General features: G+C 70.7%; 162 protein-coding genes, 3 tRNA genes, 1 other RNA gene, 5 pseudogenes and 1 riboswitch. Of the genes and pseudogenes, 97 read left to right on the forward strand and 74 right to left on the reverse strand.

Features of this window, described 5'->3' with window-relative positions:
* The first annotated feature begins 220 nt into the window (after nt 1-220).
* The gene (locus BEK98_RS18650; RefSeq protein ID WP_094217711.1) at nt 221-733 is read left to right on the forward strand and encodes a DUF6912 family protein; all 513 of its coding nucleotides are present in this window, start codon (nt 221-223) and stop codon (nt 731-733) included.
* Between the two features lie 59 nt (nt 734-792).
* Complete coding sequence (locus BEK98_RS18655; RefSeq protein ID WP_094217712.1) at nt 793-1,461, forward strand: HAD family hydrolase; 669 nt, start codon at nt 793-795, stop codon at nt 1,459-1,461.
* 195 nt (nt 1,462-1,656) lie between these two features.
* On the opposite strand, the gene BEK98_RS18660 is transcribed toward BEK98_RS18655, so the two are convergent.
* Nucleotides 1,657-2,223 (reverse strand): DJ-1/PfpI family protein, encoded by a 567-nt coding sequence (locus BEK98_RS18660; RefSeq protein ID WP_094217713.1) that lies wholly within the window; start codon nt 2,221-2,223, stop codon nt 1,657-1,659.
* Between the two features lie 601 nt (nt 2,224-2,824).
* Here BEK98_RS18660 and BEK98_RS18665 point away from each other — a divergent pair.
* From BEK98_RS18665 to BEK98_RS18675, 3 genes are all read left to right on the forward strand, one after another.
* Nucleotides 2,825-7,780, forward strand: a complete 4,956-nt coding sequence (locus tag BEK98_RS18665) for an NAD-glutamate dehydrogenase (RefSeq protein ID WP_094217714.1) — start codon at nt 2,825-2,827, stop codon at nt 7,778-7,780.
* Between the two features lie 169 nt (nt 7,781-7,949).
* Nucleotides 7,950-8,423 (forward strand): GtrA family protein, encoded by a 474-nt coding sequence (locus BEK98_RS18670; RefSeq protein WP_244201893.1) that lies wholly within the window; start codon nt 7,950-7,952, stop codon nt 8,421-8,423.
* Nucleotides 8,404-9,879 carry a hypothetical protein gene (locus tag BEK98_RS18675; RefSeq protein ID WP_094217716.1) on the forward strand — a complete coding sequence of 492 codons (1,476 nt, stop codon included), beginning with the start codon at nt 8,404-8,406 and terminating at the stop codon, nt 9,877-9,879. Before BEK98_RS18670 ends, BEK98_RS18675 begins: the two co-directional genes overlap by 20 nt.
* A 116-nt stretch (nt 9,880-9,995) precedes the next feature.
* On the opposite strand, the gene BEK98_RS18680 is transcribed toward BEK98_RS18675, so the two are convergent.
* From BEK98_RS18680 to BEK98_RS18695, 4 genes are all read right to left on the reverse strand, one after another.
* Entirely contained in the window at nt 9,996-11,660 is a 1,665-nt protein-coding gene (locus BEK98_RS18680; protein WP_094217717.1) for a glycosyltransferase family 2 protein, read from the reverse strand.
* On the reverse strand, nt 11,657-13,870 hold the full coding sequence (locus tag BEK98_RS18685; RefSeq protein WP_094217718.1) for a CDP-glycerol glycerophosphotransferase family protein: 2,214 nt from the start codon (nt 13,868-13,870) through the stop codon (nt 11,657-11,659). The genes BEK98_RS18680 and BEK98_RS18685 overlap by 4 nt, the downstream gene beginning before the upstream one ends.
* 102 nt (nt 13,871-13,972) lie before the next feature.
* Nucleotides 13,973-14,848, reverse strand: a complete 876-nt coding sequence (locus BEK98_RS18690; RefSeq protein WP_094217719.1) for an ABC transporter ATP-binding protein — start codon at nt 14,846-14,848, stop codon at nt 13,973-13,975.
* Nucleotides 14,841-15,755: an ABC transporter permease gene (locus tag BEK98_RS18695; RefSeq protein WP_094217852.1), complete on the reverse strand. Its 915-nt coding sequence runs from the start codon at nt 15,753-15,755 to the stop codon at nt 14,841-14,843. The genes BEK98_RS18690 and BEK98_RS18695 overlap by 8 nt, the downstream gene beginning before the upstream one ends.
* A gap of 201 nt (nt 15,756-15,956) precedes the next feature.
* Between BEK98_RS18695 and BEK98_RS18700 the strand changes: the two genes are divergently transcribed.
* Nucleotides 15,957-16,583: a TetR/AcrR family transcriptional regulator gene (locus tag BEK98_RS18700; protein WP_094217853.1), complete on the forward strand. Its 627-nt coding sequence runs from the start codon at nt 15,957-15,959 to the stop codon at nt 16,581-16,583.
* A 62-nt stretch (nt 16,584-16,645) separates the two neighbouring features.
* Here the strand turns inward: BEK98_RS18700 and BEK98_RS18705 are convergent, their stop codons facing one another.
* From BEK98_RS18705 to BEK98_RS18720, 4 genes are all read right to left on the reverse strand, one after another.
* Nucleotides 16,646-17,581: an ADP-ribosylglycohydrolase family protein gene (locus BEK98_RS18705; RefSeq protein WP_094217720.1), complete on the reverse strand. Its 936-nt coding sequence runs from the start codon at nt 17,579-17,581 to the stop codon at nt 16,646-16,648.
* A gap of 9 nt (nt 17,582-17,590) precedes the next feature.
* Complete coding sequence (gene galE, locus BEK98_RS18710; RefSeq protein WP_094217721.1) at nt 17,591-18,571, reverse strand: UDP-glucose 4-epimerase GalE; 981 nt, start codon at nt 18,569-18,571, stop codon at nt 17,591-17,593.
* Between the two features lie 159 nt (nt 18,572-18,730).
* A complete protein-coding gene (locus BEK98_RS18715; protein WP_094217722.1) occupies nt 18,731-20,341 on the reverse strand; it encodes a glycosyltransferase in 1,611 nt (536 codons plus the stop codon).
* A 44-nt stretch (nt 20,342-20,385) separates the two neighbouring features.
* The gene (locus BEK98_RS18720; RefSeq protein WP_208643147.1) at nt 20,386-21,657 is read right to left on the reverse strand and encodes a glycosyltransferase family 87 protein; all 1,272 of its coding nucleotides are present in this window, start codon (nt 21,655-21,657) and stop codon (nt 20,386-20,388) included.
* Nucleotides 21,658-21,934: 277 nt separating this feature from the next.
* On the opposite strand from BEK98_RS18720, the gene BEK98_RS18725 reads away from it, so the two are divergent.
* A complete protein-coding gene (locus tag BEK98_RS18725; RefSeq protein WP_094217854.1) occupies nt 21,935-23,563 on the forward strand; it encodes a glycosyltransferase family 39 protein in 1,629 nt (542 codons plus the stop codon).
* Between the two features lie 53 nt (nt 23,564-23,616).
* On the opposite strand, the gene BEK98_RS18730 is transcribed toward BEK98_RS18725, so the two are convergent.
* Complete coding sequence (locus BEK98_RS18730) at nt 23,617-24,102, reverse strand: MarR family winged helix-turn-helix transcriptional regulator (protein WP_094217724.1); 486 nt, start codon at nt 24,100-24,102, stop codon at nt 23,617-23,619.
* A 126-nt stretch (nt 24,103-24,228) separates the two neighbouring features.
* Between BEK98_RS18730 and BEK98_RS18735 the strand changes: the two genes are divergently transcribed.
* Entirely contained in the window at nt 24,229-24,642 is a 414-nt protein-coding gene (locus BEK98_RS18735; RefSeq protein ID WP_094217855.1) for an organic hydroperoxide resistance protein, read from the forward strand.
* 39 nt (nt 24,643-24,681) lie between these two features.
* Here BEK98_RS18735 and BEK98_RS18740 read toward each other — a convergent pair whose 3' ends face one another.
* The 7 genes from BEK98_RS18740 to BEK98_RS18770 form a co-directional block, all read right to left on the reverse strand.
* Nucleotides 24,682-26,898 (reverse strand): bifunctional glycosyltransferase/CDP-glycerol:glycerophosphate glycerophosphotransferase, encoded by a 2,217-nt coding sequence (locus tag BEK98_RS18740; RefSeq protein ID WP_094217725.1) that lies wholly within the window; start codon nt 26,896-26,898, stop codon nt 24,682-24,684.
* 6 nt (nt 26,899-26,904) lie between these two features.
* On the reverse strand, nt 26,905-29,115 hold the full coding sequence (locus tag BEK98_RS18745; protein ID WP_094217726.1) for a CDP-glycerol glycerophosphotransferase family protein: 2,211 nt from the start codon (nt 29,113-29,115) through the stop codon (nt 26,905-26,907).
* Nucleotides 29,116-29,240: 125 nt separating this feature from the next.
* On the reverse strand, nt 29,241-31,505 hold the full coding sequence (locus BEK98_RS18750; protein ID WP_094217727.1) for a bifunctional glycosyltransferase/CDP-glycerol:glycerophosphate glycerophosphotransferase: 2,265 nt from the start codon (nt 31,503-31,505) through the stop codon (nt 29,241-29,243).
* Between the two features lie 154 nt (nt 31,506-31,659).
* Nucleotides 31,660-32,571, reverse strand: a complete 912-nt coding sequence (locus BEK98_RS18755; RefSeq protein ID WP_094217728.1) for a carbohydrate ABC transporter permease — start codon at nt 32,569-32,571, stop codon at nt 31,660-31,662.
* Nucleotides 32,568-33,911: a carbohydrate ABC transporter permease gene (locus BEK98_RS18760; RefSeq protein ID WP_094217729.1), complete on the reverse strand. Its 1,344-nt coding sequence runs from the start codon at nt 33,909-33,911 to the stop codon at nt 32,568-32,570. The genes BEK98_RS18755 and BEK98_RS18760 overlap by 4 nt, the downstream gene beginning before the upstream one ends.
* A 7-nt stretch (nt 33,912-33,918) precedes the next feature.
* Entirely contained in the window at nt 33,919-35,301 is a 1,383-nt protein-coding gene (locus BEK98_RS18765) for an ABC transporter substrate-binding protein (RefSeq protein ID WP_094217730.1), read from the reverse strand.
* 165 nt (nt 35,302-35,466) lie between these two features.
* Nucleotides 35,467-39,111, reverse strand: coding sequence for an FHA domain-containing protein (locus BEK98_RS18770; RefSeq protein ID WP_094217731.1), 3,645 nt, complete (start codon nt 39,109-39,111; stop codon nt 35,467-35,469).
* Between the two features lie 345 nt (nt 39,112-39,456).
* Here BEK98_RS18770 and BEK98_RS18775 point away from each other — a divergent pair, with 345 nt between their 5' ends.
* The 4 genes from BEK98_RS18775 (at nt 39,457) to BEK98_RS18790 (ending at nt 44,934) form a co-directional block, all read left to right on the forward strand.
* Nucleotides 39,457-41,154 (forward strand): serine/threonine-protein kinase, encoded by a 1,698-nt coding sequence (locus BEK98_RS18775; protein WP_094217732.1) that lies wholly within the window; start codon nt 39,457-39,459, stop codon nt 41,152-41,154.
* Nucleotides 41,155-41,265: 111 nt separating this feature from the next.
* Nucleotides 41,266-42,498: a serine/threonine-protein kinase gene (locus BEK98_RS18780; RefSeq protein ID WP_094217733.1), complete on the forward strand. Its 1,233-nt coding sequence runs from the start codon at nt 41,266-41,268 to the stop codon at nt 42,496-42,498.
* 129 nt (nt 42,499-42,627) lie between these two features.
* On the forward strand, nt 42,628-43,734 hold the full coding sequence (gene prfB / locus BEK98_RS18785; protein WP_094217734.1) for a peptide chain release factor 2: 1,107 nt from the start codon (nt 42,628-42,630) through the stop codon (nt 43,732-43,734).
* A 291-nt stretch (nt 43,735-44,025) separates the two neighbouring features.
* Nucleotides 44,026-44,934 (forward strand): hypothetical protein, encoded by a 909-nt coding sequence (locus BEK98_RS18790; protein WP_094217735.1) that lies wholly within the window; start codon nt 44,026-44,028, stop codon nt 44,932-44,934.
* Nucleotides 44,935-45,027: 93 nt separating this feature from the next.
* Here the strand turns inward: BEK98_RS18790 and BEK98_RS18795 are convergent, their stop codons facing one another.
* Complete coding sequence (locus BEK98_RS18795; protein ID WP_094217736.1) at nt 45,028-45,222, reverse strand: hypothetical protein; 195 nt, start codon at nt 45,220-45,222, stop codon at nt 45,028-45,030.
* A 317-nt stretch (nt 45,223-45,539) separates the two neighbouring features.
* On the opposite strand from BEK98_RS18795, the gene ftsE reads away from it, so the two are divergent.
* The 5 genes from ftsE to ssrA all read left to right on the forward strand — a co-directional run bounded on the left by ftsE (nt 45,540) and on the right by ssrA (nt 49,488).
* Nucleotides 45,540-46,229, forward strand: coding sequence for a cell division ATP-binding protein FtsE (gene ftsE / locus BEK98_RS18800; protein WP_031159396.1), 690 nt, complete (start codon nt 45,540-45,542; stop codon nt 46,227-46,229).
* A gap of 36 nt (nt 46,230-46,265) precedes the next feature.
* Nucleotides 46,266-47,183, forward strand: coding sequence for a permease-like cell division protein FtsX (gene ftsX / locus BEK98_RS18805; protein WP_094217737.1), 918 nt, complete (start codon nt 46,266-46,268; stop codon nt 47,181-47,183).
* A 67-nt stretch (nt 47,184-47,250) separates the two neighbouring features.
* Nucleotides 47,251-48,429 carry a S41 family peptidase gene (locus BEK98_RS18810; protein ID WP_208643148.1) on the forward strand — a complete coding sequence of 393 codons (1,179 nt, stop codon included), beginning with the start codon at nt 47,251-47,253 and terminating at the stop codon, nt 48,427-48,429.
* A gap of 57 nt (nt 48,430-48,486) precedes the next feature.
* Entirely contained in the window at nt 48,487-49,029 is a 543-nt protein-coding gene (gene smpB, locus BEK98_RS18815) for an SsrA-binding protein SmpB (protein WP_094217738.1), read from the forward strand.
* A gap of 90 nt (nt 49,030-49,119) precedes the next feature.
* Nucleotides 49,120-49,488: a transfer-messenger RNA gene (gene ssrA, locus BEK98_RS18820) on the forward strand.
* 87 nt (nt 49,489-49,575) lie between these two features.
* Here ssrA and BEK98_RS18825 read toward each other — a convergent pair.
* Complete coding sequence (locus BEK98_RS18825; protein ID WP_208643149.1) at nt 49,576-50,586, reverse strand: LacI family DNA-binding transcriptional regulator; 1,011 nt, start codon at nt 50,584-50,586, stop codon at nt 49,576-49,578.
* Between the two features lie 138 nt (nt 50,587-50,724).
* A complete protein-coding gene (locus tag BEK98_RS18830) occupies nt 50,725-51,984 on the reverse strand; it encodes an MFS transporter (protein ID WP_094217739.1) in 1,260 nt (419 codons plus the stop codon).
* 84 nt (nt 51,985-52,068) lie between these two features.
* Here BEK98_RS18830 and BEK98_RS18835 point away from each other — a divergent pair, with 84 nt between their 5' ends.
* The 9 genes from BEK98_RS18835 (at nt 52,069) to BEK98_RS18875 (ending at nt 62,751) form a co-directional block, all read left to right on the forward strand.
* On the forward strand, nt 52,069-53,034 hold the full coding sequence (locus BEK98_RS18835) for a LysR family transcriptional regulator (protein WP_094217740.1): 966 nt from the start codon (nt 52,069-52,071) through the stop codon (nt 53,032-53,034).
* A 224-nt stretch (nt 53,035-53,258) separates the two neighbouring features.
* Nucleotides 53,259-54,314: a hypothetical protein gene (locus BEK98_RS18840; protein ID WP_244201894.1), complete on the forward strand. Its 1,056-nt coding sequence runs from the start codon at nt 53,259-53,261 to the stop codon at nt 54,312-54,314.
* Between the two features lie 19 nt (nt 54,315-54,333).
* Nucleotides 54,334-56,508, forward strand: a complete 2,175-nt coding sequence (locus BEK98_RS18845) for a bifunctional polysaccharide deacetylase/glycosyltransferase family 2 protein (RefSeq protein WP_094217741.1) — start codon at nt 54,334-54,336, stop codon at nt 56,506-56,508.
* Nucleotides 56,505-57,755 carry an acyltransferase family protein gene (locus tag BEK98_RS18850; RefSeq protein WP_094217742.1) on the forward strand — a complete coding sequence of 417 codons (1,251 nt, stop codon included), beginning with the start codon at nt 56,505-56,507 and terminating at the stop codon, nt 57,753-57,755. Before BEK98_RS18845 ends, BEK98_RS18850 begins: the two co-directional genes overlap by 4 nt.
* 162 nt (nt 57,756-57,917) lie before the next feature.
* Nucleotides 57,918-59,300, forward strand: coding sequence for a nitrate/nitrite transporter (locus BEK98_RS18855; protein ID WP_094217743.1), 1,383 nt, complete (start codon nt 57,918-57,920; stop codon nt 59,298-59,300).
* Between the two features lie 163 nt (nt 59,301-59,463).
* Nucleotides 59,464-60,615: a uroporphyrinogen-III synthase gene (locus BEK98_RS18860; RefSeq protein WP_094217744.1), complete on the forward strand. Its 1,152-nt coding sequence runs from the start codon at nt 59,464-59,466 to the stop codon at nt 60,613-60,615.
* A gap of 146 nt (nt 60,616-60,761) precedes the next feature.
* Complete coding sequence (locus tag BEK98_RS18865; RefSeq protein ID WP_094217745.1) at nt 60,762-61,217, forward strand: SRPBCC domain-containing protein; 456 nt, start codon at nt 60,762-60,764, stop codon at nt 61,215-61,217.
* A complete protein-coding gene (locus BEK98_RS18870) occupies nt 61,214-61,561 on the forward strand; it encodes an ArsR/SmtB family transcription factor (protein WP_094217746.1) in 348 nt (115 codons plus the stop codon). The genes BEK98_RS18865 and BEK98_RS18870 overlap by 4 nt, the downstream gene beginning before the upstream one ends.
* On the forward strand, nt 61,558-62,751 hold the full coding sequence (locus tag BEK98_RS18875; protein WP_094217747.1) for a M20 family metallopeptidase: 1,194 nt from the start codon (nt 61,558-61,560) through the stop codon (nt 62,749-62,751). The genes BEK98_RS18870 and BEK98_RS18875 overlap by 4 nt, the downstream gene beginning before the upstream one ends.
* A 23-nt stretch (nt 62,752-62,774) precedes the next feature.
* Here the strand turns inward: BEK98_RS18875 and BEK98_RS18880 are convergent, their stop codons facing one another.
* Nucleotides 62,775-63,269, reverse strand: coding sequence for an anthrone oxygenase family protein (locus BEK98_RS18880; RefSeq protein WP_094217748.1), 495 nt, complete (start codon nt 63,267-63,269; stop codon nt 62,775-62,777).
* Nucleotides 63,270-63,584: 315 nt separating this feature from the next.
* Here BEK98_RS18880 and BEK98_RS18885 point away from each other — a divergent pair, with 315 nt between their 5' ends.
* Nucleotides 63,585-64,097, forward strand: coding sequence for a helix-turn-helix domain-containing protein (locus BEK98_RS18885; protein WP_094217749.1), 513 nt, complete (start codon nt 63,585-63,587; stop codon nt 64,095-64,097).
* Here BEK98_RS18885 and BEK98_RS18890 read toward each other — a convergent pair.
* Nucleotides 64,048-64,587, reverse strand: coding sequence for a peptidoglycan-binding domain-containing protein (locus BEK98_RS18890; RefSeq protein WP_094217750.1), 540 nt, complete (start codon nt 64,585-64,587; stop codon nt 64,048-64,050). The genes BEK98_RS18885 and BEK98_RS18890 overlap by 50 nt on opposite strands.
* Before the next feature lie 323 nt (nt 64,588-64,910).
* Between BEK98_RS18890 and BEK98_RS18895 the strand changes: the two genes are divergently transcribed.
* The 6 genes from BEK98_RS18895 to BEK98_RS18920 all read left to right on the forward strand — a co-directional run bounded on the left by BEK98_RS18895 (nt 64,911) and on the right by BEK98_RS18920 (nt 71,972).
* Entirely contained in the window at nt 64,911-65,507 is a 597-nt protein-coding gene (locus tag BEK98_RS18895) for a CGNR zinc finger domain-containing protein (protein WP_094217751.1), read from the forward strand.
* Nucleotides 65,508-65,814: 307 nt separating this feature from the next.
* Complete coding sequence (locus BEK98_RS18900) at nt 65,815-66,399, forward strand: sigma-70 family RNA polymerase sigma factor (protein ID WP_030167252.1); 585 nt, start codon at nt 65,815-65,817, stop codon at nt 66,397-66,399.
* Nucleotides 66,400-66,449: 50 nt separating this feature from the next.
* Entirely contained in the window at nt 66,450-67,214 is a 765-nt protein-coding gene (locus BEK98_RS18905; RefSeq protein WP_167444206.1) for an anti-sigma factor family protein, read from the forward strand.
* A 60-nt stretch (nt 67,215-67,274) separates the two neighbouring features.
* Nucleotides 67,275-69,629: a HelD family protein gene (locus tag BEK98_RS18910; protein ID WP_094217753.1), complete on the forward strand. Its 2,355-nt coding sequence runs from the start codon at nt 67,275-67,277 to the stop codon at nt 69,627-69,629.
* 354 nt (nt 69,630-69,983) lie between these two features.
* The gene (locus tag BEK98_RS18915; RefSeq protein ID WP_094217754.1) at nt 69,984-71,396 is read left to right on the forward strand and encodes an NAD-dependent malic enzyme; all 1,413 of its coding nucleotides are present in this window, start codon (nt 69,984-69,986) and stop codon (nt 71,394-71,396) included.
* A 294-nt stretch (nt 71,397-71,690) separates the two neighbouring features.
* Nucleotides 71,691-71,972 carry an HU family DNA-binding protein gene (locus BEK98_RS18920; RefSeq protein WP_018549700.1) on the forward strand — a complete coding sequence of 94 codons (282 nt, stop codon included), beginning with the start codon at nt 71,691-71,693 and terminating at the stop codon, nt 71,970-71,972.
* A gap of 108 nt (nt 71,973-72,080) precedes the next feature.
* Here the strand turns inward: BEK98_RS18920 and murA are convergent, their stop codons facing one another.
* On the reverse strand, nt 72,081-73,421 hold the full coding sequence (murA, locus tag BEK98_RS18925) for a UDP-N-acetylglucosamine 1-carboxyvinyltransferase (RefSeq protein ID WP_094217755.1): 1,341 nt from the start codon (nt 73,419-73,421) through the stop codon (nt 72,081-72,083).
* 333 nt (nt 73,422-73,754) lie between these two features.
* On the opposite strand from murA, the gene BEK98_RS18930 reads away from it, so the two are divergent.
* The 12 genes from BEK98_RS18930 (at nt 73,755) to BEK98_RS18980 (ending at nt 86,429) form a co-directional block, all read left to right on the forward strand.
* Nucleotides 73,755-74,327 carry a YqgE/AlgH family protein gene (locus BEK98_RS18930; protein ID WP_094217756.1) on the forward strand — a complete coding sequence of 191 codons (573 nt, stop codon included), beginning with the start codon at nt 73,755-73,757 and terminating at the stop codon, nt 74,325-74,327.
* A gap of 29 nt (nt 74,328-74,356) precedes the next feature.
* Nucleotides 74,357-74,647: a DUF3039 domain-containing protein gene (locus BEK98_RS18935; protein WP_094217757.1), complete on the forward strand. Its 291-nt coding sequence runs from the start codon at nt 74,357-74,359 to the stop codon at nt 74,645-74,647.
* 199 nt (nt 74,648-74,846) lie between these two features.
* Entirely contained in the window at nt 74,847-76,139 is a 1,293-nt protein-coding gene (locus BEK98_RS18940; protein ID WP_094217758.1) for an extracellular solute-binding protein, read from the forward strand.
* A complete protein-coding gene (locus BEK98_RS18945) occupies nt 76,136-77,026 on the forward strand; it encodes a carbohydrate ABC transporter permease (protein ID WP_094217759.1) in 891 nt (296 codons plus the stop codon). Before BEK98_RS18940 ends, BEK98_RS18945 begins: the two co-directional genes overlap by 4 nt.
* Entirely contained in the window at nt 77,023-77,868 is an 846-nt protein-coding gene (locus BEK98_RS18950; protein WP_094217760.1) for a carbohydrate ABC transporter permease, read from the forward strand. Before BEK98_RS18945 ends, BEK98_RS18950 begins: the two co-directional genes overlap by 4 nt.
* Before the next feature lie 10 nt (nt 77,869-77,878).
* On the forward strand, nt 77,879-79,495 hold the full coding sequence (locus tag BEK98_RS18955) for a beta-N-acetylhexosaminidase (RefSeq protein WP_094217761.1): 1,617 nt from the start codon (nt 77,879-77,881) through the stop codon (nt 79,493-79,495).
* Nucleotides 79,496-79,718: 223 nt separating this feature from the next.
* On the forward strand, nt 79,719-80,612 hold the full coding sequence (locus BEK98_RS18960) for an FAD binding domain-containing protein (RefSeq protein ID WP_094217762.1): 894 nt from the start codon (nt 79,719-79,721) through the stop codon (nt 80,610-80,612).
* On the forward strand, nt 80,609-82,165 hold the full coding sequence (locus BEK98_RS18965; RefSeq protein ID WP_094217763.1) for a 2Fe-2S iron-sulfur cluster-binding protein: 1,557 nt from the start codon (nt 80,609-80,611) through the stop codon (nt 82,163-82,165). Before BEK98_RS18960 ends, BEK98_RS18965 begins: the two co-directional genes overlap by 4 nt.
* Nucleotides 82,162-84,471: a xanthine dehydrogenase family protein molybdopterin-binding subunit gene (locus BEK98_RS18970; RefSeq protein ID WP_094217764.1), complete on the forward strand. Its 2,310-nt coding sequence runs from the start codon at nt 82,162-82,164 to the stop codon at nt 84,469-84,471. The genes BEK98_RS18965 and BEK98_RS18970 overlap by 4 nt, the downstream gene beginning before the upstream one ends.
* A complete protein-coding gene (locus tag BEK98_RS50875; protein ID WP_279635469.1) occupies nt 84,468-84,593 on the forward strand; it encodes a hypothetical protein in 126 nt (41 codons plus the stop codon). The genes BEK98_RS18970 and BEK98_RS50875 overlap by 4 nt, the downstream gene beginning before the upstream one ends.
* The gene (locus BEK98_RS18975; protein ID WP_094217765.1) at nt 84,590-85,126 is read left to right on the forward strand and encodes an AAA family ATPase; all 537 of its coding nucleotides are present in this window, start codon (nt 84,590-84,592) and stop codon (nt 85,124-85,126) included. The genes BEK98_RS50875 and BEK98_RS18975 overlap by 4 nt, the downstream gene beginning before the upstream one ends.
* A 142-nt stretch (nt 85,127-85,268) precedes the next feature.
* Nucleotides 85,269-86,429 (forward strand): SUKH-4 family immunity protein, encoded by a 1,161-nt coding sequence (locus BEK98_RS18980; protein WP_094217766.1) that lies wholly within the window; start codon nt 85,269-85,271, stop codon nt 86,427-86,429.
* A gap of 3 nt (nt 86,430-86,432) precedes the next feature.
* Here the strand turns inward: BEK98_RS18980 and BEK98_RS18985 are convergent, their stop codons facing one another.
* From BEK98_RS18985 to BEK98_RS48575, 3 genes are all read right to left on the reverse strand, one after another.
* Nucleotides 86,433-86,741 carry a hypothetical protein gene (locus BEK98_RS18985; protein ID WP_143684131.1) on the reverse strand — a complete coding sequence of 103 codons (309 nt, stop codon included), beginning with the start codon at nt 86,739-86,741 and terminating at the stop codon, nt 86,433-86,435.
* Nucleotides 86,742-86,834: 93 nt separating this feature from the next.
* On the reverse strand, nt 86,835-87,305 hold the full coding sequence (locus BEK98_RS18990) for a hypothetical protein (RefSeq protein ID WP_094217768.1): 471 nt from the start codon (nt 87,303-87,305) through the stop codon (nt 86,835-86,837).
* 383 nt (nt 87,306-87,688) lie between these two features.
* Nucleotides 87,689-87,868, reverse strand: a complete 180-nt coding sequence (locus BEK98_RS48575; RefSeq protein WP_143684132.1) for a hypothetical protein — start codon at nt 87,866-87,868, stop codon at nt 87,689-87,691.
* A 178-nt stretch (nt 87,869-88,046) separates the two neighbouring features.
* Between BEK98_RS48575 and BEK98_RS18995 the strand changes: the two genes are divergently transcribed.
* From BEK98_RS18995 to BEK98_RS51290, 3 genes and pseudogenes are all read left to right on the forward strand, one after another.
* On the forward strand, nt 88,047-88,922 hold the full coding sequence (locus BEK98_RS18995) for a hypothetical protein (RefSeq protein ID WP_143684133.1): 876 nt from the start codon (nt 88,047-88,049) through the stop codon (nt 88,920-88,922).
* 319 nt (nt 88,923-89,241) lie between these two features.
* Nucleotides 89,242-90,036: pseudogene (locus tag BEK98_RS19000) on the forward strand (tyrosine-type recombinase/integrase); the annotation flags it as partial.
* A 334-nt stretch (nt 90,037-90,370) separates the two neighbouring features.
* Complete coding sequence (locus BEK98_RS51290) at nt 90,371-90,787, forward strand: AbfB domain-containing protein (RefSeq protein WP_167444207.1); 417 nt, start codon at nt 90,371-90,373, stop codon at nt 90,785-90,787.
* Between the two features lie 118 nt (nt 90,788-90,905).
* On the opposite strand, the gene BEK98_RS19010 is transcribed toward BEK98_RS51290, so the two are convergent.
* Together BEK98_RS19010 and BEK98_RS49050 are read right to left on the reverse strand one after the other, a co-directional pair.
* Nucleotides 90,906-90,980: transfer RNA gene (locus BEK98_RS19010), tRNA-Cys, on the reverse strand.
* 19 nt (nt 90,981-90,999) lie between these two features.
* Nucleotides 91,000-91,097, reverse strand: a tRNA-OTHER gene (locus tag BEK98_RS49050).
* 174 nt (nt 91,098-91,271) lie between these two features.
* On the opposite strand from BEK98_RS49050, the gene BEK98_RS19015 reads away from it, so the two are divergent.
* The 7 genes from BEK98_RS19015 (at nt 91,272) to dapE (ending at nt 99,068) form a co-directional block, all read left to right on the forward strand.
* The gene (locus tag BEK98_RS19015) at nt 91,272-92,699 is read left to right on the forward strand and encodes an MFS transporter (protein WP_094217771.1); all 1,428 of its coding nucleotides are present in this window, start codon (nt 91,272-91,274) and stop codon (nt 92,697-92,699) included.
* A gap of 72 nt (nt 92,700-92,771) precedes the next feature.
* Nucleotides 92,772-92,972, forward strand: coding sequence for a ribbon-helix-helix protein, CopG family (locus BEK98_RS19020; RefSeq protein ID WP_094217772.1), 201 nt, complete (start codon nt 92,772-92,774; stop codon nt 92,970-92,972).
* Nucleotides 92,969-93,343, forward strand: a complete 375-nt coding sequence (locus tag BEK98_RS19025) for a type II toxin-antitoxin system death-on-curing family toxin (RefSeq protein WP_094217773.1) — start codon at nt 92,969-92,971, stop codon at nt 93,341-93,343. Before BEK98_RS19020 ends, BEK98_RS19025 begins: the two co-directional genes overlap by 4 nt.
* Before the next feature lie 120 nt (nt 93,344-93,463).
* Complete coding sequence (locus BEK98_RS19030) at nt 93,464-95,257, forward strand: DEAD/DEAH box helicase (RefSeq protein ID WP_094217774.1); 1,794 nt, start codon at nt 93,464-93,466, stop codon at nt 95,255-95,257.
* Between the two features lie 400 nt (nt 95,258-95,657).
* Nucleotides 95,658-96,299, forward strand: coding sequence for an IclR family transcriptional regulator (locus tag BEK98_RS19035; RefSeq protein ID WP_094217775.1), 642 nt, complete (start codon nt 95,658-95,660; stop codon nt 96,297-96,299).
* 349 nt (nt 96,300-96,648) lie between these two features.
* Nucleotides 96,649-98,016 (forward strand): amino acid permease, encoded by a 1,368-nt coding sequence (locus BEK98_RS19040; RefSeq protein ID WP_094217776.1) that lies wholly within the window; start codon nt 96,649-96,651, stop codon nt 98,014-98,016.
* Nucleotides 98,013-99,068 (forward strand): succinyl-diaminopimelate desuccinylase, encoded by a 1,056-nt coding sequence (gene dapE / locus BEK98_RS19045; RefSeq protein ID WP_094217777.1) that lies wholly within the window; start codon nt 98,013-98,015, stop codon nt 99,066-99,068. The genes BEK98_RS19040 and dapE overlap by 4 nt, the downstream gene beginning before the upstream one ends.
* Here the strand turns inward: dapE and BEK98_RS50880 are convergent.
* On the reverse strand, nt 99,049-100,596 hold the full coding sequence (locus BEK98_RS50880) for a helix-turn-helix domain-containing protein (protein ID WP_094217778.1): 1,548 nt from the start codon (nt 100,594-100,596) through the stop codon (nt 99,049-99,051). The two genes, dapE and BEK98_RS50880, sit on opposite strands and share 20 nt — an antisense overlap.
* Nucleotides 100,597-100,714: 118 nt before the next feature.
* Between BEK98_RS50880 and BEK98_RS19055 the strand changes: the two genes are divergently transcribed.
* The 3 genes from BEK98_RS19055 to BEK98_RS19065 are packed head-to-tail and all read left to right on the forward strand — an operon-like array spanning nt 100,715 to nt 103,415.
* Complete coding sequence (locus tag BEK98_RS19055) at nt 100,715-101,476, forward strand: chorismate synthase (protein ID WP_094217779.1); 762 nt, start codon at nt 100,715-100,717, stop codon at nt 101,474-101,476.
* Nucleotides 101,473-102,582 carry an o-succinylbenzoate synthase gene (gene menC / locus BEK98_RS19060; RefSeq protein ID WP_094217780.1) on the forward strand — a complete coding sequence of 370 codons (1,110 nt, stop codon included), beginning with the start codon at nt 101,473-101,475 and terminating at the stop codon, nt 102,580-102,582. The genes BEK98_RS19055 and menC overlap by 4 nt, the downstream gene beginning before the upstream one ends.
* Before the next feature lie 41 nt (nt 102,583-102,623).
* Nucleotides 102,624-103,415 carry a S16 family serine protease gene (locus BEK98_RS19065; protein ID WP_094217781.1) on the forward strand — a complete coding sequence of 264 codons (792 nt, stop codon included), beginning with the start codon at nt 102,624-102,626 and terminating at the stop codon, nt 103,413-103,415.
* A gap of 52 nt (nt 103,416-103,467) precedes the next feature.
* On the opposite strand, the gene BEK98_RS49055 is transcribed toward BEK98_RS19065, so the two are convergent.
* The 5 genes and pseudogenes from BEK98_RS49055 to BEK98_RS19080 all read right to left on the reverse strand — a co-directional run bounded on the left by BEK98_RS49055 (nt 103,468) and on the right by BEK98_RS19080 (nt 105,294).
* The gene (locus tag BEK98_RS49055) at nt 103,468-103,644 is read right to left on the reverse strand and encodes a hypothetical protein (RefSeq protein WP_167444208.1); all 177 of its coding nucleotides are present in this window, start codon (nt 103,642-103,644) and stop codon (nt 103,468-103,470) included.
* A 21-nt stretch (nt 103,645-103,665) separates the two neighbouring features.
* Nucleotides 103,666-104,265: an ArsR/SmtB family transcription factor gene (locus BEK98_RS19070; protein WP_094217782.1), complete on the reverse strand. Its 600-nt coding sequence runs from the start codon at nt 104,263-104,265 to the stop codon at nt 103,666-103,668.
* 67 nt (nt 104,266-104,332) lie between these two features.
* Nucleotides 104,333-104,539: pseudogene (locus BEK98_RS19075) on the reverse strand (ABC transporter permease); the annotation flags it as partial.
* Nucleotides 104,538-104,795, reverse strand: a pseudogene (locus tag BEK98_RS50045) (ABC transporter permease); the annotation flags it as partial. The pseudogenes BEK98_RS19075 and BEK98_RS50045, both read right to left, overlap by 2 nt.
* A 16-nt stretch (nt 104,796-104,811) precedes the next feature.
* Nucleotides 104,812-105,294: an Lrp/AsnC family transcriptional regulator gene (locus tag BEK98_RS19080; RefSeq protein ID WP_208643156.1), complete on the reverse strand. Its 483-nt coding sequence runs from the start codon at nt 105,292-105,294 to the stop codon at nt 104,812-104,814.
* Between the two features lie 122 nt (nt 105,295-105,416).
* Here BEK98_RS19080 and hppD point away from each other — a divergent pair, with 122 nt between their 5' ends.
* Entirely contained in the window at nt 105,417-106,562 is a 1,146-nt protein-coding gene (gene hppD, locus BEK98_RS19085; protein WP_094217783.1) for a 4-hydroxyphenylpyruvate dioxygenase, read from the forward strand.
* Between the two features lie 45 nt (nt 106,563-106,607).
* Here the strand turns inward: hppD and BEK98_RS19090 are convergent, their stop codons facing one another.
* A complete protein-coding gene (locus BEK98_RS19090; protein ID WP_094217784.1) occupies nt 106,608-108,095 on the reverse strand; it encodes a tetratricopeptide repeat protein in 1,488 nt (495 codons plus the stop codon).
* A gap of 92 nt (nt 108,096-108,187) precedes the next feature.
* Between BEK98_RS19090 and BEK98_RS19095 the strand changes: the two genes are divergently transcribed.
* Nucleotides 108,188-109,594, forward strand: coding sequence for an FAD-binding oxidoreductase (locus BEK98_RS19095; RefSeq protein ID WP_094217785.1), 1,407 nt, complete (start codon nt 108,188-108,190; stop codon nt 109,592-109,594).
* A 17-nt stretch (nt 109,595-109,611) separates the two neighbouring features.
* Here the strand turns inward: BEK98_RS19095 and BEK98_RS19100 are convergent, their stop codons facing one another.
* Nucleotides 109,612-110,025: an SsgA family sporulation/cell division regulator gene (locus BEK98_RS19100; protein WP_094217786.1), complete on the reverse strand. Its 414-nt coding sequence runs from the start codon at nt 110,023-110,025 to the stop codon at nt 109,612-109,614.
* 233 nt (nt 110,026-110,258) lie between these two features.
* Here BEK98_RS19100 and BEK98_RS19105 point away from each other — a divergent pair, with 233 nt between their 5' ends.
* Together BEK98_RS19105 and BEK98_RS19110 are read left to right on the forward strand one after the other, a co-directional pair.
* A complete protein-coding gene (locus BEK98_RS19105; protein WP_094217787.1) occupies nt 110,259-111,896 on the forward strand; it encodes an RDD family protein in 1,638 nt (545 codons plus the stop codon).
* A gap of 75 nt (nt 111,897-111,971) precedes the next feature.
* On the forward strand, nt 111,972-112,715 hold the full coding sequence (locus BEK98_RS19110) for an RDD family protein (protein WP_094217788.1): 744 nt from the start codon (nt 111,972-111,974) through the stop codon (nt 112,713-112,715).
* A gap of 73 nt (nt 112,716-112,788) precedes the next feature.
* Here the strand turns inward: BEK98_RS19110 and BEK98_RS19115 are convergent, their stop codons facing one another.
* Nucleotides 112,789-113,028: a hypothetical protein gene (locus tag BEK98_RS19115; RefSeq protein WP_094217789.1), complete on the reverse strand. Its 240-nt coding sequence runs from the start codon at nt 113,026-113,028 to the stop codon at nt 112,789-112,791.
* A 362-nt stretch (nt 113,029-113,390) separates the two neighbouring features.
* On the opposite strand from BEK98_RS19115, the gene BEK98_RS19120 reads away from it, so the two are divergent.
* Both BEK98_RS19120 and BEK98_RS19125 read left to right on the forward strand, forming a co-directional pair.
* Nucleotides 113,391-115,745 carry an immune inhibitor A domain-containing protein gene (locus tag BEK98_RS19120; protein WP_094217790.1) on the forward strand — a complete coding sequence of 785 codons (2,355 nt, stop codon included), beginning with the start codon at nt 113,391-113,393 and terminating at the stop codon, nt 115,743-115,745.
* A 121-nt stretch (nt 115,746-115,866) separates the two neighbouring features.
* Nucleotides 115,867-116,193, forward strand: coding sequence for a hypothetical protein (locus BEK98_RS19125; RefSeq protein ID WP_094217791.1), 327 nt, complete (start codon nt 115,867-115,869; stop codon nt 116,191-116,193).
* Between the two features lie 49 nt (nt 116,194-116,242).
* On the opposite strand, the gene BEK98_RS19130 is transcribed toward BEK98_RS19125, so the two are convergent.
* Together BEK98_RS19130 and BEK98_RS19135 are read right to left on the reverse strand one after the other, a co-directional pair.
* A complete protein-coding gene (locus tag BEK98_RS19130) occupies nt 116,243-116,830 on the reverse strand; it encodes an isochorismatase family protein (RefSeq protein ID WP_094217792.1) in 588 nt (195 codons plus the stop codon).
* A gap of 97 nt (nt 116,831-116,927) precedes the next feature.
* Complete coding sequence (locus BEK98_RS19135) at nt 116,928-118,274, reverse strand: nicotinate phosphoribosyltransferase (RefSeq protein ID WP_094217793.1); 1,347 nt, start codon at nt 118,272-118,274, stop codon at nt 116,928-116,930.
* Between the two features lie 56 nt (nt 118,275-118,330).
* On the opposite strand from BEK98_RS19135, the gene clpS reads away from it, so the two are divergent.
* The 9 genes from clpS to BEK98_RS19180 all read left to right on the forward strand — a co-directional run bounded on the left by clpS (nt 118,331) and on the right by BEK98_RS19180 (nt 126,072).
* On the forward strand, nt 118,331-118,648 hold the full coding sequence (gene clpS, locus BEK98_RS19140) for an ATP-dependent Clp protease adapter ClpS (protein ID WP_094217794.1): 318 nt from the start codon (nt 118,331-118,333) through the stop codon (nt 118,646-118,648).
* A 12-nt stretch (nt 118,649-118,660) separates the two neighbouring features.
* Complete coding sequence (locus tag BEK98_RS19145) at nt 118,661-119,266, forward strand: DUF2017 domain-containing protein (RefSeq protein ID WP_094217795.1); 606 nt, start codon at nt 118,661-118,663, stop codon at nt 119,264-119,266.
* A 342-nt stretch (nt 119,267-119,608) separates the two neighbouring features.
* Nucleotides 119,609-121,027 carry an amino acid permease gene (locus BEK98_RS19155; protein WP_094217796.1) on the forward strand — a complete coding sequence of 473 codons (1,419 nt, stop codon included), beginning with the start codon at nt 119,609-119,611 and terminating at the stop codon, nt 121,025-121,027.
* 133 nt (nt 121,028-121,160) lie between these two features.
* Nucleotides 121,161-121,583: a M67 family metallopeptidase gene (locus tag BEK98_RS19160; RefSeq protein WP_094217860.1), complete on the forward strand. Its 423-nt coding sequence runs from the start codon at nt 121,161-121,163 to the stop codon at nt 121,581-121,583.
* 79 nt (nt 121,584-121,662) lie between these two features.
* Nucleotides 121,663-121,758 (forward strand): putative leader peptide, encoded by a 96-nt coding sequence (locus BEK98_RS51120; RefSeq protein WP_309550412.1) that lies wholly within the window; start codon nt 121,663-121,665, stop codon nt 121,756-121,758.
* A 121-nt stretch (nt 121,759-121,879) separates the two neighbouring features.
* Nucleotides 121,880-122,158 (forward strand): MoaD/ThiS family protein, encoded by a 279-nt coding sequence (locus BEK98_RS19165; RefSeq protein WP_094217797.1) that lies wholly within the window; start codon nt 121,880-121,882, stop codon nt 122,156-122,158.
* A 17-nt stretch (nt 122,159-122,175) separates the two neighbouring features.
* Entirely contained in the window at nt 122,176-123,126 is a 951-nt protein-coding gene (locus BEK98_RS19170; RefSeq protein WP_094217798.1) for a PLP-dependent cysteine synthase family protein, read from the forward strand.
* Nucleotides 123,127-123,399: 273 nt separating this feature from the next.
* A complete protein-coding gene (locus BEK98_RS19175; RefSeq protein ID WP_094217799.1) occupies nt 123,400-125,469 on the forward strand; it encodes a putative Ig domain-containing protein in 2,070 nt (689 codons plus the stop codon).
* Between the two features lie 126 nt (nt 125,470-125,595).
* Complete coding sequence (locus tag BEK98_RS19180) at nt 125,596-126,072, forward strand: hypothetical protein (RefSeq protein ID WP_094217800.1); 477 nt, start codon at nt 125,596-125,598, stop codon at nt 126,070-126,072.
* Here the strand turns inward: BEK98_RS19180 and BEK98_RS19185 are convergent.
* Nucleotides 126,069-126,581 (reverse strand): type II toxin-antitoxin system PemK/MazF family toxin, encoded by a 513-nt coding sequence (locus BEK98_RS19185; protein WP_094217801.1) that lies wholly within the window; start codon nt 126,579-126,581, stop codon nt 126,069-126,071. The two genes, BEK98_RS19180 and BEK98_RS19185, sit on opposite strands and share 4 nt — an antisense overlap.
* Nucleotides 126,582-126,821: 240 nt before the next feature.
* Here BEK98_RS19185 and BEK98_RS19190 point away from each other — a divergent pair, with 240 nt between their 5' ends.
* Nucleotides 126,822-127,574: an MBL fold metallo-hydrolase gene (locus tag BEK98_RS19190; protein ID WP_094217802.1), complete on the forward strand. Its 753-nt coding sequence runs from the start codon at nt 126,822-126,824 to the stop codon at nt 127,572-127,574.
* Between the two features lie 75 nt (nt 127,575-127,649).
* Here the strand turns inward: BEK98_RS19190 and BEK98_RS19195 are convergent, their stop codons facing one another.
* Nucleotides 127,650-128,957 carry a PTS transporter subunit EIIC gene (locus BEK98_RS19195; protein WP_094217803.1) on the reverse strand — a complete coding sequence of 436 codons (1,308 nt, stop codon included), beginning with the start codon at nt 128,955-128,957 and terminating at the stop codon, nt 127,650-127,652.
* A 92-nt stretch (nt 128,958-129,049) separates the two neighbouring features.
* The gene (locus BEK98_RS19200) at nt 129,050-130,339 is read right to left on the reverse strand and encodes a PTS transporter subunit EIIC (protein ID WP_094217804.1); all 1,290 of its coding nucleotides are present in this window, start codon (nt 130,337-130,339) and stop codon (nt 129,050-129,052) included.
* 186 nt (nt 130,340-130,525) lie between these two features.
* Here BEK98_RS19200 and BEK98_RS19205 point away from each other — a divergent pair, with 186 nt between their 5' ends.
* The 3 genes from BEK98_RS19205 (at nt 130,526) to BEK98_RS19215 (ending at nt 132,102) form a co-directional block, all read left to right on the forward strand.
* Nucleotides 130,526-130,759: a PTS sugar transporter subunit IIB gene (locus BEK98_RS19205; RefSeq protein WP_094217805.1), complete on the forward strand. Its 234-nt coding sequence runs from the start codon at nt 130,526-130,528 to the stop codon at nt 130,757-130,759.
* Nucleotides 130,760-130,836: 77 nt separating this feature from the next.
* Nucleotides 130,837-131,574 carry a ribonuclease PH gene (rph, locus tag BEK98_RS19210; RefSeq protein ID WP_094217806.1) on the forward strand — a complete coding sequence of 246 codons (738 nt, stop codon included), beginning with the start codon at nt 130,837-130,839 and terminating at the stop codon, nt 131,572-131,574.
* A gap of 126 nt (nt 131,575-131,700) precedes the next feature.
* Nucleotides 131,701-132,102 (forward strand): hypothetical protein, encoded by a 402-nt coding sequence (locus BEK98_RS19215; RefSeq protein ID WP_094217807.1) that lies wholly within the window; start codon nt 131,701-131,703, stop codon nt 132,100-132,102.
* Between the two features lie 124 nt (nt 132,103-132,226).
* On the opposite strand, the gene BEK98_RS19220 is transcribed toward BEK98_RS19215, so the two are convergent.
* From BEK98_RS19220 to BEK98_RS19235, 4 genes are all read right to left on the reverse strand, one after another.
* Entirely contained in the window at nt 132,227-132,925 is a 699-nt protein-coding gene (locus BEK98_RS19220) for a DUF1707 SHOCT-like domain-containing protein (protein WP_094217808.1), read from the reverse strand.
* Nucleotides 132,926-133,167: 242 nt separating this feature from the next.
* Entirely contained in the window at nt 133,168-134,136 is a 969-nt protein-coding gene (locus BEK98_RS19225; RefSeq protein WP_094217809.1) for an ABC transporter ATP-binding protein, read from the reverse strand.
* 4 nt (nt 134,137-134,140) lie between these two features.
* On the reverse strand, nt 134,141-134,905 hold the full coding sequence (locus BEK98_RS19230; RefSeq protein ID WP_094217861.1) for an ABC transporter permease: 765 nt from the start codon (nt 134,903-134,905) through the stop codon (nt 134,141-134,143).
* 49 nt (nt 134,906-134,954) lie between these two features.
* The gene (locus tag BEK98_RS19235) at nt 134,955-135,755 is read right to left on the reverse strand and encodes an ABC transporter permease (protein ID WP_094217810.1); all 801 of its coding nucleotides are present in this window, start codon (nt 135,753-135,755) and stop codon (nt 134,955-134,957) included.
* A gap of 1,019 nt (nt 135,756-136,774) precedes the next feature.
* Here BEK98_RS19235 and BEK98_RS19245 point away from each other — a divergent pair.
* Nucleotides 136,775-139,582, forward strand: coding sequence for a transglycosylase domain-containing protein (locus BEK98_RS19245; RefSeq protein WP_094217812.1), 2,808 nt, complete (start codon nt 136,775-136,777; stop codon nt 139,580-139,582).
* Between the two features lie 16 nt (nt 139,583-139,598).
* Here the strand turns inward: BEK98_RS19245 and BEK98_RS19250 are convergent, their stop codons facing one another.
* The 3 genes from BEK98_RS19250 to BEK98_RS19260 all read right to left on the reverse strand — a co-directional run bounded on the left by BEK98_RS19250 (nt 139,599) and on the right by BEK98_RS19260 (nt 140,831).
* Entirely contained in the window at nt 139,599-139,919 is a 321-nt protein-coding gene (locus tag BEK98_RS19250; protein ID WP_094217862.1) for a DMT family transporter, read from the reverse strand.
* Between the two features lie 38 nt (nt 139,920-139,957).
* A riboswitch (guanidine-III (ykkC-III) riboswitch) is annotated at nt 139,958-140,028 on the reverse strand.
* 48 nt (nt 140,029-140,076) lie between these two features.
* The gene (locus tag BEK98_RS19255; protein ID WP_373560395.1) at nt 140,077-140,379 is read right to left on the reverse strand and encodes a GroES family chaperonin; all 303 of its coding nucleotides are present in this window, start codon (nt 140,377-140,379) and stop codon (nt 140,077-140,079) included.
* Between the two features lie 122 nt (nt 140,380-140,501).
* Nucleotides 140,502-140,831 carry a DUF3618 domain-containing protein gene (locus BEK98_RS19260; protein WP_094217814.1) on the reverse strand — a complete coding sequence of 110 codons (330 nt, stop codon included), beginning with the start codon at nt 140,829-140,831 and terminating at the stop codon, nt 140,502-140,504.
* Between the two features lie 92 nt (nt 140,832-140,923).
* Between BEK98_RS19260 and bcp the strand changes: the two genes are divergently transcribed.
* The 3 genes and pseudogenes from bcp (at nt 140,924) to BEK98_RS19270 (ending at nt 141,655) form a co-directional block, all read left to right on the forward strand.
* Entirely contained in the window at nt 140,924-141,391 is a 468-nt protein-coding gene (bcp, locus tag BEK98_RS19265; RefSeq protein ID WP_094217815.1) for a thioredoxin-dependent thiol peroxidase, read from the forward strand.
* Nucleotides 141,392-141,473: 82 nt separating this feature from the next.
* Nucleotides 141,474-141,572, forward strand: a pseudogene (locus BEK98_RS50050) (HNH endonuclease); the annotation flags it as partial.
* Nucleotides 141,572-141,655 (forward strand) — tRNA-Leu (locus tag BEK98_RS19270). The pseudogene BEK98_RS50050 and the gene BEK98_RS19270, both read left to right, overlap by 1 nt.
* Before the next feature lie 51 nt (nt 141,656-141,706).
* Here the strand turns inward: BEK98_RS19270 and rdgB are convergent.
* Nucleotides 141,707-142,309: an RdgB/HAM1 family non-canonical purine NTP pyrophosphatase gene (gene rdgB / locus BEK98_RS19275; protein ID WP_094217816.1), complete on the reverse strand. Its 603-nt coding sequence runs from the start codon at nt 142,307-142,309 to the stop codon at nt 141,707-141,709.
* A gap of 29 nt (nt 142,310-142,338) precedes the next feature.
* Nucleotides 142,339-143,652 carry a DUF445 domain-containing protein gene (locus BEK98_RS19280; protein ID WP_244201897.1) on the reverse strand — a complete coding sequence of 438 codons (1,314 nt, stop codon included), beginning with the start codon at nt 143,650-143,652 and terminating at the stop codon, nt 142,339-142,341.
* 196 nt (nt 143,653-143,848) lie between these two features.
* On the opposite strand from BEK98_RS19280, the gene BEK98_RS19285 reads away from it, so the two are divergent.
* The gene (locus tag BEK98_RS19285) at nt 143,849-145,213 is read left to right on the forward strand and encodes an SGNH/GDSL hydrolase family protein (RefSeq protein WP_244201898.1); all 1,365 of its coding nucleotides are present in this window, start codon (nt 143,849-143,851) and stop codon (nt 145,211-145,213) included.
* A gap of 9 nt (nt 145,214-145,222) precedes the next feature.
* Here BEK98_RS19285 and BEK98_RS19290 read toward each other — a convergent pair whose 3' ends face one another.
* Together BEK98_RS19290 and BEK98_RS19295 are read right to left on the reverse strand one after the other, a co-directional pair.
* Nucleotides 145,223-146,692: an alginate lyase family protein gene (locus BEK98_RS19290; RefSeq protein WP_094217863.1), complete on the reverse strand. Its 1,470-nt coding sequence runs from the start codon at nt 146,690-146,692 to the stop codon at nt 145,223-145,225.
* A gap of 41 nt (nt 146,693-146,733) precedes the next feature.
* Entirely contained in the window at nt 146,734-147,183 is a 450-nt protein-coding gene (locus BEK98_RS19295) for a hypothetical protein (protein ID WP_094217819.1), read from the reverse strand.
* Nucleotides 147,184-147,335: 152 nt separating this feature from the next.
* On the opposite strand from BEK98_RS19295, the gene BEK98_RS19300 reads away from it, so the two are divergent.
* Nucleotides 147,336-148,310, forward strand: a complete 975-nt coding sequence (locus tag BEK98_RS19300; RefSeq protein WP_094217820.1) for a GlxA family transcriptional regulator — start codon at nt 147,336-147,338, stop codon at nt 148,308-148,310.
* 11 nt (nt 148,311-148,321) lie between these two features.
* On the opposite strand, the gene BEK98_RS19305 is transcribed toward BEK98_RS19300, so the two are convergent.
* The 7 genes from BEK98_RS19305 to BEK98_RS19335 form a co-directional block, all read right to left on the reverse strand.
* Nucleotides 148,322-148,624 carry a hypothetical protein gene (locus BEK98_RS19305; protein ID WP_094217821.1) on the reverse strand — a complete coding sequence of 101 codons (303 nt, stop codon included), beginning with the start codon at nt 148,622-148,624 and terminating at the stop codon, nt 148,322-148,324.
* Nucleotides 148,625-148,713: 89 nt separating this feature from the next.
* Nucleotides 148,714-148,965 (reverse strand): hypothetical protein, encoded by a 252-nt coding sequence (locus BEK98_RS19310; protein ID WP_094217822.1) that lies wholly within the window; start codon nt 148,963-148,965, stop codon nt 148,714-148,716.
* Nucleotides 148,962-150,290: a S8 family serine peptidase gene (locus tag BEK98_RS19315; protein ID WP_094217823.1), complete on the reverse strand. Its 1,329-nt coding sequence runs from the start codon at nt 150,288-150,290 to the stop codon at nt 148,962-148,964. The genes BEK98_RS19310 and BEK98_RS19315 overlap by 4 nt, the downstream gene beginning before the upstream one ends.
* Nucleotides 150,291-150,712: 422 nt before the next feature.
* Nucleotides 150,713-151,201 (reverse strand): carboxymuconolactone decarboxylase family protein, encoded by a 489-nt coding sequence (locus BEK98_RS19320; protein WP_107428283.1) that lies wholly within the window; start codon nt 151,199-151,201, stop codon nt 150,713-150,715.
* Nucleotides 151,202-151,710: 509 nt separating this feature from the next.
* Entirely contained in the window at nt 151,711-152,841 is a 1,131-nt protein-coding gene (locus tag BEK98_RS19325; RefSeq protein ID WP_094217824.1) for an FAD-dependent oxidoreductase, read from the reverse strand.
* Between the two features lie 797 nt (nt 152,842-153,638).
* Nucleotides 153,639-154,181: an MOSC domain-containing protein gene (locus tag BEK98_RS19330; RefSeq protein ID WP_094217825.1), complete on the reverse strand. Its 543-nt coding sequence runs from the start codon at nt 154,179-154,181 to the stop codon at nt 153,639-153,641.
* 164 nt (nt 154,182-154,345) lie between these two features.
* Complete coding sequence (locus tag BEK98_RS19335) at nt 154,346-155,536, reverse strand: TIGR03118 family protein (RefSeq protein WP_167444209.1); 1,191 nt, start codon at nt 155,534-155,536, stop codon at nt 154,346-154,348.
* 224 nt (nt 155,537-155,760) lie between these two features.
* Here BEK98_RS19335 and BEK98_RS19340 point away from each other — a divergent pair, with 224 nt between their 5' ends.
* Nucleotides 155,761-156,576 carry an inositol monophosphatase family protein gene (locus tag BEK98_RS19340; RefSeq protein WP_341868977.1) on the forward strand — a complete coding sequence of 272 codons (816 nt, stop codon included), beginning with the start codon at nt 155,761-155,763 and terminating at the stop codon, nt 156,574-156,576.
* A gap of 132 nt (nt 156,577-156,708) precedes the next feature.
* On the opposite strand, the gene BEK98_RS19345 is transcribed toward BEK98_RS19340, so the two are convergent.
* The 5 genes from BEK98_RS19345 to BEK98_RS49580 all read right to left on the reverse strand — a co-directional run bounded on the left by BEK98_RS19345 (nt 156,709) and on the right by BEK98_RS49580 (nt 159,753).
* Nucleotides 156,709-157,881, reverse strand: a complete 1,173-nt coding sequence (locus tag BEK98_RS19345) for a serine hydrolase domain-containing protein (RefSeq protein ID WP_094217827.1) — start codon at nt 157,879-157,881, stop codon at nt 156,709-156,711.
* Nucleotides 157,882-157,919: 38 nt separating this feature from the next.
* Nucleotides 157,920-158,525, reverse strand: a complete 606-nt coding sequence (locus BEK98_RS19350) for a DUF5753 domain-containing protein (protein WP_094217828.1) — start codon at nt 158,523-158,525, stop codon at nt 157,920-157,922.
* Entirely contained in the window at nt 158,522-159,004 is a 483-nt protein-coding gene (locus BEK98_RS19355; protein ID WP_094217829.1) for a hypothetical protein, read from the reverse strand. Before BEK98_RS19355 ends, BEK98_RS19350 begins: the two co-directional genes overlap by 4 nt.
* Nucleotides 159,005-159,100: 96 nt before the next feature.
* Nucleotides 159,101-159,325, reverse strand: coding sequence for a DUF397 domain-containing protein (locus BEK98_RS19360; RefSeq protein ID WP_094217830.1), 225 nt, complete (start codon nt 159,323-159,325; stop codon nt 159,101-159,103).
* A gap of 89 nt (nt 159,326-159,414) precedes the next feature.
* Complete coding sequence (locus BEK98_RS49580) at nt 159,415-159,753, reverse strand: hypothetical protein (RefSeq protein ID WP_208643150.1); 339 nt, start codon at nt 159,751-159,753, stop codon at nt 159,415-159,417.
* 344 nt (nt 159,754-160,097) lie between these two features.
* On the opposite strand from BEK98_RS49580, the gene BEK98_RS19370 reads away from it, so the two are divergent.
* Complete coding sequence (locus BEK98_RS19370) at nt 160,098-161,375, forward strand: NsdA family TPR-like regulatory protein (protein WP_094217831.1); 1,278 nt, start codon at nt 160,098-160,100, stop codon at nt 161,373-161,375.
* Here BEK98_RS19370 and BEK98_RS19375 read toward each other — a convergent pair.
* Both BEK98_RS19375 and BEK98_RS19380 read right to left on the reverse strand, forming a co-directional pair.
* Entirely contained in the window at nt 161,356-162,018 is a 663-nt protein-coding gene (locus BEK98_RS19375) for an HAD family hydrolase (protein ID WP_208643151.1), read from the reverse strand. The genes BEK98_RS19370 and BEK98_RS19375 overlap by 20 nt on opposite strands.
* A 190-nt stretch (nt 162,019-162,208) precedes the next feature.
* A complete protein-coding gene (locus BEK98_RS19380) occupies nt 162,209-165,373 on the reverse strand; it encodes a DEAD/DEAH box helicase (protein WP_094217833.1) in 3,165 nt (1,054 codons plus the stop codon).
* A gap of 262 nt (nt 165,374-165,635) precedes the next feature.
* Here BEK98_RS19380 and BEK98_RS19385 point away from each other — a divergent pair, with 262 nt between their 5' ends.
* Nucleotides 165,636-166,640 carry an MrcB family domain-containing protein gene (locus tag BEK98_RS19385; protein WP_143684134.1) on the forward strand — a complete coding sequence of 335 codons (1,005 nt, stop codon included), beginning with the start codon at nt 165,636-165,638 and terminating at the stop codon, nt 166,638-166,640.
* Between the two features lie 10 nt (nt 166,641-166,650).
* On the opposite strand, the pseudogene BEK98_RS50055 reads toward BEK98_RS19385, so the two are convergent.
* Together BEK98_RS50055 and BEK98_RS19395 are read right to left on the reverse strand one after the other, a co-directional pair.
* Nucleotides 166,651-166,719, reverse strand: a pseudogene (locus tag BEK98_RS50055) (very short patch repair endonuclease); the annotation flags it as partial.
* Nucleotides 166,720-166,737: 18 nt separating this feature from the next.
* Nucleotides 166,738-167,757: a hypothetical protein gene (locus BEK98_RS19395; protein ID WP_094217835.1), complete on the reverse strand. Its 1,020-nt coding sequence runs from the start codon at nt 167,755-167,757 to the stop codon at nt 166,738-166,740.
* Nucleotides 167,758-167,929: 172 nt separating this feature from the next.
* On the opposite strand from BEK98_RS19395, the gene BEK98_RS19400 reads away from it, so the two are divergent.
* On the forward strand, nt 167,930-168,973 hold the full coding sequence (locus BEK98_RS19400) for a permease (RefSeq protein ID WP_094217836.1): 1,044 nt from the start codon (nt 167,930-167,932) through the stop codon (nt 168,971-168,973).
* Nucleotides 168,970-169,719: a TIGR03943 family putative permease subunit gene (locus BEK98_RS19405; protein WP_094217837.1), complete on the forward strand. Its 750-nt coding sequence runs from the start codon at nt 168,970-168,972 to the stop codon at nt 169,717-169,719. Before BEK98_RS19400 ends, BEK98_RS19405 begins: the two co-directional genes overlap by 4 nt.
* A 9-nt stretch (nt 169,720-169,728) precedes the next feature.
* On the opposite strand, the gene BEK98_RS19410 is transcribed toward BEK98_RS19405, so the two are convergent.
* A complete protein-coding gene (locus tag BEK98_RS19410; RefSeq protein ID WP_094217838.1) occupies nt 169,729-171,204 on the reverse strand; it encodes a glycoside hydrolase in 1,476 nt (491 codons plus the stop codon).
* A gap of 239 nt (nt 171,205-171,443) precedes the next feature.
* On the opposite strand from BEK98_RS19410, the gene BEK98_RS19415 reads away from it, so the two are divergent.
* Nucleotides 171,444-172,220 carry a class E sortase gene (locus BEK98_RS19415; RefSeq protein WP_425276613.1) on the forward strand — a complete coding sequence of 259 codons (777 nt, stop codon included), beginning with the start codon at nt 171,444-171,446 and terminating at the stop codon, nt 172,218-172,220.
* Between the two features lie 21 nt (nt 172,221-172,241).
* Here BEK98_RS19415 and BEK98_RS19420 read toward each other — a convergent pair whose 3' ends face one another.
* Entirely contained in the window at nt 172,242-173,660 is a 1,419-nt protein-coding gene (locus BEK98_RS19420) for an MFS transporter (RefSeq protein ID WP_094217840.1), read from the reverse strand.
* A gap of 68 nt (nt 173,661-173,728) precedes the next feature.
* On the opposite strand from BEK98_RS19420, the gene BEK98_RS19425 reads away from it, so the two are divergent.
* From BEK98_RS19425 to BEK98_RS19445, 5 genes are all read left to right on the forward strand, one after another.
* Entirely contained in the window at nt 173,729-174,256 is a 528-nt protein-coding gene (locus BEK98_RS19425; protein WP_208643152.1) for a winged helix-turn-helix transcriptional regulator, read from the forward strand.
* 54 nt (nt 174,257-174,310) lie between these two features.
* On the forward strand, nt 174,311-174,637 hold the full coding sequence (locus BEK98_RS19430; RefSeq protein ID WP_094217842.1) for a DUF6412 domain-containing protein: 327 nt from the start codon (nt 174,311-174,313) through the stop codon (nt 174,635-174,637).
* Between the two features lie 121 nt (nt 174,638-174,758).
* Nucleotides 174,759-175,475 (forward strand): YidC/Oxa1 family membrane protein insertase, encoded by a 717-nt coding sequence (locus BEK98_RS19435; RefSeq protein WP_094217843.1) that lies wholly within the window; start codon nt 174,759-174,761, stop codon nt 175,473-175,475.
* A gap of 139 nt (nt 175,476-175,614) precedes the next feature.
* Nucleotides 175,615-176,472: a fumarylacetoacetate hydrolase family protein gene (locus BEK98_RS19440; protein ID WP_094217844.1), complete on the forward strand. Its 858-nt coding sequence runs from the start codon at nt 175,615-175,617 to the stop codon at nt 176,470-176,472.
* Nucleotides 176,473-176,539: 67 nt separating this feature from the next.
* Entirely contained in the window at nt 176,540-177,436 is an 897-nt protein-coding gene (locus BEK98_RS19445) for a hypothetical protein (RefSeq protein ID WP_143684135.1), read from the forward strand.
* A gap of 11 nt (nt 177,437-177,447) precedes the next feature.
* Here BEK98_RS19445 and BEK98_RS19450 read toward each other — a convergent pair whose 3' ends face one another.
* The 3 genes from BEK98_RS19450 to BEK98_RS19460 all read right to left on the reverse strand — a co-directional run bounded on the left by BEK98_RS19450 (nt 177,448) and on the right by BEK98_RS19460 (nt 179,991).
* On the reverse strand, nt 177,448-178,332 hold the full coding sequence (locus tag BEK98_RS19450; RefSeq protein WP_094217846.1) for an LLM class F420-dependent oxidoreductase: 885 nt from the start codon (nt 178,330-178,332) through the stop codon (nt 177,448-177,450).
* 91 nt (nt 178,333-178,423) lie between these two features.
* The gene (locus BEK98_RS19455; protein WP_094217847.1) at nt 178,424-178,924 is read right to left on the reverse strand and encodes a heme-degrading domain-containing protein; all 501 of its coding nucleotides are present in this window, start codon (nt 178,922-178,924) and stop codon (nt 178,424-178,426) included.
* Nucleotides 178,924-179,991 (reverse strand): Gfo/Idh/MocA family protein, encoded by a 1,068-nt coding sequence (locus BEK98_RS19460; RefSeq protein WP_094217848.1) that lies wholly within the window; start codon nt 179,989-179,991, stop codon nt 178,924-178,926. The genes BEK98_RS19455 and BEK98_RS19460 overlap by 1 nt, the downstream gene beginning before the upstream one ends.
* 48 nt (nt 179,992-180,039) lie before the next feature.
* On the opposite strand from BEK98_RS19460, the gene BEK98_RS19465 reads away from it, so the two are divergent.
* The 3 genes from BEK98_RS19465 to BEK98_RS19475 all read left to right on the forward strand — a co-directional run bounded on the left by BEK98_RS19465 (nt 180,040) and on the right by BEK98_RS19475 (nt 182,599).
* Complete coding sequence (locus BEK98_RS19465; RefSeq protein WP_094217849.1) at nt 180,040-181,200, forward strand: ROK family transcriptional regulator; 1,161 nt, start codon at nt 180,040-180,042, stop codon at nt 181,198-181,200.
* 175 nt (nt 181,201-181,375) lie between these two features.
* Entirely contained in the window at nt 181,376-181,660 is a 285-nt protein-coding gene (locus BEK98_RS19470) for a hypothetical protein (RefSeq protein ID WP_094217850.1), read from the forward strand.
* 84 nt (nt 181,661-181,744) lie between these two features.
* Nucleotides 181,745-182,599 (forward strand): hypothetical protein, encoded by an 855-nt coding sequence (locus BEK98_RS19475; RefSeq protein ID WP_208643153.1) that lies wholly within the window; start codon nt 181,745-181,747, stop codon nt 182,597-182,599.
* Nucleotides 182,600-182,724: the final 125 nt, after the last annotated feature.

The raw sequence follows: 182,724 nt of genomic DNA on the forward strand, positions 1-182,724 counted from the left end.
GGGGTGGCCGCCGCAAGGAAGGTGGGGAGGGTGGTGAGGGGGTGGATACGTTCACTTATCCGGGTGGTGAGGGGGCCTGGAAATCCCGTGGTTGAGCGGGGGGACCGGGTGAAGTGTGGGGCGGTGGGTGGACGCGGCCGGGGGCGTGGGTGGGGACTCGAAAGGGGACGGGCGCACGTATCCTGAAACCCCGTCGGTGACCAGGAAAGAGCGGCCAGCCATGCGCGTCTACGTCCCCCTGACCCTCCCCGGTCTCGCCGAGGCGCACAAGACGGGTGAGCTGGGGACCGGCCCCTTCGTCGCGTACGCCGTCACGCCCGCCCTGCGTGAGTGGTACCTCTCCGAGGACATCGAGGAGCTGGAGTACGCGGCGCTCAGCCGGGCCGCGCTGGCTTCGCTGCGACTGCTGGCGGCCGATCCGGGTGCGGTACGGCGCCGGGTCGTGGTCGCCGTCGACGTGTCCGACGGCGCCGCCACTGCGGACCCGGACCGTGGGCTCGATCCGGCCGCGCTCGGCGAGGTGACGGTGGCCGGTACGGTGGCGCTCGCCAAGGCCGCGGCGGTGCATGTCGACGCCGATGACGCGGAGCAGGACGTGGCCGCGGCCGCGGAGGCGCTGGAGGCGGCCGACGGCGGGGACGACGACGCGCAGTTCGTCGTGGACGGCGCCGACGACCATGAGCTGCTGTGGTACGCCACGCAGGAGATCCCCAACCTGGTGGGCGGGGTCTGAGCGGGTCCCGGGCCGTCGGCCCGCGCTGATTGTCAGTGGGGGCGGGTACGGTTTTCGGCATGGGGATGCACGGAAGCGCGCACATTGTCTGGGACTGGAACGGGACCCTGTTCCACGACAATGACGCGATCATCGGGGCGACGAACGCGGCCTTCGCCGAGCTGGGGCTGGCGCCGATCACGCTGGAGCAGTACCGGGCGCTGTACTGCGTGCCGGTGCCGAGGTTCTACGAGCGGTTGCTCGGACGGCTGCCCACGGATGCCGAGTGGGAGCAGATGGACGAGGTCTTCCATCGGTACTACGCGGAGCATCGGGTCCGCTGCGGGCTGACCGACGGGGCGGCCGAGCTGCTCGCGGGGTGGCGGTCGGCGGGGCACAGTCAGTCGCTGCTGAGCATGTACGGGCATGAGGAGCTTGTGCCGCTGGTGCGGGGGTTCGGGATCGAGCCGCACTTCATACGGGTCGACGGGCGTACGGGGCCGTCCGGTGGCAGCAAGGCCGAGCACATGGTGCGGCATCTGGAGGCGCTGTCCGGGGCGGTGGCGGTTGCTCGGACCGTGGTGATCGGTGATGCGGCGGACGATGCGGTCGCCGCGTGGCATGTGGGGGCGGGGGCTGTGCTGTACACCGGGGGTTCGCACAGCCGGGCCAGCCTGGAGGAGGTCGGCGTGCCGGTGGTGGACACGTTGGCCGAGGCGGTGGAGGAGGCGCAGCGGCTGGTGGCGTGAGCGGGGTTTGATGCGGCGCCCGGTGTGGGTGCCGGCCGGGGGTGGGGTCGCTTCCGGCGCTGGCGCGGTGCCGCTGCGCCCACCCGTGCCGCCCCAGCGGCACGACTGCCCGCAGCTATGCAGGCGTGACGGCCGCAGCTACACGGGGACCGTCGGCCCGCAGCCACGCCGGCAAGCCCGCCCCCGCCGCACCGCTCAGCTCGCCGGTGCCTTTGCCCTCAGTACCTTCAGGAACTCCCGCATCCACGCCGGATGGTCCGGCCAGGCGCGGGCCGAGATCAGCGTGCCGTCCACCACCGCTTCGCTGTCCTCGAAGTGGGCTCCGGCGGTCTGCATGTCCGGTTCCAGGGCCGGGTACGCCGTGACGCGGCGGCCGCGGAGGCTGTCGATCGCGGCGGTGAGCAGGGGGCCGTGGCAGATCTGGGCGACGGGCTTGTCCGCGTCGAAGAAGGCCTTGAGGATCTTGCGCAGCTCGGGGTCGTTGCGCAGGTACTCGGGGGCGCGGCCGCCGGGGATGACGATGGCCGCGTACTGACCGGGGTCGACCTCGGAGAAGGCGAGGTCGGCGGGCCAGGTGTAGCCGGGCTTCTCGGTGTAGGTGTCGTAGCCGGGCTCGAAGTCGTGGACGACGAAGCGGAGCGTCTTGCGGGTGGGGGCCGCGATGTCGACGTCGTAGCCTTCCTCGCGCAGACGCTGGTAGGGGTAGAGGACTTCCAGGGACTCCGCTGCGTCGCCGGTGATGATGAGGATCTTCGCGGGCATGTCGGCTCCTCCCGGGCGGCACTGTCCCCTCCACGGGGGACGGGCACTGTTGCAGGCAACGTGCCTTCCCAGGGCGCGCTTGCCAAGAGGGCCCGTCGCTTTCAGGGTGCGTCCCGCAGACTCCGGGCGCGACCGGATACGGCACCCGGATACGCCACCCACCCCCGCCCCGCCCCTGTGCAGAACGTCAAACTTCCGACCCCTGTTTTGTACACATACGGCTCATGACGGGCCCCGGGTAAGGAGCGATAGCCTTGTGGCGTGATCAGCGCGATATCTCGCGGGGGCGATCCTGCTCCTGCCCTGCGCCCGGGTTGCACGGAACACCTCCGTGACCGGGCGGCGGTCGCTGGTCTTCGCGGGCGGGAGGGGAGCACAGATGCCCCCAGGACGCCGACGACGGCCCGGAAAGCGACGGTGCCGAGAGCAGCGTCACATCTGACGGGCGTGCCAACAATGGCCGAATACCCCCCGCTCATCTCACCTCGCGGCATAGCGTCGGATCGGACCGGACACCCCGGGCCGTGGCGTCGAGCCGGAGGGGAAGAGGCCGTTTTTCCTTCTACGTCACGCAATGGCGCGCGACAGGAGCCAGAGGACAATGCAGACCAAGCTGGACGAAGCCAAGGCCGAGCTGCTCGAACGGGCCGCCCGGGTAGCTGAGAACAGCCCGGTCGGGGGGCACCTACCGACCGGGACGACGGGCGAGGGCTCGGCCGGTACTCCCGACACCGAGTCCGTGCTCGCGTTCCTCCAGCGCTACTACCTGCACACCGCCCCGGAAGACCTCACCGACCGCGACCCGGTCGATGTCTTCGGCGCCGCGGTCTCGCACTACCGGCTCGCCGAGAACCGCCCCCAGGGCACCGCGAACGTCCGGGTGCACACCCCGACCGTCGAGGAGAACGGGTGGACCTGCAGCCACACCGTCGTGGAGGTCGTCACCGACGACATGCCCTTCCTCGTCGACTCGGTCACCAATGAGCTGACCCGGCAGGGACGCGGCATCCACGTCGTCATCCACCCGCAGATCGTCGTCCGGCGCGACCTCACCGGCAAGCTCATCGAGGTGCTGCCCACCGCGCCCGGCGGCGACCTCCCGCACGACGCGCACATCGAGTCCTGGATCCACGTCGAGACCGACCGGGAGACCGACCGCGCCGATCTGAAGCAGATCACCGCCGACCTGCTGCGCGTCCTGTCCGACGTCCGCGAGGCCGTCGAGGACTGGGAGAAGATGCGGGACGCGGCGAGCCGGATCGCCGACGGGCTGGAGAGCGAGCCCCGGCCGGCCGACCTCCCCACGCCCGAGGTCGAGGAGGCCCGCGAGCTGCTGCGCTGGCTGTCCGCCGATCACTTCACCTTCCTCGGCTTCCGCGAGTACCAGCTGCGCGACGACGACACCCTCGCCGCCGTGCCCGGCACCGGCCTGGGCATCCTGCGCTCCGACCCGCACCACGCCGAGGACGACCAGCACCCGGTCAGCCCGTCCTTCGAGCGGCTGCCGGCCGACGCCCGAGCCAAGGCCCGCGAGCACAAGCAGCTGGTGCTGACCAAGGCGAACAGCCGGGCCACCGTGCACCGGCCGTCGTACCTGGACTACGTCGGCGTCAAGAAGTTCGCCGCGGACGGCAGTGTCGTCGGCGAGCGCCGTTTCCTGGGTCTGTTCTCCTCCGCCGCCTACACCGAGTCCGTCCGCCGGGTCCCGGTCATCCGGCGCAAGGTCGACGAGGTCCTGCACCGCGCCGGCTTCTCGCCCGAGAGCCACGACGGCCGCGACCTGCTCCAGATCCTGGAGACCTACCCGCGCGACGAGCTGTTCCAGACCCCGGCCGCCGAGCTGCAGGCCATCGCGACGAGCGTCCTGTACCTGCAGGAGCGCCGCCGGCTGCGGCTGTACCTGCGCCAGGACGAGTACGGCCGCTACTACTCGGCCCTCGTCTACCTCCCGCGCGACCGCTACACCACCGGCGTCCGGCTGCGGATCATCGACATCCTGAAGGAGGAGCTCGGCGGCATCAGCGTCGACTTCACCGCCTGGAACACCGAGTCGATCCTGTCCCGGCTGCACTTCGTCGTCCGCGTCCCGCCGGGCACCGAGCTGCCCCAGCTGTCGGACGCCGACAAGGACCGTATCGAGGCCCGCCTGGTCGAGGCCGCCCGCTCCTGGGCGGACGGGTTCGCGGAGGCGCTGAACGCCGAGTGCGGCGAGGAGCGCGCGGCCGAGCTGCTGCGCCGCTACTACGGCGGCAACTCCTTCCCCGAGGGCTACAAGGCCGACCACACCCCGCGCGCGGCCGTCGCCGACCTGGTCCACCTGGAGCGGCTCACCGCGGAGAAGGGCAACGACTTCTCGCTCAGCCTGTACGAGCCGGTGGGCGCCGCTCCCGACGAGCGCCGCTTCAAGATCTACCGCAAGGGCGACGCGGTCTCCCTGTCCGCCGTGCTGCCGGTCCTCAACCGGCTCGGCGTCGAGGTCGTGGACGAGCGGCCGTACGAGCTGCGCTGCGCGGACCGTACCGTCGCCTGGATCTACGACTTCGGTCTGCGCCTGCCCAAGGCGCTGGGCGGCGGCAACGGCGACTACCTCGGCGACGACGGCCGTGAGCGGTTCCAGGAGGCGTTCGCCGCGACCTGGACCGGCCTGGCGGAGAACGACGGCTTCAACGCCCTCGTGCTGAGCGCCGGGCTGAACTGGCGGCAGGCGACGGTGCTGCGCGCGTACGCCAAGTACCTGCGGCAGGCCGGCTCCACCTTCAGCCAGGACTACATGGAGGACACCCTCCGCAACAACGTCCACACCACCCGGCTCCTCGTCTCCCTGTTCGAGGCGCGGATGTCCCCGGACCGGCAGAGGGCCGGCCTGGAGATCGTGGACGCCCTGCTGGAGGAGCTGGAGGCGGCCCTGGACCAGGTGGCGAGCCTGGACGAGGACCGCATCCTGCGCTCCTTCCTGACCGTCATCAAGGCGACCCTGCGCACGAACTTCTTCCAGGAGGCGCTCGGCGGCCAGCCGCACGAGTACGTGTCCATGAAGTTCGACCCGCAGGCCATCCCGGACCTGCCCGCGCCGCGCCCGGCGTACGAGATCTGGGTGTACTCGCCGCGGGTCGAGGGCGTGCACCTGCGCTTCGGCAAGGTCGCCCGAGGCGGCCTGCGCTGGTCGGACCGCCGTGAGGACTTCCGTACCGAGATCCTCGGCCTGGTCAAGGCGCAGATGGTGAAGAACACCGTCATCGTGCCGGTCGGCGCCAAGGGCGGCTTCGTCGCCAAGCAGCTGCCGGACCCGAGCGTGGACCGGGACGCGTGGCTGGCCGAGGGCATCGCCAGCTACAAGACGTTCATCTCGGCGCTGCTCGACATCACCGACAACATGGTGGCCGGCGAGGTCGTGCCGCCGCAGGACGTGGTGCGGCACGACGGGGACGACACCTACCTGGTGGTCGCGGCCGACAAGGGCACCGCGACGTTCTCCGACATCGCCAACGGGGTTGCCGAGAAGTACAACTTCTGGCTCGGTGACGCCTTCGCCTCCGGCGGCAGCGCGGGCTACGACCACAAGGGCATGGGCATCACCGCGCGCGGCGCCTGGGAGTCCGTGAAGCGGCACTTCCGTGAGCTGGGCGTGGACACGCAGACCGAGGACTTCACGGTCGTCGGCATCGGTGACATGTCCGGTGACGTGTTCGGCAACGGCATGCTGCTGAGCGAGCACATCCGCCTGGTCGCCGCGTTCGACCACCGGCACATCTTCATCGACCCGAACCCGGACGCGGCCACCTCCTACGCCGAGCGCCGCCGCCTGTTCGAGCTGCCCCGTTCCAGCTGGGCGGACTACAACACCGAGCTGCTGTCGGCGGGCGGCGGGGTCTTCCCGCGCACCGCCAAGGCGATCCCGCTCAACGCGCACATCCGCGAGGCGCTGGGCATCGAGGAGAAGATCTCCAAGATGACCCCGGCCGACCTGATGAAGACGATCTTCCAGGCGCCGGTGGACCTGCTGTGGAACGGCGGCATCGGCACGTACGTGAAGTCGTCGGCGGAGTCCAACGCCGACGTCGGCGACAAGGCCAACGACGCCATCCGCGTCGACGGCCGCGACCTGCGCGTCAAGGTCGTCGGCGAGGGCGGCAACCTGGGCCTGACCCAGCTGGGCCGCATCGAGTTCGCGCTGCACGGCGGCCGGATCAACACCGACGCGATCGACAACAGCGCCGGTGTGGACACCTCCGACCACGAGGTGAACATCAAGATCCTGCTGAACGGCCTGGTCGCGGACGGCGACATGACCGTCAAGCAGCGCAACAAGCTGCTCGCCGAGATGACCGACGAGGTCGGCGCGCTGGTGCTGCGCAACAACTACGCGCAGAACACGGCGCTGGCCAACGCCCTCTTCCAGTCCAAGGACATGCTGCACGCGCAGCAGCGGTTCATCCGCCACATGGTCCGCGAGGGCCACCTGGACCGGGCGCTGGAGTTCCTGCCCACCGACCGCCAGATCCGCGAGCGGCTCGGCCAGGGCCAGGGCCTGACCGGTCCGGAGACGGCCGTCCTGCTGGCGTACACGAAGATCACGGTCGCCGAGGAGCTGCTGCACACCTCGCTGCCGGACGACCCGTACCTGCGCACCCTGCTGCACGCCTACTTCCCGACGGCGCTGCGCGAGCGGTTCGCGGACGCGGTCGACAGCCACCCGCTGCGCCGCGAGATCACCACGACCGTGCTGGTCAACGACACCGTCAACACGGGCGGTACGACGTATCTGCACCGACTGCGCGAGGAGACGGGTGCCTCGCTGGAGGAGATCGTCCGCGCCCAGACCGCGGCCCGCGCGATCTTCCGCTCGGCGCCGGTGTGGGACGCGGTCGAGGAGCTGGACAACAAGGTCGACGCGGCCGTCCAGACCCGGATCCGGCTGCACTCGCGCCGCCTGGTCGAGCGCGGCACGCGCTGGCTGCTGAACAACCGGCCGCAGCCGCTGCAGCTCGCCGAGACCGTCGAGTTCTTCGGCGAGCGGGTCGAGCGCGTCTGGCAGGAGCTGCCCAAGCTGCTGCGCGGCGCGGACCTGGAGTGGTACCAGCACGTGTACGACGAGCTGTCCGCGGCCGGTGTCCCGGACGAACTGGCCACCCGCGTGGCCGGGTTCTCCTCCGCCTTCCCGGCGCTGGACATCGTCTCCGTGGCCGACCGCACGGGCAAGGAGCCGCTGGACGTCGCCGAGGTCTACTACGACCTCGCCGACCGGCTCAACATCACGCAGCTGATGGACCGCATCATCGAGCTGCCCCGCGCCGACCGTTGGCAGTCCATGGCCCGCGCCTCCATCCGCGAGGACCTGTACGCGGCCCACTCGGCCCTCACGGCGGACATCCTCGCGGTGGGCAACGGCTCCTCCAGCCCGGAGCAGCGCTACCAGGCCTGGGAGCAGAAGAACTCGGCGATCCTGGGCCGGGCGCGCTCCACCCTGGAGGAGATCCGCGGTTCGGAATCCTTCGACCTCGCCAACCTGTCGGTGGCGATGCGGACGATGCGGACGCTGCTGCGCACGCATTCGTAGCCGTATGGCAATCGTACGTAGCCGTATGGCAGTCGTACGACGCTGAAGACGCCCCGGGCCGATGTCATATCGACCCGGGGCGTTCCGTTTCTTGCCGACCCTTAGGCAAAAAAGATCAGCGAATTTACCCTTTCCTGCTAATCGGCACGTTTCCGATATGGTCTGCGGTGTGACAGTGAACCTCACCGAGACCCGCCCGGCGGCAACCGCGCCGGCTCCGGCCCGGCCCGTCACGCGCGTCGTGCTGGAAGTCGTGAAATTCGGGGTTGTCGGCGGCAGCGGTGTCCTCGTCAATTTCCTGGTCTTCAACCTGCTGCTGCACGGCCTGCGTTGGCAGGCGATGACCGCGACGGTCCTGGCCAGCTGTATCGCGATGGCGACCAATTACCTGGGCTTCCGCTATTACACCTATCGTGACCGGGCCTCGCGCACGCGCCGTCAGATCGTTCTGTTCTTCGTCTTCAGCGGCCTTGGCGTGGTGATGGAAAGCGGCCTGTTCTGGGTCGGTTATCACGGGCTCGGACTGCACAGTGCGTTCGAATCGAATGGGGTGAAGGCGCTGTCGATCGTGCTCGCCTCCGCCTTCCGTTTCCTTGTCTACCGCACCTGGGTGTTCGAGCAGGATGCGCGCCGCGCCGCCTAGCCCCGCGGGCGCGGTACGGGCGCTGCCGCAGGCCGCCGCCGCGCTCGTGCTGGTTCTGATGCTCCTGGTGATCGTCCGTCTGCCCTGGGCGGGCGATCTCGGTATGCACGCGGCGACCGTGCAGCGGCTGCGGCACAGCCTGTCGAACCCCGGGAACCCGCTGGTCGACGCCGACACGCCGAGCCCGTACTACTCGCCCTGGATGCTGCTGCTGGGCTGCCTCGCCAGGATCACCAGCCTGTCGGTGTTCGACGTGCTGCGGATCGGCGCGGTCGTCGGGCTCGGGCTGCTGGTCACCGGGGTGTGGCGGTACGTCCGCACGCTCAGCGCGCACCGCGCGGCACCCGCCCTCGCGATCCTGAGCCTGGTCTTCCTCTGGGGCCCCCTCCTGTTCAACTGGAGCGGCTTCCTCGGCCTCAACTCGCTCGCGCTGACGGTGTCGTACCCGAGCGTGCTAGCCCTCGGCCTGTCCTTCCACTTCTGGGCCTGGCTCACCCGGGCGCTGCGCGACGAGACCCGCTGGGGGGTGTGGCTGGGGCTCGGCCTGCTGTGGGGGCTGATCCTGCTGTGCCACCAGTTCACGGGTGTGGTGGCGTCACTGGGCGCGCTGGCGATGGTGATCGCGGCACGGCCGGGCAGGACGGTACTGCTGCGGCTCGGCGCCGCTCTGGCGCTCGGCGTGGTACTGCTGTGGCTCTGGCCGTACTACGACTTCTTCTCGCTCTTCTCCGCCGGCGCGGACCTGGAGGCGATCCACCGGCCGCTGTACGACGACCTGGCCGGGCGGTTCGGGCTGGTGCTGCTGGGGGTCGTGGCGCTGGGCCTGCGCTGGCGGCGGGACCGCTGGGATCCGCTGGTCCTCTTCTTCGTCCTCGGTGCGCTGGTGTTCGCCGCGGGCGGGCTGACCGGGCACTACTCGTGGGGCCGCGCCCTGCCGGCCGTACTGATCCCGGCCCAGCTGGCGGCCGCGCTGGAGGCCGTGTCGGCGGGGAAGCGGGCGGTCCGGGTCGGGTGGGCGTGTGTGCTCGGTGCCGCGCTGGCCGTGGGGGCGTGGGCGCAGGCGGGGACGCTCGGGTATGTGGTCGGGCGGGATGCGCTGCCCGGGGCGGTCGCGGCGAAGTACCGGACGCCGTGGGTGGGGTATCAGTGGATCACGCCCTGGGTGAAGTACGGGGACGTGGTCATGGCCCGTACGTTTCCGTCCCGGCAGATTCCCGCGTACGGGCCGTACACCGTGGCTCCCGGGTATCCCGATGTGTTTCTGCCGGATGCGGGTAGGCGGGATGCGGCGGTGACGCGGTACTTCGCGGCGGGTACGTCGGCCGAGGGGCGGCGGGCCATATTGCGGGAGTACGGGGTGCGGTGGGTCGTGGGCGGCAGGTCGTCCGCGGAGCCGTGGCTGCGGCAGGTGGCCACCGGGCCGGGTGAGCAGGTCCTGTACGAAGTGGACCGCTGACCGGCGCTGCGGCGGGGCGGGGGTGGGTGTCGCTTGCCCGCGCTTGCGTGCCCCAAAGGGGCGCGGGGAACTGCGAGACCAGCCCCCACGCACCCCGCAGTCGAAGATCGGCCCTGTTACCTCAGCACACTCGCCACCAGCCGCGCAGCGTTCCGTACCTTCGGGCGGGCCACCTTCCGCACCACGGGCCTGATCACCGTGGCCGTGACTCCCACCGGCTGCCAACGGATCTGGAGGCGGCCGGGGTTGCGGCCCTCCGGTTCGATGGTGACCTGGTGGGGGGTGGCGCCGGAGCGGTAGTCGATGCGGGCCGTGACGGCGGGGAAGTCCAGCGGTGCCAGGAGGAGGCCCGAGTGGGCCAGGCCCTGTTGTTCCAGGCGGAGCAGCGGGTGGCGTACTCCGTCGAAGCCCTGCACAGGCAGCGGTGCCGTCGACAGGTCCAGGCGGACGCGGCCCTCGAAGAGGCCCGGGCGGACCGGGTCCAGGCGGAACGGGACCGTCAGGCGGCGCCGGCCGGGGGCCAGCACCAGACTCGCGCGCTGCGGTCCCACCGGGAGCCGCAGGCCGGGGTCGTAGGTGCGGATCGCGAGGGTGACGCAGGCTCCGGGACCCGGGGTCAGTTCGGTGATCTCGTGGCGGAAGTGGGCGCTGGGGAAGGGGCGCGTGTCCAGCTCCAGGTCGGAGACGTCCAGTTCGCGGCGGGCCCGGTCGGCGGAGGGGACGGTGTCGCCCCAGTAGGTGGTGCCGGAGTCGTCGGCGGTGACCTGCCGAGGTGCCACGCCGTTGCCCAGGCCGCGCGCCGCCAGCCGGACGTCGGACAGGCGGCCGTCGCGCAGGAGTTGGAGGATGATCCGTTCCGGGCGGGGCAGACGGGCGAAGGCGCCCTCGGCCAGCGTGTCCAGGTACGGGTTCATGATCTCGGCGAAGGACTCCAGCCACTCGGCGTCCCGGTAGGGCAGGTCGCCCGCGTACATCCGGAAGTCGTGCTTGAGGAACTTGAAGTCCTTGTCCTCCCGCAGCGCCGCGTGCCCGCTCTCCACCAGGAAGTCGTCGATCAGCCGCTGGACGTGGACCCGGTCGCGGACGTTCGTGACCTTGTGCCGCTGGTTGGAGATGGACGCCGAGGCCGCCGCCGCGAACGGGTCGATGTACCAGACGTACACCGGGTCCGGGATGATCGTGAACGCCTTCGCCAGGCAGTACGCCTGCGCCGAGAACAGCTGGTCCTCGTAGTGGATGCCCTCCGGGAAGCGGAGCTGGTGGCGGTCGAGGAACGCGCGGGCGTACATCTTGCTGGTGGAGAGGTGCTCGAAGAGCAGCCGGGGGTCGCCCTCGATGCCTTCCACCGTGCGGCGCTCGGCGACCAGGTGGGGCATCCAGGTCGTGCGGTGACCGTTGTCCACCCGGACCCGGCGGACCGCGCCCATCGTGAAGTCCACCGCGCGCTCCCGGTGCGCCGCCAGCAGCAACTCGACCGCGCGCGGCGGGAGTTCGTCGTCGCTGTCGAGGAACATCAGGTACGGCGCCCGGGCGATCTCGATGGCCCGGTTGCGCGGGGCGCTGCAGCCGCCGCTGTTCTCCGGCAGGCGGAGGTAGCGGACGCGGTGGTCCTCGGCGGCCAACCGCCGTGCCACCGCGGGCGTGTCGTCGGTCGAGTGGTCGTCGCTGATGACGATCTCGATGTTGGCGTGGGTCTGGGCGCGCAGCGATGCGACCGCCCTGGGGAGACGGGCCGCGTCGTTGTAGACGATGACCGTCACCGTGACGTCGGGGGTCGTCATGCCGTGGCCTCCTCGGGGGTCGGGGCGGGGGTGCGTTCGTCGAGCGGGAGTACCGGGGGCAGCGCCTCCTCGGGTTCACCGAGGAAGACCCGCCGTACGACCCGTTCGGCGGCGCGTCCGTCGTCGTACTCGCAGAACCGGCGCCGGAACGCGGCCCGCGCCTTCGCCGCGCCCTCGTCGCGCCAGGCGCCGGAGAGGAAGATCTCCGCGAGTTCCTCCTGGGTGCGGGCGACCCGGCCGGGCGCCTCGGCCGTCAGGTCGAAGTAGACGCCCCGGGTGGTCCGGTACGTCTCCCAGTCGTCGGCGTAGACGACGATCGGGCGGTCCAGGTTGGCGTAGTCGAACATGATCGACGAGTAGTCCGTGACCAGCGCGTCGGCGGCCAGGCACAGCTCCTCCACGGGGTCGTAGGAGGAGACGTCGATGATCCGGCCGGAGCGGCGCAGGCCGGTCAGCGGGGAGGCGGCGCCGCCGTAGAAGTAGTGGGCGCGGACCAGGAGGACCGTGTCCTCGCCGAGCCGGTCGGCGAGCGCGGCGAGGTCGAGGCGGGGGGTGAAGCCGGCCTCGTAGTCGCGGTGGGTGGGGGCGTACAGGACGGCTGTCCTGCCGGGGGCGATGCCCAGGCGCGCGCGGGCGGCGCGGACGTCGGCGGCCGTGGCCGTGTAGAAGACGTCGTTGCGCGGATAGCCGTGGTCCAGGGAGGTGTAGCGGGCCGGGTAGGCGCGCTCCCACATGCGGGTGGAGTGGCTGTTGGCGCTGACGCTGTAGTCCCACTTGTCGATACGGGCCAGCAGCGCGGCGAAGTCCAGGCCCTTGGCGGCGGCCGGGTGTTCCATCTGGTCCAGGCCCATGCGCTTGAGCGGGGTGCCGTGGTGGGTCTGGAGGTGGATCGCCTCGGGGCGTTTGACCACCGCGTTGGGGAAGTTGACGTTGTTGACGAGGTACTTGGCGGTGGCCATGGTCTCCCAGTAGCGGCGGGTGCCGGGGATCACATGGTCCGTGCCGGGCGGCAGAAGAGCCGCGTTCTCCTTGTTCACCACCCACACCCGGTGGATGTGCGGGGCGAGTTCGGCGAGCGTGGCGGCGATCGCGGCCGGGTTGCAGGAGACCCCGCGCTCCCAGTAGGCCGCGAACACGGCCAGGTTCGGGTCGACCGGGCGGCTGAGCGCCCTGCGGTACTGCTGATCGCGGAGCTTCGCGCCGACCTGGCGCTTACGGGTCCGTACGGCCTTCTTGGCGGCGCGGCGGCTGCGGTTGGCGGCCTGGAAGGCGCGGTACTTGGTGTACGCGCCCTCTTCGAGCAGGGCGTGCCGGACGCCCTCGATGCCGGCCGGGCGCTGGTGGCCCTCGGGGCGCCAGCGGACCGCGGCCAGGGAGGCCCGGCGGAAGAACTCGCGGGCCACCGCGTCGGGCAGGTTCTCGCCGGCGAAGGTGCGCACCAGGTCGCGGACCATCAGGTCGTACAGGACCGTACGGGCGGCACGGCGGTCCCTGGCGAGCGGGAGCAGGGACTCGTAGCGGTCGATGAGCGCGAAGCGGTCCTTGGGGGCGAGGGGCGGCTGGCTCTCGGGGCGCAGCACGCGGTTCTCGTACGCCGCCTGGTTCAGGCAGGCGACACGGCCGGCGTGCAGCAGGACCGCGTGGGCGGCGTACGGCTCGTCGTCGGTGGTGAGCCGCTCCTCGTGCGCCCGCCAGAACGCGGTGCGCAGGGCGCGGGTGCCGAGCAGCGGGGTGAGGCGCAGCAGCTCGGCCGCGTCGTCCAGGGCGAGGTCGGCGCGGCCGGCGCCGGCCAGGAGGCGGCCTTCGCGGGAGGGGGCGGCGGCGGTCTGCCAGGTGGTGGTGACGTGGTCGAGGAGAAGTACGTCAACGGGGGTGCCAGTAGCGCCGGTGTCGTCCAGTTCGGCGGTCCGCTCGGCGATCAGCCGGGGCGCGCCGGCGGGCAGACCGTCCTTGGAGTGCACGAAGTGCAGCCAGCGGCCGGAGGCGCGCGCGGCGCCCGCCGCCCGGGCCGCCGCGTCACCGGTGCCCTCCGGCAGGGGCACCACGACCGTCTCGGGAGCGTGGCCCTCGGCCGTCTCCCGCGCCCAGTCGCCGACCGCGGCGACGATCACCTCGGCGTCCGGGAGCGGGCGGGCCTCCAACGAGTCCAGCAGCTCGGTCAGATGCCCCTGGGCATTAGGCCCGTAGACGATGACGCTGAGTTGGGGCATCGCAGGGGACTCCTTGGGCTCGTCGTCTCAGGGGGCACCTTTCATAACATACTGTCACTAGAGGGATGAAAGGTATAACCACGCCTGAGGTAAGAGCAGGGCTCACGAAGGAAGAGGGACTTTGGGAGTCCCGGGTTTCGGTGCCGCCTTCTTAGGGGCCGGCTTCTGCTGTGCCTTGCCGGTCTTGTCGCTCTTGTCGCCGGTGAAGGCCTCGTACTCCTGCATGACGTCCTCCGTCGGCCCGTCCATGCGCAGCTCGCCGCGCTCCAGCCACAGGACCCGCTCGCAGGTGTCACGGATCGACTTGTTGTTGTGGCTGACCAGGAAGACCGTTCCCGCGTGCTCGCGCAGCTCGCGGATCCGCTCCTCGGAGCGCTTCTGGAAGGAGCGGTCGCCGGTGGCCAGGGCCTCGTCGATCAGCAGGACGTCGTGGTCCTTGGCGGCGGCGATGGAGAAGCGCAGGCGGGCGGCCATGCCGGAGGAGTACGTCCGCATGGGCAGCGTGATGAAGTCGCCCTTCTCGTTGATCCCGGAGAAGTCGACGATGTCCTGGTAGCGGTCCTTGACCTGCTCACGGGACATGCCCATGGCGAGCCCGCCGAGGTAGACGTTGCGTTCGCCGGTGAGGTCGTTCATCAGGGCCGCGTTGACGCCCAGCAGGGAGGGCTGGCCGTGGGTGTAGATGTGTCCGTTCTCCACCGGGAGGAGCCCGGCGACGGCCTTGAGCAGCGTGGACTTGCCGGAGCCGTTCGTGCCGATCAGTCCGATCGCCTCGCCCTTGTAGGCGACGAACGACACCTTCTTCACCGCGTGCACCCGGCGTACGCCGGCCGCCTGCTCGGCCTGCTTGCGGCGCAGGATGCGGTTGAGGGCGGCGGTGGCGGTGCCGCGGCCCGCGCCGGTGCCGTTGACCCGGTAGACGATGTCGACGCCGTCGGCGACGACGGTGGGGATGTTCTCTGCGGTCTGCTCAGCCACGGCCGTACGTCTCCTCAGCCTTCCAGAAATAGATGAAGCCGCCGATGCCCGCCAGCAGCGCCCAGCCGGTGGCCGCCGCCCACACGTGCGGGGGCAGCTGCTTGCCGTGGAAGCTGTGGATCAGCGCGTACCGCATGAGGTCGATGTAGACGGCGGCCGGGTTGGTCTCCAGCATGACCGTGACGATGTGCGGCAGGTTGTCCTTCTTGGTGAGCTTGCTGATGCTCCACATCACGCCGGACACGTACATCCAGGTGCGCAGCACGAACGGCATCAGCTGGGCGATGTCCGGGGTCTTGGCGCCCCACCGGGCCATGATCATCGACACGCCCGCGTTGAAGACGGACTGCAGGATCAGTGCGGGGATCGCGAGCAGCCAGCGGGGCGTGATCGGGATGCCGAAGGACAGGATGATCACGACCAGCGCGGTCATCGAGAACAGCAGCTGCTGGAGCTGCTGGAGGCAGAAGGAGATCGGCAGCGAGGCGCGGGGGAAGTGCAGGGCGCGGACCAGACCGAGGTTGCCCGAGATCGCGCGGGTCCCCGCCATGATCGAGCTCTGCGTGAACGTCCAGATGAACACGCCCGTGACCAGGAAGGGGATGTAGTCCGGCACGCCCTTGCTGGTGCCCAGGAGCACGCCGAAGATGAAGTAGTAGACCGCCGCGTTCAGCAGCGGGTTCATGACCTGCCAGATCTGGCCGAGCTTCGCCTGGCTGTACTGGGCGGTGAGCTTGGCGGTGGCGAAGGCGGTGATGAAGTGGCGCCGGGCCCACAGCTGGCGGACGTACTCCGGCAGGGTCGGGCGGGCGCCGCTGACCGTGAGGCCGTGCCGGGCGGCCAGCGCCGTGAGGTCGTCGTCGGCCGGGACCTGGGTGGGGGGCGGTGTGTGGAGGACCTGGCTCACATCCGCTGCTTTCGCTCGGGGGAGGGGGGTGCGTCCGGCTGCCGCCGGGCCTGCGCGGTCCTCGTCCGCCATCCGGCGTTTCCTTACGCTTCTCTTCACGTTCTCTTACGTCGGGACGGGACCGTATCGTCGCAACGTGAGCGTAGAACCATCGACCGTCGGAACGCAACCGTTTCGTCGTAACGCCCTATGCTGTTCGGTATGACGACGAACGCCGACGAGGCCCCGAAGCGCGTGCGCCGCCGGGCCCCCGCCGGGGCTGCCGTGCTCCGGGAGGACGTGACCGAGGCCATCCGCGCGGCCGTCTTCGAGGAACTGGCGGCCGTCGGCTATGCCCGTATGTCCATCGAGGGCATCGCACGGCGGGCGGGCGTCGGCAAGACGGCGGTCTACCGCCGCTGGCGCTCCAAGCTCCACCTGGTGCTGGACGTGGTGTCGGCGATGGCGGTACTGGGCCTGCCGGTCCCCGACACGGGCTCCCTGGAGGGGGACCTGCGGCTGTTGTACGAGGTGACGTCCCGCGCCCTGCGCCACCCCGTCGCCTCCCAGATCATCCCCGACCTCCAGGCGGAGGCGGCCCGCAATCCCGACATCGCGGAGGCCATGCAGAAGGCGCTGCGGGACGGTCAGGAGGGGGTCGCCAGCAAGATCGTGGCGGCGGCGGAGGCGCGGGGCGAGGTGCGGGCCGGGATCGATCCCGACCTGGCCCTGGACCTGATCTCCGGCCCGCTGTACTGGCGCGCGGTGGTGATCCGCTCCCCGAAGCTGCCGAAGGGGTACCTGGAGAATCTGGCCCGGGCTACGGCGGGGGCGCTCAAGGCGTTGTGACCTTGCCCGGCGCCTGTGGCCGGCCGGGGGTGGGGTCGCTTGCCCGCGCTGGCGGGGTGCCGCTAGAGCAACCGCTGGGCGAGGTCGGCCAGTTCCGGTGCCCGTAGTACCCGCCCGTCGAACCCTGGCAGCGGTACGTGAAGTGGCTCGGTCCAGCGTTCCGGTACCGCGTCGATCCCGTACACCGCTCCCGCCAACGCCCCGGTGACCGCCGCCACCGTGTCCGTGTCGCCGCCCAGGTCGATCGCCGTGCGTACCGCCTCCTCGTAGGACGTCGTCGTGCGCAGGGCCCAGACCGCCGAGCCCAGGCAGGGCCAGACCGCGCCGTTGAACTCGGTGGCCTGGTCCGGGTGCCAGCCGGGGGAGAGGACGGTCGCGTAGCGGGCCCGGTGGTCGGGGTGGAGCGCCGCCAGGGTGTCCGGTACGGCGGTGAGCGGATCCTCTCCGGTCAGGGCGACGCGGATCAGCTCGTGCAGGACGGCCGTGCCCTCCCAGGCCGCGGGGTCGCCGTGGGTGAGGGCGGAGAGGCGGCGGGCGGCGTCCATGGTGGCCGCACGGCCGTGGCGTGCGAAGTGGAGCGCCGAGGGGGCCGCCCGCATCAACGCCCCGTTCCCGGCCGCCCGTTGGTTCGTCCGGAAGTGCAGGGTCGCGGCTGTGTCCCAGGAGGCGCCGCCGGTCAGGACCGCCTCCGTCTGGAGGCCGATGTCCTTCGGGTCGGCGGCAGCCCAGCGCTGGAAGCGGCGGAACACGTCCGGGAGGTCCAGGCCCCCGCGCTCCAGCAGCGACTCGGCGGTCAGTACGGCCATCTGCGTGTCGTCGGTCGCCTCGCCTGGGTCCCAGCCGCCGCCCCCGCACATCTCCCCGCCGTGTCCGGGGTGCGGGAAGCGGGCCGAGAAGGCGCCTTCGGGGCCGAACTCGAAGGGTGCCCCGAGGGCGTCGCCCACGGCGGAGCCGAGCAGGGCTCCGACGGCGCGTTCGATGCACGAGGGATCGGTCATCCCCGGAGCCTACGAGCGCGCCGCCTCCGGGTGCAGGCGTACCCAGCCCTCCCAGGCTGAGGTGATCATGTCCTGGACGTCGTACTTGGCCTGCCAGCCCAGTTCGGTGGCGATGCGGTCGGCGGAGGCGACGACGCGGGCGGGGTCGCCGGGGCGGCGTGGGGTGGTGATCGGGGGGCGGTCGTAGCCGGTGGCCGCGTTGATGTGGTCGATCATCTCGCGGACCGAGACACCCTCTCCGCGGCCGATGTTGAGGGTCAGGTCGCGGCCGGGGGTGGAGCGCAGGGCGCGGGCGACCGTCACATGGGCCTCGGCCAGGTCGACCACGTGGATGTAGTCGCGGACGCAGGTGCCGTCGGGGGTCGGGTAGTCGTCGCCGAAGATGCGCGGCGCCGCGCCCTCGGTGAGCTTCTCGAAGACCATGGGGACGAGGTTGAAGACGCCCGTGTCGGCCAGGGCGGGGGTGGCCGCGCCGGCCACGTTGAAGTAGCGCAGGGACGCGGTCGCCAGGCCCGTCGCCCGGCCCGTCGCGCGCACCAGCCACTCGCCGGCCAGCTTGGTCTCGCCGTAGGGGGAGAGCGGGAGACAGGGGGTCTCCTCCGTGACCAGGTCGACGTCCGGCATGCCGTAGACGGCGGCCGAGGAGGAGAAGACGAAGGACGGGATCTCCGCCTGCGTCACCGCCTCCAGCAGGACGCGCAGGCCCTCCACGTTCTCCCGGTAGTAGTGCAGCGGGAGGTCCACGGACTCGCCCACCTGCTTCTTCGCGGCCAGGTGGACGACCCCGGTCACCTCGTACTCGGCGAGGGTGCGGGCCACCTGCTCGCCGTCCAGGATCGAGCCCCGCACCAGCGGGACCTCGTCCGGCACGCGCCCGGCGACACCGGTGGACAGGTCGTCGTAGACCACGGTCCGCTCGCCCGCCTCGGTCATCGCGCGTACGACGTGCGCCCCGATGTAGCCGGCGCCGCCGGTGATCAGCCAGGTCATGTACGGCCTCCCCTCGTCAGCCGGCCGGCCCGTGGTGGCCGGTGGCTCTCGGTCGTGATGGTTTTCGGTCGTGATGGTTTTTTGTGCGTGATGGTTTTTGGGCGTAATGACTCCTGGGCCGTGGGTCTCGGTCCCTGGGTCGTCTCGGTCCCCTGGGTCTCAGTGAAGCAGGCGGCGGAGTCGGCCGCGGGCCACGCCCATGACGCCCCGTACCCCGGTCGCCACGCGCAGGGCCAGGGCGCCGGAGTGGGTGGCGTACGGCTGGACCAGCAGTACGCCGTGCCGGGCGCTCGGGACGGCGCGTCGGCGCAGCCGGCCGGCGCCCGCGAGGGCGTGCGCCGTCACCTCCCGGGACGCGCCGTCCGCGAAGCGCACGGTCAGACGCAGATCCCAGGTGCCCGCGCCGAGCGCGCCCAGATCGACGGGCACCTCGGCCGACCAGCCGTCGGCGCTGGAGGGCGTGAAGGTGGTCGTCGCGCGCCGGTCCGTGCGCCCGTCCTCCCTGGACTGCCACTCCACCTCCACCTCCCGCGGCCCGGCCTCGGCCATCCGCCCGTACAGCTCGTGCAGCCGCAGGCACAGCCGGGCGTCACGCGCGCGGGGGAGCAGTTCCGCGTCCACCGTGAGCGGCAGGACGCGGGTGGGGCGGGTCAGGAAGGGGGTGAGGGCGACCTGGGGGAGGTCGGTGGACCATACGGGCGTGCCGTCGGGTGTGCGGGCGTAGGGCGGGAGCAGCCGGGCCGGGCGCGAGGCCAGCTCCTTCAGCCGGGGAAGGTCGCACGGCTCGGCGGACTCCAGGACGACCCGCGCGAGCAGCCGGCCGGGCGCCGTCGGGTTCAGCTCCCAGTCGGCGGCGTCGTAGCGCGCGAGGTACTCCCGGGTGTGCGTCCACCACGCGCGCTGGTAGGGCGCGTCGCGCAACCCCAGCTCGCGGGCGTACATACGCACCTCGTGGTCGAGGAACTTCGCCCGCGCGGCCCGCGCCAGCTCCTTCTGCCCGGCGCTCAGCAGAATGTCGTACGCCAGCGCGCACGCCTCGGTACGCGCCTTCCAGTTGTCGATGCGCCCCCGGTCCAGGGAGAGCGACAACTGCTCGGCGGACCGGCGCACGTGCCACACGTAGACGCGGTCCGGTACGAGCGCGATACGCGGCGCCGCGGCGAGCACGCGCGCGGTGAAGACGAAGTCCTCGTAGAGGAAGCGCCCCTCGGGGAAGCGGATGCCGTGCTCCCGCAGGAAGGCGGTCCGGTACAGCTTGTTGACGCACAGCGTGTCGTGCACCAGGCGGGGGCGCTGGGAGGGGCGCGCGAGGACGGTGTGCGCCGCGTAGAGGGGCGCCTGCCAGGGCTGATCGCGCCCCGAGGGCAGCTCCCGGCGCACGCACAGCCCGCTCGCGACCTCGGCACGCGCCCCCGCGGCCGCCGCCAGCAGCGCGTCCACCGCGCCAGGCGGCAGCACGTCGTCGCTGTCCAGGAACATCACGTACGGCATCGTCACCGCGTCGATCCCGGTGTTGCGCGGGCTGCCGCAGCCGCCGCTGTTGACCCCGCGGCGCACGACCCGCAGTCTGGGCTCGCCGGCGGCCAGGCGGGCCAGCAGTTCGCCGCTGCCGTCCGTCGAGCAGTCGTCGACGGCGACGACCTCACCGACGGCGGCGCCCTGGTCGAGCGCCGAGCGTACGGCGTCGACGACGTGGTCGGCGTCGTTGTAGCCGATGACGACGACACCGACCTGAGGCGTAGGGTTCGGGTCTCGCGGGTCTGGATGCATGGGGTCCACAGGCCGGGAGCGTAGAAATATTCGGTAATACCCCGTTAAGAGATGCTTAGCGCTCGGTCGGGAAGACGGTCTGAATCCGGTCGGGGTTGCGTCGAGGGCGCGGGCTTTCCGGACGGCGGCCGCGCGGAGCGCCACAGCCGGACGAAGGACAGCACCGCGGCGGCGGCCAGCAGCCCGTTGCGGGCCAGCATCAGCAGACAGCCGGTCCAGCTGCCGGCGACCACCTCGCGGTAGAACATCGGAAAGGCCACGGAGGTGAGCGCGCTCGCCGCGAGGATCAGCACGGCCACCGGGCGCTGACTGGTGTGCCGCGAGGTCAGGCACACGGCGGCGAGACCGATCAGCCAGATCATGTACTGGGGGCTGATCACCCGGCTCGTGACGGTGAACAGCAGCACCGCGGCGAGCGCGGCGTCGTACGGCGTGGCAGGGCTCCAGTGCCGTGCCCGCACCCGCCACAGCAGCAGAAGTCCCAAGGCCGCGGCGGTGAGCGCGAGGGACGTGGTGGCGACGGCGGGCACGTGCGGGCCGACCAGCTCGATCGCGCCGTACTGGTAGCGGGCCCGGCCGGACCAGCCGGCGTGCCGCGCCAGGTTCAGTGCCGTACCGCCGAGCGACTCGATCTGCACACCCCGGCCGCCCTGCTCCCGCAGGAAGGCCAGCGGATTGTCGAACGAAAGGGCGAGCAGCGCGAGGAAGGCGCACCCGGCGGCAACGCTCCACCCCCACGCCCTGCGCGTCACGGGCCCCCGGGGCGTGCCCAGCAGCACCAGGCCCGGCCACACCTTCACCAGCGCGCCCAGCGCGCTGAAAACGCCGCCCGCGCGCGGGGAGCGGCCCAACGTCAACAGGGAGATGACGGCGAGCGCGGTCACCTGCACGTCGTACCGGGCGAGCGGCACATGCAGCAGCAGCGGCAGCCCGCAGGTCCACACGGTCGCGCCGAACAGGCTCCGCCCGGGGCGCGTTCCCGCGCGGACCAGGGCTGCCGCGATCAGCGCGTCCGCGGCCAGCGTCAGCACCACGAACGCCTGAAAGTACGTCAACCACGGGAGCAGGCCGGGCGCCAGCAGCACCGCGCCCGCGCCCGGGGGGTACTGCCAGGTGCTGTCGTGCGCTGGGAACGCGCCGTGCGACAGGACGCCGTACCAGTGGAAGTACAGCCGCCACACCTCGCGCGGCACCGAACCTCCGCCCAGCAGGGGCGAGCTGTCGTGCGTGAGCAGCCACGACATCAGGGCACGGGTGGCGAGCCATACGGCGGTGAGAGCGAGGACCGGGCCGGGGGTGACACGGAGACGGTTCATCACGTGGGAGCCTAATCCGCGCGGATGGTGTATCCATGCCGATACGCCGTCAATGACCGGCAAAGGTTGGCTAATCGCAAAAGATCGGGCCATGGTGAGCATCGGGCCTCTTGTGAAACCGCAGTCGCGCAGGGCGGCTGCCGCAGCGGATGTCGTACCGGCTGACGCCCCGGATGCAGCGGATGCACCGGATGTATCGGTTGCACCGGATGCGCGGGACGCACCTGGTGCAACGACTCGCGCGGCGAGAGGTGCGCGGTGTGTGCCCGGGTTGGTCATGTTCGTGCTCGGGCTCTGGGGGCTGGACCGCGGCGGGATGTGGCGGGACGAGGCCGTCACCTTCCAGGTCGCGCGCCGCACGGTGCCGCAGATCTGGCAGTTGCTGCACGGCGTGGACGCGGTGCACGGCCTGTACTACCTCCTCATGCACGCCGTCCTCGGTGTCCACCCCGGCGAAGTCGTCCTCCGGCTGCCCTCCGTGTCCGCGGCGGCGCTGACGGCGGGACTGGTGGCCGCGCTCGGCGCCCGGCTGGTGCGGCCGCGGGTCGGGCTGTGGGCGGGGCTGCTGTACGCGATCACGCCGATGGCCGGGCACTACGCGCAGGAGGGCCGCTCGTACGCCTTGGTCGCGGCCGGGGCCACCGGAGCCACGCTGCTGCTCGTGCGGGCCGTGCAGGGGGGTTCCTCCTGGCGGGCGTACGGCGTCGTCCTCGGCCTCACCTGCTGGCTGCACGAGTTCGCGGTCCTGCTGCTGCTCGCCCACGCGGTGTCGCTGGCGCTGGGGCGGGTGGGGGTGCGGGTGTGGCGGGGCTGGGGGTGTGCGGCGGGGGTCGTGGGGGTTGCGCTGGTGCCGATGGTTCTTGTGTCGCGGGCGCAGTCGGCTCAGGTGGCGTGGTTGCGGGAGCCGACGTGGCAGACGGCGGGGGGTTTGCTGCGGGGGTTTCTCGGGCCGACGGACGGGGTGTACTGGGCGTGTCTGGGGTTGGCCGTGGTGGGGCTGGTGGGGGTGCTGGGGCGGCGGGGGGCGTTGACGTGTGCGGGGGTTGCTCTGCCGTTGGTTGTGGTGCCGCCGGCTGCGTTGATGCTGGTGTCGCAGGTTTCGCCGCTGTACGTCGATCGGTACGTGCTGTATGCCCTGTCGGGGGCGCCGTTGCTGGTGGCTGCGGGGGCCGAGTGGGTGGCCGGGGCCGTCGGTCGCCTGCGGCTCGGTGGTCGTCGTGTGCCCACCCGTTCCGCCCTGCGGAACGACTGCCCACACGACGACGGGAGGTTGGAAAGGCGCCCTTGCTGCGACTGCCCGCACGACGACGGGGCGTCGGCAAGGCGCCCTCAGTTGCTGTCAGCACCCGTCAAAGCGGGCCCCCTCTCCAGCTCCCCCCTCCTCACCCTCACCGGCGTCCTCGCCCTCACCCTCGCCCTCATCCACCAGTTCCCCCTCCTCCGGGACGACCGTGACCCTGCCCGCCGCCCCGATGACCTCGGTGCCGTCTCCCGGGTCGCCGCGCGGGAGGTGCGTGCCGGGGATCCCGTGCTGTTCCTGCCGGTGCAGACGCGGAACGTGGCTCTTGCCTATCCGGGGGCGTTTCGCGGGGCGCGGGATGTGGGGTTGGCGGAGTCGGGGGCCGTGTCGGGGAGCTTGTACGGAAAGGAAGTCGGGGCGGAGAGCCTGCGTCGCCGGGTGGCAGGGCTGGAGCGGGTGTGGGTCGTCGCCGACCGGGATCTGCTCGCCGGACGCTGGAGGCCGGGCAGTCCCGTCGAGCGGGCGAAACTCGCCGTGCTGGCGGAGCGGTTCGTGCCCGGCGAGGAGTCCGTGCAGGGTGATGTGACCGTGCGGCTCTACGTCCGCCGGCCTGCTGTCAGCGGTAGTCGTCCCGGTCTACGTCCGCCGGCCTGCTGTCAGCGGTAGCCGTTCCGCTCTCAAGGGCAGCCACCCTGCTCTCAGCGCCCCCCACCCCGCCCTCAGCGGCAGCCCTCCGCCTCTTCCAGTGCCGCCGCGTCCAGCGTTGAGGTGAGCTGGTCGAGGCGTTCGCGCAGTTCGCCGATCTCCGCCAGTTCGAAGCCCGTCGCCGTCACGATGCGGCGCGGCACCTCCAGGGCCCGCTCGCGGAGCGCCACGCCCTCCTCGGTGAGCCGTACCTGCACCGACCGCTCGTCCTGCACACTGCGCTCGCGCCGGACCAGGCCGGCCCCCTCCAGGCGCTTGACCAGCGGGGACAGCGTGCCCGAGTCCAGGCGCAGATGTTCGCCGAGCTTCTTGACCGGCAGGTCGCCCTGCTCCCACAGCACCAGCATCACCAGGTACTGCGGGTAGGTGAGCCCGAGGTCCTTGAGGATCACGCGGTAGACGCTGTTGAAGGCGCGGGATGCCGCGTGCAGCGAGAAGCAGATCTGGCGGTCCAGGCGGAGCCAGTCCGCTTCGGGGGCAGGGGTCTGGGTGGCGGTCATGCCTCCAGGGTAGCTCTAGCGAGCCATTTAGTTGTGCACAACTTAATTGTGTGCTCTACTTGTGGTCGTGAAGGCGGCAGGACAGGAGCCGCCGGACCGCACATGACTTTGAGAGGGATGGTCTTCATGGACGCGCTCTACACCGCTGTCGCCACCGCCACCCACGGCCGCGACGGTCGTGCCGTCTCCTCCGACGGCAAGATCGACCTCAAGCTGGCCCCGCCGGTGGAGCTGGGCGGCAACGGCGAGGGCACCAACCCCGAGCAGCTCTTCGCCGCCGGCTACGCCGCATGTTTCGGCAGCGCCCTCGGCCTCGTCGGCCGGCAGGCGAAGGTGGACGTCAGCGACGCCGCCGTGACCGCCGAGGTCGGCATCGGCAAGCAGGGCGAGGGCTTCGGCCTGAAGGTGACGCTGCGCGTCGAGCTGCCCGAGACCGTGGACGAGGCGACCGGCCGCAAGCTGGTCGAGACCGCCCACCAGGTCTGCCCCTACTCCAACGCCACCCGTGGCAACATCGAGGTCGACCTCGTCATCGAGTAGGACCCCGGGTTGTACGAAGGAACCGGTGACCTGCCGGCCTCACGTGGAGGCCAGCAGGTCACTTCCTGCGTTCTGCCCCGGGATCCGCACGGCAGCGCCCTCGGGCATCGACTCGCCCAGCAGCAGCGTCCGTACGACCCGCTCGGCGGCCCGGCCGTCGTCGAACTCGCAGAACCGCTCCCGGAAGTCCGCCCGCAGCCGCGCCGCCTCCTCGTCCTGCCACGCCCCGGAGGCGAACAGCCAGGCCAGCTCCCGGTAGGAGCGGGACACATGGCCCGGCGCCTCCGCCGTGATGTCTAGATAAGCGCCCCGGCTCGCGGTGTACGCGGCCCAGTCGTCGGCGTGGACCACGATCGGCCGGTCCAGGTTGGCGTAGTCGAACATCAGGGCCGAGTAGTCGGTGACCAGCACATCGGAGGCGAGCATCACCTCCTCGACCTGCGGCTCGTCCGTCGCGTCGACCACGATCCCGCGCCGGGCCAGCTCGGTCAGGCCCATCCCGCGCGCGGGACCGGTCGCCAGCGTCGGGTGCAGCCGGACCACGAGGGTGCAGCCCTTGCCCAGGTCGGCCGCGAACCGGGCCAGGTCGATCCGGTCCACGTGCCCGCCCCGCCGGTAGTCCCGGCGCGTCGGCGCGTACAGCACCACCCGGTGGTCCTCGGGGATACCGTGCCGCGCCCGGAAGGCGGCGCCGTCCCCGTCGGCCGCGCCGACCAGCACGTCGTTGCGCGGGCTGCCGGTGCGCACCGAGGTGAAGTGGCAGGGGTAGGCACGCTCCCAGACCAGCTCGGAGTGCCGGTTGGCGACCAGGCTGTGGTCCCAGCGGTCGGCCCGGCGCAGCATCTGCGGCACGTCGAAGCCGAGCCGGGCGCCCGGCTTGTCCAGCAGGTCGGCGCCCATGTACTTCAGCGGGGTGCCCTGGTGGGTGTGGATGTGCACGCTGCCGGGCCGTTTGGCCAGTGAGCCGGGCCAGTTGACGTCGTTGACGAAGAACTTGGCCCGCGCGGTGACCTCCAGATAGCGCCGGGAGCCCACCAGCACGTGCTCCACATCGGGCGGCAGCTGCGCGGCGGCCTCCTCGTCACGGACCACCCACACCCCGCGCACCTGCGGGGCGATCTCCCGGGCCTTGCGGTACACGGCGGCCGGATCGCCCAGCACGCCCCGGTGCGAGGACGCCGAGTACACCACCAGGTGCGGGTCCAGCGGTCGGCGCGCGTGCAGCCCCGTCCAGCCGCTGCGGGCCCGTAGCGCGGCCTCCCGGCGCAGCTGCGCCGTCCACCGCCCGGCCTCCTGCCCGGCCCGCGCGGCCTGCCGCTTCAGCCGGTACGCCGGGTAGCCGCCCTCCAGCAGGGCGACCTCACCGTCCACCAGGGCGCCCTCGGGCCGGTGGCGGCGGAACATCTCGGCCGTACGCCGGAAGAACTCGGCCTTGTCCGCGGGCGGCAGCCGGTCCGGCTTGGCGAGGATGTCCAGGCAGTGCTCGCCCATCTTGCGGTGCAGATACGGCCGCCAGCCCGCCAGTTCCTCGTGCTCGGCCACGAAGGCGAAGACCCGCTCGTACTGGTCGTGGATGTCGAAGTGCTTGCGGCTGGTGGTGGACAGGATGTTGCCCTGCCGGCGCTGCCGGTAGTTCAGGCAGATCCGGTCCAGGGCTGCGATCCGGCGGGCGCTGAGCATGACCGGGAAGGTCCAGGGGGTGTCCTCGTAGTACCCGGGCGGGAACTCGAAGCCGTGCTCCTCGACGAAGTCGCGCCGGTAGACCTTGTTCCACACCACCATCAGCAGGTCCAGGATCTCCGGCCGGTCGGTGGCCGTGAAGGTGTCCGCGCCGGCCTCGGCGAGCACCTGCGCGAGCACGTTGCGCCGGGTGCCGCCCCACCAGTAGGTGCGCGCGTAGTCGAAGACCAGCACGTCCGGGTCCTCGGCCTCCGCCAGCCGGTCGGCCACGGCGCGCAGCGCGCCCGGGGTGAGGGTGTCGTCGCTGTCCAGGAAGAACAGGTAGTCGCCGGTGGCGTGCGGCAGACCGGCGTTGCGGGCCCGGCCGAGGCCGGCGTTCTCCGGCAGGTGCAGCACCTTCACGCGTGGGTCGCGCTCGGCGTACTCGTCCAGGATGGCGCCGCAGCCGTCGGGGGAGCAGTCGTCCACGGCGATCAGTTCGAGGTCGTTGAAGGACTGCAGCAGCACCGAGTCCAGGCACTCGCGCAGGAAGCCCTGCACCTTGAAACAGGGGACGATGACACTGAAGCGGGGCACTGCGGGTCAGCTCCTCACGAGGGTCGCGGCGGCGGGGGCGGGGATGCGCTCAGCGAGCGGGATCACCGGCGGGATCGCCTCCGGCGGCTCGCCGAGCAGCACCCGCCGTACGACGCGTTCGGCGGCCAGCCCGTCGTCGAACTGGCAGAACCGCTCGCGGAACGCGGCCCGCCGGGCCTTGGCCTCCGGGCCCGCGTAGGAGCCGTCGCGGAAGACGCGGGCCAGCTCCTCGGCGGTGCGGGCGACCGGTCCCGGCGGCTCGGTCAGCAGGTCGAAGTAGACGCCCCGCGTCTCCTGGTAGACGTCCCAGTCGTCGGCGTACACGACGATCGGCCGGTCCAGGTTGGCGTAGTCGAACATGATCGAGGAGTAGTCGGTGACCAGCGCGTCCGCGGCCAGGCACACGTCCTCGGAGGAGCGGTGGGTGGATACATCAATGACCCGGCTGATCCGGGCGGAACCCTGGGTGCGCCCCCGGTCGTAGAAGTAGTGGGCGCGCAGCAGGACGACCACGTCCTCGCCGGCCGCCGCGCAGAACGCCTCCAGATCCAGCCCGGCCTCGAAGCCGGTGTGGTGGTCGCGGTGGGTCGGCGCGTACAGCACCGCCGTGCTGCCCTCGGGCACGCCCAGTTCGCGCCGGACGCGGGCGACGTCGTCGGCGGTCGCCGTGTAGTAGACGTCGTTGCGCGGATAGCCGTACTCCAGATGCTCGTACGTGCCGGGGAAGGCGCGCTCCCACATCTGGGTGGAGTGGCGGTTGGACGAGAGGTTGAAGTCCCAGCGGTCTACCCGGCCCAGCATTCTGGTGAAGCTGCCGGACTGCGCGGCCACCACCGGGTACGTCGACTGGTCCACGCCCATCGTCTTCAGCGGGGTGCCGTGCTGGGTCTGCAGATGGACACTGCCCCGCCGCTTGACGACGCCCTCGGCGAAGTTGGCGTTGTTCACCAGGTACTTGGCGCGGGCCAGTACCTCCCAGTAGCGGCGGGAGCCGATCACCGCGTGGTCGACGCCCTTCGGCATCGCATGCGCCTGGTCGGCCTCGACCAGGAACACCGAGCGGATGTGCGGGGCGAGTTCGCGTGCCTTGGCGTGGATCGCGGCCGGGTTGCAGGCGTAGCCTCGGCCCCAGTAGGCGCAGTACACGGCCAGGTTCGGGTCGAGGGGGCGGCGCAGGTCGCGGGCGTAGCGCAGCCGGGTGCGCAGCAGCTGCGGGCGCGGTACGGCCTCGGCGGCCGTGGCCGCCGCCTGGTTGGCGCCGCGCAGCGCGCGGAACGCGGTGTACGCGCCGGCCGTCAGCAGCCGGTGCTGCACGCCGAGGCTGCCGCCCGGGGCGCGGTAGCCGGCGGGCCGGTGCTGCCGGTAGAGCCGGCCGGCCCGGCGGAAGAACGCCCGGTGCCCGGCGGGCAGCCGCTGCGGCCGGGACGCCGTCTTCAGGACATACCCGAAGAGCTGCTCGAAGAGGGCGTGGGTCCGCTCGGCGGACAGTCCGCTCTCGGCCGCCCGGGTCAGCACCAGCTCCACCTGGTCCAGCAGGGCGTGCTGGTGCGGTCCGGGCAGGTTGAGCCTGCTGCCCTGCCGGCGCAGCCGGTGCCGTACGACGACCCGGCGCAGCACCGCGATCCGCCCGGCGGCGATGGTGGTCAGCCCGCCCCAGCCCAGATCCGTGAAGTGGCTGTCGGGAAAGGCGAGTCGGTGCTCGGTGAGAAAGGTACGGCGGTAGACCGCGCTCCACGCCGGCAGCTGCACGCCCGTCAGCTCGGGGAACGCGTCCGGAGCGAAGGCCCCCTTCGGCGCCCTGGCCAGCAGCGGGGCCGCCGGGTTGCTCGCCTCGCCCTCCCACCAGGGGGTCCGCTCGTGCTCGACATGGAGCACGTCGACCCCGGCGGTCTCGGTCAGCCGCGCGTCCAGCGCCGCCAGCGCGCCCGGCAGCAGCAGGTCGTCACCGTCGAGGAACAGCACATACGCGCCGGTCGCCGCCCGCACCCCGGCGTTGCGCGCCCCGCTCAGACCGGCGGCCGGCGGCGAGTCGACCGGTGTCACCCGGGAGTCCCGCTCGGCGTAGGCGGCGGCCACCGCGGCGGCCGGGGCGTCGGGGGCGTCGCAGACCGGGATCAGCTGCAGGTCGCCGAAGGACTGGCCGAGGACCGAGTCCAGCGCCTGGGACAGCCGACCAGCGACCCCGTGGGACGGGACGATGATGGTGAAGCGGGGCATTCTGCTCTTTCTGTCGTCTTGCGGAAGCGGCTGGGTCGTCCGGCGGGGCGCCAGGTGGACGGCCGGACCGGAGTGGGCCGCGTCGTGCTGAGGGGCATGGGAACTCCCGTAAGGACCAACGCTGTTCAGCGGCTCTCGGTGACGGGGAGGGAGCCGGAAGGTTGCGGCACGGTGGCGAGCGGGGAGCGGTCCAGCGCCGCGGCGGCCGAGGGCACGGGCTTGCGTTCGGCGAGCGGCACGAACCCCGGCCGCCCGGCCGGCTCGCCCAGCACGACATGCCGTACGACGCGCTCGGCGGCCCGTCCGTCGTCGCACGGGCAGAACCGCTCCCGGAAGGCCGCCCGCAGCTGGGCGGAGCGCGAGCCGCGCCAGTGGCCGGTGGCGAAGATGTCGATCAGCTCGTCCTCGCTGCGGGCGACCGCGCCCGGCGGGAAGGCGCGCAGGTCGAAGTAGGTGCCCCGGGCCGCCGTGTACGCGTCCCAGTCCTCGGTGTGGACGACGATCGGCCGGTCCAGGTTGGCGTAGTCGAACATCAGCGACGAGTAGTCGGTGATCAGCGCGTCCGAGGCGAGGCAGAGGGAGGCGATGTCCGGGTGGTCGCCGACGTCGATGACCCGGGCGGCGCCCTCGGCCAGCGGGCCGGGGTGCCAGTAGTGGGCGCGGGCCAGGATCACGAAGCGCGGGCCCAGCCGGCGCAGGATCCGGTCCAGATCGAGGGCGGGGCGCTGGGTGCGGTGGTAGTCGCGGTGGGTGGGGGCGTACAGCAGCGCGACCGTGCCCTCGGGGATGCCGAGCGACTCGCGGATCCGGGTCACGTCGGCGGACGTCGCCCGCTGGAAGACGTCGTTGCGCGGATAGCCGTACTCCAGCGTGGTGTAGCCGCCGGGGTAGACGCGCTCCCAGGTCAGGGTGGTGTGACGGTTGGCGGACAGCAGGTAGTCCCACTTGTCGACGCCCCGGAGCAGCTCCTCGAAGTCCATGTCACCGGCGGCCGCCGGGCGTTCCTGGAGGTCGAGGCCCATGTGCTTGAGCGGGGTGCCGTGCTGGGTCTGGACGAAGACCTGACCGGGGCGCTTCCTCAGCCGGCGGTCGAAGTTGACGTTGTTGACCAGGTACTTGGAGCGGGCCAGCGCCGTCCAGTAGGCGAAGCTGCCCGGGCGCACCCGGCGCGGGCCCGGCGGGATGGTGTGCTGGTGCTCGGGGCGGGCGATCCAGGCGGTGCGGATGTGCGGGGCATGCGTGCGGAACGCCTCCTCCAGGGCGCCCGGATTGCAGCCGTGGCCACGGTTCCAGTAGGCGGCGAAGACAGCCCGGTCGGAGCGCAGTGGGAGGCGCAGCTGGACGCGGTAGTGCAGCTGGAGGACGGCCGCCCGGAGGGCCCGGGCGAGCTTGACGGTGGCCTTGAGGGTGCGGCGGCGGGCGGACGTCGCCAGCTGGAGAGCGCGATAGGTGCGGTGCAGGCCGAAGCGGACGAGGCTGTGGCGCACCCGGGTGCGGAGCGGCACCGAGGCGCCCCGGGCGTGGTAACGGCGGTAGTGGGCGCGGGCCTTGCGCAGGAACTCGCCCCGGGTGCCGCGCGGGAGCCGGTCCCGCTTGGTGAACACGGTGGAGAAGTGGTCGACCATGCGGCGGAACAACACCGGCCGCCAGCGGGCGAGTTCGGGCCGCCTGTCGATGAACGCGAACACCCGGTCGTACTGGTCGAAGATGTCGAAGTGCTTGCGGCTGGTGGTGCGCAGGATGTTGCCCTGCCGCCGCTGCCGGTAGTGCACGCACACCCGGTCCAGGGTGGCGATCGACTCCGCCGCCATGAGGACCGGGAAGGTCCAGGGCGTGTCCTCGTAGTAGCCGGTCGGAAAGTCGATTCCCTGCTCCGTGACGAACTCCCGCCGGTACGCCTTGTTCCAGGCGACCATCAGCACCCGCAGCAGCCCGGGGCGGTCCTCGAGGCGGAAGGGTGCCGGGCCCTGCTGGGTGAGCTGGGCGGCTACCTTGTTGCGCTCCGCCTCGCCGTCCCAGTAGGTGCGCGCGTAGTCGAAGACCAGGACGTCCGGCTCGCCGGTCTCCTTGATCCGGTCGGCGATCGCGCGCAGCGCGTCCGGGGTGAGCGTGTCGTCGCTGTCCAGGAAGACCAGGTAGTCGCCCGTCGCCAGGGCCATGCCCGCGTTGCGGGCCCGGCCCAGGCCCTGGTTCTCGGCCAGGTGGACGGCCCTCACGCGCGCGTCGCGGGCGGCGTACTCGTCGATGAGGGCACCGCAGGCGTCCGGCGAGCAGTCGTCCACCGCGATCAGTTCGAGATCGGGATACGACTGGGAGAGCACCGAGTCCAGGCACTCCGAGAGGTACGCCTGGACCTTGTACGCGGGGACAATGACACTGAACCTGGGCAAGGGACATCCATGGGTCGGTCGGCGCGGGCGTTCTGCCCGGGAACGGCCAATGGAGTGATTTGGTTACGGTTCGTACGGCATGTGGGGGACACCCCGGTGAACGGGAAAGGGCGGGCCCCGGAAGGCCCGCCCCCGACAAGTGTCCCTTTTGTTGCTACTTGACCGCGCCCGCCATGACCCCGGACACGAACTGCCGCTGGAACGCGAAGAACACGACCAGCGGGATCACCATCGAGATGAACGCTCCCGGCGCCAGCACGTCGATGTTGTTGCCGAACTGCCGTACCTGCGTCTGCAGGGCGACCGTGATCGGCTGCGAACCGGACTTGGTGAACACCAGCGCGACCAGCATGTCGTTCCACACCCACAGGAACTGGAAGATGCCGAGGCTCGCGATCGCGGGCCCGCCGAGCGGCATCACCACCCGGGCGAACAGGCGCAGTTCACCGGCGCCGTCGAGGCGGGCCGCCTCCAGCAGCTCCCTCGGGATCTCCGCGAAGAAGTTCCGCAGCAGGAACACCGCGAACGGCAGCCCGAAGCCCACGTGGAACAGGATCACCCCGAGGATGGTCCCGAACAGGCCGATCTTGCCGAACAGTTCGGCGATCGGGATCAGTGCCACCTGCACCGGCACCACCAGCAGGCTGACCACGCCGAGGAACCACCAGTCCCGGCCCGGGAACTCCATCCACGCGAACGCGTAGCCCGCGAGCGAGCCGATCACCACGACCAGGATCGTCGCCGGGACCGTGATCAGCACGGTGTTCATCAGGGAGTTGGTGATGTCGCTGTTCTCCAGCAGCTTCTGGTAGCTGTCGAAGGTCAGCTGGGACGGCTGGGTGAACACCTTCCACCAGCCGCTCGCGCTCATGTCCTCCGGTGTGCGCAGGGAGGAGATGAGCAGGCCGATGGTCGGCACCAGCCAGAACAGGCCCACCAGGATGAGGAAGACGCGGACCAGGCCGCCGCTGAGCTTCTCGGCGATCCGCGAACCGAGCGACTGCCGTGCCTTCACCGTCATGTCGGCGGGTGCCACCTTTCCGATGCTTCCGGCAGCGGTCGTCATCGCCGCACCTCCCGCCGCAACCTACGGATGTTGAAGAGCATCACCGGGATGACGAGCAGCAGCAGGAACACCGCGATCGCGCTCGCGATGCCCGGCTGGCTCTCCGCGAAGCCCTTGCGGTACAGCTCCAGGGCCAGCACGTTCGCGTCGTCCTGGGAGGAGCCCGGCGCGATGATGTAGACGAGGTCGAACACCTTGAGCACGTTGATCATCAGCGTGACGGTGACGACCGCCAGGACCGGAGCGAGCAGCGGCACGGTGACCCGGCGGAACACCTGCCACTCGTTCGCGCCGTCCACCCGCGCGGCCTCCAGCAGCTCCCGGGGCACGCCCGCGAGCCCGGCCGCGATCAGCACCATCGCGAAGCCCGCCCACATCCACACGTACGACCCGATGATGGCCGGGGTGACCAGCGACGGGCCGAGCCAGTCGACGCCGTTGTACGGCTCCCTGAAGTTGCTCGCGGGAAGCCTCAGCTGGGCCCCGTCGGCCGTCGCGGGCAGCGTGAAGGTGCCGTCGCCGGCCGCCTTGGTGGACGCCACCACCTTGCCGTCCTTCACCGCCTCGATCCGCATCCCGGCGTAGCCCAGCTCGGACGGGTCGGGCACGCCCAGCTTCCCGACGCCCTTGCCGCGCGTGAAGTCCTGCCAGGTGGTGCCGGTGATCCTCCCCGGCTCCGGCTTGGCCGCCACGGCCTTCTTCGCACGGTCGGGCATCTGGTCGGGGGCGACGCCGACCAGCGGGAGCGTGACCGTCTGCCCGGTGTGCACGGTGGCCGTGGTGAGGAAGCCGCCCTGGTCCGGCTTGAGCGGTGACTCGCGGCCCGGGTGTGCCTTCGGGAACGCCGACGACTGGGCGAAGGTGTCGTGCACGCCCACCCACACCGCGTTGGCGACGCCCTTGTCCGGGTCCTGGTCGTACACCAGGCGGAAGATGATCCCGGCCGCCAGCATCGAGATCGCCATCGGCATGAAGACGACCAGCTTGAACGCCGTGCCCCAGCGCACCCGTTCGGTCAGCACCGCGAAGACCAGCCCGAGGGCCGTGGAGACGGTCGGCGCGAACACCACCCAGATGATGTTGTTCTTCAGGGCGGTGCGGATGCCGTCGTCGGTGAACAGCGCCTTGTAGTTGTCGAAGCCGGCGAAGCCGTCGCCCGAGGCGTTGTAGAAGCTGCGGATGATCGAGTACCCGATCGGGTAGACCACGAGCGCGCCCAGCAGCACCAGGGCGGGCAGCAGGAACAGGGCTGCCACCGTCCTGCGGGTGCCGGTCACGCTCCTGCGGCTCTTCGGTGCGGCGGGGCCCGGTGGGGTCCCGGCCGCCGCTGCCGACGCCATCGCCGGATCAGCTCCCGTTCCCGTAGGCCGCCGCCGCGTCCTTCTCCAGCTTCGCCTGGGCGCCCGCCACGTCCTTCGGGTTCTTCAGGAAGTCCTGCAGATCCTTCCACTCGCCCTTGCCCGGGGTGCCGCCGAAGGCCTGCGGGGCCTGGTCGGACATGTCGAAGCGGAAGTCGTCGCCGGACGCGATCAGCGCCTTGGCGATCTTCTGCTGCACCGGGTTCGGGTAGGCCGAGTCCGGCACGTTCTTGTTCGGCGAGAGGTAGCCGCCCAGCTTGGCCTGGATGGTCGCCGCGTCCGGGGAGGCCAGGAAGGTGGCCAGCGCCTGCGCCGCCTTGGAGTCCTTCAGGATGACGGCCGCGTCACCGCCGGAGACCACCGGTGCGGACGAGCCGACGGCCGGGAACGGGAACACCTTCGCGTCCGTGCCCACCTTCGCCTTGGTGTCACCGATGTTGACCTGCACGAAGTCGCCCTCGTAGACCATCGCCGCCTTCGGCTGGTCCCCGCCGGTGAAGGTCTGCGTGACGGAGTTCGGGAACTCGGTCTGCAGGGCACCGTCCGCGCCGCCCGCCACATAGTCCTTCTTGCCCCAGATCTGGGCGAGCGTGGTGAGGGCCTGCTTCACCGAGGGATCGGTCCACTTGATCTTGTGCTGGGCGAGCTGGTCGTACTTCTCGGGCCCGGCCTGGGACAGATAGACGTTCTCGAACCAGTCCGTCAGCGTCCAGCCGTCGGCGCCGCCCACCGAGAACGGCGTGACACCGGAGTCGTACACCGCCTGCGCGGTGGTCAGCAGCTCCTGCCAGGTCTTGGGCTCCTTGGCGCCCGCGTTCTCGAAGGCCTTGGCGTTGTACCAGATCAGCGACTTGTTGGCGGCCTTGTAGTAGACGCCGTACTGCTTGCCGTCGACCTTGCCGATGTCCTGCCAGCCCGGCGAGTAGTTCTTCTGCAGCTCCTTGAGCGCGTCCGCGCCGAGGGGCTTGGCCCACTTCTTGTCCACGGCCTGCTTGATCGCACCCGGCTGCGGCAGCAGGGCCACGTCCGGCGGCTGACCGCCCGCGATCTTCGAACCGAGGAAGTTGATGATCGGGTCCTGGGCGGGCACGAACGTCACCTTCGCGCCCGTGCGCTTCTCGAACTCCGCCAGAACCTTCTTGAAGTTCTTCTGCTCGGTGCCGGTCCAGACGGCGGCGACCTCCAGGCTCGCGCCGTTCAGCCTCGGCAGGGTGAGGCCGGAGCCGCTCGCGGTGGCCCCACCGCTCGTGTCGCCGCTGCCCTTCTTGCCGTCGCCGCTGGAGCAGGCGGTGAGCACGAGGGCTCCCGCGAGCAGTGCGGCGACTGTGGTGACGGCCGTGTTTGTCCGGATGGTGCTGCTGTTGCCACGCATCACTTCCCCGTTCGTCGTTCTCCGTTGAACGTCAGAACACTGTCCCGTGCGCTCCGGTCTACGCCGGGCCGCACAAGGGGGGCAAGAGCGCCTGCGCCGTCCGGCGGTTCATCGTGACCGGCTCGTGATCAGGGGAGTATGCGTACCGATGCCGACTGGTCCCGGTCAGAGGAGCGAGGGCACCTCCGCCGCGGCGACCTCCCGGGCCGCCCGCTCCACCGCGCTCGCCAGCAGGGCCAGGTCGGTGGGGCCGTTGCCCAGTTCGCGCACGGGACGGCGGGTCGGCGGATCGCCCATGCGCTGCCACTCCAGCGGGACGACCGTCGGCCGCTGGGTCGCGGTGCGCGGGATGCGGCCCGTCACCCGGCCGCCCTGGAAGCCGACGGTCCGCCCGTCCGCGAACGTCAGCCTGCCCCGCCCCGGTGCCGGCTCCTCCGGCCCGGCCGCCGGCGCGTCCAGCACGACCCGCAGGGTGGCCTGCCGTGCCGGTTCCGTCTCCGCCGTACGACCGCCCGTCGCGGCCGCGGCCACCAGGTGCACGCCGAGCCGCTCGCCCTCCCTGGCCACCGCCTCCAGGGCCCGCATCACCGACCCGGCGGCGGGCCGGCCCGGCGAGCCGAGCGCGGGGGAGACCAGCGCGTCCAGGTCGTCGACGACCACGACGAGCCGGGGCAGCGGCGGCGCGGCCTCGGTGCGCTGCCGTGCGGCGCCGGGCCGCAGCCGCAGCGTGGAGCTGGGCGGCGCCTCTATGTCCCCGGCCCCGGAAGGCGCCGGGCGCCCGCCCGGGGTGCGCTGCGCGACGATCCGGCCGGACACCTCACGCCCCGCGTGCCACCCGGCGAAGTCCGTCCGCCCCAGCAACTCCGCGCGCCGCTTCAGCTCGGCGCTCAGCGACTGCGCGAACTCCCGCATGCGGACCGGGTCGTTGGCGATGAGGTGGGTCGTCACATGGGGTATGTCCGTGCAGACCCGCAGTCCCTCGCCGCGCCCCGCGCCCGTGCCGACGCCGTCCCGGCCGTCGATCAGCACCATGCCGAGCCGGTCGGGCCGCTCGGCGGCGGCCAGCGAGGCGACCACGGCCCGCAGCAGCTCGGTACGGCCACTGCCGGCCGGCCCCTCGATCAGCAGATGCGGCCCGTCGGCCACCAGGTCGGCGGCGAGCGGGCCGCGCGGCCCGGCGCCGAGCACCGCCCGGGCCCGGCCGCCCAGCGACTCCGTGTCGTCGGCCGCGTCCGCCCAGCGCGCCATCAGCGAGGCGGGCGTGGCCCGGGCCAGGCCCAGCTCGTCCAGCAGCCGCGCCGACTGCGGCAGCGGTACGGCCACGCGCGCGTGCCGCTCGCCGACGGGGCCGTCGGGCCTGAGCGGCGCCAGCGCCCGCGCGAACCGCTCCGCCCAGGCGGCGGAGACGGCGTCGACGGTGCCGACGGCACCCGGGCCGACGGGTCCGGTCGGTGCGACGCGCATCAGGTGCAGCGCGCCGGCGACATCACCGCTGAGCAGGGCCACGGCCCCGCAGTGCCGGAAGGTGGGCGTGACCGCGCAGGCCTCCTCGTACGTCTGCGCCACGGGCGAGGCGGGGGTGGCGGCCGCGGTCTCGGCGAGGCAGACCACATGGATCCCGGCCCGCGGACCGGCCACGGCCAGCCGCGCCAGGGCTTCCTGCAGCGAGGCGCCGCCGGGGTCCCCGTCCACGACGACGACGGTGAACGGGCCCGGGAAGCCACCGAATCCGTCCAGCTCGGTGCCTTCCCGGGCCCAGGAGGGGCGGCGGGCGGGGGTGGCCGTCACCGGTGCCGTCCCCGCTGCTGCGGGCGAGGCCTGTCCGGCGAGGTCGGTGGACGGGTCGCCCACGGTCCGGGGCGCAGGGACGGCGCCTGCCGCCGAGGCCGGCTGGGCCGCGCCTCGGCCCGTCGCCGCGAACTCCTCCACCCGGCGCAGGAGTTCCTCCGTGCGGGCCGCCGCCTGTTCGCGGTCGTAGGCCAGCAGCAGACGGCAGTCCTGGCCGTGGCCCGGGCGGACGTGCGGCAGCCAGCCCAGCCAGGACCACTCGGCCGTCCGCTCCTCCACCGGGCGGCTGCGGTCCGCGCTGATCAGGACGACTTCCAGCAGGTCGGGGGAGTGCAGCACGGCCAGCTGGGCCAGCACCGCGCGGGCCAGCCCGGACAGCCGGGGGCGCGGACCTGCCAGGCCCAGCGCGCCCGCCTCCCGCAGGGCGGCGGTCACCGGTACGGCGGGCAGCACGCCCGAGCCGTCCGGTGCGCTCCGGTCGCCCGTGCCGAGCCGCACGGTCAGTGCCTCGGGGTGTCCCGGCCCCCGCTCCCACAGCCGGGGTCCGGGACCCAGGGCCGTCAGCAGCAGTGCGGCGGGGTCCGGCCAGGTCTCCGGCACCTGCGGGACATCGGCCTCCGGCACACCGCCCGCACCGGTCTCAGCGGCGCCGTACGCCTCCGGCCGGGCCGTCTGCTGTTCCCCGCGCCCACCGGCCAGCCGCCGCGCCCAGGCACCGATCCCGCCCCGGCGGCGGCCGCCCTGCGGGGCGTCGGTGCCCCGGAGGGGAGTGTCCTTGCGGCCGCGGCCGTCTCCCGCGTCGGTGCCGGAAGAGGCACTGTCCGACGCCGGGCCGGGGGCCGTCGTATCGGCGTATGCGGCCCCGCTCAGGCCCCCCGGGCCGCCGACTCCGTACTGCCCCGCGTGTGTGTCCCCACCACGGGACGTCGAACCGGGCATGCCGGGTGCGGCGGCTTCGGCGCCCGGCCCGCCGGCCCCGGAGCGGCCCGCGGCCGTGCTCCCGGTGGCCGAGCCGGGCATCCCGGGTGCCGGGCGTTCGCCGCCCGGTCCGCCCGCCCCGAAGCCACCCCCGTCGGCGGCGGCCTTACCGGAAGCCGAGCCCGGCCCTCCCGCGCCTCCGCCATGCGTCTCGATCCTCGGCGCCCCGGCCTGACCCGGTACCGCCGTCTGTTCGCCGCGCCGGTGCTCCTGAGCCCCCGCGCCTCCGCCCGGGGCACCCCAGCTCGCCGTGCCGTACGCGTGATGGGTCGGTCCTGAAGGACCGGCGGCAGCCGGGCCCGAGACGGGCTCCACGCGCGCGTGCCCGGCAGTGCCCGCAGTCCCCGGACCACCGCCCTCGCCCGCCGCCCCCAGCGCGAACCGCACGCACCCTTCCCCGTCAGGCACCGTCCGTACCCGCGCCCCGGGGCCCGCGGACGGGGTGACCCGCAGGGCGGACTCGCCGATCCTCAGCAGGGCCCCCGGAGGGAACCGCACCGGGCGGTCGCTCACGCGGGTGCCGTCCAGGGCCGTGCCGTTGGTGGAGCCGAGGTCGGCCACCGAGACGCGGCCGTCGGCGGCGACCGTGACCGCGCAGTGCAGCCGGGACACGTCCGGGTCGTCCAGCGGGACGTCGGCGTCGGCGGAGCGGCCGACCGTGATCCGGCCGCCGTGCAGGAGATGGACCCCGCCCGCGTCCGGGCCCGCGACCACGTGCAACTGGGTCGGCGCGTCGTCCAGCTCGGGATGCGGCTCGGGGGCCGCCGGGGCGCCCAGGGACAGCACGGCGCCGTCGACCAGGGGCGGCTCGCCGAGGGTGCAGCGGCGCGGGTCCAGCCGCTCCGCGCCCGCGTACAGGACCACCGAGGCGCTGCCCGTGTCCCGGCCCGTGCCGCCGTCTCCGGTGACCACCGTGGCCAGGGCCGACGCCACCGCGGCCAGGTCCGTGCCCGCGGGCGCCGTCACCAGCACGTCGCGGCTCGCGGCGCGGCCCCGCTGCGGGGACGGGCCCAGCGGGTCTACGACGGTCAGCCGGATCTGCATCGGCGCAGGGGTCCCTTCTGCCCGGGCGCGGACATCCCCCACCCCCGCACGAGCACGTCGGCCAGTACTGCACGCATCCTCGCACCTGTCACTGACAACGCGCCCGCGGCCCGGTGCCAAGTGATCTTGATTGGTCAGCTCTGCCCCCAAAAGTGCCTGACCGGTAATGCATGGGTGATCAGTTGAGATCGGTCACGTCCGACACTGGGCAACCAGGAGACCGAGGCGAGCGTCTTTCCTTCGAACATCGACGGGAACGCTTACGTAGTGCCCAGGGGGGCGGCACTACAGTGGGCCGGAACAGAAACCGGAACACAGGCGAACAGACAGCAGGGAGCGCGGAACGTGCGGCCAGTCGGCAGCAAGTACCTGCTCGAGGAGCCGCTCGGACGCGGCGCCACGGGCACCGTCTGGCGTGCCCGCCAGCGCGAGACCGCGGGTGCCGAGGCGGCCGTGGCAGGCCAGCCCGGCGAGACGGTCGCGATCAAGGTCCTCAAGGAGGAGCTGGCGAGCGATCCGGACATCGTGATGCGGTTCCTGCGCGAACGCTCCGTCCTGCTCCGGCTCACCCACCCCAACATCGTCCGGGTCCGCGACCTGGTCGTCGAGGGCGATCTGCTGGCCCTGGTCATGGACCTCGTCGACGGCCCCGACCTGCACCGCTACCTGCGCGAGAACGGCCCCCTCACGCCGGTCGCCGCCGCGCTGATGACCGCGCAGATCGCCGACGCCCTCGCCGCGAGCCACACCGACGGCGTCGTCCACCGCGACCTGAAGCCCGCCAACGTGCTGCTCCAGCAGTACGACGGCCAGATGCACCCGATGCTGACCGACTTCGGCATCGCCCGTCTGGCCGACTCCCCGGGCCTGACCCGTACCCACGAGTTCGTCGGCACGCCCGCGTACATCGCGCCGGAGTCCGCCGAGGGCCGCCCGCAGACCTCCGCCGTCGACATCTACGGCGCCGGCATCCTGCTGTACGAACTGGTCACCGGCCGCCCGCCGTTCTCCGGTGCCACCGCCCTGGAGGTGCTCCACCAGCACCTGAGCGCCGAGCCGCGCCGCCCCTCCACCGTCCCGGACCCGCTGTGGACGGTGATAGAGCGCTGTCTGCGCAAGAACCCCGAGCAGCGTCCCAGCGCCGAGAACCTCGCGCGCGGGCTGCGAGTCGTGGCCGAAGGCGTCGGTGTGCACGCGAACGCCGCTCAGATCGCCGCCGCCGAGGGCGTCGCCGCCCTGCTGGCCCCCGACCCGGCCCCGGCCGCCGTCCCGGGCGTACCCGGCGCCGCCGACCCCACCCAGGTGCTGCCGACAAACGCACCGCAGGGGGCGTACGGCCAGCACGATCCCAATGCGGCGACCAGCTTCCTGCCGCACACGGGTGGCCCCGTCGGCGCGGCCGACCCCACCGCCGTGCTGCCGAACACCGGTGCGGCCGACCCGACGGCTGTCATGCCGTCGATGCCCCCGGGCCAGCCGGGCCAGCAGCCCGAGCAGCCGCACCCCTGGCAGACCCAGCTGCGCGCCGCCCGGGACCGCAACGAGCAGACGCAGGTCCAGTACCTCGACCCCGACGAGGACCCGCTGCGCCGCCGCCCCCAGCGGCAGGCCGCCCGGCCGCAGCAGCAGCCGCGCCAGGCCCCGCAGGCGCGCCCGCAGCAGCCGCAGCCGCGCGGCCGGCAGCAGCAGCCGCACGCCGGGTACGGCTATCCGCAGCAGCAGCCCCAGCAGTACGCCCCGCCGCAGCAGCCCCAGCAGCGGTACGCGCCCCCGGCCCCGGAGCCGCAGCGGCCCGCGCGCGAGCCCCGGCCGGCGCGGCAGCGCAGCGCCAACCCGATGAAGATCCCCGGACTCGGCTGCCTGAAGGGCTGCCTGTTCACGATCGTCATCCTGGTCGTCGCCAGCTGGCTGATCTGGGAACTGACCCCGCTGCACACCTGGGTCGGCCAGGGCAGGGGCTACTGGCACGAGGTGCGCCACTTCGCCGGGCAGGTGGGCCACTGGGTCAAGGAGCTGGGCTCGTCCTCCGGCAGCGGCAACTGATCGCTGGTTTGGGGACTTGTCGACATCTGGCGGGTGATTTCCGTCTCCGCGGTGAAGGTTGGCTCGTTCGACGCGTAGTTTTAGCGACAACACGCGTCAGTAGGAGCAGTCTTGGCACGGAAGATCGGCAGCCGGTACACCGCCAACCAGATCCTGGGACGGGGCAGCGCCGGCACGGTGTGGCTGGGCGAGGGGCCCGAGGGTCCCGTCGCCATCAAGCTGCTGCGTGAGGACCTCGCGTCCGACCAGGAGCTGGTCTCGCGCTTCGTCCAGGAGCGCACCGCACTGCTCGGCCTGGAGCACCCGCACATCGTCACCGTGCGCGACCTCGTGGTCGACGGCAACGACCTGGCGCTCGTCATGGACCTGGTGCGCGGCACCGATCTGCGCACCCGCCTGGAGCGGGAGCGGCGGCTCGCCCCCGAGGCGGCCGTGGCGATCGTCGCGGACATCGCCGACGGGCTCGCGGCGGCCCACGCGTCCGGGGTCGTGCACCGGGACGTCAAGCCCGAGAACGTCCTGCTGGACATGCAGGGTCCGCTCGGCCCGGGCGGCGCGCACCCCGCCCTGCTGACCGACTTCGGTGTGGCGAAGCTGATCGACTCACCGAAGCGGACCCGGGCCACGAAGATCATCGGCACACCGGACTACCTGGCCCCGGAGATCGTCGAGGGCCTGCCGCCGCGCGCCTCGGTCGACATCTACGCCCTGGCGACGGTGCTCTACGAACTGCTGGCCGGCTTCACCCCCTTCGGAGGCGGGCACCCGGGGGCGGTGCTGCGCCGCCACGTGACGGAGACGGTCGTACCGCTGCCGGGGATCCCCGACGAGCTGTGGCAGCTGATCGTGCAGTGCCTCGCGAAGGCGCCGGCGTCGCGGCTGCGGGCCTCCGAGCTGGCGTCGCGGCTGCGGGAGCAGCTGCCGATGCTGGCCGGGATGCCGCCGCTGGACGTGGACGAGCCGGACGGCCTCTCCGAGGAGGAGGCGGAGGAAGCTCCTGCGGCACCGGCCGGCTCCGGTGAGCCCGTACGGCGGCGGGGAGCGGTCTCCCTCGTCCCCGGAGCCAAGCCGGACTCCAACCGGGACACGCATACGTCGATGAGGGTGCCGGGCGCTGATGAGCTGGCCGGGGGTGCCCACGGGACGGCGCGGGCGCCTCGCGCGCCCGGGGTGCCGAGGCCGGGGTCGGCACGGCACCGGGCGGCACTGCGGCGGCGCCGGATCACGCTGGGCGTGGCCGGGGTGACCGTGGCGGCTGTCGTGGGCGTCGGCGCATGGCTGGCGTCCGGCTCCGGCGACGACGACCAGCCGACCCGGCCCGCCCACAGCACGTCGGCCCCCTGAGCGCCCAGGGGGCTCCGCTCCCTGGCCCCCGCTCGCACGGAGGATCCCCATCCCGACTTGGTAGATCGAGAAGCGGTCCTCCCCACGCACCCTGCCCTGGCCGCTCGGCGGAGCCGTTACGCTGGAGGCGTGGCAGTCGTCGATGTTTCCGAAGAGCTGAAGTCCCTCTCCTCGACCATGGAGTCGATCGAGGCCGTCCTGGACCTCGACAAGCTGAGGGCAGACGTCGCCGTGCTCGAGGAGCAGGCGGCCGCGCCGTCCCTGTGGGACAACCCGGACGAGGCGCAGAAGATCACCAGCAAGCTCTCCCACCTCCAGGCCGAGGTCAGGAAGGCGGAGGCGCTGCGCGGCCGGATCGACGATCTCGCCGTCCTCTTCGAGATGGCCGAGGAGGAGGACGACCCGGACACCCGCGCCGAGGCCGAGTCCGAGCTGGCCGCGGTGAAGAAGTCGCTGGACGAGATGGAGGTCCGCACCCTTCTGTCCGGCGAGTACGACTCCCGTGAGGCGCTCGTCAACATCCGCGCCGAGGCCGGTGGCGTCGACGCCGCCGACTTCGCCGAGAAGCTGCAGCGCATGTACCTGCGCTGGGCTGAGCAGCGCGGCTACAAGACCGAGCTGATCGAGACGTCGTACGCGGAAGAGGCCGGCATCAAGTCGACCACCTTCTCCGTGCAGGCGCCGTACGCCTACGGCACCCTCTCCGTGGAGCAGGGCACCCACCGGCTCGTCCGGATCTCGCCCTACGACAACCAGGGGCGGCGCCAGACCTCCTTCGCCGGTGTCGAGGTGCTCCCCGTCGTCGAGCAGACCGACCACATCGAGATCGACGAGTCCGAGCTGCGCGTCGACGTGTACCGGTCCTCCGGTCCCGGCGGCCAGGGCGTGAACACCACCGACTCCGCGGTGCGCCTCACCCACCTCCCCACCGGCATCGTGGTCTCCTGCCAGAACGAGCGGTCGCAGATCCAGAACAAGGCCACCGCGATGAACGTCCTCCAGGCCAAGCTGCTGGAGCGGCGCCGCCAGGAGGAGCAGGCCAAGATGGACGCCCTCAAGGGCGACGGCGGCAACTCCTGGGGCAACCAGATGCGTTCGTACGTCCTGCACCCGTACCAGATGGTCAAGGACCTGCGGACCGAGTTCGAAGTGGGCAACCCGGAGGCCGTGTTCAACGGCGAGATCGACGGATTCCTGGAGGCCGGCATTCGCTGGCGCAAGCAGCAGGAGAAGTAACTTTGTCGACATGACAACTGCCGCCCCCGAGGCGGCAGTTGTCTTTTGTCTGGGTTTTACATCACACTCACAGGCTCCAAGTACCCGCAAACGCCACCCCAGCGGACATTGCGCGCGCAACGGCCTTGACGTTGCTTTGAAAAATGGGAAGGGTGAAGCGTGGCATGCGTATCTCTGGGGCGCATGTGAACCGGGGGAATTGACGCGAATCTCGTCACAGCTACCTCCGTCGATCACGGCAAGCCCCGCACGCCGCCTCATTGACGAACAGCTACTGGGGGTAGCAACCATATGACGAAGAAGACGCGGATCCGGGTCGCGCGGATAGCCGCCGGCGCCGTGATCGCGGCCGGTGCCTCGCTGACCGCCGCAGGTGCCGCATCGGCTCTGGACCTCGGTGTCCAGGCCGGTCCGATCACCCTGGGCGTGAGCGCGGACGGCAACGACGACGGCGGGACCAGCGGTGGCTGCGACCCCATCGGTGTCTGCGACACCACGGGCGGCAGCTCGACCGGCGGCGACTCCACCGGCGGCACCACCACGGGTGGCGACGACTCCACGGGCGGCACCACCACGGGCGGTGACGACTCCACCGGCGGTACCGCCAGCATCGGCGGTGTCATCGGCGGTGGCGACTCCACCGGTGGCACCACCACCGGCGGTGACGACTCCACGGGCGGCACGACCACGGGCGGTGACGACTCCACCGGCGGTTCCACCACCGGCGGCGACTCCACCGGTGGCACCACCACCGGCGGCGACGACTCCACCGGCGGCAGCAGCACGTCCGGCGGCAGCACCTCCGGTGGCGACACCGGCGGCAACGGCAACTCCGGTGGCAACGGCAACTCGGGTGGCAACGGCAACTCGGGTGGCAACGGCAACTCGGGTGGCAACGGTTCCTCCGGCGGCAGCAGCACCGGTGGTGGCAGCAGCACCGGTGGCAACGGCAGCACCGGCGGCAACGGCAACACCACCCCCGACGGTGGCAACAACAACGCGTCCCAGGAGGAGGGCTCCTCGGCCCTCACCGACACGGGCTCGGACACCTCGGCCCAGGGCGGCGACAAGCAGCTCGCCGAGACCGGTGCCGGGCAGACCGCGTTCCTGATCGTCGGCGCCGCGACCATGATCGCCGGCGGTGTCGGCTTCCGCATCCTGCCGCGTCTGGTGAACGGCCGGGGCGGCGCGGCCGCCTGACCGTAGCCTCACGGTCACGCACGGTACGCAGTACGCAAGCGGAAGGGCCCGGAGCATGGCGCTCCGGGCCCTTCCGGCGTTCCTACGGTCTTCTTACGCGGTCTGGTGCGCCAGCAGCGCCACCGCGGCGATCAGCACCGCGAGCAGCGCGATCAGCGCCATCGGGTTCAGCCCCGCGAAGAAGCCCTCCTGCTGCTGCAGTCGCTCGCGGTTGGCACGGCACACCGGGCACCGGCCCTCACTCACAGGCGACGCGCAGTTCGCGCACACCAACCGGTCGTACGTCATGCGCTCGCCCTCCTTGCACCGGCCATCACACATACAACGCACACGGGAACGAGAACGTTCCCCTTCCACTCTGCCAGGTTCCCGCGGAGCTTGCGCGGGGCGGCCACAGAGGGGTGGTTTACGTCATATCGCGGCTGCGGGTCGGTCGTGGTTGCTCGCGCAGTTCCCCGCGCCCCTGAGTGGGGAAGCCCGGCCGCCGTTGGAAAGTCCCGTACAAAAAGGCACAAGTCTCGCTCAACCGCAACCGGGCCCTGCGCTTGTGCACTCGGTTCGCGTATGGTCACGCTCATCTACCCCCGGCGACCCGTGGTGCATCCGTGATCCGATTCGACAACGTCTCCAAGGTCTACCCCAAGCAGACCCGCCCAGCCCTCCGGGATGTGTCCCTGGAAGTGGAGAAGGGTGAGTTCGTCTTCCTCGTGGGGTCCTCCGGCTCCGGAAAGTCCACCTTCCTGCGGCTCGTCCTCCGCGAGGAGCGGTGCAGCCACGGCCAGGTGCACGTCCTGGGCAAGGACCTCGCACGCCTCTCCAACTGGAAGGTGCCGCAGATGCGCCGCCAGCTGGGGACGGTCTTCCAGGACTTCCGGCTCCTGCCGAACAAGACGGTCGCGGAGAACGTGGCCTTCGCGCAGGAGGTGATCGGCAAGTCGCGCGGCGAGATCCGCAAGTCCGTGCCTCAGGTGCTCGACCTCGTCGGGCTCGGCGGCAAGGAGGACCGGATGCCGGGCGAGCTGTCCGGTGGTGAGCAGCAGCGCGTGGCCATCGCGCGCGCCTTCGTGAACCGGCCCAAGCTGCTGATCGCCGACGAGCCCACCGGCAACCTCGACCCGCAGACCTCCGTCGGCATCATGAAGCTGCTCGACCGCATCAACCGGACGGGCACCACCGTGATCATGGCGACGCACGACCAGAACATCGTGGACCAGATGCGCAAGCGCGTCATCGAGCTGGAGAAGGGCCGCCTCGTCCGCGACCAGGCCCGAGGCGTCTACGGCTACCAGCACTGACCGCACGAGATCCACGGAAAGGCTTAACCAGACGCCATGCGCGCCCAGTTCGTCCTGTCGGAGATCGGTGTCGGTCTCCGCCGCAATCTGACGATGACCTTCGCCGTCATCGTCTCCGTCGCCCTGTCCCTGGCCCTGTTCGGCGGTTCGCTCCTGATGAGCGACCAGGTGAGCACCATGAAGGGCTACTGGTACGACAAGGTCAACGTCTCGATCTTCCTGTGCAACAAGAGCGATGCGCAGTCGGACGTCAACTGCGCCAAGGGCGCGGTCACCGAGGACCAGAAGAAGCAGATCCTCGCCGACCTGCACAAGATGTCGATCGTCGAGAAGGTCGCCTACGAGTCGCAGGACCAGGCGTACAAGCACTACAAGGAGCAGTTCGGCAACTCCCCGCTGGCCAGCTCGCTGACGCCGGACCAGATGCAGGAGTCGTACCGCATCAAGCTCAAGGACCCGCAGAAGTACCAGGTGATCGCGACCGCGTTCAACGGGCGCGACGGTGTGCAGTCGGTGCAGGACCAGAAGGGCATCCTGGACAACCTCTTCCAGCTGCTGAACCTGATGAACCGGGCGGCGCTCGGTGTGATGGCGCTGATGCTGCTCGTCGCGCTGCTGCTGATCGTCAACACCGTGCGCGTATCGGCGTTCAGCCGTAGGCGCGAGACCGGGATCATGCGCCTGGTCGGTGCCTCGGGCTTCTACATCCAGGCGCCGTTCATCATGGAGGCCGCGGTCGCCGGCCTCATCGGCGGCGGCCTCGCCTGCGTCTTCCTGGTGGTGGGGCGGTACTTCACCATCGACCACGGCATGGCCCTGTCCGCCAAGCTCACGCTGATCAACTTCGTAGGCTGGGACGCGGTGTTGACCAAGCTCCCGCTGATCCTCGCCACCAGTGTGCTGATGCCGGCGTTGGCGGCGTTCTTCGCGCTGCGCAAGTACCTGAAGGTGTGACGCATACCAAGAGGGCCGTACGGACATCCGGCCGTACGGCCCTTCGCGTTCCCCTAGACTCACGGCCATGTCAGGCCGCGACCTGTTCTGTCAGCCCCGCCGCATCCGCCGCGGGGCCGCCCTGACATTGGTGTTCGCCGGCGTCCTCGTCGCGGGCGCCGCCACCGGCTCCTTCCCGGACACCGGCCAGGCAGGAAGCGCCGGCCGCAGGACCGCCGCAGGTGCCGCGCACCCGGATCCCGGGCACGAGGACGTGCGGCAGGCCGCCGCCGAGGCCATGGCCGACGGCAAATCGCCGATGGAGGCCGCCGAGCGGGCCGTCAGCCGCAGCGGTGACCGCTGGGGCGCCGTCTACTCCGAGGGCGAGTACCAGGAGTTCCAGGAGGCCCTCGACGGCCAGTACACCGGCGTCGGCCTCTGGGCGCGGCGCGAGGGGGACGGCCGTATCGCGGTGACCCGGGTGCAGCCCGGCTCGCCCGCCGCCGACGCCGGGATCCGCAAGGGCGACCGGCTGCGCAGCGTCGACGGCGACTCGGTCGACGGGCGGCCGGTCACCGAGGTGGTCTCCTTACTGCGCGGCGACGCGGACGACGCGCCCGCCGGTACGACGGTCACGCTCGGCCTGCAGCGCGGCACGCGCGCGTGGACCGAGACCCTGCACCGGGCCCGCCTGTCCACGGACTCGGTGACCGTCCGCAAGCTGCCCGGCGGGGTCACCGTCATCCAGATCGCCGCCTTCACCAAGGGCTCCGGCGCCGCCGTCCGCGCCGCCGTACGGCAGGCCCCGGCCGGCGCCGGCATCGTGCTCGACCTGCGCGGGAACTCCGGCGGCCTGGTCACCGAGGCGGTGGACACCGCCTCCGCCTTCCTCGACGGCGGCCTGGTCGCCACCTACGACGTCGACGGCGCCCAGCGCGCCCTGCACGCCAAAACCGGCGGCGACACCACCCGGCCCCTGGTCGCCCTCGTCGACGGCGGCACCATGAGCGCGGCCGAGATGCTCACCGGCGCCCTCCAGGACCGGGGCCGCGCGGTCGTGATCGGTTCCCGCACCTTCGGCAAGGGCTCCATCCAGATGCCGACCGAGCTGCCCGACGGCTCCGTGGCCGAGCTGACCGTGGGCCACTACCGCACCCCCTCCGGCCACACCGTGGACGGCCGGGGCATCACCCCGGACCTCGAAGCCGGGCCGGAGGCCCTCCAGCGGGCGGAAACGGTCCTCACCGGCCTCGGCGACGCCGATTAAGGGCTGGCCACGGCACCCCTCCGTAGTGCGAAAATGGACGGCACTATGAGCAAGGGAATGTACGTACCCAAGGAGTCCCAGCCCAAGCAGGGCGGCGGGGCCGCCAAGGCCAGGGACGGCGAGAAGGGCGGCAAGCGCAAGATCGTCGCCCAGAACAAGAAGGCCCGGCACGACTACGCGATCGTCGACACCTACGAGGCCGGGCTCGTGCTCACCGGCACCGAGGTCAAGTCGCTGCGGGAGGGACGGACCTCGCTGACCGACGGCTTCGTCCAGATCGACCGGGGCGAGGCGTGGCTGCACAACGCCCACATCCCCGAGTACCACCAGGGCAGCTGGACCAACCACTCCGCGCGCCGCAAGCGCAAGCTGCTGCTGCACCGCGAGGAGATCGACAAGCTGGAGTCCAAGGCCCAGGAGACGGGTCACACCATCGTGCCGCTCGCCCTGTACTTCAGGGACGGCCGCGCGAAGGCCGAGATCGCGCTCGCGCGAGGCAAGAAGGAGTACGACAAGCGCCAGACCCTGCGGGAGAAGCAGGACCGGCGTGAGTCGGACCGCGCGATCGCGGCGGCGAAGCGGAAGCAGCGGGGCGTGTAGCCCAGGAATACGGTGGCATCGGCGTGCGTTGGTCACGTACGATGGCACCAACACCGGTTGAACCCGGTGTGTGCATTGAAAACAAAACATGGGGATGATCGGTTTCGACAGCGGCTGTCGAAGCAGGGGAAGCGTGTCGAGGAAGCGGCAATGATCTCGTAAACCATATGTCGCAAAAAATAATCGCCAACACCAAGCGCGATTCCTTCGCCCTCGCTGCCTAAGTAGCGACTTGCGAAGTGTCAGCCCGGGGCTGTTCCCGACCCGGATCCTGGCATCAGCTAGGGAACTAAACCTTGATCCCGGTCACGGGGTGAAGAGGGAAATCTAACAGTGACTGGGCCCGTCGGCGACTTGTTCGCGTGATCGCCGGGGCCGAGAAAATCACAGCGAACTGCACACGGAGAAGCCCTGATTCCGCACCGTTGGACGCGGGTTCGATTCCCGCCATCTCCACGAACCCCTCCGGGGGTACCCCATGTGGGCGAAGGCCCCGCTGCACTCGCAGCGGGGCCTTCGCTGTTGTCCGGGAGACGTGGCGGTACTTCAGGGCGCGTCGCGGGGTGCGGTGCTCGCGCGGTTCGTCAGGTGGGGAGTCAGCAGGGTCGCCTCGGGTACCTCGGCGCCGGTCAATTTGCGCAGCAGCAGATCCACGGCCCGCTCGCCCAGCTCGGCGGACGGCAGGGCCACCGAGGTGACGGGCACGCGGAGGGCCGCCGCGGTCTCGTCCGGGCAGATCGCGGTGATCGACAGATCGCCGGGGACGCGCAGCCCGAGCTGCTCGAAGGCGTCGATCAGCGGCTCCAGGACCGCCTCGTTGTGCACGACGACCCCCGTCAGCGCGGGCTGCTCGCGCAGCAGTCGCTCGGCGACCCGGCGGGCGGCGGCGGGTGTGGCCTCGCACGGGTGGACGCGGGAGGCGAGCCCGCACCGGTCGGCGGCGGCGGTGAAGCCCTGGACCACCCGCTGGGCGAACGCCGTGCCCCGCACGTACACCTCCGGCGGCGACCCGACCAGCGCCACCACCCGGTGCCCGAGCCCCGCCAGCCGCTCCACGCACAGCTCACCGGCCGCCCTGAAGTCGAGGTCGACACAGGTCAGCCCCGCCGCCTCGCGCGGGAACCCGATCAGCACCGACGGCCGGTCCAGTGAGCGCAGCAACGGCAGCCGTGGGTCGTGCAGTTGGACGTCCATCACGATCAGCGCGTCCACCAGCGCCGTGTCCGCGACTCGGCGCAGCCCGTCCTCGCCCTCCTCCTGGGTGAGCAGCAGGACGTCATGGTCGTACCGGCGGGCGGCCGTCACCACCGACACCGCGAACTGGGTGACCACGGGTACGTGGATGCCGGTCCGCAGGGGGATCACCAGGGCCAGGACGTTCGAGCGGCTGCCGGCGAGGGCCCGGGCGCTCGCGTGCGGCCGGTAGCCCAGCTCGCGGACGGCCGCCTCCACCCGTCGTCTGGTCTCCTCGGAGATCGGGCGCTTGCCGCTGAGGGCGTAGGAGACGGTGCTGGGGGAGACCCCGGCGTTCCGCGCCACATCGGTGATCTTGACCATCAGCCCAGCTCCAGAGAGAGCGTCACGCACCGCTCGTCGAACCCGTTCGACGCGGGACGTCGAAGCGCTTCGATGGAGGAAGGTAGGGGGAGGCTGTGGAGGGGGTCAACAGGTGTGACGGCAATGGCGGGAAGGGGATCAGCGACGTGAACGTGCGGCCGTCGCCGCCCAGTTGATCAGCAGGGCCACGGTCGCCGCCGCGGCCGGGACCGCGAAGGCGAGGGCGGGGGAGAGGTGGTCCGCCGCCCAGCCGCCGGCTGCCGAGCCGGCCGCGATGCCGGTGAGCAGGCCGGTGACGACCAGGCTCATGCCCTCGTTGAGACGGTCCGCCGGGGTGCGCTTCTGCACCAGGGTCATCGCGGTCACCATCGTCGGCGCGGTCGCCATGCCCGCCAGGAGCAGCGCGCCCGCCAGGACCGTGAGCGAACCGGTGGTGGTGGCCGCCAGCCAGGGGAGGGTCATCAGCCCGGCCATCGCGAGCAGGCACTGGGAGAGGCGGAGGCCGGCCGGCTTCAGCGCCCCGTACAGCAGGCCCGCCGCGCAGGAACCCGCCGCCTGCAGTGCGAGGACCACACCGGCCGCCGCGCGGTGCCCCTGGGCGTCGGCGTAGGCGATCGTGACGACCTCCATCGAGCCGAACACCGCGCCGGTCGCCACGAAGCAGGCCAGCAGCGGCGGCATCCCAGGGCTCCGCAGCGGCGACGGCGCCTTCGAACGGGCCTGCGGCGGCGGCTCGGTCGCCCGTTGCGCGGTGAACAGCAGCATGCCGGCCAGCAGCAGGACGGCCCCGGCGAGTGTGCCCGCCTCCGGGAAGAACGTGCCGGCCAGGAAGGACGCCAGCACCGGGCCGAGCATGAAGCACAGCTCGTCGGCCGCCTGCTCGAAGGAGTTCGCGGTGTGCAGCGCGCCGGGGTCGTCGCGCAGCAGATGGGCCCAGCGGGCGCGGGACAGGCCGCCGATGTTGGGGGTGGTCGCGGTGGCGGCGTACGCGGCGAACAGGGTCCAGTCCGGGGCGTCGTAGCGCACGCACAGCAGCAGCGCGAGGCTGCCGAGCACGGCCGTCAGCGTGGCCGGTACGGCGACCCGGGCCTGCCCGTGCCGGTCGACGAGCCGGGCGATCCAGGGCCCGGCCAGCCCGGTCGCCGCGAGCCCGGTGGCCGTGACGGCACCGGCGAGGGCGTACGAGCCCCGGGAGCCGGCGATCATCACGACCGCGCTCACCCCGAACATGCCTATGGGGAGGCGGGCGATCAGGTTGCCGGCGGTGAAGGCGCGGGTGCCGGGGAGGGAGAAGAGGCGGCGGTATCCGGTGGGTTGTGCTGGTGTGGTCGGTGTCGGTGCTGATGTGGTCGGTGTTGGTGTCGGTGGTCGAGTGTCTTCGGTGGTCCGGTGCGGCATGGCTCAACGGTCGCCCGGAGTGGATCACCGGGTCCAACACCTTCTCGGTGCCGATTCACGCACCCGCGTTGTAAATTCCCCGTCATGCCCGCCGCCATAGAACCCCGCCTCCTGCGTGCCTTCCTCGCCGTCGCCGAGGAGCTGCACTTCACCCGCGCCGCAGCCCGGCTGTACGTCGCCCAGCAGGCGCTCAGCCGGGATGTGCGGCGGCTGGAGCGGGAGTTGGGTGCCGAGCTGTTCGTGCGGACCACCCGGCAGGTGACGCTGACCGCGGACGGCGAGCGCCTGCTGCCGCACGCCCGGCGGGTCCTCGCCGCCCAGGACGACCTGCTCGCCGCCTTCGGCCAGGCCCGGCCGTTGCTGGTCGACCTCAACAGCGCGGGCCTGGTCACCGGCCGCCGTGTGCTGCACCGGGCCCGGGAACTCGCCCCCGACTGCGAGCTGATGGCCCGCTACGAGAGTGGTCTCACCGGAGCGGCGGCCGAACTCCTCGCCGGCCGTCTCGACGCCTCCTTCGGGCGCTTCGCCGGCCTGGACCCGGCCCTGCGGTCCGGTCTGGAGCAGCAGCCCGTGCGCCACGAGCCGATGGCCGTGTTGGTGCCCGAGGACCACCCGCTGGCCGAGCGGCCGGCCGTGCCGCTGGCCGCGCTGGCGGGGGAGGCCGTGTACGCCGGTGCCGGGAACCCGCGCACCCGGGAGTGGACCGACCTGGCCCTGCGCCTCTTCGAGGGGCGCGGCATCGGGCTCGCGCCCCCTCTTCCGCTGGCGGTCGGGGACGAGGAGTTCGAGCGGATCATGGCCAAGACCCGCAACCCGATCCTGGCCGTCGTGGACTTTCCGACCCTGCCCGGCATGGTGCTGCGGCCGCTCGTCGACCCGGTTCCGCTGTCGCCCGTGTCGCTCGTCTGGCGGAAGGGGCTGGTCCATCCCGGTCTCGACGCGCTCCGGAGGGCCGCGGCCGAGATCGCGAAGGTCGCGGGTTGGCTACGACAGCCCGCCGACCGATGGATTCCGGCCATCGATGATGATGTGATGAACCTCCACAACTGACGCGTGGCGAACACGGATCCTCGGCGTGCGCTACATTCAGGGCCTGAGCACGGTGTGGTACAGGGGGCGCTCGGGGCGGGTGGGGGCCTGGTCCGGTCGACGGTGCTCGGAGTCGTACGCGCACCCCGAGATGTCCCGTGGGGGGATGTACGCGCGTGAAAACATGGCGAGAAGACGCCCAACCGGAAGGTGCCCGAATCGCATCCGCGAGCCGGGAACTGCCGGTGCCGGAGGGTGAAGTACAGGCGACCCCCGAGGCGGAGATACCCCAGGGCGGTCGCACCGCCCTGCCCGCGACCGCCGAGACGACCGTGCTGCCTGCGACGGGGGCCTACGCGATCGCGCCGGGCGATCCCACCGCGCCGACCTACGCCATCGCGCCGGGCGGCCCCAACGCGACGGCCGTCCTCCCCGGGACGTCGGCGTACGCCACCGCGCCCGCCGATCCCACCGCGACGGCCTACGCCACCGCGCCGGGCGGCCCCAACGCGACGGCCGCGCTCCCCGCGACGCTGGCCTTCGCCGCCGCGCCGGGCGACCCCACGGCGCCGACCTACGCCGCCGCGCCAGCCGACCCCGCCGCCCCAGCCGACCCCGCCGCCCCGGCCAACCCCGTCGCCCCGACCACCCCCACCGGCCCGACCACCCCCACCCACGACCCCCACGAGGTCACCATCCAGCTCGACGCCGTCCAGCTCGGTGACGTCCGGATGAGTCCGGTTGCCGTCGGTGGCCCGCGTGACAGTGGTCGTGACGGGTCGGACGGGCCGGTCTTCGTGGACGCGTCGGGTCGGCGCAGTCGGCGCTTCCGCCGGCTCGGGCTGCTCGTTGCCGTCGCCTGTGCCGGTTACGCCGTCGTCATCGTCGCCACCCTGCTGTCCGGCAGCTCCGACGCGCCGTGGTTGCCCGTGCCCGGGCAGGACGACGACCAGCCGGCCCGCCAGGTGGACAGCTCGCCGCTGCCCAGCGCCTCCAAGGCCGCGACCCCCTCGGCGACCGGGCAGGCCCTGCCTCCCACGGCGGGCGCCACCTCCGTCCCGGGCGCCGGTGCGCTCAGCAGCCCCGCCGCCACCAAGCCGACGGCCGGCACCTCCTCCGCACCCGGCACCGCCGGCGGCAGCAAGAACTCCCCGTCCGCGCCGGCCTCTTCCGCCGCGCCTTCCCCGGACCCGTCCCCCACCAGCGGCAGCACCACGTCCGCCCCCTCGCCGTCCCCCTCGGCCAGCACCCGCATCCCCGGCGGCCGACACCGGCACCCGCGTCCCACGTTCACACTCTGACCAGGGGAAACACCCTCTGATGGCTTCACGCTTCCGTCGCCGTACCATCCTGTCGGCCCGGCACCCCCGGCTGCCGCTGCGCCATCTGCTGGCGATCCTGGTCCTCTGCGCGACCCTGGCGATGCTCATGCTGCGCGGATACGTGCACAACGAGATCCTCGCGGACCACCGGGTGCGGCCCGAGGCGGCGACCGACAAGGTGCCGGAGAAGATCCTCGACGGCGGTCCGGTCATCGACACCCGGGGCGGCCGCGCCGACAGCCTGCGGGTGCCCGACCACCACATCGTCCTCACCTTCGACGACGGCCCCGACCCGACCTGGACGCCGAAGGTCCTCGACATCCTGAAGAAGCACCACGCGCACGCCGTCTTCTTCGTCACCGGCAGCATGACCTCGCGCTACCCGGACCTCGTCCGGCGCATGGTGGCCGAGGGCCACGAGGTCGGCCTGCACACCTTCGATCACCCCGACCTCTCGTACCACTCCACGCGGCGCATCGACTGGGAGCTGTCCCAGAACCAGCTGGCGCTCGCCGGAGCGGCCGGCATCCGCAGTTCGCTGTTCCGGCCGCCGTACTCCTCCTCCGCGGACGCCATGGACGACCGGTCCTGGCCGGTGACCGAGTACGTCGGCAGCCGCGGCTACCTCACGGTCGTCAACGACACCGACAGCGAGGACTGGCGCAGGCCGGGCGTCGAGGAGATCATCCGCAGGGCCACGCCCCACGGCGGCAAGGGCGCGGTCGTCCTCATGCACGACTCGGGCGGCGACCGCCACCAGACGGTCCAGGCACTCGACAGGTTCCTGCCCCGGCTGCAGCAGCAGGGCTACGCGTTCCAGACCCTCACCGAGGCGCTGAAGGCACCGAGCGCGGACACCCCGGTCACCGGCCTGGAGCTGTGGAAGGGCAAGGCCTGGGTCCTCCTGGTGAAGGCGTCGGACCACATCACCGGGTTCCTCGTCGTCGGCCTCGCCGTCATCGGCTTCCTGGTGTTCGCGCGCTTCGGCCTGATGCTGCTGCTGTCCGCCGTACACGCGCGCCGCACCCGCCGCCGGGGCTTCCGCTGGGGCGAACGACCGGTCACCGAGCCCGTGTCCGTGCTGGTCCCGGCCTACAACGAGGCCAAGTGCATCGAGGACACCGTCCGTTCGCTGATGCGCAGCGAGCATCCGATCGAGGTCCTCGTCATCGACGACGGCTCCACGGACGGCACCGCCCGCATCGTGGAGGGGCTAGGGCTGCCCGACGTCCGGGTGATCCGGCAGCTCAACGCGGGCAAGCCGGCCGCCCTCAACCGCGGCCTGGCGAACGCCCGGTACGACCTGATCGTGATGATGGACGGCGACACCGTCTTCGAGCCGGCCACGGTACGCGAACTGGTGCAGCCCTTCGCCGACCCGCGGGTCGGCGCCGTCGCCGGCAACGCCAAGGTCGGCAACAAGGACACGCTCATCGGCGCCTGGCAGCACATCGAGTACGTGATGGGCTTCAACCTCGACCGCCGCATGTACGACGTGCTGCGGTGCATGCCGACCATCCCCGGCGCCGTGGGTGCCTTCCGGCGCTCGGCCCTGGAGCGGGTCGGCGGCATGAGCGACGACACGCTCGCCGAGGACACCGACATCACCATGGCCCTCCACCGTGACGGCTGGCGCGTGGTGTACGCGGAGAAGGCCCGCGCCTGGACCGAGGCGCCGGAGTCCGTCCAGCAGCTGTGGTCCCAGCGCTACCGCTGGTCGTACGGCACCATGCAGGCGATCTGGAAGCACCGGCGCGCCCTCTTCGAGCGCGGCCCCTCCGGCCGGTTCGGCCGCGTGGGCCTGCCCCTGGTGTCCCTCTTCATGGTCGTCGCCCCGCTGCTGGCCCCGCTGATCGACATCTTCCTCGTCTACGGCCTGGTGTTCGGCCCCACCGAGAAGACGATCGCGGCCTGGTTCGGCGTCCTCGCGGTCCAGGCGGCCTGCGCGGCCTACGCCTTCCTGCTGGACCGCGAGCCGCTGACCCCGCTGATCTCGCTGCCCCTGCAGCAGATCCTCTACCGCCAGCTCATGTACGTCGTACTGCTCCAGTCCTGGATCACGGCGCTCACCGGCGGCCGGCTGCGCTGGCAGAAGCTGCGCCGCACGGGCGGTATCGCGGCTCCCCCGAACCAGCCCGCCCGGCCCGTCATGAACGGGAGGCCGGCCGGATGACCACCCCGCCCGCACACACGAACACCCAGGAAGCCCAGCACGTGACCGTTCCCACCCTGCCCTCCGGCACGGACGAGTCCACCCTGCCGCCGCGGCCGGAGCAGCAGGGGCCCGCACCCGGGCGCGACCGGTACTTCGACCTCCTGAGGGCGGTCGCCCTCTTCCGTGTCGTCTTCTACCACCTGATGGGCTGGGCCTGGCTGCCCGTCGTCTTCCCCTCCATGGGGGTGATGTTCGCCCTGGCCGGCAACCTCATGGCCCGCTCGCTCAAGCGCCCGCCGCTGCAGGTCGTACGCGGCCGACTGCGCCGTCTGCTGCCCCCGCTGTGGCTGCTCGGCGCCCTCGGGGTGACCGGCATGGTGCTGCAGGGCTGGAGCCCGGGCGACGACGGACACCCCGGCTGGTGGTGGCTCCACCTCGGCTTCTGGATCCTGCCGCTGAGCGACCCGCCGTACGCCGAGGGCCTGCGCGGCATCCACGGCATCCTCGGCGCGGACTGGGGAGCGGAGCTGGCCGGACCGCTCTGGTACATCCGCGCCTACCTCTGGTACGTCCTGCTGTCCCCGTTCCTGCTCAAGGCGCTGCGGGCGCTGCCCTGGGCGACCATCCTGTCGCCGATCGCGCTCTCGGCCGCCTTCGAGTTCGGCTACCTCACCCTGCCCGGGGAGCGCATCCCCTCCGCCCTCACCGACTACAGCACCTTCGGTGCCTGCTGGATCGTCGGCATGGCGCACCAGGAAGGCGTCCTGAAGCGCATCCCCCGCTATGTCGTGCCCTCGGTGGCTCCGGCCATCGCCGCCGTGGGCCTGTGGTACGCGCTGACCCACGGCTTCCGGCCGGGACACGACCTGGACGACATCCCGTTCGCCCAGTCCCTCTGGTCCTTCGCGACCGTGCTGCTGCTCCTCCACGTCAGCCCCTCCTGGACGGAGTGGCCCCGCTGGCTGCGTCCCTTCGACCGGATCGTCACCCTGCTCAACTCCCGGGCGGTGACGATCTACCTCTGGCACAACCTCTGCATCCTGGTCGCCGCCACGCTGTGGGACCAGCTGTGGCAGGTCGACGTGATGTACCTGCACTTCTCCTGGCTGTTGGAGAGCTCCTGGCCGGTCCTCGCGATCACCTGGGTGTTCATCGGCAGCTGCATCGTCTGGTTCGGCTGGGTCGAGGACATCGCCGCGAAGCGCAGCCCACGGCTGTGGCCGGACGGGGTGAAGCGCGGGGGAGGCCGGCGCAGGCCCGCCTGAGCCCGATTTTTTCCCTCACCGACGCCTTGCTCCGCGAGTGAGAGCAACGTTCCCTTCCGGTCACCCACAGGCACAGGCAGGAAACGCGCCCTCCCTACCTTCGGGACTCATCACCGCTCATCACCCCGAACCACCTGAGCCCCGGAGCACCGTGGAGGCGTCATGACAGCCCCTAGTACAGCCCCCGCCCCGAGCAGTAGGGGAGGCCGCTGGATCGAGCACTGGGATCCGGAGGACGAGACCTTCTGGAACGCGACCGGCGAGAAGGTCGCCCGCCGGAACCTGTTCTTCTCCGTCCTCTCCGAGCACATCGGATTCTCGATCTGGACCCTGTGGTCCGTGCTGGTCCTCTTCATGGGCCCGGAGTACGGGCTGACCCCGGCCGACAAGTTCCTGCTCACCTCGATGGTGACCCTCGTCGGTGCCGTCGTCCGCGTCCCCTACACCTTCGCCGTCGCCATCTTCGGCGGGCGGAACTGGACGATCGTCTCGGCCAGCCTCCTGCTCATCCCGACGATCGCCGCGTTCGCGGTGATGAAGCCGGGGACCTCGTTCGACACCTTCCTGTGGATCGGCCTGCTGGCCGGTATCGGCGGCGGCAACTTCGCCTCCTCCATGACCAACATCAACGCCTTCTTCCCGCTGCGGAAGAAGGGGTGGGCGCTCGGCCTCAACGCGGGCGGCGGAAACATCGGCGTCGCCGCGATCCAGCTCGTGGCCCTCGCGGTCATCGGCGCCAGCGGTGGCCCGCGCCTTCTGCTCGGCATCTACATCCCGCTGATCGTCGTCGCCGCCGTCCTCGCCGCGCTGTTCATGGACAACATCGCGAACGTCAAGAACGACACCGGCGCCGCCCTGGACGCCTCGAAGGACGCCCACACCTGGATCATGTCCTTCCTCTACATCGGCACCTTCGGCTCGTTCATCGGCTACAGCTTCGCCTTCGGGCAGGTGCTCACCAACCAGTTCGGGCGTACGCCGCTGCAGGCTACGTACCTCACCTTCATGGGCCCGCTCCTCGGCTCGCTGATCCGTCCCGTGGGCGGTTGGCTGGCCGACAAGTACGGCGGCGCGAAGATCACCCTGTACAACTACGTCGCCATGGCCGCCGCCAGCGCCGTCTTGGTCGTGGCCAGCATGCAGAAGTCGCTGCCGCTGTTCGTGGTCGCCTTCGTGGTGCTGTTCTCGCTGACCGGCATCGGCAACGGATCGACGTTCAAGATGATCCCCGGCATCTTCCAGACCAAGGCCCTGGCCAAGGGGCTGGAGGGCGACGAGGCCGTCAAGTACGGTCGCCGCCTCTCCGGTGCCTCCATGGGGCTCATCGGCGCGGTCGGCGCGCTCGGCGGTGTGGGCATCAACCTCGCCTTCCGGCAGTCCTTCCTCTCCTACGGCTCTGGCACCGGAGCCTTCGTCGCCTTCCTCGCCTACTACGCCGTCTGCTTCGCGGTGACGTGGGCCGTATACCTTCGCCGCCCGGCCACGCGGACCCAGGCCACGGCTGCCGCCGAGGCGAAGCCGCAGCTCAGCTACGCCGAGGTGTGACGCTGGGCCCATCCGGGGGGCAACCCCCGGATCCCCGGCCGAAGATCACATCGGCCGGTCCAGGTGGAACCCGGCATCGGTAACACCGTGGACATCAAGCCGAACCGAGCCTGTCACGAGCCGTTGACAGGCTCGTTCGGCATGCGGGCCAGGTAGGAGAGCCATGTACGACCACAAGCAGCAACCCGAACAGGGACCCCTCGCCGGGTTCACCGTAGGTGTGACCGCCGCGCGCCGTGCCGACGAGCTGGGCGCGCTGCTGCAGCGGCGTGGGGCCACGGTCCTGCACGCGCCCGCTCTGCGCATCGTGCCCCTCGCCGACGACGGTGAACTGCTCGCCGCCACCAAGGAGATCATCGATCACGTGCCGGACGTCGTGGTGGCCACCACCGCGATCGGGTTCCGGGGCTGGGTCGAGGCCGCCGACGGGTGGGGGCTCGGGGAGCAGCTGCTCGACCGGTTGCGGGGCGTGGAGCTGCTGGCCCGCGGGCCCAAGGTGAAGGGGGCCATCCGGGCCGCCGGGCTCACCGAGGAGTGGTCGCCGTCCAGCGAGTCCATGGCCGAGGTGCTCGACCGGCTGCTGGAGGAGGGCGTCGACGGGCGCCGGATCGCCGTACAGCTGCACGGGGAGCCGCTGCCCGGGTTCGTCGAGGCGCTGCGGGTCGGGGGCGCGGAGGTTCTTCCGGTGCCGGTGTACCGCTGGATGCCGCCGGAGGACATAGGCCCCGTCGACCGGCTGCTGGACGCCGTCGTCTCGCGCGGGGTGGACGCGCTCACCTTCACCAGTGCGCCGGCCGCCGCGTCCCTTCTGTCGCGGGCCGAGGCGCGGGGGCTGCTCGGCGAGGTCCTGGTCGCGCTGGGCCATGACGTACTGCCCGCCTGCGTGGGCCCCGTCACCGCGCTGCCGCTCCAGGCGGCGGGCGTGGACACCGTACAGCCGGAGCGGTTCCGGCTCGGACCGCTCGTACAGCTGCTGTGCCAGGAACTTCCCGGGCGGGCACGGTCCCTGCCGATCGCCGGGCACCGGGTGGAGATCCGGGGCCACGCGGTGCTGGTGGACGGCGACCTGAAGCCGGTGCCACCGGCGGGCATGTCCCTGCTGCGGGCGCTGTCGCGGCGCCCGGGCTGGGTGGTGGCCCGGGCCGAGCTGCTGCGCGCGCTGCCAGGCGCCGGCCGTGACGAGCACGCGGTGGAGACGGCGATGGCCCGGCTGCGTACGGCACTCGGGGCGCCGAAGCTGATCCAGACGGTGGTGAAGCGGGGGTACCGGCTGGCGCTGGACCCGGCGGCGGACGCGAAGTACGCGGACGTGTAAGAGGCGTTCGACCCCGCCCTCGATCCAGGTGCGGCTCTTGATGGGTCACGCGGGAGACTCGACCTCAAGGCGCAACCTACTGGTTGCATAAAGGGCGTCCTCATGTGCAACCTAGAGGTAGCGCATCCGGACGAGATGAGGTTGCAGTGATTCCCGACTCGATCGAACGCACCATCGCGATCAACGCCCCTGTGGAGCGGGTCTGGTCCGTGCTGACGGAACCGGCTTTCCTCGGCCGCTGGTTCGGCACCGGGGAGCCGGTCGAGATCGACCTGCGCCCTGGGGGGCTGCTCGTCTTCGACCACGGTGTCCATGGCGTCATTCCGGCCCGTGTCGAGACCGTCGAGCCGCCACGTCTCTTCTCCTGGCGGTGGTCGCAAGGTGCTGCCGGAGAAGAGCCGGCCGACGGCAACGCCACGCTGGTCGAGTTCACGCTCACCGAAGACGGCACCGGAGGCACCCGACTCACCCTGGTCGAGAGCGGCTTCGCGCGGCTGGGGCTGCCGGCTGATGAGGCCACCGACCGTCATGGCGCCAACAGTCGCAACTGGCCCGGCAAGCTCGAACTGCTGCGCGCGGACTGCGAGCAGATCAAGGCATGACCGGCACCGCCGACGGCGAACGGGCGCCCGAGGACGTCCTCGTGGCTCTGGCCGACCCGATCCGCCGGGAAGTACTCGCCGTCCTCGCCCGCGAAGGCGGCGCGACGTCGACGTCCCTGGCGGCGGGCCTGCCCGTCACCCGCCAGGGGGTGGCCAAACACCTGGCCGTCCTCGATCGCGCGGGACTGGTGCGCGCGCACCGGGCGGGGCGCGAGGTCCGGTACGAAGTCGACCCGCAACCGCTGCGACAGGCGATGCGCTGGATGGACACCCTCGCCACCCAGTGGGAGCACCGCCTGGACGCGATCAAGGATCTGGCGGAAGGGACCACAGGAGAAGCGTGAGCGAGAACCTTCAGCAGGCCGCCGAGGCTCGCACGGCGTCCGTGGTCGAGCTGGCCCAAGAGCTGATCCGGCGCCCGAGCCGGGCGGGGATCGACGACTACGGGCCCGTCCTGGGCGTGCTGGAGGACTGGCTCGGCGCCCGCTCGCTGCCACACCGCCGTCTGTACGACGACGCGGGGGAGCCGGTAGGGCTACTGGTGGAGATCCCCGGTGGCCGGCCGGGCCTCTGGTGGGCGCTGGACGCGTGCGTGGACACCGCCCCGTACGGCGACGAGGCCGCCTGGTCGTTCGCGCCGGCCGGCGGCGACGTCGTCGACGGCTGGCTGCTGGGCCGGGGTGCGGCCGACTCCAAGCTCGCCGCGGCGATGTTCTGCCACATCGCCGCCGACCTCGCGCCCCGCGCCGAGACCCTGCACGGCGGGCTCGCCGTGCTCCTGGACGTCGACGAGCACACCGGAGGCTTCGGCGGCGCCCGCGCCTACCTCGCCGACGAGGCCGCGGCCCGCCCGGCCGGGGTGATGATCGGCTACCCGGGCCTGGACGAGGTGGTGGTCGGCGGCCGGGGCCTGTGGCGGGCCACCATCGCCGTGCACGCCCCTTCCGGACACTCCGGGTCGAGCCGGACCGTCGTGGGCGCGATCTCCCGCGCCGCCCACCTCGTACGCCTGCTCGACGCGGCCGAACTGCCGGGCGTGAACGGGGCCTCGGCCTTTCCGCTGCCACCCAAGCTGTCGGTGACTTCCTTCCACGGCGGTCAGGGCTTCTCGGTGACTCCCGACCGCTGCGAGCTGAACGTCGACGTCCGCACCGTACCGGCCTTCGACGCCCACGACGCCGAGACACTGGTCCGCGAGGCCGTCGCGAAGCTCGATGCGGAGCTGCCCGCCCCGAGGCCGACGCAGGTCGTCCCCGTCGTGACATGGCCGCCGTTCCGGCTGACCGAGGACGAGCAGCCCGCCGCCGCCCTGCTGGGCGCCGCCGCCGGGGCCGGGCTGACCGTGCGGGCGAAGACGGCGGGGCCGTCGAACATCGGCAACCTGCTGGCCGGGGAGGGCATCGCGGCCACGGCCGGCTTCGGGGTGCCGTACGAGGGGCTGCACGGCATCGACGAGCGCGCCCACCTCGCCGCGCTTCCCACGGTGTACGCCGTCTACCAGCGGGCCGTCCTCGACCTCCTCCGGGCGGGCTGACGTCCCCGGACCCGCCTGCCCGATCACGAAGACCGGCCGAAGCGCCCGTGCACCAGCAGCGCCCGCGTCAGCAACCCCAGTGCCACCGTCGACCCCACCGCCCGGACCACGTTCCACGCCACCCACGGTCCTTCGAAGTGCTTGCGCAGGGTGGACGGGTCTCCCTTCGCCGCAAGGGCGTTGTTCAGCGGGATGTTGAACGCCATCGTGACGAGGAAGACCAAGGCGTACGCCGCCAGCGCCGCCCACACCCACCGGGCACACGCGGCACCCCGAAGCTGCCACGCCGACACCGCCGTCAGTGCCAGCGCCCCCATGAAGCCGAGGAAGAACACCGGGTTCTGGATCACAACGTTGATGTTGCGCATGACCTCGACATACGTGCGGTCGTCGCTGCGGGCCAGGGCCGGCATCACCGCGCAGGCGAAGATGTAGAAGACCCCGGCGATCAGGCCCATGGCGATCGTCGCCGCGCCCAGGACGGCCTTGCTGGTCCGTGTTTCCCTCGTATTCGTCATGCCTTCCAGCCAACCGGAGCGGCCCCGGCCCTGGACATGGCCGAAGCGCGCACCCGCATACGCGGGCGTCCAGCTACGCCGACGCCCGAAGGGCCGTACGACGTTCTGGGTACGGGGTCACGGCAACGGGCCCACCGCACCGGCGGAGTCCTGCGGTGGAGGGCGCTCGGCTCACCGGATGCGACCACGCGTGCTCCGGCTCGGCAGGCGTGCGCTCTGCCGGATCTTTTCGGCCGGGCGTCAGGCTGACGCCGAACTGTGGCGGGGAGAGGCCGCATCCGGGGACGGGGGCGGCGAGTACTCGGGGGGACGAGGATGACACGCTGGCAGCCTCTGCCGGACGCACTGCCGAGAGAGGCACGGCACCTGGTCGAGCAGATGCGCGTCCTGAAGGGCCGTACCGGACTCAGCCTGGCCGAACTGGCCCGGCGCACCGCGTACAGCAAGTCGTCCTGGCAGCGGTATCTCAGCGGGGCCAAACTCCCGCCCAGGGGAGCCGCGCAGGTGCTCGGCCGGCTGGCCGGAGCGGACCAGCCGCGGCTGCTGGCGCTGTGGGAACTGGCCGAACAGGCATGGCCGCAGGGCGTGTCGGAGCCCGCCGGGCCACCGGAGGCCCCGGCCGAGGCCGGGCCGGAGCCGAGCGGGGGCAGTACGCACGGGCGGTGGCGGACGGCCGCGCTGGCCGCGTTCGCCGTCATCGTGCTGCTGGTCGCGGGGCTGCTGTGGGCGCTGCCCCGCAGGGCGGGCGACCGTACGACCGCCCGCCCCCGGGGTGTGTTCAGCCGAGCTGGTCGTAGTAGGCGAGCTTCCAGGGGCCGGCGCCCTTGATCCGCACCCGGTACTTGCCGCTGACGCGCTTGAGGGTGACGTTCCGTGCGTCACCCACGTACGTCACGGTGCCGCCCGAGGCCGGGCCGGTGAGCCAGCGCTGGGCGAACCGCCAGCTCGGGTCGGTGACGACGCCGTCGTTCTCCGCGATGTGGTAGTGCTCCTGCCACCACTGGGTGGCCGACTCGGTCTCGGGGCCGAAGGTGCCGTCGATCTGGTTCTTCTTGAAGGGCTGCAGGTCGCCGTCCTCGTCCTGCCACTGGGCGCCGTCCGCGTACAGGACGGTCTGCCAGAGGGCCGTGGCGTTGCTCTCGGCGTAGTTGTCGACGCCGAGGTCCTCCTCGTCCTGCAGGTCGTCGGCGACGGCTCCGTTGCCGTCGATGCCGTGGTACGAGGCGGCACTCGCGCTGGGTGCCAGGGCGATGCCGGTCGCTCCGGCGCCCAGCAGCGCGGCCGTCGCCATCGCGACGGCCCGGGTGCGCATGCTCATGAACGTGTCCTTTCTGAACCGCCGTCCCCCGTGGTTCCCCCCTGGGGCGGCTCGCTGTCCGTTCGCAGGAGACAGCGTCATGGCCGTGGGCCGGCGGGACGAGGGCCGGCCGGGTTCCTGGACCGGAAGGGGCCGACCCGGGGGCCGGGCTCCGGCATCCCCGCCGGGGACGGGTCGGGCGGGGAACGTCGTGGGCCGGGCGGGACGGCGCGACGAAAGGCGGTGTGCCACCGGCGGTACGAGGGGTTCCGCAGGCGTCTTCGGGCAGGCACTGTGAGGAGGAGCGACGGAACGGTTCCCCTGTCCTAGGCGGTGACAGGCACATGGCACTGGGTACGGCCACGGTCCCGTACGAGCTGCGGTTCGACGCCGGGCGGATCTGCCTGGATCTCCTCGCGACCACCCACCCGGGCGAACGGCTGGACGCCGTCGGACCGTTGTGCGCCTGGATCAGCGGGTCCGGGCTGGTGCCGCCCGGCACCCCGCTGGGCCACGCCGACGCCTCCTGGCTCGTGGGGTTCCGGGAACTGCGCGGGTGCGTCGGGCAGTTGGTGCGCACGACGAAGACGGCGGACGAGCGGCCGTACGAGCGCGCTCTCGTCCGGCTCAACGAGGTCGCCGCCCGGGCCGCGCCCCCGGTCCCGTGTGCGGTGCGCGGCGAGGACGGCACGCTGGTGCGGGAGTTGGCGCGGGCGCCCGAGTGCGCGGGGCTGCTCGCCGTCGTCGCGTGGGACGCCGTCGAGCTGCTCACCGATCCGGTGGCGCGGGCGGCCGTCCGGGAGTGCGAGGGGGACAACTGCCCCCTCGTGTACCTGGACACGTCCCGGGGGCGCCGGCGGCGCTGGTGCTCCAGCGAGGTCTGCGGCAACCGCGAGCGGGTGGCCCGGCACCGGCGGCGGGCGGCCCTCGCGAGGGCCTGAGCCGCGAGCCCGAGTCGCGGGGCCCGAATATCCGGTACGAGCCTTCTGTCGCATTGCGCCCTTGTGTCGACCGACGTGATTTCCGCAACATCACGTAGCCCCGGGTTTGCCCGTCGCCCGGCACGGGCAGCTCGGCCACCCCTCGACGATGTGTCGGAAATGTAAAGATCACGCGGTGGGAATGTGTGCGCATGTCCCGCTCGTCACGTCACCCCCAAGAAAACTGCCACCTCACTTTGAACATCACGCCGCCCCGGTCCGTACGGGTGGGCGAGCGACCGACTGGGGGAACCCCCGGACACCGGAGGTGGGCGTGCGCAAGGATGCGGCCGTGGCCAATGAACGTGGGTCGAGGGCCCGACATCGCATGTCCTCACAGCCCTCGGAACCAGATGAGGAGCTGATGCGTGCCCTGTACCGCGAGCACGCCGGACCTCTGCTTGCGTATGTCCTCAGGCTGGTCGCCGGAGACCGGCAGCGCGCCGAGGACGTCGTACAGGAAACGCTCATCCGTGCCTGGAAGAACGCCGGTCAGCTCAATCGGGCGACCGGTTCGGTACGCCCCTGGCTGGTGACGGTCGCGCGCCGCATCGTCATCGACGGCCACCGCAGCCGGCAGGCCCGGCCGCAGGAGGTCGATCCGTCGCCGCTGGAGGTCATCCCCGCGGAGGACGAGATCGACAAGGCGCTGTGGCTGATGACGCTGTCTGACGCGCTCGACGACCTGACCCCGGCCCACCGGGAGGTCCTCGTCGAGACGTACTTCAAGGGGCGTACCGTCAACGAGGCGGCCGAAACCCTGGGCATTCCCAGCGGAACCGTCCGTTCCCGGGTGTTCTACGCCCTGCGGTCGATGAAGCTGGCACTGGAGGAGCGGGGGGTGACGGCGTGATGAGCATGTACGGGGGGTTCGGAACGGGTGGTTCGGGTACTTCTGGGTCCATGCAGGGATCACAGGCCCCGAATGAGCACGAAACCGTCGGCGCCTACGCCCTCGGGATCCTCGACGACGCCGAGGCAACCGCTTTCGAGGCCCATCTCGCGGGCTGCGAGTGGTGCGCCCAGCAGCTGGACGAGCTGGCCGGGATGGAGCCGATGCTGGCCGCCCTCGCGGACCTGCCGGGCTCCGGCAGCACGCCCGCGATCGGCGAGTCGCTGTCCGCCAAGCCGAGCCCACGCCTGGTCGAGAAGCTGGTCGACGAGGTCTCCGAGCGCCGTGCGCAGAAGCGGCGCAAGGGCTTCTACCTGGTCGCGGCCGCTGCCGCGCTGATCATCGCCGGCCCGGTGGCCGTCATGGCGACGAGCGGCGGAGGCGACTCGGGGAAGACCGCCACACCGCTGGCGGCCAGCGCCCAGACGACCTTCAACCAGCTGCCCGACAAGGTCTCGGGCACGGACAGCGCGACGGGCGCCAGCGCGACCGTCGCCATGGGAGAGAAGAACTGGGGCACCTCGACGGTGCTCGAGCTCAAGGGCGTCAAGGGTCCGCTCAAGTGCTCCCTGGTCGCCGTCGCCAAGAACGGCGACCGCCAGACGCTGGGCTCCTGGTCCGTCCCGAAGTGGGGCTACGGCCTTCCGGACGCGAAGTCCCCGGAGGCCAAGAACCCGCTCTACATCGGCGGCGGCACGGCCCTCAAGCCGAACGAGATCGACCACTTCGAGGTCGTGACGTTCGACGGGAAGAAGCTCGTCCAAGTGGACGCGTAGCCTCGGCGGGCCCCCTTCGCGTACGGTTGACGGCTGCCCAGCACGTCAGAAGGGGGCCCGGTGGCCGCTCAGGCTCAGCAGGAAACCGCGGTCGACTCGGTCCGGGACCGGGAGATCAGCGTCGAACAGGAACACCTCGACCGGGTGTACCGACGCCTCGAGGAGAAGATCCACGAGGCGGAGTTCCTCATGAACGACGCGGCCAAGCGCGGCCAGGTCGGTACACCCGGCGCGCTCGCCGAGCGGGACGCCCAGGTCTTCCGGGCCGGCATCCACCTGAACCGGCTCAACAACGAGTTCGAGGACTTCCTCTTCGGCCGGATCGACCTGCTGCTCGGCAAGGACGGCAAGAAGGGCCCCGACGGCGCGTACACGGCGGTCGAGCCCGCCGAGGGCGCGGTCCGGCCCGACAACACCGCCGACATCGCCGAGACCCTGCACATCGGCCGGATCGGCGTGCTCGACGAGGACTACTCCCCGCTGGTCATCGACTGGCGGGCACCGGCCGCGGCGCCCTTCTACCGGTCCACCCCGAAGGACCCCGGCCGGGTCGTACGGCGCCGGGTCATCCGCTCCAAGGGCCGCCAGGTCCTCGGGGTCGAGGACGACCTGATGCGCCCGGAGCTGACGGCGTTCCTCGACGAGCGTGAGCTGCCCGTCATCGGCGACGGCGCGCTGATGGCCGCCCTCGGCCAGGCCCGCAGTCACACCATGCGGGACATCGTCTCCTCCATCCAGGCCGAGCAGGACCTGGTCATCCGCGCCCCCGCCGCCTCGGTCACCTACGTCGAGGGCGGCCCGGGCACCGGCAAGACCGCGGTCGCCCTGCACCGCGCGGCGTACCTGCTCTACCAGGACCGCAGACGCTACGCGGGCGGCATCCTGATCGTCTCGCCGACCCCGCTGCTGGTGGCCTACACCGAGGGCGTGCTGCCCTCGCTCGGCGAGGAGGGCCAGGTCGCCATCCGCGCGATCGGCTCCCTCGTCGACGGCGTGGAGGCCACGCTGTACGACTCCCCGTCCGTGGCCCGCGCCAAGGGCTCGTACCGGATGCTGAAGGTGCTGCGGAAGGCCGCCCGGGGCGCGCTGGAGCTGGGGAAGACCGCTCCGGCGGGGCAGCTCGCCCTGGACGACGACACCGACACCGACACCGACACCGCTGCGCAGGCCACCCCCACCCGCCTCCGCGTCGTCGCCTTCGGGCGCCGCCTCGAACTGGAGGCCGACGAGCTGGAACGTATCCGCCGCACCGCCCTGGGCGGCACCGCGCCGGTCAACCTGCTCCGCCCGCGCGCCCGCAAGCTGCTCCTGGACGCCCTGTGGGCGAAGTCCGGCGCGGCCGGCCGGCACAGCGACCCGGAGCTGGCCGCCGAGCTGCGCTCCTCCTTCGACGAGGACATCACCGGCGAGGACCCCTTCATCGCCTTCGTCGACGCCTGGTGGCCCGAGCTGACGCCGAAGGGGGTTCTCGCCGCCATGGCGGACGAGCGGCGGCTCGGCCGCTGGGCCCGCCGGATCCTCAACCCCGGCGAGGTCCGCAGGGTCGCCCGTTCGCTGAAGCGGGACGGGTACTCCGTCCACGACGTCTCCATGCTGGACGAGCTGCAGGCGATCCTCGGCGCCCCGGCCCGGCCGCGGAAGAAGCGCGACCTCGATCCGCTGGACCAGCTCACCGGCCTGGAGGAGCTGATGCCGGTGCGCGAGGAGACCCAGCGCGAGCGGGCCGAGCGCCTCGCGCAGGAGCGCACCGAGTACGCGCACGTGATCGTGGACGAGGCGCAGGACCTCACGCCGATGCAGTGGCGGATGGTCGGCCGCCGCGGCCGGCACGCCACCTGGACGGTCGTCGGCGACCCGGCGCAGTCCTCCTGGTCCGACCCGGACGAGGCGGGCGAGGCGCGCGACGAGGCCCTCGGCACCCGCCCCCGGCGCCGCTTCCAGCTCACCGTGAACTACCGCAACCCGGCCGAGATCGCCGAGCTGGCCGCCAGGGTCCTCGCCCTCGCCATGCCCGGCTCCGTGGCACCGTCCGCCGTACGGTCCACCGGGGTGCAGCCACGCTTCACGGTTGTACGGGACTCCCTGGAGAAGACCGTGCGCGCGGCGGCCGAGCAGCTGCTCGGCCTGGTGGACGGCACGGTCGGCGTGGTCGTCGCGATGAACCGGCGCGAGGAGGCCCGGCGCTGGCTGGCCGGGCTCGGCGACCGGGTGGTGGCGCTCGGCAGCCTGGAGGCCAAGGGCCTGGAGTACGACGCGACGATCGTCGTGTCCCCGGCGGAGATCGCCGACGAGTCCCCGGCCGGTCTGCGGGTGCTGTACGTGGCGCTGACCAGGGCCACCCAGCAGCTGACGGTGGTCTCGGGCGAGCGGGACGAGCCGGACGCGGCGGGGGTGCCGGACCTGCTGCGGGACTGAAACCTGTGAAGTCCGCCGACGGGAATGGCCTTACGGGATCCGTTTGTTAGCCTTGGTGTGGCACCGGCCCGATCCAAGCCCCCGGGCCCAACCTTCGTCCCTTAGAGGGACCCCTTGCCGCGAGGCGAGCATGGCGGGTCGGTGTCATGAACGTGTGGGAGGCCCACGTCACCATGTGACGTGGGCCTCTTTCTTTGCCTGATCACTTCTCGTATGGTGGAAGTGGTTTTCCGAAACCACGCGCCTGCCGTGAACAAAACGTCCGCAATCCAGGGCGGCTATCACGTACTCACGGGTAGGTGCGACGATCGGACGGCACAACTCGCGACACGGTGAAAGCAGAGGAAGTCGGCCATGGCAACGGCGCCCAGCGTCTCCTACTCGATGACCATCCGGCTGGAGGTGCCCGCGAGCGGAAGCGCCGTCTCGCAGATCACCACCGCTGTGGAGTCCTCCGGAGGCTCGGTCACGGGCCTCGACGTCACCGCCTCCGGCCACGAGAAGCTCCGCATCGACGTCACCATCGCGGCCACCTCGACCACGCACGCCGACGAGGTCGTCGAGAAGCTGCGCGGCATCGAGGGCGTCACGCTCGGCAAGGTCTCGGACCGTACGTTCCTGATGCACCTCGGCGGCAAGATCGAGATGGCGTCGAAGCACCCGATCCGCAACCGTGACGACCTCTCGATGATCTACACGCCGGGTGTGGCCCGCGTCTGCATGGCGATCGCCGAGAACCCCGAGGACGCCCGCCGCCTCACCATCAAGCGCAACTCCGTTGCGGTCGTGACGGACGGCTCCGCCGTGCTGGGCCTCGGCAACATCGGCCCCATGGCCGCCCTGCCGGTCATGGAGGGCAAGGCGGCCCTCTTCAAGCGGTTCGCCGGCATCGACGCCTGGCCGCTGTGCCTGGACACCCAGGACACCGACGCCATCGTCGAGATCGTCAAGGCGATCGCCCCCGGCTTCGCCGGCATCAACCTCGAGGACATCTCCGCGCCCCGCTGCTTCGAGATCGAGGCCCGGCTGCGCGAGGCCCTCGACATCCCCGTCTTCCACGACGACCAGCACGGCACCGCGATCGTCGTCCTCGCCGCCCTGACGAACGCACTTCGCGTCACCGGCAAGGCGATTGAGAACATCCGGGTCGTCATGTCCGGCGCCGGCGCGGCCGGTACGGCCATCCTCAAGCTGCTGATCGCGGCGGGCGTCAAGAACGCCGTCGTCGCCGACATCCAGGGCGTCGTGCACGCCGGCCGCGGGGACCTGGTGGACGCCCCGGCCGACTCCCCGCTGCGCTGGATCGCCGACAACACCAACCCCGAGGGCCTCACCGGCACCCTGAAGGAGGCCGTGCGCGGCGCGGACGTCTTCATCGGCGTCTCGGCCCCCAACGTGCTGGACGGCGACGACGTGGCCGCCATGGCCGACGGCGCCATCGTGTTCGCGCTCGCGAACCCGGACCCCGAGGTCGAGCCCGCAATCGCCCGCCAGACGGCCGCTGTTGTGGCCACCGGCCGCTCCGACTTCCCGAACCAGATCAACAACGTGCTGGTCTTTCCGGGTGTCTTCCGCGGCCTGCTGGACGCGCAGTCCCGTACGGTCAACACCGAGATGATGCTCGCCGCCGCGAAGGCCCTCGCCGACGTGGTGACCGAGGACGAGCTGAACCCGAACTACATCATCCCGAGCGTCTTCAACGACAAGGTCGCGGGCGCGGTCGCCGGAGCGGTGCGCGAGGCGGCCAAGGCGGGCGCTGCGTCGTAGGCGCCCGTACCGTAGGGTTCAGATGCTGTGAGACCGACTGTGCAGGGGCTGTGAGGATCGACACGGCAGCCCCCGCATCGGCGCGTCGTGGAACCCCCCACCGGCGGGTGCCCTCTAGGGTGACGGCCGAGCAGGCGCTTTTCGTGTGACTCCCTAGGGTGTTCTCACGACTCCTACGGGTGCCGGATTGGCTTTCCCGCCGCAGGTAGGGGCAGGATGCGTCTCTGGGCGCGAGCGCATCGGCATCGATCTCACCTCACGCCTCAACGGCAAGAAGAACACGGGAGTAACAACATGAACCGCAGTGAGCTGGTGGCCGCGCTGGCCGACCGCGCCGAGGTGACCCGCAAGGACGCCGACGCCGTGCTGGCCGCGTTCGCCGAGGTCGTCGGCGACATCGTCTCCAAGGGCGACGAGAAGGTCACCATCCCCGGCTTCCTGACCTTCGAGCGCACTCACCGTGCCGCTCGTACCGCGCGCAACCCGCAGACCGGTGAGCCCATCAACATCCCGGCCGGCTTCAGCGTGAAGGTCTCCGCGGGCTCGAAGCTCAAGGAAGCGGCCAAGGGTAAGTGATCTTGCCTGCTCTGTGCCGACGGGACGGCGTAGGGCTGTAAGACGCTGATGGGGCGGCACCCGGTCTTCCGGGTGCCGCCCCATCGTGGTTGTGCTCAAGGACCGGCGTCAGCCGAGCGCCTTGCCGGGCAGTTCGACCTTGGCGCCCAGTTCCATCAGCTTCTCCATGAAGTTCTCGTAGCCGCGGTTGATCAGTTCGATGCCGTGGACCCGGGAGGTGCCCTCGGCCGCGAGGGCCGCGATGAGGTACGAGAAGCCGCCGCGCAGGTCGGGGATGACCAGGTCGGCACCCTGCAGCTTGGTCGGTCCCGAGACGACCGCGGAGTGCAGGAAGTTGCGCTGGCCGAAGCGGCAGTCGGAGCCGCCCAGGCACTCGCGGTAGAGCTGGATGTGCGCGCCCATCTGGTTGAGCGCGGAGGTGAAGCCGAGCCGGGACTCGTACACCGTCTCGTGGATGATCGACAGGCCCGTGGCCTGCGTCAGGGCCACCACCAGCGGCTGCTGCCAGTCGGTCTGGAAACCGGGGTGCACGTCCGTCTCGAGGGCGATGGACTTCAGCTGGCCGCCGGGGTGCCAGAAGCGGATGCCCTCGTCGTCGATCTCGAAGGCACCGCCCACCTTCCGGTAGGTGTTCAGGAACGTCATCATCGAGCGCTGCTGGGCGCCGCGGACGTAGATGTTGCCGTTGGTCGCCAGCGCCGCGGAGGCCCAGGACGCGGCTTCCAGGCGGTCCGGGAGGGCCGCGTGGGTGTAGCCGCCGAGCTGGTCCACACCGGTGATGCGGATCGTCCGGTCGGTGTCCATCGCGATGATCGCGCCCATCTTCTGCAGAACGCAGATCAGGTCCTCGATCTCCGGCTCGACGGCCGCGTTGGACAACTCCGTGACGCCCTCGGCCAGTACGGCCGTCAGCAGCACCTGCTCGGTCGCGCCGACGGACGGGTACGGCAGCCGGATCTTCGTACCGCGCAGCCGCTGCGGCGCCTCCAGGTACTGGCCGTCCGCGCGCTTCTCGATGGTCGCGCCGAACTGCCGCAGCACGTCGAAGTGGAAGTCGATGGGCCGGCCGCCGATGTCGCAGCCGCCGAGGCCCGGGATGAAGGCGTGGCCGAGACGGTGCAGCAGCGGACCGCAGAAGAGGATCGGGATACGGCTGGAACCCGCGTGGGCATCGATGTCAGCGACGTTCGCGCTCTCCACATGGGTCGGGTCGAGCACCAGCTCACCGGGCTCCTCACCCGGACGGACCGTCACCCCGTGCAACTGGAGCAGGCCGCGTACGACGCGCACGTCACGGATGTCCGGAACGTTGCGCAGTCGACTCGGCGCGCTGCCCAGCAGGGCGGCGACCATGGCCTTCGGTACGAGGTTCTTCGCACCGCGGACACGGATCTCGCCCTCCAGCGGGGTTCCGCCGTGGACAAGCAGGACATCGTCGTTGACGGTCATGTATCTCGCGTTCCGATGAGTCGGGCAGGGGTCGGCCGATCACTTAGCGCGGGGGCCGGAGAGACAGGGTAATCGCCGATCACCCCCCTGCCGTAAGCCCAGGGACAACCCAGCCACGTCATAGCTGTGTCACAACACGAACCGTTCCCAATCGGGCACATGGGGTCACCGCCGAGGCGGCGTGCGCCGGGGCCGCCCCCATACGCCCGCCCGTCTCCCGCCACCACCCTCAAACGAGGCCCTGCCGGGCCCCACCACCCCATTCAAGCTGCGTTCACTCCCACACCCCGATTGCCTCCCCACACCAGGGGAAGATGCGGGATCATGTCTGGCATGACCGAGGTGTCCTCGCTCACAGGGCGGCTGCTCGTGGCCACGCCCGCCCTGGCGGACCCGAACTTCGACCGCGCGGTGGTGCTCCTTCTCGACCACGACGAGGAGGGCTCCCTGGGTGTCGTCCTCAATCGCCCCACCCCGGTGGTCGTGGGCGACATCCTGGAGGGCTGGGCCGCTCTCGCGGGCGAGCCCGGTGTGGTCTTCCAGGGCGGACCCGTCTCGCTGGACTCGGCGCTCGGCGTCGCGGTCATCCCGGGCGGTGCGAACGGCGACCGCGCCCCGCTCGGCTGGCGGCGGGTGCACGGCGCGATCGGCCTGGTCGACCTGGAGGCCCCGCCGGAGCTGCTCGCCTCGGCCCTCGGCTCGCTGAGAATCTTCGCCGGGTACGCCGGCTGGGGCCCCGGCCAGCTGGAGGACGAGCTGGTGGAGGGTGCCTGGTACGTCGTCGAGTCGGAGCCGGGCGACGTGTCCTCGCCGGCCCCGGAGCGACTGTGGCGCGAAGTGCTGCGCCGTCAGCGCAACGAGCTGGCGATGGTGGCCACGTATCCGGACGACCCGTCGCTCAACTGATGCGTGTGAGCTTCAGTACCCTTGCTGATATGAGCACTCTTGAGCCCGAGCGCGGGACTGGTACGGGGACCCTCGTAGAGCCGACGCCACAGGTGTCCCACGGCGACGGCGACCACGAGCGCTTCGCCCACTACGTCCAGAAGGACAAGATCATGGCGAGCGCCCTCGACGGTACCCCCGTCGTGGCGCTGTGCGGCAAGGTGTGGGTGCCGGGCCGCGACCCGAAGAAGTACCCCGTGTGTCCCATGTGCAAGGAGATCTACGAGTCCATGGGCAGCGGCGGCGACGACAAGGGCGGCGACAAGGGCGGCAACAAGTAAGGGTCCCCCTGCCGGTCTGAACACCGCGAGGCCCCCGGGACGCGTCGAGACGCGTCCCGGGGGCCTTTGTGCTTTCTGGTCACAGAGTGGTTGAGACCTCTTGTCGGCATGTTCATGTTGTCCATAGCCTCCATGGTGTTGTGCAGAGCGAAACAGTCATTGCACATGTTGCAACGCACTACTTCCGGAGGAACGCTCCATGAAGCTGTCCGCCCCACTCGCCGCACTGCTCACCCTCGTCGTCGCCACCGCCTGCGCCCCGCAGTCCTCCTCCAACTCCGCCTCCGACCGGGACGAGAAGACCGGCACCCTGCGGGTCTGGCTCTTCCAGGAGGTCGGCAACGAGCCGAAGAAGAAGGCCGTCGACACGGTCGTCGCCGCCTTCCGCAAGGCGCACAAGGACACCAAGGTCGACGTCGAGTACATCCCGGTCGAGACCCGCGCCCAGCGCGTCAAGGCCGCCTTCAACGACCCCGCGTCCGCGCCCGACGTCATCGAGTACGGCAACACCGACACCGCCGGCTACGTCCACGACGGCGGACTTCTCGACGTCACCCGGGAGTTCTCCGCCTGGAGCGAGGCGAAGAACACCGACTCGACCGCCCGGCAGTCGGTCACGGTGGCCGGAAAGGTCTACGGCGCCCCCTTCTACGTCGGCGTCCGCGCCCTGTACTACCGCACCGACGTCTTCCGGGAACTCGGCCTGAAACCGCCGAAGTCCCTGGCCGAGCTGGCCACCACGGCCCGTACGATCCGCGCCGCGAAGCCCGACCTGTACGGCCTGGTCGTCGGCGGTGCCTACACCTACGGCGCCATGCCCTTCATCTGGGCCAACGGCGGCGACCTGGCCACCGGCAAGGGCGGCTCGTACGCCTCCGCGCTCGACAGCGCCGCGGCCCGCGCGGGCATCAAGGCCTACACCTCGCTGTTCTCCGACGCCAACTGTCCCGCCGCCAAGTGCGCGGGCATGGGCGGCAACGACACGGTGACCGCGTTCGCCGCGGGCAAGGCGGGGATGGCGATCGGCGGCGACTTCAGCCACGCGGCCGTGGAGGCCGGGAAGGTGAAGGGCAAGTACGCGGTCGTACCGCTGCCGGGTGTCGCCTCCGGCTCGATCGCCCCGGCGTTCGCGGGCGGCAACAACATCGGCGTCCTGAAGAGCACCACCCACCGCACGCTCGCCGTGGACCTCATGGAGCGGCTGGCGTCCAAGAAGACGCAGGCCGCCCTGTTCGACGCGATGGGCTTCCTGCCGACCTTCACGGACGTCCGCGACCAGGCGGCGGCCCGGCAGCCCTTCGTGAAGCCGTTCGTGACCACGCTGGCGTCCGGCACGAAGTTCGTCCCCGCATCGCCCGCCTGGTCGCAGATCGACTCCTCGCTGGTGCTGCCGACGATGTTCCAGGAAGTCATCAGCGGCAAGAAGAGCGTGGATGCGGCCGCGAAGGAGGCCGCGGCGAAGATGAACGACGCGTTCGGCTCGGCCGGATGAGCAGCATGCGCCACCGAGCTCCCTGGACTCCCTGGCTGTATCTGACACCCGCCCTTGTCGTCCTCGGCGGACTGCTCCTCTACCCCGTCTACCAGCTCGGCCTGATCTCCCTCTTCCGGTACACCCAGGCTCAGGTCAGCGGGGGCGAACCGACCGCCTTCCGGGGGTTCGGGAACTACGCCGACCTGTTCTCCGACGGGCAGTTCTGGCAGGTGCTGCTGGCCACCGTGGTGTTCGCCGCGGCCTGCGTCGGCTCCACCCTCGCCGTCGGCTGTGCGCTCGCCGTGCTGCTCACGCGGGTGCGTGCCGTACCGCGGCTGGCGTTGATGCTGGCCGCGCTGGGGGCATGGGCGACCCCCGCGGTCACCGGCTCCACGGTGTGGCTGCTCCTCTTCGACCCCGACTTCGGCCCGGTGAACCGGATCCTCGGGCTCGGCGACCACTCGTGGACGTACGGGCGCTACAGCGCCTTCCTGCTCGTCCTGCTCGAAGTGGTCTGGTGCTCCTTCCCGTTCGTGATGGTGACGGTCTACGCCGGGATCCGCGCCGTACCGTCCGAGGTGCTGGAGGCCGCGGCCCTGGACGGCGCCTCGCAGTGGCGGATCTGGCGGTCGGTGCTCGCGCCGATGCTCCGGCCGATCCTCACCGTCGTCACCATCCAGTCGGTCATCTGGGACTTCAAGGTCTTCACGCAGATCTACGTCATGACGGGCGGCGGCGGCATCGCGGGCCAGAACCTGGTGCTGAACGTGTACGCCTATCAGAAGGCGTTCGCGTCCTCCCAGTACGGCCTCGGCTCGGCGATCGGCGTGGTGACGCTGCTGATCCTGCTCGTCGTGACGCTGGTGTACCTGCGGCTGCTGCGCCGGGAGGGGGAGGAGCTGTGAATCTTCTTCGGGTGCGTGTGCAGCGGCCGTGGCGGTTGGCGGCAGAGGCCGTGGCCCTGCTGATCGCGGCCGCCGTCGCCTTCCCGCTGTACTGGATGGTGCTGAGCGCCTTCGAACCGGCCGGAGAGATCGCATCCGACCGGCCCCGGCCGTGGACGCTCTCGCCGTCCCTCGAGTCCTTCCGACGGGTCTTCGGACAGCAGGAATTCGGCCGTTACTTCGCCAACAGCGTGGTGGTGGCGGGCAGTGTGGTGATCGTCTCCGCGGTGATCGCGTTTCTCGCCGCGACCGCCGTCGCGCGATTCCGTTTCCGCTTCCGGACCACCTTGCTGATCATGTTTCTGGTGGCCCAGATGGTGCCCGTGGAAGCCCTCACCATCCCCCTGTTCTTCCTCATGCGGGACTTCGGGCAGCTGAACACGCTCGGTGCGCTGATCCTGCCCCACATCGCCTTCTCGCTGCCCTTCGCGATCTGGATGCTGAGGGGGTTCGTGAAAGCCGTGCCGGAAGCGCTGGAGGAGGCCGCGTACCTGGACGGGGCGAGCCGCGGGAGATTCCTGTGGCAGATCCTTTTCCCGCTCGTCCTCCCCGGCCTGGTGGCCACGAGCGTGTTTTCCTTCATCTCGGCCTGGAACGACTTCCTGTTCGCCAAGTCCTTCATCATCAGCGACACCTCCCGGTCGACCCTGCCGATGGCCCTGCTGGTGTTCTTCAAGCCGGACGAGCCGGACTGGGGCGGGGTCATGGCCGCGTCCACGGTGATGACGATTCCGGTGCTGGTCTTCTTCGTACTCGTACAGCGACGTCTGGTCTCGGGGCTGGGCGGAGCGGTAAAGGACTGACGTGACTGACATGGTGGATCTGATTCCGGCTCCGGCGCGCTGTTCCTGGAACGCCGCCGGGTACACGAGCCTCGACCGCGATACGGCCCTGGAGGCGCGGGCCGGCACGGAGGGCGTCGCGCGCTGGCTGCGCACCACGGTCGGTGCCGCGACCGGCCTGCCCTTTCCGGAGGCGGGCGACGGTGCCAACCGCCTCGTGCTGAGCATCGAACCCGACCTGCCCCCGGAGGGCTACCGCCTGGTCAACGACGACGGCCCGTACCGCATCCAGGGCGGCAGCGCGGCCGGTGTCTTCTGGGGGGCCCAGACCTTCCGGCAACTGCTCGGCCCCGACGCGTTCCGCCGGGCGCCGGTGCGGCCGGGGCAGGACTGGGACCTGCCGCAGATCACCGTCGAGGATTCCCCCCGTTTCCGCTGGCGCGGCCTCATGCTCGACGTCGCCCGGCACTTCATGCCCAAGGAAGGCGTCCTGCGCTACCTGGACCTGATGGCCGCGCACAAACTCAACGTCTTCCACTTCCACCTGACGGACGACCAGGGCTGGCGGATCGAGATCCGGCGCCACCCCAGGCTGACCGAGGTCGCCTCCTGGCGGGCGCGGACGAAATTCGGACACCGGGCCTCGCCGCTGTGGGAGGAGAAGCCGCACGGGGGTTACTACACCCAGGACGACATCCGGGAGATCGTCGCCTACGCCGCCGAGCGGCATATCACCGTCGTCCCGGAAATCGACGTACCGGGCCACTCGCAGGCCGCCATCGCCGCGTATCCGGAACTGGGCAACACCGACGTCATCGACACAACCGCCCTGACCGTGTGGGACACCTGGGGGATCTCGTCCAACGTACTCGCCCCCACTGACACCACCCTGCGCTTCTACGAGGAGGTGTTCGAGGAAGTCCTGGAGCTGTTCCCCTCGGAGTTCATTCACGTCGGCGGCGACGAATGCCGCAAGGAGCAGTGGAGCGAGTCGGTGACGGCCAAGACCCGCATCACGGAACTCGGGCTCGCCGACGAGGACGAGTTGCAGTCCTGGTTCATCGGGCACTTCGACAAGTGGCTCACCGCGCGCGGGCGTCGGCTCATCGGCTGGGACGAGATCCTGGAGGGCGGACTGGCGCCGGGAGCGGCGGTGTCCTCCTGGCGCGGCTACGGGGGCGGCGTCGCGGCCGCGCGCGCGGGGCACGACGTCGTCATGTGCCCGGAACAGTACGTCTACCTGGACCACCGGCAGGCCCCGGGCGAGGACGAGCCCGTGCCGATCGGATTCGTGCGCACCCTGGAGGACGTCTACCGGTTCGAGCCCGTTCCGTCCCAGCTCAGCGAGGCGGAGGCCCGGCACGTGCTGGGCACCCAGGCCAACGTCTGGACCGAGGTGATGGAGGACACCGCGCGCGTGGACTACCAGACCTTCCCCAGGCTGGCCGCCTTCGCCGAGGTCGCCTGGAGCCGGCTGCCCGCGCCGCAGGAACGGGACTTCGCGGACTTCGAGCGCCGTATGGCCGCCCACTACGGGCAGCTTGACGCCCTCGGCGTCGCCTACCGGCCGCCCACCGGGCCCCGGCCGTGGCAGCGGCGCCCCGGTGTGCTCGGGCGGCCGCTGGAGGGACCGCCTCCGAACAGATAACGGAAAAACCTCGACAGGATCGCCGAAGAGAGGCAATAAGTACGCACCGGTGATGCCGTGCAAAACGGACCATCTCGCTGGTGAGGTGGGCGAATGCCTCCTAGCGGACCCCCGCGTTCGGGCCTTGCGAAGATGTGCCAGAGTTGCCACGTCCGCCCTGTGAGCACGTACCGTACGGCCACACAGGTGGGACCAGGTGGGGCAGCGGGAAGGGGCAGCCGGTTTGACCACGCACGCACCGCAGGCGGAGCAGGCCGTCACGCTGCCCACGACACTGGACGAGGCTGTGGCGGCCCTCGCGGCCATGCCCACGGCCGTCCCCGTGGCGGGCGGCACCGACCTGATGGCCGCCGTCAACTCCGGTCAGCTCAGGCCCGCCGCCCTGGTGGGCCTCGGCCGGATCAGCGAGATCCGCGGCTGGCAGTACCAGGACGGCCACGCGCTGCTCGGCGCGGGCCTCACACACGCGCGGATGGGCCGCCCCGACTTCGCGGCCCTGATCCCGGCGCTCGCCGCCGCCGCGCGCGCCGCGGGCCCGCCGCACATCCGCAACGCGGGCACCCTGGGCGGCAACATCGCCTCGGCCGCCCCCACCGGGGACGCGCTGCCGGTGCTGGCCGCCCTGGAGGCGACGCTGATCATCGCGGGGCCGGGCGGAGCCCGCCGGGAGATCCCGGTGTCGCACCTGCTGGCCGGCGTGGAGATGCTGCGCGGCGGCGAACTCATCGGCTACGTGCGCGTGCCGCTGCTGCACGCCCCGCAGGTCTTCCTGAAGGCGACCGGACGCACCGGCCCGGGCCGCGCGGTGGCCTCCGTGGCCCTGGTGCTCGACCCGGCCCGGCGCGGGGTGCGGTGTGCCGTCGGTGCCATAGCGCCGATGCCGCTCAGGCCCCTGGAGGCCGAGCAGTGGGTCGCCGGGCTCATCGACTGGGACAACGACCGCGCACTCGTCCCGGAGGCCCTGAGCGCCTTCGGGGAGTACGTCGCCGCGGCCTGCATCCCCGACCCCGCCCCGGAGCCGGACGGTTCCGTGGTCCCGCTTCCGCCCGCCGTACTGCACCTGCGGCGCACCGTCGCCGCGCTGGCCCGACGAGCACTGGGGAGGGCGCTGTCGTGACCGACGACCAGCACGGAGAGGGCACGCCCCAGGGTGGCGGCCGCTGGAATCCGCTGCCCCAGGGCGACTACGACGACGGCGCCACCGCCTTCGTCAAGCTCCCCGAGGGCGGCATCGACGCCCTGCTGTCCGGTGACAGCCCCCTGGCCGCGCCCGGCCACGGCTATGTGCCGCCGCAGATAACGGCGACCCACGAGGCGAGCGACCCGACCGCCACCGGCACCTGGGCCGTGCCCGCCGACGGTCACCAGTGGCCCGACCCGAACGCCGTGCCCCAGGAGCAGGCGGCGGACGACCGGTTCACGTACCACCCGGCCGCCACCCAGCAGTGGACCTTCGAGGAGCCCGCGGCCCCGGCCGCGCCCGGGCACGACGTCACCGGGCAGTGGTCCATCCCGGTCGCCGGCGGGGATATCCCGGACGAATCGGGCGAGTTCACCACTTCCTCGCTGGTCGAGCAGTGGGGCGGCACCCCGCCGGCCACCCTGCCCGGCGGCGCGCCCGCGCCCTGGGCGACGGAGTCCGCGGGCCGGCCCTGGGGACAGCCGGAGCCCGGCGCCGAACCCCACGCGGCCGACGCGTCCCCGGCGCCGGAGTACGCCCCCACGGCGCCGTACGCCCCCACGGCACCCGCACAGACCCCTGAGAGCCCCGCTGACGGCCCGGCGCAGCACAGTGAGCCCACGGCCCGGGCGGCCGCGCAGGAGGCCGCGGAAACGCCGGACACGGCCGACACCGCGCCGGACGCCGTCGGCACGCCGGAGGACGGCGAGGCCGTAGAGCCTGTCGAGCCCGCGGCGCAGGCCCCGGACCCCGAGGGCCAGGCGGACCCGGCGGCCGCCGAGCAGGACGCCCCCGAGGACCCCGCCCAGGCCGCCCAAGGACCGAACGACGACCACCCCCTCGCCTCCTACGTCCTGCGCGTCAACGGGGCCGAACGGCCCGTCACCGACGCCTGGATCGGCGAGTCCCTGCTGTACGTCCTCAGGGAGCGGCTCGGCCTCGCCGGGGCCAAGGACGGCTGCTCGCAGGGCGAGTGCGGCGCCTGCAACGTGCAGGTGGACGGGCGCCTGGTGGCCTCCTGCCTGGTCCCGGCGGTCACCGCGGCCGGTGCCGAGGTCCGTACCGTCGAGGGCCTGGCCGTCGACGGGCAGCCCTCCGACGTGCAGCGGGCGCTCGCCCGGTGCGGTGCCGTGCAGTGCGGATTCTGCGTGCCGGGCATGGCGATGACCGTGCACGACCTGCTGGAGGGCAACCCGGCGCCGACCGAGCTGGAGACCCGGCAAGCCCTGTGCGGCAACCTGTGCCGCTGCTCCGGCTACCGGGGCGTCCTGGACGCCGTCAAGGAGGTCGTCGCCGAACGCGAGGCGCACGCCGCCGGCGACGTTGAGACGGACGGGGACGAGGCACGTATTCCGCACCAGGCGGGCCCGGGCTCCGGCGGCGTCAACCCGTCGGCGTTCGAGGCACATGGTCTCTTCGACAGCCCCGGCACCTTCGGTACACCGGGACCGCACGATCAGCAGTACGGCCAGGACGGAGGCCAGGGGTGAGCAACGAAGCCGCCACCGCGACCACCGCGGCGGAAGCGGCCCCGGCCGCCGAGCCGCTGCCGCACGGCCTCGGCGCCTCGCTTCCGCACGCCGACGCCCGCGCCAAGACCGAGGGCACCTTCCCGTACGCGGCCGACCTGTGGGCCGAGGGCCTGCTGTGGGCGGCCGTCCTGCGCTCCCCGCACGCACACGCGCGCATCGTGTCCATCGACACCACCCACGCGCGCGAGATGCCCGGCGTACGGGCCGTCATCACCCACGAGGACGTGCCGGGGACCCCGCGCCACGGCCGGGGCACCCCCGACCGCCCGGTGTTCGCCGCCGAGGTCGTGCGCCACCACGGCGAGCCCATCGCGGCCGTCGCCGCCGACCACCCGGACACCGCCCGGATGGCCGCCGCCGCCGTCATCGTCGAGTACGAGGTACTCGACCCGGTCACCGACCCGGAGCAGGCCTTCGAGGCCGAACCCCTGCACCCCGACGGCAACCTGATCCGGCACATCCCGCTGCGCCACGGCGACCCGGACGCGGTCGGCGAGGTCGTCGTCGAGGGCCTGTACCGCATCGGCCGCCAGGACCCGGCCCCCATCGGCGCCGAGGCCGGTCTCGCGGTGCCGCGCCCCGACGGCGGCGTGGAGCTGTACCTGGCCTCCACCGACCCGCACTCCGACCGCAACACCGCCGCGGCCTGCTACGGCCTGTCCCCCGATCGGGTGAAGATCGTCGTCACCGGGGTGCCCGGCGCCACCGCCGACCGCGAGGACCAGGGCTTCCAGCTCCCGCTCGGCCTGCTCGCCCTCAAGACCGGCTGCCCGGTGAAGCTCACGGCCACCCGCGAGGAGTCCTTCCTCGGCCACGCCCACCGCCACCCGACCCTGCTGCGCTACCGCCACCACGCCGACGCCGACGGCAGGCTGGTGAAGGTCGAGGCGCAGATCCTCCTCGACGCGGGCCCTTACGCCGACACCTCCGCCGAGTCCCTCGCCGCCGCCGTCTCCTTCGCCTGCGGCCCCTACGTCGTCCCGAACGCCTTCATCGAGGGCTGGGCCGTACGCACCAACAACCCGCCCTCCGGCCATGTGCGCGGCGAGGGTGCCATGCAGGTGTGCGCCGCCTACGAGGCGCAGATGGACAAGCTCGCGAAGAAACTCGGCCAGGACCCGGCCGAGCTGCGCCTGCGCAACGCGCTCGCGACCGGCGACGTCCTGCCGATCGGCCAGACGGTCACCTGCCCGGCGCCGGTGGCCGAACTCCTCCAGGCGGTCCGCGACTTCCCCCTCCCCGCCCTGCCCAAGGACACGCCCGAGGAGGAGTGGCTGCTGCCCGGCGGCCCCGAGGGCGCGGGCGAACCGGGCGCGGTGCGCCGGGGCGTCGGCTACGGCCTGGGCATGGTGCACATGCTCGGCGCGGAGGGCGCCGACGAGGTCTCCACGGCGACCGTGAAGGTCCACGACGGCGTCGCGACCGTGCTGTGCGCGGCCGTGGAGACGGGCCAGGGCTTCACCACCCTCGCCCGCCAGATCGTCCAGGACACGCTCGGCATCGACGAGGTGCACGTGGCACCGGTCGACACCGACCAGCCCCCGGCGGGCGCGGGCTGCCGCGGCCGCCACACCTGGGTCTCCGGCGGCGCGGTGGAACGCGCGGCCAGGATGGTCCGGACCCAACTGCTGCAGCCCCTGGCGCACAAGTTCGGCATGTCGACGGAGCTGCTCCAGATCACCGACGGCAAGATCACCTCGTACGACGGCGTGCTCTCGACGACCGTCACCGAGGCCCTGGACGGCAAGGAGCTGTGGGCCACCGCCCAGTGCCGCCCGCACCCCACCGAGCCGCTGAACGCCGAGGGCCAGGGCGACGCCTTCGTCGGCCTCGCCTTCTGCGCGATCCGCGCGGTGGTGGACGTGGACATCGAACTCGGCTCGGTCCGGGTGGTCGAGCTGGCGGTCGCCCAGGACGTGGGCCGGGTGCTGAACCCGGCGCAGCTGGTCTCGCGCATCGAGGCGGGCGTCACCCAGGGCGTGGGCATCGCGCTGACGGAGAACCTCCGCACCCCGCGCGGCCTGATCCGGCACCCCGACCTCACGGGGTACGCGCTCCCCACCGCCCTGGACGCGCCGGACATCCGGATCGTGAAGCTGGTCGAGGAACGGGACGTGGTCGCCCCCTTCGGCGCCAAGTCGGTCAGCGCGGTCCCGGTGGTGACGTCACCGGCGGCCATCGCCTCGGCCGTCCGCGCGGCCACCGGCCGCCCGGTCAACCGCCTCCCGATCCGCCCGCAGGCCGCGGTGGTGACACCGCAGTGACCACGCCTCCCGAGGAACAGCGCTACGAACCCCCGCCCGGCGTGGGCAAGTTGTTCCTGTGGATCCTGCTGTTCGCCGTGGCGGCACTGGCGGTCGTCCTGGGCGGCATCTACTTCACATGAGGGACGGGGTCGTCGTCATCACCGGGGTGATGGCGTCCGGCAAATCGACGGTCGCGCAGCTCCTGGCCGAGAGGCTCCCGCGCGCGGCACACGTCCGGGGCGACGCGTTCCGCCGCATGATCGTCTCGGGCAGGCGCGAGTACGCCCCCGGAGCCGGCTCCGACGACGAGGCGACGGCCCAACTCCATCTGCGCCACCGGCTGTCGGCGGCCGCGGCGGACTCGTACGCGGAGGCGGGTTTCACGGCCGTCGTCCAGGACGTCCTGCTGGGCGAGCGGTTGACGACGTACACCGGCCTGATCCGCACCCGCCCGCTGTACGTGGTCGTCCTGGCGCCCCGCCCCGAGGCGGTGGCGACACGCGAAGCCGGGCGCCCGAAGACCGGCTACGGCGCATGGACGCCGGTGGCCCTGGACGAGGAACTGCGCCTGCGCACCCCGCGCATCGGCCTGTGGCTGGACAGCTCGGAGTGGACCCCGGCGGAGACCGTGGACGCGATCCTGGCCGGCACGGAACGCGCGAGGCTCGCCTGACGTCCTTAATCCAAGGGCGTTGTCAGTGGTGCGGCGTAGTGTTCTGGGCAGTGGGGGACGGCCGTTTCCGGAGGGAAGCCGGAGGACGGCCGGGCATGCCCAGCCCAGGGACCGACGCACCGAGGAAGATCGCGGGGGAGCGATGAGCACGACCGATGCCGGGGTGCCGGCGATCACGCTGACCGAGGCGGAGCTGGACCGGTACGTCACGCACGCGCCGACACGCGGCCTGCTCGCGGGCCCCGGACTGCCCACGGACACCGACCTGTTGACGTTCTCCCCGCTCCGCACACACGGCCTGCGCACCCTCGGCGACGCCACGGACGGCCCCTTCCGCCTGGCGGAGGGGCTGCGCAACCGCCTGGTGATAGGCGAACTCCTCAACCCCGCGGGCATGGAGCGCGAGTCGATCCTGCTCGACGGGGACACGGGCGAGATCACGACGGCCTACCTCTTCGACCCGTCCGGCTCCCGCCCCTTCGCCCCGTCCCTGGACACCCTCCTGCGCTTCGCCGCCGTCACCGAGGAACTGGCAGGTCTGCGCGGCCGTTTCGCCGCCCTGTCGGGCCAGTACGGCCCCAAGACGGTGACCGAGGCCTCCCGCCGCCTCCTCGCGCTCTTCGAGGAGGACACGAACGGCGAGGTCCCGCCGTACTGGAAGACGGCGGCCCTGATCCGCCCGCTCGCCCTCATCGCCGGCCCCGGCACGGCGTCCGGCCTCACCCTGGACGTCCCGGCCCGCGTCCTGGACCAGGAGTTCGGCCACGGCCGGGTGGCCCGCTTCGAGGAGGTCGACTTCCCCACCACGCTCACCCACGAGCCGACCCGCCGTTTCCTGCGCGAGACGGGCCTGCCGGAGGAGGCGGTCCTCTTCCACGCCGACACGGACGTCCCGCTGCCCACCCTCACCGAGTACTACACCGGAGAACGCGCCGGCGAGTACCCCCTGGAGGACCTCCCCGCCCACTCCGACCACCTGATCCGCCTCGGCTACCTGGTCGAGGACAACAGCCTGGTGATCGACGGCAGAACGGGCGCGATCCTCACCTTCAGCGAGCCGGAGGCAACGCTCTACCCCCTGAACACCGACGTCTCCACCCTGGCCTTCACCCTCTGGCTCCTGCACCACGAGCGCACCATCGACGAACACCTGGGCAACGAACTGACGACGGACGCGTACGACCAGCTGGCCGCGGCGATGATCCAGACCCTGACGTCGATAGACCCGACGGCCCTGTCCCCGGCCACCGACTGGCACTACTGGACGGAACTGTTCCAGGACGAGGCGGGCGGGGTGCTCTGAGGGTCACTCCAGGCAGATCTCCACGCAGGTCTTGTGCGGAGCCTCTCCGACCCACTTGCAGCAGGCCGAGTGATGCGAGCGCACGGACTCGTCGTCGCGCTCGCGAAACTCGGTGATGATCTGACCGTCCTCGACGCGGGACACCCCGATCTGCTTCTCGAAGTCGATCTGCATGATGTCGTGCTCGAGCCTCATGCAGGACACCGCGTATCTACGGGCGGCGTCAGGGTATTTGCCGAACACCTCGTCGATCGCGGCGAAGAACTCAGGATCTCGCTCAGGTCCGCAAGCAGGCTTCGTGGCCATGGTCATCCTCGGGATCGGAGTCAGCGGGACGTAACTCGCTTGACGGTGTCGGCGCCGGTACGGGTCGCGCGGTAGACACCGGGCCGGCCCCGGGTGTGCTCAGACAGCGTGCAGGAAGAGCTGCGGCGACCATGCCGTGCAGGTGCCGGGTCCCGGACTGTCGATCGTGTTGGCACAGGCCCGTACCTTGAAGTTCCAGTCGCCGCGGGTAATGGGCGGGCGGACCGACCAGATCCTGCGTCCCATTCCGCGGTCCACCCATCTGTACCAGCCGAGCTGTGACGGATAGGTGTAAGCGATCTCGTAGTAGGCATAACGCGGGTTGGAAAAGCCGCCGTAGTAGATCTGGAGCGAGTCGGCGCAGCTGTCGAAGCGGGCGCCGGCGTACGGGCTGTTCGCATACTGGTACCGGTTCGGGATACCGCCGGTGTTGGTGCCGCCGCCGGGCGGGAACGCGTCACGGTACGTGCACTGGGCCGCCGGAACGGAAGCCGGGCCCCGTACCTCGGCCGCGGTCGCCGTGCCTCCCGTAGAGGCGACAGAGACCAGCAGGAATGCGGCGGTGGTCACAGTGATGAGGGGACGCCTCAACGTCATCACCTCCAACGGAACATGCTTCCAGTACCAGCATGCGCTCCTGCCCCACCCGTCGCATCCGACGCACGGAAACCGGCACGGACGACCGAAAGGGCGGCACCCCGCATGGGGTGCCGCCCATTCGTTTTGCCTGGTCAAGGCAGTGGAGGCCGTGGCGGGAATCGAACCCACGTAACTCGCTTTGCAGGTTTGTCGGGGCTGGTCAGAGCGCTATTCGGGGGCGTCCGTCGCCGTTCAACCCCGTACGAACGTCGCGCCCGCCGGGTAGCGTGAACTGCGCCGCACGGCTGTGTACGGCGATGAACGAGACGGAAACTGAGACGGACGCCCACGTCTTGCACCTCGTGGGTGATCGTTCAGCGCTGCCGGAACCACCACGAAGCCGCGCTGATGATGGCTGCCCCCGCGGCACTCGCCGCTCCCTTGAGGAACTGGGTGGTGACGACTCGGCCGTAGCTGCGGCTCAGCCGCTTCCACGTTCGCTTGCTACTGCTCGGGGCGTGATTCGAGGGGGTGGGGCTAGAGTCAACCGTCATGGGGCCTTCCTTGCTGTGTGGGGATGCGCTCTCGGGCGGGGGAGGACCTTCGGCTGAGCCGACCAAAGCATGCGGTCGGAGGGACTTCCCTGCTCAATTTCGAGCCTAGAGAGGACAGTTGGGTTCACGGAGCCAAAGACGGCCCACGTCGGTGGCGAAGGCGATGTAATTTCCAACCGTGGATCCCTGGAGCAGAATCACAGAACCCGGAACGATCGATGACCTTGTCGCCGATGCTGGTGAGGCCGGCCACAAGGTGACGGCCCGCCTTGTGCACGACTGGGTTGCCAAGGGCTTGCTGGACAAGCCGACGCGCAGGCCGAAGGGACGGCGCGGATCGGACAAGGCTCTCCACGCAACTAATCAGCGCAAGTTGTTCCTGCTGCTTCTCGAAAAGCGTCAGCAGATGCCTAAGATCCCCAGCCTGGCGTTGGTTCCGCTGAACCTGTGGTTGTACTGCGGCGATGAGTACGTTCCGACACGTCAGGCTGTGAAGGCACTGCGCACGTGGCTTAGGGATGGGCTGCGCAACAAGGATGTCGCGAGAGAGGGCGCCCGTGGGTTGCTGCAGCAGCTAGATCACCCACTCGCGACGGACACAGCCCGGAACCGGCTCCTGCGCCTACTCACAGACGTCGGTTACACAGGGCGCTTCGATCGGGAGGAACTTGCCGGGGCGGCCCGCGCGGTGTTTGAGCCCTCCAGCGCGTTCGCCGGAACCGGCCTTATCCGTGCTGTGGGGCACCCGGAAGCAGCACTGACACTGGAGAGCTTCCTGACCCACCTTGAGGCCATGTGTACGGCGATCCGTCGCGTCCGGGACAGAGACCTCGACACCGCCCTCATTGAGCGTGTCCGGTTGGTGCACCGAGGTACCAAGTCCGAGTACCTGGCCCGTCGTCGCGAGTTCGCAGCAGCAGCCTCGGGGACACTGGCCGCAGCCTTCGCCGAGCCGACGCTGAACGACCTGGCCAACGACTGCGGCCGGGAGCTACTGACCATCGTCGGTTACGAGGTCCTGCGTGCCGAGGGTCGCTTGGGGCACGCGGCTTGAAGGCTCGCGTGCGTGCTCAGGAGCGCGCCTGTAGAGCGGAGGACCATCAAGTCTCTGGTGTCTCATACGGTCGTGGGGAAGGATGCACCTGGGGCATGTTCAGCACGGCATCGTGGGGTGGGGATGCAACAGAGCGAGCGGAAGCTTGTGGCCGACGGCGTGCCGGCGAGCCAGGACCCTCGTGAAGCCTGGGCGGCAGCCGCGTATGACGTACTCGCGGACGTGGCGCGCCAGTATCACGCCGTCATCACCTATAAGGAACTGGCCCAGACGATCCAAGCCAGGACGGGCATCCATACAAAGGCTCTGTTGCATAACCCTCGGCAAGAACCCCGTGCTGTTGGCCAAGGCCCCCAAGACGGGTGACTACGAGGTAGAGCCCTACAGCGTCCAAGAGGTACAGCGGTTGCTGAAGGCCGCGGACCAGCAGCGTAACTCCGCACGGTGGGCCGTCGCCCTCGCCCTCGGACTGCGTCAAGGGGAAGTGCTGGGGCTGAAGTGGGAAGACGTGGACCTTGAGGGTGGCTTCCTCGTTGTCCGTCGGAGTCGCCACCGGCCGCAGTACGCCCACGGGTGTGCGGAGCCCTGTGGGCGCAAGGCCGCCGGGTACTGCCCGCAGAGGCGACGGACCAACCCGGAGTTGTCCACCACCAAGTCGCGCGCCGGCCGCCGCGCGGTCGGTCTCCCCGAACAGCTTGTTGACCTACTCCGTGCGCACCTCAAGGCGCAGGAAGCGGAGCGGCAGGGTGCGGGGAAGCGCTGGGAGGAGAACAGCCTGGTGTTCCCGGACGAGTACGGCCGTAGTCCGTCCCACCGCCGGGACTGGACCGAGTGGAAGGCCCTGCTGGCAGAGGCCAACGTTCGGGACGGGCGTCTGCACGACGCGCGGCACACGGCCACGACGGTGCTGCTCATCCTTGGTGTCCCCGAACGGGCCGGCATGGGCCTCATGGGGTGGTCGACCACGGCCATGGCCGCCCGGTATCAGCACATGGTGGACGCCGTGCGAGCCGACGTTGCGAAGCAGGTCGACAGTCTGATCTGGAAAACCAAGATTGACAGGCCAGATTATGGCGACGACGGTGCTGCCGGAGTGACAGCGCGAGAGAACTGATACCCGATGCGTGGGCGGTCCGAGAATGGATCGCCCATGCTCTCCGCATTTCGCTCGCCTGGAACGCCCTCAGCGTGCGTCGCCTGCGAACGGCTATTACACTGGTGGGGCGGGTAGGTAGCCACAACTAGTCCTTGTGAAGGGCGATTCAGTCGCCCACGCTCCACCGCCTGGAATGCGTCTGCCGGTTCCGCAGGCATGAGGTGGCTAAGAGTCGAGGGCGGGCAGTGGCGCCATGTCAGGTGCATCGAGTTTCCCGCAGGATGTCATCAGCCCCAGGGGATTGCAGTGCGATCGGAGGCGCGAGGACATGACTCGCATCCAAACCTTCAACATGGACCAGAAGTTCTTCGTTCGGCATCACAATTTCGAGGGCGAGATAAACGAACTGGACTTCCCGGGGCCGATTGGTGATTTCGATTGGCTGGTTCATTTTCTGCGAGTGGACCAGGGGAGTAGGCTGCTTGCGTTTGAAGCAAAGCACCCAAGTGGGTTCTTTCTTCGGCACAAGAACTTCCGGATAGTGCTGGAGCCTCCCGACGGCACTGAGCTGTTCAAGCAAGATCATGCGTTCCGCGAGGTTGCTCCACTGGCTGGCGATCCAAGGGACGGATGGCACTCCTACCAAGCGTTCCAGGACAAATTTAAAACCCGGTTCCTCGCGCACGAGAATCTCCACCTCTTTTTGCGCGATAAGTCCGAGTCGGGGATTGCCGCGGGGGACGCAAGCTTCAGGTTGATCGAAACGTGACGGTCACCGGAGCGTCTCCATGAACGCTGGGGATCCAACTGAGACGGGAACTGAGACGGACGACCAAAGGGCGGCACCCCGCATGGGGTGCCGCCCTTCGTTTCGCCTGGTCAGGCACTGGAGGCCGTGGCGGGAATCGAACCCACGTAACTCGCTTTGCAGGCGAGCCCCTAAACCACTCGGGCACACGGCCGTGATCATCTTCTGTTGTTCGGCCGTGGCGGGAATCGAACCCACGTCACTCCCCGCGAGCGGAGCTCGCTGATGGGTGCAGCGCAGGCGAGCCCCTGAACCACTCGGGCACACGGCCGTGTTCGTGGAATGAACGTACGGGCCGGTGGGAGAGGGGTTCAAGGGGACGGCGCGGGCTGCAATGGGACTGCCACACCGCGTTCATGAAACGGCCGGTGTACGACCAAGGTCGCAGGTCGGGTGGGACTACCGACAGGGGTCAAACCTTGTTGTGGGCCTTACGCTGACGAGCATGAGTGCCCTGAAGTCTCCTGACGCCGCTGTTGTGGATGATGCCGCCGACAGAGACGGCGGTGTGCTGAGCCGGGCCTATCGGGCGCTCAGTGTCGGGATCGTCTCCGTCGTGCTGCTCATCGCCTTCGAGGCGACCGCCGTCGGAACGGCGATGCCCGTCGCGGCGCGGGAGCTGGACGGCGTGGCGCTGTACGCGTTCGCCTTCTCGGGGTACTTCACGACCAGCCTGTTCGGCATGGTGCTCGCCGGGCAGTGGTCGGACCGCAAGGGACCGCTCGGGGCGCTGACCACGGGGATCGCGGCCTTCGCCGCGGGGCTCGTCGTCGCCGGGACCGCCCAGGGCATGTGGGTGTTCATTCTGGGCCGCGCCATACAGGGCTTCGGCGGCGGGCTGGTCATCGTCGCGCTGTACGTCGTCGTCGGCCGCGCCTACCCCGAGCGGCTGCGCCCCGCGATCATGGCGGCCTTCGCCGCCGGGTGGGTCGTACCGTCCATCGTCGGGCCCCTCGCCTCGGGCGCCGTGACCGAGCACCTCGGCTGGCGGTGGGTCTTCCTCGGCATACCCGTGCTCGTGGTGTTCCCGCTCGCTCTCGCGCTGCCGCAGATACGGCGGAGGGCGGCAGGTCCCGTGGCCGGCACCGAGGGCTCCGGTTCCTTCGACCGGCGGCGTATCCGGCTCGCCCTCGCCATCTCCCTCGGCGCGGGTCTCCTCCAGTACGCCGCCCAGGACCTGCGCTGGTTCTCGCTGCTCCCCGGCCTCGCCGGAGCCGCCCTGCTGGTGCCCGCCGTCCTCGGTCTGCTGCCGCGCGGCACCTACCGCGCCGCCCGCGGGCTGCCCTCCGTCGTGCTGCTGCGCGGGGTCGCCGCCGGGTCCTTCATCGCGGCTGATTCCTTCGTCCCGCTGATGCTGGTCACCCAGCGGGGGCTGTCGCCGACGCTGGCCGGGTTCTCGCTGGCCGCGGGCGGGGGCACGTGGGCGCTGGGCTCATGGGTGCAGTCCCGGCCGCGCGTGGAGCCGTACCGGGAGCGGCTGATGACCGTGGGGATGGTGCTGGTGGCCGCCGCGATCGTCACCGCGCCGAGTGTGCTCGTACAGGCAGTGCCGGTCTGGATCGTCGCCGTCGCCTGGGGCTTCGGCTGCTTCGGCATGGGGCTGGTGATCGCCTCCGCCAGCGTGCTCCTGCTCCAGCTGTCCGCCCCGGAGGAGGCCGGCGCCAACTCCGCCGCCCTGCAGATCTCCGACGCCCTCTCCAACGTGGTCCTCCTGGCCGCGACCGGCGCGGCCTTCGCCGCCCTGGGCGGCGGCAGCACCACGGCCACGACAGCCGACGCCACCCATCCCGCCGCCTTCGCCGCCGTGTTCCTGCCGATGGCGGGGGTGGCGCTGGTGGGGGCATGGGTCACGACGCGGCTGCGGGAGCGGTGAGGCCGCGGTGTAGCGGCCGTCGCCGCGGTATATCGGTCGCCGGGTCGTGCCGCCGCGTCCTAGCCTCCCCGCATGCAAGAGCTGACTCTCTCCCTCGACCCCGCCACCCGGCAGGCGCTGGACGATCTCGCTGACGCGTCCGGCCGCGGTACCGAGGAGGTGGTGCTGGACGCCGTACGCCGGTATCTGGACGAGGAAGGGGCGGCCGTCCGTGCCCACGCCGAGCGCCTCGCGCTGAGCCACGCCGACCTGTTGAGGAGGCTGGGCGAATGAACCGGCATCTCACCGTCGCCGAGGTCACCGCCATCGCCGAGATCGCCTTCGGCGGCCGTCCGCCCGAGGCGCGGGAGCCCGGGCTGCTGGCCTCGGCCGTGCACCGGCCCCGTGCACGGATGTTCGGTACGGCCGCCTACGAGGACCTGCACGAGCAGGCCGCCGCACTGCTGCACGCCCTCGCCGCCAACCACCCCCTGGTCGACGGCAACAAGCGCACCGCCTGGCTCGCCACGGCCACCTTCCTCGCCCTCAACGGGGTCGATCTCGCCGACGTCGACCAGGACACCGCATACGGCCTGGTCATCGACGTGGCCTCCGGGAGCATCAGCGACATCTCGCGGATCGCGGAGCGGCTGCGGCGGTTGTGACGTGGATCCCACCCACGGGGGACCCGGCCTTGTCCGGGCGTTGACGGGGGTGGGGCGCCGGTAGGGTGGCCCGGTTGTCATACGTAGCCGAGCCGCCCTACCCCCTTAACTACGGAGACCGTGACTACCACCGCCGCTTCCTCCTCCCACCACCTTTCCCCCGCCTTCCCCGGGCGCGCGCCCTGGGGTACCGCCAGCAGGCTGCGTGCCTGGCAGCAGGGGGCGATGGAGAAGTACATCCAGGAGCAGCCGCGTGACTTCCTCGCCGTCGCCACGCCCGGCGCCGGCAAGACGACCTTCGCGCTGACCCTCGCCTCCTGGCTGCTGCACCACCATGTCGTGCAGCAGGTCACCGTGGTCGCGCCGACCGAGCATCTGAAGAAGCAGTGGGCGGAGGCCGCGGCAAGGATAGGGATCAAGCTCGATCCCGAGTACAGCGCGGGGCCGCTCGGCAAGGACTACGACGGGGTCGCCGTCACGTACGCCGGTGTGGGCGTGCGTCCGATGCTGCACCGCAATCGGGTCGAGCAGCGCAAGACCCTCGTGATTCTTGACGAGATCCACCACGCCGGTGACTCCAAGTCCTGGGGCGAGGCGTGTCTGGAGGCGTTCGAGCCCGCGACCCGGCGGCTCGCGCTGACCGGTACGCCGTTCCGGTCCGACACCAACCCCATCCCCTTCGTGACGTACGAGGAGGGGACGGACGGGATCCGGCGGTCCTCCGCCGATTACACGTACGGATACGGCAACGCCCTGGCCGACCATGTCGTCCGGCCCGTCATCTTCCTCAGCTACAGCGGCAACATGCGCTGGCGCACCAAGGCCGGTGACGAGATCGCCGCCCGGCTCGGCGAGCCGATGACCAAGGACGCGATCAGCCAGGCCTGGCGCACCGCCCTCGATCCGCGCGGCGACTGGATGCCGAGCGTGCTGCGCGCCGCCGACCAGCGGCTGACCGAGGTCAGGAAGGCCATCCCGGACGCGGGTGCGCTGGTCATCGCCTCCGACCAGGACTCGGCGCGTGCGTACGCCAAGCTGATCCGGGAGATCACCGGGTCCAAGGCGACTCTGGTGCTGTCCGACGACGCCGGTGCCTCGAAGAGGATCGACGATTTCAGCGGGAGCAACGACCGCTGGATGGTCGCTGTGCGGATGGTGTCCGAGGGCGTCGACGTGCCGCGGCTCGCGGTGGGGGTGTACGCCACCACCATTTCGACTCCGCTGTTCTTCGCTCAGGCCGTCGGGCGTTTCGTACGGTCCCGGCGGCGCGGCGAGACCGCGTCCGTGTTCCTGCCCACCGTTCCCGACCTGCTGACCTTCGCCAACGAGATGGAGAAGGAGCGGGACCACGCCCTCGACAAGCCGAAGAAGGAGGGCGAGGAGGACCCGTACGCCGAATCCGAGAAGGAGATGGAGGAGGCGAACCGGGAGCAGGACGAGGACACCGGTGAGCAGGACATGCTGCCCTTCGAGGCGCTGGAGTCCGACGCCGTCTTCGACCGGGTGCTGTACGACGGCGCCGAGTTCGGTATGCAGGCCCACCCCGGGAGCGAGGAGGAGCAGGACTACCTCGGGATCCCCGGGCTGCTGGAGCCCGAGCAGGTGCAGTTGCTGCTGCAGAAGCGGCAGGCCCGGCAGATCGCGCACAGCCGTAAGAAGCCGGACTCCGAGGCCGACCTGCTCGAACTGCCCGCCGAGCGGCGGCCGGTGGTCAGCCACAAGGAGATGATGGAGCTGCGCAAGCAGCTCAACACGATGGTCAGCGCCTACGTCCACCAGAGCGGCAAGCCGCATGGTGTCATTCACACCGAGCTGCGGCGGGTGTGCGGGGGGCCGCCGAGTGCGGAGGCGACGGCGGGGCAGTTGCGGCAGCGGATCGCCAAGGTGCAGGAGTGGGCCACTCGGATGCGGTGACGCTCCGCTGGGTTGGGGGATTTTTCCCGCCCGCCTGCCCGTCTCGGTTGGTCGAGGAGGCGCCGTCGCGAGGCTGTGCCCCGGACCCCGTCTGACCCCCATGATCCTGGGGCCGCCATGTTCATGGGGCCGTGCGTATCCGGACGAATGCAGGCAGGCCGGATCTGCCCTTGCCCGGATTCTGGACGGAGACTTCCGCTCAGCGAACCGGCTTCGCTACTGTCCCGCTACGCACACGCCCCGTGGCAGCGCCGCCGCGGAGCGCAGCCGTGAAGCGACATGGCCCGGAGCCGACGGGTCGTTCTCGATCGGCCGCCTCTGAGGCGCGTCGCCGTCGGGACCCGGCGACGCATCCGTCCGCCCAGGGGTTGCCGACCTCACCACCAAAGGAGTGGGCGTCGTGACCGCGGAGACCTCCCAGACGCTCGACCGGGGACTACGTGTCCTCAAGTTGCTGGCCGACACGGACCATGGCCTGACCGTCACCGAGCTTTCCAACAAATTGGGTGTGAACCGGACCGTGGTGTACCGGTTGCTCGCCACACTGGAGCAGCATGCGCTCGTACGCCGTGATCTGGGCGGGCGAGCCCGGGTCGGGCTGGGGGTGCTGCGGCTCGGCCGGCAGGTGCATCCGCTGGTACGGGAGGCCGCGCTGCCCGCGCTGCGCTCGCTCGCCGAGGACATCGGGGCTACGGCGCATCTGACGCTGGTGGACGGGACGGAGGCGCTCGCCGTCGCCGTGGTCGAGCCGACCTGGACGGACTACCACGTGGCCTACCGCGCCGGTTTCCGGCATCCGCTGGACCGGGGGGCCGCGGGCAAGGCGATTCTCTCCGCGCGGCAGTCGCCCTCGGGCGACCCCGGGTACACGCTGACGCACGGCGAGCTGGAGGCGGGGGCCAGTGGGGCCGCGGCGCCGCTCATCGGGGTGACGGGTGTCGAGGGCAGTGTGGGTGTGGTGATGCTCGCGGATTCCGTTCCGGAGAGGGTGGGGCCCAGGGTGGTCGATGCGGCTCGGGAAGTCGCCGAAGCGTTGCGCTGAGCGCTGCTTTTGGCGGGGGGCGTTCGTTTTTGGGTGCGGGTGCGTTGTGGCTGGTCGCGCCCACGCGGCGGAGCCGCATATCGATGCAGCCCCGCGCCCCTTTGATGTGCGTACCGCTCGCCACCACGGCACCGTCGGACCAGTGCTTTGGCCATCACGCTAATCCGAATCCCCAACCTTTGGCCGTTCCCCTCACCTTCCGCTGACCGCCCCTCCGCATCATCAAGGGCCATACAGCCCCGATGGCGGAGGGAACGGCACGGTGGAGAGAGTCGAGAGCCGGCCACAGGCCGGACAACGGACAGCGCGCGGAGGCCGGCTCACCCGGCGGCAAGCCGTAGGCACGCTCATGGGTGAGGCCGCCTCCAGTCCGCTCAAGCGGACCATGGGGGTCGCCCAGCTCACGTTGCTCAGTGTGGGGGCCACCCTCGGTACCGGGATCTTCGTCGTGCTCGGGCAAGCCGTCCCGGAGGCCGGGCCCGCGATCGTCGTGTCCTTCGTGCTCGCCGGGGTCACCGCGCTGTTCTCGGCGCTGTCCTATGCCGAGCTGGCCGGCATGATCCCCGGGTCGGGATCGTCGTACAGCTATGCCTACGCCACCCTCGGCGAGCTGGTCGCCTGGGTGTGCGGGTGGTGTCTGATCCTGGAGTACGGGGTGTCCGTGGCCGCCGTGGCCGTGGGGTGGGGGCAGTACGTCAACGAACTGCTCGACCTGGCCTTCGGTGTCACCCTGCCCGAGTCGCTCAGTGCCCCGCCCGGGCTCGGCGGCACCCTCAACATCCCGGCCGCTCTCATCGTCGTACTCGCCATGGTCGTGCTGCTGCGCGGGGCCAAGGAGAGCGCCGTCGCCAACACGATCATGGTCGGGATCAAGATCGCCGCGCTCGTGATGTTCTGCGCCGTCGCCTTCACCGCCTTCCGTGCCGGGAACTTCCACCCCCTCTTCCCGCTCGGCGCCGCCGGCATGAGTGCCGGGGCGGCCTCGCTCTTCTTCTCCTACATCGGCTTCGACGCCGCATCCACCGCGGGGGAGGAGGCCCGGAATCCGCAGCGGGACCTGCCTCGCGCGATCATCCTGTCCCTGGTCCTGGTCACCGCCCTCTACGTCCTCGTCGCCGTCGCCGCGCTCGGTGCCATGCCGTGGAAGCAGTTCGCGGGGACCGAGGCGACCCTGAGCGAGGTGCTGGTGCGGTCGGTGGGCGGGGGCAGCCTCTGGCCGATCCTGCTGTCCATCGGTGCCGTCGTCGCCACCACCAGCGTCGTGCTCACCGTGCAGTACGGGCAGATCCGCATCCTGTTCGCCATGGCCCGGGACGGGCTGGTGCCGCCGCTGTTCGCCAAGGTCAACCCCAGGACCGGTGTCCCGCGCGCCAACACCGTCATCGTCTCCGCCTTCATCGCCGTACTCGCCGCCCTCGTCCCGCTCGGCAGCCTCGCCGACGCCACCAGCATCGGCACCCTCTTCGCGTTCATGCTGGTCAACCTGGCCGTCGTCATCCTGCGTCGGCGCAGCCCGGGCGCCCCGCGCTCCTTCCGGGTCCCGCTCTCGCCGGTCACGCCCCTGCTCGGCGTCGGCTTCTGCGTCTACATGCTGTTCAGCCTGGGCTCCGACACCTGGATCGCGTTCGGGGTGTGGATGGCGGCCGGGCTCGTGATCTACGGCCTCTACGGCATCCGGCACTCCAGGCTCAACGCACCCCACGAGGACCCCGCATGACCGCTCTCGACCTCACCGCCGACGTCGTCACCCTCACCCGGGCCCTCGTCGACCTTCCCTCCGAGAGCGGAGAGGAGGAGCGGATCGCGGACGCTGTGGAGGCGGCCCTGCGCGCCCTGCCCCACCTCACCGTCGACCGGGTCGGCAACTCCGTCGTCGCCCGTACCAGCCTCGGCCGGTCCGAACGCGCCCTGCTCGCCGGTCACCTGGACACCGTCCCTGCTGCCGGGAACCTGCCCTCCCGGCTCGACGGCGGGAGCGTCCACGGGCTCGGTGCCTGCGACATGAAGGGCGGGGTGGCGGTGGCGCTGCGGATCGCCGCCACCGTCACCGCACCCGTCCGCGACCTCACCTACGTCTTCTACGAGTGCGAGGAGGTCGAGGGGGAGCGCAACGGGCTGGCCCGGATCGGCGCCGCGCGGCCGGGGCTGCTCGAAGAGGCCGACCTGGCGATCCTCATGGAGCCCTCCCAGGCCGGTGTCGAGGCCGGCTGCCAGGGCATCCTCACCGCCGACATCGTGGTCAAGGGCGCCCGCGCCCACACCGCCCGCGCCTGGCAGGGCGTCAACGCCGCCCACAAGGCAGCCCGGGTGCTCCAGCGGCTCGACGAGCACACGCCCGAGCGGGTCGTCGTGGACGGGCTGGAGTACCGGGAGGGGCTGAGCGCGGTCGCGGTGCGGGCCGGGGTCGCCGGGAACGTCGTACCCGACGAGTGTGTCGTGACCGTCAACTGCCGTTTTGCGCCCAGTCGTTCGGCCGAGGAGGCGGAGGCGTACGTGCGCGGGCTCTTCCCGGAGTACGAGGTTCATGTCACCGAGGTCGTCGCGGGGGCCCTGCCTCATCTGGACCGGGTCGGCGGGCTGGTCTCCGCGCTCGGCGCCGAGCCGCGGCCCAAGCTCGGCTGGACGGACGTGGCCCGGTTCGCCGCGCTCGGCGTACCCGCGCTCAACTACGGCCCCGGGGACCCGTCGCTGGCCCACACGGCGGGGGAGTACGTGCCCGTCGACCACCTGGAGCGGTGCGAGGAGCGGCTCAGGCGCTGGCTGGGCTGAGCCCGGCCAGCGCTCTCAACTGAAGCCACAGCACCAGCCGTTCGTCGGGGTCGTCCAGGTCGACCCCGGCGTGCTGCTGGAGCTGCCTGAGCCGGTAGCGGCAGGTGTTGGGGTGCACGGCGAGCAGTTTGGCCGCGCCCGCCATGTCGCAGCCCGCGTCGAACCAGCAGACCAGCGTGCGGGCGTACTCCGTGCCGTTCTCCGCGTCGTACGCCAGTACCCGCCGCCAGGCGCCCGCGCTCAACTCCCGTCGCTCGCCCATCACTTCGGCCAGCCGCAGCAGCGTCACGCGCGGGCGCACCTCGTCCACCGTGGCGACCGGCAGGTCCGCGTCCAGCACCCGCAGCACCAGATCCGCGTCCGCCCGGGAGTCCGCGAGGCCCGCCGCGTCCGGCACCACCTCGCCCAGCGCCGCCCGCACCGGCACCCGCAGCGCCTGCCCGGCCCGCCCGACGATGTCCTCGGCCAGCGACTTGTGCCGCTCACCCGGGGCCGGCAGTACCGCGTACACCACCCCGTCCACCAGCACGCACGCGTGCCGCCCGTAGCGCGCCTCGCACTGCAGGCGTACGACGTCCAGCAGGCGCAGCGCGGTCCGCTCGGCGTCCGGGACGCTCGCGGCCGAGTCCAGGACGAACGCGGCCACCCGGGCCGGGCCCGTGACCCCGAGCCGCTGGGCTGCCGTCGGCGCGTCCGCCGTGCCCTCCAGCAGGCGGCGCAGCAGGTCGCTGCCCCGGTGCCGGGCCAGTTCGCGGGCCGCGCGGGCCCGGAGCAGGAGCAGGGCGGCCGTGGCGGCGCCCTGGACCAGGGTGTCCTCGGCGTCGGGGGCGAGCGCTCCGCCGTCGATGACCCAGACGGAGCCGAGCGTCTCCCCGCCGGCCCGCACCGGCATCGCCAGGCGGGGCAGGTCCGAGCCGGTCAGCGCGGGCAGCCGCACCGGCCGGTCGGCCGCGAACAGCCGCCTGTACTGCTCGGTGTTCTCCGCGCTGGCCGGCACCTGCAGGCCGAGGATGCCCTGCCGCCGGTCCTCGTCCACCGCCTGCCCGGGAACGGTCGAGTAGGCCAGGATCCGCTGCCGGGGATCCTCGATGGCGGTGGCCCCGCCGACCCCGGCCGCGATGGCGTCGGCCAGCGCGAACAGGTCGCCGAGACCGGTGTCGGAGGTGGTGGCGGGCCGTGCGCCGATGGCCGAGGCCAGCAGCAGGTGCACCTGGTGCCAGGCCGCGTCCTCGGCGACCGACAGCAGCGCCACCCCGTGCGCCTCCGCCTCCCCGACCGGCCCGTCCGGACCCCGCACCACCACCCCGGTCAGCCCAGCCTCCGCCGCCGCCCGCACCAGGGGTCCCGCCTGCGCCGCCCGCACCCCGACCGCCAGCAGCAGCGCGCCGGGCAGCCGGGGGAGCGGGGTCCGGCCGTCGTAGAGCACCGCCTCGGTGACGGGTACGCCCTGCCCGGCGGGGGCGGTGTGCAGGTGCAGGGCGGGGCCGCCGACGACGTCCAGGAGGTCGCCGAGAGTGCACGCGTCCATGGGAGTCCTCGCGGGGTCGGCTTGGCTGATGCTGAAACGAACGTACGCATCCCTTGGCCGCTCGCACAACACGCGGCCCTCCGTGGCCTCCGAGACTCGTCCCATGACAGCAGGAGTCATGACCACAGGGGTCACCATCCGCACCGTCCACGACGTCGCCGGGCTCGCGGCCGTGGCCGACCACTTCAGCGACGTCTGGCACACCCCCCGGACCGCCCCGCCCTACCCGGCCGAGGTGCTGCACAGCCTGGTGCACGCCGGTGGCGCCGTGCACGCCGTGTACGACGGGCAGCGGCTGGCCGGGGCCGCCGTGGCCGTGCTCGGCGCGGAGCACAGCACGTACTCGCTGGTGGCGGCCGCCGACCGGGGCCTCGGGTACGCCGTGAAGCAGGCCCAGCGCGACTGGGCCCTCGGGCTCGGTGCCCGCACCATGCGCTGGACCTTCGACCCGCTGGTCGGCCGCAACGCCCGCTTCAACCTGGTCAAGCTGGGTGCCGTCGGCACGGAGTACCTGGTCGACTTCTACGGCCCCATGACCGACGGCGTGAACGACGGAGACGAGAGCGACCGGCTGACGGTGACCTGGGATCTGGCGGCGCCTGGGCCGTCGTACGACACGGACGCGGGCGCCCGCGGTCCGGTCACCCGGACCGCCCCGGACGGCGGCGCGCTCGCCCGCCGTGACCTCGGCGACCGGTACGTCTGGTGCCGGGTCCCCGACGACATCGTCGGGCTCCGTGCCGCCGACCCCGCGCTCGCCCTGCGCTGGCGGCACGCCGTGCGCGAGGTGTTCCTGGCGGCCTTCGCGGAGGGCTTCCGGGCGACGGGCATGTCCCGCGACGGCTGGTACACGCTCACCCGGACGGAGGAGGCCGCATGAAACTGGAGCGCGTCGAGATCGTGCACGTCGCGATCCCGCTGGTCACGCCCTTCCGTACGTCCTTCGGCACGATGACGACCAAGGACACCTTCCTCCTGCACGTCGTCACGGACGAGGCCGAGGGCTGGTCGGAGTTCGCCGCCGACCCCGAACCGCTGTACTGCTCGGAGTTCGTGGCCGGCGCGGAGATCGTGCTGCGCGACTTCCTGCTGCCCCGGGTGGCCGCCCTCCCGCACCTCACCACGGCCGCGCTGGCCCCGGCGACGGCCAAGATCAAGGGGCACGAGCTGGCGAAGGCGGCCCTGGAGACGGCGGTGCTCGACGCCGAGCTGCGGGCGTACGGCATGCCGCTCGCGACCTACCTCGGCGCCGTACGGGACCGGGTGCCCGCCGGGGTCTCCGTCGGCATCAAGAACTCCGTGCCCGAGCTGCTGGACGACGTCGAGCGCTACCTCGCCGAGGGGTACGTCCGCATCAAGCTGAAGATCGAGCCCGGCTGGGACGTCGAGCCGGTCCGGGCGGTCCGCGAGCGCTTCGGCGCCGGGCTGCCCCTCCAGGTCGACGCCAACACCGCCTACACCCTGGGGGACGTCGAGCACCTGCGGCGCCTTGACGAGTTCGGGCTGCTGCTGATCGAGGAGCCGCTGGAGGAGAACAACCTCCACGCCCACGCACGGCTCCAGCAGCGCCTGGCGACCCCGGTCTGCCTGGACGAGTCCCTGCACCACGCCCGGGACACCGCGTCCGCGATCGCCATGGACGCCTGCCGGGTGGTGAACGTCAAGCCCGCCCGGGTCGGCGGCTACCTGGAGGCCCGCCGCGTGCACGACGTGGCCCACGCGCACGGGGTCCCGGTGTGGTGCGGCGGGATGCTGGAGACGGGCATCGGCCGCGCCCCCAACCTGGCCCTGGCCGCCCTGCCCGGCTTCACCCTGCCCGGCGACACCTCGGCCTCCTCGCGCTACTTCGCCGAGGACATCACCGAGCCGTTCGTGCTGGAGGACGGCCATCTCCCGGTGCCGACCACGCCCGGGATCGGCGTCAAGCCGCTGCCGGACGCGCTGCGGCGGTTCACCCGGGAGCGGCGGGATCTGTACGCCGCATAGGAGGCGGGGGGTGCCGGGTGGCCGTCACGTAGATTGATTACGTGCTCTCACGTCTCACGCGTTCCCAGGCCGTCGCCGTCTGCGCCGTGCCCGTCGTGGCCCTGCTCGCCACGGCGGTCTTCGCGCCGCTGCCGTTCTCGGTGGCGCAGCCCGGGATGACGGCGAACGTGCTGGGGAAGAACCAGGGCACCCCGGTGATCACCGTCTCCGGTGCGCCCACCCGGACGACCGGCGGGCAGCTGCGGATGACGACCATCGAGGCGACCGGCCCGGACGCCCGGGTGTCCCTCAAGGACGTGATCGGCAACTGGTTCCGCACGGACCGTGCCGTGATGCCCCGCGACGCGGTCTACCCGAGCGGCAACAGCGTCAAGGAGATCGAGAAGCACAACGCGGAGCAGATGCAGCAGTCCCAGGACGCGGCGACCCAGGCGGCGCTGAAGTACCTGGACCTGAGCGCCGACAAGGTCAAGGTCCAGCTGAAGCTCGCCGATGTGGGCGGGCCCAGCGCGGGGCTGCTGTTCACCCTGGGGATCATCGACAAGCTGAACGGCGACGGCAGCGGCGGCGACCTCACGGGTGGCCGCACCATCGCCGGTACGGGGACGATCGACGCCGCCGGGAAGGTCGGCGCGGTCGGCGGGGTGGCCCTGAAGACACAGGCCGCCCGGCGGGACGGGGCCACCGTCTTCCTGGTGCCGAAGGCCGAGTGCAGTGATGCGAAGGCCGAGCTGCCCAAGGGGCTGCGGCTGGTGCCGGTGACCACGCTCAAGGGCGCGGTGGACTCCCTGGTGGCGCTGGAGAAGGGGAAGGACTCGGTCCCGAGCTGCTAGGCGATCACTGGCTGTAGGGCGACCACTGGCTGTAGGGCGACCACTGGCTGCTTCAGGCGACCGCCGGCTTCGGCGCGGCCGCGAGGCGCAGGCCGACCTCCACGAGGGTCCAGCCGACGCGGGTGCGCAGTTCGACCGGGGGCTTCGCCTCGGTGGCGAGGCGGTGGGCGGCGGCCTCGGCGGTCAGGTCGGCGACGTGGTGCTGGGCGAGCTGGGTGGTGAGCTGCATGGCGGGGCCTCTCAGTTCGTCTCAGTCGGTGTCGATGGGGAACAGGTGCGTGTGGATGCGTACTTGCTCGGAACCGGGTGTGTCCGCGTCGGGGACACGGCCCCGGTAGTCCTCGATCAGGGCGTGCATCTTCGTGACGAATTCGGCGGCCAGCTCGGGTGTCAGCCGTAGCGTCGCGTCGCTCATGTCGGAGCCGCGGGACCAGTCCGTGGACCACTGGTCGCGGGTGCTGAGCCAGGTGGCCAGCTCGCGGGCGTGGGTTCCGGCGACCTCGTGCAGGAAGACCTCGGCCATCCCGCGCACTTCCGGTCCGGCGCCCTCGAAGTCGGCGCTGTCGAAGACCAGTCCCTGGTCCACGGCCCGCCACCAGCGCTCCCGGCCCTTGCCGTGCTCGGGTGCGTCCTCGACGAAGCCGTGGGCGGCGAGCTGGCGCAGGTGGTAGCTGGTCGCACCGCTGGACTCGCCGAGCCGCTCCGCCAGTTGGGAGGCGGTGGCGGGTCCGCGCCGGCGCAGCGTGTCCAGCAGCTGCATCCGCAGCGGGTGGGCGAGCCCCCGCAGTGCGCGTGGATCCAGCCGGCGCTGTTTCCGTCCCTCGTGCTCCGTCTTCTCGTGCTCCGTCATGCGTACAAAGGTAGCTATGCAAAGAGTTCGTTGCAAGGACTTCTTTGCAACGTCTTCTTTGTATCGGCTACAGCCCGCGTGGCCGCAGCAGCGCCTCCGCCGGCGAGGCCAGCCAGTCGACCAGCAGGGCGAGGGCGACGGTGAGGACCGAGCCGACCACCAGGACCGGCGTCTGCCGGTGCGTGAGGCCCGCGGTGATCAGCACGCCCAGGCCGCCGCCTCCACCGAAGGCAGCCAGGGTGGCCGTACCGACGTCGAGGACCAGGGCCGTGCGCGATCACCGTCGGCGGCAGGCCCAGGCCCACCAGCGGGACGAGCAGACCGATCAGCGCCAGGGACGGGACGGTGAGGAGGGCGGAGGCCGTGCGCGTGACCAGCCGGTCCGCCCACACGCTGCGATACGTGACGATCCCGACGAGCACGCCGACGACGGTCGCCACGACCATGCACAGGAGGACCGCGCCCGCGTGCCGCCAGGCGTCCGTGAGCAGCTGCTGGTGGCGGCTGCTCAGGTACTCCCAGAAGCTCACGCGTGCTCCAGGCCGGCTAGATCCCTTCCCGACTGTCCTCGGCGGCCTGCTCCACGAGCGGGATGATCCGCAGCGGAACGGGGTTCTCCATGACGATCGCCGTGGAGGCCCGGACGATGCCGTCAAAACCGACGACCCGGTCGATCACCCGCTGGAGATCGGCGTTCGAGCGGGCCACCAGGCGGCACAGCATGTCCCCGCTGCCGGTGGTGGTGAGCAGCTCCAGCACCTCCGGCACGGTCGCCAAGTGCGCCCGGACATCGGGCCCTTGGCCCTGCCGGATCTGCAGTGTGGCGAACGCGGTGACCGGGTAGCCGAGGGCCGCCGGGTCCACCTGGGGCCCGAATCCGCGGATCACTCCATTCGACTGAAGCCGGTCAAGACGTGCCTGCACCGTCCCCCGGGCGACCCCCAGCCGCCGGGACATCTCCAGCACACCGATGCGCGGCTCCCGGGCCAGCAGCACGATGATCCGGCCGTCCAGATGATCGATCGCCACCGCGCCTCCCGGGATGGTCATCCTGTACAGAAGGACCGCAGAAACGGTCACACCACTGAGCAGATTGCCCAGTGAACAAACAAACTATTGCGCACCTTGCAGGCCGGGGCCACCCTTCCGGCATGACGCAGACCACACACCACACTCCCGACACCGCCCGGCAGGCCGACCCCTTCCCGGTCAAGGGAATGGACGCGGTCGTCTTCGCCGTGGGCAACGCCAAGCAGGCGGCGCACTACTACTCCACCGCCTTCGGCATGAAGCTGGTCGCCTACTCCGGACCGGAGAACGGCAGCCGCGAGACCGCGAGCTACGTGCTGGAGAACGGCTCCGCCCGCTTCGTGTTCACCTCGGTGATCAAGGCGACCACCGCCTGGGGCGACTTCCTCGCCCGGCACGTGGCCGAGCACGGCGACGGCGTCATCGACCTGGCCATCGAGGTCCCGGACGCCCGCCGTGCCTACGCCTACGCGATCGAGCACGGCGCCCGCTCGGTCGCCGAGCCGTACGAGCTGAAGGACGAGCACGGCACCGTCGTCCTCGCCGCGATCGCCACCTACGGCGAGACCCGCCACACCCTCGTCGACCGCTCCGGCTACGACGGCCCGTACCTGCCCGGGTTCGTGGCGGCCGCGCCGATGGTCGAACCGCCCGCCCAGCGCACCTTCCAGGCCATCGACCACTGCGTGGGCAACGTCGAACTCGGCCGGATGAACGAGTGGGTCGGCTTCTACAACAAGGTCATGGGCTTCACGAACATGAAGGAGTTCGTGGGCGACGACATCGCCACCGAGTACAGCGCGCTGATGTCGAAGGTCGTCGCGGACGGCACCCTCAAGGTCAAGTTCCCGATCAACGAGCCCGCGATCGCCAAGAAGAAGTCCCAGATCGACGAGTACCTGGAGTTCTACGGCGGCGCCGGCGTCCAGCACATCGCGCTGAACACCAACGACATCGTCGCGACCGTCCGCACCATGCGCGCGGCCGGGGTCCAGTTCCTCGACACCCCGGACTCGTACTACGACACGCTCGGCGAGTGGGTGGGCGACACCCGGGTGCCGATCGACACCCTGCGCGAACTGAAGATCCTCGCCGACCGGGACGAGGACGGCTACCTGCTGCAGATCTTCACCAAGCCGGTCCAGGACAAGCCGACCGTGTTCTTCGAGATCATCGAACGGCATGGCTCGATGGGCTTCGGCAAGGGCAACTTCAAGGCCCTGTTCGAGGCGATCGAACGCGAGCAGGAGAAGCGCGGCAACCTGTAACTCGGCAACCTGAAGCCCGTCGGCCTGTAACCCGTCGGCCTGTCCCTAGGACAGGTCGGCGGGCAGGGGCTCCTCCGGTTCCTCGGCCAACTCCTGCAACGCCGACTGCGCCGCCGTGACCCGCAGCGGCGAGAAGTACGGGTTGATCCGCAGCGCCTCGTCGAGATGCCGCTGGGCCGGCCCGTTCAGCTCCAGCTCGCGCTCGATCATCCCCCGGTGGAACACGTACAGCGCACTGCGCACCCCGCCGCCCTTCGTCTTGTCCGTCGCGGTCGTGGCGTAGTCCAGCGCCTCCTCGTCGTCGCCGTCCCGGTGCAGCGCCCAGGCGAGGGCGTCGGCCACCTCGATCCCCGGCTGGCGCTCCCACTCCTCCTCCAGCCGCGCCACCGCGTCCTGCGGGTCCCCGTGGTCCGCCTCGAACTGCCCGATCAGCAGCTCCTCGTCGACCCCGCCCGCCACCGCCTGCCGTACCCGCTCCCGCAGCAGCCCGTACTGCTCCCGGGCCGCCGCGAACTGCCCCCGAGACTCGTACAACTCGCCGAGTTCCAGCGTGACCTGGGGGTCGGCGTGCTTGGCGAGGGCGGTCCGGTACGCGGCGACCGCCTCGTCGGTGCGGCCCAGCGCGGCCAGCGCCCGCCCCTGCCCGGCGAGCGCCGCCCGCTGGTCGGGGTCGAGGCGTACGGCCGCCCGGAAGTGCCGCAGCGCGTCCTCCCGGTCGCCCCGCTCCCAGGCCAGCTGCCCGACCCCGGTCAGATAGGCGGCCTGCTCGGCGGGGGTGCGGGCGGCCGCCGCCGCGTCCGTCAGCTGGGCCGCGGCGTCCTCGCGCCAGCCCCGGTCGCGGTAGACCGCCGAGGCCCGCGCCATCACCGCGGGCCGTTCGGCCGCGCCGGTGCGCAGCGCCGTCAGTTTGTCCAGGGCGCCCCGGGCCGCCTTGTAGTCGCCGAGCCCGGTGTAGGCGTCGATCAGCGCCGGATACGACGTCCACCGCTTCGGCGCCAGCTTCAGCGCCTGCTCGCCGTACCGCTTGGCCGACGGGAAGTCCCGGCGCGCGTTCGCCAGCGCGGCCAGCCCGCCCAGCGCCTCCGCGTTGCCGGTGCCCCGCACCTCCAGCGAGGTCCGCAGCGCCCGCTCGGCCTTCGGAAAGTTCGCCGCGTCCGCACTGTGCCGCCCCTGCTCCAGATACGCGCTCCCCAGCACCGCCCATGCCCGCGCGTCCCGCGGCTGCGCCCGCACCCGGCTCTCCTGCTGCCCGATCAGCGCCGCCAGCTCCGGCAGCCCGGCCGGCAATCCGGAGGTGACCGCGGCCAGTGTCCGCGCCTGCAGCCGGGCCTGGGCCCGTGGGCCCGGGGCGGGCGGTGCGGCCCGGCGGTGCGGCTCGGCCTGCGGCAGCATCAGGGCCGCGCCCGCAGCGACTCCGCAGACACACGCGGTGACCAGCACGCGCCGCAGCCACCGCCGGGTGCGGCGCGGCGGAGGCGGCTCGGCCACCAGGGACGTACCGGGGACGGAGCGGCCGTACTGTCGGATCTCCATGCCGCTCACTGTGCGGCAGTACGACCGGCACGTCCGGGTGGCCCAAGGGCGGCACGGACGGGGTTCACACCGATGGCCCCGAGTGCGACGCTGTGATCATGAGCCGTATCGAAGCCCCCCGCGACGAACACACCGGTAATCTCACCGACCGGCTCCTGGCCGGCCTGCCCGCCGAGGCCGTCCTGACCGACCCCGACATCACCGCCTCCTACGCCAACGACATGGCGAGCTTCTGTCCGGCCGGCGCCCCGGCCGTGGTCGTGCTGCCACGCACCGTCGAACAGGTCCAGCACGTCATGCGCACCGCCACCGAGCTGCGCGTCCCGGTCGTCCCGCAGGGCGCCCGCTCCGGCCTGTCCGGCGGCGCCAACGCCACCGACGGCTGCATCGTGCTGTCCCTGACCAAGATGGACCGCATCCTGGAGATCAGCCCCGTCGACCGGATCGCCGTCGTGGAACCGGGCGTCATCAACGCCGCCCTCTCCCGCGCGGTCGAGGAACATGGCCTGTACTACCCGCCCGACCCCTCCAGCTGGGAGATGTGCACCATCGGCGGCAACATCGGCACGGGGTCGGGCGGCCTGTGCTGTGTGAAGTACGGCGTGACCGCCGAGTACGTCCTCGGCCTGGAGGTCGTCCTCGCCGACGGCCGCCTGATGTCCACCGGGCGCCGTACCGCGAAAGGGGTGGCCGGCTACGACCTCACCCGGCTCTTCGTCGGCTCCGAGGGCTCGCTCGGCATCGTTGTCCGCGCGGTCCTGGGCCTGCGGCCCAAGCCGCCCCAGCAGCTCGTCCTGGCCGCCGAGTTCGGCTCCGCGGCCGCCGCCTGCGACGCCGTGTGCCGGATCATGGAGGGCGGTCACGTGCCCTCCCTCCTCGAACTGATGGACCGTACGACCGTCAAGGCGGTCAACGACCTCGCCCACATGGGTCTCCCGGAGACCACCGAGGCGCTGCTGCTGGCCGCCTTCGACACCCCGGACCCCACCCCCGACCTCGCCGCCGTCGGCGCGCTGTGCGAGGCCGCCGGCGCTAGCCAGGTCGTCCCGGCCGAGGACGCCGCCGAGTCCGAACTCCTCCTCCAGGCCCGGCGGCTCTCGCTGACCGCGCTGGAGGCGGTGAAGGGCACGACGATGATCGACGACGTGTGCGTGCCCCGCTCGAAGCTCGGCGCGATGCTCGAGGGCGTCGAGCAGATCGCCGCCAAGTTCGGGCTCACCATCGGGGTCTGCGCGCACGCCGGCGACGGCAACACGCACCCCACCGTCTGCTTCGACGCCCAGGACCCGGACGAGTCCCGGCGGGCCCGCGAGTCATTCGACGAGATCATGGCCCTCGGCCTGGAACTCGGCGGCACCATCACCGGCGAACACGGGGTGGGCGTCCTGAAGAAGGAGTGGCTGGCGCGGGAGATCGGCCCGGTCGGCGTGGAGATGCAGCGGGCGGTGAAGCAGGTCTTCGACCCGCTCGGCATCCTCAACCCCGGCAAGCTGTTCTGACCTCTCCCGTACGGCCCTCACTGGGCGAGCAGTTGGTCGAGCGCGTCGTCGATGCCCAGCTGCCCGCCCTCGCTCCCCGGGGGCACCACCCGCAGCGTCCGCTCCAGCCAGGCCGACACCTGCGCGGACGGCGCCTCCAGCAGGGCTTCCCCGTCCGGCGAACTCAGCGCCATCAGCACCACGCTGCGCCCGTCGACCTTGGTCGGCCACACCCGCACATCCCCCTGCCCGCACGGCCGGAACACCCCCTCCACCAGCAGCTCCCGGGCGAACGTCCAGTTGACCGGGTGCTCGGAGTTGATGTGGAAGGTGATGTGGATCGCGTACGGATCGTCGGAGCGGTAGCTCAGCCGGGCCGGGACCGGGATGCTCCGCTCGGGCGACAGGACGAGCCTCAACTCCAGCTCCCGCTCCACCACGGTGTCATGCATGACCTGCGTCTCCTCTCTGCCGGGGCCGCTCGGACCGGGCCCGTACCAGGGGAGAGGGGGCAGGGGCACGGGCATTACGCGGGTTCGGGAAACTTTTTCCGTGCAGGTGTGGGACCCGTGTACGGCGTTGCCCGGAAAGGGGTGGGTCCGGCGGGACTGGCGGTGTGGCATGCCCGGGTCTGATAGATGTGGGGGACCCCATTTCACCCCCGAGCAGATACGGGACGACGGACATGAGCGCCCCAACCCCGGCACCCGGTGACGACAGGCCCCGCGAGGGCTACTACCCGGACCCGTCCATCCCCGGCTACGTCCGGTACTGGAACGGCGCCTCCTGGGTGCCGGGCACCAGCCGGCCGGCGCCGCAGGACGGCGAACCGCTCACCCCGCCGCCCGGCGCCCGCCCGGCGGCCCCGTCCGTCGAGGAGACGGGCCCGCACTTCTTCGACGAGGACCCGCAGCCGGCACCCTCCGGGCAGGACCAGCCGTCCGCCTGGGGCACCGATCCCCGCGTCCCCGCGGACCACCCGTCCCAGCCGTCCGGGCACGCCAGCCGCACCGACGGCACGGCGTCGATCCCGCCCGCGGACGACTCCGCCCAGGACCCCGGCGGCACCTTCATCTTCCGCCGCCCGGTCCCGGGCCCGGCGGCGGTCACGGACGACGGCACGATGACGTTCCGGCCGGGGCAGGGCAGGCAGCCCGGCGCTGCCGGGGCAACGGGCCCGGCAGGCTCGGGAGCCTCCGGCACGCCGGGCTTCGGAGCGCAGGCCTCCGGCTCGGGGGCGGCGGGCGGTCCCGGCGCGGGCGGCTTCGGCTCGGGGTCGGGAGGGCCCGGCGCGGGTGCGGGCTTCGGTGCGCAGGCCTCCGGCCAGGGGGCAGCGTCCGGTGGGCCCGGTACGGCGGGCCCCGGTGCGCAGGGGTCCGGCTCGGCGGGTGCCGGTGGCTTCGGCTCGGGGGCTGCGTCCGGCGCGGCGGGTGCCGGCGGCTTCGGGGCCCAGGGCCCGGTCGGCGCGCCCCACGCGGGGCCGGGTGGCCCAAGTGCCGCTGTCGCAGGCGGACTTGGCGGTCCCGGTGTGCAGGGTCCGATCGGGGCGCCGGGCGCGCAGTCCGCGCCGCCCGACCGTCCCGGGTTCGGTGCCGGGAAGGCGGCCGCCGCGCGGGCCGCTGCCGCACAGACCCCGCAGGCGCCCCAGGCTTCCGCCGCCGTGGCCCCCGGGGTGCCGCAGCAGGCCGGTGCCGGCACCCCGATGACCTCGGGTCCGGGCGGTGGGCAGTCCTCCTGGGCCCAGCAGGTGCACCAGCTGGCCGGGGGCGCGGACGAGCCGGTGGCACCGTGGAAGCCGCCGGTGGAGGACATCTTCCAGGCGGCCGCCCGCCGGCAGGCCGCGGCCCGCCCGGCCGGCCTCGGCAAGCGGTTCGCCGCCCGTCTGATCGACAGCCTGGTCATCGGCGCCGTCACCGCCGCCGCGGCGGTCCCGCTCGGCGCCCCGGCGGTCGACCATGTCCAGCAGAAGATCGACGAGGCCAAGCTGTCCGGCCGTACCGTCACCGTCTGGCTGGTCGACGGCACCACCGGCACCGCCCTCGGCATCGTCCTCGCCGTCCTTCTCCTCTTCGGCGTCCTGTACGAGGTGCTGCCCACCGCCAAGTGGGGCCGCACCCTCGGCAAGAAGCTGTGCGGCCTGGAGGTCCGGGACATCGAGGGGCACGCGCCTCCGACGTTCGGCGCGGCCCTGCGTCGCTGGCTGGTCTACAGCATCCCCGGTCTGCTCGGCATCGGGATCGTCGGCGTGCTGTGGTGCCTGTTCGACCGGCCCTGGCACCAGTGCTGGCACGACAAGGCGGCCCACACCTTCGTCGCGTCCTGACCCGACGGGCGGACCCGTACTCCGTACGGCCGCTCGCCGGGTGCGGAGCCGGGGCGTTCGCGGTCCACTCGGGCCATGAGCAGCGAACCGCCCCCCGGCTCCGGAGAGCAGCCCCCCGAGGACGACCCGTTCAGGAAGCGGCCCCCCTCGGAGCAGGGATCGGGCTCGCCGTACGACACCCCTTCGGGCGCCCAGCAGCCCCCACCGCCGGGCGGCCCGCCTCCGGGCGGTGAGCAACCGCCGCCCGGAGGTCAGCAACCCCCGCCCTACGGCGGCCAGCAGCCACCCCCCTACGGCGGCGGGCCCTACGGTGGCGGCGGCCCGTACGGCGGTCCCGGTGGTCCCGGCGGCCCGGGCTACCCCGCCGACCCGCTCGCCGGCATGCCCCCGCTCGCCGACAGCGGCAAGCGGACCCTTGCGCGGTTCATCGACGTCGTCCTCGTCACCGTCGTCGCCATTCTGATCAGCCTGCCCTTCGGCTTCATGCCGAACAGCCAGGCGATCGCGACCGGCACGTTGATCGCGGAGGCGGTGATCGGCATCGTGCTCTACGTCGGCTACGACACCTTGACGACGGCCAAGTGGGGGCAGACCCTCGGCAAGAAGTGGCTGGGCATGAGAGTGGCCAACCTCGCCGACGGCTCCACGCCCGACACCCAGACCGCTCTGATCCGCGCGCTGGTGCTCTGGCTTCCGGCCCTGTTCTGCTGCTCCTGCTTCTGGCTCGTGATCACGGGCGGCTGGAGCTTCTTCGACAAGCCGTACAAACAGGGTCTGCACGACAAGGCCGCCAAAACGGTGGTGGTCGAAGTCGGCTGACCTTTTTGTGGGTGCTCATACGAGAGCGGCGGGTCCGTGACTGTCACCGGCCCGCCGCTCCCGTACGCGTCGTTCACAACGTGGTCGGTACCCGCTCGCTCTCCGGCGCGGTCTCGGCCGGCGGCGCGACGGTGCGCGGCCTCGGTGGTAGTGGCACCGTCATCGCCACGAGCAGCCCCAGCGCGAGCGCGGCCAGGGCGATGACGGTGACCCCGATGCCCGAACTCGTCTGGGACAGCAGCAGCATGGCGAGCGTCGAGAAGATCACGGTGCACGAACCGTAGGCGAGCTGTGCGGCGGTCGGACGAGGCATGGCAATCGTGTCCTCGGAAGAAAGGTGGGGGCGCCATTCGACTCTCTTCGCGTGCATGCCCGAGCCGGACGCGTGGTAAGCGTGACCTAACCCACGGTACCGGTGCACGGGGGGCGCACAGAGTCATGGGGTCCGGCAAGTGGGCAGGCTCACGCGCCCGTTGTCCGACATGCGGACGTGTTCGTAAAGCGAACGTCCGCTCCGCATAGTGCACTTGTCCTGCTCAAGTCAAGGTCTGTCTTTTCTTCTAAACCTCTAGTCAAATGTCGTCACTTGATTACACGCGTTGATCATGCGTGCACGGACCCTTCCACGACCGAGGATCCCCCTGTCCGTGCGCGCGGCGCGGGGGAGGAACTCAAGTGACCAGCAGACCCTGGACGTTCAGAGCCGCCGCCGTCGGTGTGGCGCTCGCCGCCGCCTCTGCCGGCTTCGCGACGTTCGCCGTCGCCGAGGCGAGCACCACGGCCCGCCCGGCTGCCGCGAACCGGCACGACCCGGCCCCGGTGAAGCAGCAGAAGCACGACCTCGACGGCCCCCTGAGCAAGACGCAGAAGGCCCAGCGCCAGGAGGCCCTGAACCAGCTCATAGCGGGCAAGGCCAAGGCTCAGGAGCGCAACGGCTCGAAGGTCGTCCAGCTCAAGAGCAAGAAGGGCCACGGCAAGTACGTCGAGCTGAGCCGCGAGAAGACCGACAAGATCTTCACCATCCTGGTGGAGTTCGGGGACCAGACCGACCCCAAGTTCGGCGGCACTCCCGGCCCGCTGCACAACACGATCGCCGCGCCGGACCGTAAGAAGGACAACTCGACGGCCTGGCAGAAGGACTACAACCAGAAGCACTACCAGGACCTCTACTTCGGCACCGGCAAGAACGTCGAGTCGATGAAGAAGTTCTACGAGAAGGAGTCCTCGGGCCGCTACTCGGTGTCCGGAGAGGTCTCCGACTGGGTCAAGGTGCCCTACAACGAGGCCCGTTACGGCAACAACGCCTGTGGCTCCACCAACTGCCCGAGCGTGTGGAACGTCGTCAGCGACGGCGTGACCTCCTGGGTGGCCAAGCAGAAGGCGGCCGGCAAGACAGACGCGCAGATCAAGGCGGACCTGGCCAAGTACGACCAGTGGGACCGCTACGACTACGACGGCGACGGCAACTTCAACGAGCCCGACGGCTACATCGACCACTTCCAGATCGTGCACGCCGGTGAGGACGAGTCCGCGGGCGGCGGCGCCCAGGGCAAGGACGCGATCTGGGCCCACCGCTGGTACGCCTTCGGCACCGACGCCGGCGCCACCGGTCCCGCGGACAACAAGCTGGGCGGCGCGCAGATCGGCGACACCGGCATCTGGGTCGGTGACTACACCATCCAGCCGGAGAACGGCGGCCTCGGCGTCTTCGCGCACGAGTACGGCCACGACCTCGGCCTGCCGGACCACTACGACACCACCGGCAACGGCGACAACTCCACCGGCTTCTGGACCCTGATGTCCTCCGGCTCCTGGCTCGGTCGGGGCAAGGACTCCATCGGTGACCTGCCGGGCGACTTCAGCGCCTGGGACAAGCTGCAGCTCGGCTGGCTGAACTACGACACGGCCAAGGCCGGGAAGCAGTCCACGCACAAGCTGGGTGTCGCCGAGTACAACACCTGGGACAAGCAGGCCCTCGTGGTCTCCCTGCCGGACAAGGCGGTCACCACCACGATCGTCGCCCCGGCGGAGGGTGCGACCCAGTGGTGGAGTGGCAGCGGCGACAACCTCAAGAACACGCTGACCCGTTCGGTGGACCTGACCGGCAAGTCCTCGGCCGCGCTGACCCTGGACGGCTGGTACGACATCGAGGCCAACTACGACTACCTCTACGCCGAGGTGTCGACGGACGGTGGCGCCAACTGGACCGCGCTCGACGGCACGGTGGACGGCCAGGCCATCCCGCGTGACGCCAGCGGCGCACCGGCCCTGACCGGCACGGTCGACGCGTACAAGAAGCTGTCGTACTCGCTGGACGCCTACGCTGGCAAGAAGATCGACGTCCGCTTCCGCTACCAGACCGACGGCGGCGTGGCGCAGAAGGGCTTCGCGGCGGACGAGATCACGCTGACCGCCGACGGCGCGACGGTGTTCTCCGACAACGCCGAGAGCGCGGACGCCGGTTGGACCGTGAGTGGCTTCTCCCGGATCGGCGCGTCCTTCACCAAGGACTACGCGCAGTACTACATCGCCGAGAACCGCCAGTACGTCTCGTACGACAAGACCCTCAAGGTCGGCCCGTACAACTTCGGCTTCTCGACGACCCGTCCGGACTGGGTGGAGCACTACCCGTACCAGAACGGCCTGCTGATCTGGAAGTGGGACACCTCCCAGGCGGACAACAACACCAGCGTCCACCCGGGTGTCGGCCTGGTCCTGCCGGTCGACTCGCACCCGAAGGCCCTGAAGTGGTCCGACGGCACGCTGATGCGCACCCGCATCCAGTCCTACGACTCCCCGTTCAGCCTGTACGGCACCGACGGCCTCACGCTGCACAACGCGGACGTCGCGACGAAGATCAAGTCGTCGAAGGGCGTGTCGGTCTTCAACGACCGCACCAGCACGTACTACGACCCCTCGACCCCGACCGCCGGCGTCAAGATCACTGACACCAACACCAAGATCAAGATCGTCAAGGAGGCCAAGGACGGCTCGACGATCTCGCTCAAGGTCGGTCCCGCGGTGAAGTAGTTCTTAAAACCGCAGGTCAGACGCACATCGGCGGCAACCCCTTGGCGGGTTGCCGCCGATCGTGTTTAGGTGCGTCCTGTGGACCGCTTATTGACACCGACCGAAACGGGGATGTGACCGCATGGCCGCAGGAGGCTTCTGCAAGCTGCCGAACGGCACGGTGGTGGTGGCGCTGAACCTGCCCAGTCCGGCCGGTGGCCAGGCCGGGGTACGGGTGCTCGTGCACGCCCAGAACCGGGCCCGTGCCCTGACCCGGCTGCGCAACCTGGGGTTGCGTGCGGTGTACCTGCGGGGCAACGCGGAGCCTCCCACGCCGGACGAGGTCACGGCGGTGCTGCACCATCCCGACGGCCTGATATGGCGCACGGCTCCGGACAACGGTGTCACCGTGATGGAGCTGTGGCATCCGATCAGGGCCCTGCTGCGCCGGCCGGCCGCGCAGGCCTGACTCGCCCCTCCCGCCGGGTACCGGGCCGGCGCTTTCCCGGGAGGCCCGTTCAGACGACGGGCTTCCCGGTCAGCTCCACGCCCGCCTCACGCAGTTCCTGGAGCGCCGCGGTGGTGGTCTCCTCGCGCACCCCGGCGGTCAGGTCGAGCAGGACATGGGTGCGGAAGCCCTCCTTCACGGCGTCCAGCGCGGTGGCCCGCACGCAGTGGTCCGTGGCGATCCCGACGACGTCCACCTCGACGATCTCCCGGGCGCGCAGCCAGTCGGCCAGCGCGACCCCGTTCTCGTCCGCGCCCTCGAAGCCGCTGTACGCCGCCGAGTACGCGCCCTTGTCGAACACCGCGTCCACCGCCCCGGAGGCGACGGCCGGGGCGAAGTTCGGGTGGAAGCCCACCCCCTCCGTGCCCGCGACACAGTGCGCGGGCCAGGAGCGGGCGAAGTCGGGGTTGTCCGCGAAGTGGCCGCCGGGCGCGATGTGGTGGTCCCGGGTGGCGACCACATGGCGGTAGCCGGTACCGCCCGCCTGGCCGATCAGCTCGGTGATCGCGGCGGCCACGTCGGCGCCCCCGGCCACCGCGAGGCTGCCCCCTTCGCAGAAGTCGTTCTGCACATCTACGACGATCAACGCGCGGCGCATGATGGGTGTCCTTCGCCTGAGGGTTAAGTAACTGAGCCTAGAGACTTCGCGGCCGGTTCGGGAGAGGGCATCAAAGGGGGCGGACGACGATCGCGCTTTAGCTACCCGAGCGCCCCTGGACATACTCCGTCGGAATGACAGGTTCCCCGCGGGAGAGCTGTGTAGCGGACAGCGGCAGGTTGGCCCGCGCCGCGATGTGCCGCTCACGGGGCACGTCGAGCGGCTCCCGGGCGACGACCTCGCCGCCCTTGACCAGCTGCACCAGCAGCTGCCGGTCGGCCAGTTCGGTCGGCACCGGCCCGGTCCCGATCACCTCGGCCTCGGCCACCCCCTCCTCGTCCAGCCGGCGCGCCGCCCACTTGCGTCCGCCGATGGAGGTCTTGCCCCCGCTGGCCTTCTTCGCGACCGGCACCAGCGGCGCCGCCGGGTCGGCGGACTCGGCGCGGGCGACCAGCTTGTAGACCATCGAGCAGGTCGGGTGCCCGGAGCCGGTCACCAGCTGGGTGCCGACGCCGTACGCGTCCACGGGCGCCGCGGCCAGCGAGGCGATGGCGTACTCGTCCAGGTCGGAGGTCACGACGATCTTCGTGGCGGTGGCGCCCAGCTCGTCCAGCTGCTGCCGCACCCGGTGTGCCACGAGGAGCAGGTCGCCGGAGTCGATGCGGACCGCGCCCAGCTCGGGTCCGGCCACCTCCACCGCCGTACGGACCGCCTCGGCGACGTCGTAGGTGTCGACCAGCAGCGTGGTGCCCCGGCCGAGGGTGGCCACCTGGGCCTGGAAGGCGTCCCGCTCGCTGTCGTGCAGCAGGGTGAAGGCGTGCGCGGAGGTGCCGACGGTCGGGATGCCGTACCGGAAGCCGGCCGCGAGGTCGGAGGTGGTCGCGAAGCCGCCGACGTAGGCGGCGCGCGAGGCGGCCACGGCGGCCAGTTCGTGGGTGCGGCGGGCACCCATCTCGATCAGCGGCCGGCCGCCCGCGGCGGAGGTCATCCGGGAGGCGGCGGCCGCGATGGCCGAGTCGTGGTTGAGGATCGAGAGGATCACGGTCTCCAGCAGCACGCACTCGGCGAAGGTGCCCTCGACCCGGATGATCGGCGAACCCGGGAAGTACACCTCGCCCTCGGGATAGCCCCAGATGTCGCCGCTGAAGCGGTAGTCGGCGAGCCACTTCGAGGTCTGCTCGTCCACGATCTTCCGCTCCCGCAGGAAGCCGAGGACACCCTCGTCGAAGCGGAAGTTCTCGACCGCGTCCAGGACGCGTCCGGTGCCCGCCACCACGCCGTAGCGCCGCCCGTTCGGCAGCCGCCGGGTGAAGACCTCGAACACACTGCGCCGCTCGGCCGTACCGGCCCGCAGCGCGGCTTGCAGCATCGTCAGCTCGTACTGGTCCGTGAAGAGCGCCGTCGAGGGAACGTCCACCGGCAGCCCAAGGTCCGCTGTGTTCATGACGAGGATGGTACCCCCATTTCGTCAGTGTGACGATTTATCAAGGGCGTGGCAGCATGGGCTGTGTGACGTCACCCGCGCCCGTAGAGATCGAACGCACCGAGTCGGCGGAGGAGGTCTTCGCCGTACCCGAGCCCGACGTCCCCTGGGTCACGATCGTCCACAACGACCCGGTCAACCTCATGAGCTACGTGACGTACGTCTTCCAGGCGTACTTCGGCTATCCGAAGGACAAGGCCACCAAGCTCATGCTCGACGTCCACCACAAGGGCCGGGCGGTCGTCTCCAGCGGCACTCGCGAGGAGATGGAACGCGACGTGCAGGCGATGCACGGTTACGGCCTGTGGGCCACCCTCCAGCAGGACCGGAAGTAGCGAACCTTCTCCATGCCCGGACACTTCGAACCGATCCCCGGCGGCGGCGCGGCTGTCGCCCTCGACGACGTCGAGATCTCCATCATCCGCTCGCTGGCCGTCCAGCTCCTGGAACTCATCGGCCCAGGCCCGGCCGCGGACGCCCCCGCCGACCCTCTGGCCGAGCTGTTCGCCGAGGGGCCGAGCGAGCCGCCCGCCGACCCCGTCCTGCGCAGGCTCTTCCCGGATGCCTACAGCGACCCGGAGAAGGCGCCCGACTCCCCGGCCGACGCCGAGGAGCAGCGGGAGCACTCCGCCGAGTTCCGCCGCTACACCGAGAACGACCTCAGGGCCGGCAAGCGGGACAACGCCCTCGCGGTGATCCGCACCCTGGACGCGCTCTCCCCGGTGGGTGAGGGCGGGGCGGTGCTCAAGCTGTCCCCGGACGAGTCGCGGCGCTGGCTCGGCGCCCTCAACGACCTGCGCCTGGCGATCGGCTCCCGGCTGGAGATCCTCGACGAGGACGACACCGATCTGCTCTACCGGCTCCCGGACGAGGACCCGCGCAAGCCGATGGTGATGGCGTATCTGTGGCTGGGCGGCCTCCAGGAGACGCTCGTGACCACCCTTATGCCGTAACTTGTCCAGATTTTGTGTTCGCTCAGAGGACGCTCAAATCCGGATAACGATCGCGTCACCGTTGCGGCCTGGTTTGCCGCTTTAGGGCGCTCTTTGTCCGCTTCTCCCTGTGCGATGCGCCACATCATGCCCCTGTGCCTCATATTGCGGCCGTGATAAATCTTCACGACCGCCCGGCCGACACCACCCATGTTCGGTCGGGTGCGCCACCGAGCCGGCGACCGTCGGCCAGGCACGAGCGGGCTCGCGAAACCCGCTCAGCTCCATCAATCCGGGGGGATCGAAACCCGATCCGAGGCCGACGAAAGGCCCGGTTCGGCATGGAGAAAGGCGCACCACGACATGACCTCCGAGAGGGTCAACGACGCCCCGGAAGAGGGGTACGAGCGCGGGCTCGGCAGCCGTCAGGTCCAGATGATCGCGATCGGCGGTGCCATCGGCGTCGGCCTGTTCCTGGGAGCCGGGGCGAACATCGCCAAGGCCGGTCCCAGCCTCATCCTGATGTACGCCCTCGCGGGCGCGATCGTCTTCTTCATCATGCGGGCGCTCGGCGAGCTGCTGCTCTACCGCCCGGTCTCGGGCTCCTTCGCGGAGTACTCCCGTGAGTTCCTCGGCCCGTTCTTCGGCTACTTCACCGGCTGGACGTACTGGCTGATGTGGGTGGTGACCGGCATGGCCGAGCTGACGGCCGCCGCCATCTACGTCAACTACTGGTTCCCGCACATCCCCCAGTGGGTGACGGCCCTCGTCTTCCTGGTGATCCTCTTCGGGGTCAACCTGATCTCCGTGAAGGTCTTCGGAGAGCTGGAGTTCTGGTTCTCCATGGTCAAGGTCACCGCCCTGATCGGCATGATCGTGATCGGCCTCGGCGTCCTCACCTTCGGCTTCAGCTCCGCCGGTGACACGGCGTCGGTCGCGAACCTCTACCAGTTCGACGGCTTCTTCCCCAAGGGCATCGGCTCGTCCCTGATGACCCTGCAGGGCGTCATGTTCGCCTACCTCGCGGTCGAGCTGGTCGGCGTCACGGCCGGCGAGTCGGAGAACCCGGAGAAGACCCTCCCCAAGGCCATCAACACGCTCCCGTGGCGTATCGCCCTCTTCTACGTCGGCGCGCTCTCCGTCATCCTGTGCGTGGTGAAGTGGACCGAGTTCGCGCCGGGCGTCTCGCCCTTCGTCGAGGCGTTCGCGAAGATCGGCATCCCGGCGGGCGCGGGCATCGTCAACTTCGTGGTCCTCACCGCCGCCCTCTCCTCCTGCAACTCCGGCATGTACTCGACCGGCCGCATGCTGCGCACCCTGGCCGAGAGCGGAGAGGCCCCGAGGGGCTTCCAGAAGCTGTCCGCCTCCAAGACCCCGGCGCTCGGCATCACGGTCTCCGTCGCCTTCATGGCCATCGGTGTGGTCCTCAACTACATCGTCCCGGAGAAGGCGTTCGGCTACGTCACCTCCGTCGCCACCGCGGCCGGCATCTGGACCTGGCTGATGATCCTGATCAGCCACGTCCTCTACCGCCGCGCGGTCGTCGCGGGCCGGCTGCCCGCCTCCTCCTTCCCGGCGCCGGGCGGCGCGGTGTGCAGCTGGATCGCCATCGTGTTCCTGCTCTTCGTCACCGGTCTGATCGCCTACGACGCCGACTCCCGCGTCTGCCTCTATGTGATGGCCGGCTGGGCCGCCGCCCTCGGCATCGGCTGGGCGGTCCTCAAGGCCCGCAACCCGCAGGTCGCCGAGCGCCGCGAGCCGGAGCTGGAGAAGGTGGGCTGACCTCACCGAAGGACGTCCGGCCTCCGGGAGTACTCGTGGCACCCCCGGCGGCCGCCGCTCAGGACGTCCGGCATATGGGCCGCCCCGTACCATCCCTCGGTACGGGGTGGCCCTTCTGCTTATCCTGGCGAACATGCTGACCATCACCCAGGCCCTCGTCGACCAGATCGTCGCGCACGCGCGCAAGGACCACCCCGACGAGGCGTGCGGCGTCGTCGCGGGCCCGGCCGGTTCGGACCGCCCCGAGCGCTTCATCCCGATGCTGAACGCGGCCATGTCGCCCACGTTCTACGAGTTCGACTCCGGGGACCTCCTCAAGCTCTACCGCGAGATGGACGACCGCGACGAGGAGCCCGTGGTCATCTACCACTCGCACACGGCGACCGAGGCGTACCCGTCCCGCACCGACATCTCGTACGCGAACGAGCCCGGCGCCCACTACGTCCTGGTGTCCACCGCCGACACCGACAGCCTCGGCGACTTCCAGTTCCGCTCGTACCGCATCGTGGAAGGTGAGGTCACGGAGGAGGAGGTCAAGGTCGTGGAGGCCTACTGATCCCGCGATTCGGTCAGAATTCATCCAGCATGCGAGATCACACTCTGGGAGCGGGACCGGGAATCGATACGATGAGCCCATGGTTCTGAACGACGTGAGCGAGAAGGCGCCGGGCACTCTGCTCGTGGCGCGGCTGCACGTCGACCTGTGCCGGCTGAACAGCGCCATCTGTTGACGTTCCCCGCCGCCGTACGGCCGTGGCCGCGGCGCTCCCCCAGTGCCGAAAGCCTGGGGGTACCCCCAGCCGCGTGCCCACTTCCCCCTTCGACGAACCCTTTCCGACAGGAGCCGCAACCATGGCCATCGAGGTCCGCATCCCCACCATCCTCCGCCAGTACACCGACGGTCAGAAGGCGGTGGAGGGCAGCGGTGACACCCTCGCCGACCTGTTCACCGACCTCGAGACCCGGCACGCGGGCATCCACGCCCGCATCGTGGACGAGGGCAAGCTGCGCCGCTTCGTCAACGTCTACCTGAACGACGAGGACGTCCGCTTCCTCGACAACATCAACACCAAGCTGACCGACGGCGACACCGTGACGATCCTGCCGGCCGTCGCCGGCGGCATGGCCTGATCGGCCGCTGATCACCCATGCGCTACGACTCCCCGCTGGCCGCGGTGGGCAACACCCCCTTGGTGCGCCTGCCGCGGTTGTCGCCGTCCCCGGACGTCCGTATCTGGGCCAAGCTGGAGGACCGCAACCCCACCGGCTCGGTCAAGGACCGCCCGGCCCTGCACATGATCGAGCAGGCGGAGAAGGACGGCCGGCTCACCCCGGGCTGCACGATCCTGGAGCCGACCTCCGGCAACACGGGCATCTCCCTGGCCATGGCGGCGAAGCTCAAGGGCTACCGCATGGTGTGCGTGATGCCCGAGAACACCTCGCAGGAGCGCCGGGACCTGCTCGGCATGTGGGGCGCCGAGATCATCTCCTCCCCGGCGGCGGGCGGCTCGAACACGGCCGTGCGCGTGGCCAAGGAGCTGGCCGCCGAGCACCCCGACTGGGTGATGCTCTACCAGTACGGCAACCCGGACAACGCGGGCGCCCACTACGCGACGACCGGCCCGGAGATCCTGGCGGACCTCCCCTCCATCACCCACTTCGTCGCGGGCCTCGGCACCACCGGCACCCTGATGGGCGTCGGCCGCTACCTGCGCGAGCACAGGCCGGACGTGAAGATCGTCGCCGCCGAACCGCGCTACGACGACCTGGTCTACGGCCTGCGCAACCTCGACGAGGGTTTCGTACCGGAGCTGTACGACGCCTCCGTGCTCACCACCCGCTTCTCGGTCGGCTCCGCCGACGCGGTCACCCGCACCCGTGAACTCCTGCAGCAGGAGGGCATCTTCGCGGGCGTCTCCACCGGCGCCGCCCTGCACGCGGCGATCGGAGTCGGCAAGAAGGCGGTGCAGGCCGGCGAGAGCGCCGACATCGTCTTCATCGTGGCCGACGGCGGCTGGAAGTACCTCTCCACCGGCGTCTACACGGCGGCCACCACCGAGGAGGCCATCGCGACGCTCCAGGGCCAGCTCTGGGCATAGCGCCCCTGCTCCACGGGCCAACTACGCGCCATCCCCCTCCTATGAGGGGGCTAAGCCCATCCTATGGAGGGGCAAAGAATTCCCTCCGGTACTGCCGGTGACTCTCGGGCCAGGGCTACGTTCCTCCCGCACCCTGTCATGTCACGCTCACCCGACATGCAGGGCGTCTGTGAGTGTCATGCTCATGACTGCGCGGTTCTGCCGCCGCTACGCGCGTCACGGGCCTGCCCAACCAGTGCGAGAAACCCCACTTCCCCATGGAGGCAGTACCCCATGCGTGAGTCACGCCCGAGCGGGCGGCGACGGAGTCTGCGAAGACTCTTCTCCATCGCCCTCCCCGCCCTCGCCCTGACCGTCGCCGGACTCGCCGCGGCACCGGCGGCCGGCGCCCACACCGCCGCCGCTCCCGCGCCCCACATCTCCCGGGCCGCGCAGAACGCCAAGGCCCTGACCGCCCCGGAGCGCCAGACCTTCCACTCCACCGGCAAGGCCGGCCAGAAGGTCCCCACGACCCATCTGTGCGCCACCGCCGAGCCGGGCCACGCGTCCTGCTTCGCCCAGCGCCGCACCGACATCAAGCAGCGGCTCGCCTCGGCGGTCGCCGCCGCGGCGCCCTCCGGCCTCTCCCCGGCCAACCTGCACAGCGCCTACAACCTGCCCTCGACGGGCGGCAGCGGTCTGACCGTCGCCATCGTCGACGCGTACAACGACCCCAACGCCGAGGCGGACCTGGGCACTTACCGCTCCACCTACGGCCTGTCCGCCTGCACCAAGGCCAACGGCTGCTTCAAGCAGGTCAGCCAGACCGGCTCCACCACCTCGCTGCCCACCAACGACACCGGCTGGGCGGGCGAGGAGGCGCTGGACCTCGACATGGTCAGCGCGGTCTGCCCGAACTGCAGCATCACCCTGGTCGAGGCCAACTCGGCGAACGACACCGACCTCGGCATCGCCGAGAACGAGGCCGTCTCGCTCGGTGCCAAGGTCGTCTCCAACAGCTGGGGCGGCTCCGAGTCCTCCTCCCAGACCAGCGAGGACACCCAGTACTTCAAGCACCCGGGCGTCGCCATCACCGTCTCCTCCGGTGACTCCGCCTACGGCGCCGAGTACCCGGCGACCTCCCAGTACGTGACCGCCGTCGGCGGCACCGCGCTCACCACCTCCTCCAACTCCCGTGGCTGGAGCGAGTCGGTGTGGCACACCAGCTCCACCGAGGGCACCGGCTCCGGCTGCTCGGCGTACGACGCGAAGCCGAGCTGGCAGACCGACACCGGCTGCACCAAGCGCATGGAGGCCGACGTCTCCGCGGTCGCCGACCCGGCCACCGGCGTGGCGGTCTACGACACCTACGGCGGCTCCGGCTGGGCGGTCTACGGCGGCACCAGCGCCTCCGCCCCGATCGTCGCCGGCGTCTACGCCCTCGCGGGCACCCCGGGCTCCAGCGACTACCCGGCGAAGTACCCGTACCAGCACACGAGCAACCTGTACGACGTGACCAGCGGCAGCAACGGCTCCTGCTCCACCTCGTACTTCTGCACCGCGGGCACCGGCTACGACGGCCCGACCGGCTGGGGCACCCCGAACGGCACCACCGCCTTCACCGCCGGCACCAGCACCGGCAACACGGTGACCGTCACCAACCCCGGCAGCCAGTCGACCACCACCGGCGGCTCGGCCAGCCTGCAGATCCACGCCACCGACAGCGCGGGCGCGACCCTGACCTACAGCGCCTCCGGCCTGCCCACCGGCCTGTCCATCAACAGCTCCTCCGGCCTGATCTCCGGTACGGCGTCCACCGCGGGCACCTACCAGGTCACGGTCACCGCGACCGACTCCACCGGTGCCTCCGGCTCGACCTCCTTCACCTGGACGGTCGGCACCTCCGGCGGCACCTGCACCTCGGCCCAGCTGCTCGGCAACCCGGGCTTCGAGTCGGGCAACACCACCTGGACCGCCTCCAGCGGTGTCATCACCAACGACTCCGGTGAGGCCGCGCACGGCGGCTCCTACAAGGCCTGGCTCGACGGGTACGGCTCCTCCCACACCGACACGCTCTCCCAGTCGGTGACCATCCCGTCCGGCTGCAAGGCCAGCTACACCTTCTACCTGCACATCGACACCGCCGAGACCGGCAGCACCGCGTACGACAAGCTGACCGTGACCGCCGGTTCGACCACCCTGGCGACGTACTCGAACGTCAACGCCGCCTCCGGGTACGCGCAGAAGACCTTCGACCTGTCCTCGTTCGCGGGTCAGACGGTCACCCTGAAGTTCAGCGGGGTGGAGGACTCCTCCCTCCAGACCAGCTTCGTCGTGGACGACACCGCCCTGACGACCAGCTGAGCCGTACGGCAACCGGATCCCGCACCCGGAAGATTTCCTTCCGGGTGCGGGATCCGTCCGTGCCGGTGGTACGTCTCATCTGCACCAGGAGGCCGGCAGACGGCCACGGCAGAAAGGCGGACACCCATGCGCCGTACGACGCCCATCGCTTTCGCGGCGGCAGCGCTGCTCCTCGCGGGCTGCGGCTCCCAGAGCGGCGGGGACAACGGCAACGGCACCGGCTCCGGCTCCGGGGACAACGGCAAGGTGTCACCGTCGGCATCCGCCCCGTCGTCCGGCAGCGGCTGTGTCACCCACGTGGAGCTGACCGCCGCCGACAACGGCCGTACCGTCTGCCTGGCCAAGGGCGGCGAGCTGCGGCTCACCCTCGACGGGACCAAGAGCCGACCCTGGAAGCCGGTCGCCGCGAGCGGCACGGCCCTGAAGGCGATCAACGCGGGCTTCGTCCTGCAGCCGGGCGACGCGAGCGCCGCCTACCAGGCGGTGGCGGCCGGCAAGACCGAGCTGACGTCCTCCCGCCCCCTGTGCGCCGAACCCACGGCCCCCGGCCAGGTCTCCTGCAAGGGCATCGAGGAGTGGAAGGTCACCGTGACGGTGCCTTAGGGGGCGAGGTGTCTGACCTGGTCCCACAGGACCGGGTCCACCACGCCCACCCGGCGCCGGAAGTCCCACACCGGGACCTCACGCAGCTCGTCGGTCTGCAGGAAGCTGGGCCGGCCGTGGGCGTCGCCGACCGCGCCGGGCGGCAGCGGAATCACCCCGGCGCGCTCGTCGTGGTACTTGCTGGTGATCTTCGCGACCGTGGCCCGGTTGCCGCGCACGGCCAGCACCAGACAGGGCCGGTCTTTCGCCCTCCCGTCGCCCGCCGCCGCCCTATCCGACGCGCTGCGCGCGGCCCCTTTGGTCTCTGCGCGGTCCTCGTAGGGCACGTTCGCCCACCAGATGTCCCCGGGGTGCGGACGCGTCGTCACCCGGGCCCGGCCGCCGGGGCGCCCGGGCGGTCGCAGCCGGCGCCCGCCGGGCCGGCGGCCCCGGCCCCAGCCGTCGACGAGCGTGGCGACCAGCGCGAGCAGTACCACCGCCGCGAGCGCCAGCCACCATGACGTGTCCATACGGACGACGTTACCGGCGTGCGAGCAGCGGCGCGCGCCCTCCTGTGAGCTGCATGCGCCCCCGGTCCAGCCGAACCGGTGACACCACAGGTGAGTTCGCCCACAACGGCCCCTGGCGGAGGAGCGACCCGCCCTTTTGCGCCTTACGCTCGACAAACCGCACGACCCCCGTATGCCCCCTTCCCGACCCCTCTCCCGCTTCCCGTCCATCGGTTTTCCGCCAACGGAGGTTTCTGCTTCATGAAGCTCACCGTCGTCGGCTGCTCGGGGTCGTTCCCGTCCGCGGAATCGGCCTGTTCGAGCTACCTCGTAGAGGCCGACGGCTTCCGGCTGCTTCTCGACATGGGCAATGGCGCCCTCGGCGAGCTGCAGCGCCACTGCGGTCTTTACGACCTCGACGCGATCTTCCTCAGTCATCTGCACGCCGATCACTGCATCGACATGCTCGGGTACTTCGTCGCGCGCTACTACCGCCACGACGGCGGCCGCTGCGACCCGATCCCGGTCTACGGCCCCGAGGGCACCGAACACCGTTTGACCACGGCGTACGCCGACACCCCCTCCGCGTCCTCCATGAGCGAGGTCTTCGACTTCCACACGGTCAAGCCGTCCACGTTCGAGATCGGCCCGTTCACCGTGCACACCGAGCGGGTCCGCCACCCCGTGGAGGCGTACGCCATCCGCGTCGAGCACGGCGGAAAGTCCCTGACGTACTCCGGCGACACGGGCGTCAGCGAGGCGCTGGACGAGCTGGCCCGGGACACCGACCTGTTCCTGTGCGAGGCCGCGTTCACGCACGGCAAGGAGAACATCCCCGACCTGCACCTCAACGGCCGTGAGGCGGGTGAGACGGCGGCCCGCGCGGGCGTGCGGCGCCTGGTCCTCACCCACATCCCGCCGTGGACCGACCCGCAGGTCAACCTCGCGGACGCGCGCGAGGTCTTCGCGGGGCCGGTGGAGCTGGCCGCGCCGCGGGTCACGTACGAGATCTGACCCCGCCCGCAGACACGAGAAGGCCCCCGGAGCCGCGCTGGCTCCGGGGGCCTGGTCATGCCGTGGGGGACGGGCTCACGCCTTGGTGAGGTCCTCGATCTCCTCCTCGGGCTCGCGGCCCGGGGTGGGGAGGTTGAACTTGACGATGGCGAAACGGAAGACGACGTAGTAGATCGCGCCGAAGGCCAGGCCGACGGGGATCAGCAGCCAGGGCTTGGTGGAGATGCCCCAGTTGATGAACACGTCGGTGAGGCCGGCCGAGAAGCTGAAGCCCATGTGCATGCCCAGCGCCCAGGTGACGGCCATGGACAGCGCGGTCAGCACGGCGTGGATGGCGTACAGGATCGGCGCGATGAACATGAACGAGAACTCGATCGGCTCGGTCACACCGGTGACGAACGAGGTCAGCGCCAGCGACATCATCATGCCCATCACGGCCTGGCGGCGCTCGGGCCGGGCGGTGTGCGCGATGGCCAGGGCGGCGGCCGGCAGACCGAACATCATGATCGGGAAGAAGCCGGTCATGAACATACCGGCGTGCGGGTCACCGGCGAAGAAGCGCGGCAGGTCGCCGTGGAAGACGGTGCCGGCGGAGTTGGTGTAGTCGCCGATCTGGAACCAGGCCACGGAGTTGACGAACTGGTGCATGCCGATCGGGATCAGCGCGCGGTTGATCAGACCGAAGAGCGCCGCGCCGAAGGAGCCGAGGCCGGTCATCCACTCACCGAAGTTGGTGATCACGTCACCGATGGGCTGCCAGCCGAGGACCACCAGGACACCGAGGGCGGCGCCGACGACGGACATGATGATCGGCACCAGACGGCGGCCGTTGAAGAAGCCGAGCCAGTCCACGAGCTTCTTGCGGTGGTAGCGCTGCCACAGTACGGCGGTCAGCAGACCGAGGATGATGCCGCCGAGCACACCCGGGTTCTGGAAGGTCGCGGCCGTGGCGGCCTCGTGGCCCTTCTGCCAGAAGCCGCCGAAGGGGGCGACGGGCGTGTAGGTCGCGCCCTCGTGGCCGTCCTTGATCGGGAACTGGTGGATCACCGCGTAGTAGGTGAGGAAGCTGACCACGGCGGCGAGCGCCGTCGAGCCGTCGGCCTTCTTCGCGAAGCCGATGGCCACGCCTATGCAGAACAGCAGGGGCAGTCCGAAGGAGCTGTCGAAGAGAACACCGCCGGCCCCGGCGAAGACCTTCGCGACATCGGCCGGGAGGTGCAGCTTGTCCCGCACATCGGGCTGCCCGAGGCGCATCAGGAGCCCCGCCGCCGGCAGCACGGCGATCGGGAGCTGAAGGCTGCGTCCTACCTTCTGCAGGCCCTGGAACAGACCTGATCCCCACTTCTTCGTGGGGGCCGCCGTGGGCGCGGTGGCGGTGCTCATAGACTTCCTCCATCGGGTGGTGGTCTACACCACTCAGTGGTGTAGACCTGTTGTAGCACGATGAAGGCGGGATAAGGAACCCACGAATCCGCTCACAGTTTGGTGACGTCCTCGACCTCCTCCTCGGGCTCGCGCCCGGGCGTCCTGAGGTCGAACTTCGTGATGGCGAACCGGAAGATCACGTAGTAGACCGCCGCGAAACACAGGCCGATCGGGATGATCAGCCAGGGCTTGGTGGCCAGGTTCCAGTTGATGACGTAGTCGATGAGTCCGGCCGAGAAGCTGAAGCCGTCGTGCACCCCGAGCGCCCAGGTCACCGCCATCGACACCCCGGTGAGCACCGCGTGGACCGCGTACAGCAGGGGCGCGATGAACAGGAACGAGTACTCGATCGGCTCGGTGATGCCGGTGACGAACGAGGTCAGCGCCACCGACAGCATCAGACCGCCCACCTCCTTGCGGCGGTTCGGCCGCGCGCAGTGGGTCATCGCCAGCGCGGCCGCGGGCAGCGCGAACATCATGATCGGGAAGAACCCCGTGGTGAACTGGCCCGCGTTCGGGTCGCCCGCCAGGAACATGTTGATGTCGCCGTGCACCACCTTGCCCTCGGGCGTCGTGTAGCTGCCGAACTGGAACCAGATGGGCACGTTCAGGAACTGGTGCAGGCCGATGACGAGCAGAGCCCGGTTGGCGACGCCGAAGATGCCCGCGCCCCAGGACCCCGCGTCCCGCAGCCAGTGGCTGAAACTCTCCAGGGCGTCGCCGACCGGCGGCCAGATCCACAGGCACACCGCCGCGAAGACGATGGCGACGAACGACATGATGATCGGGACCAGTCGGCGGCCGTTGAAGAAGCCCAGCCAGTCCACCAGCTTGGTGCGGTGGAAGCGGGCCCAGAAGAACGCGGCCAGCAGACCCATGACGATGCCGCCGAAGACACCCGGGTTCTGGAACGTGAACGAGGTGACCGACCCCTCCTGGACCTGGCAGCCGATGTCCGGGATCGTCTTCGAGCCGGCCGGGCACTGCTGCGGGAACTGGTGCAGCACGCCGTAGTAGACGAGGAAGCCCGCCACCGCCGCGAGGGCCGTCGAGCCGTCCGACTTGCGGGCCATGCCGATCGCGACACCCACGCAGAACAGCAGCGGAAGGCCGATCGAGCCGTCGAGCAGCGCCCCGCCCGCCCCCTTCATCACCTTCGAGACGTCCGTCCAGCCCAGGCCGTCGGCCCCGAACACGTCCGGCTGGCCAAGCCGGTTCAGGATGCCCGCCGCCGGCAGCACCGCGATCGGCAGCTGCAGGCTGCGGCCCATCTTCTGCAGGCCCTGGAAGAGGGTGTTCCAGCGGGCGCGCGCGGGGCTGACCGTGCTGTCGGCGCTCATGGACGTCCTCCCGGGCCGCTCGGCCGGTACGCGGTTTGGCGACCGTACCCCCGGTGGTGTAGACCAGTTGGCGGACGGTTCCGCTGTCGTGATCGCCATCATTGGGCACGCACGGCATGACCGCTCGCGAAGATGGGCCAACTGTGGGTTACTGCGACAAAGCGGTTCGGATCAGGGAGAAGGAACATGGCCAGCAAGGCTGAGAAGATCGTCGCCGGCCTCGGCGGCATCGACAACATCGAGGAGATCGAGGGCTGCATCACCCGGCTGCGCACCGAGGTCTCCGACCCCTCGCTGGTCAACGAGGCCGCCCTGAAGGCCGCCGGCGCCCACGGCGTCGTCAAGATGGGCACCGCCATCCAGGTCGTCATCGGCACCGACGCCGACCCGATCGCCGCGGAGATCGAAGACATGATGTGAACCCTCGGGTTCACCGGTAAGGGGCTCTTCCCACCTAGGGGGGAGCCCCTTCCGTCACTCCGGATAGGCTCGTGGCCATGTCTCGAATCGACGGCCGCACTCCTGAACAGCTCCGCCCGGTCACCATCCAACGCGGCTGGAGCAAGCACGCCGAGGGCTCCGTCCTCGTCTCCTTCGGCGACACCAAGGTCTTCTGCACCGCCTCGGTCACCGAAGGCGTCCCGCGCTGGCGCAAGGGCAGCGGCGAGGGCTGGGTCACCGCGGAGTACGCCATGCTGCCCCGCGCCACCAACACCCGCGGCGACCGCGAGTCCGTCAAGGGCAAGATCGGCGGCCGTACCCACGAGATCTCCCGGCTCATCGGCCGCTCCCTGCGCGCCGTCATCGACTACAAGGCGCTCGGCGAGAACACCATCGTCCTCGACTGCGACGTCCTCCAGGCCGACGGCGGCACGCGTACGGCGGCCATCACCGGCGCCTACGTCGCCCTCGCCGACGCCATCTCCTGGGCCCAAGGCAAGAAGCTGATCCGGGGCGGCCGCCAGCCGCTGACCGGCACGGTGTCCGCGGTCTCGGTCGGCATCGTCGGCGGCGTGCCCCTCCTCGACCTCTGCTACGAGGAGGACGTCCGCGCCGAGACCGACATGAACGTCGTCTGCACCGGCGACGGCCGCTTCGTCGAGGTCCAGGGCACCGCCGAGGCCGAGCCCTTCGCCCGCGAGGAACTGAACGCCCTGCTCGACCTCGCCGTCACCGGCTGCACCGAGCTGACCGCGATCCAGAAGGCCGCGCTGGCCGCCACGCTCGAAAAGTAAAGGGCGCGCCAAACCCGGGGGGACGGAAGGGCAACCCCCGCCCGCTCCCCAGCGTCCGTATGGGTACGGGCGCACGGCCCACCTCCGTGCGCCCGGCCACTTGTAGTCAGGGGAGGGAACACCACCATGGCCGCCAGCCGACGCCGAGGCCGTCTCACCGCCGTCGCCGCCGTCATAGCGACCGCCGCGCTCACCGCCGGCCTCACCACCGGCTGCGACGCCGTGAACAAGGCCCTGGACTGCGTCCAGACCGCCGACTCCATCGCCGACAGCGTCACCGACCTCCAGCAGGCCGTGGAGAACGCCTCGAACGACCCGACGCAGCTCGACCAGTCCCTCGCCCGCATCGACAAGAACCTCGACAAGATCGGCGACAAGACCGACAACGCCGACGTCAACAAGGCGGTCGACAACCTCAACAAGGCCGTGCAGAACGTCCGCACGGCCATCAAGAACGGCGACAACACACCGGACGTCAGCCCGGTCACGGACGCGGCGGGCGAACTGACGAAGGTCTGCACGTCGTAGCCTTCTCGGCCGACCGAGAAGGGATGGGGGTCCCCCGCGCGAGCGCAGCCGAGCGTGGGGGAGGGTGGGCACAGGACGGGGTCCGGGGCGGAGCCCCAGGGACGTCAGCGCCCACCCGGGGATCTCAGGACCCCTCCAGCCTGCGCCGCTCCTTGCGCTCCAGCCGCTCCTGACGCCGCTGTTCCTTCAGTCGCTTCTGCTCGGCCCGGGTCACCTTGCGCTCCACACCGACCCCGCCCCAGAAGGCGAAGCCGCCGATGACCACCCGTGGCGCGCCCAGCTCGGTCGGTCCGTCGTCCCTGGGGTGCTCGAAGCCGCCCATGACGCCGATCCCGCGGACGACGACGTCGACGCCCGGCGGCACGATCACCTGCATACCGCCCATGATCGCCACACAGTTGATGTGGACCTCGTTGCTCGCGAAGTCCGCCTCCCGCAGATCGATCTCGCCGCCGCCCCAGAAGGCGAAGGCGGTGAACTTCCTCGGCACCGTCCAGCGCCCCTTGCGCTGAAAGCCCGACATGACGGCGACCGCCCCCGTGGACGACCCCTCGCCCCCGACGATCCGGCCCGCCCAACTCCCGCTCTCCACCGGCTCCTTGGTGAAGGAGACCGGAGCCGGCGCCACGGCTCCGCCCGCCGGCAGATCACGGGTGATCGGCGTCAACTCGGCGTACGTACGCGCCTGGTACGTCGCCTCCAGCCGCTCCTCGAACTCCTCCATGTCCAGGCGCCCCTCGGCGAGGGCGTCCCGCAGGACCTCGGCGACCCGCTCACGGTCGGCGTCGGATGCGCGGAGGTCTGGGGCTGCGTCTTCGGTCATGGCAGCAGCGTCTCAGATTGGCTTAGTGATCCCCAGTGTTGCTCAGGGATGTGAGCCGATCGCCTTCGTGCCCTGGTGCTGAACGGCGGGAGCCGTCGGCCCTCGTGGCACGTCCCTCCGGACGCTGGTCGGTGAGGTCTCGCGACCTCGCCGAGGAGGGTGCCCGACGTCGCCTGGGCGCCGGGCGTGTATGTGACAGCCTGCCACAGGATCGCTACGGAACGCTAATCCAGCTGGTGCGCCTACGAGACGGCCTTCTCGGCGTACATCTTCGCGATGACCGCCTCGATGTCAGGCTCCCGCACCGACAGATCCACCAGTGGATACGCGGCCGCTATGGCCGCCACCAGCGGCGCCGCCGACTGCCCCGCCGGGAACGCCAGCCACTGCCGCGGCCCCTCCACCCGCACCACCCGGCACGGCGGCACCTCGATCGGCGGCAGCTCCCGCTCCAGGTCCACCACCAGCGTCCGCTCGCCCTCCCCGGCCTCGTGCAGCCCGGCGAGCGGACCGTCGTACATCAGCCGCCCGTGGTCGATCACCATCACCCGCGAGCACAACTGCTCGATGTCCTGCAGGTCGTGCGTCGTCAGCAGCACCGTCGTCCCGCGCTCGGTGTTCAACTCCTTCAGGAACCCCCGCACCTTGGCCTTGGACACGACATCCAGACCGATCGTCGGCTCGTCCAGGTACAGCACCTCCGGATCGTGCAGCAGGGCCGCCGCGATGTCCCCGCGCATCCGCTGCCCCAGCGAGAGCTGCCGTACCGGCACGTCCAACAGGGCGCCCAGCTCCAGCAGTTCCACACACCGGTCCAGGTTCTCCCGGTAACGGGCGTCCGGGATGCGGTACATGCGGTGCGCCAGCCGGTAGGAGTCGATCAGCGGCAGGTCCCACCACAGCGTCGTCCGCTGCCCGAACACCACCCCGATCCGGTGCGCCAGCCGCGTCCGCTCCCGCGAGGGATCGATCCCCGCCACCCGCAGCCGGCCCGCGCTCGGCATCAGAATGCCGGTCAGCATCTTGATCGTGGTCGACTTCCCGGCGCCGTTCGGCCCGATGTACCCGACCATCTCCCCGCGCGCCACGGTGAACGAGATCGAGTCCACCGCCCGCACCTGCCGCCGCTCCCGCTTCAGAAACCCGGCCTTCTTGCGCACCTCGAAGACCTTTTCGACCTTCTCCAGTGTGATGAAGTCACTGTCCTGCACTGCGCTAGCTCCCTGTACTCCGATACGAACGAAGCCCCGTCCGCCACGCCAGCCCGGCCAGCGCACAGCAGCCCGCCGCCACCAGCGGAGGCGCGAACGCCACCCACTCCGGCAGGCTCAGCGGATACGGCCGCCCCAGCACATAGGTGGCGGGCAGCCAGTTGACGAAGGCCAGCGGCAGCACGAACGTCACCCCGCGCACCAGCTCCTTCGCGAACACCGTCGGCGGGTACTGCAACAGCGTCGTCCCGCCGTAGGTGAAGGCGTTCTGCACCTCGGAGGCGTCCTGCGCCACAAACTGGAACGCCGCCCCCGCCACGAACACCGAGCAGAAGATCCCGAAGCCGCTCACCAGGATCACCGGCATCAGCAGCAGCTTCCCCACCGTCCAGTCGATGTCGACCCGGGTCAGCGACCAGCCCAGCACCAGCGCCCCCTGCACCACCCGGCCCATCCGCCTCAGCGCGAACCGGTCGGCCGCCACCTGCGCCAGCACCGGCGCCGGCCGCACCAGCAGCGTGTCCAGCGTGCCGTCCCGCACCCGCCGGCCCAGCCGCTCCATCGAGCCGATCACCAGGTCGGCCAGCCCGAACGACACGGCGGACAGCCCGTACAGGAACGCCACTTCGGGAAGCGCGTAACCACCCAACGCGTCCACCCGCGAGAACATCAGCATGATCGCGACGAAGTCGAAGAACGTCGCTGTGAAGTTCCCGAAGGTGGTCATCGCAAAGGAGAAGCGGTAGGCCATCGTGGACCGCATCCACATCCCCGCGATCAGCAGATAGGCCCGCGCGCCCTCACGTACCCGGCCGCCCTCACCCACCCTGGACCACCACCCGCCGCGTCGCGACCGACTGCAGCAGCCGGCCCGCACCCAGCAGCACCGCCGCCCACGCACCCTGGAACAGATACGTCCGCAGCGGATCCGCGTGCCCCAGCAGAACATCCGCCGGCGCCTGCAGCAGCGACGACCACGGCAGAGCCCGTACGACCTCCCCGAGCGCCCCCGGGAAGACGTTCAGCGGCAGCAGCATCCCCGAGCAGAAGTACCCGAGCAGCCACGCCATTTGCGACACCCCCGTGCCGTCCAGCAGCCAGAACGCGCTCAGCGCCACCAGGTAGCGGATGCCGAAACCGACCAGCATCGCCAGCAGCAGGGCGACCAGGAGGGCGACCCAGGTGCCGGCGTCCGTGGGCAGATACGCCGGAAAGAACAGCGCACCGAAGGCGAACGGGACCAGTCCCCGGCCCAGCAGCTGGAAGAACGCCCGGCCGAGATCGGCGGCGAGCCACCACATCTGCAGATCCACGGGCCGGTACAGGTCGATCGCGACATCCCCCGTACGGATGCGTTCCATCAACTCGTCCTCGACGCCTCCGCCCCCGATCGCGAGCGTTGACAGAAGCGCCTGCCCCAGCCATACATACGTCACGGCCTGCGCCTGGTCATATCCTCCGAGGTGCGGTTTCTCGTCCCACAGCGCGCGATAGGTGTACACGAGAATCAGCCCGAAGGCCGTGTTCGTGAATACCCCTGCCGCAGTGGCCGCCCGATACGTCGCGTACCGTCTGAATCCCCCCGCTGCGACGGCCGCGTACAACCGTCCCGCGCCCACAACAGTCGACCTCCCTGGACCGCTCGACACCGAAGCGCAGGAGCCTAGTCCGGAGGCCCGGCGACCGGCCACGCATTTTCCGCCCCGGAAGCGTGCCGGAATCCGGGAACGGAACGCCAGGTGCGAGAGTCTTCAAACTGGGGGCCGCAGAAGGCGTACGAGGCGTACGGGAAACGTACGACGCGAAACAGGAGTCCGTGCACGAGATGAGCGACGAGCCGCAGCCGCAGCAGCACACCGAGGGCGGGGCACCAGAGGAACCGCTGCCGGCTGAAGGGCCGGGAGACCCGGGGACCACCACCCGCAGCCGCCAGGAGCGGACTCCGAGCACACCCGACAGCGCCAGCTCCGGGAGCCGAGAGGCCCAGGACCGAGCCCGGGCTGGTCAGAGCGAGGGCCGAGACCAGCACGGTCCGGGGCAGGACCAGGGCCGCCCGGGTTCGGCTGCCGGGTCGGCTCGGGCTGCTTCGGGCCGGGATCAGGTCGGTGCGGGTGAGGACCGGCCGGGGCGGGACCGGGATGCTTCGGCTGCTTCGGGTGCCCAGAGCGCGGCGGACCAGGGAGATCGGACGTCCGGGGGCCAGTCGGTTCCGGGTGCCGGTGCTGACCAGGCCGCGCGGGCGCGTCGGGCGGCTCTGGCTGCCCAGGCGAGCCGTGCGGGGAGGACCGGCACGGAGGGCCGGGGGATCGAAGGGGGTTCGGGGGCCGAGGGGGGCCAAAGGCCTCAGCGGTTCCAGCAGTCCCAGTCGTCTGCGGGGGCTCAGGGTTCTGCCGAGTCCCGTCAGCCCGAGAAGCCCCAGGCATCCGACAGGTCCCAGGCATCCGGGAACGCCCAGAGCGCTGAGAAGCCCCAGGCATCCGGGAATGCCCAGGGCGCCGAGAAGCCCCAGGGCTCTGCCGGGCCCCGTCCGTTCGACAAGCCCCAGGCGGGCCAGGCGTCCGTGGGCTCCCGTGTCCCCGGGCAGTCCCAGGCCTCCTCTGCGCAGTCCGGCGAGTCCCAGAAACGGGCCGACTCGGCCATGACGTCCCAGCGGGCCGGAGTGCCTCACCAGTCCGGCCGCGACTCCGAGCAGCCCGCAGCCGAGAGCACCCAGGTCCTCCGGCGTATCAAGGCACCCCGGGCACCCCAGGAAGGGAACCCGGCGGCCGACACCGGTAAGGCTGCCGCCGCCTCCCAGGCCTCCGGCGAGCCCCCGGCACCCGCCGAGACCACTCAGGTCCTCCGCCGGGTCAAGGCCCCTCGACAGGCCGAGCCGACCCAGCCGAGCCGCCCCGGCAAGGCGAGCCCCGCTGCTCAGGCCGCCGCCGCGAGCGGTGCCGCCATGGCCGGGGCCTCCGCCGCTGCCGCCCCGAAGTCTCCGGCCGGCGCAGCGGCCGCGGCCGGTGCTGCCACCACCCGCACCACCCGCACCACTTCCACGCCCTCCACCCCCCGGACTTCCGACGAGCCCCCCACCCCCCTCGCAGACAGCGGCGGCCCCGGTGGCCCCGGCGGCGGCAAGGGCAAAAAGCCCAAGCGCCCCAAGCGCACCGGCTGGCGTCGGCTCATCCCCACCTGGCGCATGGTGCTCGGCACCTTCGTGATCGGTGTCCTGCTGGTCATCGGGCTGTTCTTCCTCGGGTACTCCCTCGTGAAGATCCCGCCCGCCAACGCCCTCGCCACCAAGCAGAGCAACGTCTACCTCTACGCCGACGGCTCCCAGCTCGCCCGCGACGGCCAGATCAACCGCGAGAACGTCACCCTCGCCCAGATCTCCAAGGACGCCCAGCACGCCATCCTGGCCGCCGAGGACCGAGACTTCTACACCGAGTCCGCCGTCGACCCCAAGGCCATGCTCCGCGCCGGCTGGAACACGGCCCTCGGCAAGGGCAAGCAGTCCGGCTCGACGATCACCCAGCAGTACGTGAAGAACTACTACCTGGCCCAGGAACAGACGGTCACCCGTAAGGCCAAGGAGTTCTTCATCTCGATCAAGCTGGACCGCACCAAGTCCAAGGACCAGATCCTCGAGGGCTACCTCAACACCAGCTACTTCGGCCGCAACGCCTACGGCATCCAGGCCGCCGCCCAGGCCTACTACGGCCGCGACGCCGCCGCCCTCGACCCGGCCCGCGCCGCCTACCTCGCCGCCCTCGTCAACGCACCGAGCGAGTACGACGTCGTAGCCCACCCCGAGAACAAGTCCGCCGCCCTCGCCCGCTGGAACTACGTCCTGGACGGCATGGTCAAGAAGGGCTGGCTCAGCCAGTCCGAGCGCGCCGGCATGAAGTTCCCCATGCCGAAGGAGCAGACCATCTCCACCGGCCTCTCCGGCCAGCGCGGCTACCTCGTCAACGCGGTCAAGGACTACCTCTCCGAGAACAACATCCTCACCAAGGACCAGCTGGAGATCGGTGGCTACCGCATCACCACCACCATCCAGAAGGACAAGCAGGACGCCTTCGTCAAGGCCGTCGACGACCAGCTGATGTCCAAGCTGGACAAGAACAACAAGGTCGACAAGTCCGTCCGGGCCGGCGGCGCCTCCGTCGACCCCAAGACCGGCAAGGTCGTCGCCATGTACGGCGGCATCGACTACGTGAAGCAGTACACCAACGGCGCCACCCGCGGTGACTTCCAGGTCGGCTCCACCTTCAAGCCGTTCGTGTTCACCTCCGCGGTCCAGAACGGCTCGACCACCCAGGACGGCCAGACCATCAGCCCGAACACCTACTACGACGGCACCAACAAGCGGCCCGTCCAGGGCTGGAGCGGCGGCGCCTACGCCCCGGAGAACGAGGACTCCAAGTCCTACGGCGACATCACCGTCCGCAAGGCCACCGACCTGTCGGTGAACTCCGTGTACGCGCAGATGGCCGTCGACGTCGGCCCCTCCAAGGTCAAGCAGACCGCCGTGGACCTCGGCATCCCCGCCGAGACCAAGGACCTCCAGCCCTACCCGTCCATCGCCCTCGGCACCGCCACCGCCAGCGTCCTGGACATGGCGGAGGCGTACGCGACCCTCGCCAACCACGGCAAGCACGGCACGTACACGATGATCGAGAAGATCACCAAGGACAGCACCCAGGAGATCAAGCTGCCCGACGCGCCCGTCAAGCAGGCCGTCAGCCGCGAGGCCGCCGACACCACCACCTCCATCCTGCAGAGCGTGGTCCAGACCGGCACCGCCACCGCCGCCCAGGCCGCCGGCCGCCCCGCCGCCGGCAAGACCGGCACCGCCGAGGAGGACACCGCCGCCTGGTTCGCGGGCTACACCCCCGACCTCGCCACCGTCGTCTCCGTCATGGGCCAGGACCCGGTCACCGCCGCCCACAAGCCGCTGTACGGCGCGCTGGGCCTCCCGCGCATCAACGGCGGCGGCGCGCCCACCCAGATCTGGGCCCAGTTCACCAAGGACGCCCTCAAGGGCAAGCCGGTCAGCGACTTCGACCTCCAGCTGCAGCAGGGTGCCGACGTCCAGGCCCCCGGCACGCAGGCCCCGACCGACGGCGCCACGACCCCCGGCGGTCAGGACACCGGCGGGGGCGCCACCACCGACGGCGGCCAGGACAATGGCGGCCCGACCGGCACCCCGACCGACGGCACCACCACCGGAACCCCCACCGACGGCGGCACCACCGGCGGTGGCACGACGACGGACGGCGGTACGACCACCACCGATGGCGGCGGCACCACCACGGGCGGCGACACGACCGGAGGGACAACAGGAGGCGGTACGACAACCGGAGGCGGCACCCCCGGCGGAACCACCGGGGGAGGCACCACCACAGGCGGCGGCACCGACGTCGGCACCACGGACGGCGGCGCCACAGCAGGCCAACCGTAGTGACCGGCTTCGACCGTCAGTGACCGCTGGTCGCCTTCAGCCCCACCACGGCGACCAGCAGCAGACAGACGAAGAAGATCCGGGCGGCGGTGACCGGCTCACCCAGCACCACCATGCCGAGCACCGCCGCCCCGGCCGCCCCGATCCCCACCCACACGCCGTAGGCGGTACCGATGGGCAGCGACTTGGCGGCATACGACAGCAGCACCATGCTGGCCACGATCCCGGCACCGGTGAACACACTGGGCACGACCCGCGTGAACCCGTCGGTGTACTTCATCCCGATCGACCAGCCGACCTCCAGCAGACCGGCCACGACAAGCAGCACCCAAGCCACGACGAACACCTCCGAGACAAACAGAACGACTCTTCTCAGGTGCGTCGTCTTTGCCTGCATCCCGGTACGGCGCGTCTCGTCGGGCTCCTTCGAACATAGCAAGGGAACGACAAAAGGGGCTGGTGACAACAGTCACCAGCCCCTTACAGCTTGTGAATCAGAGGTACAGGCCGGTGGAATCCTCGCCGCCCTCGAAGCGGTCGGCGGCCACCGCGTGCAGATCCCGCTCCCGCATGAGCACGTACGCCACGCCCCGCACCTCGACCTCGGCCCGGTCCTCCGGGTCGTACAGCACCCGGTCACCCGGCTCCACGGTCCGTACGTTCTGCCCCACCGCGACGACCTCGGCCCAGGCCAGCCGCCGCCCGACCGCCGCGGTCGCGGGAATCAGGATGCCGCCGCCCGACCGCCGCTCGCCCTCACCGGCGTCCTGCCGCACGAGAACCCGGTCGTGCAGCATCCGGATGGGCAGCTTGTCGTGCTGAGGGTTGCTGTGCTCGTTTCTGTTGGCGCTCACGCCTCGAACCTACCTGCCTCGGACCGGCCCGCACGACCCCGGGCCACCGCTCGTCTCCGCCCCGGTCAGCCCTTACGCCGCCGCGACCCCAGCGCGAGCAGGCCCACGACCCCCACCACGGCCAGCGCGACCGGCACGACCCGCTCCAGCCTGGGCGCGCCCTCCTCATCCACGAACTGCGCCCGCACCTCACTCACCACCCGGTTGACCTGGACGTAAGCCCGCCCCACCGTGTGATCGATATTGGCGACGACCTTGGCCTTGGCATCCGCGACGATCGTCTGCGGATGCACCCGCACCCCGATCTCGTCGAGCGTCTCGGCCAGCACTTCGCGACGGCGCTTGATGTCCGCCTCGATCTGCGCCGGGGTTCTGGTGTCCGACGTGTCCGCCACCGTACGGCCTCCGAAGTCTCCTGATGCTGTTCCGGACAGTCTGTCAGCTCCAGCGTCCACCGTGCCGCAACGCCCCCCGTTACGCTGGACCGATGAGCGAGCGACTCCAGCCCGGGGACGTGGCCCCCGCCTTCACCCTCCCCGACGCCGACGGCAACGAGGTGTCCTTGTCGGACCACAAGGGCCGCAAGGTCATCGTCTACTTCTACCCCGCGGCCCTCACCCCCGGCTGCACCAAGCAGGCCTGCGACTTCACGGACAACCTCTCCCTCCTGGCCGGCGCCGGCTACGACGTCATCGGCATCTCCCCCGACAAGCCGGAGAAGCTGGCCAAGTTCCGCGAGAAGGAGTCCCTGAAGATCACCCTCCTCGCCGACCCCGACAAGAAGGTCCTCGACGCCTACGGCGCCTTCGGCGAGAAGATGAACTACGGCAAGACGTACATGGGCGTCATCCGCTCCACGGTGATCGTCGACGAACAGGGCAAGGTCGAACGCGCCCTGTACAACGTCCGCGCAACGGGCCACGTGGCCAAGATCATCAAGGACCTGGGGGTCTGAGTCCCAGACGTCACGTTTCTCCTGCTCAACGGCTCGAACCGGGGTGACCCGGCGCGGGCCGTTTTTCATTCCGTGCGTGACTGTGCGGTTGCTGTGTCCGAACTGCCACGCGATCACCAGCACCTGGTGCCGGGGAGGCAGAAGGCGGCCGGCGACTCCCGGTACGATGGCAGGCGGCTAGCGGCGGTGGCGCAATGGCGACGCAGCAGACTTAGGATCTGTGGCCCTTGATCGGGCTTGAGGGTTCGAATCCCTTCCGCCGCACATGAACGGCCTGCGAATCGAAGGCGTGACTCGCAGGCCGTTTTTGCGCCCTCAGCCCAACAGCTCCCGCACAACCGGCACCAAAGCCCGAAACGCCTTTCCCCGATGGCTAATGGCGTTCTTCTCCTCCGGACTCAGTTCAGCGCAAGTCCGCGTCTCGTCGTCGGGCTGCAGGATCGGGTCGTAGCCGAAGCCGTTGGTCCCCGACGGGGCGTGCCGCAGGACCCCCCGCAGCTGCCCCTCGACCACCTGCTCCCTCCCGTCCGGCAACGCCAGCGCCGCCGCACACGCGAAGTGCGCCCCCCGGTGTTCCTCCGCGATGTCCGCCAGCTGAGCCAGCAGCAGCTCCAGGTTGGCCCTGTCGTCGCCGTGGTGGCCTGCCCAGCGGGCGGAGAAGATGCCGGGGGCGCCGTTCAGGACGTCGACGCAGAGGCCGGAGTCGTCGGCGACGGCGGGCAGGCCGGTGGCCTGGGCCAGGGCGTGGGCCTTGAGGAGGGCGTTCTCGGCGAAGGTGACGCCGGTTTCCTTGACGTCGGGGATGTCGGGGTAGGCGTCCGCGCCGACGAGTTCGTGGGGGAGTCCGGCCGCGGCGAGGATAGCCCTCAGCTCGGTGATCTTTCCGGCGTTGCGGGTGGCGAGGATCAGGCGGGTCATGGGGGTCAGTATTCCTGGGAGGTCGGGGGTCAGGCTCCGACCCCCCGTGAGATGACGTAGATGAGCAGGCCTGCCAGTGAGCCCACCACCGTGCCGTTGATGCGGATGAACTGCAGGTCGCGGCCGATGTGGGCCTCGATCTTGCGGGTGGTGTGGTCGGCGTCCCAGCCGGCCACGGTGTCGGTGATCAGGGAGGTGATCTCCTTGCGGTAGGTGGTGACGATGTGCACGGCCACGCCCTCGACCCAGCTGTCGACCTTCTCCTGCACCTTGGGTTCGGCGGCCATCCGGGAGCCCAGGGACAGCAGGGCGGCCCGTACCCGCAGTCGCAGCTCGCTGCGTTCGTCCTCGGCCGCCGCGACGATCATGGAGCGTACGGCTGTCCAGGCGGAGGCGATCAGGTCCTGCACCTCGCCGCGGCCCAGTACCTCGCCCTTGAGCCGTTCGACGCGTGCGCGGGTGTCCGTGTCGGACTGGAGGTCGGAGGCGAAGTCGGTGAGGAAGCGGTCGAGGGCGCCGCGTGCGGGGTGGGAGGGCATGTCGCGCATCTCGGTGGCGAAGCGCAGCAGCTCCTTGTAGACGCGTTCGCCGACCTTGCGGTCCACGAATCGCGGGGTCCAGCCGGGGGCGCCGCCCTCCACGGCGACCATCACGTCGTCGCGGTGGAGGACCAGCCAGTCGTGGGCGCGGGTGACGACGAGGTCGACGACTCGTTTGTGGCCGCCGTCGGCCACGATCTTCTCCAGCATCTTGCCGATGCCGGGTGCGATCTCCTGGGCGTCGGCGCGCCGGGTGATGGCCTCTCCGACGACGGCCTGCACGTCGGAGTCGCGGAGCACGGTGAGGGCGCCTCTGAGTGCGGTGGCCAGTTCCGCGGTGACCCGGTCGGCGTGGTCGGGTTCGGCGAGCCAGGCGCCGAGCCGGCTGCCGATGCCGACGGCGCGCAGGCGTTGTCGTACGACGTCCTCGGAGAGGAAGTTCTCGCCGACGAACTCGCCGAGCGAGACGCCGAGCTGGTCCTTCTTGGTCGGGATGATCGCGGTGTGGGGGATGGGCAGGCCGAGTGGGTGCCGGAAGAGGGCGGTGACGGCGAACCAGTCGGCCAGGGCGCCGACCATGCCGGCTTCGGCTGCGGCGGCCACGTAGCCCGCCCAGGGTCCGGCGCCCTGGTGTGAGGCCCAGGTGGCGAGGACGTAGACGACCGCCACGAACAGCAGTAGTCCGGTCGCCGTCAGTTTCATGCGCCGTACCCCGCGCCGGCGCTCCTCGTCGGCCGGGGTGAAGGCGGTCATGGTCCGGTACGACGTGGTCCGGCTCGGTGTTTCCGTGTCCGTACGTTCCATCTGCTCCACCCGTTCGGTGATCCCGCACACAATTGTCCCTTCCTGACCGACTCCCGGAACGGAACAGGAGTTCCCGGCGTCTGTGTGGACGGGGGTTTTGGGCAGGGCCCTGACAGCTCTCCCGGGCCCATGGGCGATCATGGGCTCTTCAGAACGGAGCCTCGGGCTCCCATTTCCCGGGGAGAACAACACCAGCGTGACCAAGCGTCGTAACGGGGGTGCGGGGGTGTCCCCCGCGAAGCACCGTGTCGTACTCAGTGCGCTCGTCGCGCTGGTCGTGGCCGTGTGCGCCGCCATCTACGTCACCGTGGGGGCCGACGACGGCACCTCCCGCGGCGCCTTCGCCGGCGGCCGCCCGCACCACGACTCCTCCGTCGCTCCCGCCTCGACCGGCACCTGGGTCGGTGCCTGGTCCACGGCGCCCATGGGCGGCGAGCCGGGCACGGAGACGGAGGGTCTGGCCGGCCGCTCGGTGCGGAACGTGGTGCACGCGAGCACGGGCGGGACGAGTGCCCGGATCACGCTGTCCAATCTGTACGGCCAGTCCCCGCTGACCATCACGCACGCCTCCCTCGCCCTCTCGGCGGGTGACGGCACCGCCGCGGCCGACGCGGAAACGATGCGGCACCTCACCTTCAACGGCGGTACCAGTGTCGTCATACCGCCGGGCGGCCAGGTGCTGAGCGACGCCGTGCGCCTGACCATCCCGCACGGCACGGACGTCCTGGTCACCACGTACTCGCCCACCCCGTCCGGCCCGGTGACGTACCACCCGCACGCGCGGCAGGTGTCGTACGTGGCCCAGGGCGACCGCACGGAGGACGCGACCGGCACCCCGTACACCGAACAGACCCCGTACTGGCGCTATCTGACGGCCCTGGACGTCCTGAGCAACGAGGCCACCGGCACGGTCGTCGTGTTCGGTGACTCCATAACCGACGGCATAACCTCCACCGTCGGCGCCAACCACCGCTGGACCGACGTCCTGGCGGGCCGCCTGCGCACGGCCGTCGAGAGTGGCGAGGCGCTGCCCCGCTACGGCGTCGTCAACGAGGGCATCAGCGGCAACCAGGTTCTCGCCGACGGCCTGGGCCGCCCGGCGGAGAACCAGAGCGGCCTGGGACGCTTCGGCCGGGACGTGCTCTCCCGGACCAACGTCAAGGTCGTCGTCATCGACCTCGGCATCAACGACATCCTGCGCAACCCGCACCTCGCCGACCCGGACCGGATCGCCGACGGTCTGTGCACCCTGGTCCGTCAGGCTCACGCCCGCGGTCTGAAGGTGGTCGGTGCCACCCTCATGCCCTTCGAGGGCCACCAGGGCTGGACCCCGGCCCGGGAGCGGGTGCGCCAGCAGGTGAACGCCGAGATCCGGGCGGGCCGGGTGTACGACGCCGTCGTCGACTTCGACAAGTCGCTCCGGGACCCCTACGATCCCCGCCGCCTGCGCCCCGAGTACGACTCCGGTGACCATCTGCACCCCAGCGACCTGGGCTTTGACGAGATGGGCGAGGCCTTCGACCTGAACGCGCTCAAGGGGGCGGGGCAGGCGGAGCTGTAGGGGCCGGCGTCACTGTGCCGAGTTCCGGGCGGCCTTGTCCCGCCGCCGGAGCAGCAGCAGCCCGCCGGCCATGGCGGTGACGCTCGCGGCGCCCAGCCAGCCGAGGATGTCGGCGGTGCCGGTCGCGGCGAGGTCGTGGTCGGGCTTGCCGGTGGACTGGGTCTGCGGGCGGGGGTCGGAGCCCGCGGCGGTCGGGCCGGCGCCTGCGGCGGTGGCGCTGGGGGAGGGCGGGGTCTGGGGGCGAGGGCTGCGGTCGCGGGTGAAGGTGAGTGTCCCGAAGCCGAGTTGGTCGAAGCCGCCGCTGTTGGGGCCGTAGTCCCCGCCGCCGCCCTCGGGTGCGGCCTTGGCGGCGATCCGGGTGAGGTAGGTGGCGGACAGGCCGCGGCGCTTGGTGTAGTGGTTGGCGATCATCGCCCAGATCGGCCGGGTCATGGCCGGGTCGACGGCAGCGGCGGCGGTGGCCGTCTCACTCCCGGACCAGCCGTTGATCGCACCCTTCTTCCGTGTGTTGGGCGTGTACGGCACGGACTCCCCGAGGCTCCATTTGGCCACGTACTGGGCGCCCTTGAGGAAGCGGCTGTCGTCGTGGCCGTAGAGGTCGATGCCCTGGTTCCAGGCCATCTCGCAGATGGTGCCCATGAGTCCCACGCCGAGCAGGGCGTGGCCCTGGTCGCGGCCGGCCTCCAGCCATTCGGCGAGCCCGTCGGGGTGGACGACCGGGATGGCGTGCCGGACGGAGCCGAGGCCGGCGCCGTGCTTGAAGTACTCGACGGCCTTCTCGACGCGGCCGCGGTCGTCGCAGAAGATGCCGGTGGCCAGGACGCAGGCGAGGGCGCACAGGTCCCAGTTGGGCCAGTAGTTGGTGATGACGGCGTCGTTGTGCCGGGTGAGGAAGGACTCGCTCAGCGGGGAGAAGACGTTCAGGAGGACCTTTCTGGCGGCGGGCAGGTCGAAGTCGGGGTGGTCGCGGACGAGTTCGGCGGCGTTGGCGAACTGGTAGCCATACAGGCCGGCCGCGAGGAACCGGTCGGCGGACCCGGCGAGGGAGGTGAGCGTGCGCGACCAGGCGTTGAGGATCGCCACCGCCGTGTCGGCGTGCTGCTGCTCCCCGCTGACGTGGTGGCGCAGGGCGTTCTGGTAGGCGGCGTGGATGTCGTTGTAGAGGATCCCGTAGTTCTGCGGGCTGCCGTCGCCCCGGTACACGGTCGTCTGCGGGTTGGCCTTCCAGTCGCTCTGCGCGTGCCGGTTGGCGGTGAGCTTCGCGTACCCGGCGGTCCAGGGCGCGGCGCCCGCGTTCACCTTGGCCGCCATACGGGCGAGGTCGGTACGGGTGTGCAGCAGACCGGGGTGCGCGAAGGCGGTGTCGGCGGCGGCCGGCGTCGTGGCGGCCGGCGCCGTCACGAGGGCCGTTGCCGCGGTCGCGACGCCCGCGGCCTTGACGAGACTCCGGCGGCTGAGGGTCTGAGATGTCACGTGCATGCCCTGGAGACGCACGCGAACGGCCGCCGATAACAGAAAGTTCAAGCTCCGGTCGTCGACCCCGGCCGGATGATCATCAGGATCGTCACGGCCGCCCACAGCAGGTTGAACACCCCGGTGAACATGGCCAGTTGTACGGTCCTCTCGCGGGTGCCCTCGCCCTCCATGAGCGCGGTCTGGGCGGGCAGCACCAGCGCGGCGAGCACGAGGGCGGCCAGCGCCGTGAGCGCGATGGACACGATCAGCCAGGCGCTGCCGAGCACGCCCATGGTGCTCGCGGTGGCGAACCCGAAAACCGGGACGACGACGCCGACGACGGCGTAGACCTTGCAGATCCGGTGCAGCAGTTGCACCGTCTCGGCGGCCCGGGTGTCGTCCGGGGCGGCCAGGGCCCGGCGGGCGGCGGGCGGGAACATGCTGGCGGCGACGGTGACGGGCCCGATGGCGACGATCGCGGCGAGGACGTGGACGGCGAGGAGGAACTTGGTCACGGGGGGACGCTAGGGGAGTGGGGGATCCCGGAGAAGTGGCGGGATTGCCAGGGGACGACGGATTCTCGCCAGTACGTTGTTCACGGGTATCAAGGGAGGCTTGGCTTCCTGGCCGGGTTGGCGGCAATCCGTTGTAGGGCTAGGTTCCTGCCATGCACACCGTGGCCGTCCTGGCGCTGGACCAGGTGATCCCGTTCGACCTGTCCGTTCCGATCGACACCTTCGGCTGGGCCCGGCTGCCGGACGGCAGGCCCGCCTACCGGGTGCGGGTCTGCTCCCCGGCGGGGGAGGTGAGCGCGGGTGGGGGCGTCTTCTCGGTACGGGCGCCGTACGGCCTGGAGGCGCTGGCCGAGGCGGACACGATCATGCTGCCGGGTGTCGCCGACCCGACCGTGCCGCTGCCGCCGGGCGTCGCGGAGGCGGTGTGCGCGGCGGCGGCGAACGGGACGCGCATCGCGTCGATCTGCGTGGGCGCGTTCGTGTTCGCGGCGACGGGCCTGCTGGACGGCCGGCGGGCGACGACGCACTGGAGGGCGGCTGCGGATCTGGCCTCGATGTACCCGGGGATCACCGTCGACCCGAACGTCCTCTACGTCGACAACGGCCAGTTCCTCACTTCGGCGGGCGCGGCCGCGGCCATGGACATGTGCCTGCACATGATCCGCAAGGACCACGGCTCGGCGGTCGCCGCGCATGCGGCCCGGATGTCCGTGATGCCGCTGGAACGGGAGGGCGGGCAGGCCCAGTTCATCGTCCACGACCTGCCGCCGGCGCCCGCCGGTGCCACGCTGGAGCCTGTGCTGGCCTGGCTGGAGGACAACTGCGACCGCGACCTCACCCTGGACGAGATCGCGGCGCAGGCCCGCATGAGCAGCCGTACCCTCAACCGCCGCTTCCGCGAGCAGACCGGCACGACACCGCTGCAGTGGCTGCACCGGGCGCGGGTACGGCGGGCGCAGTACCTGCTGGAGACGACGCCGTACCCGGTGGAGCGGATCGCGGCCCAGGCGGGCTTCGGCTCCCCGACGGCTTTCCGGGAACGGTTCCGCCGGGTGGTGGGGACGAGTCCGCAGGCGTATCGGCGGTCGTTCCGGTCGGAGGGGGACGGTGCCGTAAGGGCGTCTTAGGGCTCTGCCGGTCAGCCCCGGCGGTCGGCGACGGCCCAGGAGGCCAGGGCCACGGCGCCGGCGACGCCGAAGACCGACGGCCAGGCGCCGACCTTCTTCGCCAGCGGGTGGGACCCGGCGAACGCGGCGACGTACGCGGCGGTCAGCGCACCGGCGGCCGCCCCGCCCGCCTGCTTGCGCCACTGCTGCGCGGCGGCGGCACCGGCTACGGCCAGCACGGCCCCGCCGAGCTGCCGCTTCTTGGTCCAGCGGGCGACGCCGTAACCACCGACGAGCCCGGTCGCGGCGATCACCGAGCTGGGAACCTTCGCCATGCCTGCCTCCTTTTGTCTGTGCCCTGAGGCTAGCGCCGCGGTCGGCAGGCGAACCGAACCTGAGTCGAGGCCTGTCAAGTTTCCGTCCGCTACTCGACGGGCGAGTCCGGCGGCGGCAGACGGTACGTACGCTCGCGGTCGACGGACTCGACGCCGTCGACGCGCGACAGTTCCGGGATCCGGTCCTCGGCGATCGTGCCCGCGAGCGTCCCGAGGACCGGCTGCTCCCCGGTGACGGTCAGCCCGGTCCGCCGCAGGGCCTCCACCACGTCCGAGAACCGGTCCGGGTCGACGGAGAGGATGACCCCGACCGGTTCCGCACCGGGCGACGGGTTGTTCACGGGGCCTGCAGCAGACCCGCGCCGACCTCGTCGGCGCCCTGCGACAGCGGAGACGCCGCGGACCGCAGCCGGTTGCCCAGGTCGGTCGCCGAGGCCTCGGGGTGCGCCTGGGCGATGAGGGCGGCGGTGCCGGCGACATGGGGTGTGGCCATGCTGGTGCCGGACTTGATGCCCAGCCCGCCGTTCGGGACGGCCGAGATCACGTCCACGCCGGGCGCGGCGATGTCGATCTCGCCGCCCTGGCCGTTGATGGCACCGCAGGAGAACCAGGCGGTCGCCATCGCCCTGTCGACCGCGGCCACGGCGAGGATGGACGGGCAGTTGGCGGGGCGATCGACAGCCGCGACGAAACCGGGCCGATGGCTCTCGTTGCCGGCCGCGGCGACCATCAGGGTGCCCTTCTGGAGCGCGCGTTGCGCCACCTGCTCGTACGTCTGCGGGAAAAGTTCGCCCGGGTCGACCGGAGCACCGAACGACATGGAGATCACGCGCGCCCCGTGCGAGACCGCCCAGGCGATGCCCGCCAGGATCTGACCGTCGGTGCCCGTACCGGTGTTGTCGAGCACCTTGCCCGCGAGCACCCGGGCCTCGGTGGCGACGCCGTAGCGGGGACCCTGCGCGGGCCTGGCCGGACCGGCCACGGTCCCGATGCAGTGCGTGCCGTGCCCCTTGCCGTCCTCCACGGTCTGACCGAGCACGAAGGAGGCGGTCTCCTCCAGGCTCCGGGTCAGATCCGGATGGTCGGTGTCCACACCGGTGTCCAGAACGGCGACCTTCACCCCCCGCCCGGTCTGCCCGGACAGGTTCGCGCGGATGGCCTGGAGGCCCCACGTCGTGGTCGTCTCGTCCCAGGACGGGCCCAGCTGCGAGGCGACCTGGGTCTGCGTGAACCGCTGCAGCTCTCGCTCGTCGCTGCGGTAGGCCGGGAAGAACCCGGTCACCGCCTGCCGGGCCTCGGTGATCACCGTGGCGTACACGACGCGCTCCGGCTCGGCCGCGATGATCGTGGGCTCCGCCTCGGCCGTGGTCACCAGCGCGTGCCGCTGATCCGGCTGCGCGTCGACCACCGCGACGGCCAGCTCGTCGAACAGCACCGAGGTGCCCGGCCGTGCGAGCATCTCGGCCGCGCTCTCGGGCTCGGCCCCTCTGACCCGTTCCACGGCCGCGACACCGGCGGTGGAACGCAGCGCGTTCAGTCCGCGCTCCGGGTCCGCCTGGTCCAGCAGGACGACGTACCGTCCGGTGTATTCCGCGCCCCGCTCTGCCGAGGCACCCATCCGCTCGGGCGGCTCACCGCCGAAGCGCCTGCCGATGTCGTTCGCCATTGCCTTCTCCGCTCCCGCGCCACGCGCTGTCGCTGTGCACGTGGCGCTGTCGCTGTGCATGTTCAGAACGCGGGCATGCGCCGACCCCCGGTCAGGCTCAACTCAACGATTCAACAATCGCGCGGGTCTGCCGAGTACGAACACGATGCCCCTCGCCCCCAGTGCCATCGGCACCGTCAACACCCCTCATCCACCGTCACCCCGCCGGTGGGGCGGCGCAACTCGGGACATCACTGGTGGCGAGGGGGAGCATCGGGCGACCCCGCACGAACTGTCGCTAGAGGAGGGCAAGTTGCCCGCTACGGTCGTCCACATCATCACCTCGGACGGCACGAGCATCGCCTACCGAGACCAGGCCCCACCGGGTGCCGGGCGCCGCCCGTTCCTCCTCCGCCACGAGGCCTGGCTGAAGGGCGATGAAGTCAGTCCCACTGCTCGTCCGCGAGGGAGCTGACCGGCTGCGGCTTGCCGATGACGGCCAGGGCGATGAAGAAGTTGATCTGGCCGATCGCGATGGTGAGGGTGGCCAGCGCCTTCTCGTCGTAGTGCCTCGCCGCCTCGGCGTACAGCTCGTCGGAGACGCGCTCCTTGCCGTGCGGGGCGGGCTGGAGGGTGGCCTCCACCAAAGCGAGGGCGGCGCGCTCGGCGTCGGTGAAGTACGGGGCGTCCTGCCAGGAGGAGACGGCGGTGATGCGCTCCTCGGACTCCCCGGCCTTGCGCAGGAAACCGGTGTTCAGGATCGTCAGGTAGGTGTTGCCGACGATCTGCCCGGCGCGCAGGTGGACGAGGCTCATCGTGGTGCGCGGCACCGAGCGGTTGCCCGTGGCCCGGAAGAGGGCGGCGCTGATGTCGTTCAGCTCGGGCACGAACTCGGCCGGGTTGGGCATCCGGGAGATCGAGGTGTTCGTCATGGCTGCTCTCCTTGGCGTGGGCCTGTTTGGCGTGGGCCTGTTTGGCGTCTTCACAGCACTGACGGAGGGGTGCACGGAGATGTGACAGGAATCGGGAGAGATTTTTTCCGGTGTGCTCCGGGCCTGCTTCGGCCCTGGTGGCAGCCTTTCTTTCCTCAACTTCCGCCGGGCGACGAGCCGTTGGTGCCGACAGCACCGAGTCGTCCAGTCGCGAACTCAGCTTCGCCCGGTGGCTGCCCTCGCCGGCCATCCGTGCAGTTCACCGCCACCGCCTCCCCGAGCTGCCGATGATCTGAGCGCCGTACTTGGCCAGAGCGGCCAAGTACGGGGTTCTGACCGTGCTGCCGTGAAGCATCAACTCGCCGAGGTACAGACAGACGATGCATCGGTCGTAGTCGTCACGGGAGCGCGGCCGGAACCTCTCAGCCGGCCTTACGTTCCAGCTACGGGATGGTCGAGACCTTCGTACGAGGGCGGTAAGGAGAGCATCAGTACGGGGCTCGAGTGGCTCATTGGCCCTTCTCCGTGAACATGTTGATCAGGCCGTGAGCCGTGTTGTCGTCGGAGTCGATCCGGTGGACCTCGACACCTTCAAAAGTGGCGACCTCGGCGCTGCGGGGGAACATGGCCTGCTCGTACTCGGTGAGCGCGGCCTCGACGTCGTCGGGGTGCGCGGCGAGGGCCTTGGCGAGTTCCGCGCCGTCGAGCATGGCCAGGTTGGCGCCTTCGCCGTTCGGGGCCTGGAGGTGGGCGGCGTCGCCGAGCAGGGTAACCCCCGGCACCCGGTCCCACCGGAGCCCGGTCGGCAGGGCGTGGAGCGAGCGCAGCACGGGCGCGGTGTCGCCGTCGGTGATCAGCGAGGTGAGCTCCGGCGCCCAGCCGTCGAACTCCGCCGCGATGCGCGCGGTCGCCGCCGCGGCATCGGTGAAGTCGATGGCGGCGAACCAGTCCTGCGGCTTGCTGAGCATCACGTAGATGTGCAGGGTGTCGCCGCTCTCCCGGTGGGCGAAGATCTCCTGGCCCGGCGAGGGCGCGATCATCGACCCGCCGCCGACCGTCTTCGCGGCGGCGGGGTGACGGGTGTCGGCCTCGTGCAGATAGAACTCGACGCACGACGTACCGGTGTACGCGGGGGTGGCATCGGAGAGCAGCGGCCGCACCCGTGACCACGCGCCGTCCGCGCCGACCAGCAGGCCGGCGACGACGGTGTCACCGTCGGCGAACGTCACCTCGTAGCGATCCTCGCCCAGGGCACGGGTGCTGCTGACCTTGTGCCCCCACTGGACGGTGCCGGCCGGGAGCGATTCGAGCAGGATCCGTCGCAGTTCGCCGCGCATCACCTCGGGGCGTCCGCCCGTGCCGTCGTCGGCCTCTTCGAACAGGACGGTCCCGTCCCGGTCGAGGACCCGCATCGCCTCGCGGCCCTCCAGGACGATGGCGCGGAACTCGTCCATCAGACCGGCCGCCTCGAGGGCAAGCTGACCGTTGTAGTCGTGGATGTCGAGCATCCCGCCCTGCGTGCGCGCCGATTGGGAGGGATCGGCCTCGTAGACCGTGGCCGGGATTCCGTGGACGTGCAGGACGCGGGCCAGTGTGAGTCCGCCGAGTCCGGCGCCGATGATCGTGACGGGAGTGTGCATGGTGGCTCCTTCGGGATCGGGCCGCCCGGTGAGCTCCGGCCGGCCGTCTCTGGAAAGGTGTCAGCCCCCGCCGACGAGCCACCTACATCCGATCGACAGCCGCCGAAGGATCGGTGCCATGGGCGGCACCGAGAAGCGCTGGGTGTACGGGGTCGACGAGCCGCACGGTTCGCAGGGCTGGCGCCCCTACGGCGGCCACCCCGGGCGACGGCGGGGGACCGTCACCGCCGACGATCCGGCCCACGGCGCGAAGTACGTCGCCGCGCTCGTCGTCACCGACCTGGCGACCGAGTGGGAGGTGCGCAGCATCCGGGGAGAGGCACGTGCGCGTGATCGTCTGGGAGGACGAGGAAGGCGTCGGCCCCGAGGATGCGGCTTTCACCGTGGAGATCCAGCCCGGCATTGACGCAGAGTGACTGGATGGTCGCATGCGGTGCATCCGTGGAGTCGTCCCGGCACAAAACAGTCCCCGGTAGTGCTGCACGTGTCCTGAAGCTTCAGTCGTCACTGTCGCCTCGGTATCGCGCCGGCTTGCCGGGGGCCTGAACCGCATCCTGTCCAAGTCACTCCGTCGATTAGACGTCCTCATCGACTTTGTGGCTCTTTCGGTGTTGTGGTCTAGTAATCACTTTCTATGTGATATGCCAAAAGTCAATAGAAATTAGGTAAAATTTTCAACGCTTGATTGAAGGTCATCCCGAACGCGGGCCACGACATCCACTTGGACAGTCCGAAGGACCTGTACGAGGCGATAGCGGCGTTCGTGCCCACCACCGCCTGAAATGCCTGACCGCTCGTCAGACCCGCTCAAGCGGCCGGTGGGGCCCGTCAGGCAGCTCTACGACGATGGATTCCCCGGGCCGTACAACGCCCCCCACCTTCACTACACCCATGACACCGGCCTTGTAGAAGACGCGGCCGTCGTCCCCCCGCCCCACGACCTCCTTCAGCAGCCCGCGCTGGAAGTTGTCGATCTGAGCACAGGGATTACGCAGCCCGGTCACCTCGACGACGGCGTGGTCCCCGATCCGCAGGAGGGTCCCGGTGGGCAGCCCCAGCAGATCGATCCCCCGGGTGGTGATGTTCTCGCCCAGCTCCCCGGCTCCGACCCGAAACCCACGCCCCGCGACCCCCTCGAACAGTTCCTCGTGAATGAGGTGCACCTGCCGCAAGTTGGGCTGCGTGGGATCCTGAGCAACCCGGGACCGGTGCTTGACGGTCACCCCGGCATGCACGTCCCCCTCGACCCCGAGCCCGGCGAGCAGGGTGATGCTCTCCCGGTTCGGCTTGGTGAAGGAGTACTCCCCGTTACTGCTCACGGCAGTGACAGTGCCACCCATGTCGCAACCCCCGCTTCTGCTGTCTGCTGTGCGCTTCCGCTGTCCGCTCAGCGCTCCAAGATCAGCCGTGAGCCTAACCCGCCCCCGGGCGAGCACCCAGGGGCGGGCGAGGCGACGTACTACTCGTACTACTCCTCGGCCTACTCCCCGTTCTACTTCTCGTTCTACTTCTCGGCGCGCAGGGTGCCGAGGAGTCCGTTGTTCTCGCCGTTGATTCCCGCCGCGAACCAGACGCTGTTCCGGCCGCCCGACTTGTTGGTGCCGCGCTGGAGCCCCCACAGCCCCGGGATCACGATCGGGTGTCCATTGCGGTCCCGAAGGGTTCCCTCGAAGTGGCCGGTCTTCAGGTCGAAGACGTTGATCCTGCCGTCTCCGAAGTTGCCGACGAGCAGGTCACCGGAGAACTTCCCGAACTTCTCGGGCGCCGTCTCGAGCCCCCAGGGCGAGTTGAGCGGGCCGTGGCTCGCGAAGCGCTTGAGCAGTTTGCCCTCGGTGCTGAACACGTCGATGAAGCCGTTGCCGGGACCGGGTACGTCGTCTTCCTTGTCGGCGTTCTGCAGGGCATAGGTCACGAAGACCCTGTTGCCGATCAGCTTGACGTCGAACGGCGCGAAGCCGCTCTCGATGTCGGGGTCGTCGAATCGGTCGTCCGGCGGCAGGAGGTGGAACTTCTTGTCAAAGCTGTCGATGCGGGCGTCACGGAAGTTCGCGACCAGCACGCGCGGCTCGTGGCACTTGCCGCCCTTCTTGCAGTCCCCTCCGTGCTTCTTGTCGTCCCCGTGCTCCTTCTTGCCGGGCACGACCGTCAGGCCCTTGAAGACGGCGTTCTCGCCGTCACTGTTCTCGTGCGCGACCCGGACGGCGCTCAACGGGTTCACGTTCGAACTGAAGGCGAAGAGGTCACCGTCCTCCCCCGCGAAGAGGAAGCGGGCGACCCCGGACTTCCCTGACGTGGGGTCCTTGAAGCGGAAGTCGTCGGTGTCGTTGCGTACGACCCCGGTCGGGGCGCCGCCCTCGGGGATCGACACGACCGGGGAGAGGAGGTTGACCGGCTTGTTGTCCCGGGCGCCCGAGTATTTCGTGGCCGAGTCCGAGCCGTTGTCCGCGGCGAAGATGCTGCCGGCGGGCGTGCTGGCCAGACCCCAGGGGTTGACCAGGTTCGGGTCGGTCTTCTCCGCCCTGCCCGCGATGTCGGACACCAGATCGCGCTCCCGGAACCCGTGATCGGCCCCGCGTGGCACGTCCCCGGGCGGCGCCGCGGCGACGAGCGCGCCGAGCGTGCCGAGAGCGAGCGAGACCGTGGTCAGCCGCCGCAGACCGGGACGGGGTCTACGGGCGGGTGCCTGTGATGCCATGCGTATTACTCCTGTTCCAGTATGGGGCAAACCGACAGAAGTAATCTCATGCAATCGCAAATGCATACGTAAGTGACACGCAAGGTGCGTCATCGTTGGACGGAATTTGACGCCGCCGTCCGCTGCCCGCCGGCGAGTGCGAAGCAGACGTCGCCGTACCAGCCGGAGCGCGCCGGCGCGGGGCCATGACATCCTTCCCCAGGACCGTCCCTGACCGACCGGCGGTGAACCCTGTGAACGACCACGACCTGGAACTCGACCGGGCCCTGGCAGTGGCGACCGACCTGGCCGCCTGGGCATCAGAGGAGATCCGCCGCCCGCGTGGCGGCGAGGTACGAGAAAAGGCAAGCCCGGCCGACATCGTCACGCAGACCGACGAAACGATCGAGGCACACGTCCGCTCGGTCCTGCGGGCAGCCTTCCCGACCCACGGCATCGAGGGCGAGGAATACGGCACCCACGAGCCGACGACCCCGAACGCCCCCTACTGGGTGGTCGACCCGGTGGACGGCACGACAAACTACGCCCACGGCATCGGCTGGTGCTCCTTCTCCCTGGGCCTGGCGGCGCCCGACGGCACCCCGCTGCTGGGCTTGGTGGCCGACCCTTGGCGGGGAGAGACCTTCACGGCGATCCGGGGGCGAGGCGCCCGCCTGAACGGCGTCCCCATCCGGGCAGCCGCTGACACCACCCTCACAGGCCACCTGTTCTTGACGGAATGGGCAGCCCACGCCCACTGGCCGGGCCTGGACTCCCTTCTGGTGGCCCTTTCCCGTCGCCATTGCACGGCAAGGGTGATGGGCTCGACGGCCCTCTCCCTGGCCCAGGTAGCCGCCGGCCGAGCCACCGCCGCAGCCATCGGCGAATTCCACGCGGTGGACGGGCTTCCGGCGTACCTGATCGCGACGGAGGCGGGGGCGGTGGCACTTCCGCGGGTGCCCGTGTATGACGAGCCGTTGCTGCTGGCGGCGCCTGGGGTGGCGGAGGAGGTGGGGGAGCTGTGGCGCAGTATCCAGAACGGAGAGCCGCAGAAGCTGTAGAAAGCCGCCACGCACAGGTCGTTAACCCTTGCTCCAGAAAGCCAGGGCTTTACTCGGCTCGCGGAAGCACGACACTGCCAAAGAAGCGGGCGGCCCCACGACAACATGTGTCCAACAGCGGGTTCGACACTGCTACGCCAGCGACCTTCGCACTGCCTCGACCAGTGACGTCGCACGCACATCGTTGGCCCCGCCGATGATGTGGTTCATGACGTAGCCGAAGGCGATTCCGTGCTCCGGGTCGGCGAAGCCGAGGGAGCCGCCTCGACCGGTGTGGCCGAAGGCGTTCGGGCTGGTCATGGGGTTGGTCTCGGTGGGCAGCATGTATCCGGAGCTGAATCGGCTCGGCGCCACCATCACCTGGTCCATCCCGCTGGTCTGCTCCTTCGTCGCCGATGCCAGGGTTTCCGGGGTGAACAGGCGCACGCCGTCCACCTCGCCGATCAGCGCTGCGTACATGCGAGCCAGTGCGCGCGCGGTGCCGATGCCGTTGGAGGCTGGGAGTTCCGCGGCCTGCACGTCGGGCGAGTTGAAGTCGATCTCGGCCGGGTCGGTGACCGCGAACGCTCTATTGCTGAATGAGTTCGGGTCGCGCCAGGCGGCAACCAGATCGCGGAGTTCCTCGGGGATCGACTCGGGAGGCACGGTGGTGAGGTCGACGTCCGGCTGCTGGTACACCATGCGGCTGACACGGTCGCGCTCACCCGCAGGCAACCCGACGAAGAAGTCCAGCCCCAGCGGGGCGGCGATCTCGTCGGCAAAGAAGCGGCCCGGCGTGCGGCCGGACACCCGGCGGATCACCTCGCCGACCAACCAGCCAAACGTCCGGCCGTGGTACCCGTGCGCGGTTCCCGGAGTCCACACCGGACGCTGAGCGGCCAGTGCGGCCACCATCGGATGCCAGGCCAACGCCTTTGTCAGCGGCACGGGTTGGTCCAGCGCGACCAAGCCGGCCTGGTGGGACAGAAGCCAGCGCACCGGGATCTCCGCCTTCCCGTTCGCGGCGAACTCCGGCCAGTACTCGGCCACTGGAGCGTCCAGGTCCAGCGCCCCGCGCTGGGCCAGCAGATGCGCCGCCGCCGAGGTTGCCCCCTTCGTCGCCGAGTAGACCAGTTGCAGCGTGTCCCGCGTCCACGGGCGATCAGTGTGAGGATCGGCGGTCCCACCCCACAGGTCCACCACCGGCCGACCATCCAGGTACACGCACAGCGCCGCGCCGAGATCCCCGTGCTGTGCGAAGTTCGCCGCGAACGCCTCGCGTACGGGTTCGAACCCGTACGCGACCTCACCGTCGATCGTCGTCATGCCGCTCATCCTGGCACTCTGGCCCGCCTCACAGGTCGTCAACCCTTGCTCCAGAAAGCCAGGGCTTTGCTGATCAGACTGCGGGCGGCATCTCCATAGTTGGCCGCGCTGCTCAGGGCGTCGAATGCCTTGTCATGGAGGCCGAGTTCGTCGGTGTCGGTGATGTCCACACCGGACGACACGAGTTCGTAGTGGACTCGCCCGCCGTCGTACATGTTGAAACCGGGCATAGGTACCACCCCCACCTCGGCGGTGGAGGGCAGGACGCCGAGGGTCAGCGAGGGCAGATCGATGTCGCGGAGCAGGCGTTCCATCTGCCCGCGCATGACCTCCGGCCCACCGACATTCGTGTACAGGGCTTGCTCGCCGAAGATCACGTCGTAGTGGTGCTCCCCGTCGTACAGGACCTGCTGACGCTCCATGCGTTTGGCCACACCAGCCGACACGTCATCCGGTACGCCGAGAAACTCGACGACCTTATGGAGGATCACGCTCGCGTAAGCCTCGGTCTGGAGCGTGCCCCAGATCATCTCGGGAACGTACGCCTTCCCGCGCCGCGTCTGCTGGTACCAGCGGATGACTTCGTCCTGGATGTCTTCCGTGCCGGTGGACAGCCGCTGCTGCCAGGGAATCAAGCTGGTCACACTGTCTCTCCTTGCTCAACGAGACAGGCCAGTTCAGGCTTCGTACGGTTCGGAGAACACGTCACTACCGCAAGCGACAGGTATGAGGGGCGTTCGAGGTAGAACCCGAGCGAGACATCTCCCCCAGAACTTAGCTTCTCAGCAGTGGAGTTGGCCAACAAGGCAAGATCGATGAAGCAGCGCTCCCCTTCGGAGGCAAACCGGGGCGCGTACTCAGCCACGCGCGCCCCGATCCAGGCGGCAGCGTCCTTCGCCTCACCCCACGTGCCACGAACCAGGGAACGGGGTTTGACGAGCCAGTAAGCCGTCTCCAACGGAGGCAGATCCACGGTCGCGAACTCCGCCGCCACCTCGCGATAGCGCTGGATCAGCTCCGGCTTGCTTCCGGCCGGCGGCGGCTCGGGATGCGGAGGCCGCCGGAGGGCCTCCTGGTCGAAGCGCTCTTTCGCTCCGACCCATAGATAGCCGTGGTGATGCACCGTCGTTCCTACCGAGCGTCGAGGGTCGAAGGTCGAAGGGGGGACCGGTCCCGGCCCCATGCGGGAGCCGAGACCGGTGGGACGGGCGACGGACCGTCAGACAGACAGCCCGAACCTCGCCGGATCGATGCCGGCTACCGCCAGCTCCTCCGTCGTGAACCGAAGCGGCTCGACATCCGGCCGCTTGCTGTCACCCAGCGCCCAGGCGTCGTCGCCGATCCGGGCCAGGGTCACGCACCCCTCCGTGCAGGGGCCTCCGCATGCCTTCACGAAGGAGGCCCCGCTGATGTCCAGCCCGTACAGCTTGGTTCCGTCCAGCATCACTGCACCTTCCTGCTCAGCTGATCGCGGCCATGACTGACCGCCGCCGCCCTTGGTGGGCGGGAGTTCATGGGGAGGAGGCCGATGCATCAGGCTTCGGCGCAGGAGGCCAGTCGGGACCGGCCCAACTCGACCAGAGGGATGATCGATCGGGGTGCGCACAAGTCACCCTCGTAGCGAGGCGGAATCACCCAGTACGTGCCGGGTGGCTGTTGCTGGTCGAGCCGTGGCACTCCGAGATAGGTGCCGTGCCCGAGGCATGTGGCGATGTCGTCGTATGCCCAGACCAGGCCGGTGTGCCCTTGGATCAGGGCGTAGTACGTCCCACCCGCGACGCGCTGGTCGTAGATGATGGAACCGCCCAGCATCTCGCCGAGCGAGGCCGCGACCTGGTCCGGGTCGCACGAAGCTACCGCAGCATGAACCACGGCGGCCGGCATACGCACAGCGGCGAACCGATCGCCGAGAGGCAGGAGTGCGACGCCCTGGACTGCCCACTCGGCCCGTGCCCGATCCGGCGCTGGATGAGCTCGGGCGAGCCACGCTGCAATGGCCCTGTCCAACGCCTCCTGCGTATCCACGCCTGCCTCCTGTCCTGGGTCCCATCAGGTACGGCACACAGCGTTCTGGAAGCAATCGACATATTCGAGGACTTGGAAAGGCCTCTAAGGGGACTTGAGAAGGGCCTCGACTGCCTCTTCTGAGGTAAAGGCCGCTCAACAAGGGACCTAGTGTGGGACTGTTGGAGCAGCCAGCAGTAGGAGGTGTCCAAGTGCCCAGGCCCACCGGCAACGTCCGACTCAAGGCTGCTCGCGTAGCCGCCGGGTTCAACTCACAACAGGATCTGGCGGATGCACTTACTCAGCACGCCAAGGACATGGGCATTCGCGGGCTGTCGATCGGAGTGCGGCAAGTCCGGCGCTGGGAGTCGGACAGTCCTCCATGGCCGCAGCCGGACTGCCAGCGCGTGCTCGTCCACCTGCTGGGCCAGAGCATGGAGGCGCTTGGCTTCACGCCACCGTGGGGTTCCGACGGCTCGCCGCAGCCCGGTCATTCGCGACGCACCCTGGTCGCCGGTGGCGCGGCGACCCTGGGCCTGGCGGTCCTGCCCGGCAGAGCCAGCGCGGCACCACAGCCCGACACGGCCGGAGCCGACTTTCAGGCAGTAACGCGTTCTCACCGGCGGCTCTACTGGTCCGTCACGCCAACGCAGCTGCACCCCGCAGTTGCCGCCCACGCGGCTCTGGGCTGTGCCCTGCTGCCAGAGACGAGGGACACGACTCGTCGTACGGTGGCCACCGCTCTGGCCGAGACGTACCTTCTGGCGGGCCGAATCGAGTTCTTCGACCTTCGCGAACCGAGCAGGGCAACCGACACCCTCCTACTGGCCCTGCAAGCCGCTGGGGAAGCAGACGACCCGTTGCTCGGCTCGGCAATCATCGCGCACATGGCTTTCGTCCCGGGCTGGGTGGCGGACCGTGACGGAGCCCTGGAGCGCATGACGGCAGCCCGCACATACGCCCGCCGTGCTCCCGCCTCCGCAGAGTTCCTGGCCTGGCTCGACGCGGTGGAGGCCGAATGCGAGACCAGGTGTGGGAACACCCGCACAGCACTGAACCTGATCGGTCACGCCGAGGACGTACTGGCGGTCGGCAATGACCACTCGTCGCCGGAGTGGATGGACTGGTTCTCCCCGGCCCGTCTGGCAGCCTTCAAGGGCAACACTCAGATGATCGCGGGGCACCTCCCGCAGGCCCGTGAGAGCTTGCTCCATGCCTTGGCCTCGATGACGGCCGCAGAGGACAAACAGCGCTCAGTGATCTACGGCGATCTGGCAGCCGTGGAGGTGGCATCAGGAAACCCGGAACAGGCCTGCGGGTACGCGGGCCAGGCCCTCGACCAGTTGGCGATCACTTGGTACGCCACTGGCATGGACCGAGTACGCGAGGTTCGCCGCGCACTCACGCCCCACCAGCATGAGCGCTGTGTTCGTGACCTCGATGACCGCCTGTACGGCTGGGCGACGACGCTCAGCGCCTTGGGGCGTTGAACTGACTGATGCGCTCAGGTAGTTCCAGCAGACTCTCGACCTGGAAGGTCGGCAGCTCCCTTGCCTCACGGGTGCTCCACTGAATCGTGGCCCAGGGCCCGCGATGCACTAGCGCGGTCTGCATGCCGGCCTGACTAGCTGGTCGGATGTCGTTGTCGCACCGATCCCCGACGTACAGGATCTCGTCTACCTCGAACGGCACGGCCTCGGCGACCCTCTTGAAGAACTCAAGATCGGGCTTGCTGGCCCCCCAGTCGTCCGACGTACCGATCAGATCGACGTCGTGTGAAAACAACTGGCGCAGGATTCGTCCGGCACGAACAGTCTGGTTCCCGGCGATACCGAGCCACAGCCCGTCCGCTCGCAGCTTGGCCAGGGCCGGTCGCACGTCCGAGTACAGGTCCTCCTCGCCGAAGGTCTCCGGCTGGCCAGCAGCGGCACGCTTCTCCCGCTCCTCATAGAGGTCGAATCCGGGCCGGAACTCCTGGAAGACGTCCCGGTAGTCCCGTCCCTGCGCGATGACAGCCCCGAACATCGCATGGAACGTGTGACGCGGCACCCCCAGCCAGTCGGCCCAGGTCCCGTACTCCCGGGTCTCGTCCACGAGGCACTCGCCTACGTCGAAGACCACTGCGCGAATCATGGGGGAAGGGTAGCGGGGAGCAGACCGGCCACCCTGGCCGTCTCCATGAGCCGCACTCGTCTGTGCATCTAGGTCTATGACCCCGACATGCGCGTCCTCCCCGCTCTCGTCGATGCCGGCTTCGACTCCGAGGCTGCTTAGATGCACTTCGAGGCCGAGTTCGATGTCGTGAGCGAATCGCCGTGACACGTCACCCGGCTGCAATCGCCGAGTACGTCCAGACGGCCGCCGGGATCTCGTGCTTCAGCTTCCACGTGATCGCCATCGGCTTGCTGCCGGTGTGCTCCACGTACTCAGCCCGACCCAGCAGCATCCATGGCTGTGCACCGCCGATGTCTGTGCTCTTGTAACGGCGAACAAAGAGGAGTACATGGCTGCCCTCGGCAGCATGCTGCTGATAGCGCAGGCCGGTGGGGGAAGTATCCGAAGTCTGGTTCTGGGACTCCCAGTGGAAGAGGGTCTCGCTCAGCGCGTAGTCGTGGTAGCGGGTCTGTGGCGAGAAGTCCTTCTCGTCCTTATCCAGGGTGATCAGCAGGGCGTCGGTCTTGATCGATTCGCACCACTTCACCCCCTCGCGGAAGTCCCCTGGCATGAAGCCACCTATGGCGGATTGGCCCAGGGCGGGCAGGATTTCCTCGCGCGTGTAGGACGCGTGCACGGTCAACGGGATGCCGGTGTGGCTGCCTATTCCGAGGAGCGGAATCGGAACGTGTTCGGTCTGGGCGAGGTTGCGCGCAAGTACCTGGCGCAACTCATTCCGCACCGCGTGCTGCTTGCGTAGCGTCGCGAACCCCGCATCGTAGTGGGCAAATCCCTTCCGCGTTACGCCGCCGAGTGGCCAGAGCTGGAAGAAGAGCATGCGGGCGTACGCCTGCCCCTGCTCGTCGAGGTCGCTGTAGGCGGGAGCGTCGTCTTCCAACATCCGGGTGTAGGCGGCCACGCGCAGGGGGTCGTCCACATGGAGAAAGGAAGAGACGCGCTTGAGGAGCGCTGCTTCACCTTCGGGTGCGTCCCCCTTGAGGAGACCAGAGCGGCGGAGGAGCCCAGTCCAGGAGTTGCCGGTGCCCCGGTAGAGCTCCTTGAGTTCGCGGCCGCTCTCGTTCAGGTAGCGGCTGAGCGTTGGCTCGGCGTAATCAGCGACCTCGCGGGCCAGCGCTGTGACGTTGACGCCGATCTGCTCTTTGATGTTGGCGATGATGGTTTTCTTCGCCTTCTCCTCAAGGATGATCTGGCAGCCGGACGGTAGCTGAGGGAAGTCGTGCTCAATGTTGTCCAGCAGGCGCTTGCGGGTCAGGTTGGTGAGCGCCCGGAACTGGTTCTCGAAGCGGAATTCCTTGCGGTGCTGCCCGATGAAATCGAGCACGGTGAGTACGGCCTTGTCCTCCGAGCGACGTAGCCCCCGGCCGAGCTGTTGCAGGAACACCGTGGCGCTGGAGGTCGGGCGGAGGAGGAGCAGCGTGTCTACGTCAGGGATGTCGAGCCCTTCATTGAAGAGGTCGACCGAGAAGATCACCTGCAGGGCCCCTGACCTCAGGTCTGCCAGCGCCTGCTTGCGCTGGTCCGCGGGAGTCTCTCCGGACAGGGCGATGGCACTGAGGCCGGCCATACGGAAGGCCTCTGCCATGAACTCCGCGTGCAGCACCGATACGCAGAATCCCAGTGCTCGCATGGCACCCGGCTCGGCGATCTTCTCCCGTACAGCCTTGACGACCAGCCCTGCGCGCCTCACATCACTCGACAGCATGTTGCTCAACGCGCTGGGGTCGTACGCCCCTCGCTTCCACTCCACCGTGCTGAGATCGGTGTTGTCGCTGATGCCGAAGTAGTGGAAGGGGCTGAGTAGATCATTCTCCAGCGCCTCCCACAGCCGCATCTCGGCAGAGATCCGCCCACCGAAGAACTCGTCCTGGACGTTCTTGCCGTCCATGCGCTCAGGCGTCGCGGTGAGCCCCAGTAGCTCCAGCGGCTTGAAGTGATCGAGGATCTTCCGGTACGTCGGTGATGTCCCGTGGTGGAACTCGTCGATCACGATCACATCGAAGTGATCAGGGGCGAGCCGATCGAGGGCCCGTGCATTCAGGGACTGCACGCTGGCGAACACGTGTGTCCAACGCTCAGGGATCTCACCGCTGTGGAGTGACTCGCCGAAGTTCGGGTCCACCAAGACATCTTGGTAGGTCCGAAGGGACTGCTGCAGGATCTCCTTGCGGTGAGCGACGAACAGGAGACGCAGGTCACGGCCATGCTTCTTTCGCAGCTGCTTGTAGTCGAGCGCAGCCATGACTGTCTTGCCGGTGCCGGTAGCGGCAACGAGTAGATTCCGGTGCCTGTCGTGCACCTCCCGCTCAACCTCCAGCCGCTCCAACATGTCGCGCTGGTGTGGATACGGCCGTACTTCCAGACCGGACAGTGTGATCCCGCGTTCAGCGGCGGTCGTCGACGACGTACCGCCCGCGATCGCCAACGCCTCTTGGAGGCGGCCGCCGTCGGCGTCGGGGTCGTATGTCTCGAAGGATGGATCACTCCAGTAGGCCTCAAAGGTGGCATCGAACTTGCGCAGTACGTCCGGTGTGGCGACGGAGGACAGCCGCACGTTCCACTCCAAGCCGTCGAGCAGCGCAGCCTTGGACAGATTGGAGCTGCCGACATACGCGGTGTCGTAGCCGCTCTTGCGGCGAAACATCCAAGCCTTGGCGTGCAGTCGTGTCGACCGGGTCTCGTAGTTGACCTTGACCTGGGCGTTGAACTCCTCCACCAAGCGGTCCAACGCGCGCCGTTCGGTTGCCCCGATGTAGGTCGTAGTGATGACCCGTATCGGCACGCCTCGCTCATGGGCTGCTCTCAGCGACTGCTCTATGATCCGCAAGCCGTGCCACTTCACGAAGGCGCAGAGCAGGTCGACACGGTCAGCGGTAGCGAGTTCGGCGCGCAGCTCGAAGCCGAGGCTCGGGTCTTCGGGCGCATTGGTGATGAGTGCCGCTTCGGAGAGTGGGATGCCGGGCCGTACGGCAAAGACGCCCGGGGCCTCTTGCCTTGTAAGCGCAAGGAGTTGGCGGGGGCCGTCGGCGACGAGGTCTACCCACTCCTGTGCACCTTCCAGAGTGCTGATGGACTCAAGGATGTGGTTGGCCGCGTAGACCCGTTCCTCGGCCGGGAGATTTTGCAGTACGCGCCGAACGGTGCCTGCGACATGTCGAGCCAGAACGTGCGGCACCGATTCCGGCCCCACCGTGTCGCTCACGGGGTGCCAGCCGAGGCCGGCAAGCTCCTTCAACTGCTGTTCGAAGCGCAACGTGATGAGCTGTTCGTACAGTCCATCGGATGGGGCAGATGCGTCGTGGCGGCTCTGAGACATCGGCTTGTACCCCCCGGTTGAGCATGTCGATGGACGATGCAGATGTTCTACCAGGGAGCACTGACAGGATCTGAGGTCGGTCAGATTCGGTCACCGGCTGTGCCGGCTGTTGATCTATTGAGGGGAATAACTGATCGATGCGGGTTACTTTTTGGGTGTGCCTCTACGTGACCTGCTCATACGCATAGCGAAGACCTACGACGCCAAGCACGGGACGTCCAAAGGTGTTAAGGCTCAGGACCTCCTTAGGGAGGTGAAGGACATGACCGACCTCCCGTTGCCGTACGACTTCGTCGCCTCAGGGCATGGTGGACAAGGTGGCGCGGCCACCACTCCGTGGATCGGAGTGTTTGACCCGGAGATCAACAAGGAGCCCCAGGAGGGGCTGTACCTCGCCTACATCTTTGACGCAGACCTCACTGCCGTGACGCTCACCTTGCAGCAGGGCGTGACGAAGCTGTCCAAGGAGTACAAGCCGGCTGAGCTGCGGCGTGAGCTGAAGCGCCAGGCGAAGCATCTCCGGGCTGGAATTCAGCCCGAGTTGGCAGTGCAGTGGACGTACACGCCAGCCTTCGGTACGCGGCAGGACCTGCCTCGCGCATACGAGGCCGGGAGCGTGGCCGCCCGACGCTACGAAATTGCCGACCTGCCCTCGGAGGAGGTCCTCGCCAAGGACCTTCGCACGGCATCCCTGCTGCTTCGTGATGCTGCTGCCAGCCAGCGCATCTGGCTCCAGAGGCCGACGCAGGATGAGCCCTTCGTGTACGTGAACGAGGGACATGTGCCTGCTGATGACCCCCTGGACGGCTTCCACCCCAACGACAGCAGTGACTACTACGTCCGCATCAAGGGCGGTCAGTACCGCAGGGAGCGTCCACACGAAGAGCTCATCCATGACTTCGGACTCCACGCGGTCACGCGTGGGTACACACCGATCACACGAGGCATGTATCCCAGAGACCTGGTCTTGCGTCGACGTGTTGCCGATGAGCCGCGCACCTGGCTGGTCGAAGGCAAGGCGGTGAAGAACGGGAACGCCACCGAGGCTGTCCGTGAAGCAGTGGCCCAACTGCTGGAGTACAGCTATTACTGGCACCAGAAGCGCGGCGAATCGAAGCCCCACCTCGTCGCGCTCTTCACCGAAGGTATCGGGCAGTACGCCGAATACCTTGAGGACCACGGCATTGCCTCGATCTGGCGCACTGTAGATGGAGACTGGGCGGGTTCCTCCATGGCTGTCAACTGGGATCTAGTCGAGGAGGCCTGAGCGAACTCACCACGTCGATCCGGCGTCGGGCCATGCCCGGCACCGGATACTCGACGCGGTAGCGCAATCCGGCAGCGTGGTGCCTGTTGGCAGGTCTTCAGGCCTCCAGGCCGCCGTGGCAGCCCGCGTACGAGTTCCCCGACTCACACCAACATTCCGCCCCCCGCTGCGGCGGCCAAACCACAGCCCTCCCCCGCGCCGCCAACGTCGTCGCATACTGCGGCAGCAACGTCACGTCCCCCGGCGACGCCCCCTCCGACGCAGCAAACGCCTCATACGACGGCACAGTCCCCGTCACGATGCCAAGGTTCGGTGTCCCCGAGGAGGACAGTTCGCGGAGCGAGGACTCTATGGTCGACAGGTGCTCCCCGTGGGACGGGTACTCCGCAGACAGGTCCGGGTACGCCGAGGTCAGTTCCGTCAGTTCGGATGCCGGCCAGTGGAGGACCGCCACCGGGAACGGGCGGGACAACGCCTGCCGATACGCGCCCAGTTCAGCGCGCAGACGTGAGATCTCCGCCTCCAGTTCCGCGGGGTTGGAGGAGCCCAGGGACCACACCCGCTTGGGGTCGTGCAACTCGTCCAACGAAACCGACGACGAGTGGAGGGTGTCCGCCAGAGTGTCCCAGTCGTCGTGGGCCAGGCCCAGCATGCGGCGGACGCGGTGGCGGCCGAACAGCAGGGGATGGGTCGAGTACGGCGGCTCTGTGCCGTCCGTCAGCAGCAACCTCGCCGCCTCCGTGAACGTCTCCTCCGCCGCCTCCAGCTCGTCGTGTGCTTCCAGGGCCTCGGCCACGATCACCCAGGGGGCCGGGTCGCGCGGGGCCGCTGCTCGGACTCCGTCGATGATCGCCCTCGCCTCCGCCTCGTGGTCGTACTCCCAGAGGTTCGACGCCTTCAGGGCCCGTACCAAAGCAGGGCTCTCCAGGCCGTCAAGGGACGACAGCAGGCGGTCGTAGAGCGTCGTTGCGGCTGGGCGGTCGCCGGCCAGTTCCAGGTGGGCCGCGGCGCGCAGGAGCAGGGCCTCGGTGTCCTCGGGATACAGGCCGGCGGTCCGCTCCAGGCGTGCCGCTTCGGCGGTGTGGTCGACGTTCTCGGCAGGCGTGTCGGGGCGCATGGGTGACACCGTACTGCCGGGCGGTGACAAACGTGAGGCGCAAGTGAGGCGCAAAAGGGAGGGAAAGAGGTGAGAAAGGGGAGGTGAGGAACGGGGTGTCGGCCCGCCGGTGACGGGGGACGGGCGGGGTGGGCCGTTATCTTCGACACGGACATCGACAGTCGGAGTCGGCATGGAGAAGACGGGTGCCCTGGTCGTCGAGGACCAGGCGGCGGCCGGCGCCCTGGCGGGTGCGGAAAGAGGGCCTGGCTCGCGGTCCGCGCCGCCCCGGTTCTGGCCGCTGCTCCTCGTGGGCGCCGCCGTTGTGCCCGGTACCGTCGTGATTCTCCTCGGGCGCTGGGGAGACACCCCGGCCGTGCAGGCCTGGCGGACCGTGTGTCTGGCCGTCACGGTGCAGGCCCTGCCTTTCCTGTTGCTCGGTACGGCCCTGTCCGGCGCGATCAACGCGTTCGTGCCGGAGAGCGTGTTCAGCCGGGTGCTGCCGCGGCGGCCCGCGCTCGCCGTACCGGTCGCCGGTGTCGCCGGGGTCGTCCTGCCCGGGTGTGAGTGCGCTTCCGTGCCGGTCGCCTCCAGTCTGATCGGGCGCGGGGTCGCCCCGGCTGCCGCTTTTGCGTTCCTGCTGTCCGCTCCGGCCATCAATCCCGTCGTGCTCACCGCCACCGCTGTCGCGTTCCCCGGGAACCCGGCCATGGTGCTGGCCCGGTTGCTCGCCTCGCTCGTCACCGCCGTGGTGATGGGGTGGCTGTGGTTGCGGTTCGGGCGGACCGAGTGGTTGCGGCCGACCGCGCGGCATACCGGGCATCGGGCGGGGCACAGTCGGTGGAACGAGTTCCGGCTCGGGTTCCAGCACGACTTCCTGCACGCCGGTGGCTTTCTCGTCCTCGGGGCCATGGCGGCCGCCACCTTCAACGTGGCGGTGCCAAGGTCCGTGCTCGACACCTTCACCGGGACGCCCTGGCTGTCCGTGCTCTTTCTGGCCGCGCTCGCCGTGCTGCTCGCCGTGTGTTCCGAGGCCGACGCGTTCCTGGCGGCCTCGCTGACCGGGTTCCCGCCGGTCGCGCGGCTCGCGTTCATGGTGGTGGGGCCCATGGTCGACCTGAAGCTCATCGCCCTTCAGGCTGGCACCTTCGGGCGGGCCTTCGCCGTACGGTTCTCCGCCGCCACCGTCGTCGTCGCCGTCGCGTGCAGCTCGTTGATCGGTGGGGTGCTGTTGTGAAGCGATTCCTCCAGCCGGTGCTGCTCGTGCTCTGCGGGCTCGGGCTGCTGCACGTCTCCCTCTTCACCGACCTGTACCTGAGGTACGTCAAGGAGGGGATGCGGCCCCTGCTGATCGCCTCCGGGGCGGTGCTGCTCCTGCTGGGCCTCGCGAGCGCCATGCTCGACAAAGGCCAACACGAGGGGCCCCACGACGAGGAGGAGCACGGCGGTCACGGTCACAACCACTCCGCCATGCCCCGCGTCGCCTGGCTGCTCCTTCTCCCGGCGCTCAGCCTGCTCTGCTACGCGCCTCCCGCCCTCGGCGCCTACACCGCCTCCCGGCAGCCACCCAAGGCCGTCCCCGAGGAGAGCGACTTCGATCCGCTCCCCGCCACCTCGCCCGTCCCCATGACCCTCTCCGACTTCACCAGCCGGGTACAGCAGGACCGGGAGGACCAGGACATCAAGGGGCGCAGCATCCTGATGACCGGGTTCGTCACACCCGGCGGGCCGGGCGGGAGCTGGGACCTGACGCGGGTCATCCTCAACTGCTGTGCGGCGGACGCCCAGTCCGTGAAGGTGCGGATCTACGGCGATCCCGCGCTGCCCGCCAACACCTGGGTGACGGTCACCGGGACCTGGCACCCGGGCGGGAAGCTGGGTACCAGGTCCGCGCCGGTCGCGCTCGACGCCCGTAGGGTCGAGAAGGTCGACCGCCCCTGGAACGCTTACCAGGACTCACTCCCTCCCGAGGCGAGGCCCTGAGTCACCGCGCTACACGGTGACCCCGTCCACCTGCAGCGTCTGCACCGACTTCGCCGCGAACGGGACCGCCAGCGTCTTGCCGGACAGGTTCGTGTCCGAGTGGGAGGTGTAGAGGTCTCCGCCGCCCGTCGTGACCGTGTTCCAGCGGGGGACCAGGCCGCCCGAGCCGCCGGTCACGGTGGTGAAGCGGGACAGGTCGAAGGTGAGGGTCTGGGCCGAGGAGGACGTGTTCAGCGCCACGATCACCAAGCGCTTCGCCGCCGCGTCGTAGCCCGCCGCCGCATAGCTCACGCCCGTGTCCAGGATCTTCATGCCGGGGCGGAGGTGGCGGCTGAACTGCGCCATCACGTAGTACTTCGTCTGGATCGTCGTCGGCTGCAGGGTGTTCTGGTCGTACGCGATCATCGCCCAGCCCGTCGACGGGTCCATCACCTGCCAGTAGACCCAGGCGGTCGGGTGCAGCCAGCGGAAGTCGTAGAGGAGGTTGAAGGCCATCGTGTAGCCGGTGCCGTCACTGTCGCCCGTCTCCGAGTTCCACAGGGCCTTGCCGGCCGTCGTCACCACGTCCGTGTAGAGGAGGTCGCGGCGGCCGCCCGAGCCCTGGTAGCCGTGGACGTTGACCCGGTTGACGTAGCCCTTCGCCGTCGAGGAGAAGGAGTTCCAGGTGGTGCGGGCCAGGTCATAGCTGGTCTCGTCCGATGCCGAGATCTTCGTGCTCGTCAGGCCTCGTTTGTCCAACTCGCTGCGCAAGTACGGGAGTACGGCTGACTGGACCGTCGCGTCCATGTGGCAGCCCTCCTGGGTGCCGGTCGCCGTCCACCAGGACGATGAGGGCTCGTTGAAGGCCTCCACCGTCGCGAAGTTCACGCCCCAGTTCTGCTTCGCGTAGAGGGCCACCGCCGCCAGGTGTGAGGCGTGCTGGCGGTAGTTCCAGGACTGGAGGTTGTTGCCGCCGTCGGAGGCGCCCGAAGGGTTGTGGTTGAGGCACATCCACCACATCGGTGAGTTGGCGAACAGCTCCGTCGTAGCGCCTCGCGCCGTCGCCTTCAGCAGCATCGCCCGCTGCGTCGCGTCCGCCGTCCACTTCCAGGCCGAGGAGGTGGGGTCCTCGTTGTTCCAGTCCTGCCAGTAGCCCTCGATCTGCTTGAAGGACGGGATGTTGGGGGACGCCACCATCGACTCGCCGCCGACGCTGTTCGAGCTGCAGGCGCCCAGGTTGTAGCGGGCGATGTTCAGGCCGAGGCCGGGCAGGGCCGTGCCGTTGTACGTCGTCGTCTTCGTGGTGAAGAAGAGGTCCGCGAAGTCGTCCCGGGCGCCGAAGACGTTCGCCCACCAGGCCAGGGAGGTGCCCCAGCCCTCCCAGGTGCCGTAGCTCGTCGACGGGTTGACGGCGATCGTGGCGTCGGCGCGGGCCGTGCCCGTGGCCAGGGCGCTGCCCAGGATGCCGCCGCCTGCGGCGGCCAGCAGCGTTCTGCGTCGGATCATGGCTTCTTCTCTGCCTCTCCGTGCGGCTCAAACGCCGGTTTCCGATCCGGCGTTGACTCGTCCCCCCGCATGCCAAGAGGAAGCATCGGGTGTGACGGGTGGGGTTGTCGAGGGTTGTGACAGCCCTTTCTAAAACCCGTTGAGAAAGTCGACGTCAGTGGCGGGAGGCCTTACGGCTCTGGTGAGTTCACCCGACTCGCCCTATCGTGCGGGCGGCTCCTGGAGAGGTGGGTGTGCGGATGCGTGTCGTGCGGCACCGTGATCGGCGGAGGCGGGCCAGGTGGCGGCGGGGGCTGTGGGGCGGCGGGGAGGTGCTCGTCACCGTCGGGGTCGTGCTCATGCTGCTGGTCGTGCATCAGTTGTGGTGGACCAACAGGGAGGCGCGGCAGGGGGCCGAGCGGAAGGTCGCGGCCCTGGAGAAGGAGTGGGGGAGCAGCGGCAGTTCCGCTCCCGGTAGCGAGCCGCCGGACCCGGAGCCGTCGCCGTCAGCGGCCTCGAAGGCTCCCGGACGTGCGCGGCAGCGGTCGTACACCCCCGTCCTCGTCTCCGGCACGCCCCGCCGCTCCCAGGCGTACGCCGTCCTCACCATCCCCCGGCTGCATCTCCGCGTCCCCGTCGCCGAAGGCGTGAGCAAGCCGGACGTGCTCAACAAGGGGTACGTCGGTCACTACCCCGGCACCCAACAGCCCGGCCAGGCCGGCAACTTCGCGCTCGCCGGGCACCGGAACACCCACGGTGAGCCCTTTCGGTACCTGCCGAGGCTCCGGCCCGAGGACACCGTCCAGGTCGAGACGAGGACGGCCACGTACACGTACGCCGTCGACAAGATCCTTCCGCAGACGTCCTCGCGGGACTCCGGGGTCGTACGGCCCGTGCCGCGGTCGCTCGTCCGGCCCGCGTACGGGTACGACGAGCCGGGTTACTACATCACCCTGACCACCTGCACGCCCGAGTTCACCTCGCGCTACCGGATGGTGGTGTGGGGGAAGCTGGTGTCGATGCGGCCCAGGGGGTAGGCCGGAGCACAAGGGCCTTCCTCACGCCCGCTCCCGCAGCACCCCCACCGCCACGGCCCCGAGCGCGGCCAGGCCCGCCGACACCACCATCGCCACATCCGCGCCCCGCGCCAGGCCGCCGCCGGACGACGTGACCAGGGCGATCGTCAGGGCCACGCCCGCGCAGGAGCCGATGTAGCGGAACGTCTGCTGGGCGCCCGAGCCCATCGCCGCCCGGGCGAGCGGCACCGACTCGACCGCCATGAGGGGCAGCGCGGCGTTCAGGAGGCCGCTGCCCACGCCGCCGAGCACCAGGCCGGGCAGGAGCCGTACCCAGGAGCCCGCGCCGATCGCGCCCAGCATCGTCAGCGCGCCCGCCGCGTGCAGCAGGAAGCCGGCGGCCAGTTGCAGGCGCGGACCCACCCGGCCCGCCAGCCGCTTCGCCTGCAGGGCGACCGCGAAGGACAGGCCGGACCACAGCAGGAGCAGCCAGGCCGTGGTCATCGCGGACATGTGCAGGGTCTGCTGCAGCAGGGCGGGGAGGTAGCTGAACAGGCCGATCACCGTCAGGCCGGTGAACAGGCCGCCGGCCGAGGAGGCCAGGAAGCGGGGGTGGCGGAGGAGGGAGAGGTCGATCATGGGGGTCTTCGTCCGGCGCTCCACCAGCGTGAACAGGGCGACCAGCAGTACGGCCGCCGCCAGCAGCAGGGCCACCGGTGTCCGTAGCCAGCCGTCCCGGCCGAGGGTGAGGGCCGCCACCAGGGCCACCAGCGCCGAGCCGAAGGTCAGGGCGCCGAGGAGGTCGGGGCAGCCGCCACGGGGTGCCTTCGACTCCCGCAGGGGCCGGACGGCCAGCACCGCCACCAGCAGCGCCGCCGCGCCCAGGACGCCGTACGCCACCCGCCAGGTCGGCATCGCGCCGGCGACCAGCGGGCCCGCCGCGATGCCACCGCTCACGAAAGCGCCCCACACGCCGGTCGCGTGCAGCCGGCCGCGCGGGGTCGGGAACGCCGTCACCAGCAGGCCCAGGCTGCTCGCCAGGATCGCCGCGCTCGCCGCGCCCTGGGCGATGCGGGCCAGGGTGAAGAGGAACGTGGAGGTCGTGAGGCCGCCCAGGGCTGTGGTCAGGCCGAGGGCCAGGGTGCCGGCCAGGAAGACGCGGCGGCGGCCGTAGTCGTCGGCCAGGCTGCCGGCCACCAGGAGGAGGGCGGCCAGGCCCAGCGGGGTGCCGTTCAGCAGCCAGGCCTGGGCCGAGACGGGGGTGTGCAGCGCCGCCACCGTGTCGGGGAGCGTGACCATCGGGGCCGTGTACGTCATCAGGGCCACCGCCGTTGCGGCGCTGGTCAGGGCGAGGGTGGCCCTCGGGTGCGGGGGTGCTTCCGCCGTGGGTGGCGTGCGCGGTGCGCCGCTGTGTGTGCCGGCCGATCCGGCATGGAGGGTTCGTTCACTGAACCTGGTCATGGGTGTACCATAACAGCTTCGGTTCGGTCATTGAACCAACGTGTCGGAAAGTGGCTAAGGTGGGCGCCATGGCACTGGGCAAGGACTACGCGACGCAGGAATGCTCGATCGCCCGCGCGCTGGAGGTCGTCGGCGAGCGGTGGACGCTCCTCGTCGTCCGCGACGCCATCTACGGCGTCCGGCGCTACAACGACTTCCTCGTCCACCTCGGCATCCCGCGCGCGGTGCTCTCGGCCCGGCTGAAGACGCTCACCGAGGAGGGGATCCTCGACAAGCGCCGGTACCAGGAGGCGCCGCCGCGCGACGAGTACGTCGTCACCGCGCGCGGTATCGCGCTGTGGCCCGCGCTGCGGGCCCTGGCGCTGTGGGGCCGCGAGAACTTCCAGGAGACCCAGCTGCGGTCCTTCCGGCACGCGGACTGCGGCACCGAACTCGGGCCGTACGGCGAATGTCCCGCCTGCGGAACCGTCGTGCCCGTCGCGGACGTTGTACTGGTGCCGGGCCCGGGGCTCGATCCCGATCCGGCGGATCCGGTCAGCAGGGCGCTGCTCAAGCCGAAGAGGCTCTTGGAGCCCCTGGAGATCGATCCCGTATAGCCGGCAGCTATAACTGACGGTGAGCAGAGCAGCAGGTCGGCGAAGGGGGAGGAAGTGGATCGCAGTCGTGTCGTCGGCGCGCGCCCCGTCGCCCTGCTGCTCGTCCTGGTGAACCTGCTGCTGCTCCAGGCCGCGCTCCTCGACACCGGCAGCCTCTCCACCACCGTCGCGCTCGCCGCGACCGCCGCGGCCGGCTCCGCGCTCGCCGCCAGCTCGCTGATCACCGCCCGCTGCGCGCCCGCCGTCCCGCCCACCCGGGTCCGTACGGCGATACGCGACCGGGCCAGACGTACGGCCTTCCTGCCCCAGCGCGACCCCGACGCCTCGGGGCGCCGCCGGCCCCGGGCACCCGGACACGCCCTCGCGACGACCTGCGCGTAAGGGCACCGGTTCACTGATTCATCCGTGACCCCCGCGCGGGTCGTCATGCCGCCATGCCATCTCCGGTCACCCCGGCACGACGACGTACCCCAGCACGGAGGGTCCCGCCTTGTCCGCTTTCATGTCCGTTTTCGCCCGCTTGGTCGAGCAGCTCGCCGACCTGCTCCAGCCGCTGTTCCACGCCTCCGCGGCCGCCGCCGCGATCGTCCTGTTCACCGCGCTCGTGCGACTGCTCGTGCATCCCCTGTCCCGGGCCGCCGCCCGCGGCCAGCGCGCCCGGGCCGAGCTGCAGCCGAGAATCGCCGAGCTGCGCAAGCAGCACGCCAAGGAGCCCGAGCGGCTGCAGAAGGCGGTGCTGGAACTGCACGCCGAGGAGAAGGTCTCGCCGCTCTCCGGCTGCCTGCCCAGCCTGCTCCAGCTGCCCGCCTTCTTCCTCCTCTACCACCTCTTCTCCAACACCTCGATCGGCGGCGAGACCAACGGGCTGCTGACCCACGAGCTGTTCGCGGCACCGCTCGGCGGACGCTGGGCCGACGCCCTCTCCGGCGGCGGGATCTTCGGGGCGGCCGGACTCGTCTACCTCGCGCTCTTCGCCCTCGTCGCGGCCGTCGCCGCCTTCAACTACCGGCGCACCAAGCTGATGATGGCCAAGAACCCGGTCACGGTCACCGCCGGTCAGGGCGAGCAGGTGCCCGGGCTCGGCGCGGTCAACAAGGTCATGCCGTTCATGTCCTTCTTCACGCTCGTCACCGTGGCGGTGGTGCCGCTCGCGGCCGCGCTGTACGTCGTCACCAGTACGACGTGGAGCGCGGTGGAGCGGGCCGCGCTGTACCGCTGAGCCGTGGATCACGGGGGCATGGTTACGGTCCAGTCCGTGAACAAGGTCTTGCGGACTGGACGAGGGGATTGGACGATCGACCAGTCCTCCGATGGCTGCACACATCGGCGGGCGCCCGCGATCGAGGGAGATTGTGACCATGAAGCTGCTGCGAGTCGGTACGGCCGGTGCGGAGCGACCCGCGCTGCTCGACGCCGAGGGGACCCTGCGGGACCTGTCGGGGATCGTGGACGACATCGACGGGGCGCTGCTCGCCGACGACGGCGCGCTCGGCCGGGTACGGGCGGCGGCCGAGGCCGGTGAGCTGCCCGTGCTGGACGCGGCGGGCCTGCGGATCGGCCCCCCGCTCGGCCGGATCGGCAAGGTCGTGTGCATCGGGCTCAACTACCACGACCATGCCCGTGAGACGGGGGCCGAGCCGCCCGCCGAGCCCGTGATCTTCTTCAAGGCCGCGGACACGGTCGTCGGGCCGAACGACACCGTGCTCGTGCCGCGCGGGTCCACCAAGACCGACTGGGAGGTGGAGCTGGCCGTCGTCATCGGACGTACGGCCCGCTACCTGGAGTCGGCCGAGGACGCGCTCGCGCATGTCGCCGGGTACGCGGTGGCGCACGACGTGTCCGAGCGGGAGTTCCAGATCGAGCGCGGCGGGACCTGGGACAAGGGGAAGAACTGCGAGACGTTCAACCCGCTGGGGCCGTGGCTGGTGACCGCCGACGAGATCGCCGACCCGCAGGATCTGTCGCTCAAACTGTGGGTGAACGGGGAGCTGAAGCAGGACGGGACCACCGCCGACCAGATCTTCCCGGTGGCCGAAGTGGTGCGTTACGTCAGCCAGTTCATGACCCTGTACCCCGGTGACGTCATCAACACCGGGACGCCGGCGGGCGTGGCGCTCGGGCAGCCCGAGCCGAAGCCGTTCCTGCGGTCCGGGGACGTGGTGGAGCTGGAGATCGCGGGGCTCGGGCGGCAGCGCCAGGAACTCAAGGACGCCTGAGACACCGAGGTCCCGCCGCTACCATGGCGCCGATGCCGGCTTGGCCGAAGGCGCCGAAAGGTGGGGGATGGCAGCGACGGGAGCTGATCGGACCTCGACGACCGGTCGCAGAGGAGTCAGGCCGCTCCAGTGGGCGGCCGCTTCGCTGGTGACCCTCGCCGCGGCCGCGGCCGTGGTCGTGTTCTTCACCACCGAGGTGTGCGACCAGCAGATGGCTTCGAACGGGACCGTCGTCAGGGTGTGCCGGCACCCGCAGATGACGGACCCTCCGATGGTCGTCCTCGGCCTCGTGATCCTGGTGCTCCTGGGCGTCTTCTTCTCCGAGATCTCCGGATTCGGCATCACGCTGAAGCGCCAGGTGGAGGAGGCCCGGAGTGCCGCGCAGGAGGCCATCCGCGAGACGCGGGAGGTCGAGGCAAGGCATCAGGAGACGACGGACGATCTGGCCGACGGGGTGAGGGAGGCGCTCAGCAGGGCGCAGCCCGGCCAGGCCGCCGTGTCGGCGCCGACGGATCCCGTCGGCCGGCTGGCGGCACGGTACAACGAGATCCGGTGGACCATGTCCAGCGGTCAGGCGAGGACACAGGCGATGTCCGACGTGGTGGACGAGATGATCGGTGTGCTGCGAGGCGCCCGGGATTTCGACGTCGAGAGCCATCTCCACAGCGACGACCGCGGGTTGCGACTGGCCGCTGCCGCGTACCTGTACGCCAATCCGGATCCGGCGTGGGGCCGCGCACTCGCCGAGGCGGCGGTGTCCGAGGACAAGCCGTTCAACGAGTACTGGGCGCTCAAGGCGCTGCGCGAGGTGTTCCGCGGGCACTGCGAGTTCCTGGACGAGGAGACGAGGGCCCTGCTGCAGCGCCGTATGAACCAGATGCTTCCGGGTACCGACCGCGCCGGGCAGATCAGGAAGCTGCTGCACGACTGTCCGGCGCGGAGCGGCGGTCAGGCCGCGGTCTGAACCGCGGCCGCTCAGCCCAGGAGAGCGGCCAGGCGGCGCCACGCCTCCCTGGGAAGGGCGTCGCGGGAGCCGCCGTCCACCACCTGGATCGCCACATGGTCCGCGCCGGCCTCGTGGAAGGCGTTGACGCGGTCCCGGATCCGGTCCTCGTCGCCCCACGCGTACAGCGCGTCGACCAGGCGGTCGCTGCCGCCGGCGGCCAGGTCGTCCTCGGTGAAGCCGAGGCGCAGGAAGCTGTTGGTGTAGTTGGGGAGCGAGAGGTAGAGCGCCAGGTGGTCGCGGGCCAGGGCGCGGGCGCGGGACGGTGCGGTCTCCCAGACGACCGCGAACTCCGGGGCCAGCAGCGGCTCTTCGCCCAGGATCTCGCGGGCCCGGGCGGTGTGCTCGGGGGTGACGAGGTAGGGGATCGCGCCTGCCGCCCGGTCCCGGGACAGCTCCAGGGTCTTCGGGCCGAGGGCCGCCAGGACCCGGCGCCCGGCCGGGACGCCGGCCGCGTCCAGCGCGTCCAGGTAGGCGACCAGCGCCGAGTACGGGCGGCGGTACTGGTCCGCGAGCTTGGCGTGGCTCACGCCGAGGCCGAGCAGGAAGCGGCCGGGGTGGGCCGACTCCACCTCCGCTAACCCGGCCGCGCTCGCCTCGGCGTCGTACTGCCAGATGCTCTGGATGCTCGTGCCGACGGTGAGCCGGGACGTCGCTTCGAGGAGCGGGACGGCATGCCGGGCGGCGCTGCTGCCGCCCAGCCAGGCGGCTCCGTAGCCGAGCTGTTCCAGTTCCGCGGCCGCCTCGGCGATGTCTCCGCGCCGGGCCGGGTCCTCCGAGCGGAGGCCCACGCTCCACACGCCGTACCGGCCGATCGTCTCCTTGAGGGGGTGTGTGCTGCTCGTCGACTCGGTCATCGGGTCCGTTACCTCCGGGTGGTGGCGTGCCGTGATCTTCGGGTACGCCGGTGCCAACCGGAGGGAGCCGCGCGGTAATCCCACGGACGGGCTACTCGCCCAGGAACTGCTCCAGCGCCTCCACCACCATGCGGTGGTCCTGCAGCTGGGGCAGGCCGGACACGGTCACCGTGCCGATGACGCCCGCGTTCTCGACATGGATCGGGAACGAGCCGCCGTGGGCCGCGTACGTGTCCGGATCGAGGCGGGCGGAGTCCTCGAACGTGGTGCCCTTGGCGCGGAAGCGGGCACCGACCAGGTAGGAGGAGGCGCCGTAGCGCTCCACGACCCGGCGCTTGCGGTCGATCCAGGCGTCGTTGTCCGGCGTGGAGCCTGGCAGGGCCGCGTGGAAGAGCTGCTGGCCGGCGCGGTGGATGTCGATGGCCACCGGCGCCTGGCGCTCCCTGGCCAGCTCGACCAGGAGCGTGCCCAGGGCCCAGGCGTCGTCGTAGGTGAAGTGGCGGAAGACCAGGCGGCGTTCCTGCGCCTCCAGCTCCTCCACGCTCGGGGTGATCTCGGGGGCGAACTTCGGGGTGATCTGCGGGTGGTGCATCAGAGGGTCACCGTCACCTTGTCGCGGGCGGAGCGTCGGGCAGCTTCCAGTACGTCGAGGGTCGCGGCCGCCTCCAGGGCGGTCACGGGGTTGGGGCCGGTGCCGGTCAGGGCCGCCGCCACGGCCGCATAGTAGGCCGGGTAGTCGCCGGGGACGGTCGGCACGGGGCGGCCGCCGCCGGTCAGCGGGGACTCGCCGGAGCCGAGCCGGCCCCACAGGGACTCGGGCTCGGCACCCCACTGCGGCCCGGGGCGCAGGCCTTCCCTGAGGGCCGCCTCCTGCGGGTCCAGGCCGTACTTCACATAGCCCGCCTGCGAGCCGAGGACCCGGAAGCGCGGGCCGAGCTGGGCCGTGGTGGCGGAGACGTAGAGGTGGGAGCGGACGCCGTTCGCGTGGGTGAGCGCGATGAAGGTGTCGTCGTCCGTCTCGGCGCCGGGGCGGCGGATGTCCCGCTCGGCGTACACCTCGGTGACCGGGCCGAAGAGAACCAGAGCCTGGTCGACGACATGGCTGCCGAGGTCGTAGAGCAGACCTCCGATCTCTGCCGGGTCGCCGGACTCGCGCCAGCCGCCCTTGGGCTGCGGGCGCCAGCGCTCGAAGCGGGACTCGAAGCGCCAGACGTCGCCCAGTTCGCCCTTCTCCAGCAGCTCGCGCAGGGTCAGGAAGTCGCTGTCCCAGCGCCGGTTCTGGAAGACCGAGAGCAGCAGGCCGCGCTCCTCGGCGAGGGCGGCCAGCTCCCGCGCCTCGGCCGCCGTACCCGCCACCGGCTTGTCCACGACCGCCGGCAGGCCCGCCTCCAGGGCGGTGGTGGCGAGCGGGACGTGCGTCTTGTTCGGGGAGGCGATGACGATCAGGTCCAGCTCGTCGGCGTGGTCGAACAGCTCGTCGGGGGTGGCGGCGATGCGGACGCCCGGGAACTCGGCGTGGGCCTGCTCCTGCCGCTCGGGGTACGAGGTGACCACGGTGTCCAGGGCGAGGCCCTCGGTGGCGGCGATCAGCGGGGCGTGGAAGACGGAGCCTGCGAGGCCGTAGCCGATCAGGCCGACGCGGAGGGGGGTACCAGTCATGCGTCCTACTTTCGCAACGCTGTTGCCAAAGTGCAAGCGGTGGGGAGAATGGGTGGCGTGAACAGGACGAAGAGCGGCGGCGGGCGGTCGGTGGGGGCGAATCTCCTCGCGGTGCGCAGTCACAACACCGCGCTGGTGCTGGATCTGCTGCGGGCGGCCGGGGCGGAGGGCATCAGCCGGCTCGAACTGGCCGAGCGGACCGGGCTGACCCCGCAGGCCGTCAGCAAGATCACCGCGCGGCTGCGGGAGGAGGGGCTCGCGGCGGAGGCCGGGCGCCGGGCGTCCACCGGGGGCAAGCCGCGCACCGTGCTGCGGCTGGTGCCGGAGGCCGGGCATGCGGTGGGGGTGCATCTGGACCGGGACGAGGTGCGGGCCGTGCTGGTGGATCTCGACGGGGCGGTGGTCGGGGAGCGGCGCGGGGCGGTTGACCTGGGGGCCGGGGCGGAGGCTGTCCTGGGGGGTGTGGCCGGGGTGGTCGAGGGGCTGGTGGGGGAGGTCCTGGGAGGTCACGGGGGTCAGGGAAGTCGGGGGCTCTCCGATGCCGGTTCGCTGCTCGGTGTGGGAGTCGCCCTGCCCGGCCCGCTCGATCACGCGCGCGGGGTGCTGCACCGGGTCACCGGGTTTCCGGAGTGGGACGGGTTCCCGCTGCGGGACGCGCTGGCCGAGCGGCTGGGGGTGCCGGTCGTGGTGGACAAGGACACCAACGCGGCGGCGCTCGGGCTGTCGGTGGGGGGTGAGGGCGGATCCTTCGCCTATCTGCACCTCGGTACGGGACTGGGCGCCGGGTTGGTGATCGGCGGCAGCGTCCATCGGGGGGCGCGGACCGGGGCCGGGGAGTTCGGGCACCAGGTGCTTCAGCTGGACGGGCCGGTGTGCGGGTGCGGGAACCGGGGGTGTGTGGAGGTGCTGTGCCTCGGGGCCGTGGGGCGGGGGGACGTGGAGGAGGCTGCGCGGGTGCTGGGGGTCGGGGCCGGGAACCTGGTGGGACTGCTGGACATCGACCTGGTGCTGCTCGGAGGGCGGACGATCTCCGCAGCGCCGGAGCCGTTCGTGCGCGGGGTCGCCGAGATGCTCGACGCACGGGCCCGGCGGGAGGGTGTGCCCGGCGGGACGGTCCCCGTGCGGGTCGCTCCGCGAGGGGAGCGGGTCGTCGCGGAGGGCGCCGCACAGCTGCTGCTGGCGCCGATGTTCGGGCGGGCGGACGGCTGATTCGAGCGGGCGGACGGCTGATTCGGGCGGACGGCTGAGAGGCGCGGCACAGGCGACCGTCCGGACCACTCGCCGGCCCCTTCAGGTGATTGCCGGACGACTCGCGAGCGGAGCGCGCGCCGCACGGGTACGGCGTCTGCGCACCAGATGACCGGAACTCGTGAGGAGAACAGCCGTGTACGCAGCCATCAGACGGTACGAAGGGGTCACCGACCCGGCCGAGGCGGGACGTCGGGTGAGCGAGGGATTCGTGCCGCTCATCCGTGAGATTCCCGGCCTCCTGGCCTACTACTGGGTCGACGCCGGCAACGGAGTCATGGTCTCGACCAGCGTCTTCGAGAACGAGGCGGGAGCCGACGAATCGATCAAGAGGGCGGCGGTCTTCGTGCGGGACAACCTCGCGTCGCTGCTCCCCAACCCTCCCCAGGTCATGTCCGGCCAGGTCGTGGCCTCCCTTTAGCCTGTCGGCCGATCGAGCGGACTTCCGCCTGCCTCCGGAGTGGCACCCCGAGCCCCCGCCACCACCCGGCATGGTCATGTGTTTATGCGACCGGTCACGCACCTGCCCCTCTGCCTCGCCGCAGCCGCCGCTCTCGTGCCCGTGTCGTCGGCTGCCGCCCACGCCGCCGCGACCCCCTCCTGCGCGGCACCCGGCGGCCGTGCCTTCCCACTGGCCACCCGGATCCACGGCGGTCCCACCTCCTACGAGGTGGGCGGCGACTACGGCACCTGGTACATCGACCTCACCAACACCACCACCCGCACCTGCGCCTCCATTCACCCCGTCGTCGTCCTCGTCGACGACAAGCGCACCCTGAAGCCGTCCCAGCCCAGGCTGGACTTCTACGACGGCTCCCGCGCCCGGCCCGTCACCTTCGAGACCACCGACGAGCAGGAACTGGTCGGCGTGCTGGACGGCGCCGGGTTCGGCGGGTTCACCGTGGCGCCCGGCGCGACCGTCACCGTCAAGCTCAGGCTCTCGCTCGCCTCCGACGCCGTACCCGACCACATCACCGCCAACGCGGCCGTCGTCCAGCGCCGGGGCCAGGACGGTGACTGGGTCGGGGAGTCCAACGACTACCGCTTCGGGGTCGGCGAGGACGGGGACGTGCCGGAAGACACCGCGGAACCGCAAGGCACGGGGGCCCCGGAGGATCCGGAGGCGACGGCGACGGCGACCGCCCCGGCCGGTACTCCTCAGGCCTCCCCGAGCGGCGCCGACCCGGACGACCCCGACGACCCCTCCCTCTTCCTCGCCGAGGATGCCGAGGAAGCCGGAGAGCGGGCCCGGGAACTCGCCCGTACCGGGCTCGGGCTCGCGCACGGGCTGCTCGCAGCGGGCGCTGTCCTCCTCGCGGTCGGCGCGGGCGCGTCCCTCCTGGCTCGCCGCCGACGCTGAGGAGCGGGCGGATGGCGCTGAGCCACGGGCGCTGTACAGGTCGGGCGCGGGCCTCCGCGTACCTCGGGCGCGGGCCGTCGTGCAGCTCGGGCGCGGGTCTCCATACACCTCGGGCGCGGGCCTTC

The organism is Streptomyces diastatochromogenes (assembly GCF_002242805.1).
Lineage (GTDB): Bacteria > Actinomycetota > Actinomycetes > Streptomycetales > Streptomycetaceae > Streptomyces > Streptomyces diastatochromogenes.

Coding starts and splice junctions, on each gene's coding strand:
- galE (WP_094217721.1), bottom strand. CDS start 18,571: ATGACCTGGCTGATCACCGGCGGCGCCGGCTACATCGGGGCGCACGTC.
- BEK98_RS19445 (WP_143684135.1), top strand. CDS start 176,540: ATGGCAGCGACGGGAGCTGATCGGACCTCGACGACCGGTCGCAGAGGA.
- BEK98_RS18920 (WP_018549700.1), top strand. CDS start 71,691: ATGAACCGCAGTGAGCTGGTGGCCGCGCTGGCCGACCGCGCCGAGGTG.
- BEK98_RS19460 (WP_094217848.1), bottom strand. CDS start 179,991: ATGACTGGTACCCCCCTCCGCGTCGGCCTGATCGGCTACGGCCTCGCA.
- BEK98_RS19335 (WP_167444209.1), bottom strand. CDS start 155,536: ATGGCATCACAGGCACCCGCCCGTAGACCCCGTCCCGGTCTGCGGCGG.
- BEK98_RS18855 (WP_094217743.1), top strand. CDS start 57,918: ATGACAGCCCCTAGTACAGCCCCCGCCCCGAGCAGTAGGGGAGGCCGC.
- BEK98_RS18835 (WP_094217740.1), top strand. CDS start 52,069: ATGCCCGCCGCCATAGAACCCCGCCTCCTGCGTGCCTTCCTCGCCGTC.
- BEK98_RS19455 (WP_094217847.1), bottom strand. CDS start 178,924: ATGCACCACCCGCAGATCACCCCGAAGTTCGCCCCCGAGATCACCCCG.
- BEK98_RS18845 (WP_094217741.1), top strand. CDS start 54,334: ATGGCTTCACGCTTCCGTCGCCGTACCATCCTGTCGGCCCGGCACCCC.
- BEK98_RS19100 (WP_094217786.1), bottom strand. CDS start 110,025: ATGCATGACACCGTGGTGGAGCGGGAGCTGGAGTTGAGGCTCGTCCTG.
- BEK98_RS49055 (WP_167444208.1), bottom strand. CDS start 103,644: ATGCAGCTCACCACCCAGCTCGCCCAGCACCACGTCGCCGACCTGACC.
- BEK98_RS18810 (WP_208643148.1), top strand. CDS start 47,251: ATGTCAGGCCGCGACCTGTTCTGTCAGCCCCGCCGCATCCGCCGCGGG.
- BEK98_RS19090 (WP_094217784.1), bottom strand. CDS start 108,095: ATGGAGATCCGACAGTACGGCCGCTCCGTCCCCGGTACGTCCCTGGTG.
- BEK98_RS18725 (WP_094217854.1), top strand. CDS start 21,935: ATGTTCGTGCTCGGGCTCTGGGGGCTGGACCGCGGCGGGATGTGGCGG.
- BEK98_RS18890 (WP_094217750.1), bottom strand. CDS start 64,587: ATGAGCATGCGCACCCGGGCCGTCGCGATGGCGACGGCCGCGCTGCTG.
- BEK98_RS19040 (WP_094217776.1), top strand. CDS start 96,649: ATGGGTGAGGCCGCCTCCAGTCCGCTCAAGCGGACCATGGGGGTCGCC.
- BEK98_RS19245 (WP_094217812.1), top strand. CDS start 136,775: ATGACGTCCCAGCGGGCCGGAGTGCCTCACCAGTCCGGCCGCGACTCC.
- BEK98_RS19145 (WP_094217795.1), top strand. CDS start 118,661: ATGCCCGGACACTTCGAACCGATCCCCGGCGGCGGCGCGGCTGTCGCC.
- BEK98_RS19170 (WP_094217798.1), top strand. CDS start 122,176: ATGCGCTACGACTCCCCGCTGGCCGCGGTGGGCAACACCCCCTTGGTG.
- BEK98_RS18700 (WP_094217853.1), top strand. CDS start 15,957: ATGACGACGAACGCCGACGAGGCCCCGAAGCGCGTGCGCCGCCGGGCC.
- BEK98_RS18895 (WP_094217751.1), top strand. CDS start 64,911: ATGGCACTGGGTACGGCCACGGTCCCGTACGAGCTGCGGTTCGACGCC.
- BEK98_RS19070 (WP_094217782.1), bottom strand. CDS start 104,265: ATGACGGAGCACGAGAAGACGGAGCACGAGGGACGGAAACAGCGCCGG.
- BEK98_RS19425 (WP_208643152.1), top strand. CDS start 173,729: ATGGCACTGGGCAAGGACTACGCGACGCAGGAATGCTCGATCGCCCGC.
- BEK98_RS18650 (WP_094217711.1), top strand. CDS start 221: ATGCGCGTCTACGTCCCCCTGACCCTCCCCGGTCTCGCCGAGGCGCAC.
- BEK98_RS19185 (WP_094217801.1), bottom strand. CDS start 126,581: ATGGACACGTCATGGTGGCTGGCGCTCGCGGCGGTGGTACTGCTCGCG.
- BEK98_RS18715 (WP_094217722.1), bottom strand. CDS start 20,341: ATGCATCCAGACCCGCGAGACCCGAACCCTACGCCTCAGGTCGGTGTC.
- menC (WP_094217780.1), top strand. CDS start 101,473: ATGAAACTGGAGCGCGTCGAGATCGTGCACGTCGCGATCCCGCTGGTC.
- BEK98_RS51290 (WP_167444207.1), top strand. CDS start 90,371: ATGGACCAGAAGTTCTTCGTTCGGCATCACAATTTCGAGGGCGAGATA.
- BEK98_RS19055 (WP_094217779.1), top strand. CDS start 100,715: ATGACCACAGGGGTCACCATCCGCACCGTCCACGACGTCGCCGGGCTC.
- BEK98_RS18885 (WP_094217749.1), top strand. CDS start 63,585: ATGACACGCTGGCAGCCTCTGCCGGACGCACTGCCGAGAGAGGCACGG.
- BEK98_RS19400 (WP_094217836.1), top strand. CDS start 167,930: ATGGAGAAGACGGGTGCCCTGGTCGTCGAGGACCAGGCGGCGGCCGGC.
- BEK98_RS18790 (WP_094217735.1), top strand. CDS start 44,026: ATGACGAAGAAGACGCGGATCCGGGTCGCGCGGATAGCCGCCGGCGCC.
- BEK98_RS18825 (WP_208643149.1), bottom strand. CDS start 50,586: ATGGTCAAGATCACCGATGTGGCGCGGAACGCCGGGGTCTCCCCCAGC.
- BEK98_RS18755 (WP_094217728.1), bottom strand. CDS start 32,571: ATGACGACCGCTGCCGGAAGCATCGGAAAGGTGGCACCCGCCGACATG.
- BEK98_RS19465 (WP_094217849.1), top strand. CDS start 180,040: ATGGGTGGCGTGAACAGGACGAAGAGCGGCGGCGGGCGGTCGGTGGGG.
- BEK98_RS19420 (WP_094217840.1), bottom strand. CDS start 173,660: ATGACCAGGTTCAGTGAACGAACCCTCCATGCCGGATCGGCCGGCACA.
- BEK98_RS19195 (WP_094217803.1), bottom strand. CDS start 128,957: ATGAGCACCGCCACCGCGCCCACGGCGGCCCCCACGAAGAAGTGGGGA.
- BEK98_RS18655 (WP_094217712.1), top strand. CDS start 793: ATGGGGATGCACGGAAGCGCGCACATTGTCTGGGACTGGAACGGGACC.
- dapE (WP_094217777.1), top strand. CDS start 98,013: ATGACCGCTCTCGACCTCACCGCCGACGTCGTCACCCTCACCCGGGCC.
- BEK98_RS18935 (WP_094217757.1), top strand. CDS start 74,357: ATGAGCACTCTTGAGCCCGAGCGCGGGACTGGTACGGGGACCCTCGTA.
- BEK98_RS18730 (WP_094217724.1), bottom strand. CDS start 24,102: ATGACCGCCACCCAGACCCCTGCCCCCGAAGCGGACTGGCTCCGCCTG.
- ftsX (WP_094217737.1), top strand. CDS start 46,266: ATGCGCGCCCAGTTCGTCCTGTCGGAGATCGGTGTCGGTCTCCGCCGC.
- smpB (WP_094217738.1), top strand. CDS start 48,487: ATGTACGTACCCAAGGAGTCCCAGCCCAAGCAGGGCGGCGGGGCCGCC.
- BEK98_RS18685 (WP_094217718.1), bottom strand. CDS start 13,870: ATGCCCCAACTCAGCGTCATCGTCTACGGGCCTAATGCCCAGGGGCAT.
- BEK98_RS48575 (WP_143684132.1), bottom strand. CDS start 87,868: ATGACGGTTGACTCTAGCCCCACCCCCTCGAATCACGCCCCGAGCAGT.
- BEK98_RS18795 (WP_094217736.1), bottom strand. CDS start 45,222: ATGACGTACGACCGGTTGGTGTGCGCGAACTGCGCGTCGCCTGTGAGT.
- BEK98_RS19230 (WP_094217861.1), bottom strand. CDS start 134,905: ATGTGGATGCGGTCCACGATGGCCTACCGCTTCTCCTTTGCGATGACC.
- BEK98_RS19290 (WP_094217863.1), bottom strand. CDS start 146,692: ATGCACGTGACATCTCAGACCCTCAGCCGCCGGAGTCTCGTCAAGGCC.
- BEK98_RS19375 (WP_208643151.1), bottom strand. CDS start 162,018: ATGATTCGCGCAGTGGTCTTCGACGTAGGCGAGTGCCTCGTGGACGAG.
- BEK98_RS19205 (WP_094217805.1), top strand. CDS start 130,526: ATGGCCAGCAAGGCTGAGAAGATCGTCGCCGGCCTCGGCGGCATCGAC.
- rph (WP_094217806.1), top strand. CDS start 130,837: ATGTCTCGAATCGACGGCCGCACTCCTGAACAGCTCCGCCCGGTCACC.
- BEK98_RS19160 (WP_094217860.1), top strand. CDS start 121,161: ATGCTGACCATCACCCAGGCCCTCGTCGACCAGATCGTCGCGCACGCG.
- BEK98_RS19305 (WP_094217821.1), bottom strand. CDS start 148,624: ATGGCGAAGGTTCCCAGCTCGGTGATCGCCGCGACCGGGCTCGTCGGT.
- BEK98_RS51120 (WP_309550412.1), top strand. CDS start 121,663: ATGGTTCTGAACGACGTGAGCGAGAAGGCGCCGGGCACTCTGCTCGTG.
- BEK98_RS19320 (WP_107428283.1), bottom strand. CDS start 151,201: ATGACGAACACCTCGATCTCCCGGATGCCCAACCCGGCCGAGTTCGTG.
- BEK98_RS19165 (WP_094217797.1), top strand. CDS start 121,880: ATGGCCATCGAGGTCCGCATCCCCACCATCCTCCGCCAGTACACCGAC.
- rdgB (WP_094217816.1), bottom strand. CDS start 142,309: ATGACCCGCCTGATCCTCGCCACCCGCAACGCCGGAAAGATCACCGAG.
- BEK98_RS19115 (WP_094217789.1), bottom strand. CDS start 113,028: ATGCCTCGTCCGACCGCCGCACAGCTCGCCTACGGTTCGTGCACCGTG.
- BEK98_RS18765 (WP_094217730.1), bottom strand. CDS start 35,301: ATGCGTGGCAACAGCAGCACCATCCGGACAAACACGGCCGTCACCACA.
- BEK98_RS18770 (WP_094217731.1), bottom strand. CDS start 39,111: ATGCAGATCCGGCTGACCGTCGTAGACCCGCTGGGCCCGTCCCCGCAG.
- BEK98_RS19380 (WP_094217833.1), bottom strand. CDS start 165,373: ATGTCTCAGAGCCGCCACGACGCATCTGCCCCATCCGATGGACTGTAC.
- bcp (WP_094217815.1), top strand. CDS start 140,924: ATGAGCGAGCGACTCCAGCCCGGGGACGTGGCCCCCGCCTTCACCCTC.
- BEK98_RS19360 (WP_094217830.1), bottom strand. CDS start 159,325: ATGCTGGACGGAACCAAGCTGTACGGGCTGGACATCAGCGGGGCCTCC.
- BEK98_RS19175 (WP_094217799.1), top strand. CDS start 123,400: ATGCGTGAGTCACGCCCGAGCGGGCGGCGACGGAGTCTGCGAAGACTC.
- clpS (WP_094217794.1), top strand. CDS start 118,331: ATGGGCTGTGTGACGTCACCCGCGCCCGTAGAGATCGAACGCACCGAG.
- BEK98_RS19110 (WP_094217788.1), top strand. CDS start 111,972: ATGAGCAGCGAACCGCCCCCCGGCTCCGGAGAGCAGCCCCCCGAGGAC.
- BEK98_RS19155 (WP_094217796.1), top strand. CDS start 119,609: ATGACCTCCGAGAGGGTCAACGACGCCCCGGAAGAGGGGTACGAGCGC.
- BEK98_RS19345 (WP_094217827.1), bottom strand. CDS start 157,881: ATGACGACGATCGACGGTGAGGTCGCGTACGGGTTCGAACCCGTACGC.
- BEK98_RS18680 (WP_094217717.1), bottom strand. CDS start 11,660: ATGACGACCCCCGACGTCACGGTGACGGTCATCGTCTACAACGACGCG.
- BEK98_RS19255 (WP_373560395.1), bottom strand. CDS start 140,379: ATGCTGCACGACCGGGTTCTCGTGCGGCAGGACGCCGGTGAGGGCGAG.
- BEK98_RS18705 (WP_094217720.1), bottom strand. CDS start 17,581: ATGACCGATCCCTCGTGCATCGAACGCGCCGTCGGAGCCCTGCTCGGC.
- BEK98_RS18675 (WP_094217716.1), top strand. CDS start 8,404: ATGCGCGCCGCGCCGCCTAGCCCCGCGGGCGCGGTACGGGCGCTGCCG.
- BEK98_RS19440 (WP_094217844.1), top strand. CDS start 175,615: ATGAAGCTGCTGCGAGTCGGTACGGCCGGTGCGGAGCGACCCGCGCTG.
- BEK98_RS19180 (WP_094217800.1), top strand. CDS start 125,596: ATGCGCCGTACGACGCCCATCGCTTTCGCGGCGGCAGCGCTGCTCCTC.
- BEK98_RS19190 (WP_094217802.1), top strand. CDS start 126,822: ATGAAGCTCACCGTCGTCGGCTGCTCGGGGTCGTTCCCGTCCGCGGAA.
- BEK98_RS18985 (WP_143684131.1), bottom strand. CDS start 86,741: ATGACCATGGCCACGAAGCCTGCTTGCGGACCTGAGCGAGATCCTGAG.
- BEK98_RS19395 (WP_094217835.1), bottom strand. CDS start 167,757: ATGCGCCCCGACACGCCTGCCGAGAACGTCGACCACACCGCCGAAGCG.
- BEK98_RS19015 (WP_094217771.1), top strand. CDS start 91,272: ATGAGTGCCCTGAAGTCTCCTGACGCCGCTGTTGTGGATGATGCCGCC.
- BEK98_RS18720 (WP_208643147.1), bottom strand. CDS start 21,657: ATGAACCGTCTCCGTGTCACCCCCGGCCCGGTCCTCGCTCTCACCGCC.
- BEK98_RS18860 (WP_094217744.1), top strand. CDS start 59,464: ATGTACGACCACAAGCAGCAACCCGAACAGGGACCCCTCGCCGGGTTC.
- BEK98_RS19330 (WP_094217825.1), bottom strand. CDS start 154,181: ATGGGTGGCACTGTCACTGCCGTGAGCAGTAACGGGGAGTACTCCTTC.
- BEK98_RS18940 (WP_094217758.1), top strand. CDS start 74,847: ATGAAGCTGTCCGCCCCACTCGCCGCACTGCTCACCCTCGTCGTCGCC.
- BEK98_RS18930 (WP_094217756.1), top strand. CDS start 73,755: ATGACCGAGGTGTCCTCGCTCACAGGGCGGCTGCTCGTGGCCACGCCC.
- BEK98_RS19025 (WP_094217773.1), top strand. CDS start 92,969: ATGAACCGGCATCTCACCGTCGCCGAGGTCACCGCCATCGCCGAGATC.
- BEK98_RS18905 (WP_167444206.1), top strand. CDS start 66,450: ATGCAGGGATCACAGGCCCCGAATGAGCACGAAACCGTCGGCGCCTAC.
- BEK98_RS19475 (WP_208643153.1), top strand. CDS start 181,745: ATGCGACCGGTCACGCACCTGCCCCTCTGCCTCGCCGCAGCCGCCGCT.
- BEK98_RS18880 (WP_094217748.1), bottom strand. CDS start 63,269: ATGACGAATACGAGGGAAACACGGACCAGCAAGGCCGTCCTGGGCGCG.
- BEK98_RS18735 (WP_094217855.1), top strand. CDS start 24,229: ATGGACGCGCTCTACACCGCTGTCGCCACCGCCACCCACGGCCGCGAC.
- BEK98_RS18760 (WP_094217729.1), bottom strand. CDS start 33,911: ATGGCGTCGGCAGCGGCGGCCGGGACCCCACCGGGCCCCGCCGCACCG.
- BEK98_RS18660 (WP_094217713.1), bottom strand. CDS start 2,223: ATGCCCGCGAAGATCCTCATCATCACCGGCGACGCAGCGGAGTCCCTG.
- BEK98_RS18915 (WP_094217754.1), top strand. CDS start 69,984: ATGGCAACGGCGCCCAGCGTCTCCTACTCGATGACCATCCGGCTGGAG.
- BEK98_RS18745 (WP_094217726.1), bottom strand. CDS start 29,115: ATGCCCCGCTTCACCATCATCGTCCCGTCCCACGGGGTCGCTGGTCGG.
- BEK98_RS19105 (WP_094217787.1), top strand. CDS start 110,259: ATGAGCGCCCCAACCCCGGCACCCGGTGACGACAGGCCCCGCGAGGGC.
- BEK98_RS18975 (WP_094217765.1), top strand. CDS start 84,590: ATGAGGGACGGGGTCGTCGTCATCACCGGGGTGATGGCGTCCGGCAAA.
- BEK98_RS19280 (WP_244201897.1), bottom strand. CDS start 143,652: ATGGAACGTACGGACACGGAAACACCGAGCCGGACCACGTCGTACCGG.
- BEK98_RS19385 (WP_143684134.1), top strand. CDS start 165,636: ATGACCGACCTCCCGTTGCCGTACGACTTCGTCGCCTCAGGGCATGGT.
- BEK98_RS18945 (WP_094217759.1), top strand. CDS start 76,136: ATGAGCAGCATGCGCCACCGAGCTCCCTGGACTCCCTGGCTGTATCTG.
- BEK98_RS19435 (WP_094217843.1), top strand. CDS start 174,759: ATGTCCGTTTTCGCCCGCTTGGTCGAGCAGCTCGCCGACCTGCTCCAG.
- hppD (WP_094217783.1), top strand. CDS start 105,417: ATGACGCAGACCACACACCACACTCCCGACACCGCCCGGCAGGCCGAC.
- BEK98_RS19315 (WP_094217823.1), bottom strand. CDS start 150,290: ATGGCGAACGACATCGGCAGGCGCTTCGGCGGTGAGCCGCCCGAGCGG.
- BEK98_RS18955 (WP_094217761.1), top strand. CDS start 77,879: ATGGTGGATCTGATTCCGGCTCCGGCGCGCTGTTCCTGGAACGCCGCC.
- BEK98_RS19200 (WP_094217804.1), bottom strand. CDS start 130,339: ATGAGCGCCGACAGCACGGTCAGCCCCGCGCGCGCCCGCTGGAACACC.
- BEK98_RS19415 (WP_425276613.1), top strand. CDS start 171,444: ATGCGTGTCGTGCGGCACCGTGATCGGCGGAGGCGGGCCAGGTGGCGG.
- BEK98_RS50880 (WP_094217778.1), bottom strand. CDS start 100,596: ATGGACGCGTGCACTCTCGGCGACCTCCTGGACGTCGTCGGCGGCCCC.
- BEK98_RS19130 (WP_094217792.1), bottom strand. CDS start 116,830: ATGCGCCGCGCGTTGATCGTCGTAGATGTGCAGAACGACTTCTGCGAA.
- BEK98_RS18850 (WP_094217742.1), top strand. CDS start 56,505: ATGACCACCCCGCCCGCACACACGAACACCCAGGAAGCCCAGCACGTG.
- BEK98_RS18665 (WP_094217714.1), top strand. CDS start 2,825: ATGCAGACCAAGCTGGACGAAGCCAAGGCCGAGCTGCTCGAACGGGCC.
- BEK98_RS18830 (WP_094217739.1), bottom strand. CDS start 51,984: ATGCCGCACCGGACCACCGAAGACACTCGACCACCGACACCAACACCG.
- BEK98_RS18870 (WP_094217746.1), top strand. CDS start 61,214: ATGACCGGCACCGCCGACGGCGAACGGGCGCCCGAGGACGTCCTCGTG.
- BEK98_RS19215 (WP_094217807.1), top strand. CDS start 131,701: ATGGCCGCCAGCCGACGCCGAGGCCGTCTCACCGCCGTCGCCGCCGTC.
- BEK98_RS19410 (WP_094217838.1), bottom strand. CDS start 171,204: ATGATCCGACGCAGAACGCTGCTGGCCGCCGCAGGCGGCGGCATCCTG.
- murA (WP_094217755.1), bottom strand. CDS start 73,421: ATGACCGTCAACGACGATGTCCTGCTTGTCCACGGCGGAACCCCGCTG.
- BEK98_RS19450 (WP_094217846.1), bottom strand. CDS start 178,332: ATGACCGAGTCGACGAGCAGCACACACCCCCTCAAGGAGACGATCGGC.
- BEK98_RS18980 (WP_094217766.1), top strand. CDS start 85,269: ATGAGCACGACCGATGCCGGGGTGCCGGCGATCACGCTGACCGAGGCG.
- BEK98_RS19125 (WP_094217791.1), top strand. CDS start 115,867: ATGGCCGCAGGAGGCTTCTGCAAGCTGCCGAACGGCACGGTGGTGGTG.
- BEK98_RS19325 (WP_094217824.1), bottom strand. CDS start 152,841: ATGCACACTCCCGTCACGATCATCGGCGCCGGACTCGGCGGACTCACA.
- BEK98_RS19020 (WP_094217772.1), top strand. CDS start 92,772: ATGCAAGAGCTGACTCTCTCCCTCGACCCCGCCACCCGGCAGGCGCTG.
- BEK98_RS19220 (WP_094217808.1), bottom strand. CDS start 132,925: ATGACCGAAGACGCAGCCCCAGACCTCCGCGCATCCGACGCCGACCGT.
- BEK98_RS19300 (WP_094217820.1), top strand. CDS start 147,336: ATGCACACCGTGGCCGTCCTGGCGCTGGACCAGGTGATCCCGTTCGAC.
- BEK98_RS19135 (WP_094217793.1), bottom strand. CDS start 118,274: ATGAACACAGCGGACCTTGGGCTGCCGGTGGACGTTCCCTCGACGGCG.